Genomic DNA, 230,686 nt, shown 5'->3' with positions numbered 1-230,686 from the left:
GTGGAAGTTTGTTCTGAGCGACGACCTCTTTCGCCGCATCCCGCTTGGAGCGCCCTCTGGCCAGACCAATCAGCATCCCCTCTGTGACCACGATGGCGTTATCGACCAGCATGCCCAGAGCAATGATTAAGGCGCCCAGGGAGATCTTCTGCAACTGCAGCCCATGGACCGACATCAGCACAAACGTGCCGAGGATCGTTATCAGCAGGATCAGGCCCATCAGCAAGCCACTGCGCAGGCCCATGAAGATTAGTAGCACGATTATGACAATGCCCACCGCCTGAGCCAGATTCACCAGAAAACCGGACACCGCCTCTTCCACCACCGCGGGCTGGTTATAGACGGTGCTCATGGTCATCCCCAGCGGCATGCGCTGTTCAAGCTCGGCCAAACGCTGATCCAAGCGTTCACCGACTTCGACCACGTTCACACCGGAGGTAAAGGAAACCGCAAGGGTCAGTGCCGGCATGCCATCCGAGTGGTACAGCAGATCCGGCGAATCGGAAAACGATCGTTGAACCTCTGCGATATCCCGAAGGCGAATCAAACCGCTGTCGGCGGAACCCACCACCAGCCGCTCCAGTGCCGGTATCGTATCCAGCTCGCCACTGGGCTGAACGGATAACGACAAGCTCTCGCTCGTAAGATGCCCGGCATTTCCGACCGTGTTCTGGGCATTCAGCAAATTGGCCAGGTAGGACGGCGAGATCCCCAGCGCCCGCATACGGTCACGATCAAGAGCAACGATGATCTGCTCTTGCGCCCGACCACCAATGCTGACTTTTGCTACGCCATCGACAAGCTGCAGTTCTCGCTGGATCAGGTCGGCGTGGTCCTCAAGGTCCTTCAGAGAATAGTCTTCACCGCTCAAGGTAAGAAACAGGCCGAACACATCACCAAAATCGTCATTGACCACCGAGCCTGAAACGCCCGGTGGCAGCATCGACTGAGCGTCATTAATCTTGCGTCTGAGGATGTCCCAGTGCTGATCAAGCTCGTGAGCCTGGACCGTTTTTTCCAGCTGCACCGTGATCTGGGAAAGGCCGTCCGAGTTGATCGAGGTGATGTCATCGACACCGGGCATTTCCTGGATCGCTTTCTCAAGCGGAAGGGTCACTTCCTCCTCGACTTCCAACGGCGTTACGCCTGGGTATTGGGTGGTCACCACCGCAGATCGAAGGGTAAATTCCGGGAATTCCAGCTGCCCCATTCCGAAAAAGGATTGGATGCCGCCAAGAGCCAGCAACAGTGCGAACATCCAGCTAATGGATTTTCGGTTCAGAAAGTAGTCGACCATGTCAGAGACCGCCCTCTTTCACCCACGGCCGAACCTTCCGACCCTCGCTCATGAGATGTGAGCCGGCGGTGACAATGCGATCTCCCGCTAGCAATTCGCCTTTCAAAAGCACGCCCGCGCTGGTCTTCGCCCCCGGTTTAACCACCACCGGCTCGACTTGCCCGATCTCTTCGCCCTGGTCGCCAGTCTCGCTGACAAAACGCCAGACAATGGCCTCGTCCGGATTGCTCGCCAAGGCGGTAATCGCACCGGCCGGGACCAGCCACGAAGAATCGTCGCCACCGGTAAGGGTGTTAAAATCCAACAACACAGATGCACTCATTCCCGAGAGAATGGTGTTGTCCTCGGGCGCGGGCAATGTGACCGTAACCTCGTAGCTAAGAGATCCCTTGGCTGCACTACTGTCATGTTCCTTGTAGCTGGCCTCGTAGCGATGATCCGGCCGCTCGGCAAAGGTGACCCAGGCCATTGGCTCGGCACTCTCACGGGCTGACTGGGCCCTTTCCGGACGGACCTGGCGAATGTCCTGCTCCGGCATCTGGAATGTCACGTCAATAGAACCCGGGCGTTGTAGTTCCACAATGGTCTGCTGCGCGCCGACCACTTGGTAGACTTCGGCCGGCACCCTTGAAATCACCCCCGAAAACGGCGCTTTCAATAGGGTGTAGGACAGTTGGTCCTGAGCGCGGGAGAGCTGAGCCTTGGCCGATAAGTATTGTGCTTCTGCCTCATCGAAGCGAGCCCGGCTGATGGCATTGCGCTCCAGGGATATCCGCATGCGTTCGTAGGTTGCCTCCGCCAGATTGAAGCTGGATTGGGCGTTTTCGAGTTGAACCTGGGCATCGCGCTCATCCAGACGGGCGACCACGTCACCTTTCTCAACGCTGTCACCTGCCTTCACGTTAAGGCGAACAAGTTCCCCCCCCACCCTGAACGACAATTCCGAGTGCTCCGACGCGGTTACCTGGCCGGGATACCGTTTAAGGCCACTCACGCGCTTGGTATCGAGCGTCACTAGTTTCACAGGGTGAACAGTCTGCTTGGTCAGTGGTGGAGCCTCGGCAGAGCAACCGGCCAGCACCGCAAGAGCCGCTGCCATGCATCCCCAAAAAGCCGACTTCCAAACTTGTGCGCTGATGTGGTTCATCGTGTCTCCCGATTTCAATCTAGGGGTAAAAGGCAGTCAGGCCTGGGCTACTGCATCCCAGGCCATGAGGAATCCAAGTTCTACCTGCTCATCAGTTGCTTCAAAGGAGCCCTGAAGAGTTCGCTGCACCAGGTGGTAAATGGGCCGGAACATGAAGGTCTCGAGAAGTGGAAAGGGCACTGGTTTGATAAGCCCTTCCGCCTTCCCCTGCTCCACTGCATCAAGGAGCGGCGATGCCTTGGCCTCGTTGCGCGCCTGGATCTCAGGTGTCATCCAGGAGGAATGGGTGAAGCTGTCGTGGTAGCGGAAAAATTCCGGACGGCTAAGGCCAAGCTGGAACAGTGCGTGCCAGTTTCGTCGCAATCCATCTTTCAGTGTTGTTCCTTGTTGAAAACTGCTCACAGCAGCCTCGATGACGTGGTCACTGACATAAAAAAACGCCGCTTTTAGAAGTGCATCCTTGTCGGCGTAGTAGATGTAAAGCGTGCCCGGAGATACCCCGGCGCTTCGAGCAATGCGCGCTACCGAGGTGCCAGAAAAGCCGAACTCTGCGACCTCTCTGAGTGTGGCTTGCAGAAACGCCAGGCGTTTTGATTCGTCTCTCTGTCGCATGCGTGAAACTCAACTCGAGTGCATGGAAATTGAATAAGCCTAAATTAAATGAACGTTCATTTATTATCAATACATAAAAATAGGCGCATACCGAAATATACGCCCTCGTTATTGCAGACTGGAATTATCGAAGGAAACGATTCACATCTTCTATTGCGGGCAATGACGTAAAGGCACCGGCATGAGTGACCGCGTGGGCACCACAAGCACTGGCAAAGGTCAGAATGCTCTCCAGCCGCTGTTGATCGGTACCCAGCCCTTCCAGGCCTGCTACCGACATATCCAGCTCAGATAGGCGATACAGCAAACCACCAACGAACGCGTCTCCGGCGGCAGTACTATCGACCATCTGTACATTGGGTGGCTGGATCGAACCGCTATGATAAGCGGTGTGGTAACGCAGTGGTTGGCCGCCATCGGTGATCAGCACCAGGGAGGCGCCAGCGTTCAATATCTGCTTCAACACCTGTGCTTCATCGGTGTGCCGGCACAGGAAGGCCAGCTCTTCAGCGGACAGTTTCACCAGGTCCGCCTGTTCCACACAAGACCACACCGATTCAAACGGATCGGCGCCTTCAGGCCAGAGATTGTGCCTGAGGTTCATGTCGAAGCTGACCAACCAACCGGCGGCTCGTGCGGTTTCCAGACCGGCCTGGGTAGCTTCGAGGATGCCCGGCTCAGTCAACGTGTTAGAGCAGAAATGAAAGATGCCACGGTCCTCAAACCATTCCTGCTGAAACTCGTGGGGGCCGAATAGAAGGTCCGCTGAAGGCCCGCGATAAAACTCAAAACTGCGTTCGCCGTCTTTATCCAGCGATACAAAGGCCAAGGCGGTTTTCGCCTCTTTGGTTTGCAGCAGGTAGTCCGTGCGAACCTGCATGGCTTCAAGCGACTGCACCAGGAAATCACCAAACATGTCGGCGCCGACTTTACCGGCAAAATAACTGTGGCCACCGAGTTTTCCAATTGCTGCGGCCACGTTCGCTGGCGCACCACCCGGGTATTTGGTGAAGCGCTCGTTCTCCGTCCCAGCGCCCTGCCCGTCCTGGGCGTCGCTTACCCGGCTCGAGAGCATGTCTACCAGAAGTTCACCGAACGAAATGACTTTAATCATTGGGTACCACTCTCCTCAGCCATTAAACCCGCATTGCCTGTTGAACCTGGGGCTACTGCGCTTGGCGGTGCCGTGCTTGCAGCCAGATGCTGATTAACGATCGCCATCAGGCCCTGGGTAGATGGATCGTACTCGTTGCTCTTGCCGTCAATATCACGGCTAATGTCATTGGCGAGCCGCTTGCCGAGCTGCACGCCCCACTGGTCGAAAGAATTGATGTTCCAGATAGCACCCTGCACGAACACCTTATGTTCATAGAGCGCGATCAAGGCGCCCAGATTTCGGGGGCTCAAATCTTCCAGAAGCAGCACGTTGCTTGGGCGATTGCCGGGACAACTGGCGTACTGGTTATCTTGAATGTCGCCATTCATGAACGCATTGGCCTGGGCCAGCATATTGGTCAGCAAGGCAAAGTGATGATCCTTGGTCTCTTCGTCAGCTTTCAATGACGCAATAAAGTCGATGGGAACGAACCGGGTGCCCTGGTGCAGTAGCTGGAAAAAGGCATGCTGGCCGTTGGAGCCGGTTTGCCCCCACACGATGGGACCGGTGGCGTGGCTGACCGGGTTGCCATCAATGTCCACGGACTTGCCATTACTCTCCATATCCAGCTGCTGCAGGAATGCCGGCAATTGGTGCAAGGCCTGATCGTAAGGAATGATCGCCTGGGTTTCGGCACCCAGGAAATTGATGTTCCAGATGCCTATAAGGGCCAGAAGGACCGGCATGTTGGTTTCCAATGGCGCATTCAGGAAGTGCTGGTCCATGGTGAAGGCGCCGTCGAGCAGCTCGATAAACGCGTCGTACCCGATGCTCAGCGCAATGGGCAAGCCAATGCTGGACCAGAGCGAATAGCGGCCACCCACCCAGTCCCAGAATTCGAAGATGCTGTCCTCGCGGATGCCGAATGCCGTCGCCGCCTCGATGTTGGTCGAAACCGCCACAAAATGCTGGCCCATGTCGGCTGTGGTGCTCTGGGTCTGCTCCTGGAACCAGCGCTTGGCGCTGTTGGCGTTCAGCAGGGTTTCCTGGGTGGAGAAGGTCTTGGTCGACACAACAAACAGCGTGGTTTCAGGGTCCAGCCCTTTCAGCACCTTCTTCAGGTGCCGGCCGTCGACGTTGGAGATGAAGTGAACGCTGAGGTCCGGGTGCTGATAATCAAGCAGCGCCCGCCACACCATGCTGGGCCCAAGATCCGATCCGCCGATGCCGATATTCACAACGTCACGGATGCGCTTGCCGGTGTAGCCCAGCCATTGCCCGCTCCTTACCTGCTCGGTAAAGGATTTAAGCTTTTCCAGGCTGGCCCGGACATCCGGCATTACGTCGCGACCATTGACGACAATCGGCTTATCACCCAGGTTCCTCAGAGCGATGTGCAGAACAGGACGCTCTTCGGTGACGTTGATGGCCTCCCCGGAAAACATCTGTTCCCGGCGCCGCTGCAGTGGCGAGTTTTTGGCCATTTCAAGCAGAGCGTTCATGACCTGCGGCGAAATTTTGTTCTTGGAATAGTCCAGAAACAGCTCGCCCAAACGCAGGCTCATCTTATCGAAACGATCCGGATCGGCTTTGAAATAATCCGCGATCCGATCGCTCCCGGTCTCATTGGCGAGTTGTTCAAGCTTGCTCCAGGACATGGAGGTGCCCAGTGCGTTCATATCTGTGCTCCCTAATACTTCAGGCGTCTTGAAGTGACTGAAGGCCTGCAAAAACACCGTTGGTTTCCAGCTTGTCGAGTGCCGCATCAAAGGCCTCTTCAAAGTCGCTGGAGCTGGCGAGCGTGGTCCCGAAAATGTCCGCCATTCCCAGGAATTCCGGGGTCAGGTTGGCCCGGTCTTCAACCGCAGATTTCAGCCGCGCAGCCATCGGATCGTTAATCTCGTGGTGCTGACCCTGCTCATCCTGGCCTCGGAGGTAAAGCGCCCAGCTGGCGATGATCATAGCCACCCGTGACAGCGGTCGGCCTTCGTTCACCAGCGTCTGTACCGTCGGAACCAAAAACTTTGGAATCTTGCTGGAGCCATCCATACAAAGGCGGGCCAACTGGTCGCCCATTTGAGGATTGGAGAAGCGCTCAATCAGGGTCTGCTTATAGGCGGGAATATCGATGCCAGAGATTTCGCCCAGGATCGGCGTTACGTCCTCGTCCATAAAGCTGCGGATAAAGTGACTGAACCGCTCGTCGGCCATCACCTCGTGGGTGTAACGGTAACCGGCCAGATACCCGAGGTACGCCATAGCCGAGTGGCTGGCATTCAGCAGGCGAATTTTCATGCGTTCGTACGGTGCCACGTTATCCGTGAACTGAACGCCGACCTTTTCCCACTCCGGGCGACCGTTGCAGAAATCATCCTCGAGCACCCATTGGTAAAAGGGCTCGCAGATCACTGGCCAGCCATCTTCGAGATCGTAATTTGCCGTCAGCCACTGGCGGTGTTTGTCGTTAGTTCCCGGCGTGATGCGGTCAACCATGCTGCTCGGAAAGCTCACCTTGGCATCAATCCAGCTTGCCAGCTCAGCATTCCTGAGGTTGGCGAAAGCCAGCAAGGCTGAGCGAGCAACGTGGCCATTCTCGGGCAGATTGTCACAAGACATCACCGTGAACGGGGGCAGATTGCGCGCCCGGCGCCGGTCCAGTGCTTCGCTCAGGTAACCGAACACGGTTCGCGGCTGCTGGGGATTTTCCAGGTCATGCAGGATGTCCGGGTGGCTTTCGTTGAAACGACCGGTATTGTCGTCAACGTTATAACCACCCTCGGTGATGGTCAGTGAGACAATTTTCACCTGCGGGCTCGCCAGTTTTTCGATCACGGCGTCCTGCTCCTCAGGTGCAAACAGGAAATCCGTGATAGAGCCAATCACGCTCAGTGCGTTGGTGTTGTCGGCGCCCAGTTCGATCAGGGTGTAAAGGTGGTCCTGCCCGGATAACACCTGTTGCATGGCTCGATCGCCTTCACGCAGCCCCACACCGCAGATCGACCAATCCGAGCTGCCACCGGCCTGCAACAGCTGGTGAGTGTAGACCGCTTCATGGGCTCGGTGGAATCCGCCTACGCCGATGTGAACGATGCCGTGCCGGAGGTTACTCCGGTCATAGGCAGGCACGGACACCTCTGGACTCAATTGGTCCAATGTCGAGTTATTCAATTTCATAAGAGGTCACGCTGCCATGCGACTGGGTTTCTGAACGGCGTTGCCCTGTTCATCGAACAAGTGGCACTCATCCACGTGCAGGCGCAGACCGATGCGATCACCGTAGTTACAGGCAAAGTTGCCCGGCATACGGACAGTCAGCGTCTCCTGGCCATCGGTCTTCACATAGCAATAGGTATCGCTGCCCAGGCTCTCGGCAATGTCCATGTACCCTGTCAGTGCACTCTCGCTGGGTTCGACCACATCAATGTTCTCCGGCCGAACGCCAACGGTGACCGCACTGCCCTTGCGCAGATGGTCACCGGCCGCGGGCAAGGTCACAGAGGCACCTGAAGTCAGCTCAACCGTCACACTGGAGGCATCGATGGCAGTCACGTTGCCCGGCAGAAAGCTCATCTTGGGCATGCCGAGAAAGCCGGCTACAAAGCGGTTGGCGGGATTGCGATACAGCTCCAGGGGCGTACCCACCTGCTCTATCCGGCCCTGGTTCAATACCACAACCTTGTCAGCCAGAGTCATGGCTTCAACCTGGTCGTGGGTGACGTAAATCATGGTGGCGTTCAGGTCGTGGTGCAGGCGCGCCAGCTCCAGACGCATCTGCACCCGCAGGGCGGCATCCAGGTTGGACAATGGCTCATCGAACAAAAACACCTTGGGCTGGCGCACGATGGCTCGGCCAATGGCCACCCGCTGGCGCTGACCACCGGACAGTTCTTTCGGCTTGCGCTCCAGCAGAGGCTCCAGCTCCAGAATTCGGGCAGCCTCGGCTACCTTGGTGCTGATGACGTCCTTGTTTTCCTTCGCCAGCTCCAGCGCAAACGACATGTTCTTGCGCACCGACATGTGGGGGTACAAGGCGTAGCTCTGGAACACCATGGCCAGATCCCGTTTGGCCGGGGCCAGATCGGTGATTTCTTTGTGGTCCAGCATAATGTGGCCGCTGGTGACTTCCTCCAGCCCGGCAATAGATCGCAGCAGCGTGGACTTGCCGCAGCCTGATGGCCCAACAAACACGACGAATTCGTTGTCTTTAATCTCAAGGTCGATGCCCTTGAGAATTTCGATATCCCCGAAGGATTTCTTGAGGTTCTTTATTGTTAAGTTAGCCATGGGAAATCTCCGTTATTTGACGGCGCCAAAGGACAAGCCGCGAACCAGCTGTTTCTGGCTGATCCAGCCAAAGATAAGAATGGGGGCACAGGCCAGGGTCGATACGGCTGACAACTTGGCCCAGAACAAGCCTTCAGGGCTTGAATAAGATGCGATCAGGGCCGTCAGCGGGGCCGCTTCCGAGGCCGTGAGGTTGAGTGACCAGAACGCCTCGTTCCAACTGAGAATCAGAGATAGCAGCACCGTCGCGGCCAGACCGCCCTTGCTCATGGGGAGCAGCACTCGCCAGATCTCCTGGAACAGCGTGGAGCCGTCCATTCGAGCAGCCTCGAGTACTTCTTTGGGTATCTCTTTGAAGTAGGTGTAGGCCATCCAGATCATGATCGGCAGGTTGATCAACGTGTAGATGATCACCAGCCCGGTTTTGGTATCGAGCAAGCCGGTGTCCTTGAACAGCAGATAAATCGGCACCAGCACGCCAACCGGCGGCAGCATTTTGGTGGACAGCATCCACAGCAGTGTCCCTTTGGTACGCTTGGTCTCAAAAAAGGCCATGGAATAGGCGGCAGGTACGGCGAGCATCATTCCGATGATCGTGGATCCGAAAGACACCACCACCGAATTCCAGGCAAAGTGCAGATAGTCACTGCGTTCGTTAACCAGCGTGTAATTCTCGAGGGTCGGCGAGAAGAACAATTGCGGCGGTGTGGCGAAGGCATCGATTTCTGTTTTGAAGCTGGTCAGCAGCATCCAGAAAATCGGGAAGAAAATGGCCAGGGCCACACCCCACGCCAACACCCCCAAAAGCAGGGTGTTAAGGCTACGTCGTTGTTTCAGGCTAAGCATTTTGTAACCTCCGGGAATCATTGTTTTTCTGTAAGGCTTTTGCCGATCAGCCGCACCAGGAAGAAGGCGGCAATGTTGGCCAGCACAACGGCGATCAGGCCACCGGCAGAGGCGAGTCCGACATCGAACTGCAGCAACGCCTGGCTGTAGATCAGGTACGCAAGGTTGGTGGTCTCATAACCCGGGCCACCGCCCGTGGTGGTGAATATTTCGGCAAAGATCGACAGCAGGAAGATGGTTTCAATCATCACCACCACCGCGATCGGGCGCGCCAGGTGCGGCAGGGTGAGATGGAAGAACAGCGCCCAGGGACCAGCACCGTCCAGGCGTGCCGCTTCCTGTTGTTCCTGATCCAGCGACTGCAATGCGGTCATCAGCAGCAGGATGGCAAACGGCAGCCACTGCCAGGACACGATCATGATGATCGAGAACAGCGGAAACTCGGAAAACCAGTCGATCGGCGTGGCGCCAAAGAACTTCCAGATGGCAGAAAAGACACCTGAAACCGGGTGCAGCAGCAGGTTTTTCCAGATCAGGGCGTTCACTGTCGGCATGATAAAAAACGGGGATATCAGGAGTATCCGGACAACACCCCGGCCCCAGAACGCCTGGTTAATGAGCAACGAAATCAGGACACCCAGAACCACCGTGATCAGCAGCACGGCGCCAACAAGTAGCAGGGTGTTACTCATCCCCGCCATAAAGCCGAAATCGGTGACGAAGAACTGGAAGTTTTCCAGCCCCACAAATTCGTTATCGCCGGGGTACAGCAGGTTATAGCGAATCAGGGAAAAGTAGATGGTCATCGACAGCGGAATCACCATCCACAGCGCCAGGACGAGCACCGACGGCGACACCATGAAACGATTGATGCGGGAGGTCTTTCTAATCTCTCCCTTGCGGCTGTCCTTTTCGGGTTCCGCGGCGGAGCTCACGGAACCTGCATTCAGAGCGGTTGTCTTCATATCGGTTCTCCGGTGACCCCAAGCAGGCTCCGCCGAAGCGGACCCTGCATCAGGTCATTGTTGTTTCGTCTTGGCCGGGTATTCAGTTGGAGTAATAGCGGGCGCGAGTCATCTCACGAAGGGTGATCGATTGCGCTGCCCTCAAGGCGTGATCGACAGACATCGACCCTGCCAGGGCACCCGAGATCAGCTTTCCGACCTGGGTTGCGATCGACTGAAACTCAGGGATAGCGGCAAACTGAACGCCCACATAGGGGGAAGGATTCAACGTGGAATCGTTCGGATCGGCGTTGCCGATTGCTTCCAGGGTACGGGTCGCAAACGGGGCAGCTTCCAGGTATTCGGCATTGTTGTAGGTAGAGGTGCGGGTGCCGGGCGGCACATTGGCAATGCCATAGGTTTCCTCAACCAGCTGGCTGTATGCCCGCGAGGTTGCCCAGGTGATAAAGGTCTTGGCCGCTTCCTTGGCGTCTGAACTCACCGGAACCGCCAGGGCCCAGGACCACAACCAACCTGAACCTTTAGCGGTTACCTGCTGCGGCGCCAGGGCAAAGCCGATCTGGTCAGCCACCCTGCTTTGCGTCTCGTCGGTCAGGAAAGCACCGGCCACGGTCGCGTCTACCCACATGGCGCATTTGCCACTGTTGAACAGCGCCAGGTTTTCATTGAAACCGTTGGAGCTGGCTCCGGGAGGGCCATAGTTACCGAGCAGGTCAACATAGAAGCTGATGGCGTTCTGCCACTCAGGCCCGGTGAACTCAGGCTTCCAGTTTTCATCAAACCAGCGGGCACCGAACGCATTGGCCATGGTGGTGATCAGTGCCATGTTCTCGCCCCACCCTGCCTTACCGCGCAGGCAGATACCGTACTGCTCTTCTTCCGGCTTATGGAGTTGCTCGGCAAAAGACTTCATCTGATCCCAGGAAGGCTGGTCAGGCATGCTCAGGCCGTTGGCCTCGAACAAATCCTTGCGGTAAAACGTCATTGAGCTTTCGGCGTAGAACGGCAGCGCATACAGCGTGCCATCGGAGGACAGGCCCCCGAGGACCGACGGGAAAATGTCCGCCATATCATAGTCGGCGGGCAAATCCTTCATCGGCGTCAGCCAACCCTTTTCACCCCAGATCGGCGCCTCGTACATGCCGATGGTCATCACATCGAATTGGCCGCCGTCTGTAGCGATGTCTGTTGTCAGGCGCTGCCTCAGGACATTTTCCTCAAGCACTACCCAGTTCAGATCGATGTTTGGATGAAGCTTTTCGAATTCCTCGGAGAGGCCCTGCATGCGAACCATGTCGCCATTGTTCACTGTGCCAATGGTTACTTTGGTGGCGGCCATTGCGGAGGACGCAACAGCGGTCATGCCAACAGCCATAACAGCGGAAAGATATCGTTGGTTGTTCATGCTCGAACCTCTGTTTGTTTTTGGAGTAGGTCGATCAAAATGCTCTGTTATCGTGGAGCTTTTTTTCACTGTAGACCCGGCGCGCGCACCACGCTTGGGCACAGCTAATCGCATGAGCCAATTACACGCTCTATGTGCAAACCGAACAAATACGTACCTTGTCGTTTTTCTATACTTTTTTGCTGTCCCTTGGCTCCATCCACGATTGGAGTCGCACCTTTTTAGGGCCCAAACCATGCCCCACTGGGGGCTAAAGGGAGGATCGGCCCCGCAGAACAGCGAAACGCCTATCACCAGAAAGTATTATTCAGGAAGGGCCAGCTGGTTAATTAACAGGCGGGAGGTAGTGAGCGATCAGCTCTGGTACAGGGCGTCCAGGGAGGTTTTTCGATATTCCGATGGCGTCATTTTCTTCACGTCGTAGAAGCGACGGTTGAAGTTTGCGATGTTGTTGAAGCCCACCAAAAAGCAGATTTCGGTGATGGGTTCATCGCTGTGCGCCAGGTGCTCGCAGGCTTTGTTGATACGGAGGCTGTTGATGAACTCAATGAACCGATGCCCGGTGGCTTTCTTGAAGAACTTCGAGAAATAGGTGGGGCTGACGTTCACATGGGCCGCCACTTCCTCAAGGGAAATTCCGGTGTGGTAGTGCTCGAAAATAAGATCCAGGGCCTGATTCAGCCGGTTAAGGATCTTTTCATCGGTAATGGGCAGGTAGGTTGAAGAGGACAATACGCGGTAGTCACTCATAGCCGCCAGGAGTTCAATCAGCGACCAGAAGCGGGTCAAACGTCGGAACCCGGTGGATTCAGCGACTTCTTCAAATAACGAAACGGCTTTCGGTATCTCAGCGGCGTCCAAAAACTCAATGCCATAAGCCGCCCGTTCCCAGAATGGCCCCAACGCACGGGTTTCAGGAAATACTGCATTACAGGCATTGATCAGATCATGGGAGAAATTGATCACCCGGTCACGCAGTGCCACCCTCTCCCCTTTCTCAATGTGACTGATCCAGTTATGAGGAAGGTTTGGCCCAACCAGGATCAGACTGTTGGGTGAGAAGTTGCCAATGTAATCCCCGACAAAAACCTTGCCGGATGTTTCGGTGATCAGGTGGAGTTCGTATTCTTCGTGGTAGTGCCAGCGAACCAACGGGTGCGGGTAGCCATGGTCCAGGTAGCGGATCGACTCATCCCCGCGCTGATCAACCCATTCAAATTCGGGTTTGATGCGTTGCTTCTCCGCGCCCATTAAACCTTCCTTCCGATATTTCCACTATCTGCAGTGTACCGCATTCGCCTGAGTTATAAATCTGGAGCTCATCACTCACGCTGATGTTCGCCATACCACCTCATTATTATTCCCGCACGAACAAACCAGAGAGAATACTTTCAAGCCAATAAGGCGTTGTATCCAACACATTCCATTTAAACAGGTGGTATTTAAGATGAAAGCACTGAACAAACTCTTATTCGTTGTAACCGTTGTATCTTTCTCTGCCCTGGCACAGGCCGAGGGCGTGAGCCAAGACGATATCGAGCGCGGCAATAACCCGCACTCCGAAACAGTTGAGATCAAAAGCGAAGTCTGAATTATCGCTTAAAAGAAAAGGCGGTCCTGGTGACCGCCTTTTTTGTGCCTGTAGAAAACACCGCGTATACGGCTCTCCGATACTGAAACAGGGCTCTATGAGCCCTGTCTTTGCTCGATCAGTTCACGATGTGCCGCAGAAGACCACACCCCGCTGAACTCCTCAACGACCCCCAGCTGTGCCGTGGCGAATGCCAGCTTGGCTGACAAGCGATCCTGTTGGGCGGAAATGAACGTACGGTTGGCGTCCAGCAGGTCAAGATAGCCGATGGCGCCCTCGCGGTGCATTGTCGACGCGATGCTGAAGGATTCATTAGCGGCCTGGAACGCCCTACCCGTTGCGCGATCCGCCTCCAGCGCTTGTCCGTAGGCAAACACCGCCACCCGTGCATTCGCCACAGCATCGATGATGGTTTGCCTGTAGCGAATGTAGCTGTCTTCTGACGCGGCGTCTTGGCCCTCCACGCGCTGGAGGAGCAGCGGATAACTGAGCAAGGACCAGGAGATCCTCGGCGACATACTCGCGGTGCTCTCTAACCCGTCGGATACTTCCGCCAGATTGGTTAAACCCAGAAAACCTTCCACCGAAAACTGCGGGTAGAGCTCAGCCCTCAATGCGTTGCCCAGAGCCACTTCCCTCGCCAGCGAAGCCAGTGCAGCGCCAATATCGGCACGCAGTCGCATGGCTTCGTTCGCTCGATCAGCTTCCGGAACACCAACGGATGCTGCCAGTACACTTGAGGCGGGTCTCAAGAGCAATGACTCGGGATCCTCATTAACCAGAACTGAAAGCACCGCTTTCGCTCGGTACAGCTGCGCTCTGGCATCAGGCAATTTCGCCCGCTGCTGTTCCAGCAAGGTATCTGCCCTTGCAAGGTCCAGCTTGGGGGAAATACCTTCTTTCACCCTCATCGCCATGACCTCCCGAGTGTCTCCAAGCGCCCGAATATCGGCGCGGATCAACTTAACCCGCTGTCGAGAGGCTTCCCATTCCAGGTAGGCACGTACAACGCCCACGGTCACTTCTTTCAGCATCTCGCGTTGGTTATTGAGTGCGACTTCCAGATTGGCTTCCCCAGCATCAATCAGGGCGTTAAGGCGCCCGAACAAGTCCAATTCCCAGGACGCCGCAAGGCCGACCGAGGACGATTCCTGAACACCGTTGCGGTCGATAACCTCGTAGTCACCGGCTGCCTCCCCTTGTGGCAGCAGCCGGTTCTCATCGGCACCAAGATCCGCCAGAGCCTGACGGACCCGTTGCCCGGTGGAAAGCAGATCCAGATTGGCTGCCTGAGCGACTTCAACCAGTTGGTTGAGCTGTTCATCCTGGTAGTCTTCCCACCAGTTAACGGTGGTGAAAGCATCAGGCTGGACGCCGAATTCCAGACTATCAAGGTAGCGCTCGTTAGCGTCTTTTCGTTGCTCGTAGTCAGGCGTTGCGGCACAACCGACGAGCAATAATGAACCCAGCACTATGCTGACAACGTTCTTAGGCATGGTCGGTCTCCGTGATCTGTTCAAGTGTTGCCTGGGTTTTCTCCCCGGTCTTTGCCTCGGTTTTGGTCCGCTGAATCACGGCGTAGAACACGGGGGTGAACAGCAGGCCAAACACCGTTACACCAATCATTCCGGAGAACACTGCAATGCCCATGGCCTCGCGCATTTCAGAGCCAGCACCACTGGCCAGCACCAGCGGAACCACGCCGGCGGTAAATGCGATGGAGGTCATTAAAATCGGTCGCAACCGAAGTCGGCAGGCTTCCACGATCGCCTGATAGTGGCTATAGCCTCTCAGGTTGAGATCCCGGGCAAATTCCACCATCAGAATGGCGTTCTTGCTCGCGAGGGCCACCAGAACGATCAGCCCGATCTGGGTGAAGATGTTGTTGTCCCCCGAGGTCAGCCATACTCCGGCCAGTGCTGACAAGAGAGTCATCGGTACAATCAATATGATGGCAAACGGCAGCCGAAGACTCTCGTACTGGGCGGCAAGAACGATAAACACCAGCAGGATCACCAACGGAAACACATACATCATGGTGTTGCCGGCCAGCTCTTGCTGGTAGGTCACTTCCGTCCATTCGTAGGCCATACTATCAGGCAGTGTTTGAGCCAGTACTTCCTCAATCGCAGCCTGAGCCTGGTCGGAGCTGAAGTTTGGTGCCGGTGAGCCGTTCAGTTCGGCTGTGGGGTAGCCGTTGTAACGCATAACCCGGTCCGGGCCGGTAGTGGCCTCGACATTCATAATCGCTGACAGCGGAACCATCTGGCCCTGCCCATTGCGAACTTTCAGGTTCATTATGTGCTCTGGATCAAGCCGTTTTTCAGCCTCCGCCTGGGCAATCACCTGATAGGTACTGCCAAACAGGTTTACGTCATTGACGTAGCGTGACCCAAGGTACACCTGCAATGTGTCGAAGACCGACTCCAGGGGAATCCCCAAGAGCATCGCCTGCTCTCGGTCTATGTCCAGGTCAAACTGGGGCACCTGAACCCGGAAGCTGGAGTAAAGCCCGGTCAACGCAGGGTGCTTGCGCGCTTCGTTCAAGGTGGTCTGCAAACTCGCGAACAGTGCTTCGAACCCCTTGTTCCCGCGGTCCTCTATCTGCAGCTTAAAGCCGCCGGTGGTGCCCAGGCCCAGAATTGGGGGCGGCGGGAACACCGCAACGAAGCCTTCGTCGATCCCGGCAAACGCTGCATTCAGCTTACCCGCAATGGCGCCGGCACTCAGCTCCGCACTTTTTCGATCGCCAAAATCATCCAGTGGCAGGAAAACTATGCCGCTGTTTGGGCTGTTGGTGAAACCATTGATCGAGAGGCCCGGAAAGGCAACCGTGTTGGCTACGCCCTCTGTTTCCAGAGCAATCTGTTCCATTTCGCTAACCACGGCTGTGGTTCGGTCCAGACTCGAGGCGTCAGGCAGCTGCGCAACCGCAACCAGGTACTGCTTATCCTGCTGGGGAATGAAACCACCGGGAACACTGTTGAACAGGAGGCCTGAGAAAACGGTGAGGCCAATGTAAACCACCCCGACAATAGCGCCGTAGCGAATGAGTTTCTTGACCAGCACTTCATAAGCTTCACCGGTCCGGTCGAAGAAACGGTTGAAAGGCTGGAACACGAAACGGCCGAATACCTTGTCCAGCGCGCGGGACAACCGATCCGGTTTTTCATCGTGGCCTTTCAGGAGCAACGCCGACAACGCAGGTGACAGCGTGAGCGAATTGATGGCCGAGATCACCGTCGAAATCGTGATGGTCAGTGCGAACTGCTTATAGAACTGGCCGGACAAGCCGGTGATAAATGCAGTCGGAATGAAAACCGCACACAGCACCAGGGCAATAGCAATAATGGGTCCGGTCACCTCATTCATGGCAACCTTGGTGGCCTCACGGGGCGAAAGGCCCCGCTGAATGTTCCGCTCCACGTTTTCGACCACCACGATGGCGTCGTCGACTACGATGCCGATAGCCAATACCAGACCGAACAGCGACAGCGTGTTGATCGACACCCCAAGCCACTGCATCACCGCAAAGGTGCCTACCAGAGAGACGGGGACCGCCACCAATGGAATGATGGATGCGCGCCAGGTCTGCAGGAACAAAACTACAACCACAACCACCAGCAGGATTGCCTCGAGCAATGTGGTAATCACCGCGTCGATTGAGCCGCGAACAAACACCGTTGGGTCATACACGATGTCGTAGGTTACGCCCTGGGGAAATGATTCAGACAGCCGATCCATGGTTCCACGAACGCTGTCGGAGAGCTCGATGGCATTGGAACCCGGGCGCTGGAAAACCGGCATGGCAACAGCGGGATTGCCGTTCAACATAGCCCGTAGCGCGTAAGTGTTCTGGCCCAGTTCAACACGGGCCACGTCCGATAACCGGGTAATCGCCCCGCTCTCGCCAACCTTGAGCACAATATCCCGGAACTCTTCCAGCGAGGTCAGGCGACCGCGCACATTCAGCAGAAGTTGGAACTGGCTATCAGTTGGCGCAGGCTGCGCGCCCAGGGTACCGGCCGCAACCTGACGGTTCTGAGCGCGTACAGCGTTAACAACATCCGATGCGTTCAGGTTGCGGGCAGCGAGTTCATCGGGCTGAAGCCAGAGACGCACTGCATACTCACCACCACCGAACAGCTGCACATCACCCACGCCACCCAGGCGAGCTATTTCGTCTTTGACATTGAGCTCAGCATAATTGGACAGATAGGTGATATCGCGGCTGTCATCCGGCGAGTGCAGATGCACGACCATGGTCAGATTCGGTGACGATTTCTCGGTCACCACACCCAGGCGTTGTACTTCCTCGGGCAGACGTGGCAAGGCACTGTTGACGCGGTTTTGTACCTGGACCTGGGCTTTGTCCAGGTCCGTACCCAGCGCGAAGGTCACCGTTAGCGTCATGCGTCCGTCGGCGGTTGCCTGGGAGGACATGTACAGCATGTTTTCGACGCCATTGATTTCGTCCTCAAGGGGCGAAGCCACGGTTTCAGCGATAACTTTCGGATTTGCTCCCGGGTAATTCGCGGTGACAACAACCGTTGGCGGTACCACTTCCGGGTATTCACTGATTGGAAGCTGGAACAGCGAGATACCGCCCCCGATCAGGATGACCAGGGACAGCATGGCGGCGAATATCGGCCGATCTATAAAAAAGTGGGGAAATTTCATGATATCAGCCTCAGAACTCTAAGCCGGCAGTCTGCTGGACGTCCGGAGCGTGCTCTTCAAGTGTGAACGCAACGCCTGATGGCGACTCAGACAACATGATCGGATCAATCGTCATACCAGGCCCTACCTTGGCCGTGCCATTGGCCACCAGTACATCGCCCTCAACCAGACCCTGCTCGACAACCCGGAAGCTGCCAAATCGCTCTCCAATTTTCACTGCGGTGTAGTTGGTTTTACCCTGATCGTTCACGGTCAATACAAAGCGGCTGTCCAGATCGGTGGCAATGGCACGCTCTGGAACCATGATCTTGTTTTCCGTTTCTGCTACGGCAATTTTCACCCTGGCGAATGCGCCCGGCACCAAGGCGTCACCGGAATTGCCCAATACTGCCCTCAGCCGCAGAGTACCCGTATTGGTATCAATGGTGTTGTCAACGAAATCTATCTGGCCGACGTGAGGGAAATCCTGTTCGCCAGTTAGTTGAATGCGAACCGGAGAGCCCAACGCTTTGTCTCGAGCGCTGAAGAACCGATACCAGGTGCCTTCGTCCATGTCGAAATAGGCGTAACGGTCTTGATCAGAAACAATGGTCGTCAAATGACTCTGGTTGGCGATTACGGTATTCCCGGCGGTAATGTTTGCCCGGGAAATCACTCCATCAATCGGTGAACGAATAGTGGCGTAGCTCAACTGCAGCTCTGCTTCCTTGAGCTGGGCGTTCAGGGATGAAACCTCGGCTTCCGCCTGCTGCTGAACGGATCCACGCAGTTCCGCCTGCTCTTCAGAAATGGCGTTGCTGCGCAACAGCCGGCCTGCACGCTCGGCTTCCGCTTTTGCCTGGTCAAGCGCAGCGCGCGAACGAGCCAATTCAGCGTTCAGCTGTTCAATGCGAGCTTCGAGATGGCGATCATCCAATTGGAGCAAGATGTTGCCCTTCTCCACCTTTTGGCCCTCAACAAAATGGACCTTGTCGATCACGCCGGACAGTCGAGGCCTGAGCTCAACACTTTCGGGTGCTTCAATGCGGGTCGTATACGTTTTCTGAGGTTGAACCCGGGAACTGGCGGCGGCGATTACCTCAACCGACGGAGATCTCGCTTCGCTCACAGTGTCCTGCGCTGCACTCTCGCAACCTGCTAGAACAAAAACTGCCGCACTCAGTACGGCGAGAATTCGATAATTCATCGGCTAGACCCTTTTTCTTTCATAATGGGGACTTCGGCGGGGACCTGAGAGAGGACACAGATCAGTGACTGCGAAAACCCAAACCGGAGTTGTTCTTGCCGAGAATTATCTTTACATCGTGGATGCAGGAATAATCATCATGCCGTATTGGTTTTATCACTGGGGGTGATATTGCTCTAGCCCTACCCACGACCGAAATCACCGGTGCGCTTTAGGCCAGAGTACCGAGCAGCTGGATCAAGCCAGATTTTCGGTTACTCGAACCCTTCCAGGACTATCTTGCCCACGGCCGTTCCGCCTTCCAGTTCAGTATGCGCCGCACGCAGATTGTCAGCATTGATTACACCAAGGTTCTTGCCAGCGGTGGTTCGAATATGGCCTTCGTCCACCAGACTGGCGACCTTTCCCAGCAGGTCGTGCTGAACCTGCATGTCATCGGCGTTATGCATGGAACGGGCGAACATGAACTCTATATGCAGCGACAGGCTTTTTGGTTTGATTTTCATCACGTCCAGAGAGTCTGGATCGTCAATCATGGCGATCCTGCCGAATGGCTTAAGCACCGCCACGTAATCATCGAAGTATTGATCGGTCGCATTCAGGCTGGCCACGTGAGTGATCGAGGCAAATTTGCCCTCAGAAACCAGTTGTTGGATCTGCGCCTGCAGTGGCTCTCGGTGGTTCACAACAAAATCTGCACCCAGTGATTCCACCCATTGGCGAGACTCAGGACGAGAGGCGGTCGCCACTACTGTGGCACCCGTCAGCTTTTTGGCCAACTGAATCAGGATAGAGCCCACACCGCCGGCTGCTCCAACCACAAGGATCACATCGTTGGTCGGCGTGATTTCCCCAGCACTCTGCTGCTCAAGGCCAAGATGATCAAAGAGCATTTCCCAGGCGGTGATGGTGGTCAGCGGGAGTGCTGCGGCCTCTGCATCGCTGAGGCTCGCAGGCTTGCGGCCGACAATGCGCTCGTCCACGGTCTGGTACTCTGCATTGCTACCTTGCCGGGTAACGTCACCGGCGTAGTACACTTGATCGCCCGGCTTGAACAGTGACACGCCCTTGCCTGTTGCCACTACTTCTCCAACGGCATCCCATCCCAATACCTTGACCTCACCAGGCTCCGGCGCAGCACGTTGACGTACTTTGAAATCAACGGGATTGACACCAATAGCCCGGACCCGGACCAAAAGATCCCGTCCCTCGGCAACTGGTTGAGGGAGCTCAACGTCCTGCAAGGCGTTCGGATTATTGATGGGTAAGGATTCGGTATATCCAACAGCTTTCATGCTTGTCTCCAGGGTGGTCGCTGGCAATTGGTCGCAATTGCCAGTCGTTAAAAGTGGCGACCAGTGTGATCCCTCTTTACACTATGAAAAACAGCCCAATCCCATAAACATATTCAAAGATTTTTTGAAAATGAACTTTGACGATCTCACCGTTGTGCTCAAGGTGGCAGAGTTCCGCAATATAACGGCGGCTGCTACTAGCCTGGATATGCGTGCAGCAACGGCGAGCGCCGCCGTCAAACGCGTTGAACAGGAATTGGGGGTAGAGCTGTTCGTCCGCTCTACCCGTCAACTTCGACTGTCTGCGGCTGGTGAAAAGTACCTGCCCCAATGTCAGCAGGCATTGGCTTTGATGGACGAAGCCCGCAAGAACATTCGTTCCGGAAAAGAGACAGTGGCGGGAGAAATTCGGCTATCGGTGTCATCCGATCTGGGGCGGAACCGGGTAGTGCCGTGGATCGATCAGTTAATGACATTGCACCCGGGGCTGAGTTTGCGGGTTCAGATTACCGACAGCAATGTGGATTTTTTCCGGGATTCGGTCGATATGGCTCTGCGCTACGGATCGCCAAATGACTCCAATCTTTACGGGTTCAAAATCTGTGATGTGCCCCGCCTCCTCTGCGCAACGCCGGATTACCTTGCACAGCATGGCACCCCGGTTCACCCGCACGACCTGGCAGGCCACAACGGTCTGTTTTACCAGTTGCAGGACATTCCCTTTGACCTGTGGACCTTTAAACGGAGCGGTGAGGAATTTCGGGTAAAGATGAAAGGCAACCGGGCATCCAACGACGGCGATCTGGTTCGCCGCTGGTGTATCGCCGGGCAAGGTTTGGCGGTGAAATCCTGCCTCGATATGTCAGACGACCTGCTTTCAGGCCGGGTGATGAACGTTATGCCCGACTATGCACCACCGGTATCGGAACTGTGGCTGATCTGCCCGACACGACAATCCATAACACCGGCTATGCGCATGCTGCGAGACCACCTGAAGCAGCAGTGTCGGGACTTAATAAACGCCATGACAGCCCGGGGCATACTTCCACGTTGTGATTAAACCGCTTCCAGGTGCCGACCACAGGGCGAGTTGGTCATTATGTCTTGCCAGCGGTCGCGAAGCAGACGCTCGAGAAGTTCACGCATCCAGATAATGCCGGGGTCACGGTCATGACGGGCGTGCCAGATCAGGTAAAGACTGGTGGGATCAATCTCGAACGGCAACGCACCCATCCAAAGTCCATTTACAAAACCACAATCCTGACTGATCAGCTCCGGCACCGCCGCGATCAGGTTCGTATCTCTCAATATCTGCGGCACAATGGAAAAGTGGTTAACCGTGGTGGCAATTCGGCGGCTCTGCCCCTTCTGATCCAGGTAGCTGTCTACGAAGCCATGAGCTTCGCCTGACATGGACACCAGCAGATGGCGCGCCGACAGGAACTCTTCCATGGTGATGGGCCTGCCCGCCAGCGGATGGTCCTCGCGCATCGCAAGAACATACCCACCCTCGAACAACCAGGTACTGCGCAGGCTGTGGTCATGCTGATTCAACACACCAACCGCCAAATCAACATGCGCCTCTCTCAGATCGTCATAGCTGCCATCCGGGGTGTACGGAACCGCGTGCAGGTCAACGCCCGGCGCTTCTCGCTCTAGTAACTCTATGAGCGGCCGCCAGATCATTTCCACAATGACATCGGTCGCAGCAATCCGGAACTTCCGTTTGGAACTGGCCGGGTCGAACTGGGTGGCACTCACCGCGTTGGTTAGGGCGTACATGGGGTTGCCAACCTGGTCCCACAGACTCAAAGCGTAAGACGTGGGCTCTATGTTGCGCCCCTTGCGGACGAACAAGGGGTCGTTCCAGATCTGGCGCATCCGGGAAATAGCGTTCGACACCGCTGGCTGCGTCATGGCAAGCCGCTCTGCCGCTCGAGTAACCGAGCGTTCTGTCATAATGGCATCAAAAATATAAAGGAGTTGCAGCTCCTGCGTTTTCATCGTGTGGGTTCCTGGATGATGACGGCTGTCGCCAATAAGTCTGCCCAGCAATTACATGGGGCGCAACACAAACGCAAAAACGCCCTGCCACGTGACAGGGCGCTTAAGCAGTTTAGGTCGTCAGATATTGCCTTTCACGAAGGTGCGCAATTGGCCAAGGCTTCCAGCGCCAGTTTGCCGGGCGATAACTCCACCGTCGCGGAACAGTGCCAGCGTCGGGATACTTCGGATACCCATGCGGGCGGCCGTTTCGGGACTGTCGTCCACGTTCACCTTGGCTACAACCAATTCGTCACCAAACTCATCGGCGATCTCCTCCACTATCGGCCCCACGGTTTTGCAAGGGCCACACCAAGGTGCCCAAAAATCCACCAATACTGGTTTGCCGTTTTGACTGACTGCCGTTTCAAAATTGCTGTCGTTTACGTCAATGATGTTTGTCATTTCACTACTCCTTTCGCTTCGATACTTGCTGTAACCATGCGGTCTGGGTTGAATAAAAACCAATTGTTCAGACGTATACATGGCATTTCCCCAGATGATGACCGCGGCGGCATCAACGACTGCTCAGTCGTTTACTGAGCACCAGGCCACCCCAAGCCAAGGTACGATCCCCCGTACCACTCTTGATCTCCGAGCTCTGGACCCGAAGCACATAGCTCAGCTCCACACCGTTAGAAAACGCGTGCGTATACCCGCCCCACACCTCGGCCAACAGGATATTCACGTCGTTAGCGCCAAGTTCATGGTCGGAATCCCGGAACTGCCCCTGTAAGAACGCGTTGTAGGCGCGGGCCTTTACCGATAACCCTCCCCAGAAATAGTTTTCCCGGCCGCCCGAGGCTGAAACACCTGGAGCCCGCTCCCCGTAGGCCATCAACTCGGGGTTGAAGCGGTTATCAGGTGAGGAGATCAGCCCGTCACGAAACACCAGGGCGGCACCAAACTCGGTTAGATACCCCACGCTCCCGAAATAGGTCACCTTGACCTTGCTGTCCGGCTCGCTGGCATCAAGATATTGATGGTAAGCGGCTGAGTAGCGAAGGGTCGGCTCGCCACCCTCTGAGACCTGATGGTCCCAGCCCTCCGCCTTGTCACTCCCAATGACCTTATGGATGGAATTCTGCCCGGATTTGAACAGGTCCAGCCCAAGGGCGCCGACCGTCAGCGAGGTGGTCCAGCCTGACTTGCCGGCAAGGCCCTGGTAGCTCTTGCTGGTCGACAGGTACACCAGGCTACTGTATGGACGGTCGTCATAATCAATCTGCGGGGCGGAGATTTCCTCGGGAGTAAAGCCATAAACGCCGAACTCCAGTGAGGTACTCGCAGCCTTATCGGGAAATGCAGTAAAGCTACCCAGCAAACTTTGATCGATATGCCCGGCCAGGCGCGAATACACATTGCTGCCAAACTCAGGAGAATTCGATGCGTAGGTAATCGCCACGCCGGCGGTATAGTCCCGGTCTGTTTGAGTTGGAGCAAACAGATCGTTGTCCGTAGACAAAGCGATCACAGAGTCCGGACCAGCCGCAAGGCCGGTGGTTGAAACTGCGGTAAAACCGAGTGCAAAGGCGAGTGAAAGGTAGCGCATGGCCAACTCCAGTACTTCGAGATCGTTGATCGAGTTGGTGGCTATTCTTGGGAGGAAGGGCGTCGAGGACTAATAAGAAGATCGTATTTTGAGCATCACTATCCGTGATGTATACGTAGTTTTACTTGTCTTTTTAACAAGTTTTATTTCTTTCACTCGTTAGGTCATTTTCATAAAACAACTATATATTATTGTTTTATTTCGAAATTTAATATCTTTCATTGGAGAGTAAAAATTTCGAATAAGATCCAGATGAAGATCGATCGACCAAATTCATAACCTGGTGTGATATCACCCATACTGATTTCGAATTATTCATGACACACCGCAGTCCGCATACTTCACTCCATCAGATAGCGACCAGCTAGTCGGTATCGATTGAAGCGTTAACCAATTTGAACTCAGGAGAATATGTTATGCGTAAATTTGCTCTGGTCACCCTCACCTCGCTCATCGCCGTAGCGGCAGTTCCTGCCCATGCAACTCTGGCAGACCGCAAATCTGACCAACCGAGCGCAGAAACTGCTCAGCCCGCGCCTTATAGTGGCCAAGTGGTCATTCGCGGCGAAGTTCGTTCTGAGGATGCCAAGAAGGACTCTGCAGAACCAGCTCCCTACAGTGGTCAGCTCGTTATTCGTGGTGAAGTTAAGTCAGCAAGCCACGGCTAAGCTTTGAATATTTCATGTGCGTCTTGGCACCAGGGACGGTGCGTTTTTCCGATCACTCCGCTTTACCCGGCTTAACTGCGCTGCTTTCCACTCTGCCCTCCATCCATGGCGGTCTGCTGCCAATTCGATCCAGCAGGAAATCGATGAACACGCGAACCTTGGCCGTCAATACATTGGATTTGGGGTACACCAGCCAGAGCGCCGGCTCCGCATCCATCTGGTAATCTGGCAAAACCTGAACCAGGGTGCCTTCGGCAAGTTCCCGATGAACGCTCCACAGAGCATGTATGGCAATTCCTGCCCCCTCCATGGTTGCTATCTTGTAGCTCAAACCGTCATCGATAATCAGCCGGTTCTGCGATGTGCGGGGTTTAAATTGACTCTGCTCACTCTGGGGGCCGTTCAGGTTGATGGTAGCCTGGGATTTAAAGGCTATGATCTGGTGGGCACGCAAATCATCCGGGTGCTCTGGTGTTCCCCATTTCGCCAGATATTCGGGGGAGGCGCAGAATACCCGCTGATCCTCTGCCAGTTTCCGGGCTTTCAGGTTGCTGTCTGGCAGCACGGCATCTCTCAGGGCGAGGTCAAAGCTACCCTGAATAAGATCCAGCTCCATATCAGATAACCGCAAATCGAGATTAATGCCCGGGTACTGGTCCAGAAACTCGGGTACTAGCGGCATGATGTATTGCTGGGCGAAGGTGCTGGATGCAGCAAACCGCAAGGTACCGGACACGTTTTCATTGCCAAACCCCATGGCCGCCAGCGCCGCGTTCTCCTGCGCCAGAATTTCCTTTGCGAACGGCAAAAACTCCGCGCCTTCAGTCGACAGTGCCACTTTTCGTGTGGAGCGGCGCAGTAGATCGGCCCCGACCGTTTTCTCCAGTTTGGCCAGCCTTGCACTGGCAACGGCCGGAGGCATGCCCAGCTCCCGCCCGGCGGCACTGATGTTGAGCTTCTCGGCGGCCAGAACGAACAGTTTAATTCCCTCAGTATCCATATGGATCAGGCCTCAGCAGGAATACAGTCGATGTCCTTTTGACCAGACTTCCGGGTCGATAGCCATGCCTGAGCAATACCCGACAAAATAATCAGCAGACATCCCGAGAGCTGCAAAGTATTCAGACTCTGGTCAAACAGCACCCAGGCAATTGCCACAACAGTGATGGGTTCGAGATAAGCAAGGGTACCGAAGGTGGCTGCGGGCAACTCCCTTAATGCGACAACGGCCAACATGATCGCGAGGAATCCAGGTACCAGGCCCGCGGCAATCAGCCAGCCCCACTGCGCCATAGCGATGCCCTCACCCTTAATCAGCATCAGTGGCAGCATGCACAAAGCCCCTGCCAGCATTTGGAAGCCGCTGCGACTCAATACATGAATACGATCGTCGATCAGGCGATTAGTTAACATAAACGCTGAGTAACACAGCATGGCACAACCCGCGTACACCAGACCGATAGCCTCCTCTGCTCTCCCACTCACGCTGAAGTTAAACTCCATCATCATCGCGAACCCCAGTAACGCGAACCCAATCAGCCCGATACTGGCAGTGGTGAGACGCTCGCCGAGGAAAAAATGGGCCACTACCGAAGCCGTCACCGGGGCCAGGTACATCACCATGACAGCGTTCGCCATACTGGTGTATTCAATGGCCAGTATGTAGAACATCACGAATCCGGCCAGGAAGGCACCGGTGACAAGTACCTTGCCTCCAGGCCACATCAAGACCTTATTGCGTTGCCCGCTTGCAAACAGATAGGCCGCCATCAAAAGCGCACCGATGAAAAGCCGATAGAAGGTGACGGTCTCAGCACCGGCACCAGCATATAGAGAGATTGCACCGATGGTGCCCATAAAGACGGCTGACAAAGCTGCTGCCCAAAGAAAAACCACCGAACCTGACTCAGTCCTCATATTCCCTCTCTAACCAGAATAAACACGACGCCTAATCCTCCCTGAGCGCAACCGGCCAACATCATTGGCGGCAATGGGAACTGCCCTCAAAGAAAAAGGAGCAGAACGTTGCCCCTAAATCCCCGCTGTGTAAATACCACCAACCGACAGCCATACGTTGAACCCAAACACGCCCATGGCCGCGGCGTCTTGGCATTTATATCCTTTTTCCGAATTCTGAAAACCATTATTGGCCATTTATTCCGCTTTTACGAACACCTAATCTGTTCGATAGATACTTGGACAAACCACAGAATGAACTGGAGGCACACAATGAAAGCGATGGTTCTCAACCAGTACGGCGAGCAGGCAGCGTTTGAGCAGACGGAAATGACAGCACCCTCGGCCCAACCCGGTCAGGTGATCGTCCGAGTTGCGGCAACAAGCATCAACACCGTCGACACCATGATTCGCCAGATGGGCAAGGATCTCCCCCTCTCCCCGGAGCTACCTGCAGTGCTCGGCATGGACTTCGCCGGGACCATTGAGGCCGTGGGTGAAGGCGTGACCGGTTTTGCACCCGGCGACGAAATTTACGGATGTGCTGGAGGCCTGGCCGATTTGCAGGGTGCCCTGGCTGAGTACATGCCAGCCGACGCACGGCTGATTGCCCACAAACCCAAGAGCCTGACGATGCGTGAGGCGGCGGCATTGCCGCTGGTCGGTATCACCGCCTTTGAAGGTCTGCAAAGGGCCGGCGTTAAAGCCGGACAGAAAGTTCTGGTGCACGGTGGCACCGGTGGCGTCGGCCATGTCGCGGTTCAGCTGGCCAGGCACTTTGGTGCCACTGTTTATTCAACAGCCTCCGGTGAACAGGCATTCGATATCATCAAAGGCTATGGCGCTACGCCGATTGACTACAAGACTGAAACCGTAAACGACTATGTCCAGGCCCACACCTCAGGCGCCGGTTTTGATGTGGTATTCGATTCAGTCGGTGGCGCAAACATGGCCAACAGCTTTGAAGCGGCAGCCCTGAATGGGCACGTGAGCAGCACCGTGGCCATGGTTGATTTGGACCTAACCACAGCCCACTTCAAAGGGCTGTCTGTCCATGTTGTCTTCATGCTGATTCCCATGTTGCACAACCATCATCGGGAAGCGCACGGAGGCATTCTGGCTAAGCTCGCGCAGATCGTGGATCAGGGTGGTGTTAAACCTCTCCTCGATGAACAGCGCTTTAACCTGGCCGAAGCGGGCAAAGCCCATGATCGACTGACTAGCGGCCAGGCCATCGGCAAGGTCGTCGTGGAGGTATAACAAATGCCGGCACTGAACGAGAGCACAAAGACATTTGCCCAGATAAATCGGGGCTACAATCAGGTCTTTCAGCCGAATCGATTGAGTATTGGCCTGGCAGCTCCGCTGGAGAGTTATACCAGGGGGCCCGTACCGTCGATGAATCGCCACCTTGAACGTGTGCGGTTGGCCGAAAAGGTTGGTTTTTCGGCGGTATGGTTGCGCGATGTCCCATTCAATGTGCCCTCGTTCGGTGATGCCGGCCAAGTCTTCGATCCGTTCGTTTACCTTGGCTTTCTGGCGGGCCAAACCGATCGGATCGCCCTGGGTATCGCGAGCCTGATACTGCCACTCCGCCACCCTGCGCATGTTGCGAAAGCCGCAGCTAGTGTCGACCAACTGTCCGGTGGTCGTCTGATACTCGGAATCGCATCGGGCGACCGACCGGATGAATACCCTGCCCTCAACGAGAACTACGCAAACCGGGGCGAGCGTTTTCGGGACAGTTTCGAGTACATCCGCAAGATGGCCGCAACCGCACCGGCATTTAAAAACCGTTACGGTCAAACGAACGGTGAGATGGACCTGCTTCCCAAGCCAGCGGCGGGAAAGATTCCGATGTTGATTACCGGCGGAAGCCAACAGGAGCCGCAATGGGGTGCTCGCCACAGTGATGGCTTGATTACTTACCCACGGAGTATTGACGACCAGGCAAACGCCGTGAGTTCATGGCGTGACGGTATTCCCAATAAAACAGGGGTTTCAAAGCCCGTAATGCAATCCCTGTACATCGATTTGATGGCAGATCCCGATGCACCGCCGCAGCCCATTCATCTGGGCTTCAGATCGGGCATGAAGTTCCTAAAGAGCTACCTGAAATCGTTGGAAGACATCGGTGTAAACCATGTGGCGCTGAACCTACGGTTCAATCAGGCGGACATTGAGGAAACGCTCCTGTACCTCGCAGAAGACTTGCTCCCCGACTTCCGGGCATAAGGACACAAACCATGACCAAGAAAATCCTGATCACCGGCGCCACTGATGGCATCGGGCTGGAAACTGCAAAACGTCTCTACTCCGAGGGCCACACGCTGCTTTTGCATGGAAGGAACTCAGAAAAACTGGCGGCGACAGAAAGAACGTTGGCGGACACCAAAGGTGCCGGACTGATCTTCACCTATAAGGCGGATTTGTCGCGCCTGGCCGAAGTGGATTCTTTGGCAGAAGCCATCGCCAACGAACATGACCAGTTGGACGTCATCATCAATAACGCCGGTGTCATGCGCGTTCCTGAAACCATCACTCAGGACGGCCTGGATGTCCGGTTCGCCGTGAATACGGTTGCACCGTATCTGCTGACAAAACGCTTGCTACCCCTTCTGGCGTGCGATGCACGGGTTGTGAACCTGTCATCCGCCGCACAGGCGACCGTGGAGCTTGACGCCCTGCGGGGGAAGAAGCTCCTTCTGGACGACATGTCGGCCTACGCCCAAAGTAAGCTGGCTTTAACCATGTGGAACCATACCATGGCGCAGTCCAGCAGCAATCAGGGGCTGGTTTTTGTGGCGGTCAATCCCGGCTCCCTGCTGGCGTCAAAGATGGTGAAAGAGGGTTTCGGGATAGCTGGAAAAAGCCTGTCCATCGGAGCCAAGGTGCTCGGCCGCGCGGCACTTTCAGAAGAGTTTGCCAATGCTTCGGGCAAGTATTTTGATAACGATAAAGGTGGGTTCGGAGCGCCACACGCGGACGCTCTGGATGACCGGAAATGCCGCGAGGTTGTAGCGGCTATAGAAAAGTTAGTAGCCGCTCCCACATGAAATCATGACGAACAGCTGTAGTGCGACGACCCACCAACGCCAAAGAGTTCCAACGGCTTTAGCCGGTAGTATTTGTCATTCACGTCTTTCGATTGCTCGGCGTATGGTTGCGTGAAGACTTCCTGCAACTCTCGCAGCAAAGAATAGTCTCCGGCAGCCGCTTGTTGATAGGCAGGTACCACGAACCATTCCCGCAAACTGTATTTTGGATTAACCAGTTTCATCTGACGAGAAAGCTCCTCGCGAGACTGCAAAGCCGTCAGTGATTTCCATTTCCTAAGCCACTCTGACCAGGCTGCATCCATCGCTTCCGGATTGGCACCATACCTCGAGCCGGTATAAAAGCTTTTCTTCAAAGGGGTAATATCATCAGGCACGCCGGAGAGCTCTCGAAAGAAAAGGGTGTAATCAACAGGTGTGTTCACCATCAAGCTTTCGAGCTCGCTGAACAAGGTCGCGTCAAAGGTGGCAAGCCCAAGTTTGGCCGCCCACATTTGCTCCATCTGCTCGATCATCACCCTTGAAAAACCACTTTGAATCTCTTCGAGCTGTTGCAGATGCTCTGGATCTGCCGCCAGCAGGGGCCGGAGTGTCGAGCAGAACGAGTGGAAATTGCGCTCTGCTGCCGCCGGTTGATTCAGGAAAGAATAGTGGTGTCCGCCCCCCGTCCATGGCTGATACTGCGGGTTATAAACGTCGCAGAATCCGAATGGACCGTAGTCGAGAGTGAAGCCCCCGGCGGCACAGTTGTCACTGTTAAAGTTGCCCTGGCAATAGCCAACGCGGACCCAGTTGGCCACCAGCGACGCGAGCCGGCCACGGAACTCGCGCGCGAGCAGTACCAGTTTTTCGGCAGTGGTCAGTGTTTGATCAATGACGTCACTGTACTCACGATCGATCAAATGCAGCACAATCTTCTCAAGCTCCTCCATGGCCTGCGGATGCTCATTCTTGCGAGCACGGCGACTAAAAAGCTCGAGTTGGCCAACCCGAATGAAAGAGGGTGCGACGCGGGTCGAGATGGCGACTGGCTCAGATATCAGTACATCTGGATTCATCGAACGTGAAGCCTCTGAATACCAGGGGCGCCTGACCTTCTCTGTTTTTGAAACGTACAAACTTAACGACCGAGACGTTGGAACCCCGAGCGCGTGCATATGCTCTTGTGCCAGGAATTCCCGAACACTTGACCGGAGAACTGCCCGGCCATCCCCGCCCCGGCAGTAGGGCGTCCGGCCGCCACCTTTAAGCTGCATTTCCCAACGCTGCCCATTGATAACCGCCTCAAGCACTGAAATGGCCCGACCGTCGCCGTATCCGTTGCCGGTTTGGAACGGGCACTGTTGGCTGTATTCGGTACCAAAGATGGAAAGAGCGTAGCCGCACGCCCACCCGACCCGGCGCATCGGCTCCGGAACCTGCGATAGGTCGCCGGAGAATACGCGCACAAAGTCATCGGACTGCACCATGTTGTCAGCGAAGCCCAGTTCACGAAACAGAGTTTTGCCGTGCGCAATGTACTCGGGGTTCCCGATGGGTGTGGGATTTACCGGAACATAGTGGCCCGAGAAGACTTGACGCGGCTCGTGGTCGGCCCCGTTTGCTTTCGCCTCAGGGTCACAGTTGAGAGTGTTCATGAGCGAAAAGTCCGCCAGCTCTGCGACGTCGTCGAAGTTCGAGATGAACGAATGTCTCTCCTGGGGCGATCGCTTTAGCATAGGGGCTCCTCGCACGTAGATTTGATGACGGTCAGCAGTGTGCATGCGTACTGCGCTAGTGGGAACCTAAGTTTTGACCTTGATAGCCAACTTTCCCGAAAAGCGCTTGGCCATGAAGTCCTCCTGAGCCTGCACCACATCGCGCAAAGCGTAGGCTTTTGCCACCACCGGACGAATCTCATCCCGCTCGATGTAGCCGATCAGGTTCTCGAATACACGCTTTGGCTGCCAGGTAGACCCGAAAAAGCTCAGGTCCTTCAGGTACAGAGTGCGTACATCCAGTTCCACAATGGGGCCGGCGATCGCACCTGAAACCACGTAACGCCCTCCTCGGCTCAGCACCTCCAGCAGCTCCGGCCACTGCGGGCCAGCAACCAGATCCGCGACCACGTCAACGCTGTCCTTTTCAAGCGCTTCAAGCAGAGATGGACCTCTGGGAATCACCCTATCCGCCCCCAACTCACGAACCTCATCGAACTTGGCTTCCCCACACACTGCGATAACCTCAGCGCCCCGGCGCTTGGCCAGTTGAAGCGCAGCAGATCCGACACCGCCGGATGCACCGGTGATCAGGATCCGTTCACCTGCCCTCAAACCGACTCTGTCCAGCATGCCCTCCGCCGTGGAATAGGCGCAGGGGAACGAAGCCAGTTCTGTGTCAGTCAGGTTGCTGTTCACCGCAAACACTTCGCTGGAGCGCGCCACGGCATATTCCGCATAGCCACCATTAAACTCCGAACCGAACGTGACCAGATTGTAGGAAGAGGATTCATCAGGCGACTGTTGCATTGGGCGAACCAACACCCGCTCGCCAAGCCGACCGGAATCCACGCCCTCACCTACGGCAACAATGCGCCCACAAGCGTCCGCCCCCTGAATACGCGGAAAGCTCAGAGGCTGTCCAGACCAGCCACCGTCTTCCTCATTGGCGGACTCAAAACCGGCAGCGCCCTGGTCTGTCCCGGTCGTTACGCCTTTGGAGTACCAGCCAGTGCGGGTATTGATGTCGGTATTATTGATCGCCGTGGCACCCACTTCGATGAGCACCTCGCCTTTACCGGGCTTTGGCACTGTAAGATTGTCCCGGTATGCGAGCTTGTCCAGACCACCATGACCTGTAAGTACCACACCCGCCATTACCTCAGGAATGTCGTTCTGTTTCATGCTGCTGCCCTCAATCATCAGTTTCCAAAAAAGCCCGCAAACGCGGAATGTCAGGGTGACATCATAAGAACGCCCAATAATTCATTCAAACGAATTAATCTGATACCGTAGTTCATTATTCGTGAACTACGGCCGACGGCGTCGGTTTGCCTTCAAACCCTTACTTTGGACCACACCATGAAGCCCTTGCTGGATCTTGAGTTGCTGAACACCTTTTCGGTTGTCGTTGAAGTGGGCGGGTTCAAAGACGCTGCTACCCGGCTCTACCGCTCGCAAGCGGCTGTGAGCATGCAAATCAAGCGCCTCGAGGAGCAGCTGAAGCAACGGCTGCTGGAGCGAAGCAATCAGGGCATCAAACTGACTGATCCCGGGAAGACGCTCCTGGCCTACATCGATCAGCTGCTTCGCCTGAACAACGAGACTCTCAGTGCCCTCAGCGCAGAGCCTTTGCGGGGCTCGGTCCATTTCGGCATTCCAACCGATTACGCCCAAACCTTTCTGGAGCATTTCCTGCCGCGCATGCGGGATTCCTTCCCCGAACTGGTACCGCGCATTACCTGCGGCCGCAGCCGCAAACTTCGAGAGTTGGTGAACAGCGGCGATCTGGATATTGCCATTGTGACCGGCGAGACCCAATTTCCCGATGAAAAGAGCCTGTGGTCAGAAAGGCTATGCTGGTACGCGCCGACAGGAATGCCCCTGGAAAAGCAGGGCTCCCTGCCCGTGGCACTGCTGGAAAGCGATTGTGCACTGCGAGACCTTGCCCAGTTGGATCTGAAGCAATCTGGTCTGGTCCATCATCTGGTGATCACAAGCCCAGACATGGCCAATCTGTATGCCGCAGTAGAGAGCGGCCTGGCGGTGTCACTGCTGCCGGAATCGTCGATTCCATCCAAGCAGGTCCGGCCACTGCGTATAGACAGCCTGCCGGACCAGCGCCTGCTCACCATGAATCTGATTGAGGCGGGAACACTGGGCAAGACGTTTCTGGAGCCGTTGGAAAACTGCATCCTCGTAGCTGCCCAAGCTTTACGTCAGCCTTAACAACCCCGCTATCTCTGATCCGCAATCGGTCCCAGTCCACCCATTTACCACATTAACCGCTGCATAACCGAAATACGGGCGTCGGTCAGCTATGAAGGTCTATCATGGTGTCTCACCCGCCTACAGTGTGCCAGTTGCCGGTTCATTCTCAGGGTAGTTTTGCGGATAGAGCGCACGCTTGGCTGGCTCGTCCATCTCACTCTGGAACTGGATATCCTGACCCACCGCTCGTGCACGCGCGACAGCCGGACGGCTGTTGATGCGGTCAAACCACTCTTTCAAATGCGGGAAGTCTGTCAGCTCTGGATCCCCAAGTACCAGGCCGGCTTTGTCTATCCAGCCCCAGGCCGCGATGTCGGCAATGCTGTAGTCATCCCCCACAATGTAGGTCCGATCAGACAGGTGGGTATTCAGCACGTCGTAATGCCGTTGTGCCTCACGTCTGTAGCGATTCATCGCGTACGGGATCTTCTCCGGTGCCGCGTGATTAAAGTGCACGGACTGACCCGAATAAGGACCCAGACCAGACGCCAGGAACATCATCCACGACAGCAATTCAGCACGGGTTTCAGGCACCCCACCCAACTGTCCGGTCTTTTCAGACAGGTAAAGCAGGATGGCATTGGAATCGAAGACCCTAACGCCGTCATCTTCGATGGCTGGTGTTTTCCCGTTGGGATTGATGGCTCGAAACTCCGGGCGGTGCTGTTCGCCTTTCAGGGTGTCGACAGGCACCAACTCGTATGGCGTGTCGGTTTCTTCCAGAAAAAGAGCGACCTTCATTGGATTGGGTCTTGGGTGAAAATAGAATCTGATCATAGTGACCTCTGATGTTCATTTTTCAACACCCGAGAAAGAACCCGGTTGGTTCAATATTGGGCTTGAACCAAGACTTTAAATATTTTTGAGCGAACGCTCAACATATTGACCTCAAATTTTTAAGCACCGCTGTTCCGTAGCCGTTTCCTGGCTCTTAGCCAAGACCAAAAACAAGGCCCCCAGCACCATTGCTCCAGCAGCCGTATAGAGCCCCGCGGAGTAATCTCCATTGTACTCACGCAGTACCCCGGTGATCGCCGGGGCAATAATTTGAGCAATGCCATAAAAGATGGTCATCTTGCCCATGAACTTGGCGGGTCTGGACGGATAGAAGCGGCCCGCCATGGTTAGCACCAGACATACAATACCCACAAAGGTGCCTCCAAAAAGGATGGCGCCGATCATCGTGAACAGGAGATTAGGTTCAATAATCGGTAGCAGAATGCCCAAGGCTTGCAGCAGACTGGCAGCAATCATTGCATTCAGATTGCCTATCCGCCGCGCGATGAGATCCCAGAGCATGGCGCTTGGCGCCGCAGCCAGCCCCATTACAAGGAAGGCCCAGACGCCCTTACCTTCCAATCCGGGCAGTTCATCGACCAGCGCAACAATGAAGGTCGCGCTCACCACGTAACCAATGCCGGCACAGAAATAAGCAACGGTGAACAGCCTCATGAAGGCCGCACTCGGTGGCGAATCCTCCATGGATTTGTGATTGAACCCGACGGGAACCGGAGCTGGTCGCGGCAGCCAGCCCAATGCCGGAATCAGAAGGATGGCACCAATCGCGGTCAATACCAGCCACTGCTCGCGCCAATCAAAAACCGTGTTCATTAGCTCAACGGCGGCAGCACACAGAGCCATGCCCAAGCCAACGCCACTGAACTGAATGCCCAACTCACTACGATGGTTATTCCGCATCAGCCAATTCAGCACCAGCCCCGAACCTATAAGCATACCGGCGGCACAGCTCAAACCTGCCAGGAAGCGCAGGATCGACAAAAGCCAGAAATTCTCAGTCAGCCCCATGCCCGCTGTTGTAACCACGGCCAGGAACAGGCCTATCCGATACAGCCGGTCCTTCAATTCCAGGTCGCTGATCATCGAGGCGATTAACGCGCCACACAAGTAACCCATATAGTTAATCGCTGCCAGCCAGCCGCCTTCAGCCGCTCCGAGCTCTGTGCCCTCCAGCATGGCCGGTAACAGTGGCGTGTAGGCAAAGCGGGAAATACCCATCACCAGGATCAGGTTCAAAACCCCTGCGGTCAGAACCTTATAACGTTGGGCTGGGTCATTCATGAACACCTCAAAAGCCGGCTAGCCGGAAATGATTGAAGAAAAGCGGGGTCCGAAACATCAGATGAGCGCTCTTTTAACCCAATCCATGCGGTCCTGCCCGAAAAACAGCTCGTCGTTAACAATGAAGGTGGGTGCTCCGAACACGCCTCGGGCTACTGCCTCATCTGTGGCTTCTATCAACTCACTTTTTATCGTGGGTTGCGCGATGGCTGCCATCGCTTCATCAGCATCGAAGCCCGCCCCGTTAAGGATGTCCGCGAGAACCTCCGGGGACGACAGATCCCGACCCTCCGCCCAGGCGGCAGAAAACATAGCTCGATTGTATTCCTCGATCCGTCCTGCCGAAAGCGCCCAAAGCGCGCCTCTCATGGCGTTCACCGTGCTGAAGATAAAATTTGGGTTTAGCTGGAAAGGAAGGCCATAGTAATCGGCGTGGCGCTGAAAATCGGCTTTGATCCACTCCCACTTCGCGGGGACCGTTACCGGAGAGGTGTTGCCTGTGGCTTTGAAGAGCCCCCCGAGCAGAACTGGCTTGTAGTTAATTGTGGCGCCGGTTTCTTTGATGAGTTCCGGCAGCCGCATGCACGCGAAATAGGATGCGGGGCTTATAAAGTCGTAATAGAAATCAACACTCTTGCTCATACTGAACACCTTTTTTGGGTCGGGGTCTACCAGGATTCGGAGAACGGACGGGCATCCTGCTCGAACGTCCAGGCCGATCGGGGCTGGTTATGGAGGTGCCAGTAAATATCAGCGAGATCATCCGGCTCGATGATTCCGTCCTTTCCTTTGCTGGCATAAAGGTCTGGCAGAAATTCAGCAGTTGCCTCGTTACGAATAAGACCATCCACAACCACGTGGGCAACGTGAATTCCCTGTGGCCCCAACTCCCGGGCCATACTTTCCGCTAACGCCCTCAGGGCATGCTTGCCTCCGGCAAAGGCAGCAAAACCACGGGCACCTCTGAGGCTTGCCGAAGCCCCGGTGAACAGGATGGTTCCCTCGTTGCGGGACAACATTTTCCTGGCGACTTCCCGCCCCACCAAGAAACCAGCCAGCGCGCACATTTCCCAGACTTTTCGATAGATCCGGGTGGTGGTCTCACAAAGATCGAATCGGACATTTCCCCCGACATTGAACACAGCCACCCGTATTGGGCCGAGCTCCGATTCCACCCAATCAATCAGTTCGCTTACCTGGCTCTCGTCGCGGGCATCGGAATGAATGGCGGTTGCACTTGACCCCAAGGCGCTGATCTCAGCCTTGAGCGTATCCAGATCTCCACGTCGACGAGTGACCACAAGGTGGTAACCCTCCTTGGCAAAGCGGCGCGCAATTGCTGATCCCAGATGGTCTCCTGCGCCGATGACCAAAGCGATTGGCTGGTCTTCGATGGCCATTCCCGTCTCCTGATTCAGTGATGGTACTGGTCAAAGCCTATCCCACCGAATAACATATAGGAAATCGATTATTTGAATCCTTACCACAACCAACGGTTATGACATGGAACTGCAGCAACTGCGCCTGTTCCTCGCGGCGGCCGAATCGGAAAGCTTCACTCGGGGAGCGAAGAGAGCCTTTGTTTCTCAACCGGCACTATCAGCATCGATAGCAAAACTGGAGGGTGAACTTGGCGTAAAATTGTTCACGCGAAACAAGCGCAACGTGGTATTAACGCCCGCCGGCCGAACCCTGTTTGATCGAGCCACGCGCATCGTCGATGAATGTAACAGGGCTCGCGACGAGCTCAAACATCACGACCAACAGCGGATGCTGAGAGTTGGTGTCATCAACACCTTGTCCATTGCCAACGTTGCCCGACTGATCGAACCCTACCGCCGCGACAATCCCAGGCTAAGACTCCAGGTTTTCGACGCCAGCAATGGTGAAATGGAGCGATTAGCTCAGAAAGGCAGGATTGACCTGGCGTTCACCTTGCTCTCTGGTCGTCCCGACAGCGGACACAGTTTTATACATTCGAAGCCTCTGTTTACCGAACCCTACATGGTCGCGATGGCAGCCCATCACCATTTAAGTGAAGCGTCTTCACTGAATCTCTCAGATCTGGAGGGCGAACCCTTCGTTTCCCGCTCCCACTGTGAGTATCGCCTGATGTTGCAGGAACTAATGAGATCAGCAGGCACACGGCTCAACGTGGCTTATGTAACTAATCAGGACGACCGAGCTCTCTCCCTGGTTCAACATGGGGTTGGAGTTGCGATCGTTCCGGCGCATTATGATGCTCCAAACGTTGTAAAGCGCCCACTTACAGAACTGTCGGCGCAACGAACCATCGGTTTCGAGTGGGCTGACTGTGACAATAAAGAGGAAATCGACCGGTTCGTTGATTTCGGCTCCACCGTTCGGTGGCCCGATTAATCGGGCCTGACAAACAAGGAAATCAGATGCCGATGCAATTAGTCTGGCTTCATGGCCCGCCAGCGGCGGGGAAATTGACCGTCGCCAAAGCCCTGCAGAGCAAACATGACTTCAAGCTCTTTCACAATCATTTGGCGGTTGATCTGAGCATGGCCATTTATGACGCCTTCGGTGACAAGGATTTCCACCACTTCACTAATTCCATCAGGCGCCAGACGCTATCCAAGGCAAATGATCTTGGCATTGAGCGAATGGTAATGACGTTCATGACCTGTGCGCAGGAGGATGAAAAGGAAATCCGTCGGTATCTCGATTTTTTTGAATCAGAAGGCATTGAGGTATACCCGGTTCAGCTACTTCCCAGGCATGACGTACTATTCAGCCGTTCAGTGTCACCAGAGCGACAGCAAAGCCATAAGATCTCCTGCCAGAAGCAACTTTCCGATTTGCTGTCTGAGTGGCAGTTCCTTCCCATTGAGCACAAGAATGCCCTACAGATCGATAATTCTGAGCGGTCACCCGACGACGTGGCTCGACAGATCATTGAGCATTTGTCGTTTCGCTGAAAACATGTACGTATAGGCTAGTTGAAGAGTTGTCTGCAACTAACTGATTATTTGGAAAATCGCCTAATCGTGCCCCCTCAAAACTTCTTCGGCTCGGACATTCGCGTCGTGCCTGGAAGTAACCGTCTCGGCCGGGGCACCACTGTTATCGTAAATTTGGATCAGTTGCTCGATAACGTCTTCCGGAATCCCCGGAGCCAGGATAATCACCTGCCGGATCATGCCACGTTTCACCGACCACTCGGCAATGTCCTTTCGGATCTGCTTCAACTCTTCGGCGTACAACAAACCAAGGAGATCGGAGGTTTCGACGTAGTCAGTAAAGTCGATGATTTTGACCCACTCCCGATGCGGGTGGTGGTTAACCATAGATTGGTAGGCGAGAAAATAGTCGCTGACGCTGGTTTTTGCCCAGGCCCTGAATAGAGTTACGACTAAGCTGTTGCCTTCCCATACGATCATGGTTCTGCGGCTCTCTGGAAGTGTCTTCACGGACAGGCATAATTATACGCCAGATCCCGGCAACTAGCTCTTTCCAGATACAGGTTTAGGTCAGAGATCGGGGGGGGCAAAAGGAAAGGAATGAGAGCGGCATATTCGCCGCTCTCAGGGACGATGCTACTGGGTATCAGGCTGGCCAATTCCCAGTGTGTTGTTGGCCGAATCACGAATCTCCCGGTAACGCTCCGGGTTGTTAATCAGCGCGTCCAGATTGTCCTCGGGAAAAATCTCTTTCTTCTTTTGCTGGGCTTCGTCCTTGGTAAAAATCGAGGGCAACAGCTGCTCCAGACAGCGCAACATAACCTCAGGCGAAACCGATGCTCCAGGCGAAGCGCCCAGCAACGTACCGTAGGTTTTATCGCTGGAAACCAGAATCTCCGTGCCCATCTGCAGATCACCGTCTTTGATGATTTGCACACGCTGGCCGGCCTCTATGGCTTTCCAGTTGAACTTTTTGCTCATGCCCGGAGCGAAGCTTTCCAGCTCCTCGAACATGCTCTTTTCGCCCTTGAAGGTCTCCGAAACCAGATATTTAACCAGCGGAAAGTGCTCAAGGGCGACGTTCAGCAGGCCCGGAATATCGTGCAATCGCATGGAGCTCAGGTAATCAAAGAAGCCGCGTCCCTTTTCGAGTACCGGCTTAAAGGACGCGAAAGGCCCGAACAGCAGGTAGTGCTGACCTTCTGCGACACGCAAATCCAGGTGCGGTACCGACATGGGAGGCGCGCCAACAGCAGCCTTTCCGTAAGTTTTGGCGCGGTATTGCTGAGCCTGCTCCGCACTGATCGGTGCCTGAAGGAACCGACCTCCGACCGGAAAGCCGCTGAAGCGGCTGCGGAACGGCAGATGGCTTTTCTTCAGTAGTGGGAAGGCTCCACCACCTGCGCCAACAAACAGCACGTCGGCCTTGTGCTGTACCGGTGATCCGTTCTGCTCGGCCTCGATCAGCCAGCGTCCAGTGGGGCTACGGTGTACACGTTTCACGTGAGTGCCGTACTCAATTTTAACGCCGAGCTCCTGCACGGCGTGGGCAGCCATCTGTTCGGTCAGGGCGCCGAAATTGACGTCGGTACCTGTTTCAATCACCGTCGCCGCCATTTTCTGGTCGCGGGGGCGCTCCTCCATCAGGTACGGGATCCAGCTTTTAATCTCGTCAAAATCCTCGGAGAACTGCATGTTCTCGAAGAAATGATGAGCTGACATCTCTTTAAATCGCAGTCTCAGCTCTTCAATCGACGACTCAGACACAATCGTGCAGTGCTTCGTGCGGTTGATGAAGCTTGTGGGGTCCTTGATAGCGCCCTTTTCAATCAGGTGTGCCCAGAACTGCTTGGCGATATTGAACTGTGCGTGGATTTTTAAAGCCTTCTCAACGGAAATAACCTCTTCATCCACGGGGGTGTAGTTGAGCTCGCAGTTGGCTTCATGCCCGGTACCGGCATTGTTGAATACCCAGGAGTTACCCGCCCCGGCATGATCCAACCGCTCCAGAATAGTCACGTCCAAGTCGGGAGCCAGCTCTTTCGCCAAGGTGGCGAGAGTGGTGCCCATAATGCCCGCGCCAATGATGATCACGTTCATAAACTTTATCCATCCGCCTGATTTTTTTTGAGTTTGGTCCACAGGTTTAGTCTACAAAGGGACCGTACTAAAAAGTACTAGGGCCCGAAGGTACCATGCTTCCCCCCTTCCCTGGGAACGAGTTTTTAGCCGCCAGATACCCTTAAAATCACCCAACGGGTCTACCCCATCAAGGAAGTTTACGTTAAGGTAAACGTGTTCCGATCCTGACACAGATCTCACCAGATCCCGTCAGGCTGTCTTTCGAGACTTTAACTACACTCCCAAAAGGAGTGTTTTGTTCCTCAGGCCACCACCCCAGGAAGAGGATTATGACAACAACAAAATCCAAAGTTGTATATTCCCCAGTGTTTACCGACGGTGCGGAATTCCGTATTCCCACCTTCAAGTTACTGAAACAGGACGGCTCACTCTACAAGAGCGCCAAAGCTCCTGATCTTGATAAAGAGAAAGCCCTGCGTATCTACCGGGCCATGGTCACCACGCGGATTCTCGACGAGCGCATGCTTGCTGCTCAGCGCCAGGGGCGCTTGAGCTTTTACATGCAGTGCACCGGTGAAGAAGCCGCTGTTATCGGCAGCACCGCAGCGCTGGATGATAGTGACATGATCATGGCGCAATACCGGGAACAGGGCGCCCTCGCCTATCGCGGCTTCTCCATCGACGAGTTCATGAACCAACTGTTTGGTAATGAGCTGGACTATGGAAAGGGCCGCCAGATGCCGGTCCATTACGGGTCCAAAAAGCTCCACTACATGACCATTTCATCGCCCCTGGCCACCCAGATTCCCCAGGCCACGGGCTACGCTTATGGCCAGAAAATGGCGGGCGAAGGTCATTGCACCATTACTTACTTCGGCGAAGGCGCCGCCTCCGAAGGCGATTTCCACGCCGCCCTGAACATGGCTGCAGTTCATCGCGTGCCGGTTATCTTCCTGTGCCGCAACAACGGCTATGCCATTTCAACACCCGCCGCTGAACAGTTCGCGGCCGATGGTGTTGCGCCCCGGGCCTACGGCTACAAGATGGACGTAATCCGGGTGGACGGTAACGACATCCTGGCCATGTACCAGGCCACTCAGGAAGCGCGAAAGCTGGCGGTGGAGCATAACCGCCCCGTGCTGATCGAAGCCATGAGCTATCGCCTGGCTGCCCACTCCTCTTCCGACGACCCCTCAGGTTACCGCAGCAAAGACGAAGAAGCCGTCTGGCGCGAAAAAGACCCAATCCTGCGCATGCGTTTGTGGCTGGAAAGCCTGAAGTGGTGGAGCGAAGACGATGAAAAGCAACTCCAGGAAAACATGCGCCGCGAAGTGCTTGAAACCATGAAGCGCGCACAGAAGCGGCCACCTCCCGCACTCGATACGCTGGTTACCGATGTTTACGACGACGTTCCGCCGCACCTGGCCGAACAGTTCGAAAAGGTAAAAGCGCACATCCGCAAGTATCCGGATGAGTACCCAAAGAGTGCCGAACACGCGAAGGGAGGGGCCTGAGATGAGTAAGATGAATATGCTCCAGGCCATCAACAATGCCCTGGACACGGCCATGGCCGAAAACGAAAAAGTACTGTGTTTTGGCGAAGATGTTGGTGTATTTGGCGGCGTTTTCCGAGCCACCAGTAACCTGCAACAAAAGTACGGTAAGGCCCGGTGCTTTAACACCCCACTGGTGGAACAGGGCATCATCGGCTTTGCCAACGGCCTGGCCGCGCAAGGCTCAGTGCCCGTGGCCGAGATTCAGTTTGCGGATTACATCTTTCCGGCGTTCGACCAGATCGTTAACGAATCCGCCAAATTCCGTTACCGCTCCGGCAACCTGTTCGATGTCGGTGGCCTGACCATTCGGGCGCCCTACGGCGGCGGTATCGCCGGTGGTCTTTACCACTCGCAATCACCGGAAGCCTATTTCGCTCACACGCCTGGTCTGAAGATTGTGGTGCCGCGCAACCCTCATCAGGCCAAGGGCCTGTTGCTGGGCGCGATTCATGATCCCAACCCTACCCTGTTCTTCGAACCCAAGCGGATGTATCGCGCCTCCGTTGGCGAAGTGCCTGATGAGGATTACCGCCTACCACTGGGCGAAGCCGAAGTAATCAAGGAAGGCTCGGACATTACCCTGCTGGGCTGGGGCGCCCAAATGGAAGTAATCGAAAAAGCCGTGGAAATGGCCGAAAAAGAAGGCATTTCCTGTGAGGTTATCGACCTGAGAACCATCCTGCCTTGGGACGTGGAGACCGTTGCCAACTCGGTGTTCAAGACCGGACGCCTGGTGGTTACTCACGAAGCTCCCCTGACCGGCGGTTTCGCCGGTGAAATCGCCGCCACCATTCAGGACCGTTGTTTCCTGTATCTGGAGTCTCCGATTGCACGGGTTACCGGGATCGACACACCGTTCCCGCTGGTGCTGGAAAAAGAGCACCTGCCCAATCACCTGAAGGTCTATGAGGCCATCAGGGCGAGCGTCGATTTCTAGACTGGTATCAGGACAGGAGAGTAACCATGAGTGATTTTATACTGCCCGATATCGGCGAAGGTATCGTGGAATGTGAGCTGGTCAAATGGCTGGTCAGTGAAGGTGACCTGATCGAAGAGGATCAGCCGGTGGCCGAGGTAATGACCGACAAGGCCCTGGTGGAAATTCCCGCGCCCTACAAAGGCCGTGTAACTCGTCTTTACCACAAGGAAGGCGACATCGCGAAGGTACATGCCCCGCTGTTCGAACTGGTTGGCGAGGATGACGAATCCGGCGCTGGCGCCGGGCAATCAAAGCCGGAAGCCAAAGAGCCTTCAGCGGATGAACAGCCGTCTGCCGAGCAGGCGCCCGCAGCCTCCCCGAAGCCGGATACTGCTGCAAATCAGGGCGATGATGCCACCGAAGACTTTATCCTGCCGGATATTGGCGAAGGCATTGTTGAATGTGAAGTGGTGGAATGGCGCGTTGCCGAGGGTGACGAGATCGAGGAAGACCAGCCCGTGGTCGACGTAATGACCGACAAGGCAATGGTTGAGATCACCGCACCCAAGGCCGGCCGAGTCACCAAGCTGTACCATCAGCAGCAGGAAATGGCGCAGGTGCACTCGCCTCTGTTTGCCTTTATCCCGCGCGAGCGCGACGAGCCGGTCGAATCGAAGGCAAAACCCAGCCAGGCTCCCTCCCAGGATTCAGCGCCAGCCGCTGCGCAACCGGCGGCAGCACAGAACCGGCAACGCATTCCGGCCAGCCCGGCGGTTCGCCGTTTGGTTCGGGAACACAGCCTGAATCTGGCCGACATTAACGGTTCTGGCAAAGACGGTCGGGTTCTTAAGGCCGATGTGCTGGCTCATCTTGATAAGCCGGCAGCCCGGCCTGAAAGCCAGGCAGCTTCTGCTGAAGCTAAACCTGCACCCGCTAGCAGTCGCCGGCAGGCAACAGGCGAGCAGGAAGTTCGCGTTGAACCGATCAAAGGTATGAAAGCCGCCATGGCCCGCAACATGGTCACCTCGGCAACCACGATTCCTCATTTCATCTACAGTGAGGACATCGACGTTACCGACCTGCTGGCCTTGCGCGAGAAGCTGAAGGTAGAGGCCGAAGCCAAGGGCTCGCGCCTCACCCTGATGCCTTTCTTCATGAAGGCCATGGCTCTGGCGGTGCAGGAATTCCCGGTACTCAACAGCCGTATTAACGACGATGTTTCCGAGATTCACTATCTGTCCCAGTGCAACATCGGCATGGCAGTAGACGGCAAAGCCGGTTTGATGGTGCCCAACGTCAAAGGCGTTGAAAGCCTGACTATGCTGAGCGTTGCTGACGAAGTGGCGCGGCTGACCGAGGCGGCTCGATCTGGCCGGGTCAGTCAGGACGACCTCAAGGGCGGCACCATCACCATTTCCAACATTGGCGCATTGGGCGGAACCTACGCCTCGCCCATTATCAACGCGCCGGAAGTGGCCATCGTTGCCCTTGGCCGTACCCAGAAGCTGCCACGCTTCGACGCCAACGGCCAAGTCGTGGAGCGGGCTATCATGACGGTAAGTTGGGCCGGTGATCATCGCATTATTGATGGCGGCACCATTGCCCGTTTCTGCAATCGATGGAAAAGCTACCTGGAATCACCGCAGTCGATGCTGCTGCATATGGGCTAACGGGCAATCATGACGCAGGCAAAACAGATTCAGCAGTTCTACATACCCGAAGAGCAATCTGTTTACCTGCTCAGCCATGACGATGCCAAAAAGCTCAAGGACTGGGTGGCGTTATGCGCCGCCCAGCTCCGCCAGCTTGGGTACCACGACATCGAGATGATCGGCAAAGGTGCCTACGGATTCGTGTTCTCCGGCCGCCTGACACTGGCAGGCACAAACGAACTGGAGCATGTCTTCAAGTTCACCCGTATCAATCTGCCCCAACACCTGCAGGATCGGCTGGAAGATGAAGCCTACATACTTGAGCAGGTTCGGCACCCGAGAGTTCCTCGACTGATTTCCTACCAGCGTGCCCACAATCAGCCCATTCTGGTGATGGAACGGGCCGCTGGTCTTAATCTAGAAGAAGTTTCACTTCGCGAGGGTCGGCTGAAACCCCGCCTCATCATTCGAATTGCCGACCAGCTTTCGGACATTCTGCGCAACCTGCGGCGTGAATCCGGCCCCGCCGGACGCCCCATCGTGCACGGCGACATCAAACCCTCCAACCTGGTTTTTGACGCCAGCACCGAAAACATCGCCCTGATTGATTGGGGCTCATCGGTGTTCGCCCAGCTGGATGCCAACCAGCAATTCATCACCGCCAACGTGATGGAGCTGATGTCTGACAACCTCCAGCAAACCAACGCGCGGCTGGGCGATGTCTACTTCATTGGCTCGGAACAGTTAAACGGAGGTCTCTCCTCACCGCGCTTTGACGAACAGGGCGCGGCCGGCACCCTTTACGCCCTGGCCTCAGGCCAGTCCTGCCGGTTCGGCCACCAGGCTATTCCGGCGGCGTCCCTGGGCCTGCCCATGGAGTTTGCCCGCATGCTCGATGGCATGCTGTCACCGGATCCGGAAACCCGCCGCAAAGCCGGCGATTACTATTTGAACGAAATGCCGAGAATGGCACGCACGGTGATGATTGATCTGCCCGTCACTCCCGTCGCTCCGCAGGTTCCGGTGTGGGTGCGGGCCTCGGATCAGGAGATTGATACTGTCGTTTACAGCTCCCGGAAATCTTTCCTGAGGGAAGAAGGCGCGCCGGAAACCCTGAACGACGTCAACGACGTGCAGCTGGACCGCTACTACAAAAACTTCATGCAGGGCATGGGCGAAACGGAAAAAGCATTTCTGGCGGCGGTCAGCCGGTTAGGACGTTACCCCGTGGAAGGTGGCCTCGCGGTGCGCTGGGAAACCGATGGTGTATACATCGACACCTCCCTGAACCTGCACGATCCTAGCCTGAAAACGGCCTTTGTGCGGGCGGTCAACAACATGGTGTATCTGGCCCAGGCAATCTATCGCAAAGGCATCTTCAAGAGCTGCCTGTTCAACGCCCGAAACACCCTGCACGTTGATCGCGCCGACCCGGATCAGCCATTTCTGGTAACACCCGACATGAGCCTGCATTACGAGGTCAGTGCAGCACCAGAGGTGGAAGATGAAACCCGGGTTCACTCCTACTTCGAGGACGGTCCCGATCCGGAAGAGTTCCTGGTGCTGCCAGAGACCATCATCCATGCGTTGGAAGCGCTGAACAGAATTCACCACACCGGGATGATTATCTTTGAGGCTCTTCCCAAGCACTTGAAGATTCACAGTCATTACCGGTTGCTTGATCCGGAACAGGAGCCGGAATTCAGCCGGCTGCTGGATGAAATTCTGTCGGCGGTGGAACAGATCACCGGGTTGGGCGTTTCCGGCTTCATGAAAATGCCCTACAAGGACACCCGATTTTTCCCCCACATCGAGCACCTGCCCGAGAGTTATTACCCCCGGAATCCCAGGTCTACGAGCGTTCCCTCTTGACCAATTGACTGCCCGGCCTACCACCCAACTGTCCTGAAGAGCGGACAAAGCCTGTCTGTAAAGCCGGACACTTGCACCCGGATTTCAGGACAAATCTGGGCCAGCCCCAAAACAAGTCCCCATAAATCATACACGTGCGGATATGGTGCAGTTTTTGAATAGTTTTTAGTCGCAACTGCTGGGATTTTCTAAAAATTCCAGGCACGCCTCAATAACAACAAGGAACATTGCATGCGACTACTTCTCCTGACCTTTTTGCTGTTCAGCCCAATGTGTTTTGGCAAGACCGTGGTCGTGATAGAGAGCTATCACGGCGGCTACAAATGGGATGCCGACTACGTTGCCGCTGTTAAATCGGTATTAGGAACAAAGCACGATATTCACGTTCTGGAATTGGACACCAAGCGGCTGAAAAAATCGGAATGGCCCCAGAAAGTGGCGGAGATTCAGCAGGCCGTTGCCAGCATTCAGCCGGAGGTTGCCATTCTCGGCGACGACAATGCCTTTACCCTTATGGCCGAGCATTTGGTGAATCAGCAGATTCCCGTTGTGTTCCTGGGTGTCAACGGCGGCCCGGAACAGCACCCGACACTAAACCACCCTCTGGTAACCGGCATCCTTGAGCGGCCATTTTTCGGAGAGAGCATTCGACATCTGCGCAAAGTGCTGAAGAAGAATGAGCGCTTTCTGGTCCTGATGGATGATTCACCAACCATGCGCAATGCGGTGAACGAGTATTTCGGGGATGAACGCCAGCCTACTCTCTACGGGTCGAGTCTCGATATTGTCCTGACCAATGACAAGCAAACCTGGCTGGAATCAGTGTTTAACGCCCATTACCGGTACGACGCGATTGTTGTTGGCACCTATCACACCATCCGCGACGAAAACGATAACTACGCGCCGCCGAAAGAAATCATGACCGAGGCCTACAATCGCGCCCAGGTTCCGATCTTCTCATTCTGGGACATCTTTGTGGGTGAGCAGGCGGGCATAGGCGGCTTCACCGTATCTGCCCATCAGGAGGGGCTAACCGCAGCGCGCCTGGCATCGATGATCCTAAATGGGATGAAACCGGATCGCATTCCGCAGATGAAGTCCCTGAGCGGTCACTACGTGTATAGCCGCAGCGGTATGAAACACTGGGATCTGACGCTTTCCGCGTTGATTTCCAGCCAGTCCAATTTCGTGGATTAGACTAACCACCCTACTCCTCGAACTTCGTAGCCACTCATCACTGAGTGGCTTTTATCAAGTCTGATCCGTCTGTTGGGACATTCGCTGGCTCTCCATCGCCAACAACGCCTGTTTGCGCTCAAGCCCCCAGCGATAGCCGCCAAGCTGACCATCGCCCCTAAGCACCCGATGACACGGAACCAGCAAGCCAATCCGATTCTTGCCGCAAGCCGTTCCCACTGCGCGGGTGGCCTTGGGCTTTCCAATGCCATTTGCAACATCGCTGTAGCTAAGCACTTCGCCCTCCGGAATGGTCTGCAAGAAATTCCAGACCTTGACCTGAAAGGCAGTACCGCGGATGTCGAGAGGGATATCAGGTTTTGGTGCCGCGTTTTCAATGTGGCGATCCAGCGCTTCAATCCATTGATCCAGCTCCGGGGCGTGTTGCGCCGAGGAAGCACTCAGGTTTGCCTTGGGAAATTCCCGTTGGAGCGCATCGAGCAGTGAACGGGCAGTATCGTCAAACTGGACAAAGCACACGCCCTGATCGGTGGCCGCCATCATCACCAGGCCCAATGAGGTGTCCCGATAGGCATAGCTAATGCGCTCGCCCTCGGCCCCTGCCCGGTATGTAGTTGGCGTCATTCCCATGCTGCGTTTCCCCTCACCATACACCCGGCTTACAGAGCCATATCCTGATTCGAAAATGGCATCCGTTACGCCGCTGCCCTGCCTGAGCGATTGCCTGAATTGGCGCATCCGGGCCGCGTCCTGATAGGTCTTCGGCGACACTCCGAGAACGGCCTTGAACACCTTTTGCAGGCGCGACGGCGACAGCCCTACTTCGGCAGCCAGAGTTGCCAGGGTCAGTGGCTCGTCGGCTCGCTGCTCGATGGTGCGCGCCAGCTCAATCATCTGGGCACGGCGCTTATTGGAGTCGCCCCTGGAATTCGTCGTTCTCATTGTCATTTCACTTGGCATGGGCATCACCGGATCCTCTGTCCTGAAACCATACAACCATCAGAACCGGTTTCCTATGCTGATTCCATCCGATTCTTGCCCGATTCTTCGGCGCACAAATGCATGAACCCGTCGCCATTATTGGCACACTGTGTGGTGGTGCACGGAACGCAGTAGAAATCTGTTCGATACTCAGCCAATTCGCACAGCCCCATCACATCCAAGGAGGGTTACCCGTATGAATTCTGCCAAACTCAGCACCGTCAGCAAGGGCCTGTTTTTGTCCGCTGCCCTCACCGTCTCGTCTCACGCCCAGGCCCAAGCCGAAAGCGTTAAGGTCATTTTTTCGGTCGAAAACGCCCTTTACGGCGCCGGCTATGACATTGGCCGGGCCGATGGCTGGATGGACAAAGCCCTGAAACAGGCCGTTCGCGATTACCAGGCTCGCAACGGCGCCTTGAAAATCTCCGGAATTCTGGACACAGAGACGCTTTCAGCACTTGGGGTTTCAAACATCTCAGGTCGGGCGGTGTCAGGCAATGTTGTCGCCAGCAAAACCGCCGCCCTGTCCGCCCTGGGTATCTCTGAAACCCAGACCCAAGTTCAGACTCAGACCCAACCCAAGGCTAAACCTCAGCGCCGTCTCCAACCCAAGCCTGCATTTACGGTAAAGGAAATAGTGCCCGAACCAGCTCCAACTCCCGTTGCCGAACAGCAGCCCAAGCCACAGGTTCAACTCCAGAGCCAGCCCAGCAAACAGACAGATCCGGCTACTCCGGAAGCGGCTCCTACAGTTGCCGCCCAAACCAGCGTCACCCCACCCGCCAGAGAAGTCACAAAGCCGTCCCCAGAGCCCAAGGCAAAACCGGCACCTCAGTCCGTCGATAAGCCTGCGCCCAGTACCGATGTCGCAAAGGTGAAGTCGCCTGCTCCCGAAACTGCGGAGCCTACCAGTGCTGAGACCGTCGCCTGGATGAAGCAACTGCCGAACGAGACCACGGCTTCCGAAAAACCGGAACACACGACAGTAAACGAACCGGTTGCACAAGCTCCAAAAGCCGAGGCGCCGGAAACGGCAACCGCTGAGGCCGCGCAAAAAGAACAACCCGCCAAGCCAGAGAATGAGCGGAATATCTTCGGCAGCCTGTTCCACTTTTTGTTCGGTTGGATGGTTTAACGATGTTCGTTTGTTCTGGCTTAAAGAGGTAGCACTTGAGGCTGACGATTTATCTGGCCTATCTCCTTCAGTTTGGTTCTAATCGGCCGTTACATTAGTCATCGTTAGAACAACTAGAAGGTAAAAAATGGCTGCCTCTGCGCTGGAATCTATTGAGCGGAAACTGGGTGTACCTGGAAAACTTCTGATTGCCCCGGTCTTCATCCTGCTGCTTTTTGCGTTCGTCACTTTTTACAGTGTTCGCGAATTTCAAACGCTTGATGATCGCATGAATACCGTAGCTCGGGACCTGGCGCCCGATACGGCCACAGCCACAGATGCGCTGATCAACCTTTACCGAATGCGACTTCGGGTCTTTGACTACTACTCCACTGGCAACGAAGAGCTTCTGTCGTCGTTCGCCGAGTTGGAAAACGAGTTTGAAGAAAGCATGGCGAGTGCCCAGGAGGACATTGGGGATCCCGAGCGCGCCCAACTCGTGGACGACATCGAGAGTGCCACCCGACAATACGCAGCGGCGTTCAAGAACGAACTTGTGCCAGCCAAGAAACAGGTGCTGTCGATCATCCGGGAAGAACTGGATGTGCACGGCCCGAATGCCTCAAAGGCCCTCCGGCGCGCACTGGACGGCGTTGCCAACCGAAGCCCGGATAGCCGTTTAAGGGCTGTGCTCGAGCAACTTATCAGCGATACGCTGATCATGCGCATGTCCGCCCAGCGCTATTTTGCTGATGGTGATGAGTCCTCCAAGAAATCCCTCGGTTATGCTATTGAAGATCTCCAGGACGCTCTCGGGCTGATCGACGAGTCGGATGTGCCCGGATTCGTCAAGGACTACTTCGACACCGCAGTCGAGGAATTGGCAAGTTACCAGGCCGGGGTCGAAAAACTTCTGGTTCAACAGAATACTGCTATTCAGGTAAAGACCCAAAAGCTGGATACCCTCGGACCTGAGATCGCCGCGATGGCTCGGGAGCTTGAGAACAACGTTTTTGGAGCGCTTGAAGCGGTAGCCGATGATGCCAGTGCAGAGACCGACAAGGCTTTGCAGTTCACTATTGCCGCATTCACCGTATCCGTCGTGCTCGGCTTGATTGTTGCCGTTCTTATGAGCCGGTTGATGGGCTCCAGTGTAAAGCGGGCACGACGGGAAATCCTGGATTATCTGGAAGCGATCAGTGCCAATAACGGCGATGTCTCTACCCGACTGACGAAGGGCCGACCCGACGAAGTCGGCGATTTCATTGGCGCGGTTAACTCCTTCCTTGAAACCCTCGAAGACACCATCAGCAAGATTGTGACTTCCTCGCACCAGCTGACAACCGAATCGGAATCACTGTCGGGGATTACGAACCGCACCACCGCCAACTCCGAGCAACAGCGGGATCAGATCACTCAGGTGTCTGCCGCCATGCAGGAGATGGTCTCCACCTCGGAGGAGATCGCCTCCAACACCAACGATACCGATGAGTCTGCACGACAGGCAGCCTCTCTGGCCGAAAACGGACAACAGACAGTGACAACAGCCATCAAGGCGGTGTCGGATCTGGCGCACCAGGTGGAGGAAGGTTCGAATCGAATCCAGCGCCTGGAAATCGAATCAGCAGAAATCGGTAGCGTTCTTGAGGTGATTCAGAATATCGCGGAACAGACCAACCTGTTGGCGCTGAATGCCGCCATTGAGGCTGCCCGTGCCGGTGAAGCAGGTCGCGGCTTTGCCGTGGTCGCGGATGAGGTGCGCGGATTGGCGAAACGGGTACAGGACTCAACGGTCGACATTGAGCGCATTGTTTCCAACCTTCAGGAAGGTGCCGCCGGGGCGGTTGTAGACATGAGCCGGGCCAAGCAGATGGCCGGTGAAGCCACCACTGAAGCCGGTAAATCCGGGACTGCCCTATCGAATATTCTTTCCGCCGTTCACCGTATCGTCGAAATGACTACGCAAATCGCCAGTGCAACGGAGCAGCAACGGGCCACTGCGGCGGAGATGACACAAAACGTAGAAGCAAGTAGCGGGGCTATCGACAAGCTTGCCGAAGACATTGGGCATGTGAACCAGTCCAGCAAATCGCTGGCCTCAATGGCAGACGATCTGGATGTTCTGGTGCGCCGGTTCAGGGTTCGCTAGGAAAAGTTTTTATCAATCGAAGGAAGGCATGAATTGCCCGGGGCCAGCCGAGGGTCAAACGGCCAGATTACTACTACCCCGGGCATGTCTGGAAGACATTAAAACTTCCAGAAAGGTGTGCTCAACTTTTGATGAACCACGTCAGGCGAGAAGCCAACGTCATTCAACAGGCGACGATCAGTGGTCATCACCAGGTGCACGAAGTTGCGTTTCATGCGCCAGCCTTTGTAGAAAGAAGCAGCTCTTTTCATATCGTATCTCCAGTTTCAGTAGTCATGAGTTCCGGAATTCGAAACCCTATTTGAATAGGCACCTATTCTAATGACTTGACATTACAGTCTGAATACTTGGAAACACTTATCAGAGCCGTTTTACGGCCGTTTTACCGCAATTTAATGAAAAAAACCGGGCCTGAAATGGCCCGGCCTTGCACAGTTCGTGAGTATTCCTCAGGAGGCGTGTCCATTTTGCACCAAAGTCTGGTAAATCTGGTCTTTCAGGTGTGCCCGTTTTTGCTTCAAACGATGGAGCTTGTCATCTCCAATTGGCGCATCACGCCTTTCCAGCCCCTCTATTTCCTGGTCCAGCTCTGAGTATTGCTTGAACTTGTCCCCGAACTTGGGGTCATTGGTTTTCAACTGATCAATCAGATCGCTGTACTGAGGAAACTCTTCGTGAAGCTCGTGACTGGAAATTCCCATAACGGTGCTCTCCTCTCCGATTCTGAGTTTGGTTCGGTGGCTTCTTTATAATAGCTGAGGCTGCCATTTTCGGGGGGCCTTTGACAAATCGCTAATAACGCTCTGTGCTTGGTGGGTATAGCATGGGTTTACGAAACACAGCCATAGCTCGGGACACGCACGAATGACGTTTGCACGAATTGCCGGCACTGGTTCTTACCTGCCTGAGAATATCGTTACTAATCAGGACCTCGAAAAGATGGTCGATACCACCGACCAATGGATTCGGGAACGCACCGGCATTGAACGTCGACACATTGCCGTGGAAGGTCAGACCACTGTTGATCTGGCCGAGCCTGCCGCCCGTCGCGCAATTGAAGCCGCCGGCATTGAGCCTGGCGATATCGATCTGATCGTCTTTGCCACCTCGACGCCCGACAAAATTTTCCCAAGCTGCGCTTGTATCCTGCAGGCGCGCCTCGGCATCCATGGCTGCCCTGCCTTTGACATCCAGGCGGTATGCAGTGGCTTTGTCTATGCGTTGGCTACCGCGGAAAAGTTCATCAAGAGCGGAACCAGTAAAAAAGCCCTGGTGATTGGCGCCGAGGTGTTCTCACGCATTATCAACTGGGAAGACCGCGGCACCTGCGTTCTGTTCGGCGATGGCGCCGGGGCAGTGGTGCTGGAGGCCAATGAGGAAACCGGCATTCTGTCCACCCATATCCACGCCGACGGACAATACGAAGACCTGCTCCATGTGCCCTGCGGCATTGCCGACGGCTACGACCAGGTGAAAGCCGGTAAGGCCTTTGTGGAAATGAAGGGCAACGAAGTCTTCAAGGTAGCCGTCAACACCCTCGGGAAGATCGTCGACGAAACCCTTAACGCCAATCAGATGCAGAAATCCGACGTCGACTGGCTGGTGCCCCATCAGGCCAATCTCAGAATCATCTCGGCGACTGCGAAGAAGCTCAACATGTCGATGGATCGCGTGGTGGTGACCGTCCACGAACACGGCAACACCTCCGCCGCCTCCATTCCGCTCGCTCTTGACGTTGCGGTTCGCGATGGACGCATTCAGCGTAATGAGGTCCTGCTGCTGGAAGCCTTTGGCGGGGGATTCACCTGGGGTTCGGCACTGCTGCGTTACTGAGTTACGCCCGGCACACCTGGTTTCGACCGGACTCCTTGGCCTCGTAAAGTGCCTCATCGGCGCGGTGCAGCAGGTCGGTCAGGTTCTGATGCCAGGTCTGCGGGGTTAACACCGCGATGCCCACGCTGACGGTCACCACCTCGGCCACCGTTGAGGCATCGTGAGGGATTTTCAGCGCTTCAATTGCCTGGCGACACGTCTCGGCAACCTCGGTACCATCAGCGGTATCCGGCAGTACAAGGGCAAACTCTTCCCCACCGTAACGCGCAGCCAGATCCGCCGGCCGATGCACGACGTTGCCTAGCGCATCCGCCACCTGCTTCAAACAGGCATCGCCGGCCGGGTGTCCGTAGTGATCGTTGTATTCCTTGAACTGGTCGATATCCAGCATCACGAGTGTCAGCGCCGTTCCCTGCCTTACAGCCCGGCGATACTCCCGTTCCAGGTACGCGTCAAACTGTCGACGATTGGCAAGCCCGGTCAATGAATCCGTAAGGGAAATTTTCTCCAGCTTCGCCTTGGCCTCGCGAAGCTCAGTGTTCCTGCGATCGCTCAGCAGGACATACCCGAAGACCAGCCCCGATAGCACGATACCCACCGAGCTGACGAAAAATGGAAAGGCACCTCGCCTGCTTTCATAAAAGTTGATGGACGGCACTGCCTCTACTACCCACTGGCGACCGGCAATATCAAACACCGGTGATTCGTACCTACCCTCTGAATGCCAGTTTTGATCCGCCGAGTTTTCGGTACTGAAAAGCAAAACCTTATCGGAGCCCGAGCGATCATAGACTTCAAACAGGATGTCCTCGTGCAGCTCTTCACCGATCGCCTGATTCACCAGCTCGCCAACCCGGAAGACACCGTTGATAAATCCGTAGTGCTGCACGCCGTCATTGAACGCGCCAATGTCGTTTGGCTCCCGATATAGCGGTGCAAACACCAGAAATCCTTTCTGGTTATCCGGTTCCTGCACCAGGCGAATACCGGCAGTGGCAGCAATATTGCCGGAATCCCTGGCCGCTAGTAGCGCGGACAAACGTAAGGTTTCGCTGGCAAGGTCATAACCCAGGGCGGAACGATTTTCAGACAAGGGTTCAATGAACTGAACCGGAACGTACCAGGGCCGCTCCTGTGCCTGCCGAAGGCCGGTTCCAGCGACTTCCATGATCACAAAGTTGACGAATTCATCACGCTGGCGAAGCGTAAATGCGGGCACATCAGCGCGCAGAACCAGTGGCGCCCAGGCAAAGGCCTGAATCGCAGGCGAGCGCTCAAGAATTCTGCGCGTGAGTACTGCAAAGCGCTGGGACGTCATCTCGGGCAGGACGGCAACTGCATCCTTGAGCGCATTCAGGATCTCAAGGTTGAGCACAACTTCACGTTCGAACACCGCCGACAACTGGGCGATGTCGGCCTCAAATTCCTGGTCAATGGCGCGGGTTTCTTCGGTGTACAAAGTGCGGCCCAATACAAGGCTAAGGCCGATCCCTGCGATAAGAGCGACTACAGCCCACCATAATTTGCTCGATTTGGTCATCAAAGCTTCACTTCACTGAACACAATACACGCCAAAACCATAAGTCGCCGGGCCCCCGCCCAATACCAAATTCAACAGTGGACTCTACGTTTTAACTCTAGAACGGGATGTGAGTTTTTGTAACCGATAAATAGAGGGTTCAACCGAAAACTTTATTGTCGCGACCGGCCCACTTCCGTTACACTGTCTTTTTATACAGTATCACGCATTCACTGCGAGGAGTGACCATGGCGGTACAAGCAGTCTATTTTTCCGAGAGGGACGGCCTTGATATGGCGCTTAAACATCCTGACACCATGCTCTTTACGTCTAAAGCCGATGCAGATGCTCGGGATAAGATTTTGGAGCTGGCGGAAGAAATACAGGTATTTCTAAGCCGGAAAGTTGAAGGTTTGAGCGATGATCAGGCAGAGCAATGTGCCATGGCCATTGCCGAAGAGCGCGATTTGTTTCAGAAGGCCCTGAAAAAGCCGGAACTGCTGAACGCGAACGAACAGGACTAAAAAGCAAACGGCGGCCTTTTCCCCTTTCCAAAAAAGGCTGCCAGCAATCTCTCCCCGAAATGACTGCCGATCATTCCCCATTGGTCGATCTGACTACCCCCGCTGGTAAAAGAAGTCATCCAACCAACTTGAACAGCCCCGTATACTCGAAGTCAAACAACTCAAACAATAAACGTATCGGGCCCCATTCATGACCAGATCCAATACCGCTTCGTACCCGTCCATTATCATCATTGGTGCTGGTTTTGGGGGGCTGGGAATGGCCATCAAACTCAGACAAATGGGAATCGACGCCTTCACAGTGCTTGAGAAAAGCTCACGTGTAGGCGGCACCTGGCGCGATAACACCTACCCGGGCGCCGCCTGCGATGTTCAGTCCCACTTCTACTCCTACTCCTTTGAACCTAAACACGACTGGACCCGAAAATTCGGACTCCAGCACGAAATCCTTGGGTACATGGAGCATTGCGTTGAAAAATACGCGTTGTCGAACCACATCCGTTTCAACTGCACGGTCACCGAGGCCCGTTTCGACGATACCCGCAATCAATGGAAGGTTGAGTTAGCCAATGGCGAGGAACTGACGGCCAATGTGGTGATCACAGCCACCGGTCAACTGAATCAGCCCGCCTGGCCCCGAATTGAAGGCATGGATCGGTTTGCAGGAAAGCTGTTTCATTCCGCCCGCTGGGACCACAGTTACGACTTTTCCAACAAACGAGTCGCGGTGATTGGCACCGGCGCCAGTGCCATCCAATTTGTCCCGGAACTGGCGAAAACAGTGAAATCCCTGAATCTGTTTCAACGTTCAGCCCCCTGGGTGCTTCCCAAACCTGACCGGCCGTTCAGGCGTTGGGAGCAATCACTTTTCCGTGCCGTACCGGCTTGGGACCGCCTCTACCGTTATCTGATCTATTGGAAGAACGAAAGCCGGGCCCTGGCCTTTACCAAGTTCAACGGCTTGTTGGAAATCTTCGCCCGCCAGGCCCGTCGTGAGGCCAGGAAACACGTGACTGATCAGGATAAACTGCAACACGTGATTCCCGATTACCAGATCGGCTGCAAACGTATCCTGATTTCCAATGATTGGTATCCAGCCATCAACCAGGCCAATGTCCGACTGGTGACCGACCCTATCGATCACATTGATACTGACGGTGTCGTCACCCGCGACGGTGAACACTACCCGGTCGACGCCATTGTTTGCGGCACCGGATTCAAGGCTTCGGATTTTCTGGCGCCGATGAAAATTATTGGTCGCGCTGGCATGAGCCTCAACAAAGCGTGGGAAGGCGGGGCGTCGGCCTTCAAGGGCATGACCATTAGCGGCTTTCCCAACCTGTTCATGCTCTATGGCCCGAACACCAACCTTGCCCACAACTCCATTGTGTTCATGCTCGAATCCCAGATTCGCTACGTCCTGGATGCCCTGGAGGCACTGAAAAAATACCCCGGTTCGGCCATGGATGTCCGACAGGATCGGCAGGAGCGGTTTTCTTCGTTTGTTCAGGAAGGCTTGGAGAACAGCGTCTGGAGCTCTGGCTGTACTTCCTGGTATCTGGATGCCAACGGCAAAAATACGGTGAACTGGCCCGGATTCACCTTCACCTACCGGCTGGCCACCCGCCGAGTGGACACCGCCGATTACCAGTTTATCGACCCGCCCCGAAACGCCTGAGCGTAACCACTAGCCTCAGTATTCCGCTCAAGTATTGACGGCGGCTTGCAGTCGAACATAATTCATAGGATGATTGGGCCATTGGTCATAGGATGATTCACACATGCTCGAGAAAATACGCAAAGGCTCGCTGGTTGATACCGCCATCGAAAGTCTCAGACAAGCCATCGAATCCGAACACTGGCCCCTTGGCAGCAAGCTGCCGGTGGAGTCCGAGCTGTCGGAAGCGCTGGGCGTGAGCAGAAACACCGTGCGTGAAGCGGTTCGGGTTCTGGTTCATGTGGGAATACTGGAAACACGCCAGGGTGATGGCACCTACGTTCGCTCTACCCGCGACGCTGGCGAAACCCTGAGAAGGATTAGCAGGACTCACCTCGCCGACCAGCTGGAAGTGCGCCTGATGCTCGAGACCGAGGCCGCCAAACTCGCAGCCACGCGACGGACCGATCGGGACTTGCGTGTGATGGACGAGGCGCTGGACGCCCGCGCCAAAGCGGGTGCATCGGTGGCGGATCGGGTTCGACACGATCAAGCGTTTCATCATGGCCTTGTGGCGGCATCCCATAACTCCGCCCTTTCTGAGCTCTACGATTACTTTTCCCATGGCATTCGGGAGACCATCGAGCGCACGGAAACTGAAGCCGATTTGCCTGAGCCCTCCCAGGAAGACCATGAACTGTTGCTGGCCGCCGTTCGTCGCCGGGACCCAGTGAAAGCAGAACAACTGGCCAGAGCTCTACTTCAACCCAGCCTTCAGGCCTTGCAAGGCCGGGAATCCTGATTCATGAAGTTCAAGATCGACACCTTTACCCTATTGTTACTTGGCGCCATCGTTCTTGCCTCGGCGCTGCCAGCCACCGGCGATATTGGTGAGGCATTGGCAACGGCCGGAACCATTGCGGTTGCCCTGCTGTTTTTCTTCCATGGTGCCGCGCTGTCACGGGAGCAAATCGTTGCGGGCGCCACACACTGGCGGTTGCACATCCTTATTACCGCGATGACCTTTGTGTTCTTCCCGCTGGTGGTTCTGCCGATCAACGGCCTGAGTGACCTGGCGCCATCCTGGATGCCGAAAGATTTGGGACTGGGCTTTCTTTACCTGGGCGTGCTGCCCTCGGCGGTGTCGTCTTCCATCGCCTATACGGCACTGGCCCGGGGCAATGTTCCTGCCGCCATCTGCAGCGCCGCGGCCTCCAATGTGTTCGGGATGATGCTAACGCCATTCCTGCTATTGCTTTTGGTGAGCACCTCGGGCGCCAGTGATTTCTCCATTGCTGAGGCACTCAAGGACATCATGTTGCAACTGTTTCTACCCTTCGCTGTAGGCCATGCCCTGCGACCTTTACTGGGTGGCTTTCTGGGTCGCAATGAGGGGTTGATGGCGCGTTACGACAAATGCGTGATCTGGCTGATTGTCTATTCGGCGTTTTCACATTCCGTGGAAAGTGGTTTGTGGCAGAACCTGCCGGCGAAAGCGATCATCCTCACCATTGTTCTGTGTATCGCTCTGCTGATTCTATTCATGGTTATTGCGCGGCTACTTGTACGGCATTTCGGTTTCAGTCTGCAGGATGAAGCGGCGGTTGTGTTTTGCGGGTCTAAGAAGAGTCTTGCTTCTGGTTTGCCGATGGCGAAAGTGCTTTTCTCAGGCCATCCGGGCTTTGGAATGATCGTATTGCCGATCATGTGCTACAACCAGATCCAGGTGATTCTTGGGGCTATTCTGGCCCAGCGCTACCGGGCCAAAATGGATTCGCTAGACGGCACAGCGGAGGATTAACCTCCTCCACCCATGCCACCAAACAGACTGGCAAGAATCGCCAGACCAACGATCCAGCCGATCACCGCCGGCCAGAAGTTAACCAGTTGAGGGGGCTGATCTGCTTCCTCGGCGTCCGTCTCCGCACTACCGGCTTGCGGTTCTTCCGCTTGCACGGCAATGTCCTGCAGACTGGCCCATTCGAACCAGTCTCCCAGAAACTGAGCCACCGGTGCCGGCAAGCTACCATTTTCAGCCATAGGGCGAACCTGCGGCTCAAGCTTACGGGCAATTTCCCGCCGCACCGGCGCCTGGTCTGCGGGTGGTTCACAGAGGATTGCCTTCCAGATCCCAACATCCCGACTTCGTCCTGAATCATTCAGCAAAGCGTTGATCTGAATCACCACTTCGCGAACAATCTGACCCTCATTGGCATCCAGGGCGCGATCGGATTCCGGTGCCTGATCGACAACCGGAGCTTGCGGTGCCTCGGGCTTCGGTGCGCCACCGGTGGCTTCCCGAAACGCACGGTCCAGTTTTTCAGCTTCTTCGCCCGAGGCAAACTTCAGCTGCTGCTCGTAGGCCAGCTGAATTCGTTGGTGGTCTTCCGTCGGCTCAATTCCCAGTACTTCCCAGCAATTCATAAAGCTGCAGCTCCCAGCTCTCAGATTCATTACATTTTTGAGAGACAAACCGTGTGTAGTCCCCTACGATAGACCAAAACATAATCGCGGTGTGCCCCCTCTTTGGCTTGGCAGAGTATAGATCCTCACCCATGACCAGTTCGACAACAACGTCACCAAAAAAGCTATCCCTGGCTGTCAGCGCCGCCAGTTGCACGCTTTTCCTGTTTTTTACCCTACCTGCCTTGGCCTGGGGACAGACTGAAGAACCCGAGCTATACCCGGAATTCCTGACCGAGGACGGGGAACAATCGCAGATCCCGGAGGTACTGACGACCACACGATTGCGCCAATCAAAGCTCAAAGTACCGGGCACCACCACCATTATTACCGGCGATATGATTCGTGACCTCGGCATCATGAATCTGGTGGAAGTGTTCCGACTTGTACCCGGCATGGTGGTCGGCGAGTACGGTAGCAACAATCAGGTCACCAGCTACCACGGCACCTCTCAGTACGAACAACGACGACTTCAGGTTCAGATTGACGGCCGAACGGCCTACCGCGCTAGCCTATCTGACGTTGACTGGATTGCAATGCCAGTTGCACTCGAAAACATTGAGCGGATCGAGGTCAGCCGTGGCCCGAATGCTGCCGCCTATGGTATCAATGCCTTTCTCGGCAGTATAAACATTATAACTCGCTCCCCCTACGACACCGCGGGCGCCGAAGCATACACCTCAATAGGCTCGCGGGGCCACCTGCGCACCTTTTCCTCAGTCGGTGACAGCACGGAAGATGGCAGCTGGCGCCTATCCTATGAGAAACGCAAATCTGACGGGTTCGACCGGCAGAAGGATGACGAGAAAGAGGACTTTCACGACGGCTTCGACATCAACAACGTCAACTTTGACAGCCTGCTGGCCATCGACAACATCCATTCAATCGACTTCCGGGCCGGCGTGGTCGACGGCGTAAATGAAGAGGACAGTGAGAAGTCTGGAAAGCTGGAATCGACCACCAATCCAGACATCATTCTAGACAACTACTATCTGCAAACCCGTTTCAACGGCGCCATTTCCGACAGCCACTTTTATCACCTTCAGGCCACCTATCAGAACCAGCGGCGGCGGCAGCGATGGTCAGTCTCTGTGCCTGCCGGCGAGTTTATTCAATTGCTGCCCCCGGGAGCGCCGTTCCCGACGGATCAAGGCCCCTTTGTGGCTGACCTCAATGAGGATGCAGAAGAATCCCGTCTCGAATTCGAGCTGCAAAACACCATCATTTTTAACCCCGAGTTCAAACTGGTGTCTGGCCTTGGTTATCGCAAAGACACTTTTGACTCCGAGACCTTCTTTAATGGCCGCGGTAACAATTATCAGAGTCGGGTATTCGCCAATGCTGAGTACTCGCCCTTCAATTGGGTCACTTTTAACGCTGGCGGCAATTGGGAGACAACCACCACGACCGACGAGGGGTATTTTTCGCCGAGGGTGGCCACCAATTTCATCATCAATGACAACCACGCCGTTCGCTTCGTCTTCTCCCGAGCCGTGCGAACCCCGGATGCCTTTGAGCAAGACCCGGATTGGTCCTACCGGCCGCGCAATGTGCAGCCGCCATTCGAGGCCTTGGAGGGCACTCGTTTCGAGGTTAAGGACCTGGTAGACCAGACCACCTCCACGTTTGGCGAGGAACTGGAAGAAGAAACCATTACCTCTCGCGAGATCAGTTATTTCGGGCAGTACCACCTGGACTCGGCCCTGATGAGCGTTGAAGTACGGTATTTCAATGACTATCTTCGGGATATGATCAGCGGAGTGATCAACGAAGAAGACTGGTACATCGACAACAACGTCGCAGTAGACCAGGAAGGTGTGGAGTTCGAAGGTTCACTGGAGTTCTCAGGCACGCTTTTGCGCGCCACTTACGCCTATCTCGACCAGGACAGTCGCTATACAGGCGATCCCGACAAGCTGCCACCCAGCACCCAATCCAGAGCCGTAGCTCTCATGGGGCGACTTTCCGCTCGCCATTCAGGGAGCGTGGTATGGATCCAGGAACTTCCCTGGTCGCTGACTTCCTCCGCAGCTTTCTATCTCACACACGAAGTGCGGAAAACTCGTTTCAAGCGTGCTGATTTCCGACTGGCCCGCCGGATAGACCGGCCTAATTTCAGCTATGAACTCGCATTCACCATGCAGCATTACATCAATATGGAGCCGTGGATGAGCCCCGACAACATCATTGATGAACCTAATCAGTATTTCGTTGAGGCCGGAATTCGCTTCTGAACATTGACCAAGGAAAGTATGTAACCCAGGATGGTATGACTCCATATAACCTAGTTAGATGGCGAAGCTTGCTGCACCCGACCCGCCACACGTTCAGGCGAGCCGTGTGTATCCTTTTAGGTCTTGTTTTCCTGGTGTCGGCACACGGCCAGGAAACGCCCGACCGCCTCGTATATCTGGCCGGATCCGGTAGTACCGCCCTGGATCAGCACATTCAGTCGTTACTCACCGACCAATTGAGGAGTGATGTCACCCTTACCCCGATTTCCGACGATCAGATCCCAATGATCAAGAATACCCCCATTGTTTCCATCGGCCCTGCGGCATTCTCCCGAGTGCGTCAGGCCAATCGTTCGATACCCATTCTGGCCATGCTGGTGAACAAATCGTTCATCGAAGGTTTTGCAGCCAGAAACCCTGGGCAAATTTCCGGCGTCTTTTACGACGTTCCACTGCTGCGCCAAGCCCTGACCGGAAAGGCGATATTGCCGCAGGCCAACACGGTGGCAATCCTGGCTACCACCGCGTCGGTAGAGCTTTACGAACCCTTGATTGACGAACTTCCCGCCCATGGGATGAGTGCACGGGTTTTCATCGTCGACAATGAAGACGACCTGATTCCCTCACTGGTAAGAGCACTTCGCTACGGTGACTTTCTGCTCGCCGCGCCTGACGACGCCATCTACAACCCCCGCACCATCAAACACATCCTGCTGACCGCGTACCGACGCAACAAGATCGTTATTGGCCCAAGTCAGGCGTACGTTAAGGCGGGTTCGTTGGCCTCAAGCTACGCGCCCTTTGCAGAGATGGCGGCTCTTGGGGCCAATATGATTGAACAGTATTTTGCTGCGGGCGAATTTCCCGCCCCGGCGTACCCGCAAATCTATCGCATTGAGGTTAATGATCAGGTTGCTCGCTCGATGAATATCCCGGTTCCTGAGCGAGCATTCTTGAACCAGACCATACAACAGGAACTCACCGAAAGTGGGGAGGCGCAGGATGACTAATCCAGCGATGGCTCGTCCGACCCTCACTCGTAAGCTCCTGCTACTCGGCGCCCTACCTGCGATCGTAATGTTTATCGTGTTGATTGCATTTTTTACCTCGGCTCGACTGCAGGATGCCCGCCAGCAGTTGTCCGACAGCAGTCAGATGTTTGCGGACAGCCTGGCGCCGGTTCTGGAGTACGCTGTGGTTTCCGGCAATAGTCAGGCCCTTGAGCAAGTTTTGTTAAAAGCACTGAAACGAAGCAAAGCAGACTGGATTGAGGTAACCAATGTCTCGGGTGACCCGATCGGCTTTGTCGCAACCGATTCAACCAGCATCCCGATTAATCCTGGTATTTACGACGTTTTTGACACGGAGATATTGCAACAACCCCTGGACCTGGATTCCGGGCGGACTACCGAGTGGTTCACGCCGGAGTCGGGGCTTCGGGCAAGTGCGTTGCGAGTGGGTACGGTTCACGTTGGGGTCAGCCGGGATCTGTTGGCGGACCGGCAAAGGGACATTGTCTGGACTTCGCTGGCGGTGGGAGCCTCGCTCCTACTGTTCACGATGCTGATAATGCAGCACCATCTGAACACCATACTGAACCCCGTTCGACAGTTATCTGGCCGGATTTCGCGCTTGATCAATCGGGACTATGCCAAAGGCCCTACTGGCAATAGGAGTAGCGCCCAGGAAGTTGCCGACATTGAGCAACAACTGAATGAACTGGCAACCCACCTGGCAAACCTCGAGACTTCCCGGGAACAAACCCTGGCTGCCTCAGAGAGCGCACGCCAGAAAGCAGAATCGGCCAATCAGGCGAAGTCGGAATTTCTGGCAACCATGAGCCATGAACTGCGCACGCCGCTCAATGGTGTGCTGGGTATGATCGACCTGGTTCAGGAGGACCCTCTGACACCCCGTCAGCGGGATTACCTGACCACCGCGCGTCAATCCACTGAGGACCTCCTGACGGTTATCAGTGACATCCTCGATTTCTCCCGTATGGAAAGCGGTGTTCTCAAGCTATCCAACCAGGAATTCGATCTTGAGAATCTGATCCGCAACTGCACGGCGACCTACCGTCAGGTCGCGGAGGAACGGGGATTATCACTCAGTGTGAACTTCTTTGGCGATTGGCCCGACAAACCCCTGGTGATAGGGGACGCCCCCAGACTGCGACAAATCATCGCCGGTTTGATCGACAACGCCATCAAGTTCACCAGCGACGGGTCCATTATCATTCAGGCAGGCTGCTTTGGGCTGGAAGACCACTGCATCGTTCTTAACTGCGCGGTAAGTGATTCAGGCTCGGGCATTCCGATAGAAAGACTTCCGGATATTTTCAACTCCTTTGAACAGCTGCAGCACGGCGACGACCGGAGCCATGGCGGAACCGGGCTCGGGCTGGCTCTGGTGCAGCGGCTGGTGGAGCTGATGGGTGGCCACATTAAAGTCGAAACAGACCTTGGAAGAGGCTCGTCTTTTCGGTTTGAACTGCCATTTGAGCTTGCAGCCAGTGCTGACGCCCCACCCCACGACAGCCATTCGACCAGAGAGCCAAGGTCTGGTGTGGCCCACGCCCTGGTTGTAGAGGACAACCTTGTTAACCAGCGCGTGGCAAAAGCCATGTTAACCAAATTGGGTTACCAGGCGGATGCGGCGAACAATGGAAAAGATGCCCTTCAAATGATTCGCAACAATCACAGGGGGTACGACGTGATTTTGATGGACTGCCAGATGCCTGTGATGGACGGCTACGAAACCACCCGTCGCATTCGCGAGTGGGAGCAAAGCAGCGGGCGCTCGGGAACTCCCATCATTGCACTGACCGCAGACGTATTGCCGGGTACTGACAGAAGCTGCCTGGAAAGTGGCATGAACGATTACGTAGCCAAGCCGGTACGAAAAGAAAAACTAAAAACAGTGTTGGGTCGTTGGATCCCTGACTGAGGACGAGAGTATAAAAAGAGGTAAGCATCGCCCTTCCCTGGGCACTTGAAGCCGTCAGACGACAGCTTCCCTCATGGTGACGAATTCCTCTGCTGAGGTCGGGTGAATGCCCAGGGTTGAGTCGAACTGAGCCTTGGTAGCACCGGCCTTGATAGCCACTGCCAGGCCCTGGGTAATTTCGCCAGCGTCCGGTCCCACCATATGAGCCCCCAACACTTTGTCGGTTTCGTCATCAACCACAAGCTTCATCAGACTGCGTTCATCACGGCCACTCAGAGTGTATTTCATCGGCCGGAATTCGGAACGATAGATACGCAGCGAATGGCCGGCTGAACGGGCTTCATCTTCCGTCCAACCCACGGTGCCGATGTTTGGCTGGCAGAACACCGCCGTCGGAATAGCTGAATAGTCCATATCGCCCTGGCCATCACCGAACAAACGGCGCGACAGGACCATACCCTGGGCCAGAGCCACCGGCGTCAGCTGCGGCGTGCCAATTACATCACCCAGCGCAGTGATGGACGGTACTGCGGTCTGAAAATGATCATCCACCACCACATGCCCGGATTCATTCAGCTCCACGCCCAGCTCGGTTAATCCGAGCCCTTCCACCAGCGCTTTCCGGCCGGTTGCCGCCATCACCAATCCGGTCTGCAGGGTCTCGCCATTGTTCAGATGCACCTGGTATTGATTGCCCTCTGGCTCAACTGAATCGATATTAACCCCAAACCGGAGATCAATACCCTTCTTGCGCATCTCCTGTTCGGTGAACTTGCGAATGTCGGTATCAAAGCCCCGCAAGAACAGGTCGCCGCGATACAGCAAGGTTGTCTCAACGCCAAGCCCTGCCAGAATGCCGGCAAACTCAACGGCTATGTAGCCACCGCCCCAGATTACGGCACGCTTCGGCAACTGCGGCAGGTAGAACATTTCATTGGAGGTGACCACACATTCCTTGCCGGGGATGTCCGGAACCACCGGCCAGCTTCCGGTCGCAACGGTTATATGCTTTGCGGTGTAGGAGGTATCGCCAACCACGACGGTATTGGCATCAGAGAAAGATGCCGTGCCCTCAATGATGGTCACGCCTGCATTCTGCAGCATGCGGCCGTAGATACCGTTCAGCCGCTCGATTTCTGTGTTCTTGTTGGCCACCAGTGTCGGCCAGTCAAACGTTACGCCTGAGGTTGGCACGTTCCAACCGTAACCGGCGGCGTCTTCGAGCTCGTCGTGGACATGCGCGCCATACACAAACAGTTTTTTCGGCACACATCCAACGTTGACGCAAGTGCCGCCCAGATACCGGGATTCAATTACGGCAACGCGGGCACCCCGCTGGGCCGACATCCTTGCCAGGCGAACCCCGCCTGAGCCGGCGCCAATTACAATCAGATCAAAATCATGGTTGTCAGACACAGTGTCTCCTGTAGGTCATTCGAATTCAGTGGCGGCCTTCAGAGGCTGCTTTGCTCTCAGGGTGCACTTCGCGGAACAGAACATGGTCCTCGAAGTCACCGAGCTTAATTTTGCCAAGACTGCGAAACCCCTCGGACTCGTAAAACGGCAAATACCGGCTGTTTCCGGTATCAAGCACCAAGCCACTGCCGCGAGGATTTTCCGCGCAGAGTTTTTCGACGGTTTTTAAAAGCAGGCGGCCGTAGCCACGGTTCTGGTATTTGGGATTCACCCCCATCATCGGCAACTGGTGCGCCAATGGTTGAGGCAGCATGTTCCGGATTTTCTCGTGGTAATCGAGGTAACGCCGAGTCGATGCAAACCCGGTTGTCAGAACCATACGAATACGCCAACTGAATTGATCTGCTAGGTTCATCCGCAATTCCGGATCGCCGATGAACGCGACGGCAACCAGGGTATCGTCGACCATCACGCCGATGGCTTCCTGATCCAGATCGAAATACAGATCAATCAGTTCACGAATGGTCGCCCTAATGCGCTGATCGTAACCCGGGCGCTGATGATCAAACAGATACTGGAACGTAGGCTCCTGCCGGTAAGCATGGTACAGAATGGAGCGCGCCTCATTGGTCGCGGAGCCATCAAGACGCACAATCACGGGTTCTGATTGACTGCTGTTGTCGCTACCGTTAGCCATTCTCACACTCTCCTGCCGGTACTTCCCAATCAGATGGTCAGTGTTAAACGAACAGAAACCCGGCCTGGTTCATCGGCCCGGTCCATAGCGGCTTGATCAATAATCACACCGTTACCGGATTTCAGTCGCTCCAACCAGGCTGCAACCTCGGCAAACGGAGCGTCTTCAAGCCAAACCCGGATGGCATTTTCACCGCTTGGTTCAAACCGTTGCAGTGCCAACCCGGACTCTCGCGCAGAGCGAGTTACCAGCGCCATGAGCGCACGGCCATCCGGCAGGTCCGCGGAGCCTGGGGAGGCGTCGCCACTAGCGCTGCCCAAGCGCTTGATTGTAGCTTCATTAGCTTGCATCCAGGCAAGGAGTTCGGCAGCGTTTTCCCGCTCGGTAGCCGCCGAATCGTGAAAACTGGTGGCCGGACTCCATACTGCGAAATACATCAGCCCTACGAAGACCGCTACCATGAGCACCAGCAATGCCTGTTGATCACGACGGGCCAGTTGGTCGTACTGAGCAATCAGCTTGCCAACCGAGGGCTGGTCTTTGAGTTTCTCAAACATTGCCTTAACCTCCGGAGACCGTCAGTCGGCCACGGGCGCCGCTGGACTCGTTAACCACGGAACCAATTTGAGCTTCCAGCCCCTGATTGGATAAGCCATTTCGAAGCGCACTCAGGCGATCATAGGTGTCCGCACGGACATCCACGACGAGCTCTCCCCGGGATCGGCTGAAATTCACGGAATTGAAGATGACCGACTGGCCTCCGGTGAGCTCCGCGTATTCCTGACCGGTGTATTTCATCAGGGTGATAAAATCCAGATCCGGGCCATCAGAGCCCGCAACTCGCAGTTGACCTTCAATAACTCGGCGAACATTGCCCGCATGGGTGCGCCGATCGCCAGGAAACGCTTCCTGGTAAATGGCCATTGCCCGGTCCTGCAAATCACTGGCTTTGCGCTCGTGATACATCCCCATACCCACTTCCAACGCAATCTGGACCCCGAACCAGACCGCCGCAACAGCGATCAGGGGCCTCCAGGGCTTGAAGGGGCTTGCCGTATCTGACCGGTTGGAAAACCGGTTCTGACAGAGATTAATCGGATGTGATAGGTGATGATGATGGGCATGGGCCAGCAATTCCAGCGGCATCAGCTCAAGAGTTTCCCGACGCACCAGCAACCGGCCCGGCGCCTTGAACTCGCTCACGATGGTCTGCTGGGCATCGAACTCCTGCTCGGTGGCATAAAGGGTCACCGGCACCTCTGCAACGACTTCCTCTGAAGGCGGGACGGCAAGCGTATGAGCGAACATGCCCAGATTGACGGAGTGCATACTTAGCCACTCACCACGATCACTAACCATGAGCGCGATTTCGCCATCCAGACAGACAGACCAGCCGCCTTCCGTGACTGGTAGCAAAGACGCATCCGGGTAGATTGCGTCCAGGCGAACGTGTTCCCAGTTGCTGAACAGACTGACCCAATTGCGCATTCGGTCTTCATCAATGGCAGCCACACGATAGCCATCGTCGGTGTGCCGGCCGAGGGCCAGGTGCACCGAATCAATGTCCTGGGCAATCTGCTCTTCCACGGCGTACGGCAGGGCCTGCTGGATGTATCGGCTTTGCTTGGCCGGAATATCTGCCAGGCAGAACAAGGCCTCATCGCCAGGAATCAGTCCGATCAGCAAGACGTTGTCGAGGGCATTCTGCCCCAGTGTTTGCTCAATTTCCCGCTGGGTATCCCCGGTGCCACGCGCCTGGGTATCGCCGCTGGCATCATGCAGCACCCAGTTATACGAAAACGCCTCAGGGTTCTGCGCGGGGTCGGCCAGTGGAGGCACTGGCCGCACGTATAGGCGATAAGACATGGCTATCCTTCTGAAATGGTGAACGGCTCTTTGGTAATTCGGTTTTTCTGTCCGGTATCCCGTCGAACCGTCCGAATTTCGCCTTCCGGGTTTCTGAAAACGGTGCTGACCATATTCACAACCCGGTCATCGTAGGTAATCCTTGAAACGACTTCAAAAAAGCGCGTTTGCAGCCCAAGCCCTGCTGAAGTTAAACCTAACCCGGCAAATTCTGGTAGCGCGAGAAAGTCCTGGAGGTTCAGAAATGGCTCCTCCTCCCTCTTCTCCAGAATAGCGGCCGCCTGGGCATCCGTCAGCTCCTCACTGAGCGAACGTAGCACCGGTGCGGTGGCGGTGTTCACGTTGATCCCCAGTCCGGATACGGGAAGTGCCGCAACATGGGGCTCTAACGCCTGAAAGCCTTCATATCCCAGACCTTCAATCAGAATTAATTCCGTCACACTGACAAAGGGCTGGTTCCCAGCGCGGTAAGCCTGCTCTGCAGAAAGATATTGACCGTCTTCTGCACCGCTCACGCTAACGGTCTGATCATTCTCGTCGATCCAATCAACCAGCGCATCAACCGTGGCCGGAGAGATTTCGAGCGCAATGAACAATCGCTGCAGCCGTTCTTTGGTCAGAGTGTTGACCTGACCATTGCCAGTCACCAGATCATTCAGGTTAATCCGACCGCCCAAATCATCAATCTGAACCTCGACCACACCGTTTTCATCTAATGGCAATATTGCCGCATTCATGGCCCAGAACTCATCGAGACTGTCGATCATCTCGCCTTCTTCTTTATCGTCCTCGTAATCCCTAACCAGGATTTGTCGGGCAAAGGCCTCCGCACCGAGCGCGATGCTCGTTCCCTGTTGCTGGGCCAAGTAATGCCCGGCCTTGAACACCCGGATGCTCTGTTGCTGGGTCATCCCGGAGGTCAGCATTACCACCAGCGCCATCGCCAGCAATACCATGATCAGGGCCACGCCACGCTCTCTGGACGGAAATGGGCTAATACGGACGTGTTCCATCAGCCACCCTGCCCCTGAGTACCGGGATCCGCCGAATCGTCAGCGCCCTCTTCTGCTTCTGTTTCGCTGGCCGCTTCGTTGGCCTGATTCACCACGCCCTGCGCGTCTTCCGCATTGAAGTCCGGCAGCACAAAGGTGCGCACCAAATCGCCGTAGCGCTCATGCTCCAGGGTGATCTCGATCCCCATGGGAAGTGACGTCTCTGGGCGACTTCCGGGTGACAGGCCCGCCATGGTTTCATCACTCGGCCATTCCGGTTGCCAGGCCCGTTGATCGTTGAGAAAACGCACCTCGAAGTCCAGTACACCCTCCAGCAACAACACGTCTCTACTGGTGTCTTCCTGCCCCTGATCGACCAGCGGCCAATATCGGCGCCGGAGTTCCTCACCGGTGTATTCCCAGGCTACCCGCTGCAGGCCACTGCGGCGTGACCTCAATGGGTTTCGCCAACCCTGCCGGGTCAGCATCAGTGCAAAATCGTCCTCCCGACTGGTCAACGCAACCTTATAATCGCCATACACATCCCGCGCCGGGCGATTTACCACCTGCATCAGATCGCGCTCGAGCAACAACATGGCCCGCTGGAGTCCATCAAACTCCTCAGCCAGTTCGTTCACCCGATCCCGGGACGTGATCACACCGCTTAACACCTGCCACACGCCTAGACCAATCACCGCCGTGATGGTAACGGCGATGAGAACCTCAAGCAGCGTAAAGCCACTCTGCGACCGGGTTGGATGCGGGGGAAGGCTCATCAGTTTTGACCCAGAAACGCTGACAAGGAGTGTACCGGTGCGGGCTCCGCACCCTCGCTGCGGTAACGAGACACTGTCACTTCAATGCGTCTCATGGTTGGCTCTTCAGTGGCCAATACGACGGTGGTCACCTGCCACCTGAAAGGACCGTAGTCGGTATCGCGGGAGTTCTCGGAGATTCCCGGCAGGTTTTCGGCGAGACGCAGCTCATTGATCCGATTATCCGCCAGCCAGGCGGCCAGGGTTTTATCGCGAACTCGTTCGTAGCTGGAGATGTACTGACTCCCCACTTCCGCTGCCGCCGTGGCAATCAGGCCAAACACCAGCAACGCAATCAGAACTTCGATGAGCGTGAAGCCTCTGTGATTGTTCACAAATCTTCCTCGTCATCACCGGGCTTACGCCATTCCAGCTCCGATACACCATCGGACGCCAGGATATGCAGGTAGTCGCTGTTTCTGCCGGCGGTAAACTCAATCTCAAAAGTTGTAGTTTCGCCGCTAGAGAAAAAATATACATCAGGGCCGAACTTGTCCTCTGCCGAGGCCAGTTTAGGGGCATCGCTTTCGATAAACTTTGTCACAACCATCCATTCTGGGAAGCTGCCCGGCCGGAACAACCGTTCTCCGGAGGCTTCCCAGTCACCGGATTCATCTTCATAGGCGACGAACTGATAACCCTCCTCAGTCACCTGCAAACCCAATTCGCGATTATTGAGTATCGCTTGCTCGGAGGCGGTTTGCATCAACAGGTACAGGTCGCGCACTTCGTTCTTCAGCTCCCTTTGCTGGGAGTTTCCGCCAAAGCTGAACACCGCCAGGGATGCCAGCAGCCCGACAATGATCAGGACAACCAGAATTTCCAGCAGTGTGAAACCGGCTTGCCGCGTCCCGAAGCGCACAATCACTTATTCCTTGGTGTTCCAGGCACTGATATCCGCCGCGTCACCTTCACCACCTTCCTGGCCATCGGAGCCGTAGGAATACAGGTCATAGGGCCCTTCGGTACCCGGGCTCACGTACTGGTACTCAGCACCCCAGGGATCCTCCGGAACACTTTTCAGGTAACCATCGGCGTTCCAGTTCTTAGGTTCGGGGCTGCCGCTGGGTTTGGACACCAGTGCTTCCAGACCTTGCTGGGTGGACGGGTACTGGCTGTTATCCAGGCGATACAGGTCCAGCGCGTTGGCAATATTGCTAAGCTGGGTTTCAGCAACCGTGACTTTGGCCTGATCACTCCGGCCCATGATATTAGGCGCCACAATCGCCACCAGAAGCCCCAGAATTACCATCACAACCATGATCTCGATCAGGGTGAAGCCGCGACTGTTGGTGCGCAGGTTCCTATTTCGATTCGTCATTGTTTCGCTCGTCATTGGAATGGAATTCCTTCGTTTTAAGTAGCATTCACGAGCACCTGCCGGGCCTAGCCCACCAGGTTGCTCATGTTGAGAATTGGCAGCATGATGGCCAAGACAATAATCAGCACCACCACGCCCATTATCAGCAGCATCATTGGCTCAAACAAACCAACAATGGCCGCGATTTTCGATTGCAGGGTGTTTTCCTGCATCCGGGCCGTTCGCTCCAGCATGCTGTCCAGCTCACCGCTGGCCTCACCGCTTGCAATCATGTGCAACATCATCGGTGGGAAGTACCCGGTTTGGTCCAGCGAACGGTGCAGCGATCCGCCCTCACTGACCTTTCGCGCCGCGTTCCGAAGTTCGCCCCGCAAATAATCATTGGACAAGACTTCGCCCGCAATGCGCATGGCTTCCACCAACGGCACGCCACTGGTGGTCAGAATACTCAGGGTACTGGCATAACGGGCCGTACTCACGCCTCGCACCATGCCGGAGAATAACGGCAAATGCAGCAGGCGTTTATGGAACTTCAGCCGAAACGCCGGCCTGCTGAGCGCCAGCCGGAACGCGATCACCGCAATGATCAAAAGAATCAGAATGTAGATGCCGTAGCTGCCGAGGAAATCCGATACGTTCAGCATGGCCTGAGTCAGCGCCGGCAGCTCCTGCCCCTGCTTGAGAAATACCTCGATGATATCCGGCACCACGTAGGTCAGCAGGAACACCACAATGGAGATCGCAACCACACTGAGAATGATGGGGTAAATGGCAGCTAGCTGGATCTTTTGGCGCGCTTCCTGGCGGTTTTCGGTGTAATCCGCCAGCCGGTTCAACACCAGATCCAGGTGGCCTGCGTGTTCGCCCGCAGACACGGTGGAGCGATACAGGCGTGGAAAGGCGTTGGGAAACTCCCCCAGACTCTCCGCAAGGCTGTAGCCTTCCATGACCTTCGCGCGAATTGCGATAAGCATACTGCGGATACGGGGTTTGGTAGACTGTTGTGCAGCCGCAGACAAGGCCTGCTCCACCGGGATGCCGGACTGAATCAGCGTGGACAATTGGCGGGTTACCAGGGCGAGATCGGCGGCTGCCAATGAGCCGCGACGGCTGAGGGGATTGGATCGTACCTGTTTCTCCGTTGACGGCTCGACAGCCAACGGAGTTAAGCCTTTCTCACGGAGCTGCTGGCGAACCGCGCGCGGCGCATCCGCCTCCATCACGCCGTTTTTTTGCTTGCCTCGGGTATCGAGTGCCTTGTAGTCGTAAGCAGGCATGGTTTATCGGCCCCGGTAGGTAACGCGCAAAACTTCTTCCACGCTGGTGACGCCGTCGAGTATCTTCTGCACACCGTCTGCGTGGATACTCGGCCCGCGCTTACGGGCAGCCTTTTCCAGATCCAGTTCACCGCCCCGCTTATCAATCAGCCCGCTTATTTCGTCGGTAATCTGCACCACTTCATAAATACCGATACGGCCGCGATAACCCAGGTCGTTGCAATGCTCGCAGCCTTTCGCTCGGTAGAGCGTCGGCGGTAGCGACGGGTCCAATTGCAGGAACTCACAGTGTTCCTCTGTGGGCGTGTAGGACTCACGACATTCGGTACACAGCACCCGAACCAGGCGCTGGGCCAGAATGCCCACCAAACTGGACGAAATCAGGAACGGCTCAATGCCCATGTCCATCAAGCGGGTAATAGCGCCCACTGCCGTGTTGGTGTGAAGGGTGGAAAGCACCAGGTGACCGGTCAAACTGGCCTGAACCGCAATTTCAGCGGTCTCAAGGTCCCGGATCTCACCAATCATCACCACGTCCGGGTCCTGACGCAGGATGGCCCGAAGGCCGCGGGCAAAGGTCATGTCCACCTTGGTGTTAACCTGGGTCTGGCCAATACCGGGCAGATCGTATTCGATCGGGTCTTCAACCGTCAGGATGTTGCGGCTGCGATCATTGATTTCCTGAAGAGAGGCGTAGAGCGTGGTCGATTTACCGGAACCCGTCGGACCGGTGACCAGTAAAATGCCGTAGGGCCGATGAATCAGCTTCCGCAGCACCTTTAGATCGTCACCAGACATACCCAGTGATTCCAGGCGAATCGCGCCGGCCTGTTTATCCAACAGACGCAGCACCACCCGTTCGCCACTAGACGACGGCATGGTCGACACCCGGATATCCACTTCCCGGCCGGCCACTCTCAGGGCAATCCGGCCGTCCTGAGGTACCCGCTTTTCAGCGATATCGAGTTTGGCCATAACCTTGATACGGGACACCAGCAGCGGTGCCAACGCCCGTTTGGGCTGTACCACCTCACGCAGGACACCATCAACCCGGAACCGCACCACCAATCGCTTCTCATAGGTCTCGATGTGAACATCAGACGCGCTGGTCTTGACTGCTTCAGTCAAGATGGCGTTGATCAGGCGAATGATTGGAGCGTCGTCTTCCTGCTCCAGCAGATCCTCGGTTTCGGGAACGGATTCTGCCAATGAGGCAAGATCCATATCGTCACCGATGCCCTCTACCATCTGCATGGCTTCAGCGGAATCGTTCTGATAGGCAGCATTCAGGGCGTGGTCGAACCGGTCGGGATCAATCGTAGAAAACCGTGCTCGCCCACCGCTAACGCGGTTGGCTTCCGCAAGGGCGGAATGTGAGGCCCCGGGCCGCACCAGGATGATCGGGTCGCCTTCCTCCGAGCGCGTCAGAATGACTCCATTGCGCTTGGCAAATGTAAAAGGAAGACGGCCCAGCGGAGCATCCTGCTGCTGAAATTCAGATTCTGTAGTCAAGGTCTTCCCCGTCCCGAAATTCTTTTTTATTCAATCAATTCAGAAAGGCTACCACAGGATATGGACCCGCTGAATAACTCTATACACTATACTGCCAATTAGTCATTGCCGTCTGATAACCTGTGGACTTTTCCGCCCACACAATCGCACCCAGGAAGAACAATGCCCCTTAACAACCAACGGCTTCCTCTCCTTCTCACCGTTATCGCGGGCGCGGCCATGGTGGGTGTGACCGCTTGGCAGGTTTATAGTTTCTCCCTCGCCCAGAACCAGGCAAAGTCATCGTCGGACGCGCAGCAACTGGTTCGCGAGGGGCGGGATCTGAGCGAGGCGCCAGAAGTGGACCTGACCACACTCGCTTTGTTCGGAACCGCCAGCCAGGAAGGCGGTGCGGGACCGGTAGAGACCGAAAACCTGCCGGAAACCAACCTGCGGCTGTTCTTGCGGGGCGTTATGGCAGCCGACGGTGAGTTTCCCGGTAGCGCCCTGATTGAAGACCAGAAAGGCAACACCGAAGCATACCCCGTGGGCGATGAATTGCCCGGTAGCGCCAAACTTCGTTCCGTGCACGCCAACCGAGTGGTCATTGAGCGCGGCGGCAAGTTGGAAAACCTGTTTTTCCCGGAAGAAAAGAATCGTTCCGGTATGACCGTAGCGTCCGGTAACCAGGATGAGCCACAACAGTCCTCGCCGGAACCCCAGATACCAACATCCAGCCAGGCACCCTCTCCTGCCGCCGATGAGCAACGCAGAGAGGAAATCCGCCAACGCCTTGAACAACTCAGGGAACGGCTGCGAAACAACAGTAACTGAGGCCTCAAATGGGCATTGCCGCTCGTGCGTTCGGGCATCCTGCGTCACTGTTACCGGCACTCATGCTGGTGGCGGCCTTGGTCGGGGCATTTGAGCTTAGCAGTCGCCTGATGAACTACGTGCAGCAAGAGTTCGGTACCGAGGCTTTCGAACGCCTCGAGAACTGGCAGCGCCTGCACAAGCTCGCCGCCAATGCCCCGGTTGAGCGCCAGCTCCAGCTTGTGAACCGCTTTTTTAACCGCGTAAAGTTCGTCAGCGACATTCGACACTGGGGTGAGGAGGACTACTGGGCTACCCCGGTGGAGTTGCTGACCACCAACGCCGGCGACTGCGAGGACTTCTCCATCGCCAAGTACCTGACACTGAAATCCATGGGCGTACCCGATGATCAACTCCGCGTTGTTTATGTAAAAGCACTGGAGCTCAATCAGGCCCACATGGTTCTGGCCTGGTACTCGCAACCCGACGCTGACCCACTGATCCTCGATAACTTAATAAATGAGATAAAGGTTGCCTCTCAACGAACTGATCTTGAACCGGTTTACAGTTTTAATGGTGAGGGGCTCTGGCTAAACAACTCATCCGGCGGCGAAGGAGAACGCATCGGCGAGGCGCAGAAGCTTTCGCGCTGGCAGGAACTGAACGAGCGCCTGACCGACTCCCTACAGCAATAGCAATCCCCACCTCTGGACACTCATCGATTTTTCACGAAAATGCTTTATACTGTGAAAAATCGACAAAGGAGCTCCATCATGAGTACCGCACAGCTCCCCAACGAGCAAACACAAGACAAAGCACTGCTTGCCAAAGCCTTGCTCAATGCTGGGAAGGCCTTCGGTTTCAACCAAACCGAACTGGCCGACATTGTGGGCAGGAACCGTACCGGCTTGGTGCGGGACGGCATTGATCCGGCCAGCAAGTCCGGTGAACTCGCCCTGCTCTTCATTCGCCTCTACCGCAGCGTATTTGCGCTGACCGGCGGTGAACCTGCGGCCATGAAGCACTGGATAAACACCGAAAACCGCTACTTCGATGAGGTACCGCGGCAGCTGGTCAGGTCGGCAGAAGGGCTGGTTCGGGTTAATCACTACCTGGATGCCATGCGAGGTAAGGTGTGAGTTATGAAGAGCGTATCCATAATGCCCTAGAACCGCTGCAGGGAACAGCATACCGGGTGGTGGAGTCCCAGGAGGAGATAGCCACCACCCGCTTGGTCGACAACATACCGGAACAGGCCCGTCTGGAAGAGTTGCTGGAGGCTACCAAACCGGCTCGCGCGAAGAGCACCGACAAGCTTCATTACCTGCTGGCTACTCCATTTCGCTACCCACCACTGAAGCATGGTTCACGGTTCGGCCGCGCCTTCGAAAAAAGCCTGTTCTACGGCGCCATGACCATCAACACCGCGCTGGCCGAAACCGCTTTTTACCGTTTTGTGTTTGTCAGCCATGTGAGCGAGCCATTCCCGAACCCCCTGCAAACCCTTCACACGCTATTCGGCGCCAGGATTCGGAGCGAGCACGGCGCGCGCCTGCAGGATTCCGCTTGGCAGGACCTGCACGAACCGCTCACCCATCCTTCAAGCTATGCCCTGACCCAATCCCTTGGCACTCAGATGCGGGAGTGCGGAGTGCACTGCTTTCAGTTCCTGTCCGCCAGAGCCCGACAGGCCCAACTTTACCGCCTGCCCTACGAATCCGGCGATGGCATGGAAGGCATCAATGTCGCGCTGTTCGAGCCGAGCGCCCTGAAGGACCGAAAACCCCGGGAGTCATCCCGCTTGATCATCGTGACTGGAACGGAATCCGTGTCCATGAGCCTAACGTTGGCGGATGGCTCTCGGCAGGTTTCGGAGTTTGCTCTGAGCAGCTTTTTAATTGATGGCCGGCTGCCTGATCCTGCGGCGTAAAACCCTGCTCACTACACGCAATATACTTTGATATACGGATTAACAAACATCCATAGGATTCTGATATAGAACAAAAACTGTTCCCGTATAGATTGCAGACCAGAAGGTATAAACGACCTATTCTTCGGGAGTGCTGTAGGCCACCTGAGCATAATTCACAGCGGCTACCATCATTACCCCACCAACCATGTTGCCCAGCAGCGTAGGCGTGAAAAACTGGAAGAGAAACTCCCAGATACCGTAAGAACCGTGGAAAACCCCGTAGAGCGCCGCCACGGAGCCAGCAATGATGTGGGGGAAATGCGCAAGGCCAATGACATAGGTGACCAGAATAATCACGACCACCCGTGCAGACTCAGCAAACGGCAACAGCCAGAGCATCAGCGCCACCAGCCAGCCGGCAAAAATCGCCCTGACGAACATGGAGCCAAAACCATGGCCATATTCCCTGGCCGCTATCGCTTCGAGTGCATCGTCGATTTTCGGATCGAGCACGTCAAACCAACTCAACGCTGCTGCGAAAATTGCGGTACCCAGTATGTTGAAACACAGGACAACGGCCCATAACTTCAACGTGCCCGAGACAGTGGGCAGATTCCTGACCCTCAATACCTCGAGCACCGGCGTTAGCGTGTTTTCAGTGAACAGTTGCTGTCGCCCCAGAATGACAAACAGAAAACCGATTGAATAACCGAAGCTACTTATAATCGGGCGCCAAGGCGCCTCTGGCGTGTAGCTATAAAGAAGAGCCTGTGCAATCAGGGAGAAGCCCATAGACAAACCTGCTGCCAGAGCAGACCAGGCTAAAGCAACCAACGGCCGATTCAGCTCTGATTCGGCCTCACGCCGAATTGCCTCATAGACCACCGCGGCACTCGGTGCTTCCCTACGACGAGCATCCTTTTTCTCAGTTGAGTTCAACGCCTCAGTCGTCGGGTCGTCCTGATCCATAGAGAAATATGCTCGCTGGTTGGTGACGTTTTAGATTGCGGCGCACGTACATGAGAGTCAACTAGCGATCTTCAGAAAACTCTCCGTTAAGACTCTTTGGTTGCGGCCCTACAGACTGACCAAAGGAATCCAAAACGATCTGATTAGCAAGCCTTAAAACTGTAGATCCGCCCCTAACCTTGCTCATACTCCCGTACCAGCTCCTGTAAAAAGTAGAGGCCGGCGGAACTCAGGAAGCAGCGGCTGGCTCCGGAACGAAACAGCAGGTTGCGTTTATCGAGATAGTCCAGGGCCTCGGAGAAACCTTTCTCGAAGCGCGCAGCCCGGAGAATTTCCTGATATTCCTCATCGCCTGCCAAAGCAATGAGGTCGTTCTCATTTAGTCCGGCATCCGGACGGCCAAGGTATTCCAAATCCCGCCCGCTGCGAGCGAAATAACGCCCGATCAACAGCAGTATGACCTGCACCCGGAAGGCGTTCTCGTCGTGTTCCTCGTTTTCGTCATCACTGCTTTCCTTGAGAAAGAAAAACGCGCCGGTTTCGTTAAACACCAGCTCGCTGCCCAAGTGTTCGTAGAAAGTCCGGAAGTGGGATAGGTGGTTGTAAAGCAGATTGTAGAGCGGATTGGCTCGCAACTCGGAGTGGTTGCTGTCCCACACATCCCGCACGATTACCCGACCAGCCTGGAATTCCCGGTAGATCGAGGCGCTTTGGGCCGGGAGGATCTGCTCGAAGCTGCCGGAACTTTGTGAGTTGACCACGGATGCGGTGGCATCCATGGCGTCGGAAAAATCAGGCATGGTGTCGCTCTTCTTGATTGGCCGGGGCGTTACTTTGAATAGTTTCCAGGTTTTCCAGGCGGCGCTTTCGGTAGACAAATTGCTCGCCGTCCGATGACTGGTCCAGGATTCGGAAGCGGTTGGTGGTAACCACCTGCAGACCCTCCGGCGGCGAGTTAACCAGACGGTTCAGAGCTGCCAGCAAATCCGGAAAGCGATAGCCCGGTATGAAGCCATCCAGCCGGCCGTGCAGCTCCCGCACAAGATCGTTGGTAGGCCGCAGCTCCAGGGTTTCCAGCCATTGATAAAGCTGGTTGATACGCTGGACATCAATCCGGGTATGGCGTCCGCTGCCGTCGACCTGCTGCAGTACCGGCACCTCGGCCTTGCGGCGGAGGTCGTTCAGGCGCAGCTCCAGTTCGCTAAACAACAGCTGGTAATAGCTGGACGATTCACCGAAGGCGTAGTGTTTCGGGCGCTGCTGGGCCCGCAAGCCCACGAGGAAGCCAGTACTGCGGGCAAAATCACCGCCCTCCAGCCATTTTCTCTTGAGGCTGAGGGTCTCGGTTTCGCTCTTGAGCTCCTGAAGCTTGCCGTAGAAATGCTCCATTGCGTTGTACTGGACCATGCCCTGACGGGTCTTGCGCAGAAAGTGCTCCACCTCCTGAGCCACCGCCTGAATGGGTTTGTACAAGGCGTTAAGGCTAATGGAGGAACGGAACAGCTGATCGGCCAGGCTATGGTCATCATGACTTTCCAGTAGCCTAACCATGGCTTCCAGGGTCTCAAACAGGTTACTGCCATCGGGCAGTCGGGTATCCGGATTCAGGAACACCAGAGTCGGCTTTATGTGGCGTTCGTAGAGAGTAACGATCCGCTCAAACAGGTTCTGGCGGAACTCCAGATATTTCTCAGGCGCCCGACTGGCGTCTCCGGAAAGATCCGCAAGCTGGGCACTGATAGTCTGCATGCGCAGGACATTCTGACGCAGCAAACCAATGAGCTGGCTGACCCGCTCGTTCAGATCGTCCCTCAGTTCGGTGTAGTCCAGGTCGGCAGCGCTGAAGCTGCTGGTTTCCAGGCGATTGCGCACATCCCGAAGGGTCACCAGATGGCCCCGCAGACGGGCATCAGTCAGTTCCTGATATAGCGAAGCGTTACAGGCTCGCATCAGGTTGATCAGGGCATCCTGGAACACTAGTCGCCGCTCGCCTTCGGCCTTGATGATGTCGATCACCAGGCCGCTCCGGAACAGATTGTCAGTATTCAATGCAAGCCGCACCCGGTCCCGGTCGGCATTGCCAAGGGTGCGGGTATAGTCCATCACCTCAGCCACCAAATCACTCTCGCGAATATACCGGGCTTCGTTTCGGTCCATCCGTTCGATCATCCGGAACAGAATCTTCGGGTGCTCGAACAACAGCCGGGTGGTGTCCAGGGTGCTGAAGCGTTTACTCATCCGCCGGCTCCAGCAGGCTGCTCTGGGACTGATCGGCCCATTGGCTCAAGGATTCGCCGTTGGTAAAACCCTCAGCCCCGCCCCAGAACACCAGGGTGCGCTGCGGGCTGTAAGGCCGCGCCGTGCGCATCTGCCCCACTTCCAGGTGCCTGCCGATCAGGTAGATCACTTCCGCGCTGGCACTGTGAGTAGCGGCAGAGAACAAATTGAAGCCCTGTTTGCGCAACCGTTCCAGCAGCGAGGGCATCTGGCTGATGTCCACGCTGGCCAGCTCGTCCAGCACCATGGGGAACGACAGCTGCACGCCGGGATACAACACGCGCTTCAACAGCCGGTACACCAGCTCTAGATTGATCAATGCCGTGGTGGAGGTGGACTGGCCTTTCTTGTCCAAGCTCGCAGCGTTTTCCTTACGAGTGCGGTAGGAAATGCCGGTGATCACTCTGTCCATGGTCAGACGTTTGCTACCGCTCTCACCGAAAAAGTCCGCCACGAACACCCGCAACCGATCGTAGAACGCATCCGACTGCAGCTGGTTGCCATACGGATCGATGTTGTTGGCTTCTTCCACCAAATTACGGAATTTCGGATCGGTGTGAATATCCACGCGAATTTCAACCAGATCGTTGATGCGCACGCCTTCTAGCTCACGGTTCAGCTGCGCTTCAAAACGGGCTATGTGCTCGTGGTTCGATTTCAGGGCCTGTCGGTAGCTCGCCACAGTTTCATTGTGGATCCCAACCTGCTGCTCCAGCACGTTCCAGCGCTCAACCATGCCGGCAAAGAGGTCCGACAGGCTTTTGAACGTTTCGCGAATGACCGATGAGGCCGGGCTGTCTTTCTGCAGCTCGCCTTCGGTATCTTCGTGGATGCCGAGATAAACAAATTGGCGAAGGTGGTCGAGGATACTGCGACGGCGCTCTTCCAGGTCGTCCAACTGGGTTTGGAGGTCGTCGAACGCGGCGACAGACACCTGCTCAATGTCCAGAGGCTGCTCGGCTTCCACCGCTTTCAGATGCGGAAAACGGTGCTCCACGGTCCCGACGCTGCGGCTGAGGCCCGCCAGTTCCCGTTCCCGCTCCTCGATACGCTCTTTTTCGGCCCTGGCTTTGGCGGCCTTCTGCTGAACCGCATCCTGCTTCTCCTGCTCCAGCCGGGCCTGCTCTTCTAGCTTGGCCAGCTGCTCCTCCGCCGCCTGTTTCTCCTCAGTAGCGTCCCTCAGTGTGGTTGCAGCTCCCGGGTAACGGCTCAGGGTATCCAGATCCTTTTCGATGGCGCGGATCTCTTTTTCCGTGCGCTCGATCAACCGTGGCCGGTCATGTTCCTGGTTGGCGGTATCTGCCAGTTCAGCCCGCTCCTTTTCCAGGCCCTGGAGCTCACCTTCAATATGCCGGCGCTGCTCTGCAAAATCAGTCTGCCGGGCCGGCTGGGCCACGTATTCGGCATCGAACCAGTCAAAGCCTCTATCATTAGGCACGAACAGCCGGGCAAACGCTTCGATGGCCGCCTTGCTGTCAGCATCCAGATCCTGGCCCGGGCTAGCCATGACCAACCGTGGGTCCACGGCCCGTAGCGGTGCCGCGGTGGCTTCATCCAACTGGTTCTGCAACTGCCACTGCTGTTTGCTTTCCCGATCCTTCAAGGATTCCAGCTTGCGCTCAAGCTCCTGCTTCTTGTTCTGGATCTGCACCAGCCGGATTTCCGCTTGGGCGGCACTCTTTAGCGCAGCCAGATGCCCTTTCTTGCTATCGAGTTCCTCTTTCTGGATGTCCTCGATTTCCTGAAGGGTCATCTCCCCATACTGGGACACCAGCAAATCGCCATCTTTCTGGCTCTGCTCTGCCTGCTTAATGCGCCGATCGGCTGAACGGATCTCGCCCTTCAGGCCACTGGCGTCTTGTTCCAGTTTTTTCAGAGCCTGGAGCACATGGCGTAGCGTGTCGTTCTGTTCATTGAACCCCTCTACTGCGGCTTTACGTTTGGAACCAATGTCCTGCAAGGCATGGCTGACGCCATCCCGGAAAGCGGCAAATTCGTGCTGGCTGCGAACCAGGGTTTGGTAGGCCTGATAATCCCCTTGCAGCTTCTTGAACCGTGAACGCTCTTTTTCAATCTGGTTCAGCTGGATTTGCTGTTGCTTAAGTTGATCATGCCGACTGAGGAACTCATCGATGTTGAAATCGAAGGCATCGTCGGCAAACTTCTTGTCCGCCTCGATGATGCTGGCCACCGCATTAGACATGGCCTGATCGTCTGCTTTCATTTCAAACAGCAGCCGGATCAACGTGCGCAGCGACTGCACCCGGCGCTCGTCGGACTCACCCAACGGCAGCACCGAATAACGCACGGCATCGGCGTTCATCAACTCGCTGCTGTACAGCATCTGTTTGAGCTTGGCCGGGTCATTCACCAGCCGGGTATCTTTGGAGACCTTTTTCAGAGCCTCGGACAAGCGGCTGAACGACAGCTCCGGTACCGCCTGGCCGATTCCGTCCTCATCGTCACCATTCCAGAACAGAGGCCGCAGCTGGTCGTAGCCCACCGGCACGAAAGCGCGGCCATAGCTGAGTTGGCTCGCGCTGTCCCGGTACAGAATTTGGCAATGCACCCCTGCTGGGTTCTCAGCCTCCATGATCAGGAAACTGAACTGGCTCGGAAAATAGTGCTGGTAGCTTTCCTCGTTAGTGTAAAAACTGCCGGCACTGGCGTTGCGGAACGCAAATTTCTTGCGGCTGTTCTTGAAGTTGTTTTCCGGCAGCAGGAACAGACGCAGGCTGTTTAAAAGGCTGGACTTGCCCAGATTGCCCGGGCCAAGGATCAGGCCATGGTTGTCCACTGGAATTTCCACGTAACAGAAGCCGGCCGAATCCACCAGCACCAGACGACGGATTCCAAAATTGAAATTGCCTGGGCTCCCCTGGGAGTCACTCATCCAGAATCATCTCCTGTTCCATGAATTTGCCGGTTGCCCGGAAGGCCTCTGTCAGGGCCACAAAGCCAAGCCCCTCTGCTAACGATATCGCCCTTGTGAATCGTTCGGTGGCGTCCGGTATGTTGCGAAATAGGGGCAGCCATGGTTGCCAATCGCGCGGCTGAACAAACGTCGCTTTGTCACCAAGAGAGGCTGAGATCGTTGAGAACATTTGCAGACCACCGGCATCATAATCGAATGCGCAGAATACTTCTTCATAGCCCTTCAACCAGTCAAGAATCGCGCCCCGGGTAACCCGGTTGCCACCGCCCAACACCACGTCGCAGTTCATCAGCCGCAAATGCATTCCCAGTGTTTCACTGGCAAAATCGAGCATCTGCGAATACTGGTAGAAATTACGCTCGTTCTCCACCACCAGCACTGACCGTGCCCGGCGGAACCCCATATCGGAGGATTTGGTCCCGATAACGACTACGTCTGGCCGGCTGTGCACCAACCCCTGATGGTAAACGAGAAGAAAACTGACCTCGGTGCCATGGCGGTGAGAGTTACCCTTTTTCGCGGCGTCTACCCTGCTCACCGGCGTTTGCGCCAGATCCTGCAGCTCGGTGAAAGCGGTTTCATCCAGGATAGTGACGATCCAACGGTTGGCTTTCACCTTTTCCGTCGCAAACAACTCCCTATGGCGGCGCCGAAACGCCTCCGGCAGTTGCTTCAGGAAAGCTTCATAGTTAATGGGCTGGCCACGGAGGATTTTATCGAGGTAGTCGTTCAACAGCTCACCACAATCACTCTGAACAGTGTTTATGAACGTAGGTTTGACGATTAGTGTAACGCCATCAGGCACCTACTGTATCGGGGACTTTTAATCCAGAATGTTAACCTGGCTCTTTGCAAAGCGAGTGAAGGTAAGTCAATGAAAGACACGCACACTAACAGCCATGGCAACCCTATCCTGGTTACGTTCGATACTCAGGGCGAGCCACTGGAATGGAACTCCCTCGGTGACCAGGTCATGGGCGGACAATCCGACGGTAAGCTAGTCAATTCCGCGGAAGGAGTCGGCATCTTTCATGGCACCGTGCGACTGGATAACGGCGGTGGCTTTGCTTCAGCCAAAGCGAATCTACCCGAAGCGTTCGATGCATCCCAGTACACAGGTATCGAGCTTCTTGCTCTCGGCGACGGCAAAACCTACAAGATCGGCATTCGAAACAGCACCAACCGGAGCAGTATTGTGTACCAGCATGCTTTTACCCCGGATACCGAAGTCTGGAGCCGTATCCGGCTTCCCTTCAGTGAATTCATACCGACTTGGCGCGGCAAGACAGTGGCCGATGCAGAACCACTGAATCTTGAGCACCTTGCTTCAGTAAGCCTTTTCGTTTCCGGGCGACAGGCTGGGGAATTCCGCCTGAGGATGCAGGATTGGAGGTTGATCCGATGACCAAACTTGCCCTGGTAACCGGTGCCAGCGCCGGCATTGGCCGTGAAGCCTGCGCCCACTTTGCCCGAAAAGGCTACAGGGTGATCGCTCTGTCCCGACAGCCGAGCGGGGTCGAATCCGCAGATCTGGAGTTAACGCTGGATCTTGAATCCTTTGAGCAAATTGAAGGGCTTGCGGGCGCCCTGGCCACCGAAATCGCGGTCGCCGAGCGAGTTATTTTGGTCAACAACTCCGGTTACGGGCAATTCGGCGCGCTTCGGGACCTGTCCGAATCCATGTGGCAAAAGCAGTTCAGCACCCACGTGTTCGGCCCCATCAAGCTGGCCGCTGTCTGCCTGAGGCTGTGCGAACAACCCGGCATACCCTTGCGAGTCATCGCGGTTAGCTCCGTTCTTTCCATCGCGCCCCAGAAAATGAAAGGCGCCTACTGTGCCGCCAAATCCGCGATGAACACGGCCCATGAAAGCTTCTGGTTTGATGAACAGGCCAGCAAAAGCCTGGAAAGTGTTTCGCTTGTGCTCCCGGGCCCCGTGGCGACCCGGTTCAGAGAACATGCCTTGGCCGCTTTGCAGCCCTTGCTTGGCCGGGCAAGCGCCGTGCACCGGGAAAAGTACAAAACAATGGAAGCAGCGCTGGCGCCAGGCGCCAGAATCAAGCCCTTTACAGCCAGCGCATCAGACGTCGTGAAAAAGATTTACAGCGCCGCGGAGGCGACACGCCCCAAGCCTCGGTACCTAGTTACACCACAGACCTACGCTGCTGAATTTATCACCCGGTTTATTCCCCGCTCGATCCAGAGAATCATCTTGAGATAGGCCGGGCCTTCTTCACCTTTCGGGCACGGCTCAATTCATCCTTCACATATGCTCCAACAGCTTTGAGGATAACCAGGTCTGGATCAGCCTCCTGGTCATCCGCCAGCCGGAAAATCTGTTGGTAATACCAGGCCTGACCACCCAATACGTTGATGATTTTAAGCGGCATCAGCGGGCTGAACGGCGAGAAAAATCCCCGCTGCGCAAGCTTCACGTGATCTTCGTGGCAAACGGTTTTATCAATGCGCGCGTTAAGCAAATCCCTGGGTATATAGGGATCGGTACACAGTGGTCGGCCAAGGCCAATTACGTCGGTTTCGCCGCTGGCAATCGCCTCTTCCATAAACGCTCGCGTCCGGAATCCTCCGGTAACCATCAGCGGGCAATCGCACACCTATCGAATCGTCTGAGCATAATCCAGGAAGTAAGCCTCACGTTTGCGAGTACTTTCCCGCATGGCCGGGCCATCGCTCGCCGTGTCGGCATCACCACTGTACCCGAGCAGCCGTGGCTGCTCGTAGGTGCCACCGGAAACCTCCAGCAGATCAATCCCCTCCTCATTGAGCCAGCGCACCACGTTCACAGACTCATCGAGCGAAAACCCACCCTTGCGGAAATCGTCGGAATTCAGCTTTACCGCAACCGGAAATTCCGGCCCAACAGCAGCGCGAGCCGCCCGCACCACCTCGATCAGGAAACGGGCGCAATTTTCTAGCGACCCTCCCCAGCGATTGTAGCGTTAAATCCCCAAAATAAATCTGTCCCAATTTCCCACACCAAGAAGCTGTATATATTTACAGCTTTTTTGAGGTATTCTTTGTCGAACACCTAGTTCAAGGGAGTTCAAGCTACTATAATGGAAAAATCTCGTGATTTTTCGTCACACAATTGACCCAGAGAGGGAGTGCTCCGTGAAAGACGAAGAAGGCCTTAAGCTTATCAATGAACTGCTCGATATCTACGATCAGGGGTTCATTGCCAAAACTCTGAATAACTTGGGGTTCGATTCCTGGTGCAGGGAGAGTATCAATCGCTGGGTGAAAGGAAAAGCTGACAGAAAGCTTAGTCACGGCGAATTTGAGCATCTCAAGTCCCTGTTACCGACCCCCTTTCAAGAGCAGGGGCATGAATTCCGGTTCATAGACCTGTTCGCTGGCATTGGTGGAATACGACGCGGGTTTGACGAGATTGGTGGAAAATGCGTGTTTACCAGTGAATGGAACAAATACGCTGTAAGAACCTATAAGGCGAATCATTACAGCGATTCGGAACACATTTTCAACGAAGACATCCGTGAGGTTACTCTTTCGGACAGAGAAGATGTTTCTGACGAAGAGGCTTACGCGCACATTGACAGTACTATTCCAGATCACGACGTCTTACTCGCCGGGTTTCCCTGCCAACCCTTCTCTATAGCCGGAGTCTCGAAGAAGAATTCGTTAGGGCGTGCTCACGGCTTTGAGTGTAATACTCAGGGAACCCTTTTCTTTGATGTTGCCAGAATTATTCAGGCGAAACGCCCTGCAGCTTTCCTGCTCGAGAACGTGAAAAACCTGAAAAGTCACGACAAGGGTAAAACTTTCAAGATTATCCTAGAAGCGCTGGATGAGCTTGGGTACGAGGTCTCAGATGTAAATTATGATGGCGCGCGGGACCCTAAAATTATCGATGCAAAACATTTCGTTCCACAGCACCGCGAGCGAATTGTGCTGGTAGGTTTCCGCCGGGATCTTGATGTACATGACGGATTCACTCTAAAAGACATACGAAAGCACTTTCCGGAAAAGGTAACCACATTTGGCGAGATCTTGGAGCCAGAGGAAGAGGTTGGTGACCGGTATATCCTAACTCCAAAACTATGGCAGTACTTGTATGACTACGCCGCAAAACATAAGGCTAAAGGAAACGGGTTTGGATTCGGGCTTACTGGACCCAATGATGTGGCCCGAACACTATCCGCACGATACTACAAAGACGGATCAGAAATCCTTGTAGACCGCGGATGGGATATGAATGCTGGCTTCGAGGATATGATCAACCAGGGAAACCGGCCAAGACGGTTGACACCGAAAGAGTGCGCACGGCTTATGGGCTTTGACGAACCCAGTGAATCGAACTTCAAAGTACCTGTGTCGGATACCCAAGCATACAAGCAATTCGGAAACTCTGTAGCAGTGCCGGTTTTTCGGGCTGTGGCAAAAATGATGAAACCTAGAATTCTGGAAGCAAAAGCAAAAACTGCAAAGCGGAAATCCAAAGCCGCCTGATCATGGCAGATGTTCACGACAAAAAAACCCGAAGCCGCAACATGGCGGCTATTAAGGGAAAGAATACGAAGCCTGAAATCTGGTTGAGGAAAGAGCTCTTCAAAATAGGCTTCCGGTACAGGCTCCACCGGAAAGATCTTCCGGGCAAGCCTGATATAGTTCTACCAAAGTACCGCGCTGTTATCTTTGTACACGGTTGTTTCTGGCACGGGCACCAGGGCTGCCCGTTGTTCAGGATTCCCTCAACACGAACCGAATTTTGGAAAGAAAAGATCTCCTCGAACAGACATCGGGATTCACGTAATATCGCAAAGTTACACGAACTTGGCTGGAGAGTTCTTGAGTTATGGGAGTGTTCAATAAAGGGGAAACTCCGACTCGATGGACACACGCTTATCCAATCTGCATCTGAATGGATCAGAGGTTCGGACGCAGAAGCGGAGATCTCAGGATTGGATAGTCCAAACAGCATCATCAAAGATTTCGATAGCAGGAAGTAAAACCGAATGTCAGATTTTGGATCTCTGAACGACTATCTATCCGGCGCTGCAGTCAAACGACTCACTGCAGTTGAATGTGATCCCTCACGTTCAAACGGCCACGAAATCAACGCTACAAGCATGAAGGCTTTCATGGGCGCTGACGCCCGTTCAGATATTCCCACAACATTTGTGCGCCTCGATGATGATGAAGAGGATATCGAAAGCATCGAGGGCACATGCTCATGGTGGTTCAGAGACCGCACCGCGCAAGGTAAAGGAATCGAATACCGACTTTATTATCAAGATAACCCTGCGATAACGAAGGCGGAAATTGGGGATGCCTTGGCAATAGTCATGAAACCCAATAACGAACTGATTTTCGTTACTGCACCGCAAGGCTCGCAATCAGAGTTAGAGCTATTTGAACTCTTCGGGCAAGACTTCGGTAATCGATTCAAGTCGCTTGATTTTACGAATGATGAAGAAGAAATCGGTCCGATAAAACGATTCATCCTCGAAGAACTAGGCATAGAGATAAAAGCCAACTTTGGGATGAACTATTTGAGCACTATTGAGAGTCACTTTGGTCCTCTAACTTTCCCCACCACAAGGAAGTTTTCGCAGCTGGCCAGACAACTTGGCGGCGAGCTTAGAGAATTCGATAGCGCTGACAAAGCCGTCGTAACCTGGTGGGAAACGGAAGAAGCCATGTTTCGGCAGCTGGAGGGTGCGATTATCGAAGAGAGACTCGCAAAAGGATTCACCAATGCAGAGGACTTCCTTTCTTTTTCCCAGTCTATTCGGCAACGAAGATCTTCACGGGCAGGAAGCGCCTTGGAAAACCATCTGGAGCAAACCTTTTCAGAAAAAGGAGTTCGGTTCTCCCGAGAGAAAAAAACGGAGAAAAACAAGAAGCCGGACTTTCTTTTCCCGTCAGTAGAAGACTACAGAAACAAAGACTTTCCCGCAGAACAACTTACGATGCTTGGAGTCAAAACTACATGCAAAGACCGGTGGCGACAGGTTCTAGCCGAAGCGGGAAGGATCGAAAAAAAGCATCTGTTTACTCTACAGCCCAAAATTTCTAGTAACCAGACCAATGAAATGATCGATTCGAAACTGCAACTGGTAGTTCCCAGATCAATTCATGTGACTTACACCGATGAACAGAAGAGTTGGCTGTGGGATCTTGAGCAATTCTTAGACATAGTAAAGAAACGAGACATCTGATTAGCAACAGGTCGTGATACTCAAATTATGATTCATCGTCACGATAATATGTTAATGGCTTACTTGCTTCATCAAGGCAACTGAATACCCCGTTCTTTCGATGCCTGAATATCAACCGGCGGCACACCCAAATCCTGCCACTTCTCTGGATGGCAGGTGAACAGCAGTATTTGATGGCGAATGGCAGCATCGAACAGGATCCGTTTCATGTCTTCGAGGCGGTCGCTGTCACTGTGCACCAGGGTGTCGTCCAGGATGACCAGCGTCGGCCTTCCTGCTTCCCGAAGCAGATCGGCATAGGCCAGACGGCTAATCAGGCCCATCTGTTCCCGGGCGCCAAAACTCAATTCGGTGATCTGCCCAAGCTCAGTGCCCCGGCTGAAGGTGCCCGGCCGTAGTTGTTCATCAACCTCCAGAGAGGCTTCCGGGAAAAGCACAGAAAGGTAATGGTTCAGGTGCTTTTGCAGCGGAGCTTGCAGTCGGCGCGTCAGGGCCTGACGTTTTTCGGTGAGCAGGTTCAGCAGCAGGTCCAGCCCCTGGGCACGGCGGTGCAATTCCTGATAGCGGCGGCTGCATTGGTCGTACTCTGCATCTTTCTCGTTGAGCTGTTCTTCCAGCCCTTCTGCGCCCCAGGCTTCCAGCCTGACTTTGATATCCCGGAGTTCGCGGCCCCGGTTCTCCTGGGTTTGTCGCAACTGATTGACCGCATTCTGGTAGCGTTCGATATCCTGCCGGATAAACTCCGGGCGGGCCTCGCGGATTTCCCGTTCGCGGTGCTCGAGGCTGGCTTCCAGTTCGGCCTGCTGTTTTTCGAGGTTCGCCAGGTCGATGGTTATCTGGCGGAGTTGCTGTTGTCGTTCCGGGCTCTTTTCTTCATCCGCCAGCCTCTGCCATTCGGTTTTGGCGTTGTCCCGGGCCTGTTTCAGGGCGGACAAACTTGACTGATGCGCGCGCTCATCGGATTCGGCTTTGTCCAATGCGATGCCGGCCCGGGCAAACGCTGCCTCCGCTTCTTCCAGGGCCGGCACATTCTCTTGCGGATCCGGTTTGGGCGTGGCTTCCAGTTGTTTTTTGGCTTTCTCCAGCTCGCCGTCTGCCTCGCTCTGGTCGGAGACAAGTTGCTCAAGGCCTGCCGGCGCCAGAGATTTAAACAGCTCGTCGGCATGCTTCACAGCTCGTTCAGCACTTTCAAAAACAGAAAGACGATCCTCCGCCTGTTCCACGGATTCCACACCAAGCGTCTTCAGCTGTTCGTCCAGATCTTCCTCAAGGGCTTTTAGCTTCCTCCGGGTGCTGGCCAGCTCTTCCCCGCCCGGTGTGATGCCCAGGGTGCCAACGCCCGGAATCACCAGCGTCGATTCTTCCAGTAGCTGCTGCTCGCCTTGTCCGGTAAGCGGTTCATCGTTCAGCGTCAGTGATGCGCCAGCATCCAGCTGCCAGTTCAATCGGGTGGCGATGGTTCGTGAGCGAATAGTTTCTTCGTTCAGCTGGTTCCCCGTTGCTCGCAGTTTCTTGACCAACTCCGCATCGATACGATTTTCCCTGGCCTGCTGCCTGGCTTGCTCCAACTGCTGGTGGTATTCCTTTGCTTTGGCAAGGTTCTGGGTCAGCACTTGTTTTTGCTGTTCAAGCCGGCGGACATCCTGCTCAAGCCGCTCCCGCGTTTGCAGCAAACCTGCCAGTTTGCGTTGCTTTTCTGCTTGCTCATAGGCGGTTCTGGCTTCGGTTAAACGGCCTGTGACCGCGGGTGTTTGTGCTTCTGCCACGGAAAGATCGCGCTCGGCACGGTCCAGTTCTGCCTTTCGGCTCTCAAGCTGGCGACTGAGCCCTTCCAGGTGTTCCTTGTTCTGCTGCAACAGGCGGTGGTTTTGCTGTAGCTGGCTGAGCGTGGCTTTCTCCTGGTTTTGTTGCTGCTCCAGACGTTCAACCTGCTGATAGCGTGCGCGGGCCTCCTCCAACTGGCGCTGGGCATCTTCCCAGGGGCGCTCGGCCTCGGCCTGATCATAGTCCTGGGCCAGTTTGCCAAGCCGGTCGACCTGTTCCTGGTATTTATGCACCCGCTCCTTCAGCTCTTCAATTTCCAGTTCATATTGGGCACGGTCTTTTTCCAGTTTCAGGTAATCGCCCCGGGGCTTGCCAGTGCCGGTCAGCAAGGTATCTCGCTGGCTGCGGACCGTCTCGATCAGGTCGTCACCTCCGGAGCTGGCCACCTCTCCCACCATGGAATTCAGGGCTGACTTCAGATGATCGCCGGCGTGTTCTATGGCCTGTTCGATGTCCTGCCCGGTGCCCTGCTCCACCCACAGCAGTCCCGGTATGCCCCAGTGTTTGGCTTTGCTGATGCCTTTTTGCGGGTACTGGTAGCCCAGCAATTCGGCCAGCTTTTCTTCGGCGTCGTCTTCACTGTAGGTCTCGGTGCCGACAGTCAGGTCGCACCGTTTGCGCTGGAGAAAGCTTTTGGTGAGGAGCCAGGTTCGGTCGTCCTGCTCAAACTCCAGCTCAATGGTGGGGGCTGCGGCGGAGTCACCCCACGGGCGCAGGTCGTCTACGGCCGTTGAACGGTAGCGCTCGAAAAACGCCGCTCGGATGGCACGCACCAGCGTGCTTTTGCCGGACTCATTGGGGCCGTGAATCAGGTTGAGGCCGGGTTGCAGGTTGTCCAGAACGAAGGGTTTGCGGAACTGGCGCAGCTGTTCAATGCGCATTCGCTGCAGCTTCATTGCCCCACCTCCTGTTCCCGCTCTCTGAGCATCCCGGCCAGAATCGCCAGGGCATCCCGGGCGACATCATCCTGCGCGGCCTCTTGCCGCTCCCGCAGGCTTTCAACCGCCTCGCCCACGTAGCCATCGGCTTTCAGGGCCGCGATGTCCTCATCGGTAGGTGTAAGCTGAAGCCCGCTCCGTTCGCAGCGAAGGCTGCGGAATCGCGCTTCTGCAACTGACAAAGCTTTCAACAGGGTTTCTTCGCCAGCCAGAGTCACCGAGCCTTCGAGGCGCAGATCAACAACGGCGGATTCGGGCAAGGTCCCCAGGCGCTCCAGCAGTTGCTCAAGATCGGACTGGACCGCCAGGGTTTCCCGCCATTGATGCCACTGATACCGCCCCGTTGGGACTGAGGTTACTTTCGGGGTTGCCCCGGGCTCGAACACTTCAACGATCAGGGCATTCCCCGCTTCGTTATTCCGGAACCGTTCCGGCTCGGGGGTTCCGCTGTACCAGGTGCGTTCATCGATCTGTTTGGTGCCGTGCCAGTCACCCAGAGCGAGGTAATCGAGCCTGCTGGCTTTCGCCCGGTCTGGTGCAATCGGATTGGTTGAATCAATCTCGTCCGGCAGCAGGCCCTGGACGCTGCCGTGGGCCAGGCCCACTCTGAGAAAACCTTCCGGTGATTGATAGCCGCTGAATGGCTCGGTCAGATCGCCGTAGGTATGGCGTTGAGTCAGGGGCGCGCAGAGAATGCTGAGGCGCTGGTCTTCCAGATCAATCACGCCGGGCTGAAGCGCGAGATGGACATTCTCCGGCACTGCACCAAGGCGTTGCGCTCGTGTCCACACGCTCTCTGCCAGGGCGGCGTCATGGTTGCCTGGCAGCATGACCCAGGCGCCGGTAAACGCTTTCGTAGCGTTAAACACCCTGCGAATGGTTCGGTCAGAGACCGTTTGGGCATCGAAGACGTCGCCGGCCACCAATACCGCATCGCACTGGTGTTCATTGGCCAGTTGGGCAAGCGTTTCAATGGCCTCGAACCGAGCCTCGACCAGGGCCGCACCGTCCTCGGTCTCGAATCGGGTAAAGGCCCGGCCCATCTGCCAGTCTGCCGTATGTAAAAACTTAGGCATTTTATCTACCTGAAAGATCTAAAAATTTTGGCGTTATTCTAGACTACTCGCGCCTGTTTTACAGACGCGGTAGGGCAATGAACGGCGTTCAAAAGAAGTCTGTTTGCTTGGGAAGTTACGCCGGGCTCAGCCTGCAGGCTGCATACTTGAACTCCGGGATCTTTCCGAACGGATCCAGTGCCGGATTGGTGAGTAAGTTCGCTGCCGCCTCAACAAAGGCGAAGGGAACGAACACCATGCCCTCGGGCATGGTCTGATCGGCCAGCGCTGTTAAGGTGATGGTGCCGCGCCGGGTGGTAATTTGAATGTCATTCCCCGAGGTCACGCCCATGCGATCCAGCTCCGCTGGTGCCAGATAGGCTGCAGCTTCGGGCTCCCGCTCGTCCAGCACCCGGCTGCGACGGGTCATGGCACCGGTGTGCCAGTGTTCAAGCAAACGCCCGGTGGTCAGCACAATGGGATAGGCCTCATCCACTGGCTCATCCGGTGGCAGCGGGCTGGCCGGTGAGAACCTGGCACGGCCTCCTGCGCGCGGGAAGGCATCGGAGAAGACAACGTCCTGGCCGGGGGCGTCATCCGCGGGGCATGGATAGGTTACGGACCCCTCGCGCTCCAGGCGAGACCAGGAGATATGATCGAGTGAGTGCATGCCCTGCTTCATCTCTGCAAACACCTGCTCGGGGCCGGCGTAGTTCCAGGGCAGCCCGAAACGCCGGGCGATTTCCTGAATAACCCACCAGTCGGGCTTTGCTTCCCCTGGCGGGGGCAACGCGGGACGGCCCATTTGCACCTGGCGGTTAGTGTTGGTGACGGTGCCGGACTTTTCCGACCAGGCGGCGGCAGGCAGGATAACATCGGCAAACTGGGCGGTCTCTGTGACAAACAGGTCCTGAACCACCAGGTGTTCCAGAGCAGCGAGCGCGGCCCGGGCGTGGGTCAGGTCCGGATCGGACATCGCGGGGTTTTCGCCGAGGATGTACATGCCCTTGATCGTACCCGCCACGATAGCGTCCATAATCTCCACAACGGTGAGACCGGGCTCCGGGTTCAATCCAGTATCCCAGAGTTCCTCGAAAGCAGCGCGCAGTTGGGCATCCCCGACCGGTTGGTAATCCGGCAGTACCATGGGAATCAAACCGGCATCGGAGGCGCCCTGCACGTTATTCTGCCCCCGCAATGGGTGCAGACCAGTGCCCGGCCGGCCCGTGTGGCCGCATGTGAGCGCCAGGGAAATCAGGCAGCGGGCGTTGTCGGTGCCGTGCACGTGTTGGGAGATGCCCATGCCCCAGAAAATCATCGCGCGCTCAGCACCCGCGTAGGCTCGGGCCACTTCACGAATGGTGTCGGGAGCCACGCCGCAGACCGGGCTCATCACCTCCGGGGTCATACCTTCGACACTGGATGCTAACGCCTCGAAGCCTTCGGTGTGGGTATCAATGTAATCCTTGTCGACAAGCCCCTCGCTGATAATCACATTGAGCATGGCGTTGAAGAGTGACACGTCGCCACCCGGCGAGAAACGCAGGCTGCGCCAGGCATAGGCATCCAGCGCCTGGCCCCGGGGATCGATGATGATCAGTTTGGTGCCGTTGCGTGCCGCCTGCTTGAAGTAGGTGGCGGCCACCGGGTGGTTCACGGCCGGGTTGCAGCCGGTGAGGATGACCACATCGGCCTGAAGTGCCTGCATGAAGGAAGCGGTCACGGCGCCAGAACCCAGGCATTCCATCAACGCGGCCACGGAGCTGGCGTGGCAAAGCCGCGTGCAGTGGTCAACGTGATTGGAACCGAAACCGGTGCGCACGAGCTTCTGGAACAGCCAGGCTTCTTCGTTAGAGCACTTGGCGCTGCCGAAGCCGGCAAGCGCATCTGGACCGTGTTGGGCTTTAAGTTTAGTCAGTCCACTTGCAGCAAGATCCAGTGCTTCTTCCCAGCTTGCCTCTCGAAAGTGCGTTAACGGGCTGGCCGGATCAAAGTCGGGGTCGAGCCCCTTGGGGACGCCCTCTCGTCGAATCAGCGGACGGGTGAGCCTTGCCGGGTGAGACGGATAATCGAAGCCAAAACGGCCTTTCACGCATAGGCGGCCCTGGTTTGAGGGGCCGTCTTTGCCTTCAACAAACAGGATGCGTCCTCGCTGCTCGCCTGTTTCTGATTCGGCAGGCGCGGGCTTATCTTTCACGTGATAGGTCAGTTGGCAGCCCACCCCGCAATAGGGGCAAACAGAGTCCACGGTGCGGTCGGCGGTGGCGGAGTCTCCCCGGCCCTGGGCATCGATCAGGGTGGCGGGCATGAGCGCACCCGTCGGGCAGGCTTGCACGCATTCGCCACAGGCAACGCAGGTGCTGTCTCCCATGGGGTCATCGAAATCGAACACCACTTTGGAGGCGGCTCCGCGATGCGCCAGGCCGATGACATCGTTGCCCTGCACTTCCCGGCAGGCGCGCTCGCACAGGCCGCAGGTGATGCAGGCACCCAAATTCACGTTCATGGCCGAATGAGTGGCGTCATGGCCACGGGCGTGAGCCAGAGAATCAGACCGTGGCTCAACATGGTGAACCGTAGGCTCATCACGCTCCGAATGAGCCGGGATACGTTGGCGCAGTTCACCGGCATCAATGGCCAATTGATCTGCCGTACGCCACAGATGACTGGACCGGTCCGGGCTCTGCCCTCGCTCAGGCTGATCGGCCAGCAGTAATTCGAGCACGCTTTTCCGGGCCGCCTGAACACGTGAGGAGCCTTCGCTTCGCACCACCATGCCCGGCGTTGCCTCGCGGATACAGCTTGCGGCGAGCACCCGCTCACCCTCCACTTCCACCATGCAGGCGCGGCAATTGCCATCCGCTCGATAACCCGGAGCGTCTTTGAAGCACAGGTGCGGGATGGTCTCGCCGGCGCGTCTGGCTACCTGCCAGAGGGTTTCACCGGGGAAGGCCTGAACCTCGATATCGTCCAGGGTCAGGGTGAAGCTTTTAGTCGCTTCGCTCACGCTTTTGCTGGAACGGCTCATGGCAGCCTCCCTACCCTTTCGCGATCAGTTTTTGGCTGGCGAGCTCGCTACGGAAGTCCCGCAGCAGACTCAACACCGGATTGGGCGCAGCCTGGCCGAGACCGCAGATAGAGGCATCTGCCATCACTCTGGCCAGCTGTTGGAGCGTTTGCTCATCCCAGGTATCGCGCTCCAGCAAGGTAAGCATTTTTTCGGTGCCCACGCGGCAGGGCGTGCACTGGCCGCAGGATTCATCCGCAAAAAAGCTCAAAAGATTGGTGGCCGCAGCGGCCAAATCATCCTGATCAGAGAGGACGATAACCGCCGCAGAGCCGATGAAGCAGCCGTGCTCCTGCAAAGTGTCGAAATCCAGCGGTATGTCGGCTTTGCTGGCCGGCAGTATGCCCCCGGAAGCCCCACCGGGAAGGTAGGCCAGCAGGCGATGCCCTTTCGCCATGCCACCGCAGTATTCCGCTATCAACTCATTGAGAGTGATGCCTGCGGGTGCGACATGCACACCGGGCCGCGCGACTCGCCCGGAGACCGAAAAGCTGCGAAGCCCCTTGCGACCATGCCGCCCCTGGCTGGCGAACCAGTCGGCGCCCTGGGCATGGATGCGCGGAATCCAGTAAACGGTCTCGACGTTATTAACGAGAGTTGGCTGGTTAAACAGTCCTTTCTGGGCGACAAATGGCGGGCGATGGCGTGGCTTGCCGGGTTTACCTTCCAGGGACTCGATCAGGGCGGATTCCTCGCCGCAGATATACGCGCCCGCGCCCCGACGCAGGATGACGAAGCCCTGCTCAACGATTCCGGCTGATTCCAGCTCCGCTATGGCCTCTTTAATCACACGGTGCAGGCCGGGATATTCATCCCGCAGATATATGTAGAGAGCCTTCGCCTCAACCACCCAGGCGCTAACCAGCGCACCTTCCAGAAAAACATGGGGTTCTCGTTCCAGGTAAAAACGATCTTTGAACGTACCCGGTTCACCCTCGTCTGCGTTAATTACCGCGTAGCGGGGCCCGGGCTCGGCACGCACGGCCTGCCATTTTCGGAACGTGGGGAACCCCGCGCCGCCAAGGCCGCGCAGGCCCGCCTGCTCAAGTTCTTCAGCAAGGGACTCGACGGTAACCCGTCCTTCCCGGCAATCCTTCAGCAACTGGTAACCACCCACCGATCGGTAATCCGCCAGCTTCTGCCAGTGGATGTCGTCGGGTTGAAGATGTTTTTGTTCAACTGCCGCGCCAACCGCCTGGGCAGTGGCGTTGCATACATGATGTTGCCCCACGGCCACCACGGGTGCTGTATCACAGCGGCCCATGCAGGGTGCGTGCACAACACGCACCTGACTCGGGTCATGCCCATCAGCCAGCGCCTCGTGCAGTGAGCCTGCGCCCGCCAGTTGGCACGAAAGCGAGTCGCATACCCGAAGTGTTATTGCCGGTGGTGGCGATTGCTCGTCATGAACAACATCGAAATGGGCGTAAAACGTGGCCGTTTCATGAATGGCGGCCATGGGTAGGTTCATGAATGTAGAAAGGGCCCGGAGACGGGGCATGGAGAGGCAGCCCTCGGCATCCTGAAGTACATGCAGGTGCTCGATCAGTCGATCGCGGTAGCGCAACGACGAATCAGTACGTTCGTCACCGATCAGGTGCCGCAGCTCTGACAGAACCGACGGTTCCAGTTGTCGGCCACGAAGGCCGGAACGCCGGCGTTTGACCTTCTGTTCGTCTGTTTTCATTATTTTCGACCACGCACCGAAGCACAACAGACAGCATTTTCTGCTGGTCTGGCAGATTACACGTCATTGAAGCATAGCAGTGTGTCGAGGCACCAGAAGATCGGGAATTAGCTGCACAGCGAGACGAATCTGGCTTGGAGCTTAAATATTGATAAGAGGGGGTAAAAATGGAGGCGCGGGTCGGAATCGAACCGGCGTACACGGAGTTGCAGTCCGCTGCATAACCACTCTGCCACCGCGCCGGGTAAAAGTCCGTTTAGGAGGAGGACTTTCATGCTCTCAGGTGGGCATTGAGAGACTGTGTTAACTGGAGCGGGAAACGAGATTCGAACTCGCGACCCCAACCTTGGCAAGGTTGTGCTCTACCAACTGAGCTATTCCCGCTTGGTCAACGAGGGCGTATTCTACGGATTCGGCCGATTCCGTCAACCTCTTTTTTCAACTTTTTGTTTTATAATGGTTTCTGGACAATTTTTAGCCGCCTCCCGCCTGAATACCCGGCTTCAGACAGACCAATTAGCAGCATGATATACTTCGGCCAACTCAACGGGGTGCCCTCTTCGACACAGGGCTGAGACCAGACCCGCGGAACCTGATCCGGATTATGCCGGCGAAGGGATTGAGTGCTCACCACGGTTGGTGGCCCGCGCCATGGTTGCTCCCCCAGTTTTCCCGGAGGAATCTACAACCATGCACCTACCTACCGCACGTTTACTGCTTGCCCTGCTTCTGCCGCTTTCTGCCACTGCACAGGCGGCCAGCGAACTGACTGTTTATACCTATCCTTCCTTTGCCTCAGACTGGGGCCCCGGCCCTGCCGTAAAAACCGCGTTCGAGCAGCAGTGCAGTTGCCAGGTGAACTTCGTGGTTCTGGAAAGCAGCGGCGACATCCTCCAGCGGCTTCGTCTTGAAGGCGATAGCAGCGAGGCGGATGTAGTTCTGGGGCTGGATACCGGCACCATGGAGACTGCCCGACAGACTGGCTTGCTGGCCGCCCACAAGATTGACACCAGTTCTCTGAACCTACCCATTGACTGGGCCGACGACCTGTTCGTGCCCTTTGACTGGGGCTATTTTGCGTTTGTCTACGACACCGAGCAATTGCCCAATCCGCCAGCCAGCCTGGAAGAACTGATTGCTGCGCCGGATGATTTGAAGATCATCATCCAGGACCCGCGCACCAGCACCCCGGGTCTGGGACTTTTGTTGTGGCTGCGCCATGTCTACGGAGACCAGGCGCCAGAGAAATGGACACAGCTCAAGGACAAGATTCTGACCACCACCAAGAGCTGGAGCGATGGTTACTTCTCACTGTTCATGAATGGCGAAGCACCGATGATCCTGTCCTACAGCACCTCGCCCGCCTATCACATGGCGATCGATAAAACCGACCGTTATCAGGCGGCGAATTTTGCCGAGGGGCACTACCTGCAAGTGGAAGTAGCGGCTCTGGTAGATTCATCTAATCAGAAAGAGCTGGGCCGGGAGTTTCTGCAGTTTATGCTGACCGACGGGTTCCAGCTTCACATTCCCCTGAAGAACGTGATGTATCCAGCCATCAACCTTGGCCCTGAATTGCCCGATGTCTTCGATAAACTGATCACTCCAAGCGAAGCCCGCTACTTTGAGCCCGCTGAAGTGGCGAAAAATCGGCGCGCCTGGCTGGACGAATGGCTGAACGCCATGACCCGATAACCGGGCCAGTCGTTTATGTCTGATTTCACTCGCGCTCCTCTCAGTCAACCGGGCTGGCAGCACTGGCCAGGTTGCCTGTTTGCACTGGCGATTGTCTTGCTGACAGTCAGTGGTGCTGGCGCCTTGTTCTGGCAGGCGCCGGCGCTGGACATAGGCGACTTGTGGACTAGCCGTTATCTGCGCAGCGTGGTGCTGTTCACACTCTGGCAGGCGTTCCTGTCGGTATCTATCAGTGTCTTGCTCGCCCTTCCCATTGCCCGGGCGCTGGACCGCCACCGGAAATTTGTCGGGCGCGCCCTGCTGCTAAGGCTGATGGAGCTCAGCCTGGTGATACCCACCATCGTTGCCGTGTCCGGGCTGGTCAGTATGTATGGTCGGCAAGGCTGGCTGACCGTTGCGATTCAAGAGTGGCTGCCGTCCTTGAGTTGGAACCTGTATGGCCTCAACGGCATTGTGCTGGCCCATGTTTTCTTCAATGCACCTCTGGCTGCGCGCATTCTGCTGCAAGCTTTGGAAAGCGCCCCATCGACTCAGCGCCGCATTGCCAGCCAATTGGGCCTTGGCTCACTCTGGCTCTGGCGCAGCCTGGAATGGCCCAGTATCCGGCCGGTTTTACCCGGGATCGTGGCGTTAGTATTCACTCTCTGCTTCACCAGTTTCGCCATTGTCATGACCTTGGGTGGCGGGCCGGCGACATCCACTATTGAAGTCGCCATTTACCAGGCGCTGCGCTTCGAGTTTGATGCTGGCCGGGCGGCACTGCTGGCACTGATACAGCTACTGATCTGCGGAACGCTCTGGTGGCTGGTGTTGCGCAAGGGACTTAACACCGCCCTGATACCCGATCGACAACTCGTCATTAGCCATGCCCGTCCTGATGCGAAAGGCGTCAGAAAGCTGCTGGATAGCGGACTGCTTGCGGCGTTTGGGCTGTTCCTGACCCTCCCTCTGCTCGCAGTGCTGGCCCGAGGCTTGCCAGGGCTGGCCGATGCGCTGATGCCATCGGGCTTTGCTGATCAGGGCCTGCAACTCTTGAAGGCAACTGCGCTCAGCCTCGGCATTGCCCTGCCCGCAGGTGTGGTCTCGGTGGCAACGTCACTGCTGATACTCGGGGCGAAACCGGGCAACACCAACACGCCTATTTCACGGCTGCTTGAGACTTCAGCCTATTTGCCGCTGATCATTCCTCCGCTGGTTCTGGCCACCGGTCTGTTTCTATTGCTGCGACCAAAACTCGGTATCGCCAGCGAAGGGCTGGCCTTAGTCGCTCTTATCAATGCCATGATGGCCCTGCCCTTTGTCATGCAGCTCCTCCGCGGGCCGCTCCGCAACCTGGACCCGGCGAGTATCCGGCTGGCGGACCAGTTGGGTATCAGGGGTTGGTACCGCTGGCGCTGGTTACACTGGCCGAGGCTCAGGCGCCCCCTGGCCCTCGGGCTTGCCTACGGCACTGGCTTATCACTCGGCGATTTCGGCGTGATTGCGCTGTTTGGATCACCCGGCAACCCGACGCTGCCGGTGCTGCTGTACCAGCAACTAGGGAGCTATCAAATCAACGCGGCGGCCGGCACCGGGCTTTGGTTGATGATGGTGCTACTAGCCTTGTTTGGTCTGTTCAATTTGGTGGGGAGACCACCCACAAAGTCACAGGGGCTTCAGGCCCCAATGCCAAATCAACTGGAGACCTCGGATGCTTGAGGTTCGCAACCTGACCTTTACCTACCCGTCGAATGACTGTACCTGGAGCTTTGATTTCCAAGTTGGTCGGGGCCAGTGCATTGCCATCGACGGGCCCAGCGGGTCTGGCAAATCCACCCTGCTGGGACTGCTCGCCGGATTTCTTTCACCCGCTGCTGGCACAATCATCTGGCAGGGGCAGAACGTTGATCAGCTCGCGCCGTGGCAACGCCCCATGACCAGCGTGTTCCAGGAACACAACCTGTTTGAGCACCTGGATGTGCAGACCAATATCGGCCTTGGCATTCACCCTGGAATGAAGCTGTCCCGCGAACAGAAGCAGGCGATACAAGCGGGACTGGCACGGGTTGGTCTTGCCGGGTTTGGCGAGCGGATGCCATCGGCCCTTTCGGGCGGGCAGCGCCAACGGGTGGCTTTGTTGCGGGCACTGTTGCGGAACCAACCTTTACTGCTGCTCGACGAGCCCCTGACCGGGCTGGATGAGGATACTCGAAATACACTTCGGGCAATGTTGGTGGAACACAAAGCCCAAGGCATTACCATAGTTCTGGCTAGCCACGATGAAGAGGACCGGCAGGTGCTGGCGGATAGTCGGTGGAGCCTCTAAGCTAGTGATTAACCACCAAAACAATCAATGGATTGTCGACCAACGTGACCAGCACCGCGAGCAAGAAAGAGTCGGTTTTCGCGGCGAGCGCTTCGTCGCCTGGCGAAGCTATTGTCACTGACAATTCACTGCAGATCCGTGGTGACTGGACGCTGCAGAATTATCCGTTTCTTCAGCAAACCGTTGCAGAGGCGTCAGCTCAGGCATTTGAGGACGTAGATCTCTCCCATCTGGAACGTCTCGATACCGCGGGGGCGTCTCAGTTAATAACCCTGCTCGGCCCTGAGCGCCTGCACTCCCTGGCGTCGGCACCCAATGCACTTCCTACCGAGCGATCGGCACTGCTCTGCGCTGTGTGCGACGCCGTGATTAACCGCCCCGAGCCAGAACCGCCCGCCATCCCCGTGATCACCCGATTCCTGGCCGAAACCGGTCAGCGCACCGATGGCATCTATCAATTGCTAAAGGCACTCAACGGCTTCATCGGGCAAACCCTGGCCGTCCTGTTTTCGATACTCCTGCGACCCTGGCGATGGCGTGTCACGCCATTCATCGCCGCAATCCAGGAAACCGGCCTGAATGCGCTGCCCATCGTGGCACTGCTCACCTTCCTGGTGGGCGCCGTGGTTGCCTTTCTTGGGGCAACAGTGCTCGAAAGCTTTGGGGCAACTATCTATACCGTGAACCTGGTGGCGTTTTCCTTCCTGCGGGAGTTTGGCGTGTTACTGGCGGCTATTCTGCTGGCGGGCCGCACCGCCAGTGCGTTTACCGCGCACATAGGCGCAATGAAGGTAAATCAGGAACTGGATGCCATTCGGACTCTGGGCCTGAACCCGATTGAACTGCTGGTTATTCCACGGGTATTGGCGATGATGATCAGCCTGCCCATCCTCGCATTTGTCGGCATGATAGCCGGCATGGCAGGCGGCGCCACGGTGTGCGCCCTGGTGTTGGATATCTACCCTCCGCAGTTCATAGCGATTGTCGAGCGGAGTGTTGAGCTCAGACACTACCTGGTCGGGCTTTCCAAGGCGCCGATATTTGCCTTTCTGATTGCGGTGATCGGCTGCCTTGAGGGCTTTAAAGTTAGCGGCAGTGCGCAATCGGTTGGCGAGCACACCACTTCCAGCGTCGTTCAGTCGATTTTCATGGTGATTCTGATCGATTCAATTGCAGCCCTGTTCTTCATGGAAATGGGTGTGTAGGCCATGCTTAAACACCATCAACTTGCGCCCCATCCTGACCTACAGGGCCAGACCGTGATTCAGGTTCGCGAACTCTGCAACCGGTTTGGCAGCCAGGTAATTCATGAAAACCTGGACCTCGACGTAATGACCGGGGAAATCCTTGGCGTAGTCGGAGGATCCGGTACCGGCAAAACGGTATTACTCAGAACCATTGTTGGGCTGAACCGACCCACGTCGGGACACATTCGGGTGTTTGGGCAGGATCTCCAGGAGCTTTCTGCAGGTGACCGCTCTCTGATTGAGCAGCGGCTTGGCGTGCTGTTTCAGGGCGGGGCCCTGTTTTCGTCGTTAAGCTTGCAGGAAAACGTGGCGGTGCCACTGATCGAGCATGCGGGTCTGAGCAGGCCAGACGCAGAGCACCTGGCCCGAGTGAAGCTGGCACTAACCGGATTACCGCCGGAAGCTGCACTGAAATACCCGGCGGAGCTGTCGGGTGGCATGGTTAAACGGGCAGCCCTGGCACGGGCGCTGGCGCTAGATCCGGAAATTCTGTTTCTGGATGAACCGACCGCGGGCCTCGACCCCATTGGCGCAGCCGCGTTTGATCGGCTGATCCTGACCTTGCGGGACGCGCTCGGTTTTACGGTATTTCTGGTCACCCACGACTTGGACACGCTTTACGCCACCTGCGATCGCATCGCGGTACTGGCAAAGAAACAGGTTTTGGTTGCCGACCGGCTGGAGCGTGTTGCCACCATCGACGACCCCTGGATTCAGGATTATTTTAACGGCCCGCGTGGGCGCGCGGCGAGCAGCGCCACCGGGGCAAACGCACTGAGGCCACAGGAGTAGTCACCATGGAACCGAAGGCCCATCACGTTATTATCGGACTGTTTACGCTGCTGGCGTTTGTAGCGGCGTTGCTGTTTGCCCTGTGGCTCGCGAAATCAACCGCCGATCGCGACTGGTCCTACTATCAGATCGGATTTAATCAGCCGGTTAGCGGCCTCTCAAAGGGCAACCCGGTGCTTTACAGCGGTGTGCAGGTTGGCGATGTGGTGGAGCTGAAGCTCAATCCCCGCGATCCGAGTCAGGTGCGCGTGCTGATCCGAGTCGATAAGAACATTCCGATTCGGGAAAACACCCAGGCCTCGCTCGTACTTGCCAACATCACCGGCAGCATGAGCGTGCAATTCAGTGGCGGCACCCCGGACAGCCCCGAGCTGATCGGGGATATTAATGATCCGCCACTGATCATCGCGAAGCCGTCCGCGCTCGACAGCCTCCTCGCCAATGGTCAGAGTCTGTTGCAAAAAGCCGAGTCCCTGCTGGTCGATGCCAACAAGATGTTTTCGGACAAGAATATTGAGAACCTGACCGCCGTTCTCGACAACACCCGGGAAGTATCCGACGCCCTGCTCGACCAGCGCGGCCGGCTGAACGAGTTGCTGGCACGACTGGATTCGGCCAGCCAACGGGCCGGTGAAGCGGCCGTGAAGGTCTCCCAGGTATCTGACAACGCCAATGCCCTTCTGGAAAACGAGGGGCGTGCAGTGCTCGGCTCCCTGAATGCTGCGCTGAAAACCATCGAAACAACGTCAGCGCGCATTGACCGGCTAACCCAGAACAATCAGGGCGCCATCGAATCAGGCCTGCAGGGAATGGGCGACCTGTCACCAGCGTTGCGGGAATTGCGCAACACTTTACGCAATCTCAACCAGCTCACCCGCAGGCTGGGTGAAGACCCGACGCGGGCCATCTGGGGCGGCGAAACAATACAGGAGCTAGCACAGTGAGCTTGAGGCGAGTGGTCTTCGTAGCCAACGCGGTATTTCTGGGCACGATCACAGGATGTTCGGTGTATCCAAAGCTGGAGGCGCCCCGAGTCATGGACTTTGCGGCGCCCTCCTCAGAAATCCGTGCCAATCAAACACGCCAACTGAGCTTGCGGGTGGATACGCCCTATGCTTCTGATCCGTTGGGCACCAACCGGATTCTGGCGAAACCTACGCCTTTGGAATTTCAGATCTACCCGTCAGTGCGTTGGCGGGACGCCGCGCCCGTGGTCATGCGCGATCTATTGGTCGAAACGCTTCGGGACAGCCAGGGATTCAGTTCGGTGATCAGCGACACCAACCCAGCCAACGCAGACTGGACCCTGGTGAGCGAATTGACCGCCTTTCACACCGAGTACCAGGCCGAAGGCATCCACGCTGTGATTGAACTGCATGGCCAGTTGCTGGACAACCAGAGTCGCAAGACTCTGTGCGCAACCAGTTTCAAGGTGCAGGAGCGCTCAGAGAGCGTGGCCATTGAACAAGTGGTGGAGGCGTTTAGCCGCGCTGGGCAGGAGTTATCGGAGTCCGCCGTTCGCTGGGCTGGTGAGTGCCACCAGCCCAAACCCTAGCCTGCCGGGAGGTTATTTGGCGGGAAACAGGTCAGCCCAGGCGGCCTTCAGGTAAAGGCCCATGGACCAGAGCGTCAGGCCGGCAGCGATGTACAGCAGAGCGATCGCAATGTTCGAGCCCAGCACGCCCGGCGGGAATGCCAACAACCCCACGATGGCTGCCATCTGCGCGGTCGTCTTGATCTTGCCGATGTAGGAAACCGCAACGCTGGCGCGACTGCCCATTTCAGCCATCCATTCCCTCAGCGCAGAAATGACAATCTCACGACCGATAATGACGGTAGCCGGAATGGTCAGCAGAATCGCTGCGTGCTCTTCAATCAGCACTGCCAACGCCACAGCTACCATCAGTTTGTCAGCAACGGGATCGAGAAACGCCCCGAACGGAGTGCTTTGGTCCAATTTTCGGGCCAGGTATCCGTCCAGCCAGTCGGTCACACCGGCCAAAGCAAAAATACCGGCACTTACCAGGTAACTCCACTCCACCGGCAAATAAAAGATCACCACAAACACCGGAATCATGATGATGCGTGAGAGCGTGAGTATGTTAGGTAAATTCATGCTGTCCTTACTCGTCGTGCAATGCTGCGTAGATGTTTTCCGCCAATGACTTGCTGATGCCCGTAACTTTGGTCATCTCATCCACACTGGCTTTGCGGATTCCCTGTATCCCGCCAAAATAGCGAATCAGATCGCGCCGGCGCTTTGGCCCCACCCCTTCGATGCCTTCCAGGGTGGATTGCCGGCGTTTTTTGTCCCGGCGCGCCCGGTGGCCGGTAATGGCGAACCGGTGCGATTCATCCCGGATGTGCTGAATCAAGTGCAGAGCCGGCGAATCCGCCGGTATCCGGAACACATCACCGGTCATGGCGTCGATCAGCTGTTCCATTCCCGCCCGACGAGTCACGCCTTTGGCGACACCAATCAGCGGGATTTCCGAGATCTCCAGTTCATCAAAGACCTCACGCGCTATATTCAGCTGGCCCTTACCACCGTCGATAAACACCAAATCCGGGCGTTTACCCTCGCCGGCCACCATACGCTTATAGCGCCGGGTTAACACCTGGCGCATGGCGGCATAATCATCGCCAGCGGTTACGCCCTCGATATTGTATAGGCGATAGTCGCTTTTCAGTGGGCCATTCTCGTCGAAAACCACACAGGATGCGACGGTATTTTCACCGTGGCTGTGGCTGATGTCGAAACACTCCATTCTGGAGGGCGTTTCCGTTAACTCCAGCGTATCCCGCAGGGCCAGCAACCGGCGGTACACGGTTTCCTTACTGGCCAAGTGCGTCAGCAGGGTCTGGCGCGCGTTGGTCATTGCCAGTTCCAGCCAGCGACGCCGTTCACCCCGAACATTGCCGCGAATCCGGGTGTCCCGGTTCGCCGCCTTGGTCAGTGCCTCGGCCAGCAATTCCTGGCCATCCACATCCACCGGCACCAGAACATCCCGGGGAATTTCCCGGCGGGTGTTACCGCCAAAATAATACTGGCCAAGAAAGGCACTGAGCAATTCGCCTTCGGTCTGCTCAATGGAGTAGCGGGGAAAATAATCCTTGGTACCCAGCACGCGGCCACCACGCACGATGATCACCACGATGCAGACAATGCCGGCGTCCTGGGCGATGGCGATCACATCGGCGTCGCCGCCCTCGCCATCGACCGATTGTTGCTCCTGAACGTGCCGAAGGTGGTTGATCTGGTCCCGGTAGGCCGCCGCCTTTTCGAAGTCGAGACTTTTGGACGCCTTCTCCATGGCATTCATCAGATCCTGGATGATTGCCGGGTTCTTACCCTCCAGGAACATGCTGGCACGGCGGATGTCCTCGCGGTAGTCCTCGGGACTGATGAACTCCACACAGGGGGCGGTGCACCGGTTGATCTGATACTGCAGGCACGGACGAGTTCTGTTTTTAAAATAGCTTTCACTACAAGATCTTATACGGAAAACCTTTTGCAATACATTAAGGCTTTCCTTGACCGCCCCGGAGCTGGGAAAGGGCCCGAACCAGGTCCCGCCGCCCTTCTTCGTGCGCCCACGCCGAAAGGTCAGCGAGGGATAATCGCTGTGGGACGAGAGGTAGATGTAGGGATAGGATTTATCGTCCCGCAGCAGGATGTTATAGGGAGGCCGCAGGGATTTGATCAGGTTCTGCTCAAGCAGCAGCGCCTCGGTTTCACTCCCGGTGATGGTCACTTCGATGGAGGCAATCTTGCCTACCAGCGCCTCGGTCTTGGGCGCCAGACCGGTTTTGCGGAAGTAGCTGCTGACCCGGTTCTTGAGGTTGCGTGCCTTGCCAACGTACAGGACGTTGCCGCCTTCATCGAACATTCGATAGACGCCGGGCCGTTCTGTGAGCTGTTTCAGGAAGTTCTTACTGTCGAACTCCGCTGCTTTATTGGCGGGGTCAGACCTTGTCGGCATCAAGCAACCCGAGGCGGACGGCCATCAAGGCCAACTCAACATCACTGGAGATTTCGAGCTTTTCGAAGATTCGGTAGCGGTAGCTGTTCACCGTTTTGGGACTCAGGCATAGCTTATCGGAGATATCCTGAACTTTCTGGCAATCGACTACCATCATGGCGATCTGCATTTCGCGCTCGGACAGTCGCTCGAACAGCGACAGCTCACCGTCGTCGTCACGATCGCCGCTCAACTGCTTGAGAGCCATTTTCTGGGCGATTTCCGGGCTGATGTAGCGTTGCCCTGAGTGAGCCATGCGGATAGCCCGAACCATTTCCTTGATGTCCGCGCCCTTGGTGATATAGGCGGAGGCCCCGCTCTGCATGACTCGGGTGGGATACGGGTCGTCTGCACAAGCGGTAACAACGATAACACGAATGGAATCATCAATCCGAAGGATACGGCGGGTAGCTTCAAGGCCGCCAATGCCCGGCATCCTGATGTCCATCAGAACAATGTCTGGCCGCTCCTGGCGAACAAACTCTATGGCGCCCTCGCCCGAGGATGCTTGCCCGATAACGTCCAGGTCGGGGTTATCGGCCAGCATACGGGTAATGCCCGAACGCACCAGCTCATGGTCATCGACAACCAATACCCTGATCAAAATTCACCTCGCACACGGACTACGGGAAACTGCAGAATTGTACTGGTTACCTTAACACTCAAATAGGGCCAAAATCATGATATCAGGCAAATTATCATGCCGAAGTACCCAAACCTGCTGTATTTTCGACCGGATCAAACCAGACCACAAGGTCACCGTGCTTGACCGCAGCCATAACCCTGTCACGTTCAGCCAGCGGACTCTCGGTGTCGTTCAGCCCGTGGTAGCGGGTGCAATATTCCTCAACCAGACCATTCAACTGCTCTTGAGTCAGTAGCTCGGTTTCCACCACGAACTTCTCTTCCCGTGGGTCTGGCTGGGCCTGGTTGGCTGCATCGTCGGTCATAGATTCTCCCTCTTGAGCAACATGGTAAGGATTATGGCCGTGCGCGAGAAGCCCTGATCAACAATTGCCCCGAGCAATCAAGGAGAGTATCGACGAGTCAGGCAGCGTCGGATGCTGTCCGGAAGTGAGCTATCAATTGGCGCATGGAGTGGGATTCCTGGCGCAGCGCCTCACTGATGGAACGAGTATTCTCAACACTTTCGATAAGAAAGTCAGCACTTTCATCCAATACCGCGGATCGGCGCCCCACCCGGCCAATTTCATCGTGTTGGGTGGTTATGGCCCCGGTAATTTCCGCACTATGCTGCTCAAGCTGGACAAACCGCTCACCCAAGCCTTCGAGATGCCCCCGCAGGGCAACCAGATGCTCGCGGTTCTGATTGCCAGCTTCACTCATCTCTCCAAGCAAGCCATCTACACCGCCTACCCCAGAAACCAGGTCCTGAACCCACTGCGAGATATTCTGGGTCGATTCAGAGGTCCGCAAAGAAAGTGTGCGAACTTCGTCCGCCACCACCGCAAAACCGCGCCCATGCTCTCCAGCTCGGGCTGCTTCGATTGCCGCGTTCAGCGCCAACAGATTGGTTTGCTCCGCAATCTCAGCGATCACGCCGATCACCTGCTCAATTTTTCCGGTCGATTCATTCAAGGCATGAATGGAGGCCGACACCCGGGATATCACTTCCACGGTGTTCTCGGCCGCTTTTTCGCTGGTAACGAGGCGCTCCTGCACCCCAACGTTGGCGGCAACGGCCTCTCTCACGGTTTCTGCCGAGGCATTGGTAGCCTGATCAATCGCTGAGGCCTGATCGCCAATCGCCGCCATGGACTGACTGACATCCTGAATTTGCTGCCGGGTTTTCTCCGAGGCCTGCTGCAACGATTCTGCCCCACGATCCAAATTGCTGGAGCGCTCGTTCAACCCACCGGCCGCGCCGCGAACATCTCCAATGAATTGCTCGAACCGACTCACCAGGGCGCCCAGAGCACGGCTGACACCGGCCACCTCGTCCTTGCCGTTCAATACTGGGACTCGAGTCAGGTCGCTGTGCTCTTCCATGGCCTCCAGCTCCCGAGCAATTCGCCGCAGCCTTTGGATGACCGACACCCGCAACCACAGGGTCATCAAGATCACCAACGCCAGGAAACCGACCGATCCGGCCACCAGAAAGGTTTGCTGATCGGACAGAAAGGACAGCAGATCGTCGGCGCCGTTTTTAACCGATTCGCGACTACTCTCTTGACGTTCGTTTATGGCCGCCAGCATTGGCTCAAGCGCGGGGAACAGATCGAAGTCCACCACCTGACCAACCCGGTAATAGCTCTTTTGTTCTATACCCTCACTCATGGCGACCATCAGCGCCTGAACCCGCTCGAAATCCTCGATGTGGCTCTCAGACCAGGGTTGCAAACCGCTGTTAGCCTTTACCGCCTCCCAGTGTTCCGGCAGTGAGACTTCCAGGTCCGCAAAAGCCGGCTGGATCTCATCCCACAGCAGAAGCTGGGCTTTAATTTTATAGGCCAGATCCTGGAGCTTGCGGTGAGACTGCTCCAGGTCTGCAAGCAGCCAGGTTTCTTCAAGGTTGGTGCGAATCAGTTCATCCGAGGCCTCCTCGGCCTTGAGAATGATCGTCCCGGACAGAGTGGCCAGCCCGGCCAGGGCAAAAACACAAAGAAAGGCAAAACAAAATATACGGGCGCGAACGGTGCCTAACATGACGACTCCAACGACAGACTGAGAACAGCAGGTTAAGACAGTTCTGTGACGCTTTTATGTCAAATGGACATTTGAACGCTGTCTTTGGCTTTGGAGGCCAGCGCGGAATCGCTTCAAAAACAGGGGTTAATTGCCTATTATCGCGACTTTAAATCAGGCTGGATGTTAATGAATCACTCCGTTTTTCGGCTGACCTTACCCATTTTATTCGGCTACCTACCCTTGGGCATGGCGTTCGGCGTGCTGTTTGCGACCCAGCTGGAGTACGCCTGGTGGATTGCGCCGTTGATGGGCGTGGTGATTTTTGCCGGTGCCGGGCAGATCCTGGCGGTGAGCCTGCTGGCCGCCAATGCCGGATTGGTTGAGGTATTTGTCGCGATGTTTGTCCTGAACGCCCGCCATCTTTTTTACGGTCTGTCGCTACTCGGGCAGTTCCGCGGCGCTGGCTGGCGTAAGGTGTACCTGATCTTTGGCCTCACCGACGAAACCTACTCACTGCTAACGAGCCGCCCACGCGGGCCAGATCGCGCCTACGAGCAAACCGTTGATTTCCGGATTACCGCGTTCAATCAGGGCTATTGGGTGATCGGCTGCGCGCTGGGTGCCTTGCTTGCGGATAATGTGGCGTTTAACAGCACCGGCATCGAATTTGCGCTGGTCGCGCTCTTTATTGTCCTGACCATTGAGCAATTGAAGGCGCTCGGCGACAGCCTGCCGGTCTGGCTGGGCGCAGCTGCCGCAGGCGTAGCCATGATTGCCCTACCGCCAGCTCATCAGCTTATCGGGGCTATTGCCATCGTTACCGCTATTTTGCTGCTTCACTATCGGCGAATACGTGGTGAGCAATCATCGGAAGGAGACGTGAATCGTGGCTGAATCGACCTATATTGCCGCATTCATTGCCGTTGCTGCAGTCGCGACCTTCGCGACGCGGGTCATTCCGTTTCTGTTTTTCGAGCGGCACACGGAACATCCGCTGATTCAGCACCTGGGGCGTTACTTGCCGGCCGCGGTGATGGCCCTGCTGGCAACGGTGTTTCTGCAACGCTCTGGCACCTGGACGGCTGACCTGCCGGGTTTCGATGCCCTTATACCAGGGTTGCTGGTGATCGCCGTACATCTCTGGCAGCGCAATGCCCTGCTATCCATTGCTGCAGGAACCGCCAGCTACATGGTCATCCAGCAAACCGGTGTGTTCTGACGTCAGCCGCGGTCTTCGAGATTCGCAACCAGCCGGGAATCCTGAACGGCGGCAGTCCGATGCTTAACCACACCCTTGTATTCCGGGCTTTCAATCATTGCCATGAAGGCATCAATGGACGGGTAGCGTACTAGCAGAACCTGGTCCCAGGATTCTTCCGGCGGTGCTATGAGAGAGCCAACACTGTTGCCGGACCAGATAACCTCGGCACCCACAGCCCTGACGCAGGCACCCGCCTCTTCCATGTAAAGCTTGTAGGCTTCGCGACCTGAGCGTTCCATGGCCTCATCGGGGTAGCTGGCCCGGTCGCGGAATCTCAGCAGGTTCAACATGACCACCGGTTGATCCTTTGGCGTATCCGCCAGCACTTTCTGTAATTGCTCCGGGGTCGGATTGACGGCTTCCATCCTGGTCCTCTTCTTCTTCGGCGATTGGCGCCCACTATAGCCTAGGCCTGAGGCCTTGGGACAAGGATTTTCGTTAGAATTCTTTCACACTGGCGCTTTTTTGCCGCCGAACAAGGACCTACTAAAACAGGTCTACCAGGCATTGGGATTGGCATTGGACTTTAGGAGCATAAAGATAGCTTACTATTTAGCGAGCACATACAATAAAACCTCCTGTGGAACCCTCACTTACGCACCCCATTCGCCGACCAAGGGAACTCGATACCGGCATGAACCTGACGGACATTTTCCTGCAAACCCTGGAAACAACCCTGCCTGTATTTGCCATGGTCTTTATTGGCATGGGATTGCGCAGGATCAATTGGATCGACAGCGCGTTCGTCAACACGGCCTCGGCCCTGGTATTCAAGGCCACGCTGCCGACACTGGTGTTTCTGAGCATCATCCGGGCGGATCTCGATACGGCACTGAACTTCAGCCTGCTAGGCTTCTACCTGGCGGCAACCATTGCGAGCTTTGCGCTGGCCTGGCTCTGGGCGTACTGGCGAGTACCTCACGCTGACCGGGGCGTTTATGTGCAGGGCGCGTTCCGGGGCAACTGTGGCATTGTGGGCCTCGCTCTGGCAGCGAACCTTTATGGCGACTTCGGACTGTCTGCGGGCGGTATCCTGCTTGGGCTGGTGATCATTTCCTACAACGCGCTGTCGGTCATCGTGCTGATTGCCTATCAGCCGGGGCAAACCGCCAGCTGGCGACGCATCGGCCACGATATTATCCGAAACCCGTTGATCATAGCGGTCATCGTCGCCATTCCAGTCGCCTGGCTGGATATACGGTTTCCGGAATGGGTTATGACCTCCGGGGATTATTTCGCGTCCCTGACCCTGCCGCTGGCGTTGTTATGTATTGGCGCCACGGTATCGCTCAGCGCCATCCGCAGCGACAGTTCCACGGCTTTGGGCTCCAGCTCCCTGAAAATGGTGGTGTTGCCGGCCCTGTGTACGGCTGCAGCCTGGCTTGTAGGCTTTCGGGGCGCAGAACTGGGCCTGATGTTTTTGTACTTTGCCAGCCCCACAGCTGCCGCGAGCTTTGTCATGGTGAAAGCACTGGGCGGCAATGATCGCCTGGCCGCCAACATCATTGCGTTGACGACCCTGATGGCCAGCATTACCGTGACTCTTGGGGTGTTTGCCCTGCGCAGTGCTGGGCTGATCTAGGCGGTGCGCATGCAGAGCTCCTGCATCGCTACAAAGCCGCGCTCGCAGCCCCACTGGTAGCTACTGCCAAACAGGTTGTAATGGTTGAGGTAGTGGTACAGGTTGTAAATGTCGCGCTTCTGCTCATAAACCGAAGTTCGGCGGAAGGTCCGGTCATAGGCCCGGTAAAAGGCAGCCCCGAAACCTCCGAACATCTCTGTCATCGCCAGATCCGCTTCGCGATCCCCGCAATAGATCGCCGGGTCGATGAGCCAGGGCCCTTCCCGATCAAACAAAACATTGCCACTCCAGAGGTCGCCGTGTAGCAGGCTCGGGTGGTCGCAATGCTCGTTCAGCCAGCGAATCAGAGTGTCATCACACTGATCCAGAATGCCTTCGAATCGGTTGCGAACGCCGCTCGCCCGAACTCGGGACACCTGATAGCGTAGACGGTTCTGGACAAAGAACTCGCCCCAGGATTCGGCCCAGCAGTTCGGCTGCGGCGACAGCCCGATGTAATTGCCCCCGTGCCAGCCATACATGGACTGCGGCAGCCTGTGCAGTGCCGCCAGCCCCTCACCCAGCGCTTCGAGCGCGCAATCGTCGATCCGGGCCGGCTCTATGGCCGTTATCTCGAGAGTCGATTCGTCTACCCGGACAACCTCCGGAACCCGAACGGATTCAACACCCGCCGTTTTCAAACCATTAGAAAGTCGGCCTAACCCCTCTGCTTCGCAGAACAGAGCATTAGGGTATACCGTGGTGTTACGCTTACAGAAAATCCCAGACATTGCACTCCAGCCTTCTTGAATACATCGACCTACAGCCGGTAGATTAAAAGATAGCTGACATATCCGCCTGACAAGGACAATTCATGCACGCCAAGCGCTGGTCCCTGCTTATTTCCGGACTCGTTCAAGGAGTCTACTACAGAGCTTCCACAGCAACCCAAGCTACCAAATTCGGGCTTACTGGTTTTGCCCGTAACCTCGCCGACGGCAGAGTGGAAGTCGTAGCGGAGGGTACCGAAGATCAATTGCAGCAGCTGAAAAGCTGGTGCGAGATCGGCCCGTCTGCCGCGCGGGTGGACTCGGTGGAGGTATCGGAACAAGAGGCCACCGGGGAATTCAGTGACTTTGGCATTCGGCATTAACGGTGCCAATGTGACTCAGGATCTACCGTTTTCCCAAGCCTGCGAGAACAACAAAGGGCCCATACTCGACAAGCTGGCGGCCATTTTCCATGCGCCGGGGCTGGTTCTTGAAATTGGCACCGGCACGGGCCAGCATGCCGTGCATTTTGCCGGCCACTTGCCCCACCTGACCTGGCAGCCCAGCGACCATCCCCAGAATGGCCAACTCTGCCTGCCCAGAATCGGGCAAGCCGGCCTGGCCAACCTCAATCCGCCCATAACACTGGACGTTTGCCAATCAGACTGGGGCGTACCCGGTCCGGTGAATGGTGTGTTCTCAGCCAACACCGCCCACATCATGTCTTGGCCTGAAGTGGAGCGCATGTTTGCAGGCGTCGCTACGATTCTGGCTCATGGATCGGCGCTTTGCCTTTACGGCCCTTTCCGTTACGAAGGCCAACACACCAGTGCCAGCAACCTGAATTTTGACCAGCACCTTCGCTCTCAAAATCCGAGCATGGGCATCCGGGACATGACCGATCTGATCGCGCTTGCTGACCGCTGCCGACTATCGCTGGATGAAGATATCGAAATGCCGGCCAATAACCGGATGACCGTTTGGCGGCGCCAAGCATGAAGCCACTAGGGGATCGACCTGCCAAATTTCCACGGGCAGTATGGGTAGGGGTTACCCTGATCGCCGTTGTTACAGCGGCTCATGGGGAATCCGGCGCGAACATCGTGGTTACCGCACCATTGCTGGAGCGCACGCTCTACGAGACCCCTGCAGCGCTCTCCGTTGTCGATCGCCTCACCATTCAACAGGGCCAGTTACGAAACAAGCTGGATGAGTCCCTGGTGCTGGTTCCCGGCGTGTATCTGCAGAATCAGGAAAACTACGCCCAGGGCGAGCGCATTGCCATTCGGGGCTTCGGCGCCCGGGCTCCCTTCGGGGTTCGGGGAATTACCGTGATCGTAGATGGCATTCCCTACACCCTGCCCGACGGACAGGCCCAGCTCGACGCCATTGATTTAGACAACGCCGAGCGGATCGAAGTCATTCGTGGCCCGGCCTCGGTACTCTATGGCAACGCCGCTGGCGGTGTGATCAGCGTCACTACCGCCGATGGCCGTCGGACACCCGAAGGCTCCAGCATTCGCCTCACCGGTGGGAGCCATGACTTTGGCAAGCTTACCGCCCGCAACAGCGGTTCTGACGGAGCCTGGGCCCATAACGTTAGTTTCACTGCGTTAAATGTCGAAGGTTACCGAGATCAGAGCGAGGTCGAGAAATACCTGTTCAATTCGAAGCTGAGCCGGGACCTGGGTGACGATCAGTCCCTGACGATTATCCTGAACCTTCTCGATAACCCGCGCTCGGAAGACCCCGGCGCTCTCACCGATGAACAGGTTGAAGACGACCGCACCCAAGCCGGGCGCTTTACCGAGGACTACGACACCGGTCAGACCGTCGACCAGCAGGTACTGGGCCTGCAATACGAGGACTTGTCGGCCGGCTCCGGCGAATGGCGAGCTAAGACCTTCTACCTGCGCCGTAATTTCGAGCAGCAACTGCCCTTTCCCGGCCCGAGCCGAATCGACTACAACCGCGATTACTTCGGCTTCAACTCCGACTATCGCCAGCCCTTTGCATTGGCCGGTTACCCTGTCCGCACGGTTACTGGGATTGAGGCGCGACGACAACGGGACGATCGCAGCCGACGCGAAGTGAGTTTTGACGGCACACTTCAGGGTGAAACTGCAGATGAGGTGCAAACCGCTACGGCACTCAGCGTTTTCAGCCAAAGTGATCTGGACCTGAATTCCGACCTGACACTTTCAGTGGGCGCCCGCTTCGATCACATCCACCTGGATGTGGACGACCAATTCGTTCAGGACGGCGATCAGTCCGGTGACCGATCCTTTGGTGAATGGAGTGGCTCAGCCGGCCTGAGTTATCGATATCGCCCCGACCATCAGGCCTACGCCAACCTAAGCACCGCGTTCGAAACACCCACCTTCTCGGAGTTCGCCAACCCCTCAGGCCAGGGCGGTTTCAATCCGGATGTTGAGCCCCAGAAGGCGGTGAATCATGAATTGGGCTTACGGGGCGAACTGGACGGCGGCGTCCGCTATGACCTGACTCTGTTCTGGATTGATGTGCGTGACGAGTTGACCCCCTACACCTTGCCTGGCGACAACGACCGGACCTTTTATCGTAATACCGGGGATACCACTCGCAAAGGTGTTGAAGCGGCCGCGGGTTGGAGTATCTCGCAAGCCTGGCGGATTGAGACGGCCCTGACACTGGCCCGCTACACCTTTGATGACTATCAAGTGGGCGGCAATGACTTTGCCGGTAACCGGCTGCCAGGGCTGCCGGAGCGGGTCTGGAGCAACCAGATACAGTGGAGCGGTCTCGGTGGCAATTTCGCGACCCTTGAAACCCGCTATGTCGGAGACTTGGTGGCGGATGATGCCAACAATGTCGAGGTCGACGATTACTGGCTGGTGAACCTGCGAGGGGGCGATACCTGGCACGTCAGCCGCAACAGCCTGCTGAAAGCCTTCGTGGGTGTCCGCAATGTTCTGGACGAGGAGCATTTCGCCAATGTGCGCATTAACGCCAGCAACGGCCGATATTTCGAACCAGCGGCCAAGCGCACCTATTACGCGGGGTTAGAGCTCACTTTCTGAACCCATAAAAAAAGCCCTGACCTTGTGTAAGGTCAGGGCTTTCTGTTGGCGGAGAGGGAGGGATTCGAACCCTCGAAACGCTATTAACGTTTACACACTTTCCAGGCGTGCGCCTTCAGCCACTCGGCCACCTCTCCAATAAACTGTTTCAAATCAGCAATATCGTCGCTCATTTGAGGGCGCAAACTCTAATGGTTTTTATGCCGTTTGGCAACTCCCTTTCTACACTTCGGGCATTTTTTTCTTTTCGGGTGGGTTTTCGTTTACCTCTTGTTAGGATTGGGCACTATGGGAGAAAGGTCGCGCGCCATTCCACTCCTGCCAATTCCGCCTAAGGAGCCAGCCAATGATGATGAAAACCGAGCACTCAACCCTGGTGTTGATCGACGTTCAGGAACGACTGATGCCTGCCATCGCCCATGGCGAGGAAGTGGTCGACCGGTGCCTCACTCTCGCCACCATTGCTGGGCTTCTAGGGGTGCCCATAGTGGCCACAGAGCAATCACCGGAGAAGCTTGGCCACAACGTGGAAGACATCCGGGAACTGTGTGATCAGGTCATTTCCAAGGACCATTTCGACGCCTGCGGTGACGGTCTCATCGACCAGCTTCCGCAAGGACGTCAGGAGATCGTGATCTCAGGGTGTGAAACCCACGTATGCATGCTGCAAACGGCACTCAGCCTGCTCAATGCCGGCTACACCGTATGGGTAGTAGCAGACGCCACCGGTTCCCGAAACGAGTTTGACCGGGACGTTGCCCTGGATCGCCTAGCTCAGAGTGGCGCACGGATCGTGACGCTGGAAATGGTCGCCTTTGAGTGGATGAAGAACAGCAAGCACCCGCACTTCCGGGATATCCAAAACTTGATCAAATAGCTACCAGGCACGAGGCCAGCGATGCTGAACATGGATTTCTCCAAGCGTGTAGTAATCCGCACTGAAGAACAGGATTGGGTTCCCAGCCCGGCGGGCGGCGTGCTGAGAAAACCGCTGGCCCGTGAAGAGGCGGAACGTGGTCACGCCACCAGCGTGGTCCGTTATGAGGCGGGCGCCTCATTTAAACGGCACGAGCATCCGTTGGGTGAGGAAATCCTGGTTCTGGATGGTGTTTTTTCCGATGAAACCGGAGACTATCCCGCCGGAACTTATTTCCGAAACCCGCCCGGGACTGGCCACGCGCCCTTCAGCCGTGACGGCTGCACCCTGCTGGTCAAATTGCATCAATTTGAAGAGCGTGACCTTACGCCTGTGCGAATAGACACCCATTCTCAGCCCTGGCTACCGGGTATTGGCGGGCTTGAGGTAATGCCGCTGCACAATTTCGAGCACGAGCATGTCGCATTGGTGAAATGGCCGGCCGGCGAGCGCTTTCAACCGCACCGGCACTTCGGCGGAGAGGAGATCTTTGTGCTCTCAGGCGAGTTCTGTGATGAATACGGCCGCTACCCGGTCGGTACCTGGATTCGCAGCCCTCATCTCAGCCAACACCACCCCTTTGTTGAGCAGGAGACCGTAATCTGGGTGAAAACCGGCCACCTGCCACTCCAGGCCTGAGCTGCTAAGGTGTTTGGCAATTCCCCACAGACCTCTCCACAGGCCTCTCCACAATACTCTCCACGGCACTCTGGTCGACCACGATAAGCTCGGAGAGCTCGAAACCTTTCCTTTATGGAGCCTTAAGAGGCTTCAGAGCCGTGCCACTGGCCGCCGGAAAAATCGTGGTTACTGGAACGGCCAATGTCCATTGACCGCTCCCCCTCTGGCACCTCAAACACGTGATACGCTTCCGGGCCGAAGGTATCCAGTGCGGTGCCACGATACTCATAGGAGTCCGGGACCGGCTCGCCAGAGAAGGCGACGCGGAAATAGTGCTCGCGGGTCTGCGCGCCGACCCTTAATGGTTGCTCGACCCAGAGATAGACGGATTTATCCGGCACCATGTATTCACACCGGACGACGCGATAGCCGTCATGGAGCGAAAGACTGGTAGGCTCCTTACCGGGTTCCAGACGAAATTTGTGGATAGTCTTCATGGCGGTGACTCCTCTGAAAATGTGGTCTACACAATTCCATCCTGCCCCCAAAGACTGCTCGATAAAATAAGCTTTTATGAACCTTTTAGATCGTTTTTTTCGAGGAATCGAATGATCTATTCATAGGTCTATTTAGAGGCATTTTGAGAGGCCTGAAGGCTCGTACCGCCTTCGCAAATAGCACGAACGCCTTCATGTGCAGGGTCTTTGCTCCGAGTTATCGCAAACAGCTCATCTTTCACGTCATTGATTGAGGCTATCTCTTCCACCTCGTACTGTCGGCATACTTCCGCCCGGATGGCCGTCGGTGCCGCGAACACGCCAAGGCCTTGCCGGCCAAAGACTTTTATCAGTGCACTGTCATCAATGCGGGCCACCACGTTCATTCGCACCCCTTGCAGTGAAAACCAGTTCATCAGCTTCTCGAAATAAGGAGCATTGGTCGCATTCGCAAGCAGCGGCTCGCCGTTAAGTGAGCCCGGAAAGCCCCGCTTCAGTCGTTCGGCGATATCGGATCGGGCGAACAGGCTGATTGTCGAGCCTGCAAGCGGATGTGCAGTAAAGCGGCCGTGGTCAACCAGCCCTGGCATGCGATCAGTCAGCACCACATCAAGTTCCATGCGCTTGAGGCGCAGCATCAGATCCTCAGTGCCGCCGGTCTGGCAGTTGAGCTGAATAGGACGTGACAGCGCCATCGCGGGCTGCAGAAGCGCATAGGCAATCAACTTATGAATGGAGGCAGAGATCCCTGCAGACAACGTTAACGGACGATCGCCTGGCGCCAGCTGAAGGGTTTCAGTGAGTTCGCCGGTAAGTGCAAAGATCTCATCGGCATAACCCAGCACGGTCTTACCCAAATCGGTCAGAATCAGCTGCCGCTGTTCACGCCGGAACAGCAGACCATCCAGGGAAGATTCGAAGGTGGCGAGCTGTCCGCTCAGGGTTTGCGGGGCAAGCTCCAGCACCTCGCTGGCGCGGGCAATGGAGCCTTCCCTGCTGATCATCCAGAAGTAATAGAGGTGTCTGAGGTTGAGCTGATCCACTGGCAACTCCTCAGTTCACGATCAGGAGGGGCGAGGAATCTTAAGAATATCACCAAAGGTCACGTATTCGCTGCCGCCCAGGCGACCGATGGGGTCCACCGCCGCGGCATCGATCTTTAACCGGCCTTTATCATCGAAACGGGTCGCCTGGTCACTCACGTAGACTCCTTTCACCACGCCAAATACCAGAGTCTGGGGCGCTTCCCCGATTTCCTTGATGTCATAGAGCTCACAGGCGAAAGCAACGTGGCAATCCTTGAGCCGTGCCAGGCGGGAGCCTTCCATCGGCGTGAGCTCCAGCCCCAGATCCGCCAGCTCCGACTCACCGTGCGGCAAGGTGCGGGATGTGGCCGTCATGGCGCCAGCCAGTTCCCGGTGGGCGATATGGACGACAAAATCCTTACGAGCCTCGATATTCACCCGCGTGTCCTTGAAGGCATTGTCCGTGGGCTTTCGCCCCACCGAGAACATCAACACCGGAGGATTGCTGGTGATGGGTGTAAAGAATGAGAACGGCGCCAGGTTATAGTCGCCATCGGGATTTTCACTCAGCACCCAGGCAACCGGACGAGGTACCACGGTCTGGGTCAGAATGTGGTAAGCCTCGGTCGCATCCATGTTCTCGAAATCGATAAACATCAGGCTATTTTTTCCTGTAAATAATACCCGGGTGACACTGCACCATTTCATACAAGTCGGGCAGACCGTTCAGCGATTCAGAGGCACCTAGGATGAGGTAACCACCAGGATTCAGGGTGGCATGGATGCGGGTAAGGATGTCTTTCTTGAGCTCTGCCGAGAAATAGATGAGGACATTACGACACATCACGATGTCGAATTTCCCAAGCATGTAACGCTCCAGCAGGTTCAGCTCCTTGAACTCAACCATACTCTTGAGCTGCGGGCGAATTTGCCAGCCACCGTTGAGCGAGGGCGTGAAGAACTGTTTTTGCCGTTCCGGAGAGAGTCCACGCCCGATGGCGATCATTTCGTATTCGCCCCGGCGCGCCACTTCGAGAACACTTTTGGAGATGTCGGTGGCGGTAATTTTTACATCACGCAGGCGCCCCGGCCGTTGACGCCGGAACTCTTCCAAAATCATGCCCACCGAATAGGGCTCCTGCCCCGTGGAGCAGGCCGCGGACCAAAGCCGAAGAGGCTGAGCCGTTTTACGCTCGGCAAACTCTGGCAGCAGCTTTTCCTGCAGGATTCGGAACGGATGATTGTCTCGAAACCAGAGCGTTTCGTTAGTGGTCATCGCATCGATGACCACTTCACGGAGGCTCGCCCTACCCGTCCGTTTCAGTCGGTCGAGCAGTTCACCCAGGGAGTTGAGTTCGTTTTCTTCCAGGATTCGACGAAGGCGGCTCTTAACCAGATATTGTTTATTTTCGCCCAGCAAAATGCCGCACGCATCCTGCAGGAACGTTTTGAAGGCTTCATATTCCTGTGGCGTTATTTCCGCTTTCATTGGATCTCTGTTGTTTGTGCATCAGTGAGCAATGGCATCACCCTTGGTCGATGATCTCCATCACTCGCTCGGCCAGTTCGTCAGGACTGAACTTGGCCATGAAGTCGTCTGCCCCAACTTTTTGCACCATGGCCCGGTTAAAGACTCCGCTCAATGAAGTATGTAGCATAATAAACATCTCGCTGATAGCCGGGTCACTTTTACACTTGGTCACCAGTGTGTAGCCATCCATTTCCGGCATCTCGACGTCAGAGATAATGAGGGCCAGGTGATCACGGGCCTTGGAACCATCACTGGTGATCTCTTTCAGGTACTCATAGGCTTGTTTGCCGTCGTTTTTGGTGACCACGTCCATACCAATCGCCGTCAGGCAGCGCTCGATCTGGCGGCGAGCCACCGAGGAGTCATCAACCACCAGGACCGGCAGATTGGCAGGCTCCCGCCCAGCGCTCTTGCTCAAGACCGCTTCGGTAACATCTTCCTTGAGCGGAGAAACTTCTGAAAGAATCTTCTCTACGTCAATGATTTCAACCAGCTTATCATCAATCTTGGTAACGGCGGTGAGGTAAACATCCTTGCCCGCACCTTTCGGTGGCGGAAGGATATCTTCCCAGTTCATATTCATGATCCGATCCACGCCGGTAACCAGGAAGCCCTGGGTTTTCCGGTTGTACTCGGTGATAATCACAAAACTGTTCGCCAGTTCTTCCTGGGGAATCCCCGGCAAGCCAATGGACATGCTGAGGTCAATAATGGGAATGGTCTCACCGCGAGTGTGGGCGACTCCTCGAACCACAGAACGGCTGTTCGGGATGGAGGACAGCTTCGGACATTGAAGAACCTCTTTTACCTTGAACACGTTGATACCGTACATCTGCCGTCCGCGCAGGCGGAACATCAGCAGCTCAAGGCGGTTTTTCCCTACCAGCTGGGTCCGCTGGTTTACGCTATCCAATACCCCTGCCATCTATGCTCTCCTACCTCACCGGGTCATCACCGGCATGTATTTTGCTGTTATTCAGATCATGAACGAGCTGACGAAAAATCGTCACCAACATAACTATCTGCTCGCTTAACGGCCGACGGGGCCAAATCCTTAGGATTTTTCCAGAGTAATGGCCGGACATTGACAGCATAGGACAAAGTGACACGTATGCGCATCACCATTTTTAGCATCGCTCTAGTAATGTCCGGCGTCACGGGCGGCGTATCGGCCCAGACGACGGCCATGGAGATTGAGGAGGCTGCAACGCGCTATCTAACCGCCTTTTCGGAGGCGCAGTCTGAGCAAGGCTATGACGTCACCTTTGAGCCGGGCAGTGTTGACAGCAGGCTTTCCCTGGCTAGTTGTGAGCAGCCATTGGCCGTTGAGTTCACCGGTGATCCCTGGCGCAGCACCCATCCGTCCCTGCAGGTCGCGTGTGACGGTAAACGCCCCTGGCGTATGTTTGTGACCGCGTCGGTTTCCATCAATGGCCCCGCCCTGGTGGCAGCACGACCGCTGGCCCGTGGGGAGCGCATTACCGCCGATATGGTCACCACCGAATCGGTCGTGGTAAATGCCAGTCGCCGAGGCGTGCTGGGCAACGCCGATGATGTACAGGGCATGGAAATTCGTCGGCCAATCAATGCAGGGTCCGTGATTACCCCCGACCTCCTCTCCGCTCCCGACGCAGTGGAACGGGGCGATCATGTTATTATCTTCGCCAAGAGTGGAGCTTTCTCGGTAACATCCCGAGGCAAAGCCCTGGCAAATGCCTCGGTCGGCGAACAGGTATTGGTTGAGAACCTCCGATCTGCCCGGACGGTTCGGGCCAATGTCATCGCACCGGGGCGTGTTGAGATTCCGATGTAACCGAAGTTGGCAGCCTTGACTGGCAACCGGAACTGGCAAGTTTCTGCCGCTCGGCAATAGACTGCCGCCGCCCTCGCCACATCGCATACATAGAGGCGCAGCAGATGGAGAATTGGTAATAAAAATCCGGAATTTTTCACTAAAGGTATGGACGGCCCGGCCGTTACATAGATACACACCCGAGTAAGTCGCGCATCCGCGCGGCACTATACAGGCAAGCAGGTATACATATGTCAGTTGACTTAAATGGAATTGGCCCCGGCCAGGTCAACACCCAGAGAACCACGGCCGATAAGTCCTCCAGCAGCCAGGGCACCCAGCCGGCAAGCAGCGAACAGGCTAAAACCCAGGCCCAGTCCGCTCGCGGCGAAAGCGTTAGCCTCAGCAATCAGGCAAAAAACCTGAAGCAGCTGGAACAGAAGCTGGGTGATTATCCCGAGATGGATGACGACCGAATTGCAGAAATCCGGTCAGCACTCGAGAGCGGAACCTACAAAATTGATGCAGAGAAACTGGCCCAGAAAATGCTTGAGATGGATGAAAGCATTTTTGGGTGAGTAAATCATGGCTGCTATCGATGAATTGAAAGAGCTTCTGCTGCAAGACGTGAAACAGCTTGCGGTTTTGACGGACATCCTTGATAAGGAAAAAGCCTGCCTGTCCGCCTCCGATGTCCGTGCGCTGCAGGCGCTGACCGCAGAAAAAAATCAGCTTCTCGCACAGATAAGGGAGCGGGCAAAACAGAAGATCCACGCTCTCGTCGCCATGGGCTACAAGCCGGAGAGCGGTGCACCTTCCCGATTTATTCAAAGTGCCGGCCTGACCGAACTTATTGATCTCTGGAAACGTGCCGATGAGCAAATGCGCCAGTGTCAGGCCCTGAATCAGCACAACGGGCGGGTTATGGGCCACCTGCAAAAACGCCTCTCACGACTGACCGATATTTTCCGCGGTGCTACCGGCCAGCAAAAGCTTTATGGCCAGCAAGGCCAGCAGACCTCAGTATCAAGCAGAACCATTCTGGCCAGCGCCTGAGTGCCCCAGTCCTAAGATAACGCCCGGCAAGCCGGGCGTTATTTTTTTCCAGGATCGTTAGCGGGTATAGATAGTCATCTGTGACGAGGGGCTGAAGCGGATATCATGGATGCTGACGTTTCCAAACGAAGGCCCCCGACTGCCGCTCACCCGGATGTTGTTCATCCTGATTTCCTCAATGCGCTCCGGAAACGCCAGAGTCAGGCCACCATCCTCTTGCAACGTATATCGGGGTTCTCCCTCCCGATAGTGAACCCCTTTGATACTGAGGTCCGAATCCAGGAAGTTCAGGACAGGTACGAACACGTTGGTCGTAAGCTTCAGCCCTTCCATGACATCTGCTTCCGATCCGTCACCCTGTTCCGTTGCGTTACCCACCATGTTGCCCACCCGTGCCATACGTTCCAGCAGCGAGGAATCGCCCTGCCCCGACACGGCGGCTAACTCGTCGTCCTCCAGGGGCGTGAAGCCCGCCTCCTCGTACATCTCGCCAGACTCAGACGAAGTGGAGTTCGTGTTGTTGACATGGTTAGTGGCCGCGAAACCGACCAGTGGTTGGAAAGGCAGAGCTACAACGGCGACGAGCGCGGCGGCGTTACGGTAGCGGGACTGATGCTTCAGTACCCGATGCAACTCTTTTTCACTGATCCAGCCAGACTGAATGAACACCTCACCCAGTCGCTCTCCTGATTTCCGTTGCAAGCGCAGACCTTCTTCAAGCTGCGCTTCAGACAGGTAGCCTCGACCGACGAGCAATCGTCCTAATCGCGACTTTTCTTCAAATCCCTGACGGATTCTCACTGAATTCTCCTTATTATTCGTGAAAACCGTACAACCCGGCCCGGCATGGAGGAATAAGAACTGCAGCAACCACTGAGCGTAGCTTAATCTCGCGATTCCGTATCTCATGAGTCGCCGAAACAGCCCAAGCTTCTGCTAAAATCCTGCGGTAACTGAAGATTCAATGAATTATTGCAGGAAATCGCTCTGCAACTCACCAGGAGATAAGTAATCAAATGCTAAATTCCGTAAAACTGGTTCGTAGTGTGATCCCTGCCCTGATTCTAGCTATGTCGGCCATACTGCCGCTTAGCGGAGCCCACGCCGAAACGGCTTCAGAGACAGCTTCAGCACCCCTGCCGAGCGTAAAAGTTGTCACCAGCAAAGGCCCATTTGTCCTCCAGTTGCGCCCGGATGTCGCTCCAAAGACTGTTGAAAATTTTCTTGAGTACGCCCGCAGCGGGTTCTACGACAACACCGTGTTCCACCGCGTAATACCCGGTTTCATGATTCAGGGTGGTGGCTTTAACAAGGACCTGACCCGGAAGCCCACCCAGGATCCGATCGTGAATGAAGCCAAGCCGACCCTGAAGAACCTTCGTGGCAGCATTGCCATGGCGCGCACCAGCGCTCCGGACAGCGCCACCTCTCAGTTCTTTATCAATGTGGTGAACAACGGTTTTCTGGATGCCGGCGTCAGGGGCGCGGGCTATGCCGTTTTCGGTAAAGTGACTGAAGGGATGGGCGTGGTTGACGCGATTGCGGGCGTGGATACAAAAAATGCCCGAGGAATGGCTAACGTACCGGTAGAGCCAGTGATCATTGAATCCGTCTCGGTGCTCGAGCCCGCTAACTGATCCCATGCCCGACGAGCTGCTCTCACCCAGTATCGAAACCGCTGAACTGACCTGGCAGGACGGTGTCCCGGAATCAACCCAGTTCGGGGACGTCTATTTCAATCGTGAAGACGGGCTGGCCGAGAGCCGGTACGTGTTTCTTCGCCCCAACCGGCTTTCTGAACGGTTTACGTCGGTTCCAGCGGGTGGCAGCTTTGTGGTGGCCGAGTCCGGGTTCGGAACGGGGCTTAATTTTCTCGCCACCTGGCAGGCTTGGCGGGAGCATGCGACCAACCAGTCCGCCACCCTGCATTTTGTATCGGTAGAGCGCTTTCCCCTGAAACGGGACGACCTGGTTCGGGCCCTTGCCTCATGGCCGGAGCTGGCCCCACTTGCCGCCGAGCTAGCTGACAAGTATCCACCGATGACCCGCGGCGCGCATCGCATTCTGCTCGATGGCGGCCGGGTTCGGCTAACGCTTTACCTGGGAGATGTCCGTGAAGCCTGGCAGGCGCTCCAGTTCAAGGCCGACGCCTGGTTCCTTGATGGTTTTTCTCCGGCCTGTAATCCGGAGATGTGGCAGGATCAGGCTCTTGCGTTGATCAGCGCGCACAGCAAGCCGGGCGCGACACTGGCCACCTTTACCTCGGTGAGCCGAGTTCGGCAGGCACTCGAAAGCGCTGGCTTCACCATGAACATCGCGCCGGGATTCGGACGCAAAAGAGACATGCTGGCGGGTACGCTACCGGCTGAAGTTGTGTCAGACCAAGATCCGCGCGCGAATTCAGTTGCAATCATCGGCGCGGGCATTGCCGGCTGCCTGCTCGCCCGCAATCTCTCCGAGCGCGGCTTTCCGGTGACGCTGATTGATTCTGCGACCGGCCCTGGCGCGGGCGCCTCCGGGAACCTTCAGGGCGCGACCTATGTGAAACTGGGGGTCGAATTCAACGATCAAACAGAGCTGGCACTGACCGCGCTGTGCTTTACTCAGCGCTTCTACAACCGCTTCCGTGATCAACATTGGCATCCTACCGGTCTACTCCAGCTGGCCTGGAGAGAGCAGGAACAGGACCGTCAGCGGCGCTTCCTGAATAGAAACGCTTACCCGGCGGACGTCTTCTATCCGGTAGACCAACACCAGGCTGAGCAGCTGACCGGCGTTCCCACCCAAACCGGCGGACTCTGGTTTCCTCGCAGTGGCTGGCTAGAGCCGGCAAAGCTGTGTAAGGAACTCGCGGCGCACCCCCTGATCCGCCAGCAGTTCCAGACCGACGTGCTGCAGCTGCAACGACTAACCCACGCCTGGACCATAAAGCCCGCGACCGGGCCAGAGATAGTGGCCGATCGCGTGGTAATTTGCGCCGGCCATCTTACCCCGTCGCTGCTGCCGGTTTCGGGCCGGTTCCGTCTCAAGAAGATTCGTGGTCAGGTCACTCACCTGGAATCACATTCCCTGACAAGCCCTCGATCCGTGATCTGTGGCCCTCGCTACCTGAATCCCGCCCATGGCGGTGTGGCTGTCGTTGGCGCCACTTTTGACCTGCGCGATGACAATCCCGACCCCACCGTGGTCAGCCATGAACAGAACCTGAACGAACTGACTGACTTATTGCCGGGCATTCTAGATAACACAGAGGGGCTCGAAGAATCCGTTGAAGGGCGAGTCAGCTTCCGCTGCGCTACTCACGACTACCAGCCTGTGGCCGATGAACTGTGCGACTCCGAGGGCCAGTTGAGCCCGAACCTGTTCATGTTCACTGGGCTAGGCAGCAAGGGACTCACCTATGCCCCGTTGCTTGCGGAGTATCTGGCGGACAGGCTCTCAAACCAACCACAGTGCCTGCCAACACGCCTGATGCGTCGGCTGGCAAGCCGTCGCCTGCATCAGTCGGAGTAAAGAGAAACGAATTCAGGGTAAACTACAGAAAAGGGCCTCTCGGCCGATAGGCGAATAACGCCAGTACAAAATTTGAGGATTCCGCTTCATGTCCATCTTCGTCAGTGAGCCAGGCCGTCCTATAGGGACCCGCCTTCCGGAAGCCTTCCGGGCACGGCGTGTGGACAATGTAACGGAACTGACAGAAGGCCACGCGATCAATGCCAGCCACAGCGAGGCAACCGATGCGGAATTCCAGCAGGCTGCCAACTCGGGACGCCATCGGGCGCTGGAAGAGTATGGTGCTACTGCCGCAGGCGAACCCCGGGCGGAACGGGCTTACCTGCCGGTATCGATGATCTGCTCCCCCGCCCTGTACTCGGTGCCGGCCACGTCCACCATCTCGAATGCCATGGCACTCATGGAAGAACACGGCGTGCACCACCTGGTCATCACAGCGGAAGACAATATTGCAGGCCTGGTTGATCTCCGTTGGCTTCTCGATTGGTTGCACCGCAATCGCGCCAACGCCTTCGACCAGAACCTGGTCCATATGGAACTGCCTGCGTTTCTCACCGCGTCGCCGGAAACCGACGCCCATCAACTGGCCAGACTGATGCTTGCACACCAGTTAAATGCTGCCCTGGTGGTGGACTCGAACGGGGAAGCCTCAGGCATCGTGACCAGCACGGATTACCTGAGGCTTTATGCCAGCGCCAGCAGGCATGAGGGTGCGGTTTAGTCCAGCGCTGAAAGCAGCTGGCCCTCCGGACTGAACACCAGCACTAACCAATCACTGCCAACGCGCGTCAGAGCCGCGATTTCATCATCGCGATAATTGGCCAGGGCGACAATCTCGGAGTCTCCTTCAGGCAACTGGTAACGCCATTCGTTCTTGTAGGGCTTTTCCGCGCTATCCGATTCTGCATCTTCTTCAACCAGGGATACCCTGGCTAAAATACCCTGATCGCCGCTGACCACGGCTGTTTCCCCATCGAACCCACCGTCCGTGACCCCACTGGTGACCATATCGTCGTCAAACGCCATCAATACCCTGAGGCGGTCATTCCATTGATCGCCATCATCGTTGAGGGTGAACGCCCGCCTGATCAGACCGGTAGTGGTGTAAGCCAAAAGAAAGCCCGCCTGACTATCCAGGAGCCCACGCTCCAGGCTGCGGTTGCCGTCCTCGTCTTTCAGCAGCCGATAGCTGCCGGCCGTAGTGCCGAGTAGCCACATTTGATTACTTTCGTAGATAGCATCAGTGAGCGGATCATCGTCCTGGGAGCCGACTTGGAACACGGCTAGCCCGCGCTCGCCTGAGGTGGTGCTGTAATAGAAAGCATCTACCCCTCCCAATGCCGGCTCGCCATTCACCGAACCAGCCACGGACCCGAAGAGCAGAGGCGCCACAGAGCGGGGAGCGGCGCCGACCACAGACTCGTTGGCTGACGAACCGACCTGGCGAGTCCAGGCAACCTTCGGCACTTCGTTGGCGCCATCCAGCTCCGTATCGATGCGTTGCAGGAAGCTGTCCGTACCACCGGCGTTCGTTTGTTTGGGCCAGGTTCCCCCGGTTTCCCCGGCGATCAGCACGTAACCACTGTCGGAATTCATGTGCACCGATCGCACCTGGTCGTCGGCACTGGTGCCGGTTCGAATGGTCCAGTTCGCAACATACTCACCACCATTGGACTCCTCATCAAACCCGTACCTGGTCGTCACAATATCCTCTCCACCCTGGGCGACGGTGCCCGCCACGGCGGAATCCGTGCTGTAGGAGACAACAAATTCGAAGCGGTCGACCTTGCCTTTATCCTTGGCTACCTCTCGCTTGACGGTGGCAATCAGCGGCTTTGGCTGTGACAGCGTGTCGCTGGGGTTGGAAATCAGAATATCCTGCAGTTCACTGCCTTTCTGATCGTAAACCCTGACCCGCACACGATCGCTGTTGAGACTGTCATAACCGGCGACGAAGACCCGCCCCTGGTGGGATACATCGAGGTCGGTCGCGACAAAGCCGTCGGATTTGTTCAACGCAAGTGCTTTAACCTGCTCATTAAAGCTCACTCTCAAAATACTGTCGTCAGCCACACGAGCGTAGTTTTCCCGGCCTGCCTGATACTTCTGATCCAGGCCGAGCAGGAGGAAGCGGTCGTCCAATTCCGGGTTGGAGTAGCTACCATCCGGAACCCGGATGCGGAACCTGACTTCGTTGACGCCAACAGGAAACTCCAGCTCATCGGAAGGCGACCAACGGCCATTAATCCAGCGTTCGGTAACTACACCAGCCCCCAGCTCTACATCGGACTCCTTAGTTTCCTGAAATCTGGCCCGAATCACCTCGTCCCTGTCACCCGTCAGCACCGCCAGGTACTCTCGTGCATCGCCAACGTTCAAGGCATCTCGCGCGCCCCCATCTTCGGTCTGAATGCTTACCAGAGGCTCGTTGTCATCAATTTTCAGAGAGGTATCGGCTTCTTTGTTATTGGGGCCCAGTCCCGCCAGCCCGGAACGAACTTCAGTGAGCTTGAGCTTGGCAGTTTCCTGCTTCTCCGGGAAAGAATCGTCAATGACTTCCAGGCGTATATAGCACTCGGTAATGCCCGGTTCCAGCGTTACTACACCACGGGTATAGGTACCGGACTCGTCCTGCTGATAGACAAGGTAATCCAGCTCTTCCAGACGGGTTTGACTGTTGCTGCCCAGCGCGACTATGTCATGACCGACGGTGGCATCGGCCTCGTTCGCCTTACTGTGGTCACAACGCTGATGGGGCGGAAGGTAATTGGTATCGGGATCCTTGTCGCAGCTGGCCGGGTTGTACTCGGACGTGAGTTCAAAGGCCACCGCCACCCGGGTGACGGATGGTTGATCGAGCAGCACTCGCACCAGAACCGGCTGGGTTTCGGCAGTGATGGTCTTGGTGCCGGAAACCGAACCATCTTCAGCGTACTGGTTTACGGTAAAACTGTGTTCCCCCGGGGTACCCAGCTTCGGAACGTCACAAAACTCGTCGTTCTCTTCCGGCTCTTCGTCGGTGTCGGCTCCACTATCGGAGCTCTGCCCCTCCGTGAAGGTGTCGTTCTCAAGCGATAGCGCATTGTACTTAACCTCGATATCAAACGGTTGCACACCCGACATGCCCCCGTCGGTGCTGACGAGGTTGATACCCAGCTGACGCCCCAGATCCGCTTCGCCCCGACTGCCCCCACTAAGCCCGGGGACGCCTCGCATGATGATGCCCTGGCGGGCCTTATTGCTGGTATCTTCGAGGGCAAGCCAGGATGGCGCGTTGGTAAGGGTGTAATCGAGAATGTCCTCGCCGCCATAGGCGCCGAAGTTGTAGTAGTACTCTACGCCGAGATAGGCCTCTGCCGGAGGCACTCCAATAATGGTGGGGTCGTCGGGGTCTTTTTCGGTCTTGCAGGCCATCAGGGCCGAAGCAAGAACGAGCGTCACAAGGAGGCGGCTGGCGGAACCAGTGCGGGAGACTAAATCGGCGCGCATGGAAAAATCCGTTTTAACGTTGTTGTTATCGGGTGCCCTGGCTCTCGATTGAAAGCCCACTTACACTCCGTTACAGAACAACGCCATGGTAGCCAATTTGCGGTACAGGCGATCTGCGCGAGTTCTCAGATTTTTCCGCCAGCCAGGGTCCCTTCTGGCCAGCGCTAATTCTGGTTAAGGATTTGTCTAGGCGTCCAGTCCATGTTGCTTCAACAAATCCAGCAACCCGGCCTCGTCCAGCACTGGCACTTCAAGCTGCTCGGCCTTGGCGAGCTTGGAGCCAGCCGCCTCACCAGCCACCACACACGCAGTTTTCTTGGAGACACTGCCGGACACCTTGGCGCCAAGGCTTTCCAGCTTCTCCTTGGCTTCGTCTCGGGTCATCTCAGATAGGGTTCCGGTAAGCACCCAGGTCTCGCCCTGCAGCGGCTTCTCCGATTCTTCAACGACCTCTTCCTGCCATTGCACGCCTGCATCCTTCAAAGCCGCCAGGGTTTCCTGGTTGTGGGGTTGCTCGAAGAAACTGCGAATATGCCCTGCGACGATGGGTCCGACATCAGGCACCGACTGCAACGTCTCTTCATCAGCGCAGGCTATCGCCTCAAGCGTGCCGAAGAACGACGCCAGTGATTTGGCCGTGGCCTCACCCACCTCACGGATGCCGAGGGCGTACAGGAATTTCCACAGCACCGGCTGACGGGACCGGTCAATGGCCGCGATCAGATTGCTGGCTGACTTGTCACCCATGCGCTCGAGACCAACGAGATCCCGCTTCTTCAAGCGGTAGAGGTCGGCAACGGTTTCCACCAGTTCGTGACCAACCAGAATATCGATCCACTTATCACCCAGGCCCTCGATGTCGAGCGCTTTGCGGGAGGCGTAGTGGCGGATGGCCTCCTTGCGCTGGGCCGGGCAATAAAGCCCGCCGGAGCAACGGGCGACCGCTTCGCCCTCAATCTGGATGACATCGGAGCCACACACCGGGCAATGCTCAGGCAGGACGACCTCGCGAGCGTTTTCAGGTCGCTTCTCCGGCACCACTTTAACTACCTGGGGAATGACGTCACCGGCTCGCCGTATGAAAACGGTATCGCCGATATGGGCATCGAGGCGTCGAATCTCGTCCATGTTATGCAGGGTGGCATTGCTTACGGTCACACCCCCGACAAAGACTGGCTTAAGGCGCGCCACCGGGGTAACGGCACCCGTACGGCCAACCTGGAATTCAACATCTTCGATAACGGTAAGTTCTTCCTGCGCCGGGAACTTATGCGCGATGGCCCAGCGCGGTGCCCGGGACACAAAACCGAGCTTTTGTTGCAGATCCAGCCGATCGACCTTGAATACGATGCCATCAATTTCATAAGGCAGCGAATCGCGCTTTTCCATGAGTTCGGTGTAGGCCTGGAGGCACTCCTCGACGCCACGGGCCTTGCGCATCTCGGGGTTGATGCGAAAGCCCCAGCTTTTCACCTGCTGCAGTCCAGCCCAGTGATTGTCCGGTAGATCTCGCTCATCAACGACCGCCACGCTGTAGGCACACATCTCCAGCGGTCGCTTCGCCGTAATAGTGGATTTTTTCTGACGCAGACTTCCCGCCGCCGCATTTCGGGGATTTACGAACGTTTTCTCCCCCTGATCCGCCAGCCGCTTGTTTAGCTTGTCGAACCCGGCCTTGGGCATGTACACCTCACCCCGGACCTCAACCAGGTCGGGAACGCCCTCGCCCCTGAGTTTCAGAGGTACCGACGGGATGGTGCGGATGTTCGCGGTGATGTCTTCGCCGGCATAGCCGTCACCCCGGGTCGCCGCTTTTGTCAACCGGCCCTGCTCATAGTGCAGGCTGACCGCAAGGCCATCGAGCTTAGGCTCACAGACATACTCGATGTCTTCCGCGGCGTCCAAGCGCTCGCGCACGCGGCGATCAAAATCACGCAACTCGTCCTCACTGAAGGCATTGTCCAGCGACAACATGGGAATGCGGTGAACAATCTCTTCGAAACTGGTTTCAGCACTGCTCCCCACCCGCCGTGACGGCGAATCGTCCGAGGCCAGCTCGGGATACTCCGCCTCCAGGGTCTGCAATTCACGGAACAGCCGATCGTACTCGGCATCCGGAATGCTTGGATCGTCCAGCACGTAATAGTGGTAGTTGTGCTCTTCAATCAAAGACCGGAGTTCTTCGACCCGCTGGATAACCTCGGGCGTGGCTTTACTCATGGGGTTGCGCTCTCAACTGTCAAAAAAATGCCCGGAACACTCCGGGCATCATTCGTTATTCTGTCGCCCTGCGTTAAACCCGCTGGGAACGTTGCTTTCGGTCAAATTCACGGATCCGCTGACGGCAGTGCTCAATGGTTTGAGGCGTCATTACACTGCGCCGCTCGTCTTTGAGTTCACCACCCAGGTTACGAACCACGCATTGGGCCGTTTCGAGCATAAACTCGAACGCCTGAAGCGAATTCGAGGGTCCCGGCATGCTCATGAAGAAGCTGATACCCGGTGTGGTCATCCCGGGTATGTCCTTTGGCCTGAAGGTGCCCGGTTCAACCGCATTGGCAACACTGAATTGAACCGGACTGATGGTATCGGTCGTTTCATGCCGGTGATAGATGTCCATATCGCCCAATTCAAGGCCGCAGGCCTCAAACAGGTTTTTCAGAGCCGTTCCACTGAAATCATCACCGGAACGAGCCAACACATTGATTACGATGACCTCCCGGGCTTCAGGACGGTTGGCGCCGGCAAGCGGCTGGCCGTGGTTGGACTCCGCCGGGCCCCGGCGAGCGGTATCTTCTTCCACTTCGGTGGTGACCGTCGGCGGTACCGAATCTTCGGGTTCCCGATGCTGGCCTGGCTCGGCTTCCTCAATCGCAGACTCGTGGTCAGTGTCTTTCTCGGCCTCTTTCTCGGCATCTTTCTCAACCCAAGACTCTTCCTGCCTAAGGTCATCATCAGTCAGATGCTCATCGTTCGCACCCCAGCCAGTATCGACGGCGGCGTCTGCTTCGTCATGGGCGGAAAAACCGGAGGCCCAGGACGGATCATCGGCTTCACTGGCCGGGTTTTCACTTGCCGGAGTGCTGGCCGACGCAGTAACGGGACGTGTCGGCTTGGGTTTTGGCGAGCCAAAACGACCGGAGCGCTCGGGCTTCACGTAGCCGCGCTCTTCGAGAGTATCCCGAGAAATCGTACGGGCACCACCATTCGGTAGTTCTGGGTTGTGATGCTCGTCCAATGGCGACTCCTCAAGGTCGTCGACCCCCATGCCGGAGGAGATGGCCAGGGATTCCTTGCGGGCGCGCCGGACGCGGCGGATTCCGTCAATGACAATACCAATAATGACGAGGGTACCTATGGCGATTAACCATTCCCTAAGTGACATAGTCCTGCTGTCCTGTTTGCGGATCGGGTAACACTGTTACTCTAAGAAAAGCCTGTTGCGAATACAACGCACAGGCGGGCCAGATGGCGTTATTGTCATCCTTGACGGTTTTCTGTCCAGTTACGGCATTCAGGCTTCCGCCAATGCCGCAGCTTCTTCCACATCCACCGAAACCAGTCGCGAACAACCCGGTTCATGCATGGTTACCCCCATTAACTGATCCCCTAGCTCCATGGCGATCTTGTTGTGGGTAATGTAGATGAACTGCACCTGTTTCGACATCTCTTTGACCATATTGGCGTAGCGGCCAACGTTGGCGTCATCCAGCGGTGCGTCGACCTCGTCGAGCATACAGAACGGCGCCGGATTGAGCTGGAAGATCGAGAACACCAGGGCAATCGCGGTCAGGGCTTTCTCCCCACCAGACAGGAGATGAATAGTACTGTTCTTCTTGCCCGGCGGGCGCGCCATGATGGTAACACCAGTTTCCAGCAGGTCTTCACCGGTCAACTCCAGATAGGCGTTACCGCCGCCGAACACTTTCGGGAATAGCGCCTGCAAACCGCTGTTGACCTGGTCAAAGGTCTCCTTGAAGCGTTGACGGGTCTCCCGGTCAATCTTCCGGATGGCATTATCCAGAGTCTCCAGCGCCTCCATCAAATCGTCGTTTTGGCTGTCGAGGTAGGTCTTGCGCTCGCTCTGGACCTGGTATTCCTCGATGGCAGCAAGGTTGATGGCACCCAGGCGCTGGATGCGATTGCCGATCTTTTCGAGCTCCTCGGCCCAATCCTTTTCATTGGCGCCTTCGGGCAGCTGCTCCAGAATGTCCTGCAGCTTCACATCCAGCTCTTTCAACTGTTCGATGTGGTTACCAGAGCGGATTTCCAGGGCCTGGGATTCCATCTTCAGTTTTTCGAGGCTCGAGCGAACATCCTGGATCTGATGATCAACCCGACTGCGGCCCTGCTCCTTGTCCCGCACTTCTCGATCGATTTCCTCGAGCGCGTCCCGGGCACCGCCCAACTTTTCCTCTTCCGCCAGACGACGATCCAACAACCCTTCCAGTTGCATCTGTAAATCTTCGATGGGCTCTTCCGCGCTTTCGCGCGATTCCCGAAGTATTTCCAGGCGCTCTTCAATGCGCTCCTTCTGCATCTGCATTCGCTCGATGGTCTGCTTCAGGCCATCGCGCTGGCTATGCAAAGACTGCAGCTGTAGTTGCAGTTGGTGGGCATGATCGCGGTCATGACGGGCATCGTGCCGGAGCCGGTCCAGATTTTCCCGCAGACTGTCCCGTTGCTCCAACAAGCGTTCTTTTTCCTCATCACTGTCCTCGCTGGAAGCCAGAGCCTGCTGCCATTCTTCCCGGGCACCCTGCAAGCTCTCTTCCCGATCTTCAAGGTTCAGGGACACGTCGGACAGGTCTTCGCGAATACTCTTCAACCGGGCATCGATCTGTTCCGCCCTGGCCCTGAGGCCGCTGATCCGAGACGACAAACCACTCAATTCGCGTTCGGCATCGCTCAAACTGGCCTGGGCGTCATCACGCTCCGCCTCCGCTCGCTCGGCGCGCTCCTGCAGGCTGTCGAGCCGATCGCTCGTCAGTTCCAGAGATTCCTCGGCCTGGGCCAGCTGTTCGGTTAATTCACTGACCTTTTTCTGACGCTCAATAACACCAACCTGTCCCGCCTCCGAATCCGGCATAAGCAGCCAGTCGCGGGATACCCACACACCTTCGGGCGTAATCGCACTTTCACCGTCAGTCAGGGACGCTCGAAGCTCGAGGGCGTGATCCAGCGTCTCAACGGTCTTAATTCCGGCCATCAGCGAGGAAACAGCCGGCAGCCCGGAAACCTTGGCAGCCAATCTATCGCCGCTAAACTCGGCTGGTTGTTGCTCGACGGAATTCACCAGGGCGAGACCTTTCGGAGCGGACGCCATGGCCGCCGAGAGGTCTTCGATGCCGGGCAGCGCCAGTCCGTGGGTGAATCGGCCGATGACCTGCTCGACCGCGAATTCCCAGCCATTCTCGATACTCAGCTTTCCAGCCACGCGGGGCGAGTCGGTCAGGCCATGCTCGGACAACCAGCCCTGTAATGCATCGTCCTGGCCGCCTAACTGCTCATCCAGCAAGGCCTGCTGCGATTCCAGCGAAGCCCGCAGACTCTGCACCTTTTGACGATCCTCGGCGGCGGCCTGCTCTGCCTCACGCTGATTCTGGCGGGCCTCGTAAAGATTCTCCTGGATGGTTGCGATGCGTTCGGACGCCTCTTCACGCTGGAGCTCCAGAGTTTCCTGCTGCTCGAGCAACTCCTCCAGTTCAGCCCGATCCATCTGGCCGTCCAGCAGTGCCTGCTCGTCTTCCAGCTTGCGGTATCGGTTCCGCAGTTGCTCGATGGCATCTTCCAGAGAACGAATACGGGATTGCGATAGCTCGGCCTGACGACGGGCATCGGAGGAGCGACCGCTGAAGTCCTCCCACTGTTGCTGCCACTCGCTCATGGCGTCCTCCGCCATCTGCAGTTCTTCACCCGACTCTTCGGAGCGAAGCGCGAGGGCTTCCTGTTCTGGCTCGATCATATCGAGCTCTTCCTGGATGCCGGCCAGCCGGCTCTCATCCTGTTCCAATTCCCGGGCCAGTTCCCGTTGATTGGCCATGGCCTGGTCCAGCTCCGCGGCCGTCTGGCGGCTACGTTCACGCTGATGTTCAAGGCTCTGTTCAATCCGGGCAATATCCGCACCGGCCTCGTAATAACGAGCCTGGGCCTTGTTAAAGTGCTCTGTTCGATCCAGATGGTTGTCCCGCAGGGATTCCATCGAGGTTTCCAGGTTAACGCGCTCGGTGAGCCGTTTTTCCAGCTCAAGCTCTGTGTCACGGATTTTACTGCGCCAGTTTTGCAGATCATTATCGAGGGTCTGCCAACGCAAGACCGTGAGCTCGGCTTTTTTCTGACGCTCTTCGTGCTTGTAGGCCTTGTACTTTTCAGCCGCCGCAGCCTGACGTTCCAGGTGCTGCAACTGTCGCCCCAACTCGTCCCGCAGGTCAGTCAGGCGTTCCAGGTTTTCCTGGGTGCGCCGGATGCGGTTTTCCGTTTCCCGGCGGCGTTCCTTGTACTTGGAGATGCCAGCCGCTTCCTCAATGTAAATCCGGAGCTCTTCTGGCTTGGCCTCGATCAGGCGGGAAATCATGCCCTGCTCGATGATGGCGTAGCTACGGGGACCCAGACCCGTACCGAGGAACAGATCGGTAATATCACGGCGCCGGCACTTGGAGCCATTCAGGAAGTAATCGGACTGGCCTTCGCGGGAGACACGGCGGCGCACGGAAATTTCGTTGAAGCTGACAAACTCGCCCGGAGCCGAGCCGTCGCTGTTATCAAAGACCAGTTCAATGGAAGCCTGACCGACAGGCTTGCGAGCACTGGAGCCATTGAAGATAACGTCGGTCATGGATTCGCCGCGCAGGTACTTGGCGGAACTTTCACCCATCACCCAGCGAACGGCATCGATAATATTGGATTTGCCACAGCCGTTAGGCCCCACCACGGCAGTCATGTTGGATGGGAACGGCACAGTGGTTGGGTCAACAAAGGACTTGAAACCAGCCAGCTTGATGGATTTCAGACGCATATCAGGTGTTCTCCTCATCCCTGAGAATGGTCAGTACCTGCTTGCGCTGGTGCTCACCGAAGGACTCGATGACCGACTGCAGACGGACCACGTCATCGTTGACGGCGGCATCGGCCAACTGACGGAAAAAGGTCGCGGTTTCACCGATCTCGCCCCGGAAATGCTCCAGGGCGACAAAATAGGTACGGCTGATGGCCGGACGAAAGTTTTCCAGGGTTTCTTCCAGAAACGGGTTCTCGACGAGCTTGTAGGCGTACCGCATGACACCGAAACCAGCGTCGATGACTTTTTCGGCAGCATCGGTACCCGTCGAATTCATCGCTGCAATCACCGCTTGCAGCTCGCTGACCTGCCCCATTACCCCGCCTAATTCCTTGCCGGACCAGCGCTCCAGCACTTTGCGCCCGAGCATGCACAGCAGATCAATATAGATGTCGTAAAGGCTGTTGACGCTCTCAGGCGTTAAATTCGAAACCACCGCGCCACGACGTGGGTAGATGTTGATCAGGTGGCGACGCTGGAGAATCAGAAGGGCTTCACGCACGGAGCCACGACTGACATTGAGATCTCCGGCAACCTTGAGCTCCTGAATACGCTCTCCAGGCTCAAGATCTCGAGTAATGATCCGTTGCCCCAGGTGCTGGGCGATTTGTTCAGACAGACTTTCCGGGGCCTGGAACCTCATAAAGATAGTCGCTCACTTCTACAGACGGCATAGGTACAAGCGCAGCAGTTTATCACAGGCGTCCGCCAGCCCAATGCCCTCACCTGACATTTCGATTTCAATCCTCGGCTCAGGCGGCAAAGGCCTGCCGGTAATTTGACGCCACTTCAGATTAACGTTGGCAAGGAGCGACATGAAGGATCAAATGCAAGAGCTAAAAGTCTGTTTTTATTGACGTTAAACATTTTGGCATAGGTTCTGCTTTGAACTGGTCAGATTAGCGCAAATTCCACGGACAGAGTGAACACCAGTGAAACAGATACCTTCCATCGAACGATCCATCGCTCAGCCCCACAAGTTGGCGGAATTGAGACAGGCGCAGAAGGACTGGACCAACACCCCTGATGTGCTCTCACGCCTGACCCGGCGGTTGTCCACAACGCTTTCACTGGAAACCCAGCTCGGCATTGTCGCTGACGAGCTCGGGGAAACCGTACCCTTTGATTCACTGAACTACCGGCATCGGATTGCCCGCCAGGATTTCGTATTTGCCTCGGGCCTGGGTGGTCAGCACAAGTGCGAGTACCGTCTTAACCTAGAGGGCGTTTCCTACGGCACTCTTTCCCTTTACCGGCGCAAGAAATTCTCTGAGGAGGAACTGGAGGGAGTCGAAACCATATTGGGCGCGGCTATCTGCCCTCTGCGCAATGCCTGCCAGTTCCTTACCATCGAGCAGGCGGCATTGACCGACTCTCTGACCGGCATCCCGAACAAGCGCGCTCTGGACGACAATCTATTAAGGGCGAGCCAACTGTCTGCCCGTCACGACGAATGCTACTCGCTGATTCTGTGCGACCTGGACCATTTCAAGAAGGTCAACGACAACCACGGCCATGTGGTTGGCGACCACCTCCTGCAGCAGGCCGCAGAAACCATTGAACGGGCTCTCAGGACGTCAGACAGTGTCTACCGGTTCGGAGGAGAGGAATTTGCCATTGTGCTCCCGCACACCTCTGATCAGGATGCACGGGATGTCGCAGACAGAATTCGGAAGGCCATTGCCAACATCCGTGTTGACTGCGGAGACGGTAAGCTCTCGGTAACAGCGAGTTGCGGTGTTGCTACGCATCTGGGCAACGAAACGCCGGAACAATGGCTGGCGCGGGCAGATGATGCCCTGTATCACGCCAAACGCTCCGGCAGAAACTGCACTCAGGTATTCGCAACTATCGGCTGAGGCCTACTTCTTAACCGGCTTGCGCTTGGGAGCAGTAGCCTTTACTGAAGATTTCGCTGGCCGAGAGTCGCTTACCTGCCAGCGACTGCCACTGCGTTTCTGATTTCTGGCAGGACTTTTTCGGCGCTGCCGATCCTGAGCCGCTTTCTCACTGGGCGTTTTCTGCGGAATGGCGAGCGCGTTCAAACCAACCGTGCGGCTCAGGGAGTCCACGGCTTTCTGATCCAGCTCTTCCCACTTGCCCAGAGTCAATCGGCTGGGAAGAAAAACCGGCCCATAGCGAACCCGCTTCAGGCGACTCACCTTCACACCCTGGGATTCCCAGAGACGGCGGACTTCCCGGTTACGCCCTTCGAGCAGCGTCACGTGGAACCAGCGGTTCATGCCACTGCCACCCGCCGGGCTGATGTCGGTGAACTTGGCCATGCCATCTTCCAACAACACGCCCTGCATCAGGCGCTCAACCATGGCGTCATCCACCTCACCAAAGATGCGTACCGCGTATTCACGGTCAATCTGGCTGGATGGGTGCATCAATCGATTGGCCAGCTCGCCATCGGTGGTGAATAGCACCAGGCCGGTGGTGTTGATGTCCAGGCGACCAATGGAAATCCAGCGGTGGTCCTTGAGACGGGGCAATCGATCGAACACCGTCGGCCGACCTTCCGGATCCTTGCGGGTGGTGACCTCACCCTCAGGCTTGTTATAAATCAGAACCCGACGAACAACCTCGGCAGCGCCGGAGACATCGAGGCGCTTGCCATCAAGCTCAAACTGGTCCTGAACCGTCGCTTTCTGCCCGGGCGAGACCGCATGGCCATTCACAGTCAGGCGCCCGGCCTCCATCCAGCCTTCAATTTCACGCCGCGACCCTACACCAGCCCGCGCCAGAAGCTTCTGGATGCGCTCAGGACCAGCATCGCTGACTGCGTCGACCGCTGGTTTAGCGGCTTTCTTTGGGCGTTGTGAACCCATGTATAAATCCTTAGTTACTGACCGAGACCGTAGCGGTCTCAGTGAAGTGTCTGCTCGTTCTTGTCGTCGTCTTTCGGCGACTCAAACTCTATTTCCGCCTGCATGTTCTTTTCAATCTCGCGCCCGATTTCTTCAAGGTCCCGCACATCCGATAACGGTGGCAACTGATCCAGGCCACTGAGATTGAAATAATCGAGGAACTGCTTGGTCGTCGCGTACATAGCGGGCCGCCCTGGTACATCCCGGTGCCCGACGACGCGAACCCACTCTCGCTCAAGCAGCGTGCGAATGATATTGCTGCTTACCGTAACGCCCCGGATATCTTCAATTTCACCCCGGGTAATGGGTTGGCGATAAGCGATCAGCGCCAGGGTTTCCAACAATGCCCGAGAATAGCGCTGGGGCCTTTCCTCAAACAGACGGCCGACCCAGGGCGCGTACTCTTCGCGGATCTGGAGACGGTAACCACTGGCAACCTTCTTCAACTCAAAGCCGCGATTCTCGCACGCGGATTCCAGCAGCATCATGACATGCTCCATAACCTGCCGCGCCGGCCGCTCATCCTCTGTGAACAGCTCTCGCAACTGGTCCAGCGACAACGGTTTGCCGGCTGCCAACAGAGCCGCTTCGGCAATCGCCTGGATACGTAACAGATGCTCTTCATTCATAACGGTGACCCGTACTCCACACGTCTCTCAGAAAACAGCCTGCGGGCACCATCAGCTCGCCGCCCGGGCTCTAACATGGATTGGCCCCAGCACCTCGGCCTGAACCACTTCAATCAGCTGTTCCTTTACCAGCTCCAGGGTCGCCAGGAACGACACCACCACGCCCAGTTTGCCCTCTTCCGGAGTAAACAGGCTCTCGAACGTGACAAAATGATCGTCCCGCAATACCGACAGAATTGCCGACATGCGCTCGCGAGTGGACAACTTTTCCCGCTCAACATGGTGACTGGTGAACAGATCGGCACGCTGGAGCACACCCTGCAAGGCCAGCAGCATTTCCCGCAAATCAACGTCCGGATGCGGCTGGCTCGAGGGCAACTTCGGCAGCGCTGCCGAGGCGTTAAAGTTGTCTCGTTCAAGGCGTGGCAGCTCGTCGATATCCTCGGCCGCCTGCTTAAACCGCTCATATTGCTGCAAACGACGGATCAGCTCGGCCCGGGGATCCACCTCATCGTCGTCTTCACTCTCCTGTCGCGGCAGCAACATGCGCGATTTGATCTCGGCCAGCGTCGCCGCCATCACCAGGTACTCGGCAGCCAATTCGAAGCGCATGGCCTCGACGGCCCCAATGTAATCCATGTATTGGCGGGTAATTTCGCTGACATCGACGTTCAGGATGTCCATGTTCTGGCGCCGAATCAGATAAAGCAGCAGATCCAAAGGCCCTTCGAAGGCCTCCAGGAACACCGCAAGGGCGTCGGGCGGTATGTAAAGATCTTTGGGCAGATCGACGACGGGCTTGCCGGAAACCCGAGCAAGCGGCGACTGCTCGGGCGTCACTTCCTCGTCGGCCACTGGCGTAGCTGCGCTGTCGTCCATCACCACTCTCTCCTCTGGGAGCACCTTACTGCCCTGACCGTCACACCTGAACAGGCCGCTTAACGGTAATGCAGCCCCATTGCCGCCCTTACTTCCTCGAGTGTATCGCGGGCCGCATCACGTGCATGCTCTCGGCCTTCCTGAAGGATTGAATGCACCAGGTCCGGGTTGCTTTCGTACTCGCGAGCGCGTTCATGCAGTGGGCGCTGCTCCTCGACAATGGAGTCGATCAGCGGTTTTTTGCAATCCAGGCAGCCAATGCCGGCACTCCGACAGCCGTGCTGAACCCAATCCTGGGTATCCGCGTCAGAATAGATCTTGTGCATCTCCCAAACCGGGCACTTTTCCGGATCGCCCGGATCGGTTCTGCGCACCCGCTGGGGATCGGTCTGCATAGTGCGGATCTTCTGGGCGACACTGTCCGGCTCTTCCCGCAGACCGATGTAGTTGTTGTAGGACTTGGACATCTTCTGACCGTCCAGCCCCGGCATCTTGGATTCCGGCGTCAGCAATGGCTGCGGCTCTGGCAGAATGACCTTGCCGCCACCTTCGATGTAGCCGTACAGCCGCTCGCGATCACCCAGGGAAATATTCTGCTGTTCCTTGAGCAAGGCACGGGCAGTTTCCAGTGCCTCCAGATCGCCCTCTTCCTGATAGCGCCGCTTGAGGTTGCGATACAGCTTGGCGTTCTTTTTCCCCATCTTGACGATGGCGCCTTCGGCCTGCTCCTCAAATCCTGGCTCACGGCCATAGATGTGATTGAAGCGGCGCGCAATTTCCCGGGTAATCTCGACATGGGAGACCTGATCCGCACCGACTGGAACCTTGCCGGCCCGGTAGACCAGAATGTCGGCACTCTGCAGCAAGGGGTATCCCAGGAATCCGTACGTCGCGAGATCCTTTTCCCTGAGCTTCTCCTGCTGGTCCTTGAAGGTGGGCACCCGCTCCAGCCAGCCAAGTGGCGTAATCATCGACAACAACAGGTGCAGCTCCGCGTGCTCAGGCACTTGGGACTGGATAAACATCGTTGACGAACCTGGATTGACGCCCGCGGCCAGCCAGTCGATAACCATGTCCCAGACACTTTGCTCAATGCCGGCAGGGTTATCGTATTCAGTGGTTAGCGCGTGCCAGTCGGCCACGAAGAAGAAGCACTCGAACTCGTGCTGGAGTTTCACCCAGTTTTTAAGCACACCGTGATAATGACCGAGATGTAGCTTGCCGGTCGGACGCATGCCGGACAGAACCCTTTGCTGGGAATCTACAGAACTCAAAGCACGAACTCCTCAATTTGTTTTTGGACCGCCATCATAAGACATGCGACCCGGCATTATAAATAAAAAACCCCCGCTCTGCAGGGCAGAAACGGGGGTTTCAGGAAAGAAGACCGACTTACCAGCCAGTTACTTCCTTCAGAGCCTTGCCGATTTCGGCCAGGCTACGCACGGTTTTAACGCCTGCGTCGTTCAGGGCGGCAAACTTTTCGTCTGCTGTACCCTTACCACCGGAGATAATCGCACCGGCGTGACCCATACGCTTACCAGGAGGCGCAGTAACACCAGCGATGTAAGAAACCACCGGCTTGGTTACGTTTTCCTTGATGAACGCAGCGGCTTCTTCTTCAGCGGTACCGCCGATCTCACCGATCATGACGATGGCTTCGGTCTGCGGATCTTCCTGAAGCAGCTTCAGGATGTCGATGAAGTTGGAGCCCGGAATCGGGTCACCACCAATACCGATACAGGTCGACTGGCCGTAGCCGAAGTCGGTGGTCTGCTTGACGGCTTCGTAAGTCAGGGTGCCTGAACGAGACACGATACCGACTTTGCCCGGCTTGTGGATGCTGCCCGGCATGATACCGATCTTGCATTCACCCGGAGTGATAACACCTGGGCAGTTGGGGCCGATCATGCGAACGCCTTTGCGATCGACGTACTCTTTCGCGTACAGCATGTCGATGGTCGGGATGCCTTCAGTGATGCACACAATCAGCTGGATGCCAGCGTCCGCGGCTTCAATGATGGCGTCCTTGCAGAACGGAGCCGGTACATAGATAACAGTCGCTTCAGCGCCCGTCTTCTCGACCGCGTCACGAACGGTGTTGAACACCGGCAGACCCAGGTGCTCAGTGCCGCCCTTACCCGGGCTTACGCCACCAACCATCTTGGTGCCGTACTCGATGGCTTGCTCAGAGTGGAAGGTACCCTGTGCGCCGGTAAAGCCCTGGCAGATAACCTTGGTGTCTTTATTGATCAGGATGCTCATTATTTACCCCCTGCGGCTTTAACGACTTGCTCTGCGGCATCCGCCAGGCTAGTGGCGGCAATGATGTTCAGGCCACTGTCGGCGAGTACCTGAGTGCCTTTCTCGGCGTTGTTGCCTTCAAGGCGAACAACCACAGGAACCTTAACGCCCACGTCCTTAACCGCACCGATAATGCCTTCGGCGATCATGTCGCAACGTACGATACCGCCGAAGATGTTAACCAGAACGGCTTGTACGCTGTCGTCAGACAGGATGATTTTGAACGCTTCTGAAACGCGCTCTTTGGTAGCACCGCCGCCAACGTCCAGGAAGTTGGCCGGCTGGCCACCGGACAGCTTGATGATGTCCATGGTGCCCATAGCAAGGCCTGCGCCGTTGACCATGCAACCGATGTTGCCTTCCAGCGCCACGTAGTTCAGTTCCCACTTGGCAGCTTCGGCTTCACGGGAATCTTCCTGGGAAGGATCGTGCATCTCGTGAACTTTCTTCTGACGGTACAGCGCGTTGCCGTCTACGCCAATCTTCGCATCCAGGCAGTGCAGGTCACCGGCCGGAGTGATAACCAGAGGATTGATTTCCAGCAGCGCCAGATCACGGTCTTCAAACAGCTTAGCCAGACCCATGAAGATTTTGGTGAACTGACCGATCTGCTTGCCTTCAAGACCCAGTTTGAATGCCAGCTCGCGGCCCTGGTACGGCTGTGCGCCAACCAGCGGATCAACTTCGGCTTTCAGGATCTTTTCCGGAGTTTCTTCGGCAACCTGTTCGATCTCAACACCACCTTCGGTGGAGGCCATGAACACGATACGACGGGTACCACGATCCACAACCGCGCCCAGGTAAAGTTCCTGGTCGATGTCGGTCAGGGATTCAACCAGAATCTTGCTCACCGGCTGGCCGTTCTCGTCAGTCTGGTAAGTTACTAGGTTCTTGCCCAGCCACTTTTCAGCGAACTCACGGATTTCGTCTTTGCTCTTGACCAGCTTTACACCGCCAGCCTTACCACGGCCACCAGCGTGAACCTGTGCCTTAACAACCCATGCGTCACCACCGATTTCGGTGGCAGCCGCTACGGCTTCCTGAGGGGTATCGCAGGCAACGCCCTGAGATACAGGCAGGCCATATTCAGCGAAAAGCTGTTTGCCCTGATATTCATGCAAATTCATAGTTAATGTCCCGCTTTTTGATGGAGGATAACCACGTACGGAAATGAACCCGCGCAAGCCCCGCTCCGGGACTGCTGTTGCGAATTCGGTTTGGCGAGCCGGGGATCACCTCAGCTCGCCGTGAGCGCAACCGGAAGCCAGCCGTTTTTATGGCAGTGGGGCGCCGTCATTGGCGCCCCCGCTTCCTGGCTTGCGTTACTTCTTTTTGCGGCGGTTGGCGACGTGAATCGCGCCACCGGCGACAGCCAGAGCTGCTTCATGCACAGACTCGGACAGAGTCGGGTGCGCAAAGCAAGTCAGCGCCAGATCTTCAGCGCTGGAACCAAACTCCATGGCAATTACGCCCTGGGCAACGATTTCCGAGGCCTGGGGACCAACAACGTGGAAACCGAGAATCCGGTCTGTTTTCGCATCAGCGATAATCTTGACCATGCCAGACGCCGAGTTGGCAGCCATTGCACGACCGTTGGCAGCAAACGGGAAGGAACCGACATTGTACTCTTCGCCTTCGGCTTTGAGTTCTTCTTCGGTCTTACCAACCCACGCTACTTCCGGAGCCGTATAAATCACGTTCGGGATGCAATCGTAGTTGACCTGCGGCTTGTGACCGGCGATCCGCTCGGCAACCATGACACCCTCTTCCGACGCCTTGTGCGCCAGCATCGGACCACGAACGACGTCGCCGATAGCCCAAACGCCAGGCGCTTCGGTCTTGCAGCTGTCATCAACGAAGATGAAACCGCGCTCGTCCATCTGAACACCCGCGTCTTCAGACAGCAGGTTGTCGGTGTACGGACGACGACCAACCGCGACAATCAGCTTGTCGAACTTGGCTTCGTGCTTACCCTTGGAATCTTCATAGGTAACGTTAACCAGCTTACGCTTAACCTCGGCTCCGGTCATGCGCGCGCCCATCACAATGTTCAGTCCCTGTTTCTGGAACTGTTTCATTGCATCTTTGGCGACCTGCTGGTCGACCGCTGGCAGGAACGTATCCTGAGCTTCCAGTACAGTCACTTCAGAACCCAGGCGTGCCCATACGCTACCCAGCTCAAGACCGATAACGCCAGCACCGATAACGCCCAGGCGCTTCGGTACTTCAGAGAATTCCAGTGCGCCCTCGGAATCAACGATGTTCTCACCGTCGAACGGAGCTGGCGGAATCTGAATCGGCTTGGAACCTGAAGCCAGGATTACGTTGTCGGCTTCGTAGGTCTTTGCGTTGCCATCCTTATCGGTGACTTCAACCTTGCGGTTGGCAAGCAGCTTGCCGTGACCGTGGATCGACGTAACGCCATTGGCCTTGAACAGCCCGGCAATACCGCCGGTCAGCTGCTTCACGATGCCACCCTTGCGCTCCATCATCTTGCCGATGTCCATTTTGACATCCTTGGCGATGATGCCCTGCATCTCGTAATCGTGCGTGGTTTCCTCATACTTGTGAGAAATTTCCAGCAGCGCCTTCGAGGGAATACAGCCGACGTTCAGGCAGGTACCGCCCAACACCTGACTTTTGCCGTCCGTAGACGTCCAGGACTCTACACAGGCCGTCTTAAGACCCAGCTGGGCAGCCTTGATGGCGGCAACGTAGCCGCCAGGACCTGCACCAATGACAATCACGTCATACTTATCAGACATATTTGATCCCGTTTTCTGATTCGTTAAGTGTCAGCTCAGACGTCCAGCAGAATACGCGCTGGATCTTCAAGCATTTCCTTAATGGCGACAAGGAATTGTACCGCTTCCTTGCCATCGATCATGCGGTGGTCGTATGACAGCGCCAGATACATCATCGGCTGGATCTCGACCTTGCCGTTAACTGCCATCGGACGCTCCTGGATCTTGTGCATACCCAGAATAGCTGTCTGCGGCGGGTTCAGGATCGGCGTCGAAATCAGCGAACCAAAGATACCGCCGTTGGTGATGGTAAAGGTTCCGCCGGTCATATCTTCGATGCCCAGCTTGCCATCTTTCGCCTTGGTGCCGTACTCGACAATCTTCTTCTCGATATCTGCCAGACCCATCGCGTCGGAGTCGCGCAGCACCGGAACAACCAGACCACGGTCGGTCGATACGGCCACGCCGATATCCTGGTAGCCGTGGTACACCATATCATTGCCATCGATAGAGGCATTCACTGCCGGGAAACGCTTAAGCGCTTCGGTCGCAGCTTTGGTGAAGAACGACATGAAGCCAAGCTTGATACCGTGACGCTTAACAAAGCTGTCTTGGTATTGCTTGCGCATTTCCATGATCGGCCCCATGTTCACCTCGTTAAAGGTGGTCAGCATGGCTGCGCTCTGCTGCGCATTCACCAGGCGCTTGGCGATACTGGCACGCAAGCGGGTCATCGGTACGCGTTTTTCAGGACGCTCACCGGAAGCCACATTTACCTCAGGCATGCCAGCAGCCGGTGCCGCTGCAGCAGCGCCGCCGGCCGGCTTGTTATCAATGTGACTCTGCACATCTTCCTTGGTAACCCGGCCGTCTTTGCCAGTGCCTTTGACAGAATTGGGGTCAACGTTGTTCTCATCAGCCAGCTTGCGAGCAGCCGGACTGAGGATGGCGTCGCCAGAGGCAGCGGCTTCTTCTTTCGGAGCCTCCTCTTTCGGCGCTTCTTCTTTCTTGCTCTCGGCAGGCTTGGATTCTCCAGCCGCGCCTTCCTTGAATTTGCCGATTACTTCACCGCTTTCCACGGTATCGCCTTCGCCCTTCATCACTTCTTCAATCACGCCATCGGCGGGAGCAACGACTTCCAGGACGACCTTGTCGGTTTCAATATCGACAATCAGTTCGTCTCGTGAACAGGCTTCACCCGGCTGCTTGTGCCAGGTCGCAACGGTACCCTCTGCGACCGACTCCGGGAAAACGGGGGCTTTAATCTCAGTTGACATTACAGATCCTTAGTTCGGTAGCTCGTCAGATTTCAAACGCGTCGTTTACCAGCTTCTTCTGCTCTTCAATGTGCACAGACATGTGCCCACAAGCGGGAGCAGCGGAAGCATCGCGACCGGCATACTGGAGGTACAGCTTTGGGTTCAGGCGCTGGAGCGCATTTCTCATATGATGCTGGCTCGGGTACCAGGCACCCTGGTTCATCGGTTCTTCCTGGCACCAGACCACGTTTTTCAACTTGGGATACTTGGCAAGCATAGCGTCCAGATCGTCACCCGGGAACGGGTACAGCTGCTCGATTCGGAAGATCGCGACGTCATCGCGCTCTTCAGACTTTTTCTTTTCCAGGAGATCGAAGTAAACCTTGCCGCTGCACATGATCAGGCGCGTCACTTTCTTCGGATCGGACGGCTCTTTCTCTGGCAGAACGGTCTGGAAGGTGCCTGAAGTCAGGTCATCCAAATCAGAGGTGGCTTCCTTATGACGCAGCAGACTCTTTGGTGTAATCGCAACCAGCGGCTTACGCAGCGGACGCTTCACCTGACGACGCAACATGTGGAATACCTGCGAAGGCGTTGTCGGCACACACACCTGAATGTTGTGCTCGGCACTCAGCTGCAGGAATCGCTCCAAACGGGCAGAGCTGTGCTCCGGACCCTGGCCCTCGTAACCGTGAGGCAGCAACAGAGTAAGCCCGCACAGACGGCCCCACTTGTGTTCACCACTGGTCAGGAATTGGTCGATGACCACCTGGGCACCGTTGGCGAAATCGCCAAACTGAGCTTCCCAGACAATCAAACCACTGGGCGCGGTGGTGGCGTAGCCGTACTCAAACGCCATGACCGCTTCTTCAGACAGCAGCGAATCATAGATTTCAAATAGCGGCTGATCGTCCGACAGCTGCTCCAGGGCAATGTGCGTTGCGCCATCTTTCTGGTTGTGCAGTACGGCGTGACGGTGGGAGAAAGTTCCCCGACCGACGTCCTGACCGGTGATCCGGATCGGATGCCCTTCATCGATCAACGTCGCGTAGGCCATTACTTCGCCGTAGCCCCAGTTGATGGGCAGTGCGCCCGCGGTCATCTTCTCGCGGTCGCTGACAATCTTGGAAACCTGACGCTGAATACTGAAACCTTCCGGCACGGAAGTCAGCTTCTTGCCCAGCTTCTGAATGGTTTTCAGAGCAACACTGGACTTACACTTGGCTGTCCACTCATGGCCAAGGTACGGCGACCAGTCAACATAGAGCTCCTTGTTGGGCTCCTTGACCAGGGATTTGACCACGTGCTCACCGTCATCCAGTGCGTCACGGTAGTCATTCTCCATCTGCTTGCCTTCTTCCTCGGTGATGACACCCTCGGCAATCAGTTTTTCGGCGTACAGGTTGCGCGTAGTCTTAAGCTTACGGATCTTCTCATACATCTGCGGCTGAGTAGCTGCAGGCTCGTCGGCTTCGTTGTGCCCACGGCGACGGTAGCAGACCAGATCGATGACCACGTCGTTCTTGAATTCGTTGCGGTAATCCATCGCCATTTGGGTGGCGAACATGACCGCTTCTGGGTCATCCGCATTCACGTGCAGAATCGGCGCCTGAACCATCTTGGCGACATCGGTGCAGTACTCGGTCGAGCGCGCATCTTCCTGCTTGCTGGTAGTGAAGCCTACCTGGTTGTTGATCACGATGTGGATAGTGCCACCCACGCCGTAACCGCGAGTCTGAGACATCTGAAATGTCTCCATGACCACGCCCTGCCCGGCAAACGCCGCGTCACCGTGCAGAATAATCGGAACACACTGGGTTCCGTCGGGATCGTTCCTGCGGGTTTGACGGGCACGAACAGAGCCCTCAACCACCGGCGATACGATTTCCAGATGCGACGGGTTAAACGCCATCGCCAGGTGCACTTCGCCACCGGAAGTCATGACGTTCGAGGAGAAGCCCTGATGGTACTTAACGTCACCTGATCCGGAATCTGCAAGCTTCTTGCCTTCGAACTCGTCAAACAGCTCTTTCGGGTTCTTACCAAGCGTGTTGACCAGAACGTTCAGGCGGCCACGGTGTGCCATGCCCAGAACAATTTCCTTGGCGCCGTAGGACCCGGCGCGCTGAATCAGCTCGTCGAGGCACGGAATCAGCGCTTCACCGCCTTCAAGACCAAAGCGCTTCACACCGGGGTACCGGGAACCCAGGTACTTTTCCAGACCTTCAGCGGCGGTCAGACGTTCGAGGAGATGCTTGCGGGTCTTCGCTTCGTAATCCGGACGGGACCGCACTGGTTCCATGCGCTGCTGGAACCACCGCTTGATGCGAGTATCGACGATGTGCATGTACTCGGCACCAATACTTTCGCAATAGGTGCGGCGCAGACCATCGATGATATCTCCGAGCTTCATGGTCTCGGAGCCAAAATTCAGGGAGCCAGTCTGGAACTCCAGGTCATTGTCGGAGTCTGAAAGCTCGTGAAACCCAGGATCAAGATCCTCTACCTTGGCTCGCTGCCAAACGCCCAGCGGGTCAAGCTTCGCTTCCTGATGACCACGAAAACGGTACGTGTTAATCAGCTGTAGAACACGAATCTGCTTCTTGTCGGCGTCGCTGGTGGCACTGGCGGGGACACCTCCACTGGCAAGAAAGCGCTGATTACGGGAGATGTGTTCAAACTGTTCGCGGATTGAAGAATGCGCAACGTCACGGCCATGAGAGCCATCGACGCTGGGAAGCTTGTCAAAATAACTACGCCACTCTTCGGGAACGGCATTGGGGTCTGTCAGGTAGGTTTCAAAAAGCTGTTCAACGTAGGCTAGATTTCCACCCTGCAAGTGGGAAGTCTGCCATAACTGCTCCATGATGCTTTCGTGCATTTTGAATAGCTCACCTTGGGCTGGTGCGGGGGAGCGGAATATGGTCGGCCAGGGGTAATTCTCAGTCAATACGGGTTTTTACGGGATCGACTTTGGCCGCCACACTCGACGTGGATGTTTTCCATTCCCCGGTGGTTTTATACTCAGCAATCCGTGCATCAACTTTATAAGCTTCAGTCACGGCTTGTGTAGTGTGCACCCGAGTAAGACTTTTGACTATAAGCCTTTGGTTGAAGGCCCCGCGTCTTTGCGGGGCCTTCAGGGTGCCGAACCTAGTCAGGACAGTATAGCGCCTGGTGCAGACCCTGCTGCTTAAGAAGCTCGTTGCAGCAGAAGGTTCCGGATGTGGCCAATTGCCCTTGTGGGGTTCAGGCCTTTCGGGCAGACACTAACACAGTTCATGATACCCCGGCAGCGGAAAACGCTGAACGGGTCATCAAGATCTTCCAGACGCTCGGCCTGAGCAGTATCCCGGCTATCCGCCAGGAATCGGTATGCCTGGAGCAGACCGGCCGGACCAATGAACTTATCCGGATTCCACCAGAACGACGGGCAGGAAGTGGAGCAGCAGGCACAGAGAATACACTCGTACAGGCCATCCAGCTTCTCACGATCTTCTGGCGACTGCAGACGCTCAATGGCGGGCGCAGGATTATCGTTAACCAGATACGGCATAACCTTCTCGTACTGTTTGTAGAAAAGGCTCATGTCGACAACCAGGTCACGAATGACCGGCAGACCGGGCAACGGACGCACTACCAGCTTGTTGTTCTTAACAACCTGGGAAAGCGGCGTGATGCAGGCCAGACCATTTTTCCCGTTCATGTTCATACCGTCGGAGCCACAGACTCCTTCACGGCAAGAACGACGGTAGGACATTGACGCATCCCGCTCCTTGATGAGGTTCAGCACATCAAGAACCATCAGATCTTTGCCTTCCGGAATCTCGACTTCCACATCCTGCATGTAAGGTGCGTTGTCAGCTTCCGGATTGTAACGATAAAGGCTTACTAACATCTTTGGCACTCCCCTTTAGTAAGTCCGAATCTTCGGCTCAAACGTGTCCACGGTCTTCGGCGCGAAATTCACCGCGCGCTTTCCGACACGCTTGTCAGTCGGAAAGTACATGGAATGCTTCAGCCAGTTTTCGTCGTCACGCTCGGTGAAATCGTTACGGGCGTGAGCACCACGGCTTTCTTTACGCTCAAAGGCGGAAATCGCGGTAGCCAGTGCAACCTCGAACAGGTTGTCGAGCTCCAGAGCTTCGATCCGCGCAGTGTTGAACGCATTACTGGTATCTGCCAGCTTGGTGTTGCGAACACGCTCACCGATGGCTTCCAGCTTCTTCAGACCTTCTTCCATGCTGCTGCCATCACGGAATACACCGAAATACAGCTGCATGCAGCTTTGCAGATCCTTACGAACGTCCGCTACGCTTTCGCCCTCGGAAGCGCCGTCCAGACGATCAAGGCGAGCCATGGCACGCTTGATATCTTCTTCGCTGGCGCCGTCGACTTCAAAACCACCGCGCAGCTGCTCTTCGATGTGCAGGCCGGCAGCCCGACCGAAGACAACCAGGTCCAGCAGAGAGTTACCACCCAGACGGTTAGCACCGTGTACAGATACACAAGCCGCTTCGCCACAGGCAAACAGACCAGCAATAGGCTTGTCGTTGCCGCTTTCATCCTGAGTCAGCGCCTGGCCACCAACGTTAGTCGGAATACCACCCATCATGTAGTGACAGGTCGGAACCACCGGAATAGGTTCTTTGACCGGGTCCACGTGGGCGAAGGTGCGAGACAGCTCGCAGATACCCGGCAGACGCAGGTTCAGGGTCTCTTCACCCAGATGATCAAGCTTCAGCAGGACGTGATCTTTCTCAGGACCGCAACCGCGGCCTTCGAGAATCTCGATAACCATGGCCCGGGCTACAACGTCACGACCGGCGAGGTCCTTAGCGTTCGGAGCATAACGCTCCATGAAACGCTCACCTTCGGCGTTAATAAGATAACCACCCTCACCGCGACAACCCTCAGTAACCAGCGTGCCAGCACCGTGGATGCCAGTTGGGTGGAACTGCCACATTTCCATGTCCTGCATCGGGAAACCGGCGCGCAGGGCCATGCCAATACCGTCGCCAGTATTGATCAATGCGTTGGTTGTAGACGAGTAAATACGACCAGCACCGCCGGTGGCGAGTACGGTAGCCTTGCTCTTGATGTAGGCCACTTCACCGGTTTCGATCTCGATGGCGACTACGCCAACTACTTCGTCTTTACTGTTTTTGACCAGATCTACGGCGTACCACTCGTTAAGGAACGTGGTACCACCCTTCAGGTTCGCCTGGTACAGGGTGTGCAGCAGCGCGTGACCGGTACGGTCGGCTGCGGCGCAAGTACGGGCTGCCTGAGTCGGGTTGTCAGGACCCTTGGACTGACCACCGAACGGGCGCTGATAGATGCGGCCCTGCTCCGTGCGGGAGAAAGGAAGACCCATGTGCTCCAGCTCAAAGACAGCCTGGGGGCCAACCGAGCACATATACTCTACCGCATCCTGATCGGCGATGTAGTCGGAGCCTTTCACCGTGTCATACATGTGCCAGCGCCAATCATCGTTGGGGTCAGCGCTTGCGATTGCGCAGGTGATACCACCCTGGGCAGACACAGTGTGCGACCGAGTCGGGAATACTTTGGTGATACACGCGGTATTTACACCGGACTCCGTCAGTTGCAGCGCGGCCCGCATACCGGAACCACCGCCGCCAATTACAATCGCATCAAAAGACATGGTCTTTATGTTAGACATCGATTAAAGCCCCCAAATAATCTGAATACCCCAGACCACATAAACAAAAATTGCCAGGACGGTGGCTGCCTGAAACAGCATGCGCTGTCCTGCGGATTTAATGTAGTCGGTCGAAATGGTCCAAAGCCCTACCCAGGCGTGGCCACCGATGGACAACAATGTCAGCAGAGTAAAGATCCGGAACCACGCTTGATCAAAAAGCGCTGACCAGGACTGATAATCTACGTCGGTGGTGACAAAGAAGCCGAGCAGGAACAAGGTGTACAAAGCCAGTACGTAGGCAGAGACACGCTGGATGATCCAATCCTGGATACCGTTACGGCCAATGTTCGTTACGCTGTTCATGCCCATACCCAGACTCCTGCCAGAACGATGAGGATGACGGAAACCACAATCGTGATCTTCGAGGCGAGACGGCCGCTTTCCAGTTCTTCACCAATACCCATATCCATGAGCAGGTGCTTGATACCGGCAACCAAGTGGTACAGCAGAGCAGACAAAATGCCCCAGGTAATCAGCTTTGCAAGGAAGCTGTCCAGCAGTTCACTGACGCGGCTGAAGCCCTCTTCCCCAGACAGGGAAAGCTGAAGACCATAAAGCATGAACGCAACACCAACAAAAAGGATGATGCCGCTGATGCGGTGCAGAATGGACGTAATGGCTGGCAGCGGAAAATGAAACTTGCCGAGATCGAGATTTACTGGTCGTTTGCTATTCACAGCGCTCTCACACTCTCTCTTTATTCCACATATCCGGAAACCCGGTTGCGGATGGTTGGTATGTAAGGATCGGCATTCGATACGAGACCGACACGCGATTGGCTCAGGAGGGAGAATAGCCCCCTTGCTCCAGTCATTATTTAACTCTGGATCAAGGAATATCCCCAATTCCGGGCTACGGATTATAAGGAGTACCCTAATTAATTACAAACGCGCAACTCCCTGCACAGCCCGGAATTCATGGGCTTGAGACCGCTATAAGGCCTATTGACAAAACCTATTTGGTGCGCATTTCACCATTGTGTGGGATATCCCTGATTTACAGAACCGGCTAAAAAAGGGGTTTTCCGGACTCTTTCATTGACAAAAAAAGCCAACGCCCTATATTTTGCCGCCAGTTTTGCGATAATACGCGCCTTCTAGCGCATCTAAAAATGTAGATATAGCTGACAAGCTGACATATAGGAGAGCACCATGACCGACAGGAAAGCTACGCTCTCGGTGGGTGATAAGTCCATTGAGTTACCGGTATATTCCGGCACCGTCGGCCCTGACGTTATCGACGTACGAGGCCTAGTCCAGGAAGGCGTTTTTACTTACGACCCAGGCTTTGTATCCACGGCAGCCTGCGAATCAGCCATTACCTACATCGATGGTGCAAAAGGCGTCCTCCTGCACCGGGGCTACCCTATTGAGCAGCTTGCAGAGCACTCCGATTACCTCGAAGTCTGCTATCTGCTCCTGAAAGGTGAACTGCCGACCGCGGAAGAGAACAAGCGGTTCCACGACACCATCAAAAACCACACCATGCTCCACGATCAGATGCGCAACTTCTTCCAAGGCTTCCGCCGTGACGCGCATCCGATGGCTATTATGTGCGGCGTTGTTGGCGCCCTATCTGCCTTCTACCACGACCAGATGGACGTGGCCGACGAGCATCAGCGTGAAATCACCGCGCACCGCCTGATCGCGAAGATGCCGACCATCGCGGCCTGGTGCTACAAGTACAGCATTGGTCAGCCGTTCATGTATCCGCGCAACGACCTGTCCTACTCCGAGAACTTCCTGCAGATGATGTTTGGTGTGCCTTGCGAGGAGTACAAGCCAAACCCGATCCTGGCGAAGGCCATGGACAAAATTTTCATTCTGCACGCCGATCATGAGCAGAACGCCTCAACCTCCACGGTTCGCCTGGCCGGCTCTACCGGCGCCAACCCGTACGCCTGCATTGCCTCTGGCATTGCTGCACTGTGGGGCCCGGCGCACGGCGGCGCTAACGAAGCGGTTCTGGACATGCTGGCCGAGATCGGTGACGAGTCCAACATTGAGAAGTTCATCGCCAAGGCCAAGGATAAAGACGATCCTTTCCGCCTGATGGGCTTTGGCCACCGCGTTTACAAGAACTTCGACCCGCGCGCCAAAGTCATGGCGAAAACCGCGCACGAAGTCCTGAGCGAGCTCGGTCTGGAAAACGATCCGCTGCTGCGCATCGCACAGCGCCTCGAGAAAATTGCGCTAGAAGATGAATACTTCGTGCAGCGCAAACTGTACCCGAACGTCGACTTCTACTCTGGCCTGATCCTGAAGGCCATCGGCATTCCGACCTCTATGTTCACGGTTATCTTTGCCATGTCGCGCACCATTGGCTGGTTCTCCCACTGGAACGAAATGGTCAGTGGCGACTACCGCATTGGCCGTCCGCGCCAGCTGTACACCGGTTCCGACTCCCGGGACTACCCGGCAAAGTAACGCCGGACTAAGCGTCTACCCAGGCGCGACACAGAAAAGGCCGCTAAAACTTTAGCGGCCTTTTTTTTGCCCTGCCGATGACTGACCTGTCGTTGAATCGGGAGGAATGGCCGTGCCTGTGATACCGTTTAGTACAGCGACCTAAAATCACGTCACTTGAACCTAAAACAACACTGGAAATCCAGGAGACAATCGCTATGACAACTACCGTCAGCTTTATCGGGCTGGGCGTAATGGGCTACCCCATGGCCGGACACCTGGCAAAGGCCGGGCTCAACGTCAGAGTGTGGAACCGTACCGCTGCAAAAACCCAGCAATGGGCACAGGAATACACGGGAACACCCTGCCAAACGATCGCTGAGGCCGTCGACGGCGCCGATTTTGTCATGACCTGCGTCGGTGCCGACAAGGATCTGGTTGAAGTTTTCGAAGGCGACAACGGCATCATCGCCAAGGCCCCAAAGGGCGCCATCCTGGTGGACCATACCACCGCTTCCGCCGGAATCGCCGAGCAGCTGGCCGCATCCGCCAGCCAAAATGGTCAAGGCTTTATTGATGCACCAGTTTCAGGCGGCCAACAAGGTGCTGAGAATGGCCAGCTAACCATCATGTGCGGCGGCGCCGACGCAGATTTCAGCAAAGCCAAGCCGATTCTTGAACTTTACGCCCGTGCCCTGAACCTCATGGGGCCTGCAGGGAGCGGCCAAAAAACTAAAATGGTCAATCAAATTGCCATTGCCGGACTGGTCCAGGGCTTGTCCGAGGCCCTGCACTTTGCAGAGAAGGCCGAGCTGGACGTCCAGAAGGTAGTGGATGTCATTTCAAAGGGGGCGGCCCAATCCTGGCAGATGGAAAACCGCTCCGGGACCATGATTGCCGGGGAGTTTGACCATGGCTTCGCTGTCGACTGGATGCGCAAGGATCTCGGCATCTGCCTGGCAGAAGCCAACAAAGTGAATGCCTCGCTGCCGGTCACGGCACTGGTGGATCAATTCTATGGTGACGTTCAGGCGATGGGCGGACGCCGATGGGACACCTCCTCCCTAATCCAGAGACTCCGCAAACTGCGCTAGGACAGCTTCTGAACTGAGCGCACAAAAAAAGGGGGCCGAAGCCCCCTTTTCATTTAATACCAATCAATCAGACCGGCAGGTACTGACTACTTTTCTTTCGGCTGCCATTTGCCCTTCACGTACCAGGCAGACCAGCCCGTCGCCTTGCCATCCTTTTCGGACATGACGTACTGCTCCTTGGACTTCCTGCTGTAGCGAATGACCGTAGGATTGCCCTCGGGATCCGCCACTGGCGCCTTCATCAGGAACTCGTACTTGGGGTCGATCTCGTCGCGATGGGGCTTAATCTCCTTGACCAACGGCGGCCGTGTTTCCCGGTTCTTGGGGAATTTGCTCGCAGCCAGGAACAACCCGGAAGCACCGTCACGCAGTACATAAGTGTCATCCACTTTCTGACACTGCAGCTCCGGCATTGGCACGGGATCCATTTTAGGCGGCGCGGGCTCACCACTTTTCAATAACTTACGAGTGTTTTTGCACGTATCACTTGTACAGCCGAAATACTTACCAAAGCGCCCGGTCTTGAGCTGCATCTCGGAACCGCACTTGTCGCACTCCAGCGTCGGGCCATCATACCCCTTGATGCGGAAAGTGCCCTGCTCGACTTCGAAGCCAGAACAATCCGGGTTGTTGCCACACACATGCAGCTTCCGGGTTTCGTCGATCAGGTAACTGTCCATCGCGGTACCGCACTTGGCACAGCGGCGCTTCTTGCGCAGCAGTCTGCTTTCGCCCTCACCCTCGACATCCTCGTCAGCGCTGACCACTTCATCCCCTGAGGTAAGGTTGATGGTGGTTTTGCAACGCTCCTTGGGCGGAAGCGAGTAGCCGGAACAACCCAGGAACACCCCGGTGCTGGCGACGCGGATCTGCATATTGCGGGAACAGGTCGGACATGGAATATCGGTCTCCGTTGGCACGTTCGCGCGCATGCCACCGTCCTCGGTGCTCTCGGCGGTTTCCAGCTGTTGCCGGAATTTGCCGTAGAAATCATTGAGCACTTTTTTCCACTCAACATCACCTTCGGCGATCTCGTCCAGCTCGCCTTCCATCCGGGCGGTAAAATCGAAATCCATCAGGTTCGGGAACGATTCCGACAATCGCTCGGTGACAATCTCACCCATCTTTTCAGCGTAGAACCGGCGGTTCTGCAGCCGGACATAGCCACGATCCTGAATGGTGGAAATGATCGATGCGTAGGTCGAGGGCCGGCCAATACCTTGCTTCTCCAGCTCTTTGACCAGACTGGCCTCAGTGTAACGCGGCGAGGGCTTGGTGAAGTGCTGGCTCGGATCCAGCTTTTTCAGGTCCAGAACCTCGTCTACCTTGATATCCGGCAACGCCACGTCTTCGTCTTTCTTGGACGACTGAGGTGCCGCTTTCAGGAAACCATCAAACTTGATGATCCGGCCCCGGGTACGAAGCTCGTAATCGCCGTTAGCGACCACAATAGAGGTGCTGAGGAACTCGGCATCTGCCATCTGGCAGGCAATGAACTGACGCCAGATCAGGTCGTAGAGCTTCTCAGCATCCTTTTCGAGACCACTGATATCCGCCGGACGACGACTCACCTCGGTAGGACGGATCGCCTCGTGCGCTTCTTGGGCGCCTTCCTTGCTGCCGTAAACCCGCTGCTTCTCAGGCAGGTAACGTTCGCCGAACTGCTTCTGGATGAACTCCCGGCAGCCAGCCACCGCGTCCTGACTCAGGTTGGTGGAGTCAGTACGCATGTAGGTAATGAAACCCGCCTCGTACAGCCTCTGGGCCAGCATCATGGTTTTCTTGACGCTGAAGCCCATGCGGTTACTGGCCGCCTGCTGCAGGGTTGAGGTAATAAACGGCGCCGACGGCCGCGACTTGGTCGGCTTGTCTTCGCGTTTGGCAACCTTGAAGCTGCCTGATTCCAGACGGGCAACATGGTCATTGCTCTGTTGCTCGTTTACCGGCCTATAAGGCTTGTCGTCGTAACGGGTTACTTCAAACCGTACAGGCTCGGACTTGCCGGGCGCCAGATCAGCGTGCAACTGCCAGAATTCTTCCGGCACAAACTTCCGGATCTCACGCTCACGCTCGACAATCAGTCGAACCGCAACCGATTGTACCCGGCCAGCGGAAAGACCGCGGGCAAGCTTGGCCCATAACAGGGGCGATACCATGTAGCCCACCACACGATCGAGAAAACGACGGGCCTGCTGGGCGTTAACGCGGTTGTTATCGAGCGCACCCGGGTCCTTGAAGGCGTCCTGGATGGCTCGCTTGGTGATCTCGTTAAAGACAACACGACGATACTTCTCTGGCTCACCACCAATGGTCTGCTGCAGGTGCCAGGCGATGGCCTCCCCCTCGCGATCCAAATCCGTTGCGAGATAGATGTGATCGGCAGATTTCGCCAGCCGCTTCAGCTCGCTGACCACTTTTTCTTTACCGGGTAACACCTCGTAGCGGGCGTCCCAGTTCTTGTCAGGATCAACACCCATGCGGGCGACCAGCTGCTCACGGGCCTTACGCTTTTTGTGCGCAGCTTTTTCTTCCGGAGCCATTTTTCGGGTTGCCGCCGCCTGGCGGGCCCGCTCTTTGGGATCGGATTGGGACCCACTGCCACTTACGGGAAGATCACGGATGTGCCCGACGCTCGACTTAACAATAAAGTCCGAGCCCAGGTATTTGTTGATGGTCTTCGCTTTCGCAGGTGACTCGACAATTACGAGACTTTTACCCATATCGGAGATCTGTATCCTTGGCGATAAATCGGTCAATTCGTCAGCAAACCGTAAACTCGCTGCAAAATCAGTCGGCTAGATAAAACAAAATTGCCGCTATTCTGTGTAAGCCCTCTGTTTTACAGGGTCAAGAATAGCAAGACAACCCATTATTTCACTTACACCCTGCTTTTTGCCCGGGCTATAAATAGAAAGGCCCGGCGTGGTGCCGGGCCTTTCTGGAACGCTCTTGCTCAACGTATCGAGCCGATTAGAGGCGTTCCCACACTGTTGCGATGCCCTGCCCCAGACCGATACACATGGTGGAAACACCAAGCTTACCGCCTTTGGCCTGCATAACATTCAACAGGGTTGTGGAGATTCGTGCACCGGAACAGCCCAGTGGATGGCCCAGGGCAATCGCACCACCGTTCAGGTTCACTTTCTCTTCCATTACACCCAGCAGCTTCAGGTCTTTCAGAACCGGCAGAGACTGACCCGCAAACGCCTCGTTCAGTTCCCAGAAGTCGATATCTTCAACTTTCAGGCCTGCGCGCTTCAGGGCTTTCTTGGTAGCCGGAACCGGACCGTAACCCATGATCGCGGGATCACAGCCTGCAACGGCCATGCTGCGAATGCGAGCCATCGGCTTCAGGCCCAGGGCTTCGGCACGCTCGGCGGACATCAGCACCATGGCAGCAGCGCCATCGGTCAGCTGTGATGAAGTACCTGCAGTCACGGTGCCGTTCTTCGGATCAAACGCCGGACGCAGCTGACCCAGGGACTCAGCCGTGGTCTCGGGACGGATGGTTTCGTCGTGCTCGATCAGCACTTTGAAGCCATTCTCGTCGTGACCTTCGATCGGCACGATCTCGTTCTTGAAGCGGCCTTCAACAGTCGCTTCCTGGGCCAGGCGGTGAGACCGGGCACCGAACTCATCCTGTTGTCCGCGGGTGATGCCGTGCATCTTGGCCAGCATTTCAGCAGTCAGGCCCATCATGTTCGAGGCCTTGGCTGAATACTTGGACGCCGCCGGGTTGTGGTCGAAACCTTCGGTCATGGGTACGTGACCCATGTGCTCAACACCACCAACCAGGAACATATCGCCATTGCCAGTCTGGATAGCCTGGGCTGCGGTATGAATGGCGGACATGGCCGAACCGCACAAGCGGTTTACGGTCTGGGCAGCAGACTCGTGAGGAACACGGGTCAGCAGGGAAATCTGCCGAGCCACGTTAAAGCCCTGTTCCTTGGTCTGGTTTACACAGCCCCAGATCACATCTTCTACTTCTTTCGGGTCAAGCTTCGGGTTGCGCTCAAACAGTGCTTCGATCAGCGCAGCTGACAAAGTCTCGGCGCGCACGTTTCTAAAGCAACCGTTCTTGGCACGACCCATCGGAGTCCGCACGCAATCGACGACGACAACGTCTCTCGGATTAAGGCTCATAGATCTGTCTCCGTTCGGAAATCTCGTTCAGGGTTAACCAAAGAACTTTTCGCCAGTCTTGGCCATTTCACGCAGCTTCTCGGTCGGGTGATAAAGAGGACCAAGGTCTGCATACTTGTCTGCCAGCTCGACGAATGCGTCTACACCCATATCGTCGATATAGCGCAGGGCACCACCACGGAACGGCGGGAAGCCGATACCGAAGATCAGGCCCATATCCGCATCGGCCGGATCCTCAACGATGCCATCTTCCAGGCAGCGAACGGTTTCCAGGCACAGCGGGATCATCATCCGGGCAATGATGTCTTCATCATCAAAGTCCTTCTTACCCTGAACAACAGGCTCAAGCAGCTTGTAGACTTCTTCATCTACAACCTTCTTGGGCTTGCCCTTCTTGTCGGTTTCATACTTGTAGAAACCCTTGTCATTCTTCTGACCGTAGCGGTTGTTCTCGAACATTACGTCGATGGAGGACTTGTTTTCGTCCTTCATGCGGTCCGGGAAGCCTTCAGCCATAACTTCGTTGGCGTGCTTGGCGGTATCCATGCCGACTACGTCGAGCAGATACGCAGGACCCATCGGCCAGCCAAACTTCTCCATGACCTTGTCGACTTTCTGGAAGTCGGCGCCGTCACGGACCAGACCGGCAAAACCACCGAAGTACGGGAACAGTACCCGGTTAACCAGGAAGCCCGGGCAGTCGTTGACTACGATCGGAGTCTTGCCCATAGCCTTGGCGTAGGCAACAGTGGTCGCGATAGCGCGATCACTGGTCTTCTCGCCACGGATAACCTCAACCAGAGGCATCATGTGCACCGGGTTGAAGAAGTGCATGCCACAGAAGTTTTCCGGACGCTTCAGGTTCTTCGCCAGAAGGTCGATGGAAATAGTGGAGGTGTTGGACGTCAGGATTGTATCGTCGCGAACCGCATCTTCGGTTTCACGCAGTACAGCGTCTTTTACCTTCGGATTCTCAACAACAGCTTCAACAACCAGGTCTACGCTCTTGAAATCACCGTAGTTCAGGGTCGGCGTAATACTGTTGAGGACGTCCGCCATTTTGCTGGCGTCCATCTTGCCTTTGGCTACTCGCTTGGCCAGCAGCTTCTTGGCTTCTTCCAGTCCAAGCTTGATGCCGTCCTGGTTGATGTCTTTCATGACGATCGGGGTGCCCTTAAGCGCAGACTGGAAAGCTACGCCGCCACCCATGATGCCAGCGCCCAGCACGGCCGTCAGGTTGACGTCACTGGCTTCTTTTTCCCAAGCCTTGGCTTTCTTCTTCAGCTCCTGATCGTTCAGGAACAAACCAACCAGGCAGGCTGCCACGTTGGTCTTGGCCATCTTGGCAAAGCCCTTGGCTTCGACTTCAATGGCTTTGTCGCGGGTCAGACCAGCGTGCTTCTGCATCACCTTGATGGCTTCAACCGGCGCCGGGTAGTTCTTGCCGGCTTTGCCTGCAACGAAGGCTTTGGAGATCTCGAAGGCCATCATGCTTTCCATGGCGTTCAGCTTGATCTTGCCCTTCTTCTCTTCACGACGAGCCAGGTTATCCAGCTTGCCCTCGTTGCACTGGGTGATGATGCCAACAGCGGCCGCAACCAGCTTGTCGGATTCGACCACTGCATCAACTGCACCTACTTTCAGGGCAGCATCGGCACGGTTCTCGGTACCGCCACTAATCCACTCAACGGCATTATCAACACCGACCAGACGAGACAGGCGCACGGTACCGCCAAAGCCCGGGAAGATACCCAGCTTCACTTCCGGCAGACCAACCTTGGCCTTCTTGTCGATTACCCGGTAGTCGGTGGCCAGGCACATTTCAAAACCGCCACCCAGCGCCATGCCATTGATGGCGGTAACAGTCGGGAATGGCAGGTCTTCAACGGCGTTAAATACTTCGTTGGCCTTCAGGTTGTTGGCTACCAGATCCTCTTCCGAACCAGCAAACAGCTCGGTGAATTCGGTAATGTCGGCACCAACAATAAAGCTGTCTTTGGAACTGGTTACGACCAGACCCTTCAGATTCTTTTGCGCTTTAATTGCGTCAGTTGCGGCACCCAGTTCTTCGATAGTGAGACGGTTGAACTTGTTGACTGACTCGCCCTGCAAGTCGAAGTTCAACTGAGCGATCCCGCCTTCGATCTCTTTAACCGTGATGGCTTTACCTTCGTAAATCATCAACTGATCTCCAGTCTGTGTTAGGAACTGCTTCCAGCCATCTACACGCTGCGGTGCGATGACTGTTTGTGCAGCGAGATTTCGGTCACTGCCCGATCATTCGATCCAAAATTCATACAGTCGTTTGAATCGCGAGGGCACACGATGAAAAAAAAACGGGCGTTTGTCAATTTGTTTCTTGCGGCGGATCTGAAAAGTGAATGCTGACCACAGACTCCGGGGCGCTAACCCCCGGATTTGATACTTGTTTACAGTTACCGCCGTTGCAGCGGCCAAAACCGCTTGCTTGGCCAACGAAGTTACTTTAACTTCGACCTGCGACTTTAGTCCACAATAATAAAACAGCATTACGGAGACCCATCCGATGGAAGACACCCGCCTGAGAGTTCGCTCCCTGGTAGCCGCACTGATCCTGCTCGCTTTGACCTCTCTGGGTGCCCGCGCCCAGGAAACAGCGGGAGGGTTTCTGTCAGAACTGCACGAATTCCGCGTCAGCAACTACATGGCCCTGGACGCCTATTACCGGTTCAGCGGCAATGGCGACACTGACACCCTCAATGAGATCGTCATCGGCATCAATGCGGCCAACGATGCGATGAACACCATCATAAAAAGCACCACCGGCGTGCTCTCGACCGAACAGATAGAAGGCCTGAATCAGGAATTTGATCAATTCAAGGCGCTAATGCGCAGCAACATCAATGACGTTCGCAAGACCGGCTACCCTGACCTACGCCTGGTATCCGATATGGCCAACCAGGCACTTGCCATGAACAACATGGCAACTGACCTTTATCAGGCTGCCCAGGAAAGCGCTCAAACCGAAACCAACCCGAGGGTTGAAGCGGCCAGGTCAGCAGCCGTCAAGATGGCCCAGATGATGGCCAAGTACTCGGTGCGCACCAATTCCTCGGTCTCCCAGACCTTTCAGGGCTCTTCTACTGAAAAGCCATTGGACGAGCAGGCTCGGGAGTTCGACCAGTTGCTGGCTACCGTCATGCATGGTGACTCAGGTAGTGACCTGAAAAAGACCATGAGTGACATTTCGTCCAAGTGGGAATTCATTCGTGGCTCTTACATCAACTACAACGAAAAGAACGTCGGGTTCGTGATTGACCGATACTCAAAAGGCATTCTGAAAGGGCTGGCAACCACCATTACCCTGCTGCAAGGCAACGCCTAAGCCGCTCATCCTGAAGCTGGCAGACACCCAGTCCGCCAGCTTCCTGAATTTCCTACCCTTCATTGATGTGCATCAGTTACTAACTACACTGTTCGGATCAGAATAGAGCTACTATTCTGAAGTTATGCTCGGCATAAAGGAGTGATGCAATGTCCGCTTACAGCAAGGTGCTTGTTGCAATCGATCTGACCGAAGAGGCTCCGCAGGTCCTGAACAAGGCCAGGGCCGTCTGTGAGTCCCACGGCGCTGAGTTGCTGCTGATTCACGTGGTAGAACCGGTCGGCTACGCCTATGGCGGAGACATCCCTATGGATCTGACGGAATTGCAGGATCAGCTCGACAAGGCTGCCCACGATCAGCTTGCCGGCTACGGCGACCAGTACGACATATCAAAAGCTAATCAGGTGGTCACCGTTGGCCGTCCGGAATCGGAGATTCACCGCCTCGCCAAGGAACACGAAGTGGACCTGATCATCGTCGGCAGTCACGGCAGGAAGGGTTTCCAGCTCTTGCTGGGCTCTACCGCCAATGGGGTTTTGCACGGCACGGAATGCGACGTGTTGGCGGTAAGAATCAACTAGGACCCGGAGCTGAAGAAAAGCATCAGGGCCATCAAGCGGTGGCAGCGCACCGATCCAGTCAGTGTGGCTCGCCGCCCATCTTGGCTTCCAGTTTGCGGAGCTGACTTTCCAGAGAGAAGCTCACGCTGGAAGCCATTGAGAAGAAGTTCAGCAAAGCCTTCAGGTTGCTGTCGCCCTTACAAACCGAGTGAATTCGCTGCCATAACGCCTGGTTAACCAACTGCAAGCGCTGATTCCGCTCCACCAGACCCTTCAGCTCCCAATCCGGCTCCTCATGGTTTCGCGCGGCGAAGTATTGCTGCAACAGATAGTGAGACACGCTGCGGGTAATGAATTCGTCGGTATTGGCGAACGGCAGATGGTGCATTGCCATGGGCTTCAGTTCCGCGAGTACGGGGCAACCACTGGTCGCCATCTTCAGACCCAACAATGACCTGAGCGCCTCCTCGAGAGCAGTCTGCTTTACATAGGCGCGGCGTTCATCGGTCACGGTCACATCGACTTTCTGATAGGCATCATCGGCCTGGAATGCCTCCACAACGGGCAGGATTTCCGTTGCGGCCGGGCAATTCTCGGCATCGCTGGACCGCAACGGACAGTTGGAGCATTGGCAATGCTCCAATTTTACCCAGGACGGCTGCTTCGAAGCCGGGACTGCCGGCTGATCAGTTACCTTGAACTCAACCGTGCGCCCGCCCTGAAACCTGAAACTGTAATTTACATTCATTGATTCGCCTGTTCCTCCAACTCCATCCACCGCTCAATCACCTGCTCAAGACGGGACTCCTTGTCCGTCAATTCCTCAAGCGTGGCTGAGACATCGTTCGGTGGACCAGCGTAAAAGTCTGAATCTGCGATAGTAGTCTGCAGCCGGGCAATATCCTGCTCTAAGGCCTCGATTTTCCCCGGTAGTTCCTCGAGTTCAAGTTTAAGCTTGTAACTCAGCTTGACGGGTTTCGATTGTGTGGACTGGCCCACAGGTTTGGACGGTGACGTAGACACTTTGTCGTCGGCTCCGTTTTTTGAGCGCTTGTCCTGCTTGTCGGGTCGATTGCCGCCCGCCTCAGACGGAAAGCATCCACCCTGCCGACGCCAATCGCTGTAGCCACCGACATACTCGCGCACCTGCCCGGAGCCATCCAGGAAGACCGTTTCGGTCACGACGTTATCGAGGAACTCCCGGTCGTGACTGATCACGATAACGGTGCCCTTGAACTCCGCCAGCTGCTCTTCCAGCAACTCCAGCGTTTCTACGTCCAGATCGTTGGTAGGTTCGTCCAGAACCAGGATGTTGGCCGGTTTGCTGAACAGCTTGGCCAGGAGCAAGCGAGCCCGCTCGCCACCAGAAAATACCCGGACCGGAGACCGGGCACGCTCAGGCGTAAACAGGAACTCCTGTAAGTAGCCCAATACATGCTTGCTCTGGCCATTGATGTCGATGAACTCGCGCCCTTCCGACAAGTTGTCCAGAGCGTTCTTGCTCAAATCCAACTCACCACGCAGCTGATCGAAGTAAGCAACCTGGAGATTGGTGCCCAGTCGGATCGATCCCTCAGTGGCCTCAAGGTCTCCGAGTAACAGCCGCACCAGCGTGGTCTTGCCGGTACCGTTTTCGCCAACGAGACCGATCTTATCGCCGCGCAGGACAGTCAGGTTCATATCCCGGATGATATCGGCGCGGGCCTGATACCCAAACCCGGCATCCCGGGTTTCCACGACCAGTTTGCCAGAGCGCGCCGCATCTTCGACTGCAAAGGTTGCTGTGCCACCGCGGGTCCGGCGCTGACGGTGCTCCTCTCGCATCGCCTTCAGGGCACGCACCCGACCCATGTTGCGGGTGCGGCGCGCCTTGATACCCTGACGGATCCAGGCTTCTTCCTGCTTCAGGCGTTTGTCGAAGAGCGCATTCTGGCGCTCCTCTTCCTCGAGCGCCTTCTCTTTCAACTCGAGGTATTTGTCATACGTCGCTGAAAAACTGACAAGTTTGCCCCGATCCAACTCTACAATTCGGGTCGCCATACGGCGAATGAACGCCCGGTCGTGACTGACAAACAGCATCGCGCCCCGGAACTGGCCCAGCGCCTCTTCCAGCCAGGCAATGGCTGGTACGTCCAGGTGGTTGGTGGGCTCGTCCAGCAGCAGAATATCCGGCTCAGCGACCAAGGCTCTCGCCAGCAACACACGTCGCTGCCAGCCACCCGACAGGGTATCCAGCTGCCGGTCAGGGTCGATACCGTATTGACCCAAAATGGTGGTCACCTTCTGATCCAGGCGCCAGCCGTCCAGCGCCTCAAGGCGTTCCTGCACTTTCATCATGCGATCGAGACTGGCCTCGTCCGCCTGCTGGGAAAGGCGGTGGAATTCGGTCAGCAGTTCACCGGTCTCTGGGAATGCGCCGGCAACAACATCGTAGGCGGTGCGAGTGTCGTGTGTGGGCAAGTTCTGAGGCAGGACTGCCAGCACGGCGCCATCATCCAAACGAACGAGACCACCATCGGGAACCACTTCCCCGCTGACAATTTTCAAAAGCGTTGATTTGCCTTCGCCGTTCCGGCCGAGCAGACACACCCGTTCGCCGGCCTCCACGATCAGTGACGCCTGGTCAAGCAGTGGGTGCATCCCATAAGCCAGGGACAAGGCATCCAGTGTTAACAATGGCACGTTACGTATTACTCCGTTTTGATCGTGGTGATTGAATCGCCAACTTGAATTCGACCCGCCGAGTCGTGAACGGCGTTCATTCCAAAGATGACCCCGTCTTCAGTTCGTCGGTAGCCAGACAGGGTTTTAAGCGGTTGTGTTGCCGGGTCTTTTACCCCGAGATCAGGATCGACCGTGGTCATGACGCAACGAGAGCACGGTTTGACCAAACTGAGCCTGCAACCTCCAACATCAAGCTCACGCCAGTGATCTTCGTCCCAGGAGGCAGCGCCCTGAACGACCACATTGGGCCGGAACCGGCGCATTTCCACGGGCTCCTGCAAACGGCTGTTAAGCTCTTCCAGGGACGACAGATTGGTAACCAGAAGCGGGAATCCGTCGGCAAAACTGACTCGACGCCGATCCGTCACCCGCTCCGGGTCCACGCGCCGAAAGGAATCGTCAGGCATATAGACAAAACGCAGGGATCTGGAACAAAAGCGGCTCAGCGCTTCGCTGACATCGGGCTGCCCCAGCAGAGCTGATGTCCAGTCGCGCCAGACCAGCGTTGTGATGCGCTCATCAGTCGGCGTCAGCGTGAAACTGCCTTGCCCGGGAATGCCCAACTGCACCCGCCCTTCGACCAGCGTCACCTGGATATTGGCAAGCTCTGGATGAGAACGCTGGGTAACGAAGTGACCTTCTTCATCGACAATCATCCAGCGACGATCACCGGCAGGACCAAAATCATCCAGTTCAAGCTGATCCACACGGATTCCGGCCAGGGATTTCACCGGATACACCCAGAGAGAATGGACATTCATGCGGTGGCGCTCCCATCCTGTTTATTAATCGCCTTTGAGGCTGGCGATTATAACTGACCAGGCAGGGTAACGCCGAACTTGCTGAGGCCTGAAACGAAAAAACCCGGTTTCTTTCGAAACCGGGTTTTTAAAATCTGGAGCGGGAAACGAGATTCGAACTCGCGACCCCAACCTTGGCAAGGTTGTGCTCTACCAACTGAGCTATTCCCGCAATGCTGTTCGGTTCATGCCGACAACGGAGGCGTATTCTACGGATCAGAGCTTGGCCGTCAACCTCTTTTTCTCAAGTTTTTCGATGTTTTTTCTCTTCTGAGCCAACTCTGTTTATAGAGTAAACAACTTGCCCAAAAGCTGATCACTTAACCCTGTTCGCCGTGACCAGAATCGGTAACGGCAACAGCTCCACCGCCGCAATTGAGGTAGTTCGAGCCGTGGAGCCAGCCTTGATCGGGGTAAAACTTGAAGACCAGCTGGCCGCCCTTGAGATTATCCACCACCCGCTCGATCACCTGGTTATCAACCGCTGGGCAGCCATGACTGCGGCCGATCCTGCCGTACTTATTCACCCACGACTCATTCACATAGTCCGCGCCATGAATCACGATTGCTCGACGTCGGGCGTGATCATTGATGCCCGGCTCCAGTCCATCCAAGCGTAGCGAGTACCCGTGCTTGCCGTAATAGGATTCGCTGCCGCGAAACAAACCGATGCTGGATTGATAACTCCCTTCCACATTGGAAAAGGCTGTGGACTCGAAGTTACCGGAATTCTTTCCATGGGCGACAAGATCCCGAAGCACCAGCTCACCCTGCTCCAGATCAAAGATCCACAGGCGTTCACGACTGGATGGCAGTGAAAAGTCGATCACAGCCAGACGTTGTGGCATTTCTACACCAGAGAACACCGCACAGCGGGAGGCATTGAACGCGGATTCAAGCACGACAGGATCAAGCTCCGGCGCCGCATTGGACATCCGATGTAGCAAATCATCGTCCAGGGAAGCGCCCTGCGAAAAAGACGGAATCAATATGGAAACAGCCAAAAGAAGCCCGGAACGCAAAAAACGCCCTGAAGTAAACATCCGAATTCTTCCCCAAATACTTACGGGCACGCGATGCGCATACCCACGCCAAAAGAGTCGCGCATTCTATCAAGCTATTCCGGCTAGCGGGTCACAATGTACATTTTTCATACAAACCGAAAAAAGGCCGGACATCATTGACCAAATGTTCTACCCCCGGCCAGATACTCTTTTTCGGGATCGCTGGATGTTCGTCCCAATGCCTTATTCCGATGGGGAAAGCGCGAGAACCGCTCAATAATCGCCTTGTGGTCTCGGGCGGACTGCGCAAAACTCTGCAGGAAGTCTCCCAACAGTCCCGGCGTGGAGGCGGCCAGCTGCTCATAACAGTCCACCGAGGTTCGTTGGTCCTCAAGACGCTCTGAGTGTTGCAGGGGCATGTAGAGGAAGGCCCGCTGGAGGGGTGGCAGCGCCATGTCCTGGCCTTTGGCCATTGCCTGCCGGCAGAGCTTTCGAGCCTGGACGTCCTGATCAAAGGCCATGCCGGCGCCACGGAAGATATTCCGTGAAAACTGATCCAGCAGAAGAATCTCGGCCAGCATACCGCCTGGCTCACTCCGCCAATGGTCCAGCCCCTGCTCTGAGGCAAACAGTACCATCGACATAAAACGCCGACGGATTTCCTGATCGAACTTGCGGTCGGCTCTAAACCATCGGTTTCGGTGTGCCCGATCGGACAGGCCATCGGCATCCAGTTCGCCAAACCAGAAATCCAGAATCTCTTTCCAATCGAACATAAAGCAACACCCTGCTATTTTTAACGTTTGTGAACCGGCTGTTAAAGCCACAGCGCGGGTTTACGATCACCACCCCAGAACTGATGACTCAGGAGCACAGATGAGCAATCGCATTATTCTGTTAGCACACGGCAGTAGTGACAAGCGCTGGTGCGAGACATTTGAGAACCTCGCCACCCCTACCCTTACCGCCGTCGCCGACTCGCGCATTGCCTACATGGAGCTGGCCGAACCTTCACTGGACGATATCGTGGCAGAAGGCGTTAAGGACGGAGTGCATCAGTTTACGATTGTCCCCCTGTTCCTGGCAGCGGGCCGACACCTGCGAAAAGACGTGCCGGCTATGATCAAAGGGCTCGAGGAAACACACGGAGTCGCTATAGAGCTAGCACCGCCAATCGGCGAAAATCCGCAACTTGGTGAAGCCATTAAAGATGTCGTTATGCATCAGCTAAGCGGCATGAAAGGCTGATTTCCAGCGCGGCAGGTGACCCTGGTCACCAGAAGCCCTTTTAGGGGTGAAGAGCAAGGAGCACAAAAGCCATGAAAAAACGCATTCTTGTTACCGGCGGCACCGGCTTTATTGGCAAAGTCCTGTGCCCCGAATTGCTGAATCGCGGCTACGAATTGACCGTACTCAGCCGTCAGAACCCAGACGATGTCCTAGCTGCCTGCGGGCGGGTAGAAACCACGCAGGACCTGAAGCAGCTTCGATCCCACCCCGGCTACGACGCTGTTATTAATCTCGCAGGAGAAGGCATTGCTGATAAGCGCTGGTCGGATAAACGCAAGCAGGAGCTTAGAGACAGCCGTATCGGCATCACCGAAACGCTGGTCGATGTAATCAGAAGCTGGGAGACGCCGCCTCAAGTGATGGTTTCAGGATCGGCGGTAGGCTTCTATGGCAATCAAGCCGACTCTGAGGTCACAGAACAGACCCACCCCCATGATGAGTTCACTCATCAGCTCTGTCGGGACTGGGAAAATGCTGCCCTGGCGCTGGAGCGGGATAATGTCCGGGTGTGCCTGTCCAGAACCGGCGTTGTGGCCGGGCCAGGCGGCGGCTTTCTGGCGCGGATGGTGACGCCCTTCAAGCTGGGACTGGGCGGCCGGCTCGGAGACGGCCGCCAGTACATGCCTTGGGTGCACCGGGATGACGTAGTCGGAGCACTTATATGGATGCTGGAACAGGACGACGCCTCGGGCCCCTACAATGTGGTCAGCCCGAACCCGGTAACGAATGCCGAATTCACTCGATGCCTGGGCAAAGCTGTTCGGCGACCAACCCTGTTTCCTGCTCCAGCCCCCGTTCTCAGAATTGCCTTGGGAGAAATGGCGGGACTGTTGCTGACGGGACAAAAGGCCAAACCGGCTCGACTAACCGCACAGGGTTATAATTTTCGGTTTCCTGAACTTCAGGCGGCGCTGGAGGATTCGGTGCGCCAATGAGCCCGAAAAAGGGAATGGCTAAATTAATTCATTTTTTTTGGGAAAATCGTTGACACACCCCGGAGCCTTATTTAATATACGCGCCACCTCGACGAGGCAAGCTTTTGAAAACGTTGCGTCCCCTTCGTCTAGTGGCCTAGGACTCCGCCCTTTCACGGCGGCAACAGGGGTTCGAACCCCCTAGGGGACGCCATTTCTTCTTGCCAGTATCCGCCTATATAGGCGGTTTGTCTGCGGACGATTTCCCTCCCCCGTTTTGACCGTGCAGTTTCTGGTCTCTCATTACGAATACCCCGACCCCCACGAAAAACCCTAGCATCATCAATACCGTTACAACCCCCGCGATTACGATAGCGTCTACGTACATCTGCCCCTCCGGCTTTACAATTGCGACTTTAGCGCTCAAATTACGCGACAGCAGCACAGCCGACATTGACTCAGATCAAATGCGCGTACTTAGTGGCCCTCCAAATTTACTGATCAGGCACACGTTTCTCTCTATTTTTCCAACGTTTGCACGACAGTTGAAACAAACTACTGCTATAGTCGAACAGGTAGCGGCTCGCACGCACCTATAAACCAGACCGGGTGGCAGAAGTTTACGGCATGCCAAAATTGTCGACGCGTCTTCAACGATTCCGAAAAGGCTCTCCCCTGTCCTTCAGGCTGCTGGCCTGGATACTCCTATTCAGCTCGGCGTTCACCCTGATTGCCTCCGGTATCCAGATCTACACCGACTACAGGAAAGACCTGTCCCAGATCGACAACCGTATGGACGTTGTCGAAGCCGGCTATTCTTCCAGCCTTGCCAGAAGCCTGTGGGCACTGGACCAAAAACTTCTGCAGACTCAAATGGAAGGTATCCTTAGCCTGCCTGACATTGCTCATCTGCGACTGCGCATTGAGCCAGATTCCGAACTGGTCATGGGCGATATTCCACGTGGCGCACAAACCCGGTCTCACAGCTTCAGGCTCGTTCACATGGGGGACGAGATGTTCGAGCTCGGAGAACTGACCGTCACCGCTAATCTGGAGCGGGTTTATGAGGAAATGGAACACAAGGTTGGCATCATCCTGACCACCCAATTCCTGAAAACCTTTTTTGTCTCCATCCTGATCATCTGGATCTTTCAGCACTTCGTCACCCGCCACCTTTCAACCATGGCCGATTACGCCCGGGACTTCTCCCTGTCTAACCTTTCCCGGCCACTGGAGCTTGATCGTCCCCGAACACCCTCCAATGAGAGAGATGAGCTCGGTCGCGTTACCGATGCCATCAATCAGATGCGGGAGCGCCTGAACGATGACGTAGTCCGCCAAGAGCGGGATGCCGCCGAAATTCGCAAGTTTTCCAAAGCTATTGAACAGAGCCCTTCCTCGGTTCTTATCTGCGATCGGCAATGGCGGGTCGAGTTTGCCAACCAGAAATTCACCCAACTGACCGGCTACAGTGCCTCCTCAATTATTGGCAAACACCCGGGCGCACTCAGTGAAAATGACCTGGAGAACCGTGAAAGCCGGCACCTGTGGCAATCCATCCGGCTTCAGGTTCAACGGGTCGGTGTCTGGCAGGGTGAGGTCAACAGTATTCGCAAGAATGGCGAGCGATTCTGGGAGCAGCTCATCGTTACCCCCATCAAAGACAGCGGTAGCGACACCACCGGCTACCTGATTCTGGGCGAAGACATCAGTATTCGAAAGCGTTACGAGCAGCAACTGCTGCGCCAGGCCAATTACGACATCCTGACGGGACTGCCTAATCGAATGCTGGCGCTGGACCGTCTCAAGCTTGCTTTGGCCCAAGCTCGACGCGAAAACACCCAGGTCGGGGTGATGTTTCTGGATCTCGACAACTTCAAACACATCAATGACACCCTGGGTCATGATGCCGGCGACAACCTGCTGGTTGAGGCGGCCCGGCGCATTTCCAGCTGCCTGCGCGGTACCAGTACCGTAGCCCGACTGGGCGGTGACGAATTCCTGGTGATTCTGCCTGGCCTGACCGGGCCCGATGCCTCCTCTCAGGTCGCCGATCGCATTCTGAAAACCTTTTCGCCACCGTACATCCTGAATGGACAGGAGGTATTCATCACCACCAGTATCGGTATCGCCGTGTTCCCGGTCGATTCCGACAACAGCGGCACCCTGCTCCAGCACGCCGACGCCGCGATGTACCAGGCCAAACACAAGGGTAAGAGTGCCTACGCTCATTTCACCCCGGAAATGACTGAGGTTTCCCACGAACGTCTGCAAATGGAGTCGCGCCTGCGCCGGGCGATGGAGCTCAAGGAGCTTGAACTCTATTACCAACCCATTGTTCATACCGATTCCGGCAACCTGGTTGCGGTCGAGGCGCTGCTGCGCTGGCACAATCCCACCATGGGCATGGTAATGCCAGACCGCTTTATTCCGCTCGCCGAGGAAACCGGCCTGATTATCCCCATCGGCGAATGGGTGCTGGAAGAGGCCTGCAAGGCCGCGGTTGAATGGAAAGAGATTGCCGGAAGGAACATCGGCATTTCGGTGAACGTTTCTCCTCGACAGTTCAGGGACCCACGCTTTACCGACGCGGTCATGCAGGCACTTGATAACAGCGGCCTTGAAGCAGAACAGCTCGAACTTGAAATCACAGAGCGACTGATTCTGGACAATTCCATCGAAACGTCCGAAATCCTGCGCCTGCTTGACCGGGAGGGCATTCGCCTGTCCGTTGACGACTTTGGTACCGGGTATTCGGCACTCAGCTACCTGAAGAGTTATCCCTTCGACACCCTGAAAATCGATAAATCCTTTGTGCAAGATGTAATGAAGGAGCCGGAAGACGCGTCGCTGGTTCGGGCCATTATAAACATGGCCCATAGCCTGGGGCTGCGTGTGATTGCCGAGGGCGTTGAAGAAGAGTGCCAGACCCACTTCCTGAAAGCCGAAGGGTGTGATTTCTCCCAAGGCTATTTTTATAGCCGCCCGCTGCCCGCCACGGAATTTGAAGCCTGGCTCAAGACCAACCAACGCGTGCAGATCTGATCGATCAAGGCCCCTCGAACCATGGATGCCAACCTACTCGTCATCAATTGCGGTAGTTCATCGCTGAAACTGGCCGTTTTTGACGACCAACACCGCAAGCGGGCCTCCGCCCTCGCCGAACGCCTGAACAGCAGTGATGCCTTTGCCCGGATCGCCGGTAGCGAGCAGCCAGTGCCATTGCCAACCGGCGCTTCCCACGAAATTGCCCTCAGCACTCTGATCAGGGTCTTGAAGGACCAGGCCATTATAGCGAACGATCCATTCGCCATTGGCCACCGGGTTGTCCATGGTGGGGAAACCTTTCGTGAGGCAGCCCTGCTCAATGACGAAACCATCGCCGCTATCGAGTACTGCGCCAGCCTGGCACCCTTGCACAACCCGGTGAACCTCGATGGAATCTCGGCAACCCGACGTCTGTTTCCCAGCGTTCCGCAAGTTGCGGTCTTTGATACCGCCTTTCACCAAACCCTGCCGCCTAGAGCATTTATGTATGCCCTGCCCGAGTCTTACTACCGCGACTGGGCCGTCAGGCGGTATGGATTTCACGGCACCAGCCATTACTTCATGGCCCACGAAGCAGCCCGGCTGCTGGGAAGAACACCGGCAACTACATCCATCATCTCGGCCCATCTTGGTAACGGCTGCAGCATCACCGCAATTCGCGATGGCATCAGTGTCGATACCAGCATGGGATTAACGCCACTGGAAGGCCTGGTGATGGGCACTCGTAGCGGTGACGTGGATCCCGGTCTGTTCGACTTCCTTGCCGGCAAAGGAATTTCCGCCGAAGAACTGAACGAAGTACTGAACAAACAAAGCGGTTTGTTGGGGCTCTCCGGCCAGACTAACGACATGCGCTCCCTCTGCGATCTTGCCGACCGTGGACATGAGCCCTCGGCACTGGCCATCGAGATCTTTTGCTTTCGGCTGGCCAAGTACATTGGCGCTATGATGGCCTCACTTACCTCCCTCGATGCCCTGGTCTTTACCGGCGGAATCGGTGAAAACAGTTCCAGAGTCCGGCAACAGACTCTCAGCCATCTCCCATTAATGGGATTCCAGATCGACAAAGAACTGAATGAAGCCCATGGGGCACATAATCAGGGTCATATCGAGAGCGGCGATTCCCGCTTTCCCGTTCTGGTCATCCCCACTGATGAAGAACTGGTGATCGCCACGGAGACGTCACGGCTTGCCACTAGCGGCTCGGTTTAACCCTTTCAATTCCAGGAATCTGTTATGGCAAAAAGTCTGTTTATCGCTCCGACGTCCCTGGACTCCGGCCTGACCTCGGTCTGCCTGGGTCTGCTGCGAGCGCTGGAACGGGTTGGCGTCAGTGTCGGCTTCTACAAGCCGTTCCTACAATCCGTCCATCAGGGTGAGGCGCTGCACAACAACGGCAGGGATACCTCCGTCGAATTTGTTCGTGCCCGCAGTCACCTCCAGCCACCCGACCCACTGTCTCTCAAAGAGGCCCAGCACCTTCTGAATCGCGGCAAGTCCGACCTGTTGATGGAAACCATCGTGGGCGAGTATCAGAAAGTTGCACAGGATGTAGATGTGGTCATCATTGAGGGCCTGGTTCCTGATCGAACGGAAGCCTATATCGCCCGACTGAATGTCGAAGTCGCTCGCAATCTCGGCTCCGAAGTCATTCTCGTCAGTTCACCTAAGAGCAGCCGCCCCGCTGCTTTGGATGACGAGCTCGACTTCTCCGCGCGGCTGTTTGCCGATCCGTCCGACCCGGACGTAATTGGCGTGATCCTGAACAAGGTTGGCGAACCGGAACGGGACGGCCTGTCAGGGCTCTCGCTCCAGCGCCGCACTGAAGAAGAGGCATCGCCCACCCATTACCGAAGCCAATGTAAGGTATTCAGCGATAACCGATTCCAGTTACTCGCAGAAATTCCGTGGCAGCCGGAGTTGCTGGCACCTCGAGTCTCAGATCTTGCGCGCGAACTGGACATCCAAATTCTGAACGAAGGTCAGATGCACAAGCGTCGGGTGCAATCGGTTTCGGTGGTCGCCCGGTCGATCAGGAACATGGCCGACACTCTAAAGCCCGGCACACTGTTGGTCACCCCTGGCGATCGGGAGGATATCGTGGTCACCACCGCTGTGGCGGCCCTGAACGGCGTGCCCCTTGCCGGCCTGATGCTAACCGGCGGTCTGCTGCCTGATTCTCGCGTTATTGATTTGTGCCGCCGCGCCCTCGATACCGGATTGCCGGTGATGGCCTCAGACACCAACACCTATGAAACCGCCCATATGCTGGCGAACCTTTCCTCTGCGATCCCGGTGGACGATCCCGAACGCATCGACAGAGCCATGGAAGCCGTCGCCACACAAATCGATACCGACTGGCTTCAGGATCACCTGAAGGTGCAACGCCAGCGCCGGCTTTCGCCCCCGGCCTTCCGCTACCAGCTGTCCGAACGCTCAAGAGCGGCCGACAAGCGAATCGTTTTGCCGGAAGGCAACGAGCCCCGGACCGTGCAGGCTGCCATAATTTGCCATCAGCGGGGTCTGGCTCGCTGTGTACTGTTGGGCAATCCAAATGAAATCAGAAACGTGGCGAGCTCACAGGGATTGAAACTGCCCGACGACATCGAGGTGATCGATCCGGCCACTGTGCGGGACGACTACATCGCACCCATGGTGGAGCTGCGAAAACATAAGGGACTGGCACCGGATATGGCCCAGGCCATGCTGGAAGATCATGTGGTGCTGGGTACCATGATGGTGGCCCAGGACGAAGCGGATGGGCTGGTTTCAGGGGCGGTTCATACCACGGCCAATACGGTAAGGCCGGCCCTGCAACTGATCAAGACCCACGATCACGCCCGGGTGGTGTCGTCGGTCTTCTTCATGTTGTTGCCGGAGCAGGTCGTGGTGTACGGCGATTGCGCCATCAATCCGGATCCCAATGCCGAGGAACTAGCGGACATTGCCATTCAGAGCGCAGAGTCCGCCGAGGCCTTTGGCATCGAGCCGGTGGTTGCGATGATCAGCTACAGTACCGGCGAATCCGGCACCGGACAGGATGTGGAGAAGGTACGTGAGGCAACGAAGATAGCCCAGCAGCGTCGACCGGACTTACTCATCGACGGCCCCCTGCAATACGACGCAGCGGCGATTGAGAGCGTGGCAAAAAGCAAGGCGCCAGACAGCAAGGTGGCAGGTAAAGCAACGGTATTTGTATTCCCTGACCTTAACACCGGCAACACCACCTATAAGGCGGTTCAGCGCAGTGCCAATGTTGTCAGTATCGGGCCAATGCTCCAAGGCCTGAGAAAACCCGTCAATGACCTCTCCCGGGGTGCGCTGGTGGAAGACATTGTCTTCACCATTGCCCTGACCGCGGTCCAGGCCAAACAGGTCGAGGACGCCAAGGGGGGCTGATCCCAGCCCCCAGTCATTCAGCGTTTGAGACTTTTCTGGCGCGTCTTCTTGATCCGCCGACCCTTCTTCAGATCATTGTCCTGCTTTACCTTTTGCCGCGGCGTGAGGCGATCCACCTTACCGGCAAATGGGTTTTCGCCCGACTTGAATTCGAAGCGGATGGGCGAGCCCGTCACCTTCAGGACTTTGCGGAACGTATTTTCGAGATAGCGCTTGTAGGAGCCCGGCAACGCATCCACCTGGTTGCCATGGACCACGATAACCGGTGGGTTGGAACCACCCTGGTGGGCGAAACGAAGCTTGATCCGGCGCCCATGAACCATCGGTGGCTGGTGCTGCGCAATGGCGTCCTGGAGGATCGCGGTCAGGCGGTTGGTGGGCCACTTGGCCATGGCGGATTCATAACAGTCCTGCACCGAATCGTACATAACCCCGACACCGGAGCCGTGCAGCGCCGAAATGTAATGCTTGTCGGCGTAGTCCAGGAAGTCGAGCCGGCGCCGTACCTGTTCCTTGACCTTGGCCCGGTCGTCAGGATCCATGCCGTCCCACTTGTTTACGGCAACCACCAGCGATCGGCCAGCATCGAGAACAAAGCCAATCAGGTGCAAATCCTGATCAACCAGCCCTTCCCTCGCGTCAATCACCAGAATAACCACGTGGGCGTCATCAATGGCCTGCAGGGTCTTGATGATGGAGAACTTCTCGACGGTTTCCCGAACGTTCTTCCGGCGACGAACGCCGGCGGTATCGATCAAGGTGTATTCGTGCCCCTGGCGTTCGTAAGGGATGTAGACACTGTCGCGGGTGGTACCCGGCATGTCGTAGACCACGACCCGATCTTCGCCCAGCATCCGGTTAACCAGCGTGGATTTTCCCACGTTTGGACGTCCGACCACGCCAATCCGAATACCTGGGTACCTGTCCGCGCGATCGGCCGCTTCACGCTCTTCTTCTGACGGCAGCAACAACTCCAGCATCGACCGGATACCCCGGTTATGGGAGGCCGCAATCAGGAAGGTAGATTCGTAGCCCAGACTGTAGAAATCCGCAGCAGCAATATCAGGGTCTTGGCCGTCAGTTTTATTGACGACCAGGTGCGCCTGCTTGCCAGAGCGGCGCAGGTGGTTGGCAATGGTCTCATCGCCGCCGGTCAAACCGGCACGGCCATCGACCAGGAAGAGAACAATGTCAGCTTCTTCCACGGCCTGCATCGACTGCCGCGCCATTTCCGCATCGAGCCCTTCTTCGTCGCCGGTCAGACCACCGGTATCAATAACAATGAAGCGCTGACCCTCATAGTTACCCTCACCATACTTGCGATCGCGGGTAAGGCCGGGGAAATCCGCGACCAGTGCATCCCGGGACCGGGTCATTTGGTTGAAAAGCGTCGACTTGCCTACGTTTGGGCGGCCGACAAGGGCAATAACTGGGGTCATAATAGATCGCTACAAAAAAAGGAAAACAGCCCGGCGGCGTCGCCAGGCTGGAGAAATTCACTCAACGGCACGGAGTTCAAACACCGTCATATCACCGCTGTTACCAAAGACCAGCAGATTACCATTGCGCAAGCGTTGTGCAGGTACGCGTATACCCTCATCATCGTATTCAAGCTGTCCCTGCAGGCTGCCATCCGTGCTGTCCAGAATGTGCAGATAGCCCTCGAAGTCGCCGGTGACCAGGTACTCATCCACTACCATGGGCTGGGTCAGCTGACGCCAGGCCAGACGATCCTGTACCCAAAGTTCACGGCGATCAGAACCACGAAGGGCTGCGATTTCGCCATTGGCCGAGGCCAGATAGATGTTGCCGTCGCCGATCATCGGCGAATACAGGCTGGAGGCTTTACGACTCCAGATTTCCTGGCCTGTGCGGATATCCACCAGGGCCAGTTTGCCCTGATAACCCACCACCAGAATGGCTGAATCAATTACCAGCGGCTGGCCAGTGATATCGACCAGGCGCTCCAGTTCGGTTCGGCCCTGGGGTTCTCCAACTTCGTACTGCCACAACGGTTGACCGGCCTCGGCACTGAGTGCCACCAGCTTGCCGTTGGCGAACGATGCAATCACCACATCGCCTCCAACCAGCGGAGCTGCGGCAGCGCGCATGGAAAGCACCGGCACGACACCGTCGTACTGCCAGACTTTTTCCCCGTTGTTCGCATCAAAGGCGAGCACCCGACCGTCGGTGGTCTGGGCAACGACCAGCCGTCCATTGGACTGCGGAGTAGCCAGAACTTCCGTCGGCAGTGAAACTCGCCACAGCTCTGATCCGTCTTCGCGGGACAGCGCCAGCAGCTCGGCCTCTCGAGTGGTCAGGTACAGACTGTCGTTATCGCCGCCAACTCCGGCGAAGATACGGTCTTCCAACTCAGCATGCCAAAGCACCTTACCGTTCTCGGACTTTACCGCATAGACTTCGCCATCAGCGGAGGCGGCGTAGAGAATGTCGCCCGTATTCAGAGGCGTAAGGTAAAGAAACTCATCGTCATGACCGTCACCGACGGACATGCTCCAAACCTGATCAAACTCGACGGAGCTCTCAATTTCCGGCACCGGAGCCGGCTGCTCGAAGGTATCCGTGGTGCTGCAGCCGGCCAACCCGAAAACGGTCAGCATGCCGGTCGCGAGGAGCGCGCGAACACACCTGGTGCGAGACATCCGCATCAGGCATCCTCCCCTACACCAAGATCAGACAGTTTCAGCTCAAGGATGCCACTGCGGCCCTGCTGACTCTGCTCTCGTGCGGCCAGATAGGCGTCACGGGCACCGTCTCGATCACCCTGCGCCAGCAAAATATCGCCACGGAGTTCCGAGAAGATGGCGTTGAAACTGTCGGCATCGGCCGCCTCATCAATGGTGGCCAGCGCTTCGTCATACTGACCGGCATCAAACTGGGCGCGGGCCAAACGGCTGCGCACAACCAGAGTCAGAGCCTGCTGTTCGCCACTTTTCTCGAGAGCCCATTCAAGCGACTCGACGGCGGCTTCAGATTCTCCGTCCATCAGCTGCTGACGGGCCAGGAGCAGGTTGCCATAGACCGCGTAAGCGCTATCGGCGTAGTCGTTACGAAGAGTCTGGGCGACAAAGGCCACGGTTTCACCGCTGTTTTCGTCGGCCTGATCGCTGAAGGCATTCAAGAGGTTGGCGAACTGGTTAGCGGCTTCGGTGCGCTGTTGGGCTTCATGGTTCTGCCAGGCCTGCCAGCCGAACACGATTGCCAGCGCAGCGCCGATACCGATCAGCAGTGAACTACCATTCTTTTTCCACCAGTCCTTAATTGCCTGGACCTGTTCCTCTTCGGTGCGCAGTTCAGCCATGATGACTCCTGTAGTCGAATTCGTTGCTATTTTTGGTAAACGTCAGTATTTGAGAACGGCCGCCAGTGACGAGGCCACCTCATCCCGCGCCAGATCCTGCTGGAGTTCGTCCGAACGCAAGGGTTTAAGCCCTACGCGACCGTTGGCCACTTCATTTTCGCCGAGGATGATGGCATAGCGAGCGCCGCTTTTGTCAGCCTTTTTCATTTGGCTCTTGAAGCTGCCGCCGCCGCAGTGGGAAACCACCACCGCATTCGGCAGTTCAGCGCGCAGTTCTTCAGCCAATGCCAGCGCCGACGCGAGGGCGCCGTCTCCCATTGCGGTGACGTAGACGTCCGCATTGTTGTTCACATGCTCGGGAATCAGCTCGAGCGTCTCGAGCAGCAGAATAAGGCGCTCAAGCCCCATAGCGAAGCCAACGGCACGGGTAGGTTTTCCACCGAGCTGTTCCACGAGGCCGTCGTAACGGCCACCGGCACAGACCGTGCCCTGGGCACCGAGGCTGTCAGTGATCCACTCGAAGACAGTCTTGCCGTAATAGTCCAGACCACGAACCAGTGCAGGATTGATGGTGTACTCGATCCCTGCTGCGTCCAGCAGTTCGCGCAAACGGTCGAAGTGAGCGCGGGATTCGTCGTCCAGGTACTGATCAAGATTCGGAGCATTTTCCAGAATGCTGCGTGTTGCCGGGTCCTTGCTGTCGAGGATCCGCAACGGATTTGACTCCAGGCGACGCTGACTGTCGGCGTCCAGGTCGGCCTTGTACTGGCTAAGGTACTCCACCAGGGCCTGTCGGTAGACCTTGCGGGCCTCTGACGTGCCAATGGAGTTGATTTCAAGGCGGGTATGCTCAGCCAAACCCAGCTCACGCCAGAGGCGCGCTGTCAGTATCAGCAGCTCGGCGTCGATATCCGGTCCGGCCATGCCGAAACACTCGACACCAATCTGGTGGAATTGACGATAACGCCCCTTCTGCGGACGTTCGTGCCGGAACATCGGGCCGGTGTACCAGAGTCGACGCGTCTGGTTGAACAGAAGCCCGTGCTCTTCGGCTGCTCGCACACAGCCGGCCGTGCCCTCAGGGCGCAGAGTCAGGCTGTCGCCGTTGCGATCGTCGAAGGTGTACATTTCCTTTTCAACGATGTCGGTTACTTCGCCGATGGAGCGCTTGAACAGATCCGTCTGCTCGACGATGGGCATACGGATTTCCTGATACCCATACTGGGCAAGAACCTTTCTTACTTTGCCCTCAACAAACTGCCAAACGGGCGTCTGCTCCGGCAGGATATCGTTCATCCCGCGAATTGCCTGAATCTTAGCCAAGTTAAACCCTTAAACGTATGTCTGGATGATGGTGCTGAAAAACCGTATGCAATCAGCTGCCTGAGCGGGCAATGATAGCGTCTTCCTCTTCTTTGCGACGCGCCACTTCGTCTCGGATCAGGCGCTCAAGGTCGTCGGTAAGGTTCGCGTTATCGAGCTTCTGGTTCGGTTTACCCGCCATGTAGAATAGGTTTTTCGGGCTGCCACCGGTCAGGCCAATATCGGCTACCTTGGCCTCGCCCGGGCCGTTCACGATGCAGCCAATGATGGCAACGTCCATGGCCGTGTTTACGTCTTCCAGACGTGCTTCCAGATCGTTCATGGTCTGGATAACATCAAAGTTCTGACGGGAGCAGCTCGGACACGCAATGAAGTTGATGCCGCGACTACGCAGACGAAGGCTCTTGAGAATGTCGTAACCGACTTTCACTTCCTGGACCGGATCCGCGGCCAGGGAAACCCGGATGGTGTCGCCGATGCCATCCATCAACAACATGCCCAGCCCAATCGAAGATTTGACGGTTCCTGAGCGGAAGCCACCGGCCTCAGTGATGCCCAGATGCAACGGCTGTTCGATCTGTGCGGCGAGATTTCGGTAGGCCGCCACGGTCATGAACACCTCGGAAGCCTTGAGACTCACCTTGAAGTCCTGGAAATCGTGACGGTCGAGAATGTCGATGTGTCTCATGGCAGACTCGACCAGAGCATCTGCTGTCGGCTCGCCGTATTTACGCTGCAGTTCCTTTTCCAGCGAGCCGGCGTTAACACCAATACGAATGGGGATATTGCGGTCGCGGGCCGCGCTGATCACAGCACTGACACGGTCTTCCCGACCGATGTTGCCCGGGTTGATGCGGAGGCAATCAACACCCAATTCCGCCACCCGAAGGGCAATCTTGTGGTCAAAGTGGATGTCCGCGACCAGCGGCACGGACACCTGCTCGCGGATCTTGCCGAAGGCTTCAGCAGCATCCATCGACGGTACCGATACACGCACGATATCAGCACCAGCCTCTTCAAGCGCCCGGACCTGACCAACGGTGGCGTTCACATCCAGGGTGTTGGTGTTGGTCATGCTCTGAACCGCAATCGGCGCATCACCACCAACAGGTACATTGCCCACCATGATCTGGCGGGATTTGCGTCTAACGATCGGGGATTCATGCTTCATGGATTGCTGACCGATATCAATAAGTTCATCAAGTTTCAATTCGCCAGAGTGAACTCTGAGCGATTGTTGACCACGCGGAAATCGCCCATATCCACTGGCTCGTTTTGAAAACGGATAGAATCGACCGCGCTAACCGCACCGATCACCACCCTGAGCGGGGTGTCACCAGACACATCGATCCGATCACCGTCTCTTTGCAGAGAGTTTACCAGCCGTTCGCCGTCGGCATCACTAACCTGAACCCAGCAATCGGCGCGGAAACTGATCTGCAGCCGGCCGGTTTCCGTCACAGCCACCGGCTCTGACGGCGCCTGGATTACCGTTTCCGTGGCCGGTGCGGCTACCGAAGCGGTCTCGACGGGCGCAACCGAGGCGCTGTCGTCTGTGGTGCTGTCCATCACCGAATTAGTTGTCGGTTCCTGGTCAATTTCTGCCCCGGACTGAGCAACTTCCGGGTCTTCCACCATCGACGTTACAGGCTCTTGCGGTACAGCAGCGGAAGGCTCCTCATTTTCAATCTTGGGCGCAGCCTGCTCCGAGTCGACCGCCGAGGATTCTTCCGTCGCCGGTGCCTCCGTTGATTCCGCAGGCGCCGTCATGTCTGGTTTCGGCAGGACGAATGCCAACACCAGGTAACCCGCCAACGCTGCCACACCAAGCAGCAACACCACCTTGGCAAGGCGACGCTTTCTCCGGCGCCGACGTTCAAGATCCACCAGGGGATTGGCTTCAACTTCCTGCTCCCGCTTCTGGCGCAGTGGTTCCAGCTCGCGGTCCAGATCGGCAATAACCTTGTTATCGTCCAACCCCACCTGGCGGGCATAGGCTCTGACATAGCCTTTCAAAAACAGTTCGCTGTCGACCTGACCGTACTCTCCGGCTTCAATGGCCTGAATTACGGCGGGCCGAAGATGCTGGGCCTGAGCGACGTCGCTGTCACTCAATCCTCTCTGTTCACGTGCCCGCTTCAGCTGCAGGCCCACCGGATCGCTGGTCATTACTTCAAGGTGTTCTTCATTCGCCATTGGACATCAGTGCCTTATATTGCTGATATTCAACTGACTCCGGGAAATTATTCTTGAGCTGCAGAGCCAGGCTGGCTTCCTGATTTCGGTTATTCAAATGATGGGCGATACGAATACCGGTCAGCAGGCTTTCCGGAGAATGCCGCAGGCGGTCGTTTTTCTGCATCATCATTGAAAGACGGGCGTAATAGCGCGACGCAGCATTGAAGTCACCCTGCTCTGCCAGCACTCGTGAGAGGGCAAGCAGCGATCGGGGTTCACCCCGGGTCAGTTCAACGGCTCTACGGTAGGACACCGCAGCAGCCTCCGTTTCCTGCACCCGCTCCTGGGTCATGCCCAGATTGAAGAACACCGAGCCCCGATCTTTGTATTCGGTATCTCGTGAGGCCAAACGGAACTGACCAACGGCCTCATCCATCCGGCCTTGACCGTACAGAAATGCGCCGTAGTAGACCCGTGCACGGGTGTAATCGGAATCCGATGAAATCGCCCGCTTGAAGCTCTTCTCGGCCAGCGCGGCTTCACCTTCCGCATTGTAGACCAGGCCCATGGCAGCCAGGGCCCCGGCGCTGTCGGAATCTAGATCAAGCGCACGCTCAAGGTGATGACGGGCTCGCTCAAGGTTGCTCTGCCCAATGTAGGCGGTCGCCAACTGAACGTAATCAGCGATGGCTTCCTGTCGGTCTGCCTCCCGGGAGAACCGACTGTCGGTAGTGGTGACACAGCCTGCAACCGATAGGACGACCAACATCAGGGCCGCTACGACAGAAAAACGCGAGCTCGTTGATCTATAGGTCACAGTTGTGCATTCCTCGCTACTTGTTTGTTGTCAATTCCGTTTCAGGGGTTTACTTGGCGCACTTCGATGTATCGCTGACTCCGGCGTGTTCTGTCTTCAACCTTACCCACCAGCTGACCACACGCCGCGTCGATATCATCGCCACGGGTCGTTCTGATGGTTGCAATGTGCCCGGCCTCGTTCAGCACCTTCTGGAACCGACGAGTGGCGTTCATGCTCGGCCGACGGAAATCGCTTTCCGGGAACGGGTTAAACGGAATCAGGTTTATCTTGCATGGCAGATCCTTCAGCAGCACCGCCAGTTCCTGGGCGTGCTCCGGCTGGTCGTTCATGCCTTCAATTACCGTGTATTCAATGGTTGCCTTGCGCTTGTCCGGCAACCTTGCAAAGTAGCGCTTGGTCGCGGCCAACAGCTCGGCTATTGGGTACTTCTTGTTGAGCGGTACCAGCTTGTTACGCAGCTCATCATTAGGCGCATGTAGTGAAATTGCCAATGAAACATCGCTAACCTCAGCCAGGCGATCCAGCGCAGGAACCACACCAGAGGTACTCAGGGTTACCCGACGCTTGGAGATGCCGTACGCCAGATCCTCCATCATGAGGTTCATAGCATCGACAACATTGTCGAAATTCAGCAACGGCTCGCCCATACCCATCATGACCACGTTGGTAATGGGGCGATCCGGGCCGGGCTCGAACGGCATAAACGCCTTTCTTGCCACCCACACCTGACCGATCACTTCGGCAGCAGTCAGGTTTCGGTTGAAGCCGCGCTTACCAGTAGAGCAAAAAGTGCAGTCGAGACTGCAGCCGATCTGTGAGGACACGCACAGGGTTCCACGCTCGCCATCCGGAATCAGGACCGTCTCGACATTGTTGCCGTTGTCCATGCGCATCACCCATTTGCGGGTGCCGTCTTTGGACGTCTCGTCGTAGACAACTTCCGGACCGCGAATTTCTGCCACTTCCTTGAGCTTCTCCCGCAGGGGTTTGCTCATATTGGTCATTTGATCGAAGTCATCGGCACCGCGCTGATGAATCCATTGCAAAACTTGGGTGGCACGAAAACGTTTCTCGCCCAGGGACTCGAAGAAAGCCTCAAGTTTTGCTTTCGGCATCCCCAGAAGATTCGTTTTTTCAGCGGCCGCTGTCATCTTATAACCTCGATCAAATAACCAATTCGGGGGTGGCACCGCCACCCCCGATCAACAAAATCAACCGCGCGGGCAGATTTCGTTGTCATTGAAAAAATACGCGATTTCACGCTCTGCAGACGCGGCAGAGTCGGAGCCGTGAACGGCATTGGCATCGATGGACGATGCGAAATCAGCGCGGATAGTTCCGGCTTCAGCTTCCTTCGGGTTGGTTGCACCCATCAGGTCACGGTTCTTGAGGATGGCGCCTTCGCCTTCCAGAGCCTGAACAACAACCGGTCCAGACGTCATGAACGCAACCAGGTCGTTAAAGAACGGACGCTCTTTGTGCTCAGCGTAGAAGCCCTCGGCTTGCTCCTGGGTCAGGTGCATCATCTTGGCGGCAACAATGTTCAGGCCAGCCTTCTCAAAACGGCTGTAAATTTCGCCGATTACGTTCTTTGCAACCGCGTCGGGCTTGATAATAGAGAGCGTGCGCTCATTTGCCATGATCTTTCTCCAGTAAGGTTCGGGTTAAAATTCAGGCCTGCGATTATACGCAGTCCGGGGCCAACTGCCTACCGCACTGCACGCAGGCGGCTAACAACATCAACAATTTGGGACGCGGCGAAGGCGGCGTCTTCGGCGGTACTGAATCGACCGAAGGAAAAACGCAGTGCCCGATGCGCCAACTCATCACTCAGGCCGATACCACGCAGAACAAAGGACGGCTCAATGGTCGCTGAGGCGCAGGCGGATCCTGACGACACCGCGAGATCCCGCAGGCCCAGCATCAACGATTCAGCCTCAACCCCCTCAAACGCCAGATTGACAATACCGGGGACCCGGAATTCACTGCTGCCATTGACGGTGACACCATCGAGATCCGAAAGTCCCTGCAAAAACGACGCTCGCAGCTCCTCCAGGTGCGCCATTTCGGATTCCAGACGATCCTTGGCGATGGCAAACGCCTTGCCCATACCGACAATTTGATGAGTCGGCAAAGTTCCTGAGCGCATCCCGCGCTCGTGCCCACCACCGTGGATCTGGGCCTCAATACGCACATCTGGCGACCGCCTGACATAAAGCGCGCCAACGCCCTTGGGTCCGTATACTTTGTGACCCGACAGAGACACCAGGTCGACCGACAGCGCACTGACATCCACCGGCATCTTCCCTGCTGCCTGCGCCGCATCCACATGAAACAGAACGCCGCGCTCGCGCAGAATGCGACCAATACCGGCAACATCGGTAACGCAGCCAAGCTCGTTGTTGACCAGCATCAGGCTGACCAGCACGGTGTTGTCCCGCAGCGCCTCGGATACCTGCTCAGGCCGGATTCGCCCGTCCGGCCCCGGCGTCAGCCAGGTCACTTCAACCCCATGCTGCTCAAGCCATTTACAGGTATCCAATACGGCCTTGTGCTCGATAACCGAAGTGACGATATGCGGATTGTCATGGCCTGCCACCGCCCCTTTGATGGCGAGGTTGTCAGATTCGGTAGCACCCGATGTCCACACAATCTCCCGGGGATCGGCGCTAATCAGCTCGGCAACCTGCCGACGCGCAGATTCAACCGCAGCCTCTGCCTGCCAGCCGTAGGCGTGGGAGCGCGAAGCCGGGTTACCAAAAACCCCGTCTGGGGTCAGGTACTTCACCATTTCTTCAGCGACAGACGGGTCAACGGGCGTCGTCGCCGCATAATCCAGATATACGGGCTTATTCATGGGCGTAAGGAGTATAGTTTCAGGCCGGCGCCTGGTCGGACAGGCGTTCGGTATTGATCGTTTCAGAGCCGTTGTCTGACTGACGCTGGTTCTGCCGGTCCGCAACCTGGCGGATTTCCTGCTTTTTCATCAGGTCGCCGAGGCTGATCTCGCTCAGGAACTGATGGATTTGATCGCTCAGATCGGACCACAGGTGGTGAGTAAGGCACTTCTCGCCCTTCTGGCAATCACCCTTGTTACCGCATCGGGTGGTGTCCAGTGATTCACTCACAGCGTCAACAACCTCCGCGATGAACACCGCTCCGGCCTCACGGCTAAGGCGATAACCGCCGCCGGGGCCACGAACGCTGATCACAAGATTCTGTCGACGCAGACGAGAAAAGAGCTGCTCCAGGTAGGACAGCGAGATTTCTTGACGGGCTGAAATATCCGCCAGACTCACCGGCCCCTGATCTCCGTGCAGAGCCAGATCCAGCATTGCCGTCACGGCGTAGCGGCCTTTGGTGGTCAACTTCATAGTATCAGCCCCATGATGGGATTGAATCGCGATTCACAGCAGCGAGTATGAATTGACCCAGTAAAACAGTCAAGTATTCACCCCCGGGTGCCGTCGCTGTCGTCACGTACGCAATCGAAATCCTCTTCCTGCAACGGCGGCAAAGCGCCATTCTGGTATTCGCTATTAACCTTACGCAACGCCTGGCACATATTCTCGATCCGGTCGTCCACTGCGTGCATGTGGTCCAAAAGCGACCGCACCGCCCGGGCAACGGGGTCTGGCATTTCCTCGGTGACGCCGTAGGCATCGAAGCCCATTCGCTCTTCCATTTCCTTGCGGCGCTGATCGTCCTCACCCTTCGGCTTGACGATAATCCGTCCCGGAATGCCAACCACGGTTGCACCGTCGGGAACGGCCTTGGTGACAACAGAATTCGAACCCACCTTGGCCCCTGCACCAACCTCGAAGGGTCCGAGAATCTTGGCGCCAGCACCGACCACCACACCGTCACCGATAGTAGGATGACGCTTGCCCTTGTTCCAACTGGTGCCGCCCAGAGTAACACCCTGATACAGCGTGACATCGTCACCGATGATGGTGGTTTCGCCGATGACCACACCCATACCGTGGTCAATGAAGAACCGACGGCCAATGGTTGCCCCCGGATGAATTTCGATACCGGTCAACCAGCGCGCAATGGTGGAGATCGTGCGGGCAACCCACTTCAACCCCAGCCCCCATAACCAGTGGGAAAACCGGTGAAACAGCAGCGCGTGCAGCCCCGGATAGTTGGTCAGGACCTCAAACGTGTTCCTGGCCGCGGGGTCGCGGTGAAACACGCTGTTGATGTCTTCCCTTAAACGCTCAAACATGGCCATCTTCCTGTCCCGTAGCCTTCGCTTCGGCCTCGGTTGATTTGCTGTTATCTCCGGCACCTTTTTCGGCATCTGTCCCGGCATCTTTTCCAGCACTGACCGCCTTTTGGACCGACGTCAGTATGCCCCTGAGGATGTTGATTTCCATCTGATCCATCCTGGCGCGCTGAAAAAGACGGCGCAGACGCGTCATCAGCTGACGCGGGTTGTCCCGACGGTGAAACTCAACATCAACCAGAACCTGCTCAAGGTGTCCGAAAAAGCCTTCAACGTCGTTGACCGGAGCCGGAGGTACATCCCAGCCGGGATCGCCCGGCGCAGTCATCGGCTTTAAATAGGGGCTACCCTCACCACCTTCAAGACCTCGCAGGTGGTTCATGCGCAATTCATAACACATGACCTGAACGGCCATCGCGAGATTCAACGAGCTGTAGTCAGGGTTCGATGGGATATGGATGTGATAATGACAACGCTGCAGCTCGTCGTTACTCAGCCCGTGATTCTCCCGACCAAACACCAGAGCCACGGGCCCGTTAACCGCATTCTCAGCGGCAGCAACGGCCGCTTCTGGTGGCGCGATAACCGGCCAGGGCACCTTGCGTCCGCGAGCACTGGTGCCCATCACCAGGGAGCAGTCCGCAAGCGCATCTTCCAACGACGACACCACCTGAGCGCGATCGAGAATATCCGAGGCACCGGCGGAGCGGGCATAGGAAGTTTCATCAGGAAACGAATTCGGGTTCACCAACCACAGATTGCCAAGCCCCATGTTTTTCATGGCGCGGGCCACGGCACCAATATTGCCGGAGTGTGACGTCTCGACCAGAACAATTCTGATCTGATCTTCAAATGTATCGGTGCCTTCAATAGGAAGTGCCGGTTTGTGCATTGCGAACAGGTCCAAGCTGAGTGGATAGTAGCTGAAATGATACCAGAAACAGGGCACCCATCGCCCCTCCCAAGATGGCCTAATCCATTGCTATCCGTGCTATTGCTAAGCCAAAAAACATACAAGAGGGGTTATCTTTTGCTATGATACCCGCCCTTCACACACCCGGATAACGAACACTCAGATGCAACCAGCTATAAAAATGGCCCTGCGCGTCGCGCGTCAGGGGTCCGATTATTTGAAAGCCCATTTTGAGCGCCAAGAACCCACCGGCAAGGACGACGCTGAGCGTCGGCAACAGCTGGAGCGGGTCGAGCAGTCGATTTACGACAATTTTGCGGAGCAACTCGAAAAGGCCTACAAGGACCACAGCATCGCGCCTCTGAATGAAGCGAATGCGGGTGACAGCGAAAAAAGCTGGCACGTCTTCACGGTTCTGGGTCGCGAAAACTTCCTTCGAGGCATCCCGGAATTTGCTCTGGCCCTGGCGCAAAAGCGCAACAACCGCACCGAAAACCTCTTGGTGATCAACCCGGTGACTGGCGAGGAATACTCGGCCAGCCGTGGTCACGGTGCAGCGCTTAACAGCCGTCGGGTTCGCGCCTCTGAAATCAAACACAGCAAGCAGGCTGCTATTGCCACCAACTTGCTGGATCAGGCCCGGAAGAATGAAGACGCCCAACTGTGGGGCGAAATGGCCTCCGTCGTGGCCAGCGAATCAGCCATGTTCCGGACATCAGGCTGTGTGGTGCTGGACATTGCCCGCGTGTCTGCCGGCAGCCTCGATGCCGCGATCATTTTCCGTCCCGAACCGGTGGACTTTGACCTGGGCGTGACCCTGGCCATGGAATCCGGCGCGTTGACCGGCGACTTCTCAGGCAACCCCTCTACCGGTGGTGCTCGTCAGCTCGTCGTAGCCAACCCCAAACTGTTCCGGGAAGTACTCAAAGTACTGCACCCGTTCCGGGGGCGCCTGCCGCGTTAAGCGGTTTTAAAGGCAGCCACAAAAAAACCGCCACCCCTGAGGGATGGCGGTTTTTTTACGCCTGCAATACGGGTTACATGCGGTTCAACCACTCCGGCGGCTCTTCCTCTTGCTCCTCGGTAGCAGCACCCTCTTTCGACGGCAGCGCGAGATCTTCCCGCGACACACCGAACGCTAACAGCAGGTTTGCCGACACGTAGATAGAGGAATAGGTACCCACCACAACACCGATGATCAGCGCCAGTGCGAAGTTATTGATCGCCTCACCACCAAGCAGATACAGCGAAAACAACACCACAAGCGTAGTCCCGGATGTGTTGATAGTCCGGCTGATGGTCTGGTGAATCGAAGTGTTGATGATGTGCCAGGAATCACCCACCCGCATCTTGCGGAAGTTCTCACGGATCCGGTCAGCCACCACGATGGTGTCGTTCAGCGAGTAACCGATGACAGCCAGCAGTGCCGCCAGAACGGTCAAATCAAAGGTCCACTGGAACAGGGAGAATACACCCAGCACGATGATGACATCGTGAGCCAACGGCAGTACTGAGGCGATACCAAACTTGAACTGAAAGCGCATGCCAACGTAGATCAGCACCACAGCCAGGGCGAGCAGCAGACCAAGACCACTGTCTTCCCGCAATTCCTCACCTACCTGGGAGCCGATGAACTCTGAGCTCACCAACTCAAGGCTTGCGCCGTCAGCTCTAAGGGCCTTGGTAACCTCAACTGCCAGCTCATCGTTGCCTGCCTCAGCCAACCGCACCAGCACCGTGGTGTCGGCGCCGAAGTTCTGCACGACAAACTGATCGTATCCTGCGGCGTCCAGAGTGTTCCGGATGCCTTCCAATGCCGGAGCCTCAGCATATTCAATCTCTACCGACGTACCGCCGGTAAAGTCCATGCCGAGATCAAGTCCCCGAACCGCCAGGAGCACCACAGAGGCAACCAGCAACGCGATGGAGACAATGGAAGCGATCTTCCGGAACCCCATGAAATCAAATGGTTTCTTCTCGTGCTCAGACATTTGCGAGCTTACCTCCGATCGACAACTTCTCGATCTTGCGACCGCCATATACAAAATTCACGATGCTGCGACTAACCATGAGGCCGGAGAACATCGACGTCAGGATGCCCAGGCACAGGGTCACTGCAAAGCCTTTGACCGGACCGGAGCCCATGGCAAAAAGAATGACGGCGACCAGCAAGGTGGTGATGTTGGCATCGAAAATGGACACGAATGCCCGTGAATAACCTGAATTAATGGCCGACTGCGGTGGCAGCCCTGCCTTCAGCTCTTCACGTATCCGCTCAAATATCAAGACGTTGGCGTCAACCGCCATACCAACCGTGAGTACAATACCGGCAATGCCTGGCAGCGTAAGCGTGGCCGACAGGATCGACATGCAGGCAATCAACAGCATCAGGTTAAGCGACAACGCCACGTTGGCGATGAGACCAAACCCACGGTAGTAGACCAGCATGTACAGCAGAACCAGACCAAAACCAAGCGCCACCGACATTACCCCGGCATCGATATTCTTCTGCCCAAGGCTTGGCCCAATGGTGCGCTCCTGCACGAAGTACATGGGCGCAGCCAGGGCACCGGCACGCAGCAACAGCGCCAGCTCCGCCGCTTCCGGAATGGAGTCCAGACCGGTAATACGGAAGCTGCTGCCCAGCGCCGACTGAACGGTAGCCAGGCTGATGATGCCCTTCTCGACCACGCGCTTGTCGACAGACGTCAGCTCGCCATCAACCATGCGATTCTCGGTTTCTGTGCGGAACTCGATAAAGAGTACCGCCATCCGACGACCAATGGCGTTGCGGGTGGCGCGATTCATCTGGTCGCCGCCCACGGAATCCATGGTGATATTGACCTGAGGCTGACCGTTCTCATCGAACGCCTGCTGGGCATTGGCGACGTTGTTACCGGTGGTAATTATGTCACTCTCAAGGCGGGCCGAACGCTGGCGATTGTCACGAAAGCTGAATTCTTCGACGTCACCCGCCGAAGCATCCTGACGGGCCTCCATGCGGAACTCCAGATTGGCGGTTGCACCAAGTACCCGCTTGGCCTGGGCTGTATCCTGGACGCCAGGCAATTCAACGATGATCCGGTCAGCACCCTGACGCTGAACCAGCGGCTCCGCAACACCCAACTCGTTAACCCGGTTACGAATAGTGGTCAGGTTTTGCTCCAGGGCATATTCCTGGATGGAACGTACCTCTGCTTCTGACAGAGACAGCACGATCTGGCGATCACCATCGACAGTGCGCTCGTCCATCAAAAACTGATTGTACTGGTCACGAATCAGGTCAAACGCTTCGCTGCGACCTTCTTCATCGCGGAAACTCAGAACGATCTGGCGATCACCTTCCAAATCGCCGCCGCGGTAGCGGATGCGCTCTTCACGCAGATCACCCTTGATCTGGCTCGACAAAGCCTCCAGGCGCTGGTTAACCGCCGTGACCATGTCGACTTCAAGCAGGAAGTGAACACCACCACGCAAATCCAGGCCGAGCTTCATCGGGCCAGCGCCAAGACTCTTCAACCAGTCAGGGGTGGACGCCGCCATGTTAAGGGCAACCAGATAGTCGTTGCTCAGAGCGGACTGGACAATTGGCCGGGCCTGCAGTTGGTCATCGCCATTGGTGAGGCGAATCAGGGCATCCCGATCCTGAAGCGAACTGCTTTTTACCTCGATCCCCTCGGACTCCAGCGCCTTTACAGCACGATCCAGAACGGTTGAGTTAACTTCGGTACTGCTGCGGGCGCCAGTGATCTGAATGGCGTGATCGTCGGGGAAAAGATTGGGCAAGGCGTAAATAAACCCGATCACAAGGGCGACCAGGATAACCAGGTTTTTCCAAAGCGGATACTTATTCAGCATGGGATCCCTTTTAGCCGGCCCATAGGGCCGGCCTTGGTGTTTCAGCCAGAAAGAATCAGTCCGTCCGGTGCCGGACTCCGGCTCAGATGTCCTTCAGTGTGCCCTTCGGCAGTGCTGCCGCAACAGCCACTTTCTGCACCTTGATTTCAACGTTGTCGGCAATTTCAACCACGATGAAGTCGTCGGTAACCTTGGTGATCTTGCCGGCAACGCCGCCAGAGGTAACAACCTCATCACCCTTGTTCAGGCCAGACATCAGTGCCTTGTGCTCTTTAGCGCGCTTGGACTGCGGACGCCAGATCAGGAAGTAGAAAATCAGGATAAAGCCGGCGAAAAAGATAACCTGACCCATCACACCCATACCTTGGGCAGCCGCATCCTGTGCCAGAGCCAGTGTGGGCATCATTGCCAGAAGGCCGGCTACGAGCAACTTAATAGATTTCATTGAATATCTCCGTTGGTTTTACAAAAAGTGTTTTGCGAATTAATCAGGCACTGCCCATCGGCGGCACTGTCTCGCCGCGCAGAGCATAGAAGTCGGTTACAAAGTCGGACAATGTACCTGCTTCAATGGCGCCACGCAATCCAGCCATCAGGTTCTGGTAGAACCTCAGGTTGTGGATAGTGTTGAGCTGTGAACCAAGCATTTCTCCACATTTATCGAGATGATACAGGTAACTCCTCGAAAAATTCTGACACGTATAACAGTCACAACGCTCGTCCAGCGGAGCGGTATCGTGACGGTGCCGTGCGTTCCGGATTTTCACAATGCCGGTTGAGGTAAACAAATAGCCATTACGCGCATTCCGGGTTGGCATGACACAATCGAACATGTCCACGCCGCGGCGAACCGCTTCGACGATGTCCTCCGGACGCCCTACCCCCATCAGGTAGCGCGGCTTGTCTTCCGGCATCTTGGGCGGTAGGTGATCCAGAATGCGAATCATGTCTTCTTTGGGCTCACCCACGGACAGCCCGCCAATGGCATAGCCATCGAAACCGATGTCGGTCAGGCCCTCAAGCGACACGTCCCGCAGACCTTCGTACATGCCACCCTGAACAATTCCAAACAAAGCCGCCGGATTGCCCTCGTGCGCCTTTTTGCTGCGCTCTGCCCAACGGAGCGACAGTTCCATGGAGTCTTTAGCCTCCTTCTCGGTTGCCGGATACGGCGTGCATTCGTCAAAAATCATGACGATGTCGGAACCGAGGTCACGCTGCACCTGAATAGCGATTTCCGGGTTCAGTGTTACCGGCGAGCCATCGACCGGAGAGCGGAATGTTACACCCTCTTCGGTGATCTTTCGCATCTCACCCAGACTGAAAACCTGAAAGCCACCGGAGTCGGTAAGAATCGGGCCTTTCCACTGGGTGAAATCATGCAGATCGCCATGGGCTTTGATCACTTCAGTGCCCGGACGCAGCATGAGATGGAAGGTATTGCCGAGAATGATCTCTGCCCCGATACCGTGAATATCACGGGGTAGCATCGCCTTGACGGTGCCATAGGTACCGACGGGCATGAACGCAGGGGTTTCGACAGTGCCCCGGGGAAAGCTCAGCCGTCCGCGACGCGCGCGACCGTCTTCCCCGAGTTTTTCAAATGACATAAAACAGGACTGACTCAAAGTGATTCCCCGTTGGTATCAGAGCTTGAATCGTTTGTGGTGCCAGCTGGTCCGAGCAACATCCCGCGACTCGGCTCCTGGCAAGTGATGAACATGGCATCGCCGTAACTGAAGAAGCGGTATCGTTCGGCCACCGCCTCTTCGTAGGCATCCATAACATTCTTGTAGCCAGCGAACGCACTGACCAGCATGATCAGCGTGGATTCCGGCAAATGAAAATTGGTGATAAGAGCATCAACAGTCTCAAAACGGTAGCCCGGACTGATAAAGATGTCGGTCTCACCACGGAAGGCTTTCAGTCGGCCTCCCCTGCTCGCGGATTCCAGTGAGCGAACGGAAGTGGTCCCCACAGCAATGACACGGCCACCCCGTGCACGGGTGCGTTCTACGGCGTCTACCGTAGTTTGCGGAACTTGCACTACTTCGCTGTGCATCACATGGTCTTCGATACGATCAACACGCACCGGCTGGAACGTGCCAGCGCCCACATGCAGGGTAACAAAGGTCGTCTCAACCCCCAGGTCCTGAATCGTTTTCAGCAGGGCTTCATCGAAATGCAGGCCCGCAGTGGGTGCTGCAACGGCGCCTGCTTCTCGGGCATAAACCGTCTGATAGCGCTCCCGATCCGCGCTCTCGTCGGGGCGATCCACGTACGGCGGCAATGGCATATGGCCAATGCGCTCCAGCACCTCAAGCACCGGTTCGACAGACTCACAAATCAGGGTGAACAGGGCCTCATTCCGGCTTGCCATGCACAGGTTGGTACCGTCCTCAAGAACGACCCTCTGGCCTTCTTTTAACGCCTTGGAGGCACGCACGTGCGCAATGATTTCATGCTCACCAGTCACCCGCTCGACCAGGATCTCCACCTGGCCACCGGTTTCCTTCTTACCAAACAGGCGCGCCGGGATTACCCGGGTATCGTTGAACACCAGCAAGTCGCCGGGCTGTAGCAGGCCAGGTAGATCCGCAAAGTGCCGATGAACGGTTTTGCCTGACATCCCATCCAGACACAGAAGGCGGGAGGCCGTGCGCTCAGTAAGCGGATATCGGGCGATCAGCTCGTCCGGCAATTCAAAGTCAAAATCAGAGACGTTCATAGGAAAGGACTGTCAAGACGCAACTGCGGTTGTGAAAAAGAGAACGGAATTTACCACGGAATGGAACTCGCCTGAACAGCAGGAGCAATTATTATGATGTTGCGAGAGCGTCAGAGCGGACCAGAACACCTGAAAAGGTGGTAGCGGCGGGCGGACTCGAACCGCCACGGGTTTTACCCCAACGGATTTTGAATCCGTCGTGTCTACCAATTTCACCACGCCGCCAGCAAGATGAGATGGGCGATTATACTGAGCTTGCCCATGAAATCAATAACTCATGCGGGCGGATCGCGCCCACCCGAGTAATTATTTAAAGCCGGTCGAACAACGACAGCTGCGACACCTGCGCAAAAGACTGCTGTGCCGCCTGCAATACGAAGCTCTGGAAGCTCAAATTGCTGATGGCTTCGGCGTAATCCACATCCTGCAATTCCGAGCGGATTTCGTTGGTGTACACCGATGAGTCCTCCAGGAAGTTCCTGGTGGATTCTACGGCGTTCATCCGGCCACCCAGCTCGGTCTGCTTGCCAACCAGGCTCTCCTGGGCACTGTCCAGATTGCTGAGCGAATCGGCGATCAGGGTATCGAACTGGGCACTGCTCTTGGCGCTGTCCTTCCCTAATGAATCAAGCCCGCTAATCAGGTTCTCGATCGTTTTAAACATTGACTGCCGGTCATTGATGGCCAGAGTGAACTCATCCCCCGCAGCGGCGTCGCTCACGGTTGCCCGAATGCCGGCCACTTCAAACTCTTCCCCCACCAAGGCGGGTGAAGGGTTGGTCGCCAGCACGGTCGCCGGAATCGTGTTCGGGTTTTCGGCCACCACCTCTCCGGCTCCATTCACCGTTAACCGGATATCGTTGGGTACAGCGCCGCCGAAAGCGCTCTTCAGTGCATCCGCATCAGTGAGTTCAACCCCGGAGATATAGGAGCCGGTAGTGTTCGTTGCCGCCTCAACACCGGTGATCGCCTTCGGGATACTGACAAAAATGCCCTTGCCATGATCACTGATCGGCACCGTTACCCCGTCATCAATTTCCAGCACACGCTGACCTTCATCGCCCTGGTACTGCCAACTTCCGGCTGCATCCTGAACAAAGGCCTGGCGGGAGCCCTGAAATCCGCTGAAGATATACTCTCCCGAGGCATCCCGGGTGTTGGCCACATTCGCCAGCTGTCCCAGCCGTTCCTTGAGTTCAGAAGAAATGGAACGGCGGTCTTCCGCCGACAGCGCACCATTACCAGCCTGAACCGCCAGTTCCCGAACCCGCTGAACAATGTCTATGGAACTCTCCAGCGCGCTTTCTTCCTGGCTCAGGCGGTTCTCTGCCAGGTTCACATTTCGCTGATAGGTCTCAACCCGGGACAATTCCTGATCGAGCTTCAAGATGCGGGCAGCGGCCACCGGATCGTCCGATGGGGTATTGACGCGCTTGCCCGTAGAGATTTGCTGCTGGGTGCTGTTCAGGTTGCTGTTCAGCTCCTGCAGGCGGTTGATACCGCCCGAGAAGATTTGTTGTGATGAAATTCGGATCATCTCAGATTACCTCACGCTGCCATTTCAACCGTTACCCGTTCCATTACCGGAAACTCTGTAACAGCGTATTGAACAAATCCTGGGCAACTGACATTACCTGCGCCGAGGCGTTATAGGCCGCCTGGTACTGAATCAGTTTGCCGGCCTCTTCGTCGAGATTTACCCCGGACACAGACTCGCGCTGGGCGGTGGATTGCTCAAGAAGAGTCTGACCGGCATCCAGGTCGAGCTGGCTCTGACGGGTTTTTACGCCAATATCCTCAACCAACCCGGCATAACCTTCGGCAAAACTCTGGCTGCCATTATTCAGGCTGTTAGCCGTACCTAGTGCAGCCAGACGCTCAGCATTGCGGTTATCGGAGACACCGTTGCTGTTGTACTCAATAACAAAGCTGTCGCCCGGCGCGGGATCGCCCTTCAGCTGGAACTGAAAACCGCGATAGTTCGGGTCAGAGGGATCTTCTGGGAACAGCTTGTTCGAAACCCCTGGCGTAAAGGTATTCACCGGCGGCACGGCACTGGCATCGCCTGATTGCACCAGGGCACCGTTGGATGCATCGTAGAGGTCATAGACCAGCGTTCCGGCATCGTCTCGGAACCGAACTTCCAGTGGCGGTGACAACTGCCCCTGCTGGGAGAATTCCGGTAACAGTGAATTGGTGAACGGGTTCCTGACATTGAGCATCACACCCTGGTCAATTTCACCGGTGCCGATATTCTGGTCACCCGCCGATGCCCGAATCGGACTGGCGAAGGCCAGATCTTCTTCCCGATTTACCACTAACCCGATACTTTCAGCAGCATTCCTGCTGGGCTGAACCAGATACTTGTCACCCGCATTAAAAGCGCCGCCCTCAATGCGGATATTGAAGCCGGGCATGGAAATCTCAGACTGGACCGGATCAGGCAACCGCCCTTGATTGACGGTCTCGCCGGTAGCCTTGTCGATCAACTCGAAGCTGCGTCCGTCACCACTAAACTGGAGCGAATAACTGCCCGCCGCCAGAGCCGAACTGTCGGTAATTTCAACCGCCAGCTGGCCGGTCTGGGGCTGCTGATTTGCGCCATTGGCAACGACCCTGCTGCGCTGAGCCTCTGGCGAATTAATATCAGTGAAAAATAATCCGCCCAGATCTCCTTCCAGATCCATGCCGATTTCATGCTGATGGTTCATCGTGTCCGAGAGTGCAATGGCAATCCGGCCCAACTCATCAAAAGCGGGCTTGAGTGCTTGATTGTCGAAACGACGCAGACCGCCAAGTTTGCCGCCGTTAATCTGCTCGTCAACGTTCACCGTCCGCCCGCCGTTGGACAGTGTGAAAGACAATCGCGTGGGATCCTCTGCACTCTCCTGGGTGCCAAACTGGGCGGCATTGTTACCCACCACCAGGGACAAGCCGTTGCTCAACGAGACATTAACCTGGCTGCCCTCGGCTTCGGACACCTTAATACCAACGAGTTCCGACAACTGCCGAAGCTTCTCGTCACGCTTATCCATCAGTTCATTGGGCATTTGCCCCTGGGCAAGACCCGGAGACTCGGAAATTGCCAAGTTCAGCTCAGCAATACCCTTAAGCAATGTGTTGGCGTCTTTCACGCCCTGCTGCATTTGGGTCTTAACCGATTCCCGCTGTTGAATGAACTCCTGGTTCAGCGCCTGGAACCGATTCACAACCTGCTGCGCTTCACTCAACACTAGCTGACGCTGCGGCAAGGACGTCGGATCTTCGGCAGCATTCTGTAATGACGCGAAGAAGTTGTTCAGCGCGTTGCTCAAGCCCGTGGACTCGCCGCCCAGGAGATTATCCAGGCGGGTCAATTCGGAGTTCAGCGCTTCCTGCTCACCGGAAAGACTGCTGTCTTCGCGAACCTGCTGAACCAGGTACTCGTCCGCCAGCCGGCGAATATTGGAGATGCTGACGCCGCTACCAATAGACCCGGCGCCCGTACGTTGCCCGGTCTGGGTTTCGAACTGCACTTCCTGACGGCTGTAGCCAGGCGTGTTCGCATTGGTGATGTTGTTGCCCGTGGTATTCAAAGCCGACTGATGACTCAGAATCCCGGTAAGGCCAATACCCAGCAGTCCTGCCATAACCGTTACTCCTTAGTCTCACTGTCCATGGACAGTGTCATCAGTGAATCACGGCCCATGATCCTGCGGATCTTTTCACCGTAATTGGGGTCGGTCGCGTAGCCCGCTTCCTGAAGCTTGTCGGCAAAGATCTCCGGCTGATCGGCTACGGACAGCACGTCTCGGTAGCGCGGATTCGATTCCAGGAACGACACATAATCACGGAAGCTGGATTCGTAGTCGGGATAAGCCCGGAACTGCGCCTGCTCTTTCAGCGGCAAACCTTCCCGGTATTCCGTGGTGGTGATGGTTACCGCTTCGCCCTGCCACCGACTGTCGGCCTTGATACCGAACAGGTTGAAACTTGGCTGATTACCATCCCCTTTGATCATGTGCCGACCCCAGCCGGTTTCCAGGGCCGCCTGGGCCACCATCAGCTTGGGATCGATTCCTGAATCGCCGGCAATCCGTTCCGCCACCGGTAACAGCTCACGCACAAAATGCTCTGGCGAATCGAACTGTTCAGGCAGTGCTTCGGATGCCGACGGTTTCAGCGAGTGTGCTGTCGACTCTGCAATCTTTGCCACTGCAGTAACCTGGTCCAGCTGTTCCGGCAATTTCGCCGACAATGCTGGCAGGCTGCGTTCATAATCAGCGAGGCTGGCCTTGTGAGCCGCCAGTTTGCCGCCATCGCTGGCCAACCCGGGCGTCTGCTCACCAAGCTGACGAACCAGAGCCTCGGCAAGTCCGGTGCCCTGCCCCTTGGCCATGGTCAGGCTCAACTGGCTGTCGAACATGTCCCGGTAGAATTCAGACTGGCTACTGTTCAGGTAATTACCTTCCGCGAACACATCGCCGGCCTTGCGCATGGATTTCAGCATTTCCGACAGGAACAGGCTCTCGAACTGACGCGCCACCTCTTCCAGGGCCGCCTGCTTGTCAGTGCGAGCCTGAGATTTCAGCGCATTCAGCCCGTTGAAATCGGTGTAAACCTGAGCCTGTTGAACCTGATAATCCTGCATCATGACACCTAGATCACAATCAGCTCGGCGCGCAGGGCACCGGCCTGTTTGAGGGCTTCCAGCACCGCCATGACATCCCCAGGTGCCGCACCTACCTGGTTCACGGCCTGAACAATGTCGTTCAGGGTGACCGCTGGCCCAAACTTGAACATCCGCGCGGGCTCTTCGGTAATGGCAATTTGGGAATCCTGCTCCAGAGCCGTCTCGCCCTGGGCCAGCAGATTAGGCTGAACCACGTTGGGATTTTCCTGAATGGTGACGGTCAGGTTGCCGTGGGTCACCGCCGCCGGGCTGACCTGAACATTCTGGCCAACCACGATGGTGCCGGTGCGGCTGTTGATCACCACCTTGGCCGCATCCTGCGCGGGATCGACATTAATGTTTTCAAGGATCGACAAGAAACTGACCCGCTGGGATGGATCCCGGGGGGCCCGTACCGAAATAGAGGTGGCATCGTGGGCGTACGCCATATCCGGGCCCAAATGACCGTTCACTGCCTCCACCACCCGGCGAGCCGTGGTGAAATCCGGACGCAACAGATGGAAGGTGATGGTGTCGCCCTTGGTGAACGGCGATGCCACTTCACGTTCAATAGTCGCGCCATTGGGAATACGGCCTACGCTAGGAACATTGACGGTGATGCGGGAGCCATCCTGGCCCTGGGCACCGAAACCGCCAACTACCATGCTGCCCTGGGCCATGGCGTAAATATTGTTATCAGCGCCTTTTAGCGGCGTCATCAGCAGCGTGCCGCCGCGAAGGCTGTCGGCATTGCCAATGGAGGACACAGTGATATCAATTTCCTGGCCGGTTTTGGCAAAAGGCGGCAGCGTCGCGCTCACGGTAACGGCCGCCACATTGGCCAAGTTTGGGTTCACGCCCTCGGGCAGGGTCACACCAAACTGGTTCATCATGTTTCGGAAGGTCTGATTGGTAAACGGAGCCTTGTCACCAGTGCCATCTAGACCAACCACCAGGCCATACCCCACCAGCTGGTTGTTCCGTACACCCTTGATCCGCGCCAGATCCTTGAGACGATCCGCCATCACCGGTGCGACACAAACCGTCAGCATCAACGCCACAGCCAGAAACTTTTTCAGGCTCATAACGGCCACCACTCACTATTAAAGAAGCGTGCAACCCAACCCATCTGGTTGGCCTGGTCGAAATCGCCGGTACCACCATAGGCAATACGGGCGTCGGCAATGCGGTTGGAGGCAACGGTATTGTCAGGCTGAATGTCCTGCGGCCGCACCAGGCCCGTCAGGCGGATGTACTCGTCGCCATTGGTCAGCGACAACCACTTCTCGCCCCGGATACGCAAGACGCCGTTTGGCAGTACTTCGGTCACCGTGACAGTGATGTTGCCAGCCAGACTGTTGCTCTGATCCGCCTCGGCGGAGCCTTCAAAATCCCGTTCCTGATTGAGCGCGGTGTTGATTCCGAAGTTGCTTTTCCCAAGGATCGTTGGCTCTGGCAAGCTGATTTCGTTGTCTTTGGTGATGCTGGTTTCGGCGTTCTTGCTCGCCCGTGTGGATTCTGCAAGCGTAATGGTCAACACGTCCCCCACGTTCAGCGCGGTAGTGTCGCCATAGAAGTTGTAGTTGCGGGAACTCTGAAAGATCGCCCCGGAATTCGGGTCTTTCTGCATCATCGCCTGCGCCCGCACTGGCGCATATTGGGGATCGTCCGGAACCGCCCTGGGACGGCTCATCGCGGTGCACCCCTGGAGCACGATCAAAGCACCGACCAGCGCCAAGGTAGGCACTCGATCACGCAGGTTGGTTCGGAGGACGTGTGTCATAACTTAACCAATATTGTTGGTGATGAACTGAAGCATCTGGTCGGTAGTGGACACGACCTTGGAGTTCATTTCATAGGCGCGCTGAGTGGTGATCATATTGACCAATTCCTCAACCACCTCAACGTTAGATGCTTCCACAGAGCCTTGCTCAATGGTGCCGAGGCCGGCCAGCCCGGGCTCGCCTTCGGTCGGGTCGCCGCTGGCGTTGGTGGCCTTGAACAGGTTGTTACCAATGGCCTGCAGCCCTTGCGGGTTGATGAAATCTACCAGCGTGACCTGGCCCAGATTAACCGGAGCAGCCTGATCATCGGTGATCGCAGTCACGGTGCCATCCTTGCCGATGGTGACGGTCGTAGCGTTCTCCGGCACGGTGATCGCAGGCTCCAGGGCATAGCCATCCGGGTTCACCACATCGCCATTGGCGTTGAGCTGAAACTGACCGTCGCGGGTGTACGCGACCTGACCATCCGGCAACTGCACCTGGAAAAACCCACGGCCGTTTACGGCCATGTCCAGTGGTTGCTCGGTAATCTGAAGATTGCCCTGGGAGAACTGCTTGGCCGTACCAACCACGCGAACGCCGGTACCCAGCTGAAGGCCTGAAGGCAGTTCCGAGTTCTGGGTGCTCAATCCGCCCGGCTGACGGTCGATCTGGTACAGAAGATCCTGGAACACGGCGCGGTCTCGCTTGAAGCCGGTGGTGTTCACGTTGGCCAGGTTGTTGGAAATGGTGGACATGTTGGTGTCCTGCGCGCTCAACCCGGTTTTGCTGACCCAAAGTGCTGGATGCATGTTCTTTCTCCTTGCCGGGGGACTGTCGAAGCGGCCATGTTTTGCCGCTTTCAGCCCACCAGGCCATGGTCTTCAATAGTTATCAGAGGTTCTGCAACAGCCGTGCCGCCGCTTCGGAATTTTCTTTAGCCGTGCTCATCACCTTCACCTGCATCTCGTACTGCCGAGACAGCTGAAGGTTGGAAATCATTTCCTGCACGGCATTAACGTTGGAGCTTTCCAGGAACCCGGTGGCCACTCGCAGATTGGCGTCCGGCGGCTCAGCGCCGTCGATGGCCTGATCCGGCTGACGCCGCATAAAACCATCCGGCCCTTTTTCCAGCGCGTCCAGTGGCGGATTCACCAGCTTGAGCCGATCCACTTCAACCAGCTCATCCGGAGCGCCTCCAACGGGCACAATCGAAACGGTGCCATCAGCACCAATCTGAACGTTTTCAAAAGGGGGAAGCGCGACCGGACCACCATTGCCAAGCACCAGCTCGCCATCGGCCAACCGCATCAGGCCATTTACATCAACCTGCAGGCTGCCGGTACGGGTGAAGACTTCTTCGCCGACGTTGTTCTGGATGGCCAGCCAGCCTTCGCCTTCCAGGGCGACGTCAAGTTTCCGGCCGGTCTCCATGAGGGCACCGGCCGACATGTCGGTACCTGGCCGCTCGGTCATGGCGTAGGCACGGGTCGGATAGGATTCGCCATACACCGGCATGCTACGAGCCTGTGCGAAGTCTTTCTTGAACCCTGTGGTACTGACGTTAGCCAGGTTGTTGGCGTGGGCACGCTGACCCAGCATATTTTGCTTGGCGCCAGACATACCGAGATAGAGGGCTTTGTCCATGGGAAAACTCCTGCCGGAATTTTGACTGTTTCCAGTCTTCCTGCAGGAGTTGTGCCATGTTTATCGCTTAAGGGTTAAGCAGAAGTCTAGCGGAGGTTGATGATGGTCTGGGTGACCGCATCAGAGGTTTCAATGGTCTTGGCATTGGCCTGGTAATTGCGCTGGGCAATGATCAGGTTCACCAGCTCTGCCGACAGATCGACGTTGGATTCCTCAACGGAACTGGCCTGGATAGAACCAAGGGTGCCAGTGTCCGGAGCACCAAAGATCGGCTGTCCAGACTCGAAGGTCTCGACCCAGGAGGTATCCCCTACCGGCGACAGCCCGTTGGTGTTGTTGAAGGACGCCAGAGCCACCTGTCCCAGCGACTGGGATTGACCATTGGTGTACCGGGCAAAGATAACACCAGTACCCGAAACATCCAGACCGGACAACCGGCCCGTGGTGTAACCATTCTGCTGCTGGTCATTGACCCCAAACGCAGCGCCATACTGGGTGGTATCCGACAGATTGACCACAAACGCCGACGATGTGGGAGGCTCAGGAATCGGTGTCACAACCGCGGTGCCAGCGGCGGGCGGACCATCAGCGCCATTGGGCTGACCGTTGCTGTCTTTCGGAACCCAGTCATCCACCACAAACTCACCGGCGGGATCACCGTCGATGGACTGCAGGTTACCGTTCTGGTCGAAACGCGCAGTGAACGGCGTGGTGTCTGTTCCAGCAACCAGCTCACCGTCGATCTCAACGTAAACCGACCACTCACTGGTACCTACACCGGCACCCGGAGACGGCTCTTTCACATAGAACTGGGTCAGCTCGTGGGAGTTACCGAGGCTGTCGTAAATGGTGGTCGAGGTCGCATGGTTGTAGGTGCGCTGATCCTGGGGATTAAACTCGTTGGTAATCCGAATCGGCGAGGTGTTGAAGGCCGTCTCGAAATCACCGTCAGCGGGATCAACAATGCCGGCTACCACACGATCTGCCGTGGCGTTGATATCGCCCTGAACTGAAACATCCGCATCGGTGTCTGTACCCAGCTCGCCATCATCGTCATAGCGGTAGGTCAGAGTGTCGCCCTGGTTGTGGATAACGCGCAGGACATTGGTACCGGTACCGTCGTCCACGGCCGACGCAGAAATCGACGTTTCGCTGGAGTTATTGATGGAATCCACCAGATCCTGCAGCGATGTAATATTGCTGGTATCCAGCGCCAACGGAGCACCATTAACGCTGAGGCTGAAGGCAAAGTTGCTCGCACCGGCCGAGGTAATGTAGGCATCGTCCAAAGCCGTTGTTGCCGTGGTCGTGGCTGACGCACTCAATCCCGGAGCATTGTTCAGGGCCGCAGCGGCTTCTCGTGCGGTGGTCGCTGCCGTCAGATCAACCGAAACGTCAGGCGTACCGTCGGTGTACTGAACATTGAAGGTTTCACCCGATATGTCGGTAAACGCCAGCGGCCCAATATCCCGAACCCGGGTTTCGAGTACCGGCTCGCGGGAATCCAGGTTCAGGTCTGATGACAGGCTGGTGGTACGGCGTGGCGCCAGATTGTCGGTTGATACCTGCAAATCTCCACGGATACCGGACAGATTACCATCGCCATCGGCGGTGAAGCCCTGAACACGCATGTTCTGGTTGTTGGTGACAAAGCCGTCCTTATCGATGCCGAACTGCCCTGCCCGTGAATAGCGAGTCTCGCCACCGTTATTCAGGATGAAGAAGCCATCACCACTGATCGCCATGTCCAGGCCGCTGTCCGTAAAACTGACATTGCCCTGACTGAAAGACTGCTTAACGTCCTGAACGCGCACGCCGTCGCCCACAGTACTGTTTCCGGCACCCAAAAAGCCGCTGGCGTAAAGATCACCAAACTGCGCCTTGCTGCCTTTAAAACCGACGGTACTGGCGTTGGCAATATTGTTGCCGGTGACGTCCAGATCCACCGATGCTGCCCGGAGGCCACTGAGCCCTGTGTTAAATGCCATGATTCACCCCTTGGTCTGACACCGGTATTAGTTAATTTGCTTGACATCGGACAGGGCGATCGAGCCCATACCCGCGAGATTCAATGTCACTGAACCGCCCTGGCCCAGGGAGACGCTGTCAACGTTGGCGCTAACCATGGTCGACAGTTGCTGCTGGCCTTCCGGATAGGAAGCTTCCGCAACAATCCGGTAAGGCCCCGGCGGCAATTGGTTGCCGTTGCCGTCCTGGCCATCCCAGCTAAACGACTTCACGCCCGCCGGACTGCTACCCAGGTCAATCTGACGCACCAGTTCGCCCTGCTGATTCTGAACTGAAAGCCGCAGGCCACCGGTGGATGCCGGTACCTCAATGGTTCCATCAACCACGCCCTCAGCCCCCAACACCCCAATCTGAGACGGTGCCAGCACGCTCTTGCCGACCATGGCCGAGGCCTGCAGTGCCTGCGTTGAGCGAAACTGACCAACCACATCGTCAACATTGCCGGACAGCTTCTGCATTTCCTCCAGTGAACTGAACTGGGCCAACTGGGAGATAAATTCGCCGTTGTCCTGAGGCTCCAGCGGATTCTGATTTTTCAGCTGGGCCAGCATCAGCTCCATGAATTCGTTTCTGCCGAGCTCACTGTTGCCCTCGGCACCGCTCTGTTGCTTGAGCTGGTACTGGCTCAGAACATCGGAAGCGTCTGTTGCGTTAATTGCGCTCATTGCGTGCTCCTCACCAGATTACTGCTGACCCAGCGTCAGAATGCGCTGCATCATGGATTTGGCGGTATTCATGATATCCACGTTCATTTGGTAGCTGCGCGAGGAGGACATCATGTCGGCCATCTCTTCCACCACGTTAACGTTCGGGTAGAACACATAGCCCTCTTCGTTGGCCGCAGGGTGCTGCGGCTCATAACGCATCTGCAGATCGGCCTGGCTCTCAACCACGCCCTCCACACGAACACCGGCACCAGGACCTTGCTGCCCGCCCATTCCAAGGTTCTGCTGATCCGGGTTAAGCATGGACTGCTGGATGGCGGCAAAAACCGGCTTGCGTGCCCGGTAGGTTTCTTCGGTACTGGAACTGGCGGTTTCAGCATTGGCAATGTTGGAAGCCGTGGTGTTCAGCCGCAATGACTGCGCGGTCATGCCGGACCCGGCGATGTCAAAAATGCTGCCTAATGACATGATCTCTCTCCTTCGCTAATCGCGTCGCTGCGGCTTACTCGCCCTTGATGGCTTTGGTCAGCCCGGAAAATTTGCTGCTCAGAAACTGGAAGCTGGCCTGGTAATCCATGGCGTTGCGCATGAACCGGGACTGCTCCTGCTGGGCGTCAACAGTGTTGCCGTCCAGTGATGGCTGGTGCGGGGTGCGGTATAGCAGATCTCCGCTGGCAGACTCTGTGGACGTGTCCATGTGACCATCGTCCGTCTTGGCCATTTCAAATCCGGAAACGCTCTGCTGAGCTTTCTGCATCATCGCCTGGAAATCGACGTCCCGCGCCTTGTAACCCGGGGTGTCGGCATTGGCGAGGTTGTTCGCCAACACTTCCGCCCGCTTTACCCGGGCTTCCAGCGCCTGAGCGTGAACTCCCAGAGCGTTATCAAATGAAATTGCCATACTGCCTCCCAAATTCTGCACTCGTCTGCCGGCCAAAATTGCCGGTTGTGCTCTTTGACAGGGTTAAAGCAAAGCAGATGCCAGAATTGGAAAAGCTAGCCAGGAAGCGGCGAAACGAGGGATTGAGGCAAGGAAGGCACTGAAAAGATGGGGCAAAACCAATGACTACTTCGGGAAAGCGGCAAACTGTTTCCCCCGACCAGCGGGCCGGGGGATGCGGTCGCTATCAGCTGCCTGGCTCAGCCGTTCCAGTGCTGGACAAAATCGGGGGTTTCCGGCCTTGGCACCGGAGGCTTTTCCGACGACACCGTACCCGTGTAGAGAAAGCCGACGATTGATTCGGTCTCACTGAGACCCAGCCCCTGGTGCACCTGGGTGTGATAGGCCGGACTCCCGGTGCGCCACATGACACCAAATCCGGCTTCCTGCAGGGCCAGTTCCAGAAAACTCATGCCGGCTGCTGCAGACATAATCTGCTCAACTTCCGGCACCTTGGGATGGGGCGTCGGAGAGGCAATTCCTACGATAACCATCGGCGCCCTCAGCGGTGCCCTGCGCAGCTTTTCGATTGCCTGCTCGTCACTGTTATTGGCACAGGTAGACGCAAACAGGTCACCCAGGGCCTTTAGCCCCTCGCCTTCGATGATCAGGTAGCGCCAGGGGCGAAGGAGTGCATGATCAGGCGCCCGGGCGGCACAGGCAAAGGCTCGCTCCAGGGTTTCAGAATCGGGTGCCGGTGCCTCCAGCCTTGGCTCGGAAGCCCGGTTGAGCAGAAATTCGCTGACTGCGGTCATATCGTCTCGCTATCGGATAAGGGTTTCAGGAATCTTGGTCATAGTTTGGAGCTCAGGTGAATTGTGGGTTACACCTAATACTGCTAACCTTTAGTCGTAGTCCGGCCTACCTAAAAATTTAAAAACAACTTAGTAGCAGCACCATGAGTGAGCAACAAACGTTTAACAACTTTTCCGAATTCTATCCTTACTACCTCGAAGAACACAGCGACGTTACGTGTCGTCGGCTTCACTTCGTTGGCAGTCTGTTGGTTCTGATCGTCACAGCCTGGGCGCTAATGTCCGGGAGGCTGGCGTGGCTGCTGCTGGTGCCGGTCATTGGTTACGGCTTCGCCTGGGTTGGCCATTTCAAGTTTGAGAAAAACCGACCCGCTACGTTTAAACATCCGCTGTACAGCCTTGCAGGCGATTGGGTCATGTTCAGGGATATGCTCATTGGCCGGATTCGCTTCTAGCATGGTAAGCGTAACGCCGGAGCTGCGCAGCCCCAGCAGCGCATTGCCCATGGATCATCACAATCATCCTGTGGTGATTCCTCCTATGCCGGACTATAACGGCCGGATTCTTGCCTACACTGCTACTGCCGTCATTATTGTTACTGGCGCGCTCCAGGGAGCCTTCGAGCAATGGTTGTTGTGGCTGGTGGCGGGCGCCCTGACCTGGCCGCACGTCGCTCACGCACTGACCCGCCGCACCTTCCTCCAGCACTCGCCCCGTATCCGTCATAAGATGCTGATTTTCGATTGCATGGTTGGCGGCGCCTTTATTGGTTGTATCGGGTTGGTGGCCATACCATCGGTGTCTGTTGTCCTGATGCTGATGTTCAGCTGCCTTATCGTTGGCGGCATCCGGCAATGGTTTCTGGGCAGCATCTTTATGGCCGCGGCCATTGCGGCCTCCGTCGCCATTGTCGGGCCTTCCGAGTCGCTGGAATCACCACTGCTGACCAGCATTCTCGCCATTTGCGCCACCGGCCTTTATATCTGCCTCACTGCCTACTATTCGCACCAACAGGCCCAGGCGCTGATGCTGGCCAAAACCCAAATCCAGAATCAGCGCGAACAATCCATCGCACTCTCCCACAAACTGTCCAAGTACCTGTCACCCCAGGTCTGGCAATCGATTTTCACCGGTGAGCGCGACGTTCGGCTTGAAACCCAGCGCAAGAAACTGGCCGTGTTCTTTTCCGATATCAAGGGTTTTACAGAGCTGTCGGAAGAAATGGAGCCGGAGGCGCTGACAGAACTCCTGAACCACTACTTCAACGAAATGTCAGAAGTGGCGCTGAAGTACGGCGGCACCATCGACAAATTCGTCGGCGATTCGATCATGGTGTTCTTTGGCGACCCCACCAGCCGTGGCCAACGAGAGGACGCCTTTGCCTGCGTTTCAATGGCGGTTGAGATGCGCAAACACATGAAGATCATGCGTCAGAAATGGCGCAGTCAGGGCATCAAGACACCCTTGCAGATCCGCATGGGGATTAGCACCGGGTATACCACTGTGGGCAACTTTGGCGCCGAAAACCGGATGGACTACACCATCATCGGCAAGGAAGTGAATCTGGCCAGCCGACTGGAATCGCTTGCCGAACCTGGTGAGATCCTGATCTCCTACGAAACCTTCTCGCTCATCAAAGACAAGATCATGTGCCGGGATAAAGGGGAGATTACGGTGAAGGGCTTCGGCAAACCCGTTCCCATTTACGAAGTGGTCGATTTCCGCAGGGATATGGGGCCCCACCGCAGCTTTCTCGAACATGAGCATAATGGGTTTGCCATGTACCTGGATTCGGACAAGGTGACCGAGAAAGAACGGGAGGCCATCCTGGCTGCCCTCGAGGATGCCGCCGACCGGCTTCGCCAGGAAGAAGGCGCATCCTGAGATCTTTCCAAATGCGCCCCTCCCACTCCCGTCTTTTCCTTTAATCTGCCGCTACTGACGAACCAGCCTGCCGCCGCTCTCCTGTGCAGGTTCGGTGGCGCGCCAGGGATTGATATCCAACCCGCCTCTTCGTGTATAGCGGGCACATACCATGAGCTTTTCCGGCTGGCACTGTGCCATTAGATCCGTAAACACCGTTTCCACGCAGTGTTCGTGGAAATCCTGCTTCTGCCGGAAACTGACAACGTATTTAAGCAGTCCCGCCCGATCAATTTTTGGCCCAGTATAGCTAACCATGAGCGTGGCCCAGTCGGGCTGCCCAGTCACAGGACAATTACTCTTCAGGAGATGCGAACACAGTTTCTCTGTAACGACTTCATCGCTGGCACTCAGCGACTTCGGGGCATACTCGTAAACCACGTCACTGACCGGCTCGTCGTCAATAAGCTCGTACCCCTGAGGCCTGCCAAAAGCATCACCCGGCTCATCCACGCTCTTCATATCAACCTGAACGGCGGCACCGCAGGCGCTGGAAAGGTCATCGGTGATGGTTTTGGCAACCTGCTCAGGCGATGAAAAGGCGCTCTGGTTGAACGAATTCAGGTACAGCTTGAGGGACTTGGATTCAATGATGGACGGCGATGCGGCCGGAAATCGGATTTCCGCCCAAGCTACTGCCGGCACACCACTTAAACGAAGCCAGGACACTTCCCAGGCCTGCCATAGATCTTCTCCAAACCATGGCCAGCGACCATCGCCCAGCCCAATCCGGCGACGGTTTTCGTCCCGGGCAACCGGAAATAGCAGAGACGGATCGTACCGATCCGGGTATTCGCTGGCCTTCCCCAGCGGTGCGTTTTGAAGCGCCATAAAACTTCCTGAGATCAGTGACGGATGCCTTTGCCCCGGGCCAGCATTTTCAGGGCAATGAACGCCAGCAGGGAAATAAAGACCAGAATCATACCAAGAGATACGAACGGATTAACGTCCGAGACCCCGAGAATACCAAACCGGAAACCATTAACCATGTACAGAATCGGGTTGGCCATGGACACGCCCTGCCAGAACTCCGGCAGCATATCGATACTGTAGAAAACACCGCCCAAATAAGTCAGCGGTGTCAGCACGAAGGTCGGCACGATGGAGATGTCGTCGAACTTCGTGGCCAGCATGGCGTTGATAAAACCGCCAAGGGAAAACAACGCAGACGTCAGAAACACCGTCACCACCATCATCGGCAGACTGTGAATGGTCAGACTGGTAAACGCCAGCGACAGCAGGGTGACGATCAGGCCGATGCCAAGCCCGCGGGCCATTCCGCCGCATACATATCCAGCCAGGATGACCCAGTTCGGAACCGGTGAAACCAGCAGTTCCTCTATGCTGCGCTGGAACTTCATTGAGAAGAACGACGACACCACATTGGCGTAGGAGTTGGTGATCACTGCCATCATGATCAGACCAGGAACGATAAACGCCATGTAGTCGAAGCCGCCCATCTCACCGATGCGCGAGCCAATGAGGTTGCCAAAAATGATGAAGTACAGGGTCATGGTGACCGCAGGCGGCAGCAGGGTCTGGGCCCAGATTCGGGTAAAACGGCGGATTTCCCGGGTAACAATGGTATTGAATGCGGTAGCTAGCGCCTGGGCCCTCATGCGACACCCTCCAGGCTATTTTTTGATTCCGAGGCGTTTTCCTCCACCATACGAATAAACAATTCTTCGAGGCGGTTGGCCTTGGTTCGCATACTGACTACCTTGATATCCAACTTGTCCAACTGAACGAATACCTGATTCAAGCCCTGGCCCTTCTGCACGTCCAGTTCCAGCGCCCCTTCCCCATCAATGCGCGTGGCAAAATCCGCCAGCTCTGGTGCTGATGACAACGGTGTGGCGGTATCCAGCACGAAGGTCTCGACACTCAGTTCCTGCAACAGGTCTTTCTTGCTGGTGTTTTTCAGAATCCGCCCGTGATCAATGATGGCGATGTTGCGGCACAGGGCTTCCGCTTCCTCCAGGTAGTGAGTGGTCAGGATAATGGTGGTGCCCTGGCGGTTCATCTCCTCAAGGAAGGCCCACATAGATCGACGCAGCTCGATATCCACTCCCGCGGTCGGCTCATCCAGAATCAGCAGCTTGGGCTCATGAACCAGGGCCCGCGCAATCATCAGCCGCCGCTTCATGCCGCCGGACAACATACGCGCAGGCGTGTCCCGCTTCTCCCACAAACCCAGTTTCTTGAGGTATTTCTCGGCCGACACCGACGCCTGTTTGAGCGGAATGCCGTAATAGCCGGCCTGGGTCGTAACAATGTCGAAGACCTTCTCAAACTGGTTGAAATTGAATTCCTGGGGCACCACGCCGAGGTTCAGCTTGGCATCGGACAAGTGGGTATCTATGTCCTTGCCGAAAACTCGAACCTTGCCGGCGGACTTATTAACCAGTGAACAGACAATCCCCAGCGTGGTGGATTTGCCGGCACCGTTGGGTCCGAGCAATGCAAAGAAATCACCTTCGGCGACGTACAGGTCGATTCCCTTCAGGGCTTCGAAACCATCACCGTAGGTCTTGATCAGACCTTCAATCTCAAGAGCGTGGGACATAAACCATCCTGAATTCCGCGGCACTTATCCCCCGGCAGGAACATCCACCGGGGCCAACGTTTAGAGTGCTATTGATTGTGGCAGCTCGGGTTATTTCAAGGTGCAAAACCCGCCGTCGGAATCCGAGGCAAAAACGGAAACTGCGACGAGTATCCCGATATCCGCAGCACCCCATCCCTATAATCCGGTTACAACAACTTACAAACGACGAGCTCACTCTTCGATTGGAGCGTGACGCCCGCGCACCGGGAACCGAAGCAAACCATGAGATCTGCCCACCTGAATCGATTGTCAGCGACCCTGGTAATTACCCTCGCCCTCACCGGATGCCTGGACGACGGCGGCTCCGACAGCAACGACACCAGGGTCGGCCGGCTTAATTACAACGGCTTCAGCGGACTGACCTATCAGACCCAGAGCCAACGTGGCACTACCAATGCCAATGGCGAATTTCGCTATTATCCGGGCGAAACCCTCAGCCTTTGGGTCGGTGACTTGGCTCTCGTTCAAGATGTTCCCACCCAGAAGTACGTCACCCTCCTGGAGTTTGTACCCGGTGTCCGCGCAGCTCTGACCGATCCCGCAACCGACGATGAAGGCTTGAGCACTCACACCATCAGAGAGCAGTTGCAGCTGGATAACGCGGAACTGAGAAATATCACCCGATTTCTGATGAGCCTGAACTGGACGGGAGACGTGTCTAAGGGCCAGGGCATCGACATCCGGGAAAGGGTCCTAAGCCAGCTGAACGCTGCCCTGCCCAACCTGCCTGAACCGATCAACTTCAGCGTCAGCGAAGCGGCGTTCACCGGTTCGGATGAGGACGTCTCACCCGCCAACCGGTTACTGGCAGAAATCTGTTTCTACCCGGAAGGTCATTCTTTATGTGACGAACCGCCAACAAAGGAGGAAATAGAACTGGCGCCTTCCCGGCCGGAAAACGAAAGCGATCGAGACCCGAATGTTACCTATAAAGAGGACCTGGAAAACACCCGTGATCGCATCCTCGACGCCATCCGAACTCTAGACGACACACTGGCGAATGACCTGGAGTCGTATCTTTCCCGGGAACTCAAAGCCATAACAACAGCGGTGGCGAACCGCTATTACCTGGATGAGGACGTTGCCAGCCATACGGCCAGCGATACCGGAGTGCAGTCTGTGCGCATTCGAAAAATTGGCGGAGCCCCGGAAATAGTCAATATCGAAGCCATCAGCACGCGAACGGATCAGGTCGCCATTCACGCCACCAACTGGCAGGAAGCCGAATTCGACTACTTTGTTGCGGGAGACGCGGGCGGAGAGTCTGAGCTGGTGGTCAGTTTCCGCCCGGAAGATACTTATCGATGGATTCGCAAACAGTTGCGGGTAGTCATCCGCTGATCAAACGGTTCAAGCTCCAGCGAGAGTCCGCTCCGGTCACGTCATAACGCGACGGATCCAGGTCTTCCGTGCCGTGGGGTAGGCACTCCCGAATGGTAACGGCCTCATCAGCCGCCCTGGTTTCATTGTACCGGGCAAGGTCGATGATCTTAGCCGACTTCAACGGATTGCTGTCGCTGTCGGTCATCAACATAATGCGCGGCCACAAGCGGCGCTCCGGGGAATGTGACATCACCATGCCACGCTGTCCGTCCGAGAGTTCCACCAGGCTGCCCGTTGGGTAGATGCCAATGGACTGAATGAAGTTCTCCACCAGATCATCCTGAAACTCGATGTTCCTCATTTCATACAACAGCGCGACGGCCTTGTCCGGCGTGACCGGCACGGCAGCTTCTCTGGGGCCAATCAGGGATTCAAAAAATTCGGCGATACCCGCAATCTTGGCCAGTAGCGGAATGCGGTCACCACGGACACCTTCCGGGAAACCAGAGCCGTTATGGCGCTCACGATGTCCCTGAACAACGCTCAGGACAGCCCGAGACAGGCCGCTGTCGGAGAGCATCTCCACCCCCTTGTCTACGTACTCTCGATACTGGGCGTATTCGCTGGCATCCAACTGACCTTCCCGACTCAGAAGCTCTTTTGACAATGCACTCTTACCCACCTGCGACAGGAGGCAGCCCAGCCCGAGGTGGTTCATAAGGCCTTCGTTGAGCCCCAGGTGTCGACCGCACACCAGAGCCCATACGGATGTGTTCAGGGCATGCCGGTAGACATAATCGTCATGCTGACGCGTTCGACTCAGCAACAGTAAGGCATCAGGTTGACGCACCACGCTACTCACCATCTTGCTGGTGACTTCGGCAATAGGCTTGAGATCAACCACTCCGTTGACCCTCAACGTGTCGAATAGCCGATGAAGCGCAATATCCGCATCGTCCAGAAGACGTTTTGACGCTTTGGCCTCTTTTTTCAGGGTGGTCAATTCTTCGTAGCGAACCGGCTCACGGATCGTCAGCGGCGGCAACTGCAGGACATCACGGCCCTGGCCGCGGCGACCAGATTTGCGGCCAAAACGGGGAGCCCCGCCTTCAGTGGACTCCCGCTCACCTCGCACTTCGGTAACGTCGACTATCACCCACTTGCAGTGTGAGGCCAGGGCCCGAACATCGTCTTGGGACCGGACATGAAATCCCTGGATGGGGAAAGGAGTCTGGTGCCAGGGCTTATCCAGATCAGACACAAACATGCCCACTTCCAGATCATGCACCGCAATTTTCTTTTGCTGGACGCCCACAGGTCACCTCAATACGGAAACTTTTCGATGGTTACCATTTTGGCGGAGTGACCAACAGAGTCCATAACAGTTTGGTAGCACGAAGTAACCAGAGAGCGACGAAGGGTAACGTTTTAACTCAGAAGGAAACAAAATGTAGGAGTGTGATGACGGTCACACGGTAACGTCAAAATGTGTCACTTTGCGTCACACACCGAGCCATCAAATTCCGGCATTTTAGCGCGAAGGGAGCCACGCGGCGCTTTTCGGACATACACGGTATAAGGAACCGGAGAGGCCCGCAGGTAGTCAAGGTTACGTTCTTCGTCACCTGCCTTCACCGTCGTGGAAGCCGGAACACAGGAAACGAGAAGGTCAAGGCTGCCCCCAATTTCTGCAACTCTGGCCTGAGGATCGGAGGGTTCCGCCACCATGCAGCGCACGCCATCTGTAGCCAATTTGCCACTCGGCGCGTGCAGGTCCTGGCCGACCTCACCGCACGCGCGGATACCTGTGCCACACTCTCCGGCTTGGGGATCAGCGCTGTCTCGCAACCTCCACACCCGCTCACTGCATTGGGTTTCAACCCGAATTGCAGTGGCCTTGTCACTGACAAACCACCAGCTCGGGTAATCGGCGCTTTGCCATGACAGTCGGATTTGACGGGGTTCTCCTGCAGAATTCTCGGCAGGAAACATTGCATAATGGGAGTGATAGGAAGCACAACCGGAGCTGACGGCGGCGACAAGCATCAGGCACAGCCCTTTCATGCTAAGCGCCCCTGAGTTCGAACTGCAGTCCCAGGCCGTCATTGGTTCTTCGCACCACCACCATTTCAAGCACCGGAGCAGGCACCGGAAGGCCCTGGACCTGAACGGTCACAGTATCACCTATGCTTGGCTCGAACGGCTGAGCATCAACAATAATAAACACGCCACCATCCGAAATGTCCCGGGTGGAAAACGTAAATTCACCCAATTCCGGATGTACCACCTTTACTTTGGCGCTCATCGCAGTGCGGATGTACTCTCTTCTGTCGATCCCTGTCATCGGCTTGCCCACTACTTTTTACATAGTTTTTATAGTCTTCCGAAGCATAACACCATTTTCAGTTAAATAGACCACCGATAATATTGACTACTGAACCAATACAAATGAGAATGGTTGACGTTTTAATTCCAAGTGCACTTACGCTTAACACAGCCACATTATCTTGCCACAAGGATACGACCATGCACATGAAGCTCGCAGCTGCTGCAGCCATGACTTTGACTGCGCTGCCCCTCGCCGCTTCCGCCGAGGGCGACGTCAATATCTACTCCTATCGCCAGGCCTATCTTCTGGAACCACTCCTGAACGCCTTTGAGCAGGAAACGGGTATCGATGCGAATGTCGTCTTTGCGAAAAAAGGCCTGGCCGAGCGGCTGGAGCGTGAAGGGCGCAACAGTCCTGCTGACGTGGTGATGACGGTAGATATCTCCCGCATTAACGAGCTGGTTGAGCGCGATCTTGTTCAGGGCGTCGAAAATGACGTTCTTAACGAGAACATTCCTGAAAACCTTCGTCATCCCGAAGGTAAGTGGTTCGCACTGACCACCAGGGGTCGTCTGATCTTCACCTCCAGGGAGCGTGTTGAAGAAGGCGAAATCACCACCTATGAGCAATTGGCCGATGACAAGTGGAATGACCGCATCTGCACACGGAGTGGCAAGCATCCATACAATATCGCGCTGTTCTCCTCGATGCTGGCTCATCACGGTGAAGCAGACACCAAAGCCTGGCTGGAAGGCCTGAAGGATAATCTCGCCCGCAAGCCCCAGGGCGGCGACCGTGACCAGATCAAAGCGATTGCTGAGGGCGTGTGCGACATTTCCATCGGCAACAGCTATTACTACGGCAACATGCTGCAGGACGAGAACCAGCGCGCCATTGCCGAGCAAGTTCGACTGGTGTTCCCAAATGCCGAGGGTCGTGGCACCCACGTGAACATCAGCGGTATTGCGCTAACCAAGAGCGCGCCAAATCGTGACAATGCCATCAAACTGATGGAATTCCTGTCGTCGGCTGAAGCTCAGCGCATCTATGCGGAAGCCAACACCGAGTACCCGGCAAATCCTGACGTTCAACCGTCTGGCCTGGTCGCTGAGTGGGGCGAGATCAACCCGGATCAGCTGTCCCTGCAGGAAATTGCAAATAACCGCAACGCGGTCGTAAAGCTGGTTGACCGCGTCGATTACGACGGCGAGTAACCGGAACCGGGCCGGCGTCGCCCAAGTTCGACGCCGGCTCTCATAGCCCCCTGTTAATCGTGGTGAGCAACGTCTGTCCATTGCAGGCAGCACCTCAGCTGTCTACAATCGGCAGCCATTCTCATTTCGTACTAATCGCAGGACCGCTATGACCGAGGCCGTTAGCAGAGTTGACCCAGGGTTAACCGAACCCCTGCTGGCGAAACGCACCTCTCGGCACTGGCTCATTGCCGCCTTCCTGACGACCACGATCGTAGCGCTGCCGGTACTCTCAGTAATCTTCCTCGCCTTTTTCCCGGAAGAGAATATCTGGCCTCACCTGCTGGATACCACCCTACCCCGCTACCTCTCAACCACACTGCAGTTGATGCTTGGCGTGGGCGCATTGACTCTGGTCATCGGGTTATCGTCTGCCTGGGCCGTCACCATGTGCGAATTCCCCGGCCGACGCTTTTTCGAATGGGCGATGCTGCTGCCCTTCGCCGTACCCGCCTACGTCATCGCCTATGTCTACACCAGCTTGCTGGACTATGCCGGACCGGTCCAAAGGAATCTGCGGGACTGGTTCGGCTGGGAGAACGCCAGTGACTACTGGTTCCCGGAAATTCGCAGCCTCGAAGGCGCCATCCTGATGATCGGACTGGTGCTCTATCCCTACGTGTACCTGCTGGCACGGGCCGCGTTCCTGGAGCAGTCGCCTTCGCTGTTTGCGGTCAGCCGCAGCCTCGGGCACTCCGCCCTGAGCACCTTTTTCCGGGTGGTTCTGCCGATCGCCCGACCGGCCGTGGCGGTGGGTCTGTCTCTGGTACTGATGGAAACCCTGAACGACTTCGGGACCGTGGACTTCTTTGCGGTCCAAACCCTGACTGCCGGCCTCTTCGACACCTGGATGAACCTGGGCAATCTGGGCGGCGCCGCCCAGATTGCGACCACCATGCTGATTTTCGTGGTTATCCTGGTAACGCTGGAGCGTTATTCACGGCGCCGACAGCAACAGTTCGCCGCACGCGACAACCGCGATCCCATCCGGCGCTTTACCATGTCGGCCCCAAGACAATATGCATGCCTGGCGGTTTGTGCCATTCCGGTGCTGTTCGGCTTCCTCATTCCCGGCTTCACCCTTGGTCTGTACGCCTGGGAATACTTTGGCGAGAGCTGGAATACGGATTTCATCCAGAACACCCTGAACAGCCTGCTCCTTTCTGGCACAGCCGCACTCACGACACTGCTGATCGGCATCACCCTGGCGTACAGCCGCCGATTGCATGACACCAAAGGCATGCAGGTGCTCATGCGCCTGTCGAGTCTTGGTTATGCGATGCCGGGCGCCGTACTCGCGGTGGGCGTTATCGTACCTCTGGCAGGCTTCGACAATTGGCTGGACAGCCTGACCAGGGACCTATTCGGCTTCAGTACCGGTCTACTACTGAGTGGCTCGACCTTTGCCCTGGTATTCGCCTACACCGTGCGTTTTCTGGCGGTTTCGGCTGGCAGTGTCGAGAGTGCTTTGCAGAAAATTACTCCCAGCATGGACATGGCATCACGCTCGCTCGGCCACACGCCGGGCAAAACGCTAGTGCGCGTGCACCTGCCGATGCTTCGCGGCACACTGATGACAGCAGCGTTGGTGGTGTTCGTCGATTGCATGAAGGAGTTACCAGCCACACTGATTCTGCGGCCCTTCAATTTCGAAACACTGGCGACGTACGTGTACCAGTTCGCCTCCGACGAGCGGCTTTACCACAGCGCGCTGCCGGCCCTGATTATCGTGTTGGCGGGTATTATTCCCATCATTCTGATGAGCCGTTCCATCTCCAAGACCAGAACAATGGGTTAAGCCTGCAGGGCCAGCGGCTCAGGAACTGACCCGGGAACGCACGTCCTTGACCACGAAGCGACCCTGAAAAACGGCTACCGGCTCGCGCTCGGGCTGGGTGGTTGGCTCGCCGCAGAAGACTTCCGCAGTGAGATCCAGACGCCCCTTGCCGTGACGGGCCAAACTTTTCCGGAACCGTGGCGGAATCTCCCCCGCGGGCAGCCGGCAAATCACATAGAAATCCTGATCAACGGGATCCAGATAATCAATATTGCCGCTTTGCACAACAACCGCTCCGGTAAGACCCAGATCCCCCAACGCCAACTCGGTCAAGCCCCAGGCGGCGGTAACCGCAGCAGAATAGACGCTACCACCGAATCCGGTACCCTGGTGGTTACGATTTGGCTCCAGGGGTGCCGCAAGTAACAGAGCGTGACCATCCCAGGAAATCAACCGAATGCCCAACGCCTCCGACAACGGGATTTCGTTATTGATGCGTTTCTGGAAAAGACTCAGCCGACTCATATCATCCTCCTGATCTTAATCCAGTTTATGCCCGCAGCCCACTTTTCCCTATGCGACTTACGTCGGTTCCAGACAGCAAAAAGCCCGGCATTGCCGGGCTTTTTGAGGCACTCCAGGTGTCATCGTGGCATCACTGCCAGATCACCGGCTGGCGCTGTGCGTACCAGTTATCGACCTTTTCCTGATAGGCGTCTTCGACCACATTCCGCTTGAGCTTCAGGGTCGGGGTCAGGAAGCTGTTTTCAATCGACCACTCATCGCTCACCACGGTGATGAAGGCAAGCTGCTCATGGGGATCAACTGTTTTGTTGACCTCCTGAATCAGGGTCTTGAAGCTGGCCTCCAACTCCTTACGGAAATTTTCATCCGCGGTTTTCGGACGAACCTCATCACCAAGCATTACCAGTGCATGAGGCTGGGTCTGATTAGCACCAGACACGCACACCATCTCGATGGCGTCGTGGGACATCAGACGATTCTCAATGGGTGCAGGCGCGATGTACTTGCCCTTGCTGGTCTTGAAGATTTCCTTGATGCGACCGGTCAGCTTCAGACGGCCCATCTCGTCAATCTCGCCTTTGTCTCCGGTTTTAAGGAAGCCATCGTCGGTGAAGGTTTCGCGGGTTTTCTCTTCGTCTTTGTAATAGCCCATCATGGTAGCCGGGCTCTTAACCAGCACTTCACCCTGCTCGCTGATCTTGACGTCCACACCCGGCAGCGCCTCACCCACATAACCGGTGCGTGAGCGGCCCGGTTTATTCATGTGAGAGTACGCGAAGTTCTCGGACATACCGTAGCCTTCGAGCAACTCAAGGCCGAGGTTGCGATACCAATCGAGCACATCGCTGGATAACGGCGCTGAGCCACTGCCCGCCAGCTTGACTTTGCTCAGGCCCAGACCCTTGAGGACCTTCTTCTTGATCAACTTGTTGACCACCGGAATCTTCATCAACCGCTCCAGCTTCTGCTTCGGCAGTTTTTGCAGAACACCGTGCTGGAATTTCACCCACAGGCGGGGAACGGAGAGGAACAGCGTGGGCTGAGCGCGCTGTAGGTCCTGAACAAAGGTATCCAGGGACTCTGCGAAATACAGCTGGAAACCGGTATATAGTGAACCAAGCTCAACGAAAGTTCGTTCAAATACGTGGGCCAGGGGCAGATAGGAAAGCATCCGCTCTTCCGAACCCACACCCAGCACTTGCGTTCCACCTTCAGCAGAGAAGGCCATGTTACGGAAGCTCAGCATGACGCCTTTGGGACGTCCTGTGCTGCCGGAGGTGTAAACAATGGTCGCCAACTCGTCCGGATCGCGATGTATGTTCTCTTCCAGCGGTGGGTACTTCGCAACTATGTCATCCCAGGATTCGAAATCATTGGGTGGGCTCAGCGGGAAGGAGATGCAGCGCACTGACTCCGGCACCCCAGGCTTCATCATATCCCAGTCGTCGAGCTTGCCGACGAACAGCACATCGCACTCGGCATGATTCAGGATGTAATTGACGGTGTCGGCATTCAGGGTTGGGTATAGAGGCACAGAAATGTGACCAGCCATCCAGATGGCCCAGTCAGTCATTACCCATTGGGCGCAGTTCTTGGAGATCAGTCCAATCCGGCTTTTTTCCGGGAGGTTAAGCGACTTCAGATAAGCCGCAACACGCCGAGCCTCATCTACCGCTCTGCCCCAGGTATACTCCACCACTTTCCCATCACCAATTGGCTGGGTCATGTAAAGGGAGTTCGCCTTCGTGTTCTCCCAGTGATAGACCATATCCAGGGGAAGCTTGCTTGTTGTGTCCATGGATCTTCCTTGCATTCGTTGTTCGAATTGTTAGGGACTATTATTAGACTTTCGTAGTGTATTTCAACACACAATCGCCCTTCAAAGTGTGACGCACGCAAAACTATTCCAGTTCACAACTTTCCAGTACGCTGACCTGCGCCGCTTCTGCCGGCCCCACAATCCCTACCCAGAATCCCGTCCGCCTGTGATAAACTTGCGCACCTTTATCGTGATGAACACCTAAATAGCATTGAACATCAAAACCCTACCATAACCAGACACTGACTCGGAGACACAGGCATATGGCCAAGAGAACTCTGCGCACCCTGATTGGTGCAACACTGCTGGCAGCAGCAGGCCTGGTGCAGGCTCAGGACGTTCGTACCGTAGCCATCACCCAGATAGTCGAGCATCCGGCACTGGATGCTGTTTATCAGGGCGTAAAAGACGAACTTGCGGCGCAGGGCTTCAAGGAAGGTGAAAACCTGAAGGTGATGCACGAAAGTGCTCAAGGCAACTCGGCTATCGCCTCCCAGATTGCCCGTAAATTTGTGGGTGACAGCCCCGATGTGATTGTTGCGATTGCGACTCCGTCGGCCCAGACGGTCGCTGCCGCAGCACGCAACGTCCCCGTTATTTTCTCTGCAGTTACCGATCCGGTCGGCGCCAAGCTGGTGCCCGCCCTCGAAGCGTCCGGCACCAACATTTCCGGCGTAAGCGACATGCTGCCGATCGACAAGCACCTTGATATGCTCCTGCGCGTCATGCCAGACGCCAAGCGTATCGGCACAGTCTATAACCCGGGTGAGGCCAACGCGGTTTCTCTGGTAAACCTGCTGGAAGAGCGTCTCGCCGCGCGAGATCTGGAACTGGTCAAGGCTGCCGCCACTAAAACCTCAGAAGTGCTCGGTGCATCCCGCTCCCTGGTTGGAGAAGTCGATGCCATTTATCTGACCACTGACAACACCGTGATCAGCGCTGTGGAAGCCGTCATTTCTGTCGGCGAACGTGCCAGCATCCCGGTATTTGCCGCCGACACAGCCACGGTTTCCCGCGGTGCGGTAGCAGCTCTTGGCTTCAACTATTACAATCACGGCCGCCAGACCGGCGCTATGGTTGCCCGGGTTTTGAATGGCAACAAACCTGGCGATATGCCGGTTGAAACCATGGACACCCTGGACCTGTTTGTGAATCCCGCCGCCGCCGAGCGGATGGGAATTACCCTGTCGGATGACCTGATCCAGGACGCCAAAGAAGTCGTCAAGAACGACAAGTAACGCTCGACCAAAACGGGCGGACCCCACAAGGGCCCGCCCGTTTTCTTTCACAGTGAATATTACCCATGCTTAGTGAAATCGCACTATACGGCGCCATTGAGACCGGTCTCATCTATGGCCTGGTCGCCTTTGGCATCTACATCTCATTCCGGGTTCTCGACTTCCCCGACCTTACCGTGGATGGCAGCTTCCCACTCGGTGCGGCTGTTGCAGCCATTCTGATCATCGCAGGCTGGAACCCATGGATTGCTACCGGAGCGGCTATTTTGGCCGGTATGGCGGCAGGTGCAGTCACCGCCCTGCTCAACGTCAAGCTGAAAATCCTGAACCTGCTGGCCTCGATCCTGACCATGATCGCGCTCTATTCCGTGAACCTGCGCATCATGGGCCGGCCCAACGTAGCCCTGCTGACCGAAGAAACAGTACTCACCCCCTGGTATAACCTGGACCTGGCTTACCACCTTGTTCCTGTACTGCTGTTCGTGATTGTGGTGACCGTATCCCTGATTCTGTTGTGGCGCTTCATGAAATCGGAAACCGGCCTGGCCATGCGTGCCACCGGCGCAAATCCGCGAATGGCTCGCGCTCAGGGTATCGCCACCGGCGCCATGATTGTACTGGGTGTCGCCCTGTCCAATGGCCTTGTGGGCCTCGCCGGTGCGCTGTTTGCCCAGAGTCAGGGCGCAGCCGATGTCACTATGGGCGTTGGCGTTATCGTCATTGGCCTGGCCTCCCTGATTGGAGGTGAAGCAGTGATTACCCCGTCAACGGTCGTGCGTGCCCTGCTCGCGTGCGTTGTTGGCGCCATCATTTACCGCCTGGCCATAGCCTTTGCTCTGAATGCCGATTTTCTTGGCCTTCAAGCCCAGGATCTGAACCTGATCACTGCCGTACTGGTCACCCTGGCCATCGTGCTGCCCGGAGTCCGTACCTCTGTGATCGGCAAACTGACCCGCAACAAGGCCTGAGGAGGCGACATGATCAGTACAAGCGATCTCCGACTTACCTTCGGCAAGGGAACTCCACTGGAGAACCCCGCGCTGCGGGGCATGAGCCTGACAGTCAATCAGGGTGAGTTCGTTACTGTCATTGGCAGTAACGGAGCCGGCAAGTCCACCTTTCTTAACGCCCTTTCCGGAGAGGTGCTGGTGGACAGTGGCGAAATCATCGTCGATAACACCGATGTCACCAAGCTGTCCACTCACAAACGCGCAGGCCAGGTTGCCCGGGTATTCCAGGACCCTCTAGCGGGAACCTGCGAGGCCCTGTCCATTGAAGAAAACCTGGCACTGGCCATTAAACGCGGTCAACGCCGTGGCCTGACTGCTGCGGTCAAGAAACAGTATCTGGAGCAGTTCCGGGACAGCCTGTCGTCACTCAACCTCGGGCTCGAAAACCGCCTGGGCGACAAGATGGGCCTGCTCTCCGGTGGCCAGCGCCAGGCTGTGAGTCTGCTGATGGCCAGCCTTACGCCTTCCAGTATTCTGCTGCTCGATGAGCACACGGCAGCGCTGGATCCCAAAACGGCGGCATTCGTGCTGGAACTGACCACCCAGATCATTGAAGAACAGCAGCTGACGGCCCTCATGGTCACGCACAGCATGAAGCAGGCCCTGGAAGTTGGCAGCCGCACGGTGATGCTGCACCAGGGGCAGGTTGTGTTCGACATAGCCGGCAAGGAACGAGAAGGACTGGAAGTAAAGGACCTGCTGGGGCTGTTCGAAAAACAGCGCGGGCTATCAGTGGATGATGACAGTTTGCTGCTCGGCTAAACGACCTGCTGCGGGCTGGCTGGCGACAGCTGGAGGTGCTTATTGCCTTCGAATCGCCACCAGCCCGACATCGGGCTTTCCTGATCAACCTTTCCTAAAATGATAAGTGCTTACCCGCCCATTTTTTAAACACAAGATGTAGTGTTTATGAATAATTGCCCGCAAGCCGTGGTTTTACGGTGATTTTCACCGTTGCAACCGAAGAGCGATTGATTTTCTTTGCGCCTCAACGCTATTCAATAGTTCCGATCTTCTTCACAGAACACAATATCCTGTTATACTTTTTGAAATTAAGCCCATATATAGGGCCCAGATTCGAAACAGCTGACCGCCGCCAGGCGGACTGATAAACGGCCCCCACCGGGCCAACAACAACGATCAGAGATAGATACCGGCACATCCAGGCGCGTTTTTGTTCAAGAAACAACCACCATATATAGTGGTCACTAACGCACCAGATTCAGAGCCGGTTTGTGAGAAAATCAAGGGGTGCAGTGCTGTCACAAGGACGGCGCTGTCAAAAGAAGACATACTGGAAATTCCGAGGGTGGCAATGAACGCTAAGGCACAGGCAGTGGTAACTACGATTCCGATGCAGGAAGCTTCACTCGACATCTGGAACAGCAAATATCAGCTGAAAACCAAGACTGGCGAGCCTGTCGACAAGGACATTAAAGCGACGTACGAACGCGTAGCGAAAGCCCTGTCCGAAGTAGAAGACAAATCTGTACGCGAAAAGCACAAGAAAGACTTTGTCTGGGCTCTTCAGCACGGTGCCATTCCGGCCGGACGCATCACCTCCAACGCCGGGGCCGAAGCCCACAAGCCTGCCACCTCAACCATCAACTGCACCGTGTCCGGTTCTGTTCAGGATTCCATGAACGATATCCTGGAAAAGAACCACGAAGCAGGCCTGACCCTGAAAGCGGGCTGCGGCATTGGTTATGAGTTTTCCACGCTGCGCCCGAAAGGTGCCTACGTTGCCGGCGCCGGCGCGACCACATCCGGCCCGCTGTCGTTCATGGATATCTTCGACCGCATGTGCTTCACCGTGTCTTCCGCCGGTGGCCGCCGCGGCGCCCAGATGGCCACTTTTGACGTGCACCACCCGGACGTCATCGATTTCATCCAGGCCAAGCGTGAAGACGGCCGCCTGCGCCAGTTCAACCTGTCGCTGCTGATCACCGAAGACTTCATTGAAGCCGTTCGTAACGACGATGACTGGCACCTGTCATTTCCGGTCACCCAGAAAGAAGTTGAAGACGAAGGTCTGGATCTGACCGATGCCAGCCAGTTCGTGTACCGCGACTTCCCGATCCTCAAGGGTTACGTGGTCAATGATGAAGGCAAAGTGGCGTGCCGGATCTACCGCACCC

The 230,686-nt window shown here is 56.3% G+C and carries 207 protein-coding genes, 6 tRNA genes and 1 riboswitch (2 of these 214 only partly in view); of the genes, 75 read left to right on the top strand and 138 right to left on the bottom strand.

Going from position 1 to position 230,686, the window contains the following annotated elements; translation table 11 throughout:
- From QUE89_RS08520 to QUE89_RS08470, 11 genes are all read right to left on the bottom strand, one after another.
- A protein-coding gene (locus tag QUE89_RS08520) for an efflux RND transporter permease subunit (protein ID WP_286222768.1) crosses the window boundary here: on the bottom strand, positions 1-1,297 show its 5' end (the start). 1,757 nt of this gene lie to the left of the window's left edge; the window shows 1,297 of its 3,054 coding nt (coding positions 1-1,297); its start codon is at positions 1,295-1,297; its stop codon lies off the left edge, out of view.
- A gap of 1 nt (position 1,298) precedes the next feature.
- Complete coding sequence (locus QUE89_RS08515; RefSeq protein ID WP_286222767.1) at positions 1,299-2,396, bottom strand: efflux RND transporter periplasmic adaptor subunit; 1,098 nt, start codon at positions 2,394-2,396, stop codon at positions 1,299-1,301.
- 84 nt (positions 2,397-2,480) lie between these two features.
- The gene (locus QUE89_RS08510; protein WP_286222766.1) at positions 2,481-3,056 is read right to left on the bottom strand and encodes a TetR/AcrR family transcriptional regulator; all 576 of its coding nucleotides are present in this window, start codon (positions 3,054-3,056) and stop codon (positions 2,481-2,483) included.
- Positions 3,057-3,180: 124 nt separating this feature from the next.
- Positions 3,181-4,170, bottom strand: a complete 990-nt coding sequence (locus QUE89_RS08505; RefSeq protein WP_286222765.1) for a carbohydrate kinase family protein — start codon at positions 4,168-4,170, stop codon at positions 3,181-3,183.
- A complete protein-coding gene (pgi, locus tag QUE89_RS08500) occupies positions 4,167-5,831 on the bottom strand; it encodes a glucose-6-phosphate isomerase (protein WP_286222764.1) in 1,665 nt (554 codons plus the stop codon). Before pgi ends, QUE89_RS08505 begins: the two co-directional genes overlap by 4 nt.
- A 19-nt stretch (positions 5,832-5,850) precedes the next feature.
- A complete protein-coding gene (locus QUE89_RS08495) occupies positions 5,851-7,326 on the bottom strand; it encodes a mannitol dehydrogenase family protein (RefSeq protein WP_286222763.1) in 1,476 nt (491 codons plus the stop codon).
- Positions 7,327-7,332: 6 nt separating this feature from the next.
- Entirely contained in the window at positions 7,333-8,436 is a 1,104-nt protein-coding gene (locus QUE89_RS08490) for an ABC transporter ATP-binding protein (protein WP_286222762.1), read from the bottom strand.
- A 12-nt stretch (positions 8,437-8,448) separates the two neighbouring features.
- Positions 8,449-9,282: a carbohydrate ABC transporter permease gene (locus QUE89_RS08485; protein WP_286222761.1), complete on the bottom strand. Its 834-nt coding sequence runs from the start codon at positions 9,280-9,282 to the stop codon at positions 8,449-8,451.
- Between the two features lie 17 nt (positions 9,283-9,299).
- Positions 9,300-10,247, bottom strand: coding sequence for a carbohydrate ABC transporter permease (locus QUE89_RS08480; RefSeq protein WP_286222760.1), 948 nt, complete (start codon positions 10,245-10,247; stop codon positions 9,300-9,302).
- Positions 10,248-10,329: 82 nt separating this feature from the next.
- Positions 10,330-11,622 (bottom strand): ABC transporter substrate-binding protein, encoded by a 1,293-nt coding sequence (locus tag QUE89_RS08475; RefSeq protein WP_491844570.1) that lies wholly within the window; start codon positions 11,620-11,622, stop codon positions 10,330-10,332.
- Positions 11,623-12,006: 384 nt separating this feature from the next.
- Positions 12,007-12,903: an AraC family transcriptional regulator gene (locus QUE89_RS08470; protein WP_286222758.1), complete on the bottom strand. Its 897-nt coding sequence runs from the start codon at positions 12,901-12,903 to the stop codon at positions 12,007-12,009.
- A gap of 196 nt (positions 12,904-13,099) precedes the next feature.
- Here QUE89_RS08470 and QUE89_RS08465 point away from each other — a divergent pair, with 196 nt between their 5' ends.
- Positions 13,100-13,243, top strand: a complete 144-nt coding sequence (locus tag QUE89_RS08465; protein ID WP_286222757.1) for a hypothetical protein — start codon at positions 13,100-13,102, stop codon at positions 13,241-13,243.
- Positions 13,244-13,338: 95 nt separating this feature from the next.
- Here QUE89_RS08465 and QUE89_RS08460 read toward each other — a convergent pair whose 3' ends face one another.
- From QUE89_RS08460 to QUE89_RS08445, 4 genes are all read right to left on the bottom strand, one after another.
- Entirely contained in the window at positions 13,339-14,739 is a 1,401-nt protein-coding gene (locus tag QUE89_RS08460) for a TolC family protein (protein WP_286222756.1), read from the bottom strand.
- Positions 14,732-17,923: an efflux RND transporter permease subunit gene (locus QUE89_RS08455; protein ID WP_286222755.1), complete on the bottom strand. Its 3,192-nt coding sequence runs from the start codon at positions 17,921-17,923 to the stop codon at positions 14,732-14,734. The genes QUE89_RS08460 and QUE89_RS08455 overlap by 8 nt, the downstream gene beginning before the upstream one ends.
- A gap of 10 nt (positions 17,924-17,933) precedes the next feature.
- Positions 17,934-19,031, bottom strand: a complete 1,098-nt coding sequence (locus QUE89_RS08450) for an efflux RND transporter periplasmic adaptor subunit (RefSeq protein WP_286222754.1) — start codon at positions 19,029-19,031, stop codon at positions 17,934-17,936.
- A 332-nt stretch (positions 19,032-19,363) separates the two neighbouring features.
- On the bottom strand, positions 19,364-20,404 hold the full coding sequence (locus QUE89_RS08445) for a zinc-binding alcohol dehydrogenase family protein (protein WP_286222753.1): 1,041 nt from the start codon (positions 20,402-20,404) through the stop codon (positions 19,364-19,366).
- A 130-nt stretch (positions 20,405-20,534) separates the two neighbouring features.
- Between QUE89_RS08445 and QUE89_RS08440 the strand changes: the two genes are divergently transcribed.
- Positions 20,535-21,464, top strand: coding sequence for a LysR family transcriptional regulator (locus tag QUE89_RS08440; protein ID WP_286222752.1), 930 nt, complete (start codon positions 20,535-20,537; stop codon positions 21,462-21,464).
- Here QUE89_RS08440 and QUE89_RS08435 read toward each other — a convergent pair.
- From QUE89_RS08435 to QUE89_RS08425, 3 genes are all read right to left on the bottom strand, one after another.
- Complete coding sequence (locus QUE89_RS08435) at positions 21,461-22,408, bottom strand: LysR family transcriptional regulator (protein WP_286222751.1); 948 nt, start codon at positions 22,406-22,408, stop codon at positions 21,461-21,463. The genes QUE89_RS08440 and QUE89_RS08435 overlap by 4 nt on opposite strands.
- A 120-nt stretch (positions 22,409-22,528) precedes the next feature.
- Positions 22,529-22,852, bottom strand: a complete 324-nt coding sequence (gene trxA, locus QUE89_RS08430) for a thioredoxin (RefSeq protein ID WP_138441280.1) — start codon at positions 22,850-22,852, stop codon at positions 22,529-22,531.
- A 112-nt stretch (positions 22,853-22,964) separates the two neighbouring features.
- A complete protein-coding gene (locus QUE89_RS08425; protein WP_286222750.1) occupies positions 22,965-23,999 on the bottom strand; it encodes a lipid A deacylase LpxR family protein in 1,035 nt (344 codons plus the stop codon).
- Positions 24,000-24,415: 416 nt separating this feature from the next.
- Here QUE89_RS08425 and QUE89_RS08420 point away from each other — a divergent pair, with 416 nt between their 5' ends.
- Positions 24,416-24,667, top strand: a complete 252-nt coding sequence (locus QUE89_RS08420) for a hypothetical protein (protein ID WP_286222749.1) — start codon at positions 24,416-24,418, stop codon at positions 24,665-24,667.
- Between the two features lie 52 nt (positions 24,668-24,719).
- On the opposite strand, the gene QUE89_RS08415 is transcribed toward QUE89_RS08420, so the two are convergent.
- Both QUE89_RS08415 and QUE89_RS08410 read right to left on the bottom strand, forming a co-directional pair.
- Entirely contained in the window at positions 24,720-25,667 is a 948-nt protein-coding gene (locus QUE89_RS08415) for a LysR family transcriptional regulator (protein ID WP_286222748.1), read from the bottom strand.
- A 5-nt stretch (positions 25,668-25,672) separates the two neighbouring features.
- A complete protein-coding gene (locus tag QUE89_RS08410) occupies positions 25,673-26,584 on the bottom strand; it encodes a DMT family transporter (RefSeq protein WP_286222747.1) in 912 nt (303 codons plus the stop codon).
- A 312-nt stretch (positions 26,585-26,896) separates the two neighbouring features.
- On the opposite strand from QUE89_RS08410, the gene QUE89_RS08405 reads away from it, so the two are divergent.
- The 3 genes from QUE89_RS08405 to QUE89_RS08395 are packed head-to-tail and all read left to right on the top strand — an operon-like array spanning position 26,897 to position 29,679.
- Positions 26,897-27,883 (top strand): zinc-dependent alcohol dehydrogenase family protein, encoded by a 987-nt coding sequence (locus QUE89_RS08405; RefSeq protein WP_286222746.1) that lies wholly within the window; start codon positions 26,897-26,899, stop codon positions 27,881-27,883.
- Between the two features lie 3 nt (positions 27,884-27,886).
- Positions 27,887-28,858, top strand: coding sequence for an LLM class oxidoreductase (locus QUE89_RS08400; protein ID WP_286222745.1), 972 nt, complete (start codon positions 27,887-27,889; stop codon positions 28,856-28,858).
- A gap of 11 nt (positions 28,859-28,869) precedes the next feature.
- On the top strand, positions 28,870-29,679 hold the full coding sequence (locus tag QUE89_RS08395; protein WP_286222744.1) for an SDR family NAD(P)-dependent oxidoreductase: 810 nt from the start codon (positions 28,870-28,872) through the stop codon (positions 29,677-29,679).
- Positions 29,680-29,681: 2 nt separating this feature from the next.
- Here the strand turns inward: QUE89_RS08395 and QUE89_RS08390 are convergent, their stop codons facing one another.
- The gene (locus QUE89_RS08390) at positions 29,682-31,397 is read right to left on the bottom strand and encodes a protein adenylyltransferase SelO (RefSeq protein WP_286222743.1); all 1,716 of its coding nucleotides are present in this window, start codon (positions 31,395-31,397) and stop codon (positions 29,682-29,684) included.
- A gap of 66 nt (positions 31,398-31,463) precedes the next feature.
- Positions 31,464-32,561 carry an alcohol dehydrogenase family protein gene (locus QUE89_RS08385; protein WP_286222742.1) on the bottom strand — a complete coding sequence of 366 codons (1,098 nt, stop codon included), beginning with the start codon at positions 32,559-32,561 and terminating at the stop codon, positions 31,464-31,466.
- A gap of 177 nt (positions 32,562-32,738) precedes the next feature.
- Between QUE89_RS08385 and QUE89_RS08380 the strand changes: the two genes are divergently transcribed.
- Positions 32,739-33,605, top strand: a complete 867-nt coding sequence (locus QUE89_RS08380) for a LysR family transcriptional regulator (RefSeq protein ID WP_286222741.1) — start codon at positions 32,739-32,741, stop codon at positions 33,603-33,605.
- Between the two features lie 120 nt (positions 33,606-33,725).
- Here QUE89_RS08380 and QUE89_RS08375 read toward each other — a convergent pair whose 3' ends face one another.
- From QUE89_RS08375 to QUE89_RS08360, 4 genes are all read right to left on the bottom strand, one after another.
- Positions 33,726-34,424 carry a glutathione S-transferase family protein gene (locus tag QUE89_RS08375; protein ID WP_286222740.1) on the bottom strand — a complete coding sequence of 233 codons (699 nt, stop codon included), beginning with the start codon at positions 34,422-34,424 and terminating at the stop codon, positions 33,726-33,728.
- 111 nt (positions 34,425-34,535) lie between these two features.
- Positions 34,536-35,726 carry a YbfB/YjiJ family MFS transporter gene (locus tag QUE89_RS08370; protein WP_286222739.1) on the bottom strand — a complete coding sequence of 397 codons (1,191 nt, stop codon included), beginning with the start codon at positions 35,724-35,726 and terminating at the stop codon, positions 34,536-34,538.
- 57 nt (positions 35,727-35,783) lie between these two features.
- Positions 35,784-36,368 (bottom strand): 2-hydroxychromene-2-carboxylate isomerase, encoded by a 585-nt coding sequence (locus QUE89_RS08365; protein WP_286222738.1) that lies wholly within the window; start codon positions 36,366-36,368, stop codon positions 35,784-35,786.
- Positions 36,369-36,394: 26 nt separating this feature from the next.
- A complete protein-coding gene (locus QUE89_RS08360; protein WP_286222737.1) occupies positions 36,395-37,126 on the bottom strand; it encodes an SDR family NAD(P)-dependent oxidoreductase in 732 nt (243 codons plus the stop codon).
- 103 nt (positions 37,127-37,229) lie between these two features.
- Between QUE89_RS08360 and QUE89_RS08355 the strand changes: the two genes are divergently transcribed.
- Complete coding sequence (locus QUE89_RS08355) at positions 37,230-38,105, top strand: LysR family transcriptional regulator (protein WP_286222736.1); 876 nt, start codon at positions 37,230-37,232, stop codon at positions 38,103-38,105.
- Between the two features lie 26 nt (positions 38,106-38,131).
- Positions 38,132-38,671: a hypothetical protein gene (locus QUE89_RS08350; protein ID WP_286222735.1), complete on the top strand. Its 540-nt coding sequence runs from the start codon at positions 38,132-38,134 to the stop codon at positions 38,669-38,671.
- Positions 38,672-38,734: 63 nt separating this feature from the next.
- Here the strand turns inward: QUE89_RS08350 and QUE89_RS08345 are convergent, their stop codons facing one another.
- Entirely contained in the window at positions 38,735-39,133 is a 399-nt protein-coding gene (locus QUE89_RS08345; RefSeq protein ID WP_286222734.1) for a hypothetical protein, read from the bottom strand.
- Between the two features lie 156 nt (positions 39,134-39,289).
- Positions 39,290-40,753 (bottom strand): malate:quinone oxidoreductase, encoded by a 1,464-nt coding sequence (locus QUE89_RS08340; RefSeq protein ID WP_286222733.1) that lies wholly within the window; start codon positions 40,751-40,753, stop codon positions 39,290-39,292.
- Between the two features lie 311 nt (positions 40,754-41,064).
- Here QUE89_RS08340 and QUE89_RS08335 point away from each other — a divergent pair, with 311 nt between their 5' ends.
- The 5 genes from QUE89_RS08335 to QUE89_RS08315 all read left to right on the top strand — a co-directional run bounded on the left by QUE89_RS08335 (position 41,065) and on the right by QUE89_RS08315 (position 47,931).
- Positions 41,065-42,249 (top strand): thiamine pyrophosphate-dependent dehydrogenase E1 component subunit alpha, encoded by a 1,185-nt coding sequence (locus QUE89_RS08335; protein WP_286222732.1) that lies wholly within the window; start codon positions 41,065-41,067, stop codon positions 42,247-42,249.
- Between the two features lies 1 nt (position 42,250).
- Positions 42,251-43,228, top strand: a complete 978-nt coding sequence (locus tag QUE89_RS08330; RefSeq protein WP_286222731.1) for an alpha-ketoacid dehydrogenase subunit beta — start codon at positions 42,251-42,253, stop codon at positions 43,226-43,228.
- Between the two features lie 26 nt (positions 43,229-43,254).
- Positions 43,255-44,880, top strand: coding sequence for a dihydrolipoyllysine-residue acetyltransferase (locus QUE89_RS08325; protein WP_286222730.1), 1,626 nt, complete (start codon positions 43,255-43,257; stop codon positions 44,878-44,880).
- Positions 44,881-44,889: 9 nt separating this feature from the next.
- Complete coding sequence (locus tag QUE89_RS08320; protein WP_286222729.1) at positions 44,890-46,734, top strand: protein kinase domain-containing protein; 1,845 nt, start codon at positions 44,890-44,892, stop codon at positions 46,732-46,734.
- A gap of 231 nt (positions 46,735-46,965) precedes the next feature.
- Positions 46,966-47,931: an ABC transporter substrate-binding protein gene (locus tag QUE89_RS08315; protein WP_286222728.1), complete on the top strand. Its 966-nt coding sequence runs from the start codon at positions 46,966-46,968 to the stop codon at positions 47,929-47,931.
- A gap of 54 nt (positions 47,932-47,985) precedes the next feature.
- On the opposite strand, the gene QUE89_RS08310 is transcribed toward QUE89_RS08315, so the two are convergent.
- Entirely contained in the window at positions 47,986-48,873 is an 888-nt protein-coding gene (locus QUE89_RS08310) for a bifunctional transcriptional activator/DNA repair enzyme AdaA (protein ID WP_286222727.1), read from the bottom strand.
- 235 nt (positions 48,874-49,108) lie between these two features.
- On the opposite strand from QUE89_RS08310, the gene QUE89_RS08305 reads away from it, so the two are divergent.
- Together QUE89_RS08305 and QUE89_RS08300 are read left to right on the top strand one after the other, a co-directional pair.
- Complete coding sequence (locus QUE89_RS08305) at positions 49,109-50,047, top strand: peptidoglycan-binding protein (protein WP_286222726.1); 939 nt, start codon at positions 49,109-49,111, stop codon at positions 50,045-50,047.
- Positions 50,048-50,174: 127 nt separating this feature from the next.
- Complete coding sequence (locus tag QUE89_RS08300; protein WP_286222725.1) at positions 50,175-52,175, top strand: HAMP domain-containing methyl-accepting chemotaxis protein; 2,001 nt, start codon at positions 50,175-50,177, stop codon at positions 52,173-52,175.
- Positions 52,176-52,273: 98 nt separating this feature from the next.
- Here the strand turns inward: QUE89_RS08300 and QUE89_RS08295 are convergent, their stop codons facing one another.
- Complete coding sequence (locus tag QUE89_RS08295) at positions 52,274-52,426, bottom strand: hypothetical protein (protein WP_171040811.1); 153 nt, start codon at positions 52,424-52,426, stop codon at positions 52,274-52,276.
- Positions 52,427-52,624: 198 nt separating this feature from the next.
- The gene (locus QUE89_RS08290) at positions 52,625-52,876 is read right to left on the bottom strand and encodes an HP1242/YdcH family protein (RefSeq protein WP_203300838.1); all 252 of its coding nucleotides are present in this window, start codon (positions 52,874-52,876) and stop codon (positions 52,625-52,627) included.
- 163 nt (positions 52,877-53,039) lie between these two features.
- On the opposite strand from QUE89_RS08290, the gene QUE89_RS08285 reads away from it, so the two are divergent.
- The gene (locus QUE89_RS08285) at positions 53,040-54,008 is read left to right on the top strand and encodes a beta-ketoacyl-ACP synthase III (RefSeq protein WP_286222724.1); all 969 of its coding nucleotides are present in this window, start codon (positions 53,040-53,042) and stop codon (positions 54,006-54,008) included.
- Position 54,009: 1 nt separating this feature from the next.
- On the opposite strand, the gene QUE89_RS08280 is transcribed toward QUE89_RS08285, so the two are convergent.
- Complete coding sequence (locus QUE89_RS08280) at positions 54,010-55,548, bottom strand: CHASE domain-containing protein (protein WP_286222723.1); 1,539 nt, start codon at positions 55,546-55,548, stop codon at positions 54,010-54,012.
- Positions 55,549-55,775: 227 nt separating this feature from the next.
- Between QUE89_RS08280 and QUE89_RS08275 the strand changes: the two genes are divergently transcribed.
- From QUE89_RS08275 to QUE89_RS08260, 4 genes are all read left to right on the top strand, one after another.
- Positions 55,776-56,051, top strand: coding sequence for a YebG family protein (locus tag QUE89_RS08275; RefSeq protein WP_286222722.1), 276 nt, complete (start codon positions 55,776-55,778; stop codon positions 56,049-56,051).
- Positions 56,052-56,241: 190 nt separating this feature from the next.
- Positions 56,242-57,729, top strand: a complete 1,488-nt coding sequence (locus QUE89_RS08270) for a flavin-containing monooxygenase (protein WP_286222721.1) — start codon at positions 56,242-56,244, stop codon at positions 57,727-57,729.
- A gap of 103 nt (positions 57,730-57,832) precedes the next feature.
- Positions 57,833-58,510 carry a FadR/GntR family transcriptional regulator gene (locus QUE89_RS08265; protein ID WP_286222720.1) on the top strand — a complete coding sequence of 226 codons (678 nt, stop codon included), beginning with the start codon at positions 57,833-57,835 and terminating at the stop codon, positions 58,508-58,510.
- 3 nt (positions 58,511-58,513) lie between these two features.
- The gene (locus tag QUE89_RS08260; protein WP_286222719.1) at positions 58,514-59,509 is read left to right on the top strand and encodes a bile acid:sodium symporter family protein; all 996 of its coding nucleotides are present in this window, start codon (positions 58,514-58,516) and stop codon (positions 59,507-59,509) included.
- On the opposite strand, the gene QUE89_RS08255 is transcribed toward QUE89_RS08260, so the two are convergent.
- Positions 59,506-60,132 carry a J domain-containing protein gene (locus QUE89_RS08255; RefSeq protein WP_286222718.1) on the bottom strand — a complete coding sequence of 209 codons (627 nt, stop codon included), beginning with the start codon at positions 60,130-60,132 and terminating at the stop codon, positions 59,506-59,508. The two genes, QUE89_RS08260 and QUE89_RS08255, sit on opposite strands and share 4 nt — an antisense overlap.
- A 131-nt stretch (positions 60,133-60,263) precedes the next feature.
- Between QUE89_RS08255 and QUE89_RS08250 the strand changes: the two genes are divergently transcribed.
- The 3 genes from QUE89_RS08250 to QUE89_RS08240 all read left to right on the top strand — a co-directional run bounded on the left by QUE89_RS08250 (position 60,264) and on the right by QUE89_RS08240 (position 65,351).
- A complete protein-coding gene (locus tag QUE89_RS08250) occupies positions 60,264-62,405 on the top strand; it encodes a TonB-dependent receptor plug domain-containing protein (protein ID WP_286222717.1) in 2,142 nt (713 codons plus the stop codon).
- 134 nt (positions 62,406-62,539) lie between these two features.
- On the top strand, positions 62,540-63,415 hold the full coding sequence (locus QUE89_RS08245) for an ABC transporter substrate-binding protein (RefSeq protein WP_286222716.1): 876 nt from the start codon (positions 62,540-62,542) through the stop codon (positions 63,413-63,415).
- Positions 63,408-65,351 (top strand): ATP-binding protein, encoded by a 1,944-nt coding sequence (locus QUE89_RS08240; RefSeq protein ID WP_286222715.1) that lies wholly within the window; start codon positions 63,408-63,410, stop codon positions 65,349-65,351. The genes QUE89_RS08245 and QUE89_RS08240 overlap by 8 nt, the downstream gene beginning before the upstream one ends.
- Positions 65,352-65,405: 54 nt before the next feature.
- Here QUE89_RS08240 and gorA read toward each other — a convergent pair whose 3' ends face one another.
- The 11 genes from gorA to gspE all read right to left on the bottom strand — a co-directional run bounded on the left by gorA (position 65,406) and on the right by gspE (position 75,247).
- Positions 65,406-66,767 (bottom strand): glutathione-disulfide reductase, encoded by a 1,362-nt coding sequence (gorA, locus tag QUE89_RS08235; protein WP_286222714.1) that lies wholly within the window; start codon positions 66,765-66,767, stop codon positions 65,406-65,408.
- A 25-nt stretch (positions 66,768-66,792) separates the two neighbouring features.
- Positions 66,793-67,464, bottom strand: coding sequence for a GNAT family N-acetyltransferase (locus QUE89_RS08230; RefSeq protein ID WP_286222713.1), 672 nt, complete (start codon positions 67,462-67,464; stop codon positions 66,793-66,795).
- Positions 67,465-67,493: 29 nt separating this feature from the next.
- Positions 67,494-68,021, bottom strand: coding sequence for a type II secretion system protein M (locus tag QUE89_RS08225; RefSeq protein WP_286222711.1), 528 nt, complete (start codon positions 68,019-68,021; stop codon positions 67,494-67,496).
- 4 nt (positions 68,022-68,025) lie between these two features.
- Complete coding sequence (gspL, locus tag QUE89_RS08220) at positions 68,026-69,330, bottom strand: type II secretion system protein GspL (protein ID WP_286222710.1); 1,305 nt, start codon at positions 69,328-69,330, stop codon at positions 68,026-68,028.
- A 2-nt stretch (positions 69,331-69,332) separates the two neighbouring features.
- Positions 69,333-70,271 carry a type II secretion system minor pseudopilin GspK gene (gene gspK, locus QUE89_RS08215; protein WP_286222847.1) on the bottom strand — a complete coding sequence of 313 codons (939 nt, stop codon included), beginning with the start codon at positions 70,269-70,271 and terminating at the stop codon, positions 69,333-69,335.
- Positions 70,272-70,342: 71 nt separating this feature from the next.
- Positions 70,343-71,098 (bottom strand): type II secretion system minor pseudopilin GspJ, encoded by a 756-nt coding sequence (gspJ, locus tag QUE89_RS08210; RefSeq protein ID WP_286222708.1) that lies wholly within the window; start codon positions 71,096-71,098, stop codon positions 70,343-70,345.
- Entirely contained in the window at positions 71,098-71,472 is a 375-nt protein-coding gene (gene gspI, locus QUE89_RS08205) for a type II secretion system minor pseudopilin GspI (protein WP_286222707.1), read from the bottom strand. Before gspI ends, gspJ begins: the two co-directional genes overlap by 1 nt.
- Positions 71,469-72,005 carry a type II secretion system minor pseudopilin GspH gene (gene gspH, locus QUE89_RS08200; RefSeq protein ID WP_434784096.1) on the bottom strand — a complete coding sequence of 179 codons (537 nt, stop codon included), beginning with the start codon at positions 72,003-72,005 and terminating at the stop codon, positions 71,469-71,471. The genes gspI and gspH overlap by 4 nt, the downstream gene beginning before the upstream one ends.
- Positions 72,006-72,458 carry a type II secretion system major pseudopilin GspG gene (gene gspG / locus QUE89_RS08195; protein ID WP_286222705.1) on the bottom strand — a complete coding sequence of 151 codons (453 nt, stop codon included), beginning with the start codon at positions 72,456-72,458 and terminating at the stop codon, positions 72,006-72,008. It lies immediately after the preceding gene.
- Positions 72,459-72,523: 65 nt separating this feature from the next.
- On the bottom strand, positions 72,524-73,735 hold the full coding sequence (gspF, locus tag QUE89_RS08190) for a type II secretion system inner membrane protein GspF (RefSeq protein ID WP_286222704.1): 1,212 nt from the start codon (positions 73,733-73,735) through the stop codon (positions 72,524-72,526).
- A gap of 3 nt (positions 73,736-73,738) precedes the next feature.
- Positions 73,739-75,247 (bottom strand): type II secretion system ATPase GspE, encoded by a 1,509-nt coding sequence (gene gspE, locus QUE89_RS08185; RefSeq protein WP_286222703.1) that lies wholly within the window; start codon positions 75,245-75,247, stop codon positions 73,739-73,741.
- Between the two features lie 162 nt (positions 75,248-75,409).
- On the opposite strand from gspE, the gene QUE89_RS08180 reads away from it, so the two are divergent.
- From QUE89_RS08180 to QUE89_RS08165, 4 genes are all read left to right on the top strand, one after another.
- Complete coding sequence (locus QUE89_RS08180; RefSeq protein WP_286222702.1) at positions 75,410-76,060, top strand: type II secretion system protein N; 651 nt, start codon at positions 75,410-75,412, stop codon at positions 76,058-76,060.
- A gap of 8 nt (positions 76,061-76,068) precedes the next feature.
- The gene (locus QUE89_RS08175) at positions 76,069-76,734 is read left to right on the top strand and encodes a transglutaminase-like cysteine peptidase (RefSeq protein WP_286222701.1); all 666 of its coding nucleotides are present in this window, start codon (positions 76,069-76,071) and stop codon (positions 76,732-76,734) included.
- Between the two features lie 78 nt (positions 76,735-76,812).
- Entirely contained in the window at positions 76,813-77,178 is a 366-nt protein-coding gene (locus QUE89_RS08170; protein ID WP_286222700.1) for an MbcA/ParS/Xre antitoxin family protein, read from the top strand.
- A complete protein-coding gene (locus tag QUE89_RS08165) occupies positions 77,175-77,969 on the top strand; it encodes an RES family NAD+ phosphorylase (protein ID WP_286222699.1) in 795 nt (264 codons plus the stop codon). Before QUE89_RS08170 ends, QUE89_RS08165 begins: the two co-directional genes overlap by 4 nt.
- A gap of 117 nt (positions 77,970-78,086) precedes the next feature.
- On the opposite strand, the gene QUE89_RS08160 is transcribed toward QUE89_RS08165, so the two are convergent.
- The 5 genes from QUE89_RS08160 to QUE89_RS08140 form a co-directional block, all read right to left on the bottom strand.
- Positions 78,087-78,920 carry a formate/nitrite transporter family protein gene (locus tag QUE89_RS08160; RefSeq protein ID WP_286222698.1) on the bottom strand — a complete coding sequence of 278 codons (834 nt, stop codon included), beginning with the start codon at positions 78,918-78,920 and terminating at the stop codon, positions 78,087-78,089.
- A gap of 173 nt (positions 78,921-79,093) precedes the next feature.
- Positions 79,094-79,720, bottom strand: coding sequence for a condensin complex protein MksE (locus tag QUE89_RS08155; RefSeq protein ID WP_286222697.1), 627 nt, complete (start codon positions 79,718-79,720; stop codon positions 79,094-79,096).
- Positions 79,713-81,158, bottom strand: coding sequence for a hypothetical protein (locus QUE89_RS08150; RefSeq protein WP_286222696.1), 1,446 nt, complete (start codon positions 81,156-81,158; stop codon positions 79,713-79,715). Before QUE89_RS08150 ends, QUE89_RS08155 begins: the two co-directional genes overlap by 8 nt.
- Positions 81,151-84,090, bottom strand: coding sequence for a coiled-coil domain-containing protein (locus QUE89_RS08145; RefSeq protein ID WP_286222695.1), 2,940 nt, complete (start codon positions 84,088-84,090; stop codon positions 81,151-81,153). The genes QUE89_RS08150 and QUE89_RS08145 overlap by 8 nt, the downstream gene beginning before the upstream one ends.
- On the bottom strand, positions 84,083-84,865 hold the full coding sequence (locus tag QUE89_RS08140; protein ID WP_286222694.1) for a hypothetical protein: 783 nt from the start codon (positions 84,863-84,865) through the stop codon (positions 84,083-84,085). The genes QUE89_RS08145 and QUE89_RS08140 overlap by 8 nt, the downstream gene beginning before the upstream one ends.
- Before the next feature lie 141 nt (positions 84,866-85,006).
- Between QUE89_RS08140 and QUE89_RS08135 the strand changes: the two genes are divergently transcribed.
- Complete coding sequence (locus QUE89_RS08135) at positions 85,007-85,537, top strand: CIA30 family protein (protein ID WP_286222693.1); 531 nt, start codon at positions 85,007-85,009, stop codon at positions 85,535-85,537.
- Entirely contained in the window at positions 85,534-86,352 is an 819-nt protein-coding gene (locus QUE89_RS08130; RefSeq protein WP_286222692.1) for an SDR family NAD(P)-dependent oxidoreductase, read from the top strand. Before QUE89_RS08135 ends, QUE89_RS08130 begins: the two co-directional genes overlap by 4 nt.
- Here QUE89_RS08130 and QUE89_RS08125 read toward each other — a convergent pair.
- Positions 86,339-86,695, bottom strand: coding sequence for a hypothetical protein (locus QUE89_RS08125; protein WP_286222691.1), 357 nt, complete (start codon positions 86,693-86,695; stop codon positions 86,339-86,341). The two genes, QUE89_RS08130 and QUE89_RS08125, sit on opposite strands and share 14 nt — an antisense overlap.
- 51 nt (positions 86,696-86,746) lie before the next feature.
- Positions 86,747-87,034: a beta/alpha barrel domain-containing protein gene (locus tag QUE89_RS08120; RefSeq protein WP_286222690.1), complete on the bottom strand. Its 288-nt coding sequence runs from the start codon at positions 87,032-87,034 to the stop codon at positions 86,747-86,749.
- A 229-nt stretch (positions 87,035-87,263) separates the two neighbouring features.
- On the opposite strand from QUE89_RS08120, the gene dcm reads away from it, so the two are divergent.
- The 3 genes from dcm to QUE89_RS08105 are packed head-to-tail and all read left to right on the top strand — an operon-like array spanning position 87,264 to position 90,331.
- The gene (gene dcm, locus QUE89_RS08115) at positions 87,264-88,619 is read left to right on the top strand and encodes a DNA (cytosine-5-)-methyltransferase (RefSeq protein ID WP_286222689.1); all 1,356 of its coding nucleotides are present in this window, start codon (positions 87,264-87,266) and stop codon (positions 88,617-88,619) included.
- Positions 88,620-88,621: 2 nt separating this feature from the next.
- Positions 88,622-89,119 (top strand): very short patch repair endonuclease, encoded by a 498-nt coding sequence (locus tag QUE89_RS08110; RefSeq protein WP_286222688.1) that lies wholly within the window; start codon positions 88,622-88,624, stop codon positions 89,117-89,119.
- Positions 89,120-89,125: 6 nt separating this feature from the next.
- Positions 89,126-90,331, top strand: a complete 1,206-nt coding sequence (locus QUE89_RS08105) for a type II restriction endonuclease (RefSeq protein WP_286222687.1) — start codon at positions 89,126-89,128, stop codon at positions 90,329-90,331.
- Positions 90,332-90,402: 71 nt separating this feature from the next.
- Here the strand turns inward: QUE89_RS08105 and QUE89_RS08100 are convergent, their stop codons facing one another.
- From QUE89_RS08100 to QUE89_RS08075, 6 genes are all read right to left on the bottom strand, one after another.
- On the bottom strand, positions 90,403-93,051 hold the full coding sequence (locus QUE89_RS08100) for an AAA family ATPase (protein WP_286222686.1): 2,649 nt from the start codon (positions 93,049-93,051) through the stop codon (positions 90,403-90,405).
- A complete protein-coding gene (locus QUE89_RS08095; protein ID WP_286222685.1) occupies positions 93,048-94,169 on the bottom strand; it encodes a metallophosphoesterase family protein in 1,122 nt (373 codons plus the stop codon). Before QUE89_RS08095 ends, QUE89_RS08100 begins: the two co-directional genes overlap by 4 nt.
- A 115-nt stretch (positions 94,170-94,284) precedes the next feature.
- Entirely contained in the window at positions 94,285-97,176 is a 2,892-nt protein-coding gene (fdhF, locus tag QUE89_RS08090) for a formate dehydrogenase subunit alpha (protein WP_286222684.1), read from the bottom strand.
- Between the two features lie 10 nt (positions 97,177-97,186).
- Positions 97,187-98,902, bottom strand: coding sequence for an NADH-ubiquinone oxidoreductase-F iron-sulfur binding region domain-containing protein (locus tag QUE89_RS08085; protein ID WP_286222683.1), 1,716 nt, complete (start codon positions 98,900-98,902; stop codon positions 97,187-97,189).
- Positions 98,903-99,070: 168 nt separating this feature from the next.
- Positions 99,071-99,144 (bottom strand) — tRNA-Cys (locus tag QUE89_RS08080).
- Between the two features lie 66 nt (positions 99,145-99,210).
- Positions 99,211-99,286 (bottom strand) — tRNA-Gly (locus QUE89_RS08075).
- A 153-nt stretch (positions 99,287-99,439) separates the two neighbouring features.
- Positions 99,440-99,538: riboswitch (TPP riboswitch) on the top strand.
- 54 nt (positions 99,539-99,592) lie between these two features.
- On the opposite strand from QUE89_RS08075, the gene thiB reads away from it, so the two are divergent.
- The 7 genes from thiB to QUE89_RS08040 are packed head-to-tail and all read left to right on the top strand — an operon-like array spanning position 99,593 to position 106,496.
- Positions 99,593-100,597 (top strand): thiamine ABC transporter substrate binding subunit, encoded by a 1,005-nt coding sequence (gene thiB / locus QUE89_RS08070; RefSeq protein ID WP_286222682.1) that lies wholly within the window; start codon positions 99,593-99,595, stop codon positions 100,595-100,597.
- A gap of 15 nt (positions 100,598-100,612) precedes the next feature.
- The gene (gene thiP / locus QUE89_RS08065) at positions 100,613-102,295 is read left to right on the top strand and encodes a thiamine/thiamine pyrophosphate ABC transporter permease (protein WP_286222681.1); all 1,683 of its coding nucleotides are present in this window, start codon (positions 100,613-100,615) and stop codon (positions 102,293-102,295) included.
- A complete protein-coding gene (locus tag QUE89_RS08060) occupies positions 102,288-102,902 on the top strand; it encodes an ATP-binding cassette domain-containing protein (RefSeq protein WP_286222680.1) in 615 nt (204 codons plus the stop codon). Before thiP ends, QUE89_RS08060 begins: the two co-directional genes overlap by 8 nt.
- Before the next feature lie 44 nt (positions 102,903-102,946).
- The gene (locus tag QUE89_RS08055; protein ID WP_434784095.1) at positions 102,947-104,107 is read left to right on the top strand and encodes an MlaE family ABC transporter permease; all 1,161 of its coding nucleotides are present in this window, start codon (positions 102,947-102,949) and stop codon (positions 104,105-104,107) included.
- Positions 104,108-104,110: 3 nt separating this feature from the next.
- A complete protein-coding gene (locus QUE89_RS08050) occupies positions 104,111-104,941 on the top strand; it encodes an ABC transporter ATP-binding protein (RefSeq protein WP_286222679.1) in 831 nt (276 codons plus the stop codon).
- A gap of 5 nt (positions 104,942-104,946) precedes the next feature.
- The gene (locus QUE89_RS08045; RefSeq protein WP_286222678.1) at positions 104,947-105,885 is read left to right on the top strand and encodes an MlaD family protein; all 939 of its coding nucleotides are present in this window, start codon (positions 104,947-104,949) and stop codon (positions 105,883-105,885) included.
- Entirely contained in the window at positions 105,882-106,496 is a 615-nt protein-coding gene (locus tag QUE89_RS08040) for an ABC-type transport auxiliary lipoprotein family protein (RefSeq protein ID WP_286222677.1), read from the top strand. The genes QUE89_RS08045 and QUE89_RS08040 overlap by 4 nt, the downstream gene beginning before the upstream one ends.
- Before the next feature lie 12 nt (positions 106,497-106,508).
- Here QUE89_RS08040 and pgsA read toward each other — a convergent pair whose 3' ends face one another.
- The 5 genes from pgsA to QUE89_RS08015 all read right to left on the bottom strand — a co-directional run bounded on the left by pgsA (position 106,509) and on the right by QUE89_RS08015 (position 111,630).
- The gene (gene pgsA / locus QUE89_RS08035) at positions 106,509-107,057 is read right to left on the bottom strand and encodes a CDP-diacylglycerol--glycerol-3-phosphate 3-phosphatidyltransferase (RefSeq protein WP_041338638.1); all 549 of its coding nucleotides are present in this window, start codon (positions 107,055-107,057) and stop codon (positions 106,509-106,511) included.
- 7 nt (positions 107,058-107,064) lie between these two features.
- The gene (gene uvrC / locus QUE89_RS08030) at positions 107,065-108,924 is read right to left on the bottom strand and encodes an excinuclease ABC subunit UvrC (protein ID WP_286222676.1); all 1,860 of its coding nucleotides are present in this window, start codon (positions 108,922-108,924) and stop codon (positions 107,065-107,067) included.
- Positions 108,908-109,567 carry a UvrY/SirA/GacA family response regulator transcription factor gene (gene uvrY, locus QUE89_RS08025; protein WP_286222675.1) on the bottom strand — a complete coding sequence of 220 codons (660 nt, stop codon included), beginning with the start codon at positions 109,565-109,567 and terminating at the stop codon, positions 108,908-108,910. The genes uvrC and uvrY overlap by 17 nt, the downstream gene beginning before the upstream one ends.
- 94 nt (positions 109,568-109,661) lie before the next feature.
- On the bottom strand, positions 109,662-109,913 hold the full coding sequence (locus QUE89_RS08020; RefSeq protein WP_286222674.1) for a hypothetical protein: 252 nt from the start codon (positions 109,911-109,913) through the stop codon (positions 109,662-109,664).
- Positions 109,914-110,010: 97 nt separating this feature from the next.
- Positions 110,011-111,630: a methyl-accepting chemotaxis protein gene (locus tag QUE89_RS08015; RefSeq protein WP_286222673.1), complete on the bottom strand. Its 1,620-nt coding sequence runs from the start codon at positions 111,628-111,630 to the stop codon at positions 110,011-110,013.
- A 168-nt stretch (positions 111,631-111,798) separates the two neighbouring features.
- Between QUE89_RS08015 and QUE89_RS08010 the strand changes: the two genes are divergently transcribed.
- A complete protein-coding gene (locus tag QUE89_RS08010; protein WP_286222672.1) occupies positions 111,799-112,506 on the top strand; it encodes an AzlC family ABC transporter permease in 708 nt (235 codons plus the stop codon).
- Entirely contained in the window at positions 112,499-112,831 is a 333-nt protein-coding gene (locus QUE89_RS08005; RefSeq protein WP_286222671.1) for a branched-chain amino acid transporter permease, read from the top strand. The genes QUE89_RS08010 and QUE89_RS08005 overlap by 8 nt, the downstream gene beginning before the upstream one ends.
- Before the next feature lie 2 nt (positions 112,832-112,833).
- Here QUE89_RS08005 and QUE89_RS08000 read toward each other — a convergent pair whose 3' ends face one another.
- Positions 112,834-113,238 carry a DUF1330 domain-containing protein gene (locus QUE89_RS08000; protein ID WP_286222670.1) on the bottom strand — a complete coding sequence of 135 codons (405 nt, stop codon included), beginning with the start codon at positions 113,236-113,238 and terminating at the stop codon, positions 112,834-112,836.
- A 269-nt stretch (positions 113,239-113,507) separates the two neighbouring features.
- Here QUE89_RS08000 and QUE89_RS07995 point away from each other — a divergent pair, with 269 nt between their 5' ends.
- A complete protein-coding gene (locus tag QUE89_RS07995) occupies positions 113,508-114,455 on the top strand; it encodes an AEC family transporter (RefSeq protein WP_286222669.1) in 948 nt (315 codons plus the stop codon).
- Here QUE89_RS07995 and QUE89_RS07990 read toward each other — a convergent pair.
- Entirely contained in the window at positions 114,452-115,225 is a 774-nt protein-coding gene (locus QUE89_RS07990; RefSeq protein ID WP_286222668.1) for a fructosamine kinase family protein, read from the bottom strand. The genes QUE89_RS07995 and QUE89_RS07990 overlap by 4 nt on opposite strands.
- Before the next feature lie 83 nt (positions 115,226-115,308).
- Here QUE89_RS07990 and yccX point away from each other — a divergent pair, with 83 nt between their 5' ends.
- Genes yccX through QUE89_RS07975 form a run of 3 tightly spaced genes read left to right on the top strand, consistent with a single transcriptional unit; the run spans position 115,309 to position 118,263 of the window.
- The gene (yccX, locus tag QUE89_RS07985) at positions 115,309-115,587 is read left to right on the top strand and encodes an acylphosphatase (protein ID WP_286222667.1); all 279 of its coding nucleotides are present in this window, start codon (positions 115,309-115,311) and stop codon (positions 115,585-115,587) included.
- On the top strand, positions 115,565-116,203 hold the full coding sequence (locus QUE89_RS07980) for a DUF938 domain-containing protein (RefSeq protein ID WP_286222666.1): 639 nt from the start codon (positions 115,565-115,567) through the stop codon (positions 116,201-116,203). Before yccX ends, QUE89_RS07980 begins: the two co-directional genes overlap by 23 nt.
- On the top strand, positions 116,200-118,263 hold the full coding sequence (locus tag QUE89_RS07975) for a TonB-dependent receptor family protein (RefSeq protein ID WP_286222665.1): 2,064 nt from the start codon (positions 116,200-116,202) through the stop codon (positions 118,261-118,263). The genes QUE89_RS07980 and QUE89_RS07975 overlap by 4 nt, the downstream gene beginning before the upstream one ends.
- Positions 118,264-118,309: 46 nt before the next feature.
- Here QUE89_RS07975 and QUE89_RS07970 read toward each other — a convergent pair.
- Positions 118,310-118,400 (bottom strand) — tRNA-Ser (locus QUE89_RS07970).
- A gap of 209 nt (positions 118,401-118,609) precedes the next feature.
- Between QUE89_RS07970 and QUE89_RS07965 the strand changes: the two genes are divergently transcribed.
- A complete protein-coding gene (locus tag QUE89_RS07965) occupies positions 118,610-119,140 on the top strand; it encodes an isochorismatase family protein (protein ID WP_286222664.1) in 531 nt (176 codons plus the stop codon).
- A 21-nt stretch (positions 119,141-119,161) separates the two neighbouring features.
- Positions 119,162-119,818: a cupin domain-containing protein gene (locus QUE89_RS07960; RefSeq protein ID WP_286222663.1), complete on the top strand. Its 657-nt coding sequence runs from the start codon at positions 119,162-119,164 to the stop codon at positions 119,816-119,818.
- A 122-nt stretch (positions 119,819-119,940) separates the two neighbouring features.
- On the opposite strand, the gene QUE89_RS07955 is transcribed toward QUE89_RS07960, so the two are convergent.
- From QUE89_RS07955 to QUE89_RS07935, 5 genes are all read right to left on the bottom strand, one after another.
- Positions 119,941-120,297 (bottom strand): DUF7352 domain-containing protein, encoded by a 357-nt coding sequence (locus tag QUE89_RS07955; RefSeq protein ID WP_286222662.1) that lies wholly within the window; start codon positions 120,295-120,297, stop codon positions 119,941-119,943.
- 128 nt (positions 120,298-120,425) lie between these two features.
- Complete coding sequence (locus QUE89_RS07950) at positions 120,426-121,340, bottom strand: LysR family transcriptional regulator (protein WP_286222661.1); 915 nt, start codon at positions 121,338-121,340, stop codon at positions 120,426-120,428.
- A gap of 21 nt (positions 121,341-121,361) precedes the next feature.
- A complete protein-coding gene (locus QUE89_RS07945) occupies positions 121,362-121,979 on the bottom strand; it encodes a flavin reductase family protein (RefSeq protein WP_286222660.1) in 618 nt (205 codons plus the stop codon).
- A gap of 4 nt (positions 121,980-121,983) precedes the next feature.
- The gene (locus QUE89_RS07940) at positions 121,984-122,811 is read right to left on the bottom strand and encodes a CheR family methyltransferase (RefSeq protein WP_286222659.1); all 828 of its coding nucleotides are present in this window, start codon (positions 122,809-122,811) and stop codon (positions 121,984-121,986) included.
- 37 nt (positions 122,812-122,848) lie between these two features.
- A complete protein-coding gene (locus tag QUE89_RS07935; RefSeq protein ID WP_286222658.1) occupies positions 122,849-123,778 on the bottom strand; it encodes a chemotaxis protein CheV in 930 nt (309 codons plus the stop codon).
- Positions 123,779-123,964: 186 nt separating this feature from the next.
- Between QUE89_RS07935 and flgA the strand changes: the two genes are divergently transcribed.
- The 3 genes from flgA (at position 123,965) to QUE89_RS07920 (ending at position 125,701) form a co-directional block, all read left to right on the top strand.
- A complete protein-coding gene (gene flgA / locus QUE89_RS07930) occupies positions 123,965-124,666 on the top strand; it encodes a flagellar basal body P-ring formation chaperone FlgA (protein ID WP_286222657.1) in 702 nt (233 codons plus the stop codon).
- A gap of 230 nt (positions 124,667-124,896) precedes the next feature.
- Positions 124,897-125,223 (top strand): flagellar biosynthesis anti-sigma factor FlgM, encoded by a 327-nt coding sequence (gene flgM / locus QUE89_RS07925; RefSeq protein ID WP_286222656.1) that lies wholly within the window; start codon positions 124,897-124,899, stop codon positions 125,221-125,223.
- A gap of 7 nt (positions 125,224-125,230) precedes the next feature.
- Positions 125,231-125,701 (top strand): flagella synthesis protein FlgN, encoded by a 471-nt coding sequence (locus QUE89_RS07920; protein ID WP_286222655.1) that lies wholly within the window; start codon positions 125,231-125,233, stop codon positions 125,699-125,701.
- A gap of 57 nt (positions 125,702-125,758) precedes the next feature.
- Here the strand turns inward: QUE89_RS07920 and QUE89_RS07915 are convergent, their stop codons facing one another.
- Entirely contained in the window at positions 125,759-126,502 is a 744-nt protein-coding gene (locus tag QUE89_RS07915; RefSeq protein WP_286222654.1) for a cyclic di-GMP-binding domain-containing protein, MshE-related, read from the bottom strand.
- A 215-nt stretch (positions 126,503-126,717) separates the two neighbouring features.
- On the opposite strand from QUE89_RS07915, the gene QUE89_RS07910 reads away from it, so the two are divergent.
- The 3 genes from QUE89_RS07910 to QUE89_RS07900 all read left to right on the top strand — a co-directional run bounded on the left by QUE89_RS07910 (position 126,718) and on the right by QUE89_RS07900 (position 129,935).
- Positions 126,718-127,338: a peptidylprolyl isomerase gene (locus QUE89_RS07910; protein WP_286222653.1), complete on the top strand. Its 621-nt coding sequence runs from the start codon at positions 126,718-126,720 to the stop codon at positions 127,336-127,338.
- A 4-nt stretch (positions 127,339-127,342) separates the two neighbouring features.
- A complete protein-coding gene (gene mnmC, locus QUE89_RS07905; protein WP_286222652.1) occupies positions 127,343-129,214 on the top strand; it encodes a bifunctional tRNA (5-methylaminomethyl-2-thiouridine)(34)-methyltransferase MnmC2/FAD-dependent 5-carboxymethylaminomethyl-2-thiouridine(34) oxidoreductase MnmC1 in 1,872 nt (623 codons plus the stop codon).
- An 88-nt stretch (positions 129,215-129,302) separates the two neighbouring features.
- Positions 129,303-129,935, top strand: coding sequence for a CBS domain-containing protein (locus QUE89_RS07900; protein WP_286222651.1), 633 nt, complete (start codon positions 129,303-129,305; stop codon positions 129,933-129,935).
- Here QUE89_RS07900 and QUE89_RS07895 read toward each other — a convergent pair.
- The 5 genes from QUE89_RS07895 to QUE89_RS07875 all read right to left on the bottom strand — a co-directional run bounded on the left by QUE89_RS07895 (position 129,932) and on the right by QUE89_RS07875 (position 140,403).
- Positions 129,932-132,703 carry a hypothetical protein gene (locus tag QUE89_RS07895; protein ID WP_286222650.1) on the bottom strand — a complete coding sequence of 924 codons (2,772 nt, stop codon included), beginning with the start codon at positions 132,701-132,703 and terminating at the stop codon, positions 129,932-129,934. The two genes, QUE89_RS07900 and QUE89_RS07895, sit on opposite strands and share 4 nt — an antisense overlap.
- A 186-nt stretch (positions 132,704-132,889) precedes the next feature.
- Positions 132,890-134,923 carry an NAD-dependent DNA ligase LigA gene (gene ligA, locus QUE89_RS07890; RefSeq protein WP_286222648.1) on the bottom strand — a complete coding sequence of 678 codons (2,034 nt, stop codon included), beginning with the start codon at positions 134,921-134,923 and terminating at the stop codon, positions 132,890-132,892.
- Positions 134,924-134,996: 73 nt separating this feature from the next.
- Positions 134,997-136,088 (bottom strand): cell division protein ZipA, encoded by a 1,092-nt coding sequence (gene zipA, locus QUE89_RS07885; protein ID WP_286222647.1) that lies wholly within the window; start codon positions 136,086-136,088, stop codon positions 134,997-134,999.
- Positions 136,089-136,217: 129 nt separating this feature from the next.
- Positions 136,218-139,718, bottom strand: coding sequence for a chromosome segregation protein SMC (gene smc, locus QUE89_RS07880; protein ID WP_286222646.1), 3,501 nt, complete (start codon positions 139,716-139,718; stop codon positions 136,218-136,220).
- A gap of 1 nt (position 139,719) precedes the next feature.
- Positions 139,720-140,403: a GntR family transcriptional regulator gene (locus QUE89_RS07875; RefSeq protein WP_286222645.1), complete on the bottom strand. Its 684-nt coding sequence runs from the start codon at positions 140,401-140,403 to the stop codon at positions 139,720-139,722.
- Between the two features lie 289 nt (positions 140,404-140,692).
- On the opposite strand from QUE89_RS07875, the gene QUE89_RS07870 reads away from it, so the two are divergent.
- Positions 140,693-141,619: a GGDEF domain-containing protein gene (locus tag QUE89_RS07870; RefSeq protein ID WP_286222644.1), complete on the top strand. Its 927-nt coding sequence runs from the start codon at positions 140,693-140,695 to the stop codon at positions 141,617-141,619.
- Positions 141,620-141,622: 3 nt separating this feature from the next.
- Here QUE89_RS07870 and rluB read toward each other — a convergent pair whose 3' ends face one another.
- From rluB to sdhC, 13 genes are all read right to left on the bottom strand, one after another.
- Positions 141,623-142,594, bottom strand: a complete 972-nt coding sequence (gene rluB / locus QUE89_RS07865) for a 23S rRNA pseudouridine(2605) synthase RluB (protein ID WP_286222643.1) — start codon at positions 142,592-142,594, stop codon at positions 141,623-141,625.
- A 38-nt stretch (positions 142,595-142,632) separates the two neighbouring features.
- A complete protein-coding gene (gene scpB, locus QUE89_RS07860; RefSeq protein WP_286222642.1) occupies positions 142,633-143,262 on the bottom strand; it encodes an SMC-Scp complex subunit ScpB in 630 nt (209 codons plus the stop codon).
- A gap of 51 nt (positions 143,263-143,313) precedes the next feature.
- Complete coding sequence (locus QUE89_RS07855; RefSeq protein WP_286222641.1) at positions 143,314-144,141, bottom strand: segregation and condensation protein A; 828 nt, start codon at positions 144,139-144,141, stop codon at positions 143,314-143,316.
- Between the two features lie 59 nt (positions 144,142-144,200).
- A complete protein-coding gene (locus QUE89_RS07850) occupies positions 144,201-145,376 on the bottom strand; it encodes a tryptophan--tRNA ligase (RefSeq protein WP_286222845.1) in 1,176 nt (391 codons plus the stop codon).
- A 157-nt stretch (positions 145,377-145,533) separates the two neighbouring features.
- Positions 145,534-146,406, bottom strand: coding sequence for a succinate--CoA ligase subunit alpha (gene sucD, locus QUE89_RS07845; RefSeq protein WP_041338717.1), 873 nt, complete (start codon positions 146,404-146,406; stop codon positions 145,534-145,536).
- Positions 146,406-147,572, bottom strand: a complete 1,167-nt coding sequence (gene sucC / locus QUE89_RS07840) for an ADP-forming succinate--CoA ligase subunit beta (RefSeq protein ID WP_286222640.1) — start codon at positions 147,570-147,572, stop codon at positions 146,406-146,408. The genes sucD and sucC overlap by 1 nt, the downstream gene beginning before the upstream one ends.
- Before the next feature lie 195 nt (positions 147,573-147,767).
- Positions 147,768-149,210 (bottom strand): dihydrolipoyl dehydrogenase, encoded by a 1,443-nt coding sequence (lpdA, locus tag QUE89_RS07835; protein ID WP_286222639.1) that lies wholly within the window; start codon positions 149,208-149,210, stop codon positions 147,768-147,770.
- A 35-nt stretch (positions 149,211-149,245) separates the two neighbouring features.
- Positions 149,246-150,466, bottom strand: a complete 1,221-nt coding sequence (gene odhB, locus QUE89_RS07830) for a 2-oxoglutarate dehydrogenase complex dihydrolipoyllysine-residue succinyltransferase (RefSeq protein ID WP_286222638.1) — start codon at positions 150,464-150,466, stop codon at positions 149,246-149,248.
- A 25-nt stretch (positions 150,467-150,491) separates the two neighbouring features.
- Positions 150,492-153,329: a 2-oxoglutarate dehydrogenase E1 component gene (locus QUE89_RS07825; protein WP_286222637.1), complete on the bottom strand. Its 2,838-nt coding sequence runs from the start codon at positions 153,327-153,329 to the stop codon at positions 150,492-150,494.
- A gap of 312 nt (positions 153,330-153,641) precedes the next feature.
- The gene (locus QUE89_RS07820; RefSeq protein ID WP_286222636.1) at positions 153,642-154,346 is read right to left on the bottom strand and encodes a succinate dehydrogenase iron-sulfur subunit; all 705 of its coding nucleotides are present in this window, start codon (positions 154,344-154,346) and stop codon (positions 153,642-153,644) included.
- Between the two features lie 15 nt (positions 154,347-154,361).
- A complete protein-coding gene (gene sdhA, locus QUE89_RS07815) occupies positions 154,362-156,134 on the bottom strand; it encodes a succinate dehydrogenase flavoprotein subunit (RefSeq protein ID WP_286222635.1) in 1,773 nt (590 codons plus the stop codon).
- Between the two features lie 3 nt (positions 156,135-156,137).
- Positions 156,138-156,485 carry a succinate dehydrogenase, hydrophobic membrane anchor protein gene (sdhD, locus tag QUE89_RS07810; RefSeq protein ID WP_286222634.1) on the bottom strand — a complete coding sequence of 116 codons (348 nt, stop codon included), beginning with the start codon at positions 156,483-156,485 and terminating at the stop codon, positions 156,138-156,140.
- Positions 156,476-156,853 (bottom strand): succinate dehydrogenase, cytochrome b556 subunit, encoded by a 378-nt coding sequence (gene sdhC, locus QUE89_RS07805; RefSeq protein ID WP_203300920.1) that lies wholly within the window; start codon positions 156,851-156,853, stop codon positions 156,476-156,478. The genes sdhD and sdhC overlap by 10 nt, the downstream gene beginning before the upstream one ends.
- A gap of 474 nt (positions 156,854-157,327) precedes the next feature.
- Between sdhC and gltA the strand changes: the two genes are divergently transcribed.
- Together gltA and QUE89_RS07795 are read left to right on the top strand one after the other, a co-directional pair.
- A complete protein-coding gene (gltA, locus tag QUE89_RS07800; RefSeq protein ID WP_286222633.1) occupies positions 157,328-158,602 on the top strand; it encodes a citrate synthase in 1,275 nt (424 codons plus the stop codon).
- 197 nt (positions 158,603-158,799) lie between these two features.
- Entirely contained in the window at positions 158,800-159,675 is an 876-nt protein-coding gene (locus QUE89_RS07795; protein ID WP_286222632.1) for an NAD(P)-dependent oxidoreductase, read from the top strand.
- An 86-nt stretch (positions 159,676-159,761) separates the two neighbouring features.
- Here QUE89_RS07795 and topA read toward each other — a convergent pair whose 3' ends face one another.
- The 3 genes from topA to fadB all read right to left on the bottom strand — a co-directional run bounded on the left by topA (position 159,762) and on the right by fadB (position 166,002).
- The gene (gene topA, locus QUE89_RS07790) at positions 159,762-162,395 is read right to left on the bottom strand and encodes a type I DNA topoisomerase (RefSeq protein ID WP_286222631.1); all 2,634 of its coding nucleotides are present in this window, start codon (positions 162,393-162,395) and stop codon (positions 159,762-159,764) included.
- A 250-nt stretch (positions 162,396-162,645) separates the two neighbouring features.
- Positions 162,646-163,821: an acetyl-CoA C-acyltransferase FadA gene (fadA, locus tag QUE89_RS07785; protein ID WP_286222630.1), complete on the bottom strand. Its 1,176-nt coding sequence runs from the start codon at positions 163,819-163,821 to the stop codon at positions 162,646-162,648.
- A gap of 33 nt (positions 163,822-163,854) precedes the next feature.
- The gene (gene fadB, locus QUE89_RS07780; protein WP_286222629.1) at positions 163,855-166,002 is read right to left on the bottom strand and encodes a fatty acid oxidation complex subunit alpha FadB; all 2,148 of its coding nucleotides are present in this window, start codon (positions 166,000-166,002) and stop codon (positions 163,855-163,857) included.
- A 364-nt stretch (positions 166,003-166,366) separates the two neighbouring features.
- On the opposite strand from fadB, the gene QUE89_RS07775 reads away from it, so the two are divergent.
- Complete coding sequence (locus tag QUE89_RS07775; protein WP_286222628.1) at positions 166,367-167,185, top strand: hypothetical protein; 819 nt, start codon at positions 166,367-166,369, stop codon at positions 167,183-167,185.
- A 149-nt stretch (positions 167,186-167,334) separates the two neighbouring features.
- Entirely contained in the window at positions 167,335-167,766 is a 432-nt protein-coding gene (locus tag QUE89_RS07770) for a universal stress protein (protein WP_286222627.1), read from the top strand.
- Between the two features lie 58 nt (positions 167,767-167,824).
- Here QUE89_RS07770 and QUE89_RS07765 read toward each other — a convergent pair whose 3' ends face one another.
- The 6 genes from QUE89_RS07765 to QUE89_RS07740 all read right to left on the bottom strand — a co-directional run bounded on the left by QUE89_RS07765 (position 167,825) and on the right by QUE89_RS07740 (position 173,049).
- On the bottom strand, positions 167,825-168,493 hold the full coding sequence (locus tag QUE89_RS07765) for a DUF6901 family protein (protein WP_286222626.1): 669 nt from the start codon (positions 168,491-168,493) through the stop codon (positions 167,825-167,827).
- Positions 168,490-170,427 carry an ATP-binding cassette domain-containing protein gene (locus QUE89_RS07760; RefSeq protein ID WP_286222625.1) on the bottom strand — a complete coding sequence of 646 codons (1,938 nt, stop codon included), beginning with the start codon at positions 170,425-170,427 and terminating at the stop codon, positions 168,490-168,492. Before QUE89_RS07760 ends, QUE89_RS07765 begins: the two co-directional genes overlap by 4 nt.
- An 8-nt stretch (positions 170,428-170,435) precedes the next feature.
- Positions 170,436-171,230 carry an MOSC domain-containing protein gene (locus QUE89_RS07755; protein WP_286222624.1) on the bottom strand — a complete coding sequence of 265 codons (795 nt, stop codon included), beginning with the start codon at positions 171,228-171,230 and terminating at the stop codon, positions 170,436-170,438.
- A 135-nt stretch (positions 171,231-171,365) separates the two neighbouring features.
- A tRNA-Gly gene (locus QUE89_RS07750) sits at positions 171,366-171,441 on the bottom strand.
- A 148-nt stretch (positions 171,442-171,589) separates the two neighbouring features.
- The gene (locus QUE89_RS07745) at positions 171,590-172,312 is read right to left on the bottom strand and encodes a murein L,D-transpeptidase catalytic domain family protein (protein ID WP_286222844.1); all 723 of its coding nucleotides are present in this window, start codon (positions 172,310-172,312) and stop codon (positions 171,590-171,592) included.
- A gap of 134 nt (positions 172,313-172,446) precedes the next feature.
- The gene (locus QUE89_RS07740) at positions 172,447-173,049 is read right to left on the bottom strand and encodes a DUF924 family protein (protein ID WP_286222623.1); all 603 of its coding nucleotides are present in this window, start codon (positions 173,047-173,049) and stop codon (positions 172,447-172,449) included.
- A gap of 100 nt (positions 173,050-173,149) precedes the next feature.
- Between QUE89_RS07740 and QUE89_RS07735 the strand changes: the two genes are divergently transcribed.
- The 3 genes from QUE89_RS07735 to QUE89_RS07725 all read left to right on the top strand — a co-directional run bounded on the left by QUE89_RS07735 (position 173,150) and on the right by QUE89_RS07725 (position 174,691).
- On the top strand, positions 173,150-173,521 hold the full coding sequence (locus QUE89_RS07735; protein ID WP_286222622.1) for a sirohydrochlorin chelatase: 372 nt from the start codon (positions 173,150-173,152) through the stop codon (positions 173,519-173,521).
- Positions 173,522-173,592: 71 nt separating this feature from the next.
- Positions 173,593-174,498: a TIGR01777 family oxidoreductase gene (locus QUE89_RS07730; RefSeq protein ID WP_286222621.1), complete on the top strand. Its 906-nt coding sequence runs from the start codon at positions 173,593-173,595 to the stop codon at positions 174,496-174,498.
- Positions 174,499-174,615: 117 nt separating this feature from the next.
- Positions 174,616-174,691: transfer RNA gene (locus QUE89_RS07725), tRNA-Glu, on the top strand.
- Positions 174,692-174,712: 21 nt separating this feature from the next.
- On the opposite strand, the gene QUE89_RS07720 is transcribed toward QUE89_RS07725, so the two are convergent.
- Positions 174,713-174,820: a hypothetical protein gene (locus tag QUE89_RS07720; RefSeq protein WP_286222843.1), complete on the bottom strand. Its 108-nt coding sequence runs from the start codon at positions 174,818-174,820 to the stop codon at positions 174,713-174,715.
- Positions 174,821-175,104: 284 nt separating this feature from the next.
- Between QUE89_RS07720 and QUE89_RS07715 the strand changes: the two genes are divergently transcribed.
- From QUE89_RS07715 to pta, 3 genes are read left to right on the top strand one after another with little or no spacing between them, the layout of a single operon-like run.
- A complete protein-coding gene (locus QUE89_RS07715) occupies positions 175,105-177,522 on the top strand; it encodes a bifunctional diguanylate cyclase/phosphodiesterase (protein WP_286222620.1) in 2,418 nt (805 codons plus the stop codon).
- A gap of 21 nt (positions 177,523-177,543) precedes the next feature.
- Positions 177,544-178,737, top strand: a complete 1,194-nt coding sequence (locus QUE89_RS07710) for an acetate kinase (protein ID WP_286222619.1) — start codon at positions 177,544-177,546, stop codon at positions 178,735-178,737.
- Between the two features lie 24 nt (positions 178,738-178,761).
- Positions 178,762-180,924, top strand: coding sequence for a phosphate acetyltransferase (pta, locus tag QUE89_RS07705; RefSeq protein WP_286222618.1), 2,163 nt, complete (start codon positions 178,762-178,764; stop codon positions 180,922-180,924).
- A 17-nt stretch (positions 180,925-180,941) separates the two neighbouring features.
- Here the strand turns inward: pta and der are convergent, their stop codons facing one another.
- The 13 genes from der to trmJ form a co-directional block, all read right to left on the bottom strand.
- Complete coding sequence (gene der / locus QUE89_RS07700; protein WP_286222617.1) at positions 180,942-182,363, bottom strand: ribosome biogenesis GTPase Der; 1,422 nt, start codon at positions 182,361-182,363, stop codon at positions 180,942-180,944.
- Positions 182,364-182,420: 57 nt separating this feature from the next.
- A complete protein-coding gene (bamB, locus tag QUE89_RS07695; RefSeq protein ID WP_286222616.1) occupies positions 182,421-183,587 on the bottom strand; it encodes an outer membrane protein assembly factor BamB in 1,167 nt (388 codons plus the stop codon).
- 5 nt (positions 183,588-183,592) lie between these two features.
- Positions 183,593-184,246, bottom strand: a complete 654-nt coding sequence (locus tag QUE89_RS07690; RefSeq protein ID WP_286222615.1) for a YfgM family protein — start codon at positions 184,244-184,246, stop codon at positions 183,593-183,595.
- Positions 184,247-184,288: 42 nt separating this feature from the next.
- The gene (hisS, locus tag QUE89_RS07685) at positions 184,289-185,542 is read right to left on the bottom strand and encodes a histidine--tRNA ligase (RefSeq protein WP_434784103.1); all 1,254 of its coding nucleotides are present in this window, start codon (positions 185,540-185,542) and stop codon (positions 184,289-184,291) included.
- A 79-nt stretch (positions 185,543-185,621) separates the two neighbouring features.
- A complete protein-coding gene (ispG, locus tag QUE89_RS07680; RefSeq protein WP_286222613.1) occupies positions 185,622-186,740 on the bottom strand; it encodes a flavodoxin-dependent (E)-4-hydroxy-3-methylbut-2-enyl-diphosphate synthase in 1,119 nt (372 codons plus the stop codon).
- A 35-nt stretch (positions 186,741-186,775) separates the two neighbouring features.
- On the bottom strand, positions 186,776-187,765 hold the full coding sequence (locus QUE89_RS07675) for a RodZ domain-containing protein (protein WP_286222612.1): 990 nt from the start codon (positions 187,763-187,765) through the stop codon (positions 186,776-186,778).
- Positions 187,755-188,516, bottom strand: coding sequence for a type IV pilus biogenesis/stability protein PilW (gene pilW / locus QUE89_RS07670; RefSeq protein WP_286222611.1), 762 nt, complete (start codon positions 188,514-188,516; stop codon positions 187,755-187,757). The genes QUE89_RS07675 and pilW overlap by 11 nt, the downstream gene beginning before the upstream one ends.
- Before the next feature lie 89 nt (positions 188,517-188,605).
- Entirely contained in the window at positions 188,606-189,718 is a 1,113-nt protein-coding gene (rlmN, locus tag QUE89_RS07665; protein WP_286222610.1) for a dual-specificity RNA methyltransferase RlmN, read from the bottom strand.
- Between the two features lie 60 nt (positions 189,719-189,778).
- Positions 189,779-190,207 (bottom strand): nucleoside-diphosphate kinase, encoded by a 429-nt coding sequence (gene ndk / locus QUE89_RS07660; protein ID WP_041338786.1) that lies wholly within the window; start codon positions 190,205-190,207, stop codon positions 189,779-189,781.
- 68 nt (positions 190,208-190,275) lie between these two features.
- Positions 190,276-191,424 carry an IscS subfamily cysteine desulfurase gene (locus QUE89_RS07655; RefSeq protein ID WP_286222609.1) on the bottom strand — a complete coding sequence of 383 codons (1,149 nt, stop codon included), beginning with the start codon at positions 191,422-191,424 and terminating at the stop codon, positions 190,276-190,278.
- Between the two features lie 19 nt (positions 191,425-191,443).
- Positions 191,444-191,941, bottom strand: coding sequence for a Fe-S cluster assembly transcriptional regulator IscR (iscR, locus tag QUE89_RS07650; protein WP_041338790.1), 498 nt, complete (start codon positions 191,939-191,941; stop codon positions 191,444-191,446).
- A 77-nt stretch (positions 191,942-192,018) separates the two neighbouring features.
- Complete coding sequence (gene cysE, locus QUE89_RS07645; RefSeq protein ID WP_286222608.1) at positions 192,019-192,795, bottom strand: serine O-acetyltransferase; 777 nt, start codon at positions 192,793-192,795, stop codon at positions 192,019-192,021.
- Positions 192,788-193,687: a tRNA (cytosine(32)/uridine(32)-2'-O)-methyltransferase TrmJ gene (trmJ, locus tag QUE89_RS07640; RefSeq protein WP_286222607.1), complete on the bottom strand. Its 900-nt coding sequence runs from the start codon at positions 193,685-193,687 to the stop codon at positions 192,788-192,790. Before trmJ ends, cysE begins: the two co-directional genes overlap by 8 nt.
- Positions 193,688-193,871: 184 nt before the next feature.
- Here trmJ and QUE89_RS07635 point away from each other — a divergent pair, with 184 nt between their 5' ends.
- Positions 193,872-194,672: an inositol monophosphatase family protein gene (locus QUE89_RS07635; protein ID WP_041338794.1), complete on the top strand. Its 801-nt coding sequence runs from the start codon at positions 193,872-193,874 to the stop codon at positions 194,670-194,672.
- A gap of 73 nt (positions 194,673-194,745) precedes the next feature.
- On the opposite strand, the gene secF is transcribed toward QUE89_RS07635, so the two are convergent.
- From secF to QUE89_RS07545, 18 genes are all read right to left on the bottom strand, one after another.
- Positions 194,746-195,699, bottom strand: coding sequence for a protein translocase subunit SecF (gene secF, locus QUE89_RS07630; RefSeq protein ID WP_286222606.1), 954 nt, complete (start codon positions 195,697-195,699; stop codon positions 194,746-194,748).
- A complete protein-coding gene (secD, locus tag QUE89_RS07625; protein WP_286222605.1) occupies positions 195,692-197,566 on the bottom strand; it encodes a protein translocase subunit SecD in 1,875 nt (624 codons plus the stop codon). The genes secF and secD overlap by 8 nt, the downstream gene beginning before the upstream one ends.
- An 82-nt stretch (positions 197,567-197,648) precedes the next feature.
- A complete protein-coding gene (gene yajC / locus QUE89_RS07620; RefSeq protein ID WP_286222604.1) occupies positions 197,649-198,011 on the bottom strand; it encodes a preprotein translocase subunit YajC in 363 nt (120 codons plus the stop codon).
- A 43-nt stretch (positions 198,012-198,054) separates the two neighbouring features.
- The gene (gene tgt, locus QUE89_RS07615) at positions 198,055-199,176 is read right to left on the bottom strand and encodes a tRNA guanosine(34) transglycosylase Tgt (protein WP_286222603.1); all 1,122 of its coding nucleotides are present in this window, start codon (positions 199,174-199,176) and stop codon (positions 198,055-198,057) included.
- 14 nt (positions 199,177-199,190) lie between these two features.
- Entirely contained in the window at positions 199,191-200,294 is a 1,104-nt protein-coding gene (queA, locus tag QUE89_RS07610) for a tRNA preQ1(34) S-adenosylmethionine ribosyltransferase-isomerase QueA (protein ID WP_286222602.1), read from the bottom strand.
- 138 nt (positions 200,295-200,432) lie between these two features.
- A tRNA-Leu gene (locus tag QUE89_RS07605) sits at positions 200,433-200,519 on the bottom strand.
- An 85-nt stretch (positions 200,520-200,604) separates the two neighbouring features.
- Positions 200,605-201,831, bottom strand: a complete 1,227-nt coding sequence (flgL, locus tag QUE89_RS07600) for a flagellar hook-associated protein FlgL (RefSeq protein ID WP_286222601.1) — start codon at positions 201,829-201,831, stop codon at positions 200,605-200,607.
- Between the two features lie 43 nt (positions 201,832-201,874).
- A complete protein-coding gene (gene flgK, locus QUE89_RS07595) occupies positions 201,875-203,923 on the bottom strand; it encodes a flagellar hook-associated protein FlgK (protein ID WP_286222600.1) in 2,049 nt (682 codons plus the stop codon).
- A 5-nt stretch (positions 203,924-203,928) separates the two neighbouring features.
- Positions 203,929-204,924 carry a flagellar assembly peptidoglycan hydrolase FlgJ gene (gene flgJ / locus QUE89_RS07590; protein WP_286222842.1) on the bottom strand — a complete coding sequence of 332 codons (996 nt, stop codon included), beginning with the start codon at positions 204,922-204,924 and terminating at the stop codon, positions 203,929-203,931.
- 8 nt (positions 204,925-204,932) lie between these two features.
- Positions 204,933-206,030: a flagellar basal body P-ring protein FlgI gene (locus QUE89_RS07585; protein WP_286222599.1), complete on the bottom strand. Its 1,098-nt coding sequence runs from the start codon at positions 206,028-206,030 to the stop codon at positions 204,933-204,935.
- Positions 206,027-206,728, bottom strand: a complete 702-nt coding sequence (gene flgH, locus QUE89_RS07580; RefSeq protein WP_286222598.1) for a flagellar basal body L-ring protein FlgH — start codon at positions 206,726-206,728, stop codon at positions 206,027-206,029. The genes QUE89_RS07585 and flgH overlap by 4 nt, the downstream gene beginning before the upstream one ends.
- A gap of 3 nt (positions 206,729-206,731) precedes the next feature.
- Positions 206,732-207,520 carry a flagellar basal-body rod protein FlgG gene (flgG, locus tag QUE89_RS07575; protein ID WP_286222597.1) on the bottom strand — a complete coding sequence of 263 codons (789 nt, stop codon included), beginning with the start codon at positions 207,518-207,520 and terminating at the stop codon, positions 206,732-206,734.
- Between the two features lie 82 nt (positions 207,521-207,602).
- Positions 207,603-208,355, bottom strand: coding sequence for a flagellar basal body rod protein FlgF (locus QUE89_RS07570; protein WP_286222596.1), 753 nt, complete (start codon positions 208,353-208,355; stop codon positions 207,603-207,605).
- Between the two features lie 86 nt (positions 208,356-208,441).
- Entirely contained in the window at positions 208,442-210,343 is a 1,902-nt protein-coding gene (locus tag QUE89_RS07565; RefSeq protein WP_286222595.1) for a flagellar hook protein FlgE, read from the bottom strand.
- Positions 210,344-210,370: 27 nt separating this feature from the next.
- Entirely contained in the window at positions 210,371-211,048 is a 678-nt protein-coding gene (locus tag QUE89_RS07560; RefSeq protein WP_286222593.1) for a flagellar hook assembly protein FlgD, read from the bottom strand.
- An 18-nt stretch (positions 211,049-211,066) separates the two neighbouring features.
- On the bottom strand, positions 211,067-211,516 hold the full coding sequence (gene flgC, locus QUE89_RS07555; RefSeq protein WP_286222592.1) for a flagellar basal body rod protein FlgC: 450 nt from the start codon (positions 211,514-211,516) through the stop codon (positions 211,067-211,069).
- Between the two features lie 34 nt (positions 211,517-211,550).
- Complete coding sequence (gene flgB, locus QUE89_RS07550; RefSeq protein WP_286222591.1) at positions 211,551-211,949, bottom strand: flagellar basal body rod protein FlgB; 399 nt, start codon at positions 211,947-211,949, stop codon at positions 211,551-211,553.
- Positions 211,950-212,188: 239 nt separating this feature from the next.
- Positions 212,189-212,743: a nitroreductase family protein gene (locus tag QUE89_RS07545; RefSeq protein ID WP_286222590.1), complete on the bottom strand. Its 555-nt coding sequence runs from the start codon at positions 212,741-212,743 to the stop codon at positions 212,189-212,191.
- A gap of 143 nt (positions 212,744-212,886) precedes the next feature.
- On the opposite strand from QUE89_RS07545, the gene QUE89_RS07540 reads away from it, so the two are divergent.
- Positions 212,887-213,198 carry an Mpo1-like protein gene (locus tag QUE89_RS07540; protein ID WP_286222588.1) on the top strand — a complete coding sequence of 104 codons (312 nt, stop codon included), beginning with the start codon at positions 212,887-212,889 and terminating at the stop codon, positions 213,196-213,198.
- A gap of 1 nt (position 213,199) precedes the next feature.
- Positions 213,200-214,627 carry an adenylate/guanylate cyclase domain-containing protein gene (locus QUE89_RS07535; RefSeq protein ID WP_286222586.1) on the top strand — a complete coding sequence of 476 codons (1,428 nt, stop codon included), beginning with the start codon at positions 213,200-213,202 and terminating at the stop codon, positions 214,625-214,627.
- 51 nt (positions 214,628-214,678) lie between these two features.
- Here QUE89_RS07535 and queF read toward each other — a convergent pair whose 3' ends face one another.
- The 3 genes from queF to QUE89_RS07520 are packed head-to-tail and all read right to left on the bottom strand — an operon-like array spanning position 214,679 to position 217,232.
- Positions 214,679-215,497, bottom strand: coding sequence for an NADPH-dependent 7-cyano-7-deazaguanine reductase QueF (queF, locus tag QUE89_RS07530; protein WP_286222585.1), 819 nt, complete (start codon positions 215,495-215,497; stop codon positions 214,679-214,681).
- Between the two features lie 14 nt (positions 215,498-215,511).
- Positions 215,512-216,285 carry an ABC transporter permease gene (locus tag QUE89_RS07525; RefSeq protein WP_041338827.1) on the bottom strand — a complete coding sequence of 258 codons (774 nt, stop codon included), beginning with the start codon at positions 216,283-216,285 and terminating at the stop codon, positions 215,512-215,514.
- Positions 216,282-217,232, bottom strand: a complete 951-nt coding sequence (locus tag QUE89_RS07520) for an ABC transporter ATP-binding protein (protein ID WP_286222584.1) — start codon at positions 217,230-217,232, stop codon at positions 216,282-216,284. The genes QUE89_RS07525 and QUE89_RS07520 overlap by 4 nt, the downstream gene beginning before the upstream one ends.
- A gap of 264 nt (positions 217,233-217,496) precedes the next feature.
- Between QUE89_RS07520 and QUE89_RS07515 the strand changes: the two genes are divergently transcribed.
- Positions 217,497-218,615: an organic solvent ABC transporter permease gene (locus QUE89_RS07515; RefSeq protein WP_286222583.1), complete on the top strand. Its 1,119-nt coding sequence runs from the start codon at positions 217,497-217,499 to the stop codon at positions 218,613-218,615.
- Here the strand turns inward: QUE89_RS07515 and QUE89_RS07510 are convergent.
- The 3 genes from QUE89_RS07510 to QUE89_RS07500 all read right to left on the bottom strand — a co-directional run bounded on the left by QUE89_RS07510 (position 218,605) and on the right by QUE89_RS07500 (position 220,941).
- The gene (locus tag QUE89_RS07510; protein ID WP_286222581.1) at positions 218,605-219,912 is read right to left on the bottom strand and encodes a cyclic di-GMP phosphodiesterase; all 1,308 of its coding nucleotides are present in this window, start codon (positions 219,910-219,912) and stop codon (positions 218,605-218,607) included. The genes QUE89_RS07515 and QUE89_RS07510 overlap by 11 nt on opposite strands.
- A gap of 176 nt (positions 219,913-220,088) precedes the next feature.
- Complete coding sequence (locus QUE89_RS07505; protein WP_286222580.1) at positions 220,089-220,661, bottom strand: hypothetical protein; 573 nt, start codon at positions 220,659-220,661, stop codon at positions 220,089-220,091.
- Between the two features lies 1 nt (position 220,662).
- A complete protein-coding gene (locus QUE89_RS07500; protein WP_286222578.1) occupies positions 220,663-220,941 on the bottom strand; it encodes a PilZ domain-containing protein in 279 nt (92 codons plus the stop codon).
- Positions 220,942-221,123: 182 nt separating this feature from the next.
- Here QUE89_RS07500 and QUE89_RS07495 point away from each other — a divergent pair, with 182 nt between their 5' ends.
- Positions 221,124-222,140: a Fe(3+) ABC transporter substrate-binding protein gene (locus QUE89_RS07495; RefSeq protein ID WP_286222577.1), complete on the top strand. Its 1,017-nt coding sequence runs from the start codon at positions 221,124-221,126 to the stop codon at positions 222,138-222,140.
- A gap of 148 nt (positions 222,141-222,288) precedes the next feature.
- Positions 222,289-223,977: an ABC transporter permease gene (locus QUE89_RS07490; RefSeq protein WP_286222576.1), complete on the top strand. Its 1,689-nt coding sequence runs from the start codon at positions 222,289-222,291 to the stop codon at positions 223,975-223,977.
- 18 nt (positions 223,978-223,995) lie between these two features.
- Here QUE89_RS07490 and QUE89_RS07485 read toward each other — a convergent pair whose 3' ends face one another.
- Together QUE89_RS07485 and QUE89_RS07480 are read right to left on the bottom strand one after the other, a co-directional pair.
- A complete protein-coding gene (locus QUE89_RS07485) occupies positions 223,996-224,481 on the bottom strand; it encodes a thioesterase domain-containing protein (protein WP_286222575.1) in 486 nt (161 codons plus the stop codon).
- Between the two features lie 130 nt (positions 224,482-224,611).
- The gene (locus QUE89_RS07480; RefSeq protein ID WP_286222574.1) at positions 224,612-226,279 is read right to left on the bottom strand and encodes an AMP-binding protein; all 1,668 of its coding nucleotides are present in this window, start codon (positions 226,277-226,279) and stop codon (positions 224,612-224,614) included.
- 284 nt (positions 226,280-226,563) lie between these two features.
- On the opposite strand from QUE89_RS07480, the gene QUE89_RS07475 reads away from it, so the two are divergent.
- From QUE89_RS07475 to QUE89_RS07460, 4 genes are all read left to right on the top strand, one after another.
- Entirely contained in the window at positions 226,564-227,538 is a 975-nt protein-coding gene (locus tag QUE89_RS07475; protein WP_138441093.1) for an ABC transporter substrate-binding protein, read from the top strand.
- Between the two features lie 65 nt (positions 227,539-227,603).
- Positions 227,604-228,506: an ABC transporter permease gene (locus QUE89_RS07470; protein WP_286222571.1), complete on the top strand. Its 903-nt coding sequence runs from the start codon at positions 227,604-227,606 to the stop codon at positions 228,504-228,506.
- Positions 228,507-228,515: 9 nt separating this feature from the next.
- On the top strand, positions 228,516-229,310 hold the full coding sequence (locus QUE89_RS07465; RefSeq protein WP_286222570.1) for an ABC transporter ATP-binding protein: 795 nt from the start codon (positions 228,516-228,518) through the stop codon (positions 229,308-229,310).
- 553 nt (positions 229,311-229,863) lie between these two features.
- Positions 229,864-230,686: the beginning of an adenosylcobalamin-dependent ribonucleoside-diphosphate reductase gene (locus tag QUE89_RS07460; RefSeq protein ID WP_286222569.1), read on the top strand. 1,316 nt of this gene lie beyond the right edge of the window; only the first 823 of its 2,139 coding nucleotides appear in the window; its start codon is at positions 229,864-229,866; its stop codon lies off the right edge, out of view.

The sequence above is a fragment of the Marinobacter sp. LA51 genome, assembly GCF_030297175.1.
Classification (GTDB): Bacteria; Pseudomonadota; Gammaproteobacteria; order Pseudomonadales; family Oleiphilaceae; genus Marinobacter; species Marinobacter apostichopi.
This window is presented reverse-complemented; position numbering and strand designations above follow the sequence as displayed.

What these genes read in the sequence shown, in the direction of transcription:
- QUE89_RS08515 (WP_286222767.1), bottom strand. Translation starts at nt 2,396, where the DNA reads ATGGCAGCGGCTCTTGCGGTGCTGGCCGGTTGCTCTGCCGAGGCTCCA.
- QUE89_RS08510 (WP_286222766.1), bottom strand. Translation starts at nt 3,056, where the DNA reads ATGCGACAGAGAGACGAATCAAAACGCCTGGCGTTTCTGCAAGCCACA.
- QUE89_RS08505 (WP_286222765.1), bottom strand. Translation starts at nt 4,170, where the DNA reads ATGATTAAAGTCATTTCGTTCGGTGAACTTCTGGTAGACATGCTCTCG.
- pgi (WP_286222764.1), bottom strand. Translation starts at nt 5,831, where the DNA reads ATGAACGCACTGGGCACCTCCATGTCCTGGAGCAAGCTTGAACAACTC.
- QUE89_RS08495 (WP_286222763.1), bottom strand. Translation starts at nt 7,326, where the DNA reads ATGAAATTGAATAACTCGACATTGGACCAATTGAGTCCAGAGGTGTCC.
- QUE89_RS08490 (WP_286222762.1), bottom strand. Translation starts at nt 8,436, where the DNA reads ATGGCTAACTTAACAATAAAGAACCTCAAGAAATCCTTCGGGGATATC.
- QUE89_RS08485 (WP_286222761.1), bottom strand. Translation starts at nt 9,282, where the DNA reads ATGCTTAGCCTGAAACAACGACGTAGCCTTAACACCCTGCTTTTGGGG.
- QUE89_RS08480 (WP_286222760.1), bottom strand. Translation starts at nt 10,247, where the DNA reads ATGAAGACAACCGCTCTGAATGCAGGTTCCGTGAGCTCCGCCGCGGAA.
- QUE89_RS08475 (WP_491844570.1), bottom strand. Translation starts at nt 11,622, where the DNA reads ATGGCTGTTGGCATGACCGCTGTTGCGTCCTCCGCAATGGCCGCCACC.
- QUE89_RS08470 (WP_286222758.1), bottom strand. Translation starts at nt 12,903, where the DNA reads ATGGGCGCGGAGAAGCAACGCATCAAACCCGAATTTGAATGGGTTGAT.
- QUE89_RS08465 (WP_286222757.1), top strand. Translation starts at nt 13,100, where the DNA reads ATGAAAGCACTGAACAAACTCTTATTCGTTGTAACCGTTGTATCTTTC.
- QUE89_RS08460 (WP_286222756.1), bottom strand. Translation starts at nt 14,739, where the DNA reads ATGCCTAAGAACGTTGTCAGCATAGTGCTGGGTTCATTATTGCTCGTC.
- QUE89_RS08455 (WP_286222755.1), bottom strand. Translation starts at nt 17,923, where the DNA reads ATGAAATTTCCCCACTTTTTTATAGATCGGCCGATATTCGCCGCCATG.
- QUE89_RS08445 (WP_286222753.1), bottom strand. Translation starts at nt 20,404, where the DNA reads ATGAAAGCTGTTGGATATACCGAATCCTTACCCATCAATAATCCGAAC.
- QUE89_RS08440 (WP_286222752.1), top strand. Translation starts at nt 20,535, where the DNA reads ATGAACTTTGACGATCTCACCGTTGTGCTCAAGGTGGCAGAGTTCCGC.
- QUE89_RS08435 (WP_286222751.1), bottom strand. Translation starts at nt 22,408, where the DNA reads ATGAAAACGCAGGAGCTGCAACTCCTTTATATTTTTGATGCCATTATG.
- trxA (WP_138441280.1), bottom strand. Translation starts at nt 22,852, where the DNA reads ATGACAAACATCATTGACGTAAACGACAGCAATTTTGAAACGGCAGTC.
- QUE89_RS08425 (WP_286222750.1), bottom strand. Translation starts at nt 23,999, where the DNA reads ATGCGCTACCTTTCACTCGCCTTTGCACTCGGTTTTACCGCAGTTTCA.
- QUE89_RS08420 (WP_286222749.1), top strand. Translation starts at nt 24,416, where the DNA reads ATGCGTAAATTTGCTCTGGTCACCCTCACCTCGCTCATCGCCGTAGCG.
- QUE89_RS08415 (WP_286222748.1), bottom strand. Translation starts at nt 25,667, where the DNA reads ATGGATACTGAGGGAATTAAACTGTTCGTTCTGGCCGCCGAGAAGCTC.
- QUE89_RS08410 (WP_286222747.1), bottom strand. Translation starts at nt 26,584, where the DNA reads ATGAGGACTGAGTCAGGTTCGGTGGTTTTTCTTTGGGCAGCAGCTTTG.
- QUE89_RS08405 (WP_286222746.1), top strand. Translation starts at nt 26,897, where the DNA reads ATGAAAGCGATGGTTCTCAACCAGTACGGCGAGCAGGCAGCGTTTGAG.
- QUE89_RS08400 (WP_286222745.1), top strand. Translation starts at nt 27,887, where the DNA reads ATGCCGGCACTGAACGAGAGCACAAAGACATTTGCCCAGATAAATCGG.
- QUE89_RS08395 (WP_286222744.1), top strand. Translation starts at nt 28,870, where the DNA reads ATGACCAAGAAAATCCTGATCACCGGCGCCACTGATGGCATCGGGCTG.
- QUE89_RS08390 (WP_286222743.1), bottom strand. Translation starts at nt 31,397, where the DNA reads ATGCTAAAGCGATCGCCCCAGGAGAGACATTCGTTCATCTCGAACTTC.
- QUE89_RS08385 (WP_286222742.1), bottom strand. Translation starts at nt 32,561, where the DNA reads ATGAAACAGAACGACATTCCTGAGGTAATGGCGGGTGTGGTACTTACA.
- QUE89_RS08380 (WP_286222741.1), top strand. Translation starts at nt 32,739, where the DNA reads ATGAAGCCCTTGCTGGATCTTGAGTTGCTGAACACCTTTTCGGTTGTC.
- QUE89_RS08375 (WP_286222740.1), bottom strand. Translation starts at nt 34,424, where the DNA reads ATGATCAGATTCTATTTTCACCCAAGACCCAATCCAATGAAGGTCGCT.
- QUE89_RS08370 (WP_286222739.1), bottom strand. Translation starts at nt 35,726, where the DNA reads ATGAATGACCCAGCCCAACGTTATAAGGTTCTGACCGCAGGGGTTTTG.
- QUE89_RS08365 (WP_286222738.1), bottom strand. Translation starts at nt 36,368, where the DNA reads ATGAGCAAGAGTGTTGATTTCTATTACGACTTTATAAGCCCCGCATCC.
- QUE89_RS08360 (WP_286222737.1), bottom strand. Translation starts at nt 37,126, where the DNA reads ATGGCCATCGAAGACCAGCCAATCGCTTTGGTCATCGGCGCAGGAGAC.
- QUE89_RS08355 (WP_286222736.1), top strand. Translation starts at nt 37,230, where the DNA reads ATGGAACTGCAGCAACTGCGCCTGTTCCTCGCGGCGGCCGAATCGGAA.
- QUE89_RS08350 (WP_286222735.1), top strand. Translation starts at nt 38,132, where the DNA reads ATGCCGATGCAATTAGTCTGGCTTCATGGCCCGCCAGCGGCGGGGAAA.
- QUE89_RS08345 (WP_286222734.1), bottom strand. Translation starts at nt 39,133, where the DNA reads ATGATCGTATGGGAAGGCAACAGCTTAGTCGTAACTCTATTCAGGGCC.
- QUE89_RS08340 (WP_286222733.1), bottom strand. Translation starts at nt 40,753, where the DNA reads ATGAACGTGATCATCATTGGCGCGGGCATTATGGGCACCACTCTCGCC.
- QUE89_RS08335 (WP_286222732.1), top strand. Translation starts at nt 41,065, where the DNA reads ATGACAACAACAAAATCCAAAGTTGTATATTCCCCAGTGTTTACCGAC.
- QUE89_RS08330 (WP_286222731.1), top strand. Translation starts at nt 42,251, where the DNA reads ATGAGTAAGATGAATATGCTCCAGGCCATCAACAATGCCCTGGACACG.
- QUE89_RS08325 (WP_286222730.1), top strand. Translation starts at nt 43,255, where the DNA reads ATGAGTGATTTTATACTGCCCGATATCGGCGAAGGTATCGTGGAATGT.
- QUE89_RS08320 (WP_286222729.1), top strand. Translation starts at nt 44,890, where the DNA reads ATGACGCAGGCAAAACAGATTCAGCAGTTCTACATACCCGAAGAGCAA.
- QUE89_RS08315 (WP_286222728.1), top strand. Translation starts at nt 46,966, where the DNA reads ATGCGACTACTTCTCCTGACCTTTTTGCTGTTCAGCCCAATGTGTTTT.
- QUE89_RS08310 (WP_286222727.1), bottom strand. Translation starts at nt 48,873, where the DNA reads ATGAGAACGACGAATTCCAGGGGCGACTCCAATAAGCGCCGTGCCCAG.
- QUE89_RS08305 (WP_286222726.1), top strand. Translation starts at nt 49,109, where the DNA reads ATGAATTCTGCCAAACTCAGCACCGTCAGCAAGGGCCTGTTTTTGTCC.
- QUE89_RS08300 (WP_286222725.1), top strand. Translation starts at nt 50,175, where the DNA reads ATGGCTGCCTCTGCGCTGGAATCTATTGAGCGGAAACTGGGTGTACCT.
- QUE89_RS08295 (WP_171040811.1), bottom strand. Translation starts at nt 52,426, where the DNA reads ATGAAAAGAGCTGCTTCTTTCTACAAAGGCTGGCGCATGAAACGCAAC.
- QUE89_RS08290 (WP_203300838.1), bottom strand. Translation starts at nt 52,876, where the DNA reads ATGGGAATTTCCAGTCACGAGCTTCACGAAGAGTTTCCTCAGTACAGC.
- QUE89_RS08285 (WP_286222724.1), top strand. Translation starts at nt 53,040, where the DNA reads ATGACGTTTGCACGAATTGCCGGCACTGGTTCTTACCTGCCTGAGAAT.
- QUE89_RS08280 (WP_286222723.1), bottom strand. Translation starts at nt 55,548, where the DNA reads ATGACCAAATCGAGCAAATTATGGTGGGCTGTAGTCGCTCTTATCGCA.
- QUE89_RS08275 (WP_286222722.1), top strand. Translation starts at nt 55,776, where the DNA reads ATGGCGGTACAAGCAGTCTATTTTTCCGAGAGGGACGGCCTTGATATG.
- QUE89_RS08270 (WP_286222721.1), top strand. Translation starts at nt 56,242, where the DNA reads ATGACCAGATCCAATACCGCTTCGTACCCGTCCATTATCATCATTGGT.
- QUE89_RS08265 (WP_286222720.1), top strand. Translation starts at nt 57,833, where the DNA reads ATGCTCGAGAAAATACGCAAAGGCTCGCTGGTTGATACCGCCATCGAA.
- QUE89_RS08260 (WP_286222719.1), top strand. Translation starts at nt 58,514, where the DNA reads ATGAAGTTCAAGATCGACACCTTTACCCTATTGTTACTTGGCGCCATC.
- QUE89_RS08255 (WP_286222718.1), bottom strand. Translation starts at nt 60,132, where the DNA reads ATGAATTGCTGGGAAGTACTGGGAATTGAGCCGACGGAAGACCACCAA.
- QUE89_RS08250 (WP_286222717.1), top strand. Translation starts at nt 60,264, where the DNA reads ATGACCAGTTCGACAACAACGTCACCAAAAAAGCTATCCCTGGCTGTC.
- QUE89_RS08240 (WP_286222715.1), top strand. Translation starts at nt 63,408, where the DNA reads ATGACTAATCCAGCGATGGCTCGTCCGACCCTCACTCGTAAGCTCCTG.
- QUE89_RS08230 (WP_286222713.1), bottom strand. Translation starts at nt 67,464, where the DNA reads ATGGCTAACGGTAGCGACAACAGCAGTCAATCAGAACCCGTGATTGTG.
- QUE89_RS08225 (WP_286222711.1), bottom strand. Translation starts at nt 68,021, where the DNA reads ATGTTTGAGAAACTCAAAGACCAGCCCTCGGTTGGCAAGCTGATTGCT.
- gspL (WP_286222710.1), bottom strand. Translation starts at nt 69,330, where the DNA reads ATGTCTTATCGCCTATACGTGCGGCCAGTGCCTCCACTGGCCGACCCC.
- gspK (WP_286222847.1), bottom strand. Translation starts at nt 70,271, where the DNA reads ATGGCGCTGGTGGTAATGCTGACCTCCGGGATGACCCAGCAACAGAGC.
- gspJ (WP_286222708.1), bottom strand. Translation starts at nt 71,098, where the DNA reads ATGAGCCTTCCCCCGCATCCAACCCGGTCGCAGAGTGGCTTTACGCTG.
- gspG (WP_286222705.1), bottom strand. Translation starts at nt 72,458, where the DNA reads ATGACGAATCGAAATAGGAACCTGCGCACCAACAGTCGCGGCTTCACC.
- gspF (WP_286222704.1), bottom strand. Translation starts at nt 73,735, where the DNA reads ATGCCTGCTTACGACTACAAGGCACTCGATACCCGAGGCAAGCAAAAA.
- QUE89_RS08180 (WP_286222702.1), top strand. Translation starts at nt 75,410, where the DNA reads ATGCCCCTTAACAACCAACGGCTTCCTCTCCTTCTCACCGTTATCGCG.
- QUE89_RS08175 (WP_286222701.1), top strand. Translation starts at nt 76,069, where the DNA reads ATGGGCATTGCCGCTCGTGCGTTCGGGCATCCTGCGTCACTGTTACCG.
- QUE89_RS08170 (WP_286222700.1), top strand. Translation starts at nt 76,813, where the DNA reads ATGAGTACCGCACAGCTCCCCAACGAGCAAACACAAGACAAAGCACTG.
- QUE89_RS08160 (WP_286222698.1), bottom strand. Translation starts at nt 78,920, where the DNA reads ATGGATCAGGACGACCCGACGACTGAGGCGTTGAACTCAACTGAGAAA.
- QUE89_RS08155 (WP_286222697.1), bottom strand. Translation starts at nt 79,720, where the DNA reads ATGCCTGATTTTTCCGACGCCATGGATGCCACCGCATCCGTGGTCAAC.
- QUE89_RS08150 (WP_286222696.1), bottom strand. Translation starts at nt 81,158, where the DNA reads ATGAGTAAACGCTTCAGCACCCTGGACACCACCCGGCTGTTGTTCGAG.
- QUE89_RS08145 (WP_286222695.1), bottom strand. Translation starts at nt 84,090, where the DNA reads ATGAGTGACTCCCAGGGGAGCCCAGGCAATTTCAATTTTGGAATCCGT.
- QUE89_RS08135 (WP_286222693.1), top strand. Translation starts at nt 85,007, where the DNA reads ATGAAAGACACGCACACTAACAGCCATGGCAACCCTATCCTGGTTACG.
- QUE89_RS08130 (WP_286222692.1), top strand. Translation starts at nt 85,534, where the DNA reads ATGACCAAACTTGCCCTGGTAACCGGTGCCAGCGCCGGCATTGGCCGT.
- QUE89_RS08125 (WP_286222691.1), bottom strand. Translation starts at nt 86,695, where the DNA reads ATGGAAGAGGCGATTGCCAGCGGCGAAACCGACGTAATTGGCCTTGGC.
- QUE89_RS08110 (WP_286222688.1), top strand. Translation starts at nt 88,622, where the DNA reads ATGGCAGATGTTCACGACAAAAAAACCCGAAGCCGCAACATGGCGGCT.
- QUE89_RS08105 (WP_286222687.1), top strand. Translation starts at nt 89,126, where the DNA reads ATGTCAGATTTTGGATCTCTGAACGACTATCTATCCGGCGCTGCAGTC.
- QUE89_RS08100 (WP_286222686.1), bottom strand. Translation starts at nt 93,051, where the DNA reads ATGAAGCTGCAGCGAATGCGCATTGAACAGCTGCGCCAGTTCCGCAAA.
- QUE89_RS08095 (WP_286222685.1), bottom strand. Translation starts at nt 94,169, where the DNA reads ATGCCTAAGTTTTTACATACGGCAGACTGGCAGATGGGCCGGGCCTTT.
- fdhF (WP_286222684.1), bottom strand. Translation starts at nt 97,176, where the DNA reads ATGAGCCGTTCCAGCAAAAGCGTGAGCGAAGCGACTAAAAGCTTCACC.
- QUE89_RS08085 (WP_286222683.1), bottom strand. Translation starts at nt 98,902, where the DNA reads ATGAAAACAGACGAACAGAAGGTCAAACGCCGGCGTTCCGGCCTTCGT.
- thiB (WP_286222682.1), top strand. Translation starts at nt 99,593, where the DNA reads ATGCACCTACCTACCGCACGTTTACTGCTTGCCCTGCTTCTGCCGCTT.
- thiP (WP_286222681.1), top strand. Translation starts at nt 100,613, where the DNA reads ATGTCTGATTTCACTCGCGCTCCTCTCAGTCAACCGGGCTGGCAGCAC.
- QUE89_RS08060 (WP_286222680.1), top strand. Translation starts at nt 102,288, where the DNA reads ATGCTTGAGGTTCGCAACCTGACCTTTACCTACCCGTCGAATGACTGT.
- QUE89_RS08050 (WP_286222679.1), top strand. Translation starts at nt 104,111, where the DNA reads ATGCTTAAACACCATCAACTTGCGCCCCATCCTGACCTACAGGGCCAG.
- QUE89_RS08045 (WP_286222678.1), top strand. Translation starts at nt 104,947, where the DNA reads ATGGAACCGAAGGCCCATCACGTTATTATCGGACTGTTTACGCTGCTG.
- pgsA (WP_041338638.1), bottom strand. Translation starts at nt 107,057, where the DNA reads ATGAATTTACCTAACATACTCACGCTCTCACGCATCATCATGATTCCG.
- uvrC (WP_286222676.1), bottom strand. Translation starts at nt 108,924, where the DNA reads ATGCCGACAAGGTCTGACCCCGCCAATAAAGCAGCGGAGTTCGACAGT.
- QUE89_RS08020 (WP_286222674.1), bottom strand. Translation starts at nt 109,913, where the DNA reads ATGACCGACGATGCAGCCAACCAGGCCCAGCCAGACCCACGGGAAGAG.
- QUE89_RS08015 (WP_286222673.1), bottom strand. Translation starts at nt 111,630, where the DNA reads ATGTTAGGCACCGTTCGCGCCCGTATATTTTGTTTTGCCTTTCTTTGT.
- QUE89_RS08010 (WP_286222672.1), top strand. Translation starts at nt 111,799, where the DNA reads ATGAATCACTCCGTTTTTCGGCTGACCTTACCCATTTTATTCGGCTAC.
- QUE89_RS08000 (WP_286222670.1), bottom strand. Translation starts at nt 113,238, where the DNA reads ATGGAAGCCGTCAATCCGACCCCGGAGCAATTACAGAAAGTGCTGGCG.
- QUE89_RS07995 (WP_286222669.1), top strand. Translation starts at nt 113,508, where the DNA reads ATGAACCTGACGGACATTTTCCTGCAAACCCTGGAAACAACCCTGCCT.
- QUE89_RS07990 (WP_286222668.1), bottom strand. Translation starts at nt 115,225, where the DNA reads ATGTCTGGGATTTTCTGTAAGCGTAACACCACGGTATACCCTAATGCT.
- yccX (WP_286222667.1), top strand. Translation starts at nt 115,309, where the DNA reads ATGCACGCCAAGCGCTGGTCCCTGCTTATTTCCGGACTCGTTCAAGGA.
- QUE89_RS07975 (WP_286222665.1), top strand. Translation starts at nt 116,200, where the DNA reads ATGAAGCCACTAGGGGATCGACCTGCCAAATTTCCACGGGCAGTATGG.
- QUE89_RS07965 (WP_286222664.1), top strand. Translation starts at nt 118,610, where the DNA reads ATGATGATGAAAACCGAGCACTCAACCCTGGTGTTGATCGACGTTCAG.
- QUE89_RS07960 (WP_286222663.1), top strand. Translation starts at nt 119,162, where the DNA reads ATGCTGAACATGGATTTCTCCAAGCGTGTAGTAATCCGCACTGAAGAA.
- QUE89_RS07955 (WP_286222662.1), bottom strand. Translation starts at nt 120,297, where the DNA reads ATGAAGACTATCCACAAATTTCGTCTGGAACCCGGTAAGGAGCCTACC.
- QUE89_RS07945 (WP_286222660.1), bottom strand. Translation starts at nt 121,979, where the DNA reads ATGTTTATCGATTTCGAGAACATGGATGCGACCGAGGCTTACCACATT.
- QUE89_RS07940 (WP_286222659.1), bottom strand. Translation starts at nt 122,811, where the DNA reads ATGAAAGCGGAAATAACGCCACAGGAATATGAAGCCTTCAAAACGTTC.
- QUE89_RS07935 (WP_286222658.1), bottom strand. Translation starts at nt 123,778, where the DNA reads ATGGCAGGGGTATTGGATAGCGTAAACCAGCGGACCCAGCTGGTAGGG.
- flgA (WP_286222657.1), top strand. Translation starts at nt 123,965, where the DNA reads ATGCGCATCACCATTTTTAGCATCGCTCTAGTAATGTCCGGCGTCACG.
- flgM (WP_286222656.1), top strand. Translation starts at nt 124,897, where the DNA reads ATGTCAGTTGACTTAAATGGAATTGGCCCCGGCCAGGTCAACACCCAG.
- QUE89_RS07920 (WP_286222655.1), top strand. Translation starts at nt 125,231, where the DNA reads ATGGCTGCTATCGATGAATTGAAAGAGCTTCTGCTGCAAGACGTGAAA.
- QUE89_RS07910 (WP_286222653.1), top strand. Translation starts at nt 126,718, where the DNA reads ATGCTAAATTCCGTAAAACTGGTTCGTAGTGTGATCCCTGCCCTGATT.
- mnmC (WP_286222652.1), top strand. Translation starts at nt 127,343, where the DNA reads ATGCCCGACGAGCTGCTCTCACCCAGTATCGAAACCGCTGAACTGACC.
- QUE89_RS07900 (WP_286222651.1), top strand. Translation starts at nt 129,303, where the DNA reads ATGTCCATCTTCGTCAGTGAGCCAGGCCGTCCTATAGGGACCCGCCTT.
- QUE89_RS07895 (WP_286222650.1), bottom strand. Translation starts at nt 132,703, where the DNA reads ATGCGCGCCGATTTAGTCTCCCGCACTGGTTCCGCCAGCCGCCTCCTT.
- ligA (WP_286222648.1), bottom strand. Translation starts at nt 134,923, where the DNA reads ATGAGTAAAGCCACGCCCGAGGTTATCCAGCGGGTCGAAGAACTCCGG.
- zipA (WP_286222647.1), bottom strand. Translation starts at nt 136,088, where the DNA reads ATGTCACTTAGGGAATGGTTAATCGCCATAGGTACCCTCGTCATTATT.
- smc (WP_286222646.1), bottom strand. Translation starts at nt 139,718, where the DNA reads ATGCGTCTGAAATCCATCAAGCTGGCTGGTTTCAAGTCCTTTGTTGAC.
- QUE89_RS07875 (WP_286222645.1), bottom strand. Translation starts at nt 140,403, where the DNA reads ATGAGGTTCCAGGCCCCGGAAAGTCTGTCTGAACAAATCGCCCAGCAC.
- rluB (WP_286222643.1), bottom strand. Translation starts at nt 142,594, where the DNA reads ATGGGTTCACAACGCCCAAAGAAAGCCGCTAAACCAGCGGTCGACGCA.
- scpB (WP_286222642.1), bottom strand. Translation starts at nt 143,262, where the DNA reads ATGAATGAAGAGCATCTGTTACGTATCCAGGCGATTGCCGAAGCGGCT.
- QUE89_RS07855 (WP_286222641.1), bottom strand. Translation starts at nt 144,141, where the DNA reads ATGGACGACAGCGCAGCTACGCCAGTGGCCGACGAGGAAGTGACGCCC.
- QUE89_RS07850 (WP_286222845.1), bottom strand. Translation starts at nt 145,376, where the DNA reads ATGCGTCCGACCGGCAAGCTACATCTCGGTCATTATCACGGTGTGCTT.
- sucD (WP_041338717.1), bottom strand. Translation starts at nt 146,406, where the DNA reads ATGAGCATCCTGATCAATAAAGACACCAAGGTTATCTGCCAGGGCTTT.
- sucC (WP_286222640.1), bottom strand. Translation starts at nt 147,572, where the DNA reads ATGAATTTGCATGAATATCAGGGCAAACAGCTTTTCGCTGAATATGGC.
- lpdA (WP_286222639.1), bottom strand. Translation starts at nt 149,210, where the DNA reads ATGTCTGATAAGTATGACGTGATTGTCATTGGTGCAGGTCCTGGCGGC.
- odhB (WP_286222638.1), bottom strand. Translation starts at nt 150,466, where the DNA reads ATGTCAACTGAGATTAAAGCCCCCGTTTTCCCGGAGTCGGTCGCAGAG.
- QUE89_RS07825 (WP_286222637.1), bottom strand. Translation starts at nt 153,329, where the DNA reads ATGCACGAAAGCATCATGGAGCAGTTATGGCAGACTTCCCACTTGCAG.
- QUE89_RS07820 (WP_286222636.1), bottom strand. Translation starts at nt 154,346, where the DNA reads ATGTTAGTAAGCCTTTATCGTTACAATCCGGAAGCTGACAACGCACCT.
- sdhA (WP_286222635.1), bottom strand. Translation starts at nt 156,134, where the DNA reads ATGTCTAACATAAAGACCATGTCTTTTGATGCGATTGTAATTGGCGGC.
- sdhD (WP_286222634.1), bottom strand. Translation starts at nt 156,485, where the DNA reads ATGGGCATGAACAGCGTAACGAACATTGGCCGTAACGGTATCCAGGAT.
- gltA (WP_286222633.1), top strand. Translation starts at nt 157,328, where the DNA reads ATGACCGACAGGAAAGCTACGCTCTCGGTGGGTGATAAGTCCATTGAG.
- QUE89_RS07795 (WP_286222632.1), top strand. Translation starts at nt 158,800, where the DNA reads ATGACAACTACCGTCAGCTTTATCGGGCTGGGCGTAATGGGCTACCCC.
- topA (WP_286222631.1), bottom strand. Translation starts at nt 162,395, where the DNA reads ATGGGTAAAAGTCTCGTAATTGTCGAGTCACCTGCGAAAGCGAAGACC.
- fadA (WP_286222630.1), bottom strand. Translation starts at nt 163,821, where the DNA reads ATGAGCCTTAATCCGAGAGACGTTGTCGTCGTCGATTGCGTGCGGACT.
- fadB (WP_286222629.1), bottom strand. Translation starts at nt 166,002, where the DNA reads ATGATTTACGAAGGTAAAGCCATCACGGTTAAAGAGATCGAAGGCGGG.
- QUE89_RS07775 (WP_286222628.1), top strand. Translation starts at nt 166,367, where the DNA reads ATGGAAGACACCCGCCTGAGAGTTCGCTCCCTGGTAGCCGCACTGATC.
- QUE89_RS07770 (WP_286222627.1), top strand. Translation starts at nt 167,335, where the DNA reads ATGTCCGCTTACAGCAAGGTGCTTGTTGCAATCGATCTGACCGAAGAG.
- QUE89_RS07765 (WP_286222626.1), bottom strand. Translation starts at nt 168,493, where the DNA reads ATGAATGTAAATTACAGTTTCAGGTTTCAGGGCGGGCGCACGGTTGAG.
- QUE89_RS07755 (WP_286222624.1), bottom strand. Translation starts at nt 171,230, where the DNA reads ATGAATGTCCATTCTCTCTGGGTGTATCCGGTGAAATCCCTGGCCGGA.
- QUE89_RS07745 (WP_286222844.1), bottom strand. Translation starts at nt 172,312, where the DNA reads ATGTTTACTTCAGGGCGTTTTTTGCGTTCCGGGCTTCTTTTGGCTGTT.
- QUE89_RS07740 (WP_286222623.1), bottom strand. Translation starts at nt 173,049, where the DNA reads ATGTTCGATTGGAAAGAGATTCTGGATTTCTGGTTTGGCGAACTGGAT.
- QUE89_RS07735 (WP_286222622.1), top strand. Translation starts at nt 173,150, where the DNA reads ATGAGCAATCGCATTATTCTGTTAGCACACGGCAGTAGTGACAAGCGC.
- QUE89_RS07730 (WP_286222621.1), top strand. Translation starts at nt 173,593, where the DNA reads ATGAAAAAACGCATTCTTGTTACCGGCGGCACCGGCTTTATTGGCAAA.
- QUE89_RS07720 (WP_286222843.1), bottom strand. Translation starts at nt 174,820, where the DNA reads ATGATGCTAGGGTTTTTCGTGGGGGTCGGGGTATTCGTAATGAGAGAC.
- QUE89_RS07715 (WP_286222620.1), top strand. Translation starts at nt 175,105, where the DNA reads ATGCCAAAATTGTCGACGCGTCTTCAACGATTCCGAAAAGGCTCTCCC.
- QUE89_RS07710 (WP_286222619.1), top strand. Translation starts at nt 177,544, where the DNA reads ATGGATGCCAACCTACTCGTCATCAATTGCGGTAGTTCATCGCTGAAA.
- pta (WP_286222618.1), top strand. Translation starts at nt 178,762, where the DNA reads ATGGCAAAAAGTCTGTTTATCGCTCCGACGTCCCTGGACTCCGGCCTG.
- der (WP_286222617.1), bottom strand. Translation starts at nt 182,363, where the DNA reads ATGACCCCAGTTATTGCCCTTGTCGGCCGCCCAAACGTAGGCAAGTCG.
- bamB (WP_286222616.1), bottom strand. Translation starts at nt 183,587, where the DNA reads ATGTCTCGCACCAGGTGTGTTCGCGCGCTCCTCGCGACCGGCATGCTG.
- QUE89_RS07690 (WP_286222615.1), bottom strand. Translation starts at nt 184,246, where the DNA reads ATGGCTGAACTGCGCACCGAAGAGGAACAGGTCCAGGCAATTAAGGAC.
- hisS (WP_434784103.1), bottom strand. Translation starts at nt 185,542, where the DNA reads ATGAACGATATCCTGCCGGAGCAGACGCCCGTTTGGCAGTTTGTTGAG.
- ispG (WP_286222613.1), bottom strand. Translation starts at nt 186,740, where the DNA reads ATGAAGCATGAATCCCCGATCGTTAGACGCAAATCCCGCCAGATCATG.
- QUE89_RS07675 (WP_286222612.1), bottom strand. Translation starts at nt 187,765, where the DNA reads ATGGCGAATGAAGAACACCTTGAAGTAATGACCAGCGATCCGGTGGGC.
- pilW (WP_286222611.1), bottom strand. Translation starts at nt 188,516, where the DNA reads ATGTTGGTCGTCCTATCGGTTGCAGGCTGTGTCACCACTACCGACAGT.
- rlmN (WP_286222610.1), bottom strand. Translation starts at nt 189,718, where the DNA reads ATGACAGCGGCCGCTGAAAAAACGAATCTTCTGGGGATGCCGAAAGCA.
- ndk (WP_041338786.1), bottom strand. Translation starts at nt 190,207, where the DNA reads ATGGCAAATGAGCGCACGCTCTCTATTATCAAGCCCGACGCGGTTGCA.
- QUE89_RS07655 (WP_286222609.1), bottom strand. Translation starts at nt 191,424, where the DNA reads ATGAATAAGCCCGTATATCTGGATTATGCGGCGACGACGCCCGTTGAC.
- iscR (WP_041338790.1), bottom strand. Translation starts at nt 191,941, where the DNA reads ATGAAGTTGACCACCAAAGGCCGCTACGCCGTGACGGCAATGCTGGAT.
- cysE (WP_286222608.1), bottom strand. Translation starts at nt 192,795, where the DNA reads ATGTTTGAGCGTTTAAGGGAAGACATCAACAGCGTGTTTCACCGCGAC.
- trmJ (WP_286222607.1), bottom strand. Translation starts at nt 193,687, where the DNA reads ATGCACAAACCGGCACTTCCTATTGAAGGCACCGATACATTTGAAGAT.
- QUE89_RS07635 (WP_041338794.1), top strand. Translation starts at nt 193,872, where the DNA reads ATGCAACCAGCTATAAAAATGGCCCTGCGCGTCGCGCGTCAGGGGTCC.
- secF (WP_286222606.1), bottom strand. Translation starts at nt 195,699, where the DNA reads ATGTCTGAGCACGAGAAGAAACCATTTGATTTCATGGGGTTCCGGAAG.
- secD (WP_286222605.1), bottom strand. Translation starts at nt 197,566, where the DNA reads ATGCTGAATAAGTATCCGCTTTGGAAAAACCTGGTTATCCTGGTCGCC.
- yajC (WP_286222604.1), bottom strand. Translation starts at nt 198,011, where the DNA reads ATGAAATCTATTAAGTTGCTCGTAGCCGGCCTTCTGGCAATGATGCCC.
- tgt (WP_286222603.1), bottom strand. Translation starts at nt 199,176, where the DNA reads ATGTCATTTGAAAAACTCGGGGAAGACGGTCGCGCGCGTCGCGGACGG.
- queA (WP_286222602.1), bottom strand. Translation starts at nt 200,294, where the DNA reads ATGAACGTCTCTGATTTTGACTTTGAATTGCCGGACGAGCTGATCGCC.
- flgL (WP_286222601.1), bottom strand. Translation starts at nt 201,831, where the DNA reads ATGATCCGAATTTCATCACAACAAATCTTCTCGGGCGGTATCAACCGC.
- flgK (WP_286222600.1), bottom strand. Translation starts at nt 203,923, where the DNA reads ATGGCAGGACTGCTGGGTATTGGCCTTACCGGGATTCTGAGTCATCAG.
- flgJ (WP_286222842.1), bottom strand. Translation starts at nt 204,924, where the DNA reads ATGCAGGATTATCAGGTTCAACAGGCTCAGGTTTACACCGATTTCAAC.
- QUE89_RS07585 (WP_286222599.1), bottom strand. Translation starts at nt 206,030, where the DNA reads ATGAGCCTGAAAAAGTTTCTGGCTGTGGCGTTGATGCTGACGGTTTGT.
- flgH (WP_286222598.1), bottom strand. Translation starts at nt 206,728, where the DNA reads ATGACACACGTCCTCCGAACCAACCTGCGTGATCGAGTGCCTACCTTG.
- flgG (WP_286222597.1), bottom strand. Translation starts at nt 207,520, where the DNA reads ATGCATCCAGCACTTTGGGTCAGCAAAACCGGGTTGAGCGCGCAGGAC.
- QUE89_RS07570 (WP_286222596.1), bottom strand. Translation starts at nt 208,355, where the DNA reads ATGGACAAAGCCCTCTATCTCGGTATGTCTGGCGCCAAGCAAAATATG.
- QUE89_RS07565 (WP_286222595.1), bottom strand. Translation starts at nt 210,343, where the DNA reads ATGGCATTTAACACAGGGCTCAGTGGCCTCCGGGCAGCATCGGTGGAT.
- QUE89_RS07560 (WP_286222593.1), bottom strand. Translation starts at nt 211,048, where the DNA reads ATGAGCGCAATTAACGCAACAGACGCTTCCGATGTTCTGAGCCAGTAC.
- flgC (WP_286222592.1), bottom strand. Translation starts at nt 211,516, where the DNA reads ATGTCATTAGGCAGCATTTTTGACATCGCCGGGTCCGGCATGACCGCG.
- flgB (WP_286222591.1), bottom strand. Translation starts at nt 211,949, where the DNA reads ATGGCAATTTCATTTGATAACGCTCTGGGAGTTCACGCTCAGGCGCTG.
- QUE89_RS07545 (WP_286222590.1), bottom strand. Translation starts at nt 212,743, where the DNA reads ATGACCGCAGTCAGCGAATTTCTGCTCAACCGGGCTTCCGAGCCAAGG.
- QUE89_RS07540 (WP_286222588.1), top strand. Translation starts at nt 212,887, where the DNA reads ATGAGTGAGCAACAAACGTTTAACAACTTTTCCGAATTCTATCCTTAC.
- QUE89_RS07535 (WP_286222586.1), top strand. Translation starts at nt 213,200, where the DNA reads ATGGTAAGCGTAACGCCGGAGCTGCGCAGCCCCAGCAGCGCATTGCCC.
- queF (WP_286222585.1), bottom strand. Translation starts at nt 215,497, where the DNA reads ATGGCGCTTCAAAACGCACCGCTGGGGAAGGCCAGCGAATACCCGGAT.
- QUE89_RS07525 (WP_041338827.1), bottom strand. Translation starts at nt 216,285, where the DNA reads ATGAGGGCCCAGGCGCTAGCTACCGCATTCAATACCATTGTTACCCGG.
- QUE89_RS07520 (WP_286222584.1), bottom strand. Translation starts at nt 217,232, where the DNA reads ATGTCCCACGCTCTTGAGATTGAAGGTCTGATCAAGACCTACGGTGAT.
- QUE89_RS07515 (WP_286222583.1), top strand. Translation starts at nt 217,497, where the DNA reads ATGAGATCTGCCCACCTGAATCGATTGTCAGCGACCCTGGTAATTACC.
- QUE89_RS07505 (WP_286222580.1), bottom strand. Translation starts at nt 220,661, where the DNA reads ATGAAAGGGCTGTGCCTGATGCTTGTCGCCGCCGTCAGCTCCGGTTGT.
- QUE89_RS07500 (WP_286222578.1), bottom strand. Translation starts at nt 220,941, where the DNA reads ATGACAGGGATCGACAGAAGAGAGTACATCCGCACTGCGATGAGCGCC.
- QUE89_RS07495 (WP_286222577.1), top strand. Translation starts at nt 221,124, where the DNA reads ATGCACATGAAGCTCGCAGCTGCTGCAGCCATGACTTTGACTGCGCTG.
- QUE89_RS07490 (WP_286222576.1), top strand. Translation starts at nt 222,289, where the DNA reads ATGACCGAGGCCGTTAGCAGAGTTGACCCAGGGTTAACCGAACCCCTG.
- QUE89_RS07485 (WP_286222575.1), bottom strand. Translation starts at nt 224,481, where the DNA reads ATGAGTCGGCTGAGTCTTTTCCAGAAACGCATCAATAACGAAATCCCG.
- QUE89_RS07480 (WP_286222574.1), bottom strand. Translation starts at nt 226,279, where the DNA reads ATGGACACAACAAGCAAGCTTCCCCTGGATATGGTCTATCACTGGGAG.
- QUE89_RS07475 (WP_138441093.1), top strand. Translation starts at nt 226,564, where the DNA reads ATGGCCAAGAGAACTCTGCGCACCCTGATTGGTGCAACACTGCTGGCA.
- QUE89_RS07470 (WP_286222571.1), top strand. Translation starts at nt 227,604, where the DNA reads ATGCTTAGTGAAATCGCACTATACGGCGCCATTGAGACCGGTCTCATC.
- QUE89_RS07465 (WP_286222570.1), top strand. Translation starts at nt 228,516, where the DNA reads ATGATCAGTACAAGCGATCTCCGACTTACCTTCGGCAAGGGAACTCCA.